This window comes from Rhodovulum adriaticum (assembly GCF_004345735.1).
In the GTDB taxonomy this organism is placed as follows: domain Bacteria; phylum Pseudomonadota; class Alphaproteobacteria; order Rhodobacterales; family Rhodobacteraceae; genus Rhodovulum; species Rhodovulum adriaticum.
In genome coordinates this window covers 1-223,926 of sequence record NZ_SLXL01000002.1, presented here as the reverse complement: position 1 = coordinate 223,926, position 223,926 = coordinate 1, and the positions used below count along the sequence as shown (strand labels likewise).

Genomic DNA, 223,926 nt, shown 5'->3' with positions numbered 1-223,926 from the left:
TGACATCCTGGGTTTTGACTGTTGCGCTCCCTTTGAGGCTCAGTCTGGAAACAAATTGCCATTTGATAAAGAGCGCCATTTTACACCCATGCCGGATTTCATATGCGGGAAGCGTCAGGGCAATCGCATATGGCTCACGCGGCTAAACCATTGAGAACGTTGCGAAGGAAGTCATCATCCCAGCCTGCTCGCTTGAGCTTGATGGAAAGCGAGCCCTTCGACGTGTCCCTGCGCATGACGTCGAGAGCACGGCGGCGCAGGATGGCGATGTTGCCCGGACCGTTATCCTTCCGGTTGCGCGCGGCGTCTTCGCGGAAAGAGACGTCCAGCTGCCAGTGCAGGCTGTTCTCAATGGCCCAGTGGGCGCGTACGGTCGCCAGCAGGACCTCCGGTGTCGGCACCCAGGAAAGCGCGAAGTACCTCGTCTCCGAAGTTGTGCCCTCGGCTGTTTTACGGGTGGCCTCGACACGGCCAAAAGCCTTTAGGCCGGGGAATTCATGATGCTCTGCAAGAGCCTTGCTCGAAACGACGGTCGCCTTTCGGGTTTCCGTCCGGCCGTGGCCGACATCCTCGGAAAGCGCGCTTGGGTGCGCGTCTGGCTCAGCCCCGAAGCTGGCCCGCGCATCCGACAGGAGCGAGTCCTGGTTGGCCTTGAGCGCAAGGCACCAGTCACCGCCGCCCGCGTTGATTGCGGCAACCGTACGGCGATTGCAGTGCAGGGCATCGGCGGTCACCACCTTCCCCCTGAGCGCGATCAGGCCAAGCGCTTCGATCGCAGCCTCCAGTTCCGTACCCCGATCGGCCGGCACGCTGGCGAGCGTCAGGCGCAGCCGCGCCGCATAGGCCGAGACCATCATCCGCGTCCGGGCACTCTCGCCCGCGTTGCGGGCCCCGCGGAGGGCCTTGCCGTCAACGGCAATCACATCGCCGTTCTGAAGGAGTGCGCGACATCGGCCAGCACGCGCCCGAAGGCGGCATCGAGCGCCTTGGGATCGATCATCCGGAACACTGCCGAGAAAGTATCATGCGACGGCACCGCGTTCTTGAGCTTGAGGAAACCCCTGAAAACGCTTTCCTTTGCGCGCCCGAAGGCCGCCATCTCGGCGCAGGAGGTCGCGCCGCAAAGGACCGATACAAAGGCGATGACCAGCAGCTCACCCAAGTCATGTCGCGTGTTCTCGGCGCGGGGATCGGGGACATCTTCGAAGGCGGACAAGAACAGATGCATGACGGTGATGGGCTCCAGGAGGATGAGTCCACCTTCAGAATCCATCGTGACCCCAGCCGCAAGCCATGCCGTTCAGTGCGTCACGGCCATATGCGATTCCCCTACGGGAAGCGTGATAGTGAAGAAGCTGTTGTTGTTGAAATTAAGCGGCCGGATGAAATGAAAACCATCACAGCCAGAGCAGATGGGAATAGGGCAAAGTTGCGCGCAAACATAGATACTTACGTGAGTCAGACATGTGAATACGTTAAATCCATCCGTGCCAATTTTGATGCTCGACAAGCCGTATGCGGCATTCTGGGTATGAGCAATATTAGGTCGACCTCAGGGCTTCTAATATGTGGGACGTCTAATGATAGAGATGCGCCAATCTTGACTGAACTGATTTCCGAAAGAGAACCCCGCATCCGATATATGTATTATGATAAACTATACGAGAAACTATGCGACGCATATGCAAGAAGCCGGAAGCAATATGTCAAAGTGGGGAAATCTTATGAGGGCACTGAGGGCGTGCATTTGACGGTGATGGCTAGTATTTCGCCAGATCAAGTCCATGATTGTGCATATTTAATAGATATTGGCGGAAAGAGAGAAAATAGAGTTTCTATTGTTGTATCAGGTTCCGCTTATGTAAAAATTTTGGATGCAGCTGGGCGTCAAATTGAAGCAAGGCTTGAAATTGAATTTGGAGCTCCGCAGGTATTTCAAATTGAGTTTTCAAACAGCCTAACGCATGGTTTCTTGTCAGTAAGCTGCAATAACGGTGAGGTGGTAAACTTGCAGAGGCAGGATGGGTATCAAAATGCGCTGAGTATGGAAAATGCAGTGATTGGTTCTGACCTTAATGGAAAGCTCGGCGCTTGCTGTATTTTGGGCGCAACTATTCTTCGGTACAGAACGCTGGGCATTAAAGAGAAGTTGGAGTTACTTGGTTTTCTTTCTCGTCGGGGTGAGGCCGGAGGCGGCATAGAGTTCAATGGAAATCAACATTTGCGCAGAGGCTTCGGTGGTGGATTTGTTCAAGAAGCAAAAGAGGCGAGGCCAATATTTCGGAAAAGTTTATACTATAGTGATTGAGGTGTTTTGAATTTTTATTTGTAATTCGGGTGGCTTGGCTTGTTTTTCCTTGGTGGTTTTTTGCCAATTCGAATGCTGGCAGTTTGCGCTGCACCCGCTGCATAGAAACAATATGCCGAGTGGTTGCTCTGGCCCGCTCTCGACAATTTGCAAACCCCGCTTCCTGCGCCTTGTTGCCATTCTTGCCGAGCACAGCTTCCAACATCTCCGGCAGCAACTCTACCCCGCCGCCCCTCACCCCATCAACCGCGCCGCCTCTTTCCGGGCAAAGGGTTTCATTCGGTCGCCGTGTTCGGCCAGGAATGTGCGCACCCGGTCGGGGTCGCGTTTGGACAGGTCGCGCAGCCACCAGGCCACGGCCTTTTGCATGAACCAGTCGCGCTCAGGCACATAACCTGCGGCCCAGCCCAGCACGCGCTCGCGCACCTCCAGGTCGGCGGGTTTGGGGTGGACCATCTTGGCCCAGGGCAGGGTCATCACCAGGGTTGCGCGGCGGGTCCACATATGGGGCGATGTCGTCCAGTCCGCGAGTTCGTCCAGCCGGGCGGGGTCGGCCACCAGGCGTTTCTGCCCGGCGATGGACACGGCGTCGGCAATGGCCCAGCCGTCGAAATCGGGCACCCAACCGGCGAGCAGGTGCCATGCCTCCGCGTCCGTGGGGCGGATGCGCGCCTGGGTCAGCAGCTTGGCCGCGGCGATGCGGGCCTCGTGGATATCCGTGCGCCACAGCCCCGCGGCCAGGGCCAGCCGCGCGTCCAGGGCAAGGGTCTGCCGCCAGTCCCGCGCCAGATCGTCGATCACCGGGTTCGCAACGCCCAGATAGGCGCGGGGCACCTTGTGATAGGCAGCCATATCCGCGGCCTTGGCCGCATCCGCATGGGCGCGCAACGCCGCAAGGGCCGCCTCGGGCGTCATTCCACGGTGACGGATTTCGCCAGGTTGCGGGGCTGGTCCACGTCGGTCCCCTTGGCCACGGCTGTATGATAGGCCAGCAGTTGCAGCGGCACCGCGTACAGGATCGGGGCGAAGGGATCGGGCGCCTCTGGCATGACCAGCGTGCGCCAGGTGTCCGACCCGGCCTCTGCCGCGCCGCGCGCATCGGTGATCAGCAGCACCTTGCCGCCACGGGCCATGACCTCTTGCATGTTGGACACGGTCTTGTCGAACAGCATGTCATAGGGCGCGCAGACCACCACCGGCACGGTCTGATCCACCAGCGCGATGGGGCCGTGCTTCAGCTCGCCGCTGGCATAGCCTTCTGCATGGATGTAGCTGATTTCCTTCAGCTTCAGCGCGCCCTCCAGCGCCAGTGCGAACATCGCGCCCCGGCCCAGGAACAGCACGTCCTCGGTTTCGGCCAGGTCCAGCGCGGCGGCCGTGATGTCGTTTTCCAGCGCCAGCGCTGCGTTCATCCGGCCCGGAACCGTCATCAGGTCGTCCAGGTGGCGGGCCAGGCCGCCCGCGTCCAGCCGCCCGCGCTGCGCGGCGGCCTCCAGCGCGCAGATGGCCAGGACGGCCAGCTGGCAGGTAAAGGCTTTGGTCGAGGCAACGCCGATCTCTGGCCCGGCGAGGATCGGCAAGGCCAGGTCGCTTTCCCGCGCGATGGTGCTTTCGGGGACGTTGACGACAGACACGATCCGCGCCGCCCGGTCCTTGCAATAGCGCAGCGCGGCCAGGGTGTCGGCGGTTTCCCCCGACTGGCTGACGAACATCGCCAGCGTGCCCTTGGCGATCGGCGGTTCGCGATACCGGAATTCAGAGGCGATATCGACATCCACCGGCAGGCCGGCCAGTTGTTCCACCCAGTATTTCGCGGTCAGGCAGGCATAGTAGGCCGTGCCACAGGCCACCATGCTGATCCGGTCGATGCCGGTGAAATCGATGCCGCCGTCGGGCAGGGTCAGCGTCTTGCCGTCATCGGTGACGTAGTGGCGCAGCGCCTCGCCCAGCACGGTGGGTTGCTCGGCGATTTCCTTGGCCATGAAATGCTTGTGCCCGCCCTTTTCCGCGCGGGCCAGGTCGATTTCGACGGTCTTGACGGGGCGGTTCACCAGGTGGCCGGCGGCGTCGTGGATTTCGGCCCCGGCGCGGGTGATGGTGGCGCGGTCGCCTTCGTCCAGGTAGGTGATGCGGTTTGTCATCGGCGCCAGCGCGATCGCGTCAGAGCCGACGAACATCTCGCCCTCGCCCCAGCCGATGGCCAGCGGGCTGCCCTTGCGCGCGGCGATCATCAGATCCTCTTCGCCCTCGAACAGGAACAGCAGGGCAAAGGCGCCCTCCAGCCGTTTCAGCGTCGCCTCGGCGGCCTGTTGCGGGGTCATCCCCTCGTCCAGGTAGGCCTGCGCCAGATGGGCGACGGTTTCGGTGTCGGTATCGCTTTCGAAGCCCGCGCCGCACGCCGACAGTTCTTCGCGCAGGGCGCGGAAATTCTCGATGATGCCGTTATGCACGACCGCGACGCGCCCGGCACAGTGGGGGTGGGCATTGATTACCGTAGGCGCGCCATGGGTGGCCCAGCGGGTATGCCCGATCCCCGCCTTGCCCGACAGCGGCTCGTGCACCAAAAGGTCCGACAGGTTGACCAGCTTGCCCACGGCGCGGCGGCGGTCCAGCTGGCCGCCGCTGACCGTGGCGATCCCGGCGCTGTCATAGCCGCGGTATTCCAGTCGCGCCAGCGCCTGAACCAGGATCGGGGCTGCCTCGTGATCGCCCAGGACGCCAACGATTCCGCACATGATTCAATCTCTTTTCTGTTGTTCCTTTTGGGCCCGCAAACGGCCCATCAATTTTTCCGCCAGCCCCGGCTTGTTCTGCTGGCGTGCCCGGCCAAGGGCCAGTGCCCCGTCGGGCACGTCCCCGGTGATGACCGATCCGCTGGCCGTCATCGCGCCCGCGCCCACCGTGACCGGCGCCACCAGCATCGTGTCCGAGCCGATAAAGGCATCCGCGCCGATTTCGGTCCGGTGCTTGAACACACCGTCGTAATTGCAGGTGACCGTGCCCGCGCCGATATTGGCCCGCGGGCCGACCCCGGCATCGCCGATATAGGTCAGGTGGTTGACCTTGGCGCCCTCGGCGATCTGGGCGTTCTTGATCTCGACGAAATTGCCGACGCGGACATCCTCGGACAGCTCTGCGCCGGGGCGCAGCCTGGCGTAGGGGCCGACGACCGCGCCGCGGCTGACATGGCAGCCCTCCAGATGCGAGAAGGCCCGGATTATGGCGCCCGATTCCACCGTGACGCCGGGGCCGAAGACCACGTTGGGCTCGATCACCGCGTCGCGGCCGATCACCGTATCATGGGCGAAGAAAACCGTTTCCGGCGCGGTCAGTGTCACGCCGCCGGCCAGCGCGGCGTCGCGCGCACGGGCCTGAAAGGCGGCCTCGGCCCGTGCCAGATCGGCGCGCGAATTCACGCCCAGGGTTTCGGACTCGTCGCAGGTGACAACGCCTGCCGACAGCCCCCGCGCGCGGGCCAGGGCCACGATGTCGGTCAGGTAATATTCCTGCGCCGCGTTGTCGTTGCCGACCTCCGAGATCAATTCGAACAGCAGCTCTGCCTTGGCGGCGATGACGCCGGAGTTGCACAGCCCGATGGCGCGCTCTTGCTCGGTGGCGTCCTTGAATTCAACGATGCGGTCCAGATCGTCGCCCTGCATCACCAACCGGCCATAGCGGGCCGGGTCGGCGGGTTCGAAGCCCAGCACGACCACCGCGTGATCCTTGCGCGCCTCGGCCATGGCGGCCAGCGTTTCGGGGCGGACGAACGGCGTATCGGCATAAAGCACGATGGCATCCCCGCCGAAATCCCGCAGGGCGGGGGCGGCCTGGGCCACGGCGTGGGCGGTGCCCAGTTGCTCGGTCTGTTCGACAACCTCGGTGTCTGGGTCGATCTCCAGCGCGGCGGCGCGCACTGCCTCGGCCTGGTGGCCGGCCACCACCACGCTGCGGGGGCTGCCCAGGGCGCGCCCGGCTGCCATCGCATGGGCCAGCAGCGGTGCATGGGCCACCTCGTGCAGGACCTTCACGCGGTCCGATTGCATCCGCGTGCCCTGGCCCGCGGCGAGGATGATCAGCGCTGTCTGCATGGAGTCTGCTCTTTCCTTTTTTCCCTGTCCCTTTTATCCGCGTGCAGGCGTACTTCAACCGCAGACAACCTCACTTGGCGTTTCGCTCTGTTTCAGCGCAGCGCCTGTGCAGAAAGGACACGATGCGCACGGTCATCTTCGATCTTGACGGCACGCTGGCCGATACCAGCCGCGATCTGATCGGCGCGGCGAATGCCTGTTTCGCGGGATTGGGCCATGGCATGCCGCTGGACCCGGTGACCGATGCGGCGACGGCCTTTCAGGGGGGGCGGGCGATGCTGCGGCTGGGGTTCGGCCGGTTGGACCACCCGGCGGTCGAGGACGCCGTGACCGAGCAGTTCCCGATCTTTCTGGATCACTACGCCCGTGACATCGACCGGCACACCCGCCTGTATCCCGGTGCGGTGGCTGCGGTGGACCGGCTGCGCGACGCGGGGTATGCGGTGGGGATCTGCACGAACAAGCCCGAGGGTCTGGCCGAAACCCTGATGCGTCGGCTGGGCGTGCGCGACCGCTTCGACTCGTTGATCGGGGCGGATACGCTGCCCGTGCGCAAGCCTGACCCCGCCCCCTATCGCGCAGCCGTGGAACAGGCCGGGGGCGCGGTGGACCGCTCTGTCCTGATTGGGGATACCGTCACCGACCGCGACACCGCCCGCGCGGCAGGGGTGCCCTGCGTGCTGGTCGGGTTCGGCCCGGCGGCGGCGGCAATGCCCGATCTGGCCCCGGCGGCCCTGTTGTCCCATTACGATGACCTGTTCGACCTTGTCGGGCGGCTGATCCCCTAGGAGCAGGGCGCATGACCGACCGCTTCACCGGCAGTTTCACCCAACAGGAACCCATCCCCGAAGAGGCCATCGCCGCAGCTGTTCAGGTGATGCGCAGTGGGCGGCTGCACCGCTACAATACCGCGCCGGGCGAGGTTTCGGAAACCGCCCTGCTGGAGCAAGAGTTCGCCGCCTTCACCGGGGCGCGCTATTGCCTGGCGGTGTCCTCGGGGGGATACGCGCTGGCCTGCGCCCTGCGTGCGTTGGGGGTGGGGCCGGGGCAGGCGGTTCTGACCAACGCCTTTACGCTGGCGCCGGTGCCGGGCGCGATTGCCAGCCTGGGGGCGCGCCCGGTCTTCGTCGAGGTGACGCAGGATCTGGTGATCGACCTGGATCATCTGGAAACCCGCATCGCTGATACGGGCGCACGGGTTCTGATGCTGTCGCACATGCGCGGGCATGTTTGCGACATGGACCGGCTGATGGCGATCTGCGACGGGGCGGGCGTGCAGGTGGTCGAGGATTGCGCCCACACTATGGGTGCGGCCTGGGCCGGTGTCCCTTCGGGGCGGCACGGGGTTCTGGGGTGTTACTCTACCCAGACCTACAAGCATCTGAATTCCGGCGAGGGCGGCCTGATCGTGGGCGACGATCCCGAGTTGATGGCGCGCGCGGTGCTGCTGTCGGGCTCTTACATGTTGTATGATCGCCATGTTGCCGCGCCCCCGCCCGCGGCCTTTGACGGGCTGCGCCTGCAAACCCCGAATGTTTCTGGCCGGATGGATAATCTGCGCGCCGCGATCCTGCGGGTACAACTGCGCGACCTGCCCGACCGGATCGCACGCTGGAACCTGCTTTATATCGCGATGGAGGATGGTCTGCGCGGTGCGCCCGGCCTGCGCCTGATCGATCGTCCCGGGGCGGAATCCTTTGTCGGATCTTCGTTTCAGTTCCTTCTGCCGGACTGGGATGCGCCACGGATAACGGCGCTGCTGGCCGCCTGCGCCGCGCGCGGGGTGGAACTGAAATGGTTCGGCGCGGATCAGCCCGCGGGATTTACCTCGCGCTACGATCACTGGGCCTATGCCGATCCCGATCCGTTGCCGCGGAGCGACCGGGTGCTGGCGGGGTTGATCGACCTGCGGCTGCCACTGACCTTTACCCCGCAAGACTGCGCCCTGATCGCCCGGATCGTGCGCGAAGAGGTCGGACACGCTTAGCCCAGCCTCTTGTTGGTCTACGTACCCGGCCGACCGGGCCTATTCCTGCCCCGCGTTGAACAGCGGTACGGTGGAAATCGCCATCTTGGCCGAGCCTTCGGCAAGTTCCCGCGCATGCACAAGGTAGATCAGGGTGCGGTTCGGTTCGTCATAGATGCGCTTGATCCGCAGGCTCTTGAACACGATGGATCGCCGCTCGCGGAACACCTCCTCGCCCTCGGGGCTGCGGTCGATGTCGCCGATGGTGATCGGCCCTGTCTGCCGGCAGGCGATCGACGCGTTCGAGGGATCCTCGAACCAGTTGCCCTGGCTGATCCGGTCCAGAAAGGAGCGGTCGAAATAGGCGATGTGGCAGGTCACGCCCTCGACCTCGGGGTCGTGGACGGCCTCGATGATGATGTCGTTGCCGGTCCAGTCCACGCCGATGCGGCCAATCTCCTCGGCCGGGGCGGACAGGGGCAGGGCGGCAAGCATGGCAGCAAGGCATAGGCGTTTCATGGGGCCTCCTTTCGGTTACTGATCCCAGAGGTAAGCACACCCCGCCCGGGATGCGAGCATGATTGACGTGACAAAGCCCCGCTGCTAGAAATTGAACAAGCGTTCAATAAGGCGCAGGGGAGGAGCCCGACATGTTTACCGCCACCATGGAATTCGACCTAGACGAGGATACCGCCGCCCTGCGCGAGATGGTGCATCGCTGGGCGCAAGAGCGCGTCAAGCCGATGGCCGCCGAGATCGACAGGACCAACGATTTTCCCGCCGATCTGTGGCGCGAGATGGGCGAGCTGGGCTTGCTTGGCATCACCGTGCCCGAGGAATACGGGGGCGCAGGCATGTCCTACCTCGCCCATACCATCGCGGTGGAGGAGATCGCCCGCGCCTCGGCCAGCGTGTCGCTGTCTTACGGGGCGCATTCCAACCTCTGCGTCAACCAGATCAAGCTGAACGGCACCGACGCGCAGAAGCGGAAATACCTGCCCGGGCTGCTGTCCGGCGAACATGTCGGCGCCCTGGCCATGTCCGAGGCAGGCGCAGGGTCGGACGTTGTCAGCATGAAGCTGCGCGCCGAAAAGAAGAACGGCTATTACACGCTGAACGGCACGAAATACTGGATCACCAACGGCCCCGACGCCGATACGCTGGTGGTCTATGCCAAGACCGACCCCGAAGCTGGCCCCAAGGGCATCACGGCCTTCATCGTCGAGAAATCGATGAAAGGCTTTTCCACCAGTCCCCATTTCGACAAGCTGGGCATGCGCGGGTCGAACACGGGTGAGCTGATCTTCGACGATGTCGAGGTGCCCTTTGAAAACGTCCTGGGCGAAGAGGGCAAGGGCGTGCGCGTGCTGATGTCGGGGCTGGACTACGAACGCGTTGTCCTGGCCGGCATCGGCACCGGCATCATGGCCGCGTGCCTGGACGAGATCATGCCCTACATGCGCGACCGCAAGCAGTTCGGCGAAAGCATCGGCAACTTCCAGCTGATGCAGGGCAAGATCGCCGACATGTACACGGCGATGAACAGCGCGCGGGCCTATGTCTACGCGGTTGCACGCTCTTGTGATCGCGGCGCGGTGACGCGGCAGGACGCTGCCGCTTGCGTCCTCTATTCGTCCGAAGAGGCGATGAAACAGGCCCACCAGGCGGTGCAAGCCATGGGCGGGGCTGGCTTTTTGGCCGACAGCGCGGTCAGCCGGCTGTTCCGCGATGCCAAGCTGATGGAGATCGGCGCCGGCACATCCGAGATCCGGCGCATGCTGGTGGGGCGTGAATTGATGAAGGCGATGGTCTAAATGTGAGTCATAAACTCAACTTTATGAGGTGACCCCCATGAAACGCTCCCTGATCCTTGCCGCCGCGCTTGCCCTTGCCACCCCCGTGGCCGCGCAAGAGGTGCAGTTCTCGCCCGATGCCACGCTTGAGTGCATGGAAAAGCAGCGCCTGCCCGGCGCCGATGACACCTGTATCGGCGAATCCGCCCGCGTCTGCTTCCAGCGGATCAAGAATGCCTCCAATTCCGACATTGCCGCCTGCATGGGAAAGGAATCGGAATACTGGAAGGGCCGCCTGGACGCCGCCTTTGACCGCATGATGGAGCTGGCCGAAGTTGCCGATGCCGAGTTCGCGGAAAATGCCAAGAGCAAGGACATCCCCTTTCAGCTGACCACGGACTTGGAGGAGATGCGCGAAAAATGGGGGAACTGGCGCGAAATCCGCTGCGCGGTCGAGGCCATGATGCGACGCGGCACCCCCTACACGATGACCGCTGCGGCCAGCTGCACGATGAAGCGCATGGGTGAAGAGGCGCTCTTCCTCGAAAGCGCGATCACCTACATGGAAACCAAGTAAACCGGCCCCGCGCCGCCTTTGGGGAGGGGCGGCGCGGGTCCGGCAAAAGGGAGGAGCACGGAAATGGGAACGGTGTGCGCGACGGCCCCCCGCCATGGGGGTGACCGGCCATGAAGTTGCAGTCCAACGCCGTGCCGGGGTCCGAGGCGTTCCAGGCCAATCGCGCTGCCCATCTGGATGCCCTGCGCATCGTGCAGGACGCCGCCGCGCTGGCCGCCGCCGGCGGTGGGGAAAAATCGCGCGAACGCCACCTGTCGCGCGGCAAGATGTTGCCCCGCGACAGGGTCGCCAACCTGCTGGACCCCGGTTCGCCCTTCCTGGAAATCGGCGCGACCGCAGCGCGCGGGTTGTATGACGGCGCGGCCCCCTGCGCGGGCGTGATTGCCGGGATCGGGCAGGTCCACGGGCAAGAGGTCATGGTCGTGTGCAACGACGCCACCGTGAAGGGCGGCACCTATTACCCGATGACCGTCAAGAAACACCTGCGCGCCCAGGAAATCGCCGAGGAATGCGCGCTGCCCTGCGTCTATCTGGTGGATTCCGGCGGGGCCAACCTGCCCAACCAGGATGAGGTTTTCCCCGACCGCGACCATTTCGGGCGCATCTTCTACAATCAGGCGCGGATGTCGGCCAAGGGTATCCCGCAAATCGCCGTGGTGATGGGCAGTTGTACCGCCGGTGGCGCCTATGTGCCCGCCATGTCGGATGTCACGATCATCGTGCGGGACCAGGGCACGATCTTTCTGGCGGGTCCGCCGCTGGTCAAGGCCGCAACCGGCGAGGTCGTCAGCGCCGAGGATCTGGGTGGCGGCGATGTGCACACCCGCCTGTCCGGCGTGGCCGATTACCTGGCCGAGGACGACGCACATGCCCTGGCGCTGGCCCGCCGCGCGGTCAGCCATCTGAACCGCGAGAAACCCGCGACCGTCCGCTGGGAATCCCCCGAAGATCCGGCCTACGACCCCGACGAGTTGCTGGGCGTGGTGCCTGCCGACCTGCGCACCCCCTACGATATCCGCGAGGTCATCGCGCGGCTGGTCGACGGCTCCCGCTTTGATGAGTTCAAGCCGCGCTTTGGCGAAACGCTGGTCACCGGCTTTGCCCATGTCATGGGCTGCCCGGTGGGGATCGTCGCCAATAACGGGGTGCTGTTTTCCGAGGCCGCGCAAAAGGGCGCGCATTTCATCGAACTTTGCAGCCAGCGCGGCACGCCGCTGGTGTTCCTGCAAAACATCACCGGCTTCATGGTCGGGCGCAAATATGAAAACGAGGGCATCGCGCGCCACGGCGCCAAGATGGTGACTGCTGTTGCCACGACCAGCGTGCCCAAGATCACGATGATCGTGGGCGGCTCCTTTGGGGCGGGCAATTACGGCATGGCGGGGCGGGCCTATCAGCCGCGCTTTCTGTGGTCGTGGCCCAACTCGCGCATCAGCGTGATGGGCGGCGAACAGGCGGCGGGGGTGCTGGCCACCGTCAAACGCGACGCGATCGAACGCACCGGCGGCACCTGGTCGCCCGAGGAAGAGGCCGCCTTCAAACGCCCCACAATCGAGATGTTCGAGGCGCAAAGTCACCCGCTCTACGCCTCTGCCCGGCTGTGGGACGATGGCATCGTCGACCCCCGCAAATCGCGTGAGGTGCTGGCGCTGTCGTTGTCGGCCGCGCTGAACGCCCCCATTCCCGAAACGCGCTTTGGGGTGTTCCGCATGTGAAAAAGGCGCCCTCGGCGAAGATATTTGGACCAAAGCCGGATCATTGCTTTGGAAAAATTCGCCGGGGGTGCAGGGGCAGGCAGCCCCCGCGGCGACACCAGCAACAAGGAGACAGGCCGGCCATGTTTCGCAAGATCCTGATTGCCAACCGCGGCGAGATCGCCTGCCGCGTGATCGAAACGGCCCGCGCGATGGGCGTGGCCACCGTCGCCGTCTATTCCGAGGCCGATGCCGAGGCCGCCCATGTGGCCCTCGCCGACGAGGCGGTCCCCATCGGCCCGCCGCCGCCGCGCGAAAGCTACCTGCAAGGCGCGCGGATCATCGAGGCGGCGCGCGCCACGGGGGCAGAGGCGATCCACCCGGGCTATGGTTTCCTGTCGGAAAACCCCGATTTCGTCGAGGCGGTAGAGGCCGCGGGCCTGACCTTTATCGGTCCCTCGGCGGACGCCATCCGCGCGATGGGGCTGAAGGACGCCGCCAAGGCACTGATGGAAGAGGCGGGCGTGCCGGTGGTGCCGGGTTATCACGGTGAAAATCAGGACGACGCGCATCTGGAAGGCGCGGCAGAGGCCATCGGTTATCCGGTCCTTATCAAGGCCGTGGCAGGCGGGGGCGGCAAGGGGATGCGCAAGGTCGCCCGCGCCGCCGATTTTTCCGCCGCGCTAACCGCCGCCCGGTCCGAGGCGCGGGGCGCCTTTGGCAACGACGCGGTGCTGATCGAGAAGTACATCGAACAGCCCCGCCATATCGAGGTGCAGGTTTTCGGCGACGGGACCGATGCCGTGCACCTTTACGAACGCGACTGTTCCCTGCAGCGCCGCCACCAGAAGGTTATCGAAGAGGCCCCGGCCCCCGGCATGACCCCCGAAATGCGCGCGGCCATGGGCGATGCGGCGGTACGCGCGGCGCGCGCCATCGGCTATCGCGGGGCGGGCACGGTGGAATTCATCGTCGATGGCTCGGACGGGCTGCATCCCGACCGCTTCTGGTTCATGGAGATGAATACGCGTTTGCAGGTGGAACATCCCGTGACCGAGGCGATCACCGGGCTGGACCTGGTCGAATGGCAGTTGCGGGTGGCCGCGGGCGAGGGCCTGCCGCTGGCGCAGAACGCCATCCCGCTGACCGGCCACGCCTTCGAGGCGCGACTTTATGCCGAGGATGTCCCCGCCGGTTTTCTGCCCGCCACCGGCACGCTGGCGCATCTGGCCTTCCCGCCCGGCATCCGCGCCGATACCGGCGTGCGTACCGGCGACACGATCAGCCCGTTCTACGATCCGATGATCGCCAAGATCATTGCCCATGGCCCCACCCGCGCGGTGGCGCTGAACCGGCTGGCCCGCGCGCTGCAGGAAACCCGCGTTGCGGGCACGGTGACCAATCTGGATTTCCTCGGGCGGTTGGCGCGGCATACGGGGTTTGCCGCCGGCAAGGTCGATACCGGGCTGATCGATCGCGACCTTGAGGTATTGGCCGCCGCTGTGCCCGATCCGGCCATCCTGCGGGCAGCGACCGCCACTGCCGCGCTTGTCGCTGCGGGGCTGTCGGGCGTTGCGGCGGATGGTTTTGCCCTGTGGCAGCCGCTGATCCGCGACCTGGGTCTGGTCCATGACGGCGAAGAGGTTTCCGTGCGCCTGCGGCTGCATGGGCCGGACCGGGCGACAGTGGTGCTGGCCAGCGGAGAGGTGCACGCCACGCGCCATGCCGCGGGCTGGGCGGTCGACGGTCACCGGCCCTTGCCGACGGTCTCTGCCGGTGGGGAAATCCATGTCTTTGCCGGGGCAGGGGGCACCTTCGCCTTTGCCCCCGTCGATCCGCTGGCGCGGGCCGATGCCTCCGGGGTTGGTGGCGACGGGATAGAGGCGCCGATGCCCGGTCTGGTCAAGGCGGTTCAGGTTTCCGCTGGTGCGGGGGTGACAGCGGGCCAGGCCCTTGTCATCCTCGAAGCGATGAAGATGGAACACACCCTGACCGCCCCGCGCGATGGCATCGTGGCCGAACTGCTGGTGGCCGAGGGCGCGCAGGTGGAGGCCGGAGCGCCGCTGATCCGTCTGGAACCCGAGGAGGAGACATGATGATCCGGCTGCACCATTGTTCGCAGGCGCGCTCCTTCCGCATTCTGTGGCTGCTGCATGAAATGGGGCTGGAATTCGAGGTCGAACGCCATTCCTTTTTCGACAAGTCGCTGCGCAGCCCCGGGTATCTGGCGCTGTCGCCTGCGGGCCGGGTGCCTGCGTTGGAAATCGATGGCCGGGTTCTGTTCGAATCCGGGGCGATCACGGAATATCTGGTCGAAACCCGGCCCGAATGCGGGTTGGGTCGGTTTGCGGGGGATGTCGAACGGGTCGACTGGCTGGAATGGCTGCATTTCGCTGAAACCATCGGCCAGCATATCGCGGTGCTGACCCAGCAGCATATCGTGCTGCGCGAGGATTGGATGCGCAGCCCGACCGTCATGCAGCTGGAGGCGCGGCGGCTGGAAAAGACGCTGGAGGTCATCGATCACGCGCTGGAGGGGCGCGACTGGCTGTTGCCCTCGGGCTTCTCTGCGGTGGATACCAATGTGGGCTACGGCGTGATGATGGCCCGCCGCTTCGTTCCGGCCGACCTGCTGCCCGGTGTGGATGCCTATTACCAGCGCTGTGCGGCGCGGCCGGCCTTTCAAAAGGCTGTGGCAGAGGATGGGGCGGCAGAACTTTACACCCGCGATTTCTACGAGGCGCCGGATGCCTGAGCGCGGGACCGCGATGCTGCGCGCTGACGCGGTCGGTACTCGGCCATGACCGGGGTCGTCGAGATTTTCGAGGTCGGCCCGCGCGACGGCTTGCAGAACGAACCGCGCCCGATCCCCACCGCCGACAAGATCGCGCTGGTCGATACCCTGTCGCAGGCGGGGTTCCGGCGGATAGAGGTGGCCAGTTTCGTCAGCCCCAAATGGGTTCCGCAGATGGCCGACAGCGCCGAGGTGCTGGCCGGGATCGCGCGTGCGCCGGGCATCCGCTATGCTGCGCTGACGCCCAACCTGAAGGGGTATGAGCGTGCCCGCGCGGCCGGTGCGGATGTGATCGCGATTTTCGGCTCGGCCTCCGAAGGATTCAGCCGCGCGAACATCAACGCCACCATCGCCGAAAGCCTGGCCCGTTTTGAGGAGGTGGCCGCCGCCGCCCGGGCCGACGGGATGCCGATGCGCGGCTATGTTTCTTGCGTGACGGATTGCCCCTATGACGGCAAGGTGGCGCCGGGGCAGGTGGCGCAGGTGGCCGAAAAGCTGCTGGCGCTTGGCTGTTACGAGATTTCCCTGGGCGATACGATCGGGCAGGGCACGCCGGACAGCGTAACCGCGATGCTGCGGGCGGTCCGGGATGTGGTTCCTGCGGAACGGCTGGCGGGGCATTTCCACGACACGGCCGGCCGCGCGCTGGACAATATCGAGGCCGCGCTGGCGCAGGGGGTGCGGGTGTTCGATGCGGCCGTTGGCGGCCTGGGCGGCTGTCCCTATGCCAAGGGGGCGACCGGCAACGTGGCGACCGAGGCGGTCGCCGCCCGGCTGGCCGCGTTGGGCTATGATACCGGGCTGGACCCTGCGGTGCTGGATCGGGCGGCGGCACTGGCCCGCGCGATGCGCGGCTGAGCGGGCCGCGAATTTTCTGCGAAAATTCGGGAGAGCGACATGCGGGAAGAACTGGGGCTGGAGATCGACGCACGCGGCGTGGCGCGGCTGACGCTGAACCGGGTGGACAAGCACAACGCCCTGTCCGAAAGCCTGATCGGCGCGCTGCATGCCGCCGCTGACAAACTGGGCGCCGACCCGGCGGTGCGTGTCGTGGTGCTGACTGGAAACGGGGCCAGTTTCTGCGCTGGTGGCGATCTGGCCTGGATGCGCGCCCAGATAGAGGCCGACGGCCCCACCCGCGCGGCGGCGGCCCGGCGGCTGGCCGACATGCTGGGGGCGCTGAACACCATTCCCAAACCCCTGATCGCGCGGGTGCAGGGGCAGGCTTTTGGCGGGGGTGTTGGGCTGATCTCGGTCTGCGACGTGGCGGTGGGGGTGAACACTGCCCGGTTCGGTCTGACCGAAACCCGGCTGGGCCTGATCCCGGCCACGATCGGCCCCTATGTCGTCGCGCGCATTGGCGAACCTGCCGCGCGCCGGGTGTTCCTGTCCGGGCGCCGCTTCGACGCGGGCGAGGCGGTGGCGATGGGCCTGTTGGCCCGCGCGGTGCCCGAATCCGAACTGGACGCCGCGACAGAGGCAGAGATCGCGCCCTTCCTTGCCAGCGCGCCCGGGGCCATCGCGCGGGCCAAGGCACAGCTGCGCCGGTTAGGGCCTGCGCTGGATCGGGACGCGGTAGAGGACAGCATCGCCCGCCTGGTGGCCTGCTGGGAAGATGCCGAGGCCCAAGAGGGAATCGCCGCCTTTTTCGAGCGCCGCAAGCCGCGTTGGGCGCAGCCCGGCGAGGATTGAGGGCCGCCGGGCGCCCGGCGATTCCTCTGGTGCTGCGATCACGAAAACGCGAGAATCGGATATATCTTTGGAATTTCGTAACTCTGCGGCAATCCGGCACTTTTTCAATGCGCACGACTGTATACATTTCTGGTTCGCCGCGATAACAGATGGGGCGACCGAAACGGGCGGGGTGCGTTGACCTGCGCCGGACGGGGCGGGTAACGTCCTCGTCGTCAAGGACCGCGCAGGGACCGACAAGGCGCGGCAAAGTGGAGGATGGAGCCGGTGGACGAGCTTCTGAGGGAATATCTCCCGATTGCCATATTCTTCGGCATGGCCGTTGGGCTGGGCCTGATCCTGTTGCTGGCTGCCGCGGTAGTGGCCGTGCGCAACCCCGATCCGGAAAAGCTGTCGGCCTATGAATGCGGCTTCAACGCCTTCGACGACGCGCGGATGACCTTTGATGTGCGCTTCTACCTGGTGGCGATCCTGTTCATCATCTTCGACCTGGAAATCGCCTTCCTGTTCCCGTGGGCCGTGTCCTTTGGCACCATCGGGTTGGTGGGGTTCTGGTCGATGATGGTCTTCCTGGCCGTTCTGACCATCGGCTTTGCCTATGAATGGAAGAAGGGGGCCCTGGAATGGGAGTGATGACAGGCGCCAACACCGCCGGGCCCGATACTGAGGTCGCGACCCAGGCCCTGAACGCAGAGTTGCAGGACAAGGGCTTCCTCGTTACCTCGACCGCCGACATCATCAACTGGGCGCGCACCGGGTCGCTGCACTGGATGACCTTTGGTCTGGCCTGCTGTGCGGTCGAGATGATGCACACCTCCATGCCGCGCTATGACCTGGAACGGTTCGGCACCGCGCCGCGCGCGTCCCCGCGCCAGTCCGATCTGATGATCGTGGCGGGCACGCTGACGAACAAGATGGCCCCGGCCCTGCGCAAGGTCTACGACCAGATGCCCGAACCGCGCTATGTGATTTCCATGGGATCCTGCGCGAATGGCGGGGGCTATTATCACTACAGCTATTCCGTGGTGCGCGGCTGCGACCGGATCGTGCCGGTCGATATCTACGTGCCCGGCTGCCCCCCGACCGCCGAGGCGCTGCTCTACGGCATCCTGCAACTGCAACGCCGCATCCGGCGGACCGGGACGATCGTGAGGTAAGCCATGGACGAGGCCCTGAAAGAACTCGGCACCCATCTGGAGCTGAAGCGCCCCGATTGCGTCCTGTCCTGGGAGGTTGCCCACCACGAGCTGAACGTGGATGTGGCCCCGGCCTCGATCACGGGGTTCGTGGAATTCCTGCGCGCCGATGCGACGTGCCGATTCTCCAGCCTGGTGGATATCACGGCAGTGGATTACCCCGAGCGCGAGGCGCGCTTTGACGTGGTCTACCATTTCCTGTCGATGTACCAGAACCAGCGTATCCGCGTCCGCTGCGCCCTGCGCGAGGATGAGATGATCCCCTCTATCGCGTCGGTGCACCCCTCGGCCAACTGGTTCGAGCGCGAGGTGTTCGACATGTTCGGCATCATCTTCTCGGGCCATCCGGACCTGCGGCGGATCCTGACCGATTACGGGTTCCGGGGCTATCCGCTGCGCAAGGATTTCCCGACCACCGGCTATACCGAGGTGCGTTATGACGAGGCGCAAAAGCGTGTGGTCTACGAGCCGGTGAAACTGGTGCAGGAATACCGGCAGTTCGACTTCATGTCGCCCTGGGAAGGGGCCGATTACATCCTGCCCGGCGACGACAAGGCCCCGGGGGCCAAGGGGCGGGCATGAGCGAGGCAACGCTTCTTTTCGGCGTGGGGGCCACCAAGGCCGGCACAAGCTGGTTGCACGGCTATCTGGCCGCGCATCCGCAGTGCCACCTGCGTTCGATCAAGGAATTGCATTTTTTCGACATGGCAGAGGCCGGAAAACTGGAAAAAGCCCGCGCCGAGTTGCAGGAAACACGCGCTGCATTGGCCGCCAAACCGATGCCGGGCGCCCCGGACAGGGCCGCGGCACGGCGCAGCCGCCTGCACGACATGGCCGCGCTGGAACAGGTCTACGCCCAGGGCGACGAGTCCGGCTATCTGTCCTACCTGCGCGAGGGGCAGGGCGATGCACGCCTTATTGCTGACATAACGCCGGCCTATTCTCTGCTGCCGGTGGGGCGCCTGAAACGGATGGCGGCGATGACGTCTGACGTGCGCTTCGTCTACCTGCTGCGCGACCCGGTCGAGCGGATGTGGAGCCATGTGCGCATGATCGCGCGCCGCCGTGCCGCCCCGGGCGAGGATATCGGCCCCCGCGCCGGTCGCATTCTGAAACGCGCCCTGCGCGGGGAAGAGGCGCACATCATCGAACGCGGCGATTATCGTGCGGTGCTGGGGCGCCTTTGGGCGGCGGTGGACCCGTCGCGCCTGTTCCTGGGTTTCTACGAAGAGCTGTTTTCGCAGGCCATGATCGACCGGCTGTGCGATTTCCTTGGGATCGCACCACGGCCCGCGCCACTAACGGAGCGGGTGCATGAGGGCGTGCCGGTGCCGATGAGTGCGGCGCAGCGCGCTGCCGCGGCGGCTGCGCTGGCGTCGCAATATGACTTCGTCGCCGAGCGGCTGGGCCGGATGCCGCCGCAATGGGCGGCGCACCGGGTGGGGGTGTAGGATGATGGACGGATCGGCATTCAACGACGCGCAGACGGACGAACAGCGCATCCGCAACTTCAACATCAACTTTGGCCCGCAACATCCTGCAGCGCATGGCGTTTTGCGCCTGGTGCTGGAGCTGGACGGCGAGATCGTCGAGCGTGCCGACCCGCATATTGGCCTGCTGCACCGCGGCACCGAAAAGCTGATGGAAAGCCGCACCTACCTACAGAACCTGCCCTATTTCGACCGGCTGGATTACGTGGCGCCGATGAACCAGGAACATGCCTGGTGCCTGGCCATCGAAAAGCTGACCGGGGTCGAGGTGCCGCGCCGGGCGCAGTTGATCCGGGTGCTGTATTCCGAGATCGGGCGCGTGCTGAACCACCTGCTGAACGTCACGACGCAGGCGATGGACGTGGGCGCGCTGACCCCGCCGCTGTGGGGGTTCGAGGAACGCGAAAAGCTGATGATCTTTTACGAGCGGGCCTGCGGGGCGCGCCTGCACGCGGCCTATTTCCGGCCCGGCGGCGTTCACCAGGACCTGCCGCCCGAGTTGGTCGAGGATATCGATGCCTGGGCTGCGGATTTCCCCGCCGTGATCGACGATATCGACGGGCTGCTGACGGAAAACCGCATCTTCAAACAGCGCAATGTCGATATCGGCGTCATCAGCGAACAGGACATCCTGGATTGGGGATTCTCGGGGGTGATGGTGCGCGGCTCGGGGCTGGCCTGGGATTTGCGCCGTTCGCAGCCGTATGAATGCTATGACGAGTTCGACTTCCAGATTCCCGTGGGCAAGAACGGCGATTGCTACGACCGTTACCTGGTCCGCATGGAAGAGATGCGCCAATCCACCCACATCATCCGGCAGGCCTGCGAAAAGCTGCGCCATGAAAAGGGCGATGTGCTGGCGCGCGGCAAGATCACACCGCCCAAACGGGGCGAGATGAAGACCTCGATGGAGGCCTTGATCCACCACTTCAAGCTGTACACCGAGGGGTTCCACGTTCCGGCCGGCGAGGTTTACGCCGCCGTCGAGGCCCCCAAGGGCGAGTTTGGCGTTTACCTGGTCGCCGACGGCACCAACAAACCTTATCGCGCCAAGCTGCGGGCGCCGGGCTTTCTGCATCTGCAGGCGATGGATTACATGACGCGCGGCCACCAGCTGGCCGACGTGGCCGCGATCATCGGTACGATGGACGTGGTGTTCGGAGAGATCGACCGATGATCCGGCAGGCCGGATATCGCGGTATGGCCGGTGCTGGGGCCGGCGCGCGCGGCGGGGCAACCCGGCGCGTCGCATGGGGGGCTGATCGCAGCCTGGTGCGGGCGCAGGCCCGTGCCGTTTCGGGGGCGCCGCGGGGGCGGGTGTCCGAAATGGGGACCGGCGCGGACCGGCCCCGAGCCAGAGGATACGAACCCATGACAATTCTCAAGATCGCCCGTCTTGCCGCCTTCGGTGCAGCCCTTTTGCCTGCGGTCGCGCAGGCGCAGGGGATTACCGTGACCACGGTAGAGATGGACACCGTCCGACAGGTCGTTGCCGCCGCCGGCTGCACCGTCGCGGATGAAGACACCGCCATGGCGGTTGAGGCGGCATCCGGCTTCGAACGCACGTTGCTTGCCGCTGTCGTGAGCGAAATGGTCGAACGGGGCGAGATCGTTCTGCTCGATCAAGAGGGCGCCTTTCGATTGACATCTGGAGACTGCGCGAACTGATGCTGAGACGACTTCACCCCGAGCAGCCCGAAAGCTTCGCCTTCACCCCGGCCAACCAGGCCTGGGCGGAGGCGCAGATGACCAAGTATCCCGAGGGCCGCCAGGCCAGCGCGGTGATCCCGCTGCTGTGGCGTGCCCAAGAGCAGGAGGGCTGGTTGAGCCGCCCCGCGATCGAGCATGTCGCCGACATGCTGGGGATGGCCCATATCCGGGTGCTTGAGGTCGCGACCTTCTATTTCATGTTCCAGTTGGCGCCGGTCGGCTCGGTCGCGCATGTGCAGGTCTGCGGCACTACGTCCTGCCTGATCTGCGGCGCCGAGGATCTGATCGGGGTCTGCCGCGACAAGATCGCCGAGCAGCCCTTTACGCTGTCGGCGGATGGCAAGTTCAGCTGGGAAGAGGTGGAATGCCTGGGCGCCTGTTCCAACGCGCCGATGGTGCAGATCGGCAAGGATTTCTACGAGGATCTGAGCGCCGAACGCCTAGGCTGGATCCTGGACGAACTGGCGGCGGGCCGGGTGCCAAAGCCGGGGCCGCAGAACGGCCGGTTTTCCAGCGAACCGTTGGGCGGACCGACCAGCCTGACCGACGTGCCGGGCCCCCGGACAGAGCATAACGCATCGGTCGATCTGGCAGTGCGGCTGGGCGACACGGTCAAGCGGATCGACGGAACCGAAGTACCCCTGCTGACGCCCTGGCGGGGCTAGGCCCCTGCGGCGGAAGAGGTCAAGACAGACGGCGGCGGAAGCGTTACAAAAGGCGTGGACGAACAACCGTCGTAGCGGAGAGAACCAATGAATATCAATCGCAGTGAAGCAAGGATCAAATACGCCCTTCTGTGGGTGCCTGTTGCCGCGGTGATCGCGGTTGCGGTCGCGGTCGTGGCCAAGCTTTTCGGGCTGTGGGCCTGGGGGGCGTTCATTGCCGGTGCCGGCACGTTCTTCGTGGCCAGCATCGTGATGCTTATGGGCTTTTGCCGGACCGATGATGAAATCGCCGCCGCCCGCGCCGAGCGCGAGGCCGCGGCCGCAGCGCGCGCGCCCTACAAAGCGGCGAACGATGCGATCGTCATCCCCGACAGCCCCAAGCCGGGCAGTGGCCCCAAGGTCGCGCCGACCGTCGCGAAAACCGCGCCGAAACCCGTCGCCGCGCCGAAGCCGGCCCCGGCCCCCAAGCCTGCCCCGGCTCCGAAACCGGCCCCGGCCCCGGCCCCGGCCCCGGCTGCGGCCCCTGCGCCCGCTGCCAGCGATGCCGGTGCGCGCCCGGCGCCCCTGTCCGGCCCCCGTGCCGAGGGCGCCGACGATCTGAAGCAGATCAAGGGCGTCGGACCGAAGCTGGAGCGGCAGGTCAACGAGCTTGGCATCTATCATTACGACCAGATCGCGGCCTGGACCGAGGCCGAGGTCGCGTGGATGGATGAGAACCTCGAAGGCTTCAAGGGCCGCGTCAGCCGTGACGACTGGGTCGGCCAGGCCAAAGAACTGGCCGCGAAGGGCTAAACGAAATCCGCGCGGCGTTGCGGGGATCCGTGGCGCCGCGAGGGGACGGTTGGGGGGCAAACCGGGTGGGTGAAATCCGGTGCGCCCTCCGCCGCCGGCCTGATGCCGGTAACGATGCCCCGGGCAACCGGGGCTGCCGCAAGATGCCCCGAACGGGCGAGTAAAATGGAAACGGTCGGGCTGTGCCCGGCAAGAGTGGGGGTCTGTCCATGCTGACCGATCAGGACCGCATCTTTACCAATCTCTACGGGATGCATGATCGCACGCTCTCCGGCGCGCGCGCCCGTGGTCATTGGGACGGCACGAAGGACCTGATCGCCAAGGGCCGCGACTGGATCATCGACGAGATGAAGAAGTCGGGCCTGCGCGGCCGTGGCGGCGCGGGATTCCCCACTGGTCTTAAATGGTCCTTCATGCCGAAGGAAAGTGACGGGAGGCCGCACTACCTGGTCATCAATGCCGACGAATCCGAGCCCGGCACCTGCAAGGACCGCGAAATCATGCGCCACGATCCGCACACGCTGATCGAGGGCGCGCTGATCGCCAGTTTCGCGATGCAGGCGCATACCAGCTATATCTACATCCGGGGCGAGTTCATCCGCGAGCGCGAGGCGCTGCAGGCCGCCATCGACGAGGCCTATGATGCGGGCCTGCTGGGCAAGAACGCCGCCGGCACGGGCTGGGATTTCGACCTGTTCCTGCATCACGGCGCTGGCGCCTATATCTGCGGCGAGGAAACCGCCCTGCTGGAAAGCCTGGAGGGCAAGAAGGGCATGCCGCGGATGAAGCCGCCCTTCCCGGCGATGGCGGGGGTCTATGGCTGCCCGACCACTGTGAACAACGTCGAATCCATCGCGGTGGTGCCGACGATCCTGCGCCGTGGCGGCGACTGGTTCGCGAGCTTTGGCCGGCCAAACAATGCGGGCACCAAGGTTTTTGCCATCTCCGGCCATGTGAACAATCCCTGTGTGGTCGAGGAAAGCATGTCCATCGGTCTGCGCGAACTGCTGGACCGCCATTGCGGCGGCGTGCGCGGCGGCTGGGACAACCTCAAGGCGGTGATCCCGGGCGGCTCGTCCGTGCCGATGCTGCCTGCGCAGCTTTGCGATGATGCGATCATGGATTTCGACTGGCTGCGTGAACAGCAATCGGGGCTGGGCACCGCGGCGGTGATCGTGATGGACCAGTCCACCGATGTCATCAAGGCGATCTGGCGTCTGGCCAAGTTCTACAAGCACGAAAGCTGCGGCCAGTGCACCCCCTGCCGCGAGGGCACCGGCTGGATGATGCGGGTGATGGACCGGCTGGTGCGCGGTGAGGCCGAGATCGAGGAAATCGACATGCTGTTCGATGTGACCAAGCAGGTCGAGGGCCACACGATCTGCGCCCTGGGGGATGCGGCGGCCTGGCCGATCCAGGGCCTGATCCGGCATTTCCGCGACGAGATCGAGGACCGCATCAAGGCGCGCAAGACCGGCCGGGTCAGTGCCGTGGCGGCGGAATAGGCGATGCGCAGGCCCATCCGGCATATCGCGGGGGCGGTTCTGGCCACCCTGTTGGGGGCGGGCGCAGGTCCGGCGGCGGCGTCGCAGGATCTGCCGCCGCTGACCGAGAATGACCACGTGTGGAATTCGCTGCTGTCTGCCTCGGTCGGGGATGCGATCCAGCGCAAGTGTCCCACGATTTCCCCGCGCCTGTTCCGGGCTTTCCGTGCGGCCAAGGATCTGGAACGGCATGCGCTGTCGCTGGGCTATAACCCCGCCCAGATCGAGGCGTTTCTGGATTCCAGCGCCAACAAGGCACGGATGAAGGCCGAGCGCGACGCCTATCTGGCGGCCAACGGCGTAAGCAAGGACGATCCCGAAAGCTATTGCCGGCTGGGGCGCGAGGAAATCGCGCGCAACACCCTGACCGGATCGCTGCTGCGGGAAACCAGGTAAGACAAGACCCGCCCGCTGCGGGCGGCAAGCAAGGACAGGCAATGGCTGAGCTACGCAAGATCATCATCGACGGGCGCGAGATCGAGGTCGATCCCGCCATGACGCTGATCCAGGCCTGTGAAGAGGCGGGGATCGAGGTGCCGCGCTTCTGCTATCACGAGCGGCTGTCGATCGCGGGCAACTGCCGGATGTGCCTGGTCGAGGTCGTGGGCGGCCCGCCGAAACCGGCCGCGTCCTGCGCGATGCAGGTCAAGGATCTGCGCCCCGGCCCCGAGGGCCAGCCGCCGGTGGTCAAGACCAACAGTCCCATGGTCAAGAAGGCCCGCGAAGGGGTGATGGAATTCCTGCTGATCAACCACCCGCTGGATTGCCCGATCTGCGACCAGGGCGGCGAATGCGACCTGCAGGACCAGGCGATGGCCTATGGCGTGGATTTCAGCCGCTACCGCGAACCCAAGCGCGCGAACGAGGATCTGGACCTTGGCCCCCTGGTGGCCACCTGTATGACGCGCTGCATTTCCTGCACCCGTTGCGTGCGCTTTACCACCGAGGTCGCGGGCATCAGCCAGATGGGCCAGACCGGCCGCGGCGAGGATGCCGAGATCACCGCCTATCTGGGCGAGACGCTGGACAGCAACCTGCAGGGCAACATCATCGACCTGTGCCCGGTCGGCGCGCTGACCTCGAAACCCTATGCCTTTACTGCCCGGCCGTGGGAGTTGACCAAGACCGAGACCATCGACGTGATGGATGCGCTTGGGTCCAACATCCGGGTGGACACTAAGGGGCGCGAGGTGATGCGCATCCTGCCGCGCAACCATGACGGCGTGAACGAGGAATGGATTTCCGACAAGACGCGCTTTGTCTGGGACGGGCTGCGCCGCCAGCGGCTGGACCGCCCCTATATCCGCGAAAACGGCAAACTGCGCCCCGCCACCTGGCCCGAGGCGCTGTCGGCGGCCGCGCGCGCGATGAAGGGCAAGCAGGTGGCCGGGCTGATCGGCGATCTGGCCCCGGTCGAGGCCGCCTTTGCCCTGAAGGAACTGGTCGAGGGGCTGGGCGGACAGGTCGAATGCCGCGTGGATGGGGCGCGCCTGCCGGTTGGCAACCGCTCGGCCTATGTCGGAACGGCGGCGGTCGAGGATATCGACACGTCGCGCGCGATCTATCTGGTCGGCACCAACCCGCGCGACGAGGCGCCGGTGCTGAACGCTCGTATTCGCAAGGCCTGGCTGCACGGCGCCACGGTGACCCGCGTCGGCCCGGCGGCGGACCTGACCTATGACGCGGTCGAGGCCGGGGCCGGGCGTGGTGCACTGGTGAAACTGGCCACCGAGGCCACACCGCAAGAGGATGCGCTGGTCATCGTGGGCCAGGGCGCCTTGTCCGAGGCCGACGGCGAGGCCGTTCTGTCCCAGGCGATGAAATTGGCGGGCAAGCTGGGCGCGGGGCTGCTGGTCCTGCACAGCGCCGCGGCGCGCGTGGGCGCCATGGATATCGGTGCTGTGACTGAGGGCGGGCTGGAGGCCGCGACCGCGGGCGCGGATGTGATCTTCAACCTCGGCGCGGATGAGATCGACATCGATGCCGGGCCCTTCGTGATCTATCAGGGCAGTCATGGCGACCGGGGGGCGCATCGCGCCGACATCATCCTGCCCGGCGCCGCCTATACCGAGGAACAGGGCCTGTTCGTCAACACCGAGGGCCGCCCGCAACTGGCGCTGCGCGCGGGCTTCCCGCCGGGGGAGGCCAAGGAAAACTGGGCGATCCTGCGGGCGCTGTCGGGCGAAATGGGGCAGGCGCTGCCCTATGACAGCCTGGCCGCGCTGCGCAAGCGGCTGGTCGGGATGGTGCCGCATCTGCGCATGATCGACGAACTGGCGGAAAACGAATGGCAACCGCTGCCCGAACGCGCGCCGGCCAGTGCCGATTTCCGCTATGCGGTGCGGGATTTCTATCTGACCAACCCGATCGCGCGGGCCTCGCAACTGATGGCCGAGCTGTCGGCAAACGCGCGGGCGCGGGCAAGCGCCCCGGTGGCGGCGGAATAAGGTGCGGCGGGCGGATACATATCTGGCGGGCTGTGCCCTGGCCGTTCTGGTGGCGGGCTGCGCCCCTGCCTCGGGGCCCTCTGCCGTGGCGCGCGCGCCGTTGCCTGCCGCGTCCTATCTGGGCGTGGATACCCGCCTGCTGGAGGGGGATCTGGTACGCTTTGTCGTGCAGATCCATGAGCCGGGCCACCCTGACGCGCTGAACGACTATGCCCGCTGTGCCGCCGCGCAATACGCGCTGATCCGCGGCTATGGCTTTGCCCGCCATGTGCGGACGCAACTGGCCGAGGGGCAAGAGACCGGCGTCTGGCAGGCGGATGCCGTTTACACGATTTCACCGGCCCTGCCGCGGGGGGTGCAGACGATCGACGCAGAGGTCGTCGTCGCGCATTGCCAGGCGCAGGGGATACCGACGGTCTGAGGGACAAGGGACGAGATGGCTGATTTTCTGAATACCGGGTTGGGGATCGGGCTGACGATCGCGGCGCAGGGGCTGATGGTGATCGCCTTCGTGATGATCTCTCTGCTGTTTCTCGTCTATGGCGACCGCAAGATCTGGGCCGCCGTGCAGATGCGCAAGGGCCCCAATGTCGTGGGGGCCTTCGGCCTGCTGCAAACGGTGGCCGACGCGCTGAAATACGTCGTCAAGGAAATCGTCGTGCCCGCCGGTGCGGACAAGCCGGTGTTCTTCCTCGCGCCGATGATCTCTTTCGTGATGGCGATGGTTGCCTGGGCGGTTATTCCGTTTTCCGACAGGCTGGTGCTGGCCGATCTTAACGTTGCGATCCTGTATGTCTTCGCCATTTCCTCGCTAGAGGTCTACGGCGTCATCATGGGGGGGTGGGCGTCCAACTCCAAATACCCGTTTCTTGGTTCGCTGCGCTCTGCCGCGCAGATGATTTCCTATGAGGTGTCCATCGGCCTGATCATCATCGGGGTGATCCTGTCCACCGGCAGCCTGAATTTCGGCGATATCGTCGCCGCGCAGGATGGGCGGTTTGGCCTGTTCTCGTGGTACTGGCTGCCGCACCTGCCGATGGTGGTGCTGTTCTTTGTCTCGGCGCTGGCCGAAACCAACCGCCCGCCCTTTGACCTGCCAGAGGCTGAATCCGAATTGGTGGCGGGCTATCAGGTGGAATATTCCTCGACGCCCTTCCTGCTGTTCATGGCCGGCGAATATATCGCCATCTTCCTGATGTGCGCGCTGATGAGCCTGCTGTTCTTCGGCGGCTGGCTGTCGCCCATCCCGGGCCTGCCCGACGGGGCGCTGTGGATGGTGGCCAAGATGGCCGTGTTCTTCTTCCTCTTTGCGATGGTGAAGGCCATCGTGCCGCGCTACCGCTATGACCAGCTGATGCGGCTGGGCTGGAAGGTGTTCCTGCCCCTGTCGCTGATCTGGGTCGTCGTGGTGGCATTCTTCGCGCAATTCGAACTGTTCGGCGGCGCCTATGCGCGTTGGACCGTGGGAGGCTGACATGAATGATCTGGCACGCGTTCTGATCGACGCCAAATACCTGGACCTGATGGAACTGTCCGCCTCGGTCAAGGCCGAGCTGGACAAGCGCCTGGCCGAGGCCGATGGCCCGCGGGAGATGACGCAGGAAGATCTTGCCGCCTGCATCTTTGCCTGGGCCGCGCGTCACCTCGGCGAGGAGAAGTCATGACAGCGATCGACTGGAAACGCGCGGGCAAGTATTTCCTGCTGATGGATTTCATCGAGGGCCTGCGGCTGGGGATGAAATACTTCCTCGCGCCCAAGGCCACGCTGAACTATCCCTTTGAAAAGGGGCCGCTCAGCCCGCGGTTCCGCGGCGAACACGCCCTGCGCCGCTATCCCAATGGCGAGGAACGCTGCATCGCCTGCAAGCTGTGCGAGGCGATCTGCCCCGCCCAGGCGATCACCATCGATGCCGAACCCCGCGCCGACGGCAGCCGCCGCACCACGCGCTATGACATCGACATGACGAAATGCATCTATTGCGGCTTCTGCCAGGAGGCCTGCCCGGTCGATGCCATCGTCGAGGGGCCGAATTTCGAGTTTGCCACCGAAACGCGGGAAGAACTGTTCTACGACAAGCAAAAGCTGCTGGAGAACGGCGACCGCTGGGAAGCAGAGATCGCCCGCAACCTGGAAATGGACGCGCCCTACCGATGAGCGATTTCGCCAAACTCTTCGAACAGATGGTCGAGCAAAGCCACCAGATGGCCCGCGCCTTCAACCCGGCGCTGGAAAGCTTTCAGGTGCATGTCTTCGACAAGCTGATGCCCACCATGCCCAAGGATTTCATGGACATGATGTGGGGCAACACGTTCAACCCTGATGGGCTGGACGCCAAGACGCGGCTGCTGGTCGTGCTGGCGGGGCTGACGGTGCTGGGCGCGCAGGCGGATGCGCAGTTCAAGATCACCGTGCGCCACGCCCTGGAGGCGGGCGCCACCCAGAAGGAGATCGCCGAGGTGATCTACCAGATGGCGATGCTGGGCGGCATCCCGGCGATGAGCCGTGCGCTGGAACTGGCGCAGTCGGTGTTCGACGAGATGGAAACGGGCGAGGAGGACGGCGCATGAGCGTGGCGGATATCGCATTCTACTGCTTTGCGACGGTGGCGGTGGCCTCGGGGCTGTTCGTGGTGCTGGCGCGCAACCCGGTGCACTCGGTCCTGTGGCTGATCCTGGCCTTCTTTTCCTCGGCGGGGCTGTTCGTGCTGCTGGGGGCGGAATTCGTGGCGATGCTGCTGGTCATCGTCTACGTGGGCGCGGTCGCGGTGCTGTTCCTGTTCGTGGTGATGATGCTGGATGTCGATTTCAGCGAGCTGAAGGCGCACATGGCCTCTTACTTCCCGCTGGCCGGGCTGATCGGGGCGGTGTTCCTGGCCCAGCTTGTCATGGTTTTCGGGGTCTGGCGCAGCGCGGACGGCGTGATCGAGTTGCGCGCCGCACCGATGCCCGAGGGACAGACCAATACCGGCGCGTTGGGGGGGCTGATCTATGACGACTACATCCACCTGTTCCAGGTGGCGGGTCTGATCCTGCTGGTCGCGATGATCGGCGCCATCGTGCTGACCCTGCGCCACCGGCCCGACATCAAACGCCAGGACGTGCTGGCGCAGATGTACCGCGACCCGGCCAAGGCGATGGAACTGAAGGACGTGAAACCGGGGCAGGGTCTCTGACCCCGGACGACAGAACAGGAACGGGCGAACGGCCCGGAGGGACGGAATGATTGGACTTGAACATTACCTGACGGTGGCCGCGGCGCTGTTCGTCATCGGGATCTTCGGGATCTTCGTGAACCGCAAGAACGTCATCGTCATCCTGATGTCGATCGAACTGATGCTCTTGGCGGTGAACATCAACCTGGTGGCCTTCTCGGCGCATCTGGGCGATCTGGTGGGGCAGGTCTTTACCATGTTCGTCCTGACCGTCGCCGCCGCCGAGGCGGCGATCGGGCTGGCGATCCTGGTCTGCTTCTTCCGCAACCGCGGGTCCATCGCGGTGGACGACATCAACGTGATGAAGGGGTAAGGGCGCATGGAAAAGATCATTCTCTTCGCCCCCCTGATCGGCGCCGTCCTGTGCGGTTTCGGCTACAAGATGATCGGCGAAAAGGCCGCGATGTGGCTGACCACGATCATGGTCTTCCTGGCGATGGTGTTCTCCTGGGTGGTGTTCGTCGGGTTCGACGGCGAAACCCGGCAGGTGGAACTGTTCCGCTGGATCGAAAGCGGCACGCTGGCGGTGGACTGGGCGATCCGGGTGGACCGGCTGACGACGATCATGCTGATCGTGGTCACGACGGTGTCGGCCTTTGTCCATCTCTACAGCTTCGGCTACATGGCCCATGACGAGAACTGGCGCGAGGGTGAAAGCTATAAACCCCGCTTCTTTGCCTATCTGTCGTTCTTTACCTTCACGATGCTGGCGCTGGTCACCGCCGACAACATCGTGCAGCTCTTCTTCGGGTGGGAGGGCGTGGGCGTTGCCTCTTACCTGCTGATCGGGTTCTACTATCGCAAGCCTTCGGCCAATGCCGCCGCGATCAAGGCGTTCGTGGTCAACCGGGTGGGCGATTTCGGCTTCTTGCTGGGGATTTTCGCGCTTTACTTCCTGGTCGACAGCACCCGGTTCGAGGATATCTTTGCCGCCGCACCGACCATTGCCGAAACGCAACTTACCTTTCTGAACGGGACGTGGAACGCGGCCGATGTGGTGGGTGTGCTGCTGTTCATCGGGGCGATGGGCAAGTCGGCGCAGCTGTTCCTGCACACCTGGCTGCCCGACGCGATGGAGGGTCCGACGCCGGTGTCGGCCCTGATCCACGCCGCGACCATGGTGACAGCGGGCGTGTTCCTGATCTGCCGCATGTCGCCGATCATGGAATTCGCGCCGAACGCGCAGGCGATGATCGTCTTTGTCGGGGCGGCGACGGCGTTCTTTGCCGCGACGGTGGGGCTGGTGCAGAACGACATCAAGCGCGTCATCGCCTATTCGACCTGTTCGCAGCTGGGCTATATGTTCGTGGCTGCGGGCGTGGGCGTCTACTCGGCGGCGATGTTCCACCTGCTGACGCACGCCTTCTTCAAGGCGCTGCTGTTCCTTGGCGCGGGTTCGGTCATCCATGCGATGCACCACGAACAGGATCTGCGCAACTATGGCGGTCTGCGCAAAAAGATCCCCTATACCTTTGCCGCGATGATGATCGGGACGCTGGCGATCACGGGCGTCGGCATCCCGCTGACCCATATCGGGTTTGCAGGCTTCCTGTCGAAAGACGCCATCATCGAAAGCGCCTGGGGCGGCCATGCCTATGTCGCCTTCTGGGTGCTGGTGATCGCGGCGGCGATGACCAGCTTCTATTCCTGGCGGCTGATGTTCATGACCTTCTGGGGCGAGGCGCGGGGCGACAAGCACGCCCACGACCACGCCCATGAAAGCCCGCTGAACATGCTGGTGCCCCTTGGCGCTCTCAGCGTGGGCGCGGTCTTTGCCGGGATGCTGTGGTATTCCGATTTCTTCGGCGACCATGACGAGGTGAACCGTTTCTACGGCATTCCCAGCCATGCGGTCGCGGCGGATGCCGGTCATGGCGAGGCGTCCGACCATGGCGATGATGCGCATGCGATGGCGGACGACCATGGCGACGCGGCCGTCGCCCACGCGATGCCGGGCGAGGGCGCGATCTACATGGCCCCCGACAACCACGCCATGGACAACGCCCACCATGCCCCGCAATGGGTCAAGGCCGCCCCCTTCATGGCGATGCTGGCGGGTCTGTTCCTGGCCTTCACCTTCTACATCCAGTCGCCCGACCTGCCCGGCAGGACGGCGCGCGCCTTGCGGCCGATTTACCTGTTCCTGCTGAACAAGTGGTATTTCGACGAGCTGTTCGACGCGATCATCGTCAACCCGGCCCGCAATATCGGCCGGGCGCTATGGAAGGGGGGCGATGGCAGCATCATCGACGGCGGCATCAACGGGTTGGCAATGGGCATCGTGCCCTTCTTCACCCGTGTCGCGGGGCGGATGCAGTCCGGCTATCTGTTCCACTATGCCTTTGCGATGGTTATCGGCATCGCGGTCTTCATCACCTGGATGATGCTCGCCGGGGGGGCGCAGTAAATGGACAACCTGCTTTCCATCATTACGTTCCTGCCGCTGTTCGCCGCGCTGATCCTGGGCGTGTGGCATCGCGGCGACGACGAGGCCGCGCAGCGTAACTCCAAGTGGTTGGCGCTGCTCGCGACCTCGGCGACCTTCCTGCTGTCGTTGTTCGTGCTGTTCCAGTTCGACCCTGCCGACACCGGCTTTCAGTTCGTCGAGGAATACGACTGGCTGCTGGGCCTGAAATACAAGATGGGCGTTGACGGGATCTCGGTCCTGTTCGTGATGCTGACGACCTTCCTGATGCCGATCACCATTGGGGCCTGCTGGAACGTCACGCATCGGGTCAAGGAATACATGATCATGTTCCTTGTGCTGGAAACGCTGATGCTGGGCGTGTTCTGCGCGCTGGACCTGGTGCTGTTCTACCTGTTCTTTGAGGGCGGGCTGATCCCGATGTTCCTGATCATCGGGATCTGGGGCGGCAAGGACCGCATCTACGCCACGTTCAAGTTCTTCCTCTACACCTTCCTCGGGTCTGTCCTGATGCTGGTTGCGATGGTGGCGATGTTCGTGGACGCGGGCACCACCGACATCCCGACGCTGCTGGACCACCAGTTCAGCGCGGGCGATATCGTGATCGGCGGCAAGACCATCGTGGGCGGCATGCAGACGCTGATGTGGCTGGCGTTTTTCGCCAGCTTCGCGGTCAAGATGCCGATGTGGCCGGTCCATACCTGGCTGCCCGATGCGCACGTCCAGGCGCCGACCGCCGGGTCCGTTGTGCTGGCCGCGATCCTGCTGAAGATGGGCGGCTACGGCTTCCTGCGGTTCAGCCTGCCGATGTTCCCCGTCGCCTCTGACATCTGGGCGCCGCTGGTGTTCTGGCTGTCGGCGATCGCGATCGTCTATACCTCGCTCGTGGCGCTGGCGCAGGAGGACATGAAGAAGCTGATCGCCTATTCGTCCGTCGCCCATATGGGATACGTCACCATGGGTGTGTTCGCGGCGAACCAGCAGGGCGTGGATGGGGCGATCTTCCAGATGCTCAGCCACGGCTTTATCTCGGGGGCGCTGTTCCTGTGCGTGGGCGTGATCTACGACCGGATGCACACGCGCGAGATCGACGCCTATGGCGGGCTGGTGAACCGGATGCCGGCCTATGCGCTGATCTTCATGCTGTTCACCATGGCCAATGTCGGCCTGCCGGGGACATCTGGCTTCATCGGTGAATTCCTGACGCTGGCGGGCATCTTCCAAGTCAATACCTGGGTGGCGGCGGTGGCCGCGGTTGGGGTGATCCTGTCGGCGGGCTATGCGCTGTGGCTGTACCGCCGGGTTGTCTTTGGCGACCTTATCAAGGAATCCCTGCGTACCATCAGCGACATGAACGGGCGCGAGCGGGCGATGTTCGCTCCGCTGGTCGCGATGACCCTGATCCTGGGCGTCTACCCGTCGCTTGTCACCGACATCACCGGACCCTCGGTCGAGGCGCTCCTGTCCCAATACGAAACGGCCCTGAACGAGGCCGCGGCCGCGATGCGGCTGGCCCAGAACTGAGGGGAACGTAATGATCCTTGACGACCTTTCCGTCCTGCTGCCCGAACTCGTTCTGGCCATCTACGCGATGCTGGCGCTTGTCGGCGCCGTCTATACCGGCAAGGACTGCGTCGCACCGATGCTGACTCTGGTCACCGCGGTCCTGTTCTTTGCGTTGGCCGCACGGATCGGCCTGACCGCGGGCGAGGCGCGCACCGCCTTTGGCGGGGCGGTCGTCGATGACGGTTTTGCCCGCTTTGCCAAGGTGGTGATCCTGGTCTCGGCCGGGGCGGTCCTGCTGATGAGCCGCGATTACATGCGCCGGGCCGACCTGCTGCGGTTCGAGTTTCCGGTGCTGGTCACCCTGTCGGTGGTCGGCATGATGCTGATGGTGTCGGCGGGCGACCTGATGATGCTCTACATGGGGCTGGAGCTGCAATCGCTTGCGCTTTACGTCGTCGCGTCGCTGCGGCGGGACAGCCTGAAATCCACCGAGGCGGGGCTGAAATACTTTGTCCTCGGGGCGCTCAGCTCGGGCCTGCTGCTGTACGGCGCGTCGCTGACCTATGGCTATGCGGGCACCACGCTGTTTTCGGGCATCCTGTCCACCCTGGGTGAGGGCGACATGACCATCGGCCTGCTGATCGGGCTGGTCTTCATGATTTCCGGCATGGCCTTCAAGGTGTCGGCGGTGCCCTTCCACATGTGGACCCCCGATGTCTACGAGGGGTCGCCCACGCCGGTTACGGCGTTTTTCGCCGCCGCGCCCAAGATGGCCGCAATGGGGCTGTTCGCGCGGGTGCTGCACGACGCCTTTGGCGCGGTGCCGGGCGATTGGGGGCAGGTCGTGGCGGTGATCTCGCTGCTGACGATGTTCCTGGGCGCCTTTGCCGGGATCGGCCAGCGCAACATCAAGCGGCTGATGGCCTATTCCTCGATCGCGCATATGGGTTACGCGCTGATGGGGTTGGCGGCGGGCACGGCGTTCGGCGTGCAATCCATGCTGATCTACATGGCGATCTACGTCACGATGAGCGTGGGTGTCTTTGCCTTCATCCTGGGGATGGAAAAGGACGGCCGCCCGGTGACCGACATTGCCAGCCTGAACATGTATTCCGCGACCTCGCCGCTGAAGGCGTTTGCGATGTTGGTCCTGCTGTTCAGCCTGGCGGGCGTGCCGCCCTTCGTCGGCTTCTTCGGCAAGCTTTACGTCATCAGGGCGGCGGTCGATGCGGGCTATGTCTGGCTGGCTGTGGCGGGGGTGATCGCCTCGGTGATCGGGGCGTTCTATTACCTGCGCATCGTGTTCTACATGTATTTCGGCGAGGCCGGAGAGCCGCGCCTGAACGGTGCCATGACACCCGCGCTGTGGGTTGTCCTGATGCTGTCTGCCTTTGCGATGGTGGGCGGTATCGTCAACCTGTTCGGGATCGAGGGGCTGGCCCAGGCCGCGGCCGAAACCCTTGTCAACTGAGGGCGCGGGCTGGCACTGGCCGGCCGGACATGACCTGATCCTGCTGGACGAGGTCGACAGCACCATGCAAGAGGCGCGCCGCCGCGCGCCCCTGACCCGGCCCACCTGGATCGCCGCGCGCCGCCAGACCGCGGCGGTGGGGCGGCGCGGCCGGTCCTGGGCCGCGCCCGAGGGCAACCTGTCGGCCACGTTCGTCTTCGATCCCGAATGCGCCCCGGCGCAGGCGGCGCTGTATTCCTTCGTCGCGTCCTACGCGCTTTATGCGACGCTGACGGCCTATGTGGACGACCCTGCCGCGCTGACGCTGAAATGGCCCAATGACGTGCTGTTGAACGATGCCAAACTGGCAGGCATCCTGCTGGCCTCGGACGGGGCGGGCCAGCGGGTGGCGCGATTGGCCATCGGGATCGGTGTCAACCTGAACGCATCGCCCGGCCCGGTCCTGCTGGAAGAGGGCGCATTGCCCCCCATAACCCTGGCCGAGCTGACGGAAGAGCCTGTCGACCCGCTGGAATTTCTGGCCTTCCTTGCGGAACATTTCGACCACCAGCGTCGTTTCTTCGTGGAACACGGGTTCGGCCCCTTGCGCGCGGCCTGGCTGGAACATGCCGCACGGCTGGGCCAGACGATTACCGCCCGCACGGGCCGCGAAGAGATCATCGGCCGCTTCGACACGGTAGACGAAGAGGGCCAGCTTGTCCTAGAGACGGCCAGCGGCCGGCGCGCTATTGCCGCCGCCGACGTGTTCTTCTAAGGGCGATCCCATGCTTCTGTGCATCGATTGCGGCAACACCAACACCGTGTTTTCCATCTGGGATGGCACGCGCTTTCTGTGCACGCTGCGCACCGCGACCGAACATCAACGCACCGCCGACCAGTACTACGTCTGGTATTCGCAACTGATCGAACATTACCGGATCGATGCGGTGATCACCGATGTCATCATCTCGTCCACGGTGCCGCGGGTGGTGTTCAACCTGCGTGTCTTTGCCGATCGTTTCTTCAACACGCGCCCCCTGGTCGTGGGCAAGCCGGAATGCCTGCTGCCACACGCGCCGCGCGTCGATGTCGGTACGAGTATCGGCCCCGACCGGCTGGTGAACACAGCGGGGGCCTATGACCGGCATGGGGGCGACCTGATCGTGGTCGATTTCGGCACGGCCACGACCTTTGACGTGGTGGCCCATGACGGGGCCTATGTCGGCGGGGTGATCGCGCCCGGCGTGAACCTCAGCCTTGAGGCGCTGCACGCCTCTGCCGCCGCGCTGCCCCATGTGGATGTGACGAAACCCCAGGCGGTGATCGGCACCAACACGGTCGCCTGCATGCAATCGGGCGTGTTCTGGGGCTATGTCGGGCTGGTGCGCGGCATCACCGAACGCATCCGCGCCGAATACGAACGCCCGATGCGGATCGTGGGCACAGGCGGGCTTGCCTCGTTGTTCGCGCAGGGCGATATGCTATTTGACACCGTCGAAGACGACCTGACAATGCACGGCCTGACCGTGATCCACGCCTATAACAAGGACCATAAGGCGCAATGAGCAGACCCGACAGACTGATCTACCTTCCTCTCGGCGGCGCCGGCGAGATCGGGATGAACGCCTATGTCTACGGCTACGGCCCCCAGGATGCCGAGCGGCTGATCCTGGTCGACCTGGGCGTGACCTTCCCCAACATGGACACCACGCCCGGCGTGGACCTCATCTTTGCCGATATCAGTTGGCTGGAGGAACGCCGCGACCGGCTGGAGGCGATCTTCATCACCCACGCGCATGAGGATCACGTCGGCGCGGTGGGGCATCTGTGGTCGCGCCTGCGCGCGCCGGTCTATGCCCGCCCCTTCACCGCCAGCCACGCGTCCCGCAAGATGGAAGAGCAGGGCCAGGACCCCGCCCAGGTGATCGTCACCGATCCGTGGCCGAACAAGGTGCAGGCCGGCCCCTTCCAGGTGTCCTTCCTGCCGGTCTCGCACTCGATCCCCGAAAGCTCGGGACTGGTCATCGACACCCCCGCGGGGCGCATCGTGCACACGGGCGATTTCAAGCTGGACGTGACCCCGGTTCTGGGCGACCCGTTCGACCGCGACCTCTGGGCCGAGGTGGCGGGCGATGGGGTCAAGGTGCTGACCTGCGACTCCACCAACGTCTTTTCGCCCAACCCGGGGCGGTCGGAAACCAGCGTTGGCCCCGCGATCCGGCAACTGGTCGAACGGGCCGATGGCATGGTCGTGGCTACCACATTCGCCTCCAACATCGCGCGCCTGAAAACCCTAGCCGAGGCCGGGCAGGCCGCCGGCCGCTCGGTCTGCCTGCTGGGCCGGGCGATGCGCCGGATGGTCGAGGCCGGGGTCGAAACCGGCGTTCTGACCGATTTCCCCAAGACCATCAGCCCCGAAGAGGCCGGCAACCTGCCGCGCGAGAACCTGATGCTGATTGTCACCGGCAGCCAGGGCGAACGCCGCGCAGCCTCGGCCCAGCTGTCTCGCGGGAAATACATGGGGCTGAGCCTGAGAGAGGGCGACCTGTTCCTGTTTTCCTCCAAGACGATTCCCGGCAATGAACGCGGCGTGCTGCAGATCGTCAACGCCTTCTCGGAAATGGGGGTGGACGTGGTCGATGATGACGCCGACCTCTACCACGTCTCGGGCCATGCCAACCGCCCGGACCTGGCCCGGATTCACCAGTTGATGAACCCGCAGATCATCGTGCCGATGCATGGCGAACACCGGCACTTGCGCGAACATGTCAAACTGGCCGCCGAAAGCGGACGCACGGGCGTTCTGGCGCCCAATGGCACGATGCTGGACCTGACCGGCGTCACCGCGCAGATCGCGGGGTACGTGGATACCGGCCGGACCTATCTGGACGGCACGGTGCAGATTGGCGCGCTGGACGGCGTGGTGCGCGACCGCATCCGCATGGCGCTGAACGGCCAGGTGGTGGTGTCGGTCCTGATCGACGAAGAGGATGAGCCGATGGGCGAACCCTGGGTCGAGCTGATGGGCCTGCCCGAAACGGGCGCGTCGGGTGCTGCGCTCAGCGATGTCCTGGAGGCGGACCTTGACCAGTTCATGGGGCGCGCGTCCGACAAGACGCTGGCCGATGACGACAAGCTGGAAGAGGGCCTGCGCCGCATCGTCCGCCAGAGCGCCCAGGCCGAGATCGGCAAACGCCCCGAGGTAAAGGTGATCGTCAGCCGGCTCAGCGCATAAACAGATACAGCGGACGCAAGGCGCGCCCGCTGTTCTTCTTCTTGGTCAAAATACCCCGGGGGTTCGGGGGGCAGCGCCCCCGACAGATCGGCTTGGCGCGCTAAGCCGAAACGGTTCGGGTGTTATTCTGCCGTTTCCTCGGCGCGGTCGGCCTGCGGCTTGAACGAGCGCGTCAGGAAGGCCGGCACATGATCGCCCATACCCACCACGGGTTCGTCCCGGCCACGGCCCCCGCCGCGTTTGCTACGGCTGGATCCCGACCGGCGCGAACTGCTGCTGCCGGTCGCGGGTTTTTCCTCGACATGGGCTGCGGGGCTGCGGTCTTCGGCGGGTTTGCGGCCGGTCTGGTCGCTCTTGCTCCGCTCTTGCGCCGCGGGCGCTTTCAGCGGGCTCTCGACCCGCGGGATTTCTTTCTTCACCAGGTCTTCGATCGCGGTCAGCCATTTCTCGTCATGGGGTACGCAGATCGTCAGGGCCTTGCCCTCGCGACCGGCCCGGCCGGTACGACCGATGCGGTGCACGTAATCCTCGGCGTGGCTCGGCACGTCGTAGTTGAACACATGGCTGACCGCGGGCACGTCCAACCCCCGCGCGGCCACGTCTGAGGCCACCAGGAAACGCAGCTTGCCCTCGCGGAAGGCGTCCAGGGTGCGCATCCGCTGGCTCTGGTCTAGGTCGCCATGGATCGGCGCCGCGTCGTAGCCATGGGTCTTCAGCGACTTGGCGACGATGTCGACCTCTGTCTTGCGGTTGCAGAAAATGATGGCATTGGTGCAGCGCTCGCCCTCGGCGTCGATGATCGCGCGCAGCAACTCGCGCTTTTCCTTGGCCTGGCGGTCCTTGCGGCTGGCGGTATAGCGCACCACGCCCTGTTCAATGCTTTCGGCGGTGGTCGCGGCGCGGGCGACCTCGATCTTTTCCGGGGCCGACAGGAAGGTGTTGGTCACCCGCTCGATCTCGGGCGCCATGGTCGCACTGAAGAACAGGGTCTGCCGGGTAAAGGGCGTCAGCTGGAAGATCCGCTCGATATCGGGGATGAAGCCCATGTCCAGCATGCGGTCGGCCTCGTCCACCACCATGATCTGCACGCCGGTCAGCAGCAGCTTGCCACGCTCGAAATGATCCAGCAGGCGGCCCGGGGTGGCGATCAGAACGTCCACGCCCTTGTCGATCAGCGCGTCCTGTTCCTTGAAGCTGACCCCGCCGATCAACAGCGCCTTGGTCAACTTGGTGTTCTTGGCGTAGATGTCGAAATTCTCGGCCACCTGGGCGGCCAGTTCACGCGTGGGCGCCAGCACCAGGCTGCGCGGCATGCGCGCGCGGGCCCGGCCGCGGCCCAGCAGGGTAATCATCGGCAGCACGAAACCGGCGGTCTTGCCGGTGCCCGTCTGGGCAATCCCCAGCACGTCGCGGCCCTGCAGGGCGGGGGGAATGGCCCCGGCCTGAATCGGGGTGGGGCTGGTGTAGCCGGCGTCGACTACGGCAGAGAGCACCTTGGGGTCGAGCCCCAGATCGGCAAATGTTGTCATAAAGGTCCTTGGCGTGGTTGCGGCTCATGTTTTGGCCGCTGTCATCCGCGCGGCCCGACCGGCCGGATTGCCAGTCATGTGTGTCACCGCGTTTGCATTAGGCGATGGGGCGCGGTTCGTCAAGCAAGCGACCCGGCGACCGAACGGCGCGGTTTCACAGAAACAGGTGCCAGATCAGCAAAATCTCGGGCATCAGCAAGATATAGCCGACCAGTGCGGCCAGCCCGTCGCGGGTGGACAGCGCCATCCCCAGCACCAGCACATGCAGCGACAGCACGAAGGGCAGGCCCGGGATGAACCCCGCCAGAAAGATCACCGCCCCGGTGACCATCAGGATCAGGGCGACGACCCGGCTCATCACCAGGCTGTCGATCAAGAGGGGCAGGCGCGGCGCCAGAAAGGGCCGCAGCCACAGCGCGACGGGCTGGGCGCGGGCGACCGAAACCGCCAGCAGGTGGCCGGTGAACTCCACCCGGCCCAGGCGGGCGGGGATCCACAGCCGGGTTTCCCCGGTCATCATCCGCCCGCCGATCAGGATCATCAGCACCGCCGCCACGCCGGGAATGCCCGGCACCATGCCGATGGGCAGAATCATAAAGGCCGACAGCATGACCAGCAGCGGGCCGAATCCCCGCGCGCCGATCGTATCGATCACGTCGGCGACGCGGATCTTGTCGCGGGCCAGCGCAAGCCGTGCCAGGTCGTCCAGCAAGCTCGACAATATCCAGTCGTCGTGGTCCCGGCTCATTGCGTGCGGTCATCCCGCCTTTTGCCGGCCCGTCCGGCGATTGCTGTGCGGCATGCCTTTCATGTCGCGGCGCCATGGCGCGAAATCAAGGGGCCGGGCTTGGGCTGGCGCAGGCCTGCGGCGCTCAGACCTGCATCTCTTTGGTCGCCGACAGCGTCAGGTCGGGGTGATCGCGGGCCACGCGGTCGATGTCCCATTGCAGGCGCGTCATATAGACCACGTCGCCGTCGTTGTCGGTCGCCATGTGCTGCTTGTTCTTGTTGACGAAGGCCTCCACCGCCGCCTTGTCACCATGCACCCAGCGGGCCGAGGTGAACTGCGACGGCTCGAACCGCACGGGCAGGCCGTATTCCATCTCGATCCGGCTGGCCAGCACCTCGAATTGCAGCGCGCCCACCACGCCCACGATAAAGCCCGCGCCCATCATCGGCTTGAACACCTTGGCGGCACCTTCCTCGGCGAATTGCATCAGGGCCTTGTCCAGGTGCTTGGCCTTCATCGGGTCGCCCGCGCGGCAGACCTTCAGCAATTCGGGCGCAAAGCTGGGGATGCCGGTCACGCGGATCGCCTCGCCCTCGGTCAGGGTGTCGCCGATGCGCAATTGCCCGTGGTTCGGAATGCCGATGATGTCGCCGGCCCAGGCCTCTTCGGCCAGTTCCCGGTCGCTGGCCAGGAACAGCACGGGGTTTGAGACCGCCATCGGTTTCTTGGTGCGGACATGGGTCAGTTTCATCCCGCGCTTGAAATGGCCCGAGGCCAGCCGGACGAAGGCCACGCGGTCGCGGTGCTTGGGGTCCATGTTGGCCTGCACCTTGAAGACGAAGCCCGCGACCTTGGTTTCCTCGGGCGCGACCTGGCGGGGTTCGGCAGCCTGTACCTGCGGTTCCGGGGCGTAGGCGCCGATGCCGTCCATCAGTTCCTTGACCCCGAACGAGTTGATCGCAGAGCCGAACCAGATGGGGGTCATGTGCCCCTCCAGCACGGCCTGGGGGTCCAGCGCGGGCAGCAGTTCGCGCGCCATCTCGACCTCTTCGACCAGTTTTTCGCGCAGGTCGTCGGGGACATGTTCGGCCAGCCTGGGGTCGTCCAGCCCCTCGATCCGGATCGATTCTGCCACGCGGTTGCGGTCGGCGCGGTCCATCAGTTCCAGCCGGTTGTTCAGCATGTCGTAGCAGCCCAGGAAATCGCGGCCCACGCCGATGGGCCAGGATGCGGGCGTCACGTCGATGGCCAGGTTTTCCTGGATCTCGTCGATGATGTCGAAAGTGTCCCGGCTTTCGCGGTCCATCTTGTTGCAGAAGGTCAGGATCGGCAGATCGCGCAGGCGGCAGACCTCGAACAGCTTGCGGGTCTGGCTTTCCACGCCTTTCGCGCCGTCGATCACCATGATCGCCGCATCCACCGCGGTCAGTGTGCGATAGGTATCCTCGCTGAAATCGCTGTGGCCGGGCGTGTCCACCAGGTTGAAGCGGAAGTTCCCGAAATCGAAGGACATGGCCGAGGCCGAGACGGAAATGCCGCGGTCCTTTTCCATCTGCATGAAGTCCGAGCGCGTGCGCCGCGCCTCGCCCTTGGCGCGGACCTGGCCGGCCATCTGGATCGCGCCGCCGTAAAGCAGGAACTTTTCGGTCAGCGTGGTCTTGCCCGCATCGGGGTGGCTGATGATGGCAAAGGTGCGGCGCCGGGCGATTTCCGGCGGCAATTCGGGGCGGTTGGTAGCGGCGTCCAGCATGGGGGCGGATATAGGCGAGGGCGCGCGGCGGCGCAATCGTCATGGCGTGGGGCGGCATTTTGTAATGTATATACATTGCATAGCCCGCAGCAGGCGTTATCCTGCCCCCGACCCCGGACCGAAAGGAGTGCCCGTGAAGACCGTGCTGATCGCCAACCGCAAGGGCGGATGTGGCAAGACCACGATCGCCGTAACCTTGGCCGCCGCCCTGGCCGATGGCGGCTGGAAGGTGGCGCTAGCCGATGCCGACCCTCAGAAATCGTCCTGGCGTTGGCTGAAACGCCGCCCCGAGGGCGTACCGTCGATCCAGGCGTTGGACTGGACATTGCTGGGCGCCTACGGGAAGGCGCCCAAGAATACCGATTGGGTGATCGTGGATGCGCCCGGGTCATTGTACGAGGAGGCCACGCGCGACCTGGTGGCAGAGGCCAAGGCGGTGATCGTGCCGGTTCTGCCTTCGTTCTTCGATGCGGATGCGACGCGGCGTTTCCTGAAGGAGATCGCCGAGATCAAACGCATCCGCAAGGGCAAGGTCAGCGTCGAGGTGGTGGCCAATCGCGTGCGCCCGCGCGGGCGCGACCGGGCGCGGCTGGCGGCCTTTGCGGACAAGATCGGCCAGGCCCCGGTGGCGGAACTTGCCGACCGCGTGGCCTATGGCGATCTGGCCGAGATCGGGCTGACCGTGTTCGACAAGCCGCAGAAAGCCTATGCGCCGATGCGCGCGCAATGGACGCCGCTGCTGTCGGCCCTGACGACCTAGCGCGGGTCAGGCCCGGCGCGGCGTGCGGTACAGGGTTTCGGGGCCGCGTTCCTGCACCAGGCGCATGTCGGCCTCTGTGCCGTAATGGGGCTGCTGGGTCAGGTGGGGCAGGCGGTCCGACACCTCGCGGGCCAGATCCTCGGGCAGTAGGCCCAGCATCGATTCGTTGACCAGCAGGCTTTCGGTGGGCACGCCTTCGGCATAGACGATTTCGTGGTTGTCGAAGACCAGATGGAAATACTCGACAAAGCCACCCTTGCGGATAAAGACGCGCTCGCCCTCCACCAGATGGACGGCCTTGATCAGCACCTCCGAGGTTTCGGCCAGCCTGTCGCGCCCGCGCCGATACAGGAACAGGCGCTGATGCTGGCTGACGATCAGGTCTGCGTCGTTGCCGAAGGTATTGCGGGTGATGACCACCGGCGCATAGGGGCCGATGGCGCGTACCGTCCGACGGCCGATCCAGCGCAGGGGCTGTGCGCCGTGATCGCGGGTCATGACCCGGTCGCCGGGGCGCAAATCCTCTACCGCGCGGGGGGCGCCGCCGGCCAGCGCGATCATGGTGCCGCGGGTAAAGGCAACTGATGTGATGTCGGCCAGCCGAACCGGGCCGGGGGCGGCCTCTGTGTTGATAAGGGTATAGCGGGCCTTGGGTTCCATCGGATCCAGCGGCAAGAAGACCGGCCGATCGCGGTCGCCGCCGACCGAGATCAGCAGAACGCCCACCTGCGCCCCGTCCGCCCCCATGAAGGTCAGCCGCCCCTCCAGCGTCAGGGTGTTGCCCGCCGCGCCCAGTTCCGAACCGGGGGCAACGGTCGGGGCCTCTGGCCCGGCGCCCATGAATTCCCCGCGCCGCCCGCCGGGGTCGCTGACCAGCAGGTGCACGGCCTCTGCCCCGGGGTGCAGGGCATAGACATCGCCGGGGCACTGTTCGTCCAGCGGGCCAAGCGCATCGCCCAGATTCGCCCCGGAAACGACCATCAGGTCGGAGGCGGAAAAGACGTGGCAGCCGTAACTGGCGCGGTTGGAGTGGGGGGCAGGCATATCAATCTCTCGCATCGTGACGCTACAGGATATCGGACAACCCCCGCCACCGATGTCCCGCTTCACACGCCAAGTTTACGCCCCGGAAGGGGGTGGGTCAATGATCGCGGGCGCGCCACTGTGTAAACGTTTCCGCAGAACTGTTTCAAATTGCGGAACAATCACCCTCGCGTCTCGCCGCCCTTTCGCATGGGGGCTGGGGCTGCTATCGCAAGGGACAGGGTAAATGGGAAACGGGAGAACCGCGATGGATCTGGGGATCGGGGGCAAGCGGGCGTTGGTCTGCGCCTCGTCAAAGGGGCTGGGGCGGGGCTGTGCCGAGGCGCTGGCCGCCGCCGGTGTTGAACTGGTAATGAATGCGCGTGGGGCCGAGGCGCTGGAGGATGCCGCCGGTGTGATCCGGGCCGCCCATGGCGTACAGGTGACGACCATCGCCGCGGACATTACCGATCCCGCCGGCCGGGCCGAGGTTCTGGCCGCCGCGGGGGATGTGGACATTCTGGTGACCAATGCGGGCGGGCCGCCGCCGGGCCTGTGGTCGGACTGGGATCGCGATGATTTCATCGCGGCCCTGGATGCCAACATGCTGGCGCCCATCGCGCTGATGACCGCGCTGCTGCCGGGGATGATGGATCGCGGCTGGGGAAGGGTGGTCAACATCACCAGCCAGTCGGTCAAGGCGCCGATCCCGGTGCTGGGTCTGTCCAATTCCGCCCGTGCGGGCCTGACCGGCTATGTCGCGGGCACCGCGCGGCAGGTCGCCCCCCATGGCGTGACGATCAACAACCTACTGCCGGGCATCCATGCCACCGACCGGGCCGATGCGCTGGACCGCGGCGTGGTCCAGGCAGAGGGCATCACCCTGGACGAGGCACGCGCGCGCCGCGCCGCAACGATTCCCGCGCGCCGCTATGGAACGGCACAGGAATTCGGGGCGATGTGCGCCTTTCTGTGTTCGCAGCATGCGGGCTTCGTTGTGGGGCAGAACATCCTGCTGGATGGCGGTGCGGTGAATGCCACGCTCTAGCCGTGCAGCAACCGGCGGCTTGCCGTCCGGCGGGTGCGTTGCTATGTCACGGGAAAATCCGATTGTTTTTCTCGGACATCGTGCGAAAGGCTGACCGTGACCGCCCCAATTCCCCGGCTGGAGATCCGAAACATCACCCGCGTCTTCGATGGGCGGCGGGTGGTGGACGATGTCTCGCTCAAGGTGATGCCGGGGCAGGTGACCTGCCTGCTTGGCCCCTCGGGCTGTGGCAAATCAACGACGCTGCGCATCATCGCGGGCGTCGACATGCAGGATGCGGGCGAAATCTACATTGACGGCAAGCTGATCTGCGACACCGTCTTTCGTATCCCGCCCGAGCGCCGCTCGATCGGGCTGATGTTTCAGGATTTCGCCCTGTTCCCGCATCTCAGCGTCGGGCAGAACGTGGCCTTTGGCCTGTCGGGGTCCAAGGCCGAGAAACGCGCCAGGGTCGAGGATCTGCTGGATCGCGTGAACCTGCGCCGCTTCATCGACGACTACCCGCATCAGCTGTCGGGCGGCGAACAACAGCGCGTGGCCCTGGCCCGTGCACTGGCGCCGCGTCCCCGGATCATGCTGATGGATGAACCGTTTTCGGGCCTGGACAACCGCCTGCGGGACGAGATCCGCGACCAGACGCTGGGCGTTCTGAAGGATGAGGGCACCGCCGTTCTGCTGGTCACCCATGAGCCGGACGAGGCGATGCGCATGGCCGACGAGATCGCCCTGATGCGTGGCGGCCAGATCGTTCAGCGCGGCGCGCCCTACAACATCTACAACGCCCCGGTAGACCGTGCGGCGGCAGCGTTTTTCAGCGATATCAACGTGATCCGGGGTAAGGTTCGGAACTTGCTGACGGAAACGCCCTTTGGCCAATTCCTGACCCCGGCGATGCCAGACGGGGCAGAGGTGGACATCATCATCCGCCCCCAGCACGTCAAGATCGACTTCGACCGCAACGGGCGCGGCCCCGGACCCACGCCCGAGGATGGCGTGCCGGCCCGGGCCTTCGTTCAGCGCGCGCGTTTCATGGGGTCCGAAAGCCTGGTCGAATTCAGGATGGACTATGACGATTCCATCCTGAAGGCGACCGTTCCGGCGGTTTTCCTGCCCAAACCGGGCACCCCGATGTGGCTGATGATCCGCCGCGACCGCTGTTTCGTGTTCCCCACCGACGGATCGGGGCGCGCGGCCTAGCGGCGGCCCCTGTCCGGTCGCCGATGGGACAGCCTCGGGCCGAACCGGGGGCATCCCCCGGTTCGGCCTAGATCGTTCAACTGTTATGCACCTCGACCGGCGCGCCAGAGGCCATGTCGGTGCCGATATAGGGCTTGTGCGCGGTCTTCCACGCCGCGAACCCGCCCTGCAGATGCGCCGCGCGTTCGTGCCCTGCGGCCAGGTAGGCCTCGGCCACCTTGCGCGAGCGCACGCCAGACCCGCAATGGAACACGATCCGCTTGCCCCCCTCTTCGGGCAGATAGGCCGCCTCGAACCCGGCCAGCGGGAACAGCAGCGCGCCGTGGATGTTCTCGAACATGTATTCCTGCGGGGTGCGCACGTCGATCAGCACGACCTTGCCGTCCTTCAAGCCCTGCTGCAGGTCGTCGCAATCCCAGTGTTCCAGCGTCTTGCCGTTCACGTCCTCGGTATGCATCGGAAACTCCTCATCCTTCCAGATTCTCGTTTCATCTGTGACGAGTTTGGGTGAAACGCAGGTGACAGTGCAAGCGCGGCGTGGCGGGCCTGCGATGGGCAAATATTCGCGGATTCGCGGCGGAAGGGGCTTTGATCTGTCTGCAAGACCCAATAGATGTTGCAGACGGAATATGAAGCGGGGGCGCAACGAACCGGCCCCAAGGGAGAAGACCATGCTGAACAATATCGGCCTTCCCGGCCTGCTGCTCATCGCCGTCGTCGTGCTGGTGCTCTTCGGGCGCGGCAAGATTTCCTCGCTGATGGGCGAGGTGGGCAAGGGGATCACCGCCTTCAAGAAAGGCGTCAAGGAGGAAACGGAAGAGGCCAGCAAAAGCCTTGAATCCGCCCGCGACGTGACCCCCGAAGAAGAGAAGGACAAGGCATAACCGCCTGTCCGCCATCAGGGGCGCCTGCACATGTTTGACCTCGGCTGGACCGAACTTCTGCTGATCGGCATCGTTGCCTTGATCGTGGTAGGCCCCAAGGATTTGCCGGGCATGTTCCGCACGCTGGGCCGCTTTACCGCCAAGGCGCGCAACATGGCGCGCGAATTCCAGCGCGCGATGGACGATGCCGCCGATCAGGCCGGGGTCAAGGACACGGTGAACGACCTGCGCGATGTCGCCAACCCGCGCAAGATGGGCCTGGATGCTCTGGACGGGGTCGCCGACAGTTTTGAAAAGTGGGATCCGGCCCGGCCCAATGCGAAACCTGCCCCCGCCACCGCAGAGATGACCGAGGACCGCGCCGCCCGGACGGAAGCGATGCACAAGGCCGTCGAGGAAAAGGCCGCCGCCCGGCGCGCCGCAGAAACCGCCGAGAAGATGGCCGCCGGCACCGCCGATGAAACCGCGCCGGTGCCCGAGAACAAGAGCGACGCATGACCACCGGCCCGGATATCGACGACAGCAGCGCCCCCCTGATCGAGCACCTGGCCGAGCTGCGCACGCGGCTGATCTACGCGCTGGCCGCCTTCGTGGTGGCGATGGTGCTGTGCTTCATGGTCTGGAACCCGATCTTCAACTTCCTGACCAGCCCGATCTGCGGCGCCCTGGCCGAGCGCGGGCAGGATTGCGGCCTGTACCTCATCAAGCTGCAAGAGGGTTTCTTCGTCGCGATCCAGATTTCGCTGGTCGGTGGTCTGGCGCTGTCCTTCCCCTTCATCGCGTTCCAGATGTGGCGCTTCGTGGCGCCGGGTCTGTATCGCTCGGAAAAGACCGCGTTCCTGCCGTTCCTGATCGCCTCGCCCTTCATGTTTTTCCTCGGCGCGGCTTTCGCCTTCTATGTCGTCACGCCGCTGGCCTTCGATTTCTTCCTGGGCTTCCAGCAGGTCGGCACCCTGGGGGCCGAGGGCGAGGTTCAGTCTGAAACCGCAGGCATCACCTTCCACGGGTCGGTGCAGGAATACCTGGCGCTGACGATCAAGTTTATTGTCGCCTTCGGCCTGTGCTTTCAGTTGCCGGTGCTGCTGACCCTGATGGGCAAGGCCGGTCTGGTTTCGGCCGAGGGGTTGGGCACCATGCGCAAATACGCCGTGGTCGGCATCCTGGTGCTGGCCGCCCTGGTTACGCCGCCCGATGTCATCACGCAGGTGATCCTCTTCGTGGTGGTCTATGGCCTGTACGAGGTGTCGATCCTGCTGGTGCGCCGCGTCGAAAAGAAGCGCGAGGCCGAGCTGCGCGAACAGGGCCTGTGGTTTGAGGATGACGCCGACGATCCCGAGGACGACCCCCTGATGCGCGAGTTCGATGAGGACGGGGGCGAGGGCCAGCGCCCGTGACCCCCGAGACCCAGCAGCTGAGCCGGATCGCCGATGCGCTGGAGCGGATGCAGCCCGCCCCGGCCGCAGCCCCCGATTTCGATACCGCGGACGCCTTTGTCTGGCATGTCGCGCCCGACCGGCTGGCGCCTGTTGCACGGGTGAACCGGGTGGATCTGACCCTGCTTCAGGGGATCGACCGTGCCCGCGACACGCTGCTGGACAACACGCGCCATTTCGCCCGGGGCCTGCCCGCGAACAACGCCCTGCTGTGGGGCGCGCGCGGCATGGGAAAATCCAGCCTGGTCAAGGCGGTGCACGCCGCCGTTCTGGCCGAGGGGCACGCCCTCAAGATCGTCGAGGTCCAGCGCGAGGATCTGCCGTCGATCGCGCGCCTGCTGACCCTCTTGCGCGACGCCCCGCACCGTTTCGTGCTGTTCTGCGACGACCTGTCCTTTTCCCATGACGACCAGCATTATAAATCGCTCAAGGCGGTGCTGGATGGCGGGATCGAGGGGCGGCCGGACAACGTGGTCTTCTACGCCACGTCCAACCGGCGCCACCTGATGCCCCGCGACATGATCGAGAATGAGCGCAGTTCCGCCATCAACCCCTCCGAGGCGGTCGAGGAAAAGGTCTCGCTCTCGGACCGTTTCGGCCTGTGGCTGGGGTTCCATCCGTGCAGTCAGGACGAATACCTGTCCATGATCGCGGGCTATTGCAGCGCCTACGGGGTCGAGATCGACCCCGACACCCTGCGCGCCGAGGCTATCGAATGGCAGGCCACGCGCGGCGCGCGCTCGGGGCGGGTGGCATGGCAATTCTTTACCGACCTTGCCGCGCGGCGCGGCGTTCGGCTCTGACGCGCCTTATGCTTCTTCTTGGTGAAAATACCCAAATCCGGGCGCGCAGCGTCCGGTGAAAAATCTTTCCTAAGATTTTTCATCCCGAAGGATTTTCGTGAAAATCCTTCGATCTGTTACGGCGTGAGATACGGCATCGGATCCACGCTTTCGAACCCCTTGCGCAGCTCGAAATGCAGGAAGGCGGGATCGCCCGCGCGCAGGTCGGCGACCTGCTGGCCGCGGCTGACGCGGTCGCCCTTTTCCACCGAGATGTTCTCGATATTGGCATAGACCGACAGCATGTTGTCCGCGTGGCGCAGCACCAGGATCGGCACTTGTCCGGTATCGCGGGTGATCGCGGCAACGGTGCCGTCGGCGGCGGCGCGCACCGGGCTGCCGGCGCTTCCAGAGATGTCCAGCCCGTCGTTGCGGCCCTTTTCGTATTCGCGGATGATGCTGCCCGTCACCGGCATGGCAAAGCGCGCGCGCGCGCTGCTGTCCTCGGCCATGTTGGGCGAGGGCGGGGTCTGTGCCGGGGCGGCGCTCTCTTCGCGGGGCAGGGGCTGCGCGGCGCTGGGGGGCGTTGTGACGGTCGAGTGGGCGCCGGGCACCTCTTCTGCCAGGCGCGGGGCCGGCGCGGCGGCGGTCTGTCGCGCAGGCACGGGGATCAGCAGGTATTGCCCTTCGCGCACCATCAGGTCGGCGCCCAGCCCGTTCCAGTCCGCCAGCGCGCGCACCGTGACATTGTAAAGCCGCGCGATGGAATAGACTGTCTCGCCGCGTTCCACCTTGTGCCGGATCGGCTCGGTGCCCACGGGGGCAGCGGCGGTGCCGCGCGCGGGTTGGTTGCCGGGCTCGGCCCGGTCGATGGCATCGCCCGCCAGGCGGGTGATGTCGATGTCGTCGCCGGGGCGGATCGGGCCGGTGGTCGTGGCCCCCGTCGCCGGCGAGGGTTCGGCCACCCGGCGGGGCAGCGCGACGATTTCGCCGTGGCGCAGCTGGGCGTCGGGGGGCAGGCCGTTATAGCCGGCCAATTCGGCCTCGGGCAAGCCGACCCGCGCGGCGATGTCGCCGACCGTGTCCCCGGCGCGGGCCACCGCCACCTGGTAGTTGGGGTAAGAGATCACGCCGCGATTGTCGGGCTCCGGCCGGGGTGCGGTTTCCATCCGCAGGGAATCGCTGCCCCCACCTCCCGCCAGGTTGCGAAAGTCGTAATCCCAACCGCTGCCGCAACTGGCAACGGCCATCAGCGACAGTCCAAGCATCAGCGCCCGGACGGGCCGGCGAAGGGGGCGGTGCAGGGTGACCATGGCTCGATACCTCGCGTTTCGGGGACCGTTGCGCGGCCCCTCTCGTTCAGTCCTGTCCCAGTCCCTCGACCAGCGGGACGAAGCGCACGAGGCGCAACTCTTCGTAGTCGAACCCGGTCTCGGTGCGTGTCACCTTGATCAGGCTTTGCACGGCGTCCGACTGCCCGACCGGCAGCACCATGATACCGCCTGTGCGCATTTGCGCCAAGAGCGGTCCGGGCGGGTCCTCGGCCGCGGCGGTGACAAGAATGCGATCAAAGGGGGCCTGTTCCGGCAACCCGTGCGAGCCGTCCGCCGCAATGGCGGTGACATTGGTCAGCCCCAGGGCCTCGAACCGTTTCTGCGCCTCTTGTGCCAGGCGGCGGTGGCGTTCCACGGTGTAGACGCGGCGCGCCAGTCGCGACAGGATGGCGGCCTGGTAGCCCGAGCCGGTCCCCACCTCCAGCACCTTGTCGCGGGGCTGGGGGTTCAGCGCCTGGGTCATGATCCCCACGACAGAGGGCTGGCTGATCGTCTGGCCGCAGGGGATGGGCAGCGGCATATCTTCGTAGGCGCGCTCGGCGAACAGCCCGGTAACAAAGGCGCCGCGGTCGATTTCCTCCATCGCGTGCAGAACGCGGCTGTCCGTCACCCCCTTGGAGCGCAGCGCGAAGAGGAACTGCATCTTCCGCTCGGCGGCCTTGTCGGTCATTCCAGCCTCATGCGCAGATCGTCCAGCCGGTCATGGGCGGTCAGGTCCGCGCGCATCGGCGTCACGGCGATATGGCCATCCAGGTTCAGCGCCGCGTCCGATCCCGGCGCCGTGGGCAGGTTCTGCGGCCCGCCCTTGATCCACAGGAATTTCCGCCCCGAGGGCGAGCGGTGCGGTTCCACCCCGAAGGAGGCATCCCGGCGATAGCCCTGCGGGCCGACCCGCAGCCCCTTGACCTTGTCGGCGGGCAGGGGCGGGAAATTGACATTGTAGAACAGCCGGTAATCGGCGCTGTCCCAATGGCCGTTATCCCAAAGCGCCTTGACGGTGGCAGCGCCGTGGGTGCGCGCGGCCTCGAATTGCAGGGGTTCGTCGAAATTCAGCGGTCCCAGATATTGCGACAGCGCGATCGCGGGCAGGCCTTGCAGGGCGGCCTCCATCGCGCCGCCGATTGTGCCCGAATACAGCACGTTTTCCGCGGCGTTGTTGCCCCGGTTGACGCCGGACAGGACCAGATCGGGCCGGGTATCGCCCATGACATCGTGCAGCGCGGCCAGCACGCAATCGGCGGGCGAGCCTTCGGCGGCAAAGCGGCGCGGCCCCAGTTCCGCGATCATCATCGGGTGGGTGTAGGAAATCTTGTGCGCCACGCCCGATTGCTCAAAGGCGGGGGCGACGACCCAGACCTCGCCGTCCGGGCCTGCGACCTCGGTCGCGATGGCCTCCAGCACCTTCAGCCCCGGTGCGTTGATCCCGTCGTCATTGGTGATGAGAATGCGCATGCTTGCCCGCCGCCCTTGTTCCCGCCCTCAATAGTGGAGCGGCGGCGGGCCGTAAAGCACGTCAGGCGCAGCGGTCAACCCAGTGAGAGCGTATCCACCATGCGCCCTGCCTCGTCGCGGGGACGGGCGAGCGTACTGGTGTCCTCGCCGGGGTAGAAGCGGTTGCGATGCGCGGTGGGCATCGGGGCGGGCACGAAGCTGTGCACATGCACGTCCTGCAGCCGTTCCTGTTCTGCCTGCCAGCCGGCGAACAGCGCGCGCTGCGCGGCCTTGCAGGCGGAATAGGTCCCCAGGAAGGGCGTATCCTTCATGGCGTCATCGACAAAGACGGCATGACCGCCCCCCGCTGCTGCGCGCAACAGCGGCGCCACGAAATTGATCAGGATGCCGGTTGCATGAACGTTCACCGAAACCGCCTTTTCCCAGTAGGTCAGGTCGGTCTGCTCGGCCGGGCTGAAGGGCATGGTCTGGATCGCGGTATGCACCCACAGGTCCAGCTTGCCCCAGCGGTCGTAGATCCCCCGGCACAGTTGGCGCATCGCCTCAGTCTCGGCGATGTCCATGGGGGCCAGCGTGGCGGTGCCGCCGGCCGCGGTGATGCGGTCGTCCAGCTCCTCCAGCCCGCCCTCGGTGCGGGCGACGGCGATGACGTGATAGCCGCGGGCGGCCAGTTCCTCGGCCACGGCGGCGCCAAAGCCGCGCGAGGCCCCTGTCACAAGGGCGATTTTCTGATCGGTCATGGGCGGGATTTGCGCCGAAACCGGGGCAAGGTCAAGGGCCGTCCCGATGGGCAGATTGATGCAGGTCAGGGGACGGGTGCCGAAATGGTCCTAGGCTGGGATTGCGCCCGGGCCGGGCGCATCTGAGAGAGGCTTGAGATGACACGGCAAGCACATCACATGTGGGGCATGGCGACGGCCATGGTCTTGACGCTGACGCTGACGCTGGCACCGGCGGTGCGGGCGGACAGCTGCATCAGCTTGGGCGCCACCCAGTTCATCGACGGGCAACGGATCTGCGTGTCCTCGGTTCTGGGGCCGCAGGCGGGCAACGATTACGGGCCGGACAACCTGATCGACGGCAACGACCGAACCGCATGGTGCGAAGGGGCGGCGGGCCTGGGCATCGGCCAGCGGCTGTCGGTCGAGGTCTTTGGCGGGCCGCCGTTTTCCATGGTCTACCTGAAGAACGGCTATGGCAAGTCGACCACGTCCTACTATTCGAATGCACGTCCCCGCACGGTGGAATTCGCCAATGATGCCGGTGCGCGGCATGTCATGACGTTGCCGGATTCGCCTGCGGAAATCGACATCCTGATCCCGGGGCCCCCGGCGCGGCGTTGGGTTACGATGACGATCCTGGATGTCTATCCCGGCACGAAATACCAAGATACCTGCCTGAACGCCTTTGGCGTCAATTTCGAATGGGGAAACCTGCCGATGCGCTGACGATCAGCCTGCCGCCTTCAGCGCGAATCCCTTTTCGATCATGTCGCTGGGCGCCACCGGGTAATCGCCAGAGAAGCAGGCGTCGCAGTATTGCGGGCAGCCGGGGTTGCGGCCTGCGGCCTCGCCCACGGCGCGGTACAGGCCGTCGAGCGAAATGAAGCTGAGCGAGTCCACCTCCAGGTGGTCGCGCATCTCTTCCTCGGACATGCGGCTGGCCAGCAGCTTTTCCCGCTCGGGCGTGTCCACCCCGTAAAAACAGGGCCAGGCGGTGGGCGGGCTGGCGATGCGGAAATGCACCTCCTTGGCGCCGGCATCCAGGATCATCTCGCGGATCTTCTGGCTGGTGGTGCCGCGCACCACGCTGTCATCGACCAGCACCACCCGCTTGCCCGCGATCAGGGCGCGGTTGACGTTCAGTTTCAGCCGGACGCCCATGTTGCGGATCTGTTCGGTCGGTTCGATGAAGGTGCGCCCGACATACTGGTTGCGGATGATCCCCATGCCGTAGGGAATGCCGCTTTCATGGGAAAAGCCGATCGCCGCAGGCGTGCCGCTGTCGGGCACCGGGCAGACCAGGTCGGCCTCTACCGGGGCCTCGCGGGCCAGTTCCACGCCGATCTGGCGGCGGGTTTCATAGACCGAGCGGCCATGCAGAATGGAATCGGGGCGCGAGAAATAGACATGCTCGAAGATGCAGAAGCGCGAGGCGGCCTGGCGGAAGGGGCGAAAGCTTTCCACCCCGTTCTCGGCGGAGATGACCACCATCTCGCCCGGCTCGATCTCGCGCTCGAACTCGGCGCCGATGATGTCCAGCGCGCAGGTTTCCGAACTCAGCGCCCAGCCGTCGCCCGCCCGGCCCAGCACCAGCGGGCGCACGCCCAGCGGGTCGCGCACGCCGATCAGTTTGGTGCGGGTCATGGCCACGACGGAAAAGGCCCCCTCGACCCGGCGCAGGGCGTCCTTCATCCGTTCGGGAATGGTCTTCTGGAAGGAGCGCGCCATCAGGTGAATGATGCATTCGCTGTCGGATGAGCTTTGGAAGATCGAGCCGTGGTCGATCAACTCGCGCCGCAGGGCCTCGGCATTGGTGATGTTGCCGTTATGGGCCAGCGCCGCGCCCCCCATGGAAAACTCGCCAAAGAAGGGCTGCACGTCGCGGATGGCGGTCTGGCCCTTGGACCCGGCAGTCGAATAGCGCACATGCCCGATGGCCAACTGGCCGGGCAGGGTTTCCATCAGGCTGGCCTTGGTAAAGTTGTCGCGCACATAGCCGAAGCGCCGGGCCGAGTTGAAGCCGGTCGCGGGATCGTAGCTGACGATGCCGCCGGCCTCTTGCCCGCGATGTTGCAATGCGTGCAGCCCGAGGGCCACGAAATTGGCGGCATCGGTCACACCGATTACGCCGAATACGCCGCACTCTTCGCGCAGCTTGTCATCGTCAAAGGGATGGGCGAGGGGCATCTGGGGCATGGGCCGCGGCACTCCGAATCCAGATTGTCGGGTTTGGCCCCTCTCTAGTGCCTTGCGGCGGGGCTGTCACGAAAGGATCACAAAGAGGGTGCCGTCACTCGGGCGCGTCGCAATGGCCCACTAGCTTTTCGTAGTATCCCGTCAGCCAGCCCCAGGCCTTGTCCGGGTCCTGTTCGCGGATCCGCTCGGTGACCCGTTCAAAGATGGCGGCCGATTGCGAATTATCGACCATCGGGATGTCCTGGGTCGGGTTCACCGTGTCGTAGACAAAGAAGGCCAGCGCCACCAGCGCCAGCCCGCGCAGCGCGCCGAACAGGAAACCCGCGCCCTGGTCCAGCCCGCGCAGCAGCGTGCCCTGCACGATGCTCGACATCAGCGGGGTAAAGATCGACATCACCACCAGCGCCAGCGCGAACACCGCCGCAAAGGCCGCGATGATCGACAACTGACAGGAATCGGCCAGGAAATCGCCCAGCATCGGGATTTCCTGCATCAACGGTTCCGCCTGCGCGGCAAAGGTGAAGGCGACCACCGCGGCGACGATCCATCCCAGGATGGCCATGGCCTCGCGCACGAAACCGCGGGAATAGGCCAATATGCCCGAAACCACGATGACCGCGGCCACGATCCCGTCGATGGCGGTGAATCCTTCCATGGCTGGTCCCTCCGGGGTTTGCTAGCCGGCGCCGAACATTTCACCCACAAAGGCGGTCAGGTCGGCGATTTGCCGGACCGTCATGCCCGCGGGCGCGCCCGGCTTGCTGCGCGCGGGTGCGATCGCGGATGAAAAACCAAGTTTCCGGGCCTCTTTCAACCGGTTTTCGGTCTGTCCGACAGGGCGAAGCGCGCCGGACAGCGATATTTCCCCAAAAACCACGCAATCGGCGGGCAGCGCGGCATCTTCGCGCGCGCTGAGCAGGGCGGCGGCCACCGCCAGGTCGGCGGCGGGTTCTGTGACCTTCATGCCGCCAGCCACATTCAAGAAGACATCGAAGCCCGCGAAGGGAATGCCGCAGCGGGCCTCAAGCACGGCGAGGGTGGTGGCCAGCCGCCCGGCGTCCAGCCCAACCACCGTACGCCGCGGCGTGGCCAGGGGCGAGGGCGCGACCAAGGCCTGGATTTCGGTCAGAACCGGGCGGGTGCCCTCGATTCCGGCAAAGACCGCGGCACCGGGGGCGGGGTTGTCCCGTTCGGACAGGAACAGCGCCGAGGGGTTTGCAACTTCGGCCAGCCCGGCGCCGGTCATTTCGAAAACGCCGATTTCGTCGGCCGGGCCGAAGCGGTTCTTGACCGCGCGCAGGATGCGAAACTGGTGGCCGCGCTCGCCCTCGAAATACAGCACCGTGTCGACCATGTGTTCCACCACGCGGGGGCCGGCGATCTGGCCCTCCTTGGTGACATGGCCCACCAGCATGACCGCGCTGCCGCGCCGCTTGGCAAAGCTGGTCAGTTCATGCGCGGCGGCGCGCACCTGCGACACGGAGCCGGGGGCGCTGTCCACCGTGTCGGCCCACATCGTCTGGATCGAGTCGATGATTGCCAAATCGGGGCGTTCGGCATCCAGCGTGGTCAGGATGTCGCGCAGGCTGGTTTCGGTGGCCAGCTTGACCGGCGCATCAGCCAGCCCCAGCCGATGCGCGCGCATGCGCACCTGGGCGCTGGCCTCTTCGCCAGAAATATAGAGGCATTTCAGCCCCTTGCGGGCGAAACTGGCCGCCGCCTGCAACAGCAGCGTGGACTTGCCGATGCCGGGGTCGCCGCCAACCAGGATCGCCGAGGCCGGGACCAACCCGCCGCCCAGCACCCGGTCGAGTTCGGCCAAGCCGCTGGCGGCGCGGGGCGGTTCGGGTTCGGCCGTGCCGAGGTCTGCCAGCGGGATCATCCGCCCGCGTGCCCCCCCAAGGCTTTTCGCTGAGGGTCCGGCAGCAAGCGGCGCCTCTTCCTGGATGGTGTTCCAGGCGCCGCAGGCCTCGCACTGGCCGGCCCATTTCTTGTGACGCGCGCCGCAGGCGGTGCAGGTAAAGGTGGCGGTGGGTTTGGCCATGCCCCTTGTTGCCCCAGCCGCGCGCGGGTCGCAAGCGCGCGTTGGGGGCGGGTCAGCCTTGTTCGGCCAGCGCCTCTATCTGGCGGCGCAGCCCGGGCATGTGCAGCCCGGCATTGGACAGTGCGGCCACGATTTCGCCGGTGGGGCGGCGCCCGGCCTCGGCAAAGGCCCAGATCAGGGCGGCGCGCACCCCTGCGGCGCAATAGGCGAAATGCGGCCCCGGCAGGGTGAGGGCGCCTTTCTCGGCCTCCAGCGCGGTGTGGGGAATGGGGCCGTGCGGCACGATTGCCTGGGCGAATTCCAGCCCTGCGGCGCGGGCAGCCGCCGCCATGTCGGCGGCGCGCTCGCCCGGGGGGACCTCGTCATCGGGGCGGTTGCAGATCACCGTGCGGAACCCGGCGGCGGCAAGGGCTGCCAGCTCTTCGGCGGCCGGTTGCGGCCCGGTGGCGAAATCCTCGGTCAGGTGCGCCATGGGCGGCAGGGCGGTGTCGGGTGTCATCACGGGTCCGTGTTTGGGATGGGAACACTCCCGGTCGGGCCGACCGGGCGATGCCACGATAGGCGCAAAGCCAGGCTTGTTGCAATGGCAACGTTTACAGGGGGTTGATGTGGGTCAAGGCGGCGCAAGCGCGCGCATGCAAGTCTGGCCAGATCGTCTGGATGGAGGCTGCAATGGCGTCGGTGGAAGACAGGAAACGACAGCTTCTCAAGCGGCTGTCGGAACTGGATACGCGGCTGCAAGCGATCGGCGACGAACTGGACACGCACCAGTCCCGCGACTGGCAGGAATTGGCCACCGAGCGCGAGGAAGACGAGGTGCTGGAGGGCATGGGCCAGTCGGGCCTGGCCGAGGTGCAGCAGATTCGCTCTGCGCTGGCGCGAATCGAGGATGGCAGCTACGGTTATTGCATGCGTTGTGGGGCGGAAATCGCGCAGGACCGGCTGGATATCGTGCCGGCCACGCCATTTTGCCGCAATTGCGCCGGCTGACGCGTGCTGTATGGATTCGCTGCCATGATGGAGTCGAGCCGATCCCGTTCCGGCCTGATAGGTCGAGGACATGCCGCGCCGGCAGAGAGCCGGGAGGCCATCCGCGCCCGGATTGAGGCCTTGCTGTCCTCTGGAACCGTTGTATCGCAAGTCAATCAGGGCCTGAGCCGCCGCGCCAAGGCCGGCAGCCCATGGGCGGAAACGCCTGTTGCCGCTGCCGACCGCCCCAATCGCGGGGCGGGCACACGCCGCTAGAAAAAAGGCCGATGGAAAGGGAGGGCGCGATGGCGTTCGAACAACTCAAGGCAGGGATCGCGCTGATCCTGGAAGAGATCGAGAAACGGCCAGAGGATCGCCACGTCCTGCGGGAAGAGCTGCGCGAGAAAATCGCCGAGCTGCGCGGTCTGGGCATGCCGGTGCCCGAGGACATCCTGAAGCTGGAAAAGCAGCTTGAGGATGACGACTCGGACGATCTGTACGACAACATGCCGGTCTGAGGGCGCGACCGCCGCCCGTTTCGGCGGGTGGGACCGCTCAGCCCAGCATGATGCCGATCACGACCATCATCAGCCCCAGGGCCGACAGCCCCAGGGCGGCCATGTTCTGGGTCACAGCGCTTTGCAGGCGGGCGCGCAAGGCGTCCTCTGCCAGGTTGGCCCGGCGGGCGGCGAGGATTTGCAGGATACAGCGGACCAGCCATACCAGCCCCAGCAGCGAGATGGCCGCACCGGCCCAGATCAGCATTTCCATTGTACACTCCGTGGCGGTGTTTCCCGGGGCCTAGTCGATCGGGGCAGGGCGCGCAAGGCGGGGCTTGCGGGCGCGCGGGCGGGGCGCTAGGTCAGATGCCGCCCCCGCCGCGCCTGGCGGGCGGGCACCAGACCAGGAGGGGCAGGATGCAGGACGACGAGACCGCCGCGCCGGACAGCTACAAGGTCACCGCCGGTGAATTGCGCCAGTTCGTGGAGCGGATCGAGCGGCTGGAGCAGGAAAAGAAGGACATCGCCGAGCAGATCAAGGAGGTCTATGCCGAGGCCAAGGGCCGCGGTTACGACACCAAGGCGATGCGCTCGATCATCTCGCTGCGCAAGCGCGACAAGGACGACATCGCCGAGCAGGAGGCGGTGATCGCCCTCTACAAGGAAGCGTTGGGGATGAGTTGAGGCGCCCCGCGCCGTTGGAGGGCAGGGCGATGCGACACCTGACATTTGCGGGGCCGGGTCGGGCGGTTTTGCCGGGGGCCGGTTTTGGCTTGCACCGCATTCTGAGGGGTGCGGCATGACCCCCGCGGCGCGCATCGCGGCGGCGATCGGCCTGCTGGACGGCTGGTTGGCCGGCGGCGCGGCAGAACAGTTGTTGACCAACTGGTCGCGGGCCAACCGCTATGCCGGGTCAGGCGACCGGGCCGCCATCCGTGATCTTGTGTTTGATGCGCTGCGCTGTCGCCGCTCTGTCGAGGCTTTGGGTGGGGGGGACACCGGGCGCTGCATGATGATCGGATTGCTGCGCGCACGGGGCGAGGATCCGCAGACGCTTTTTACCGGCGAGGGGTACGCCCCGGCGCCGCTGACCGCGTCCGAGCAGGGGGGCGGGCTGCCCCCCGCCGATCTGCCCGAACTGGTCGCCTGCGATTGCCCGGATGGCCTGGCCCCGGACTTGCGCGACAGCCTCGGCGCGGATTTTCTGTCGGTGATGCAGGCGTTGCGGCTGCGTGCGCCGGTGTTCCTGCGGATCAACGCCGCGCGGTCAACCGTTGCACAGGTGCGCGCGGCCCTGGCGGAAGAGGGAATCGCCACGCGCCCCCACCCGCTGTCGCCCACAGCACTGGAGGTCACCGAAGGTGCCCGTCGCGTGCGCGGCAGCCAGGCCTTTGCAAAGGGGCTGGTCGAGGTGCAGGATGCCGCCTCTCAGGCCGTTGCCGACATCATGCCCGTGCCCGAGGGCGGCAAGGTACTGGATTACTGTGCCGGCGGCGGGGGCAAGACCTTGGCGCTGGCGGCGCGGGTCGGGGCGACCTATGCCGCCCATGATGCGGCCCCCGCACGGATGCGCGATCTGCCCGCGCGGGCGGCGCGGGCCGGGGCGCGGGTGACATGCGTTCAGGATCCCGCTGCCGGGGCGCCTTATGACCTTGTCATTTGCGATGTGCCCTGTACCGGGTCGGGGGCATGGCGGCGCAGCCCCGAGGCCAAGTGGCGGACCACACCGGCGGACCTGGCCCGCCTGACACAGGTGCAGGCCGGAATCCTGGACCGGGCCGCGCCGCTGGTCGCGCCGGGCGGTGCGCTGGGCTATGCGACCTGTTCCCTGATCCGGGCGGAGAATGGCGATCAGGTGGCCGCGTTCCTGGCCCGTCACGACGGCTGGCACCTGGAGGCCGAGCGCCGGTTGACCCCGCTGCAGGGCGGGGACGGGTTCTATGCCGCGGTGCTGCGCCGTCGGGGTGGGGGATGTTAACCCACGGTTAACGTGTGTCGGGAACACTGCGCCTGCCCGTCACGACCGGAGTCTGCCTTGTCCCGCCCCGCCCCTGCCTTTGCGGTCCTTGCCCGCGATCCCCTTGCCCGGCCAGACGCGCCCGTCTGGTTGCTGGGCGGTGCTGGCGGGTTGGGCGGGTTGGCGATGCTGGCGCCGGGGCCCGCGATGGCCTTGCTCTTGCTGTCGGCCGGCGGGGCGCTGGCCGCGCTGGCGCTGGTCGCCTGGGCCCTGTTTCGGCGCGGGGGGCCGTTTGGGCAGCGGGCCATGGCGCGGCTGATCGCGGATGAAACCGGGGCTGCGGTCGTCACCGATCCGATCGGGCGGGTGCTGCTGGCGACGGGGGCGGCCCGCCACCGCTGGCCTTTGGCCCGCGGCCAGCCGCTGCAGTTCGGGTTGACCGCCCTCTTCGCGGATCCCGCGCGCGCGGTGGCAGACCTGTTGGACGACGCGGCACGCGACAGTGCGGCCCAGCGTCTGGCTCACGGTCCTGCCGGGGCCGTGCGGGTGACCGTGACCCGGGCGGCGCTGCGTGCCTATCTGTGGCGGTTCGAGGGAGGGGAGGCCGAAGGCGCCCCAACGGCCCTGCCCATGCTGCGTGTCACGCGCGGCGGGATGGTCCTGTCGGCCAACCCTGCAACGCGGGCGCTGTTCGCGCGGATGCCACGCACCCTGGCCGATCTGGGGCTGGGCGACCTGCCCGCCGGTTGCGACATAACCGTCGAAATCGCCACGCCGGTGGGGCCGATTCTGCGCCGCATCCTGCGCTTGGCCGTGGATCCCGAGACCGAGGAAATCTACCTGCTGCCTCCGGAGCCGCCGGACAGTGCCGCGCAGGGCGCGCCCGACGCGGTGACCGCGCTGCTGGATGCTTTGCCGGTGGCCCTGGTGCAACTGGGGCGGGATGGCGCGATCCACCTGGCCAACGCCCGGGCGCGGGCGCTGTTGGGGTTGGCCTCGGGCGAGGCCGGCAATCTCTGCGACTTGCTGGAGGGATTGGGGCGGCCGGTCCGCGACTGGCTGGCCGCCGCCGCCGAGGGGCGAACCGCTCATCCCGCAGAGGTTCTGCGCGCCGCCCGTCCCACCTGCGAGACCTATCTGCGGGTCACGCTGACCCCGCATCGCGGGGGCGGGCTGGTCGCGGTCCTGGACGACGTGACCGAGATGAAGACGCTGGAGGCGCAATTCGCCCAAAGCCAGAAGATGCAGGCGATCGGCCAGCTTGCCGGTGGGGTTGCGCATGATTTCAACAACCTGCTGACGGCGATCTCGGGCCATTGCGACCTGTTGATGCTGCGCCACGATGCCGGTGACCCCGATTATGGCGATCTTGTTCAGATCCACCAGAACGCCAACCGCGCCGCCAGCCTGGTGGCGCAACTGCTGGCCTTTTCGCGCAAGCAGACCTTGCGCCCGCAGGTGCTGGACCTGCCCGATGTTCTGGCCGAACTGGGCCACCTGCTGGACCGGCTGGTCGGTGACAAGGTGCGGCTGCGCATGCGCCACGCGCCCGGCCTGCCCCCGGTGCGCGCCGACAAGCGGCAACTGGAACAGGTGGTGATGAATCTTGTCGTCAATGCCCGCGACGCGATGCCGGCGGGGGGCGAAATTCTGATCGAATGCGCGTTGCTGACCGTGCCGGCGCCCTGGCGCCGTGACAAGGCTGTGGTGCCCCCGGGGCGCTATGCGGTGATCCATGTCCGGGATGAGGGGGCGGGCATACCGCCCGACAAGCTGCCCAAGATATTCGAGCCGTTCTTTACCACCAAGCGCCCTGGAGAGGGGACCGGGCTGGGCCTGTCCACCGCCTATGGGATCGTCAAGCAGACCGGCGGTTTCATCTTCGCAGAAAGCGCCGTCGGCGAGGGCAGTTGTTTTTCGATCTACCTGCCCGCCCATGCGGGCGAGGCAGCCGCGCCACCTGCGCCCGCCGCCCCCGCCCCCGAAGAGCCCGCCGCAGGCGGCGTCGTCCTGCTGGTCGAGGACGAGGCCCCGGTGCGGGCCTTCGCCGCGCGCGCCCTGCGCCTGAAGGGCCACACCGTGTTAGAGGCTGCCTGCGGGCAGGATGCGCTGGACCTGCTGGAAGAGGATGATCTGCAGCCCGACCTGCTGATCACCGACATGGTGATGCCGGAAATCGACGGCCCCACGCTGGCCGCCGAGGTGCGGTTCCGTCGCCCGGGCCTGCCCGTCCTGTTCATCTCGGGCCATGCGGAGGAGGCCGCGGGCGAGGCGCGAGCGCGAATCGAGGGGGCGGAGTTCCTGCAAAAACCGTTTTCGCTGGACAGCCTGGCCGCCACCGTCCAGCGCGCGATCGGGTCCGGGCCGCGGTAAGACGGCGTTAACCCTGTTCTGCGAGGGTGCTGTGGAGAAACCTGTTGAAATGTTCCCGTTTTAACCCCATAACGGTGGGAACACATAGTGAACAAGCGCAACGATTGCCGCCCGGCACTGGGTGTGGAATAAGGATGCAACTCATGGCCTCAGCGACCCTTCTCGACATGGCAGACAAGCGTAATCCCGACAAACAGAAGGCGCTCGATTCCGCGCTGGCGCAGATCGAACGTCAATTCGGCAAAGGCTCCATCATGAAGCTGGGCGCCGACAACCCCGTGGCAGAGATCGAGGCCACCTCGACCGGCTCTCTGGGGCTGGACATCGCGTTGGGGATCGGCGGGCTGCCCAAGGGCCGCATCATCGAGATCTACGGCCCCGAAAGTTCCGGCAAGACCACGCTGACCCTGCATTGCGTGGCCGAGGAACAGAAAAAGGGGGGCGTCTGCGCCTTTGTGGATGCCGAACACGCGCTGGACCCGCAATACGCGCGCAAGCTGGGCGTGGACCTGGACGAATTGCTGATTTCGCAACCCGATACCGGCGAACAGGCGCTGGAGATCACCGATACGCTGGTCCGGTCCGGCGCCGTCAGCATGGTCGTGGTCGACTCGGTCGCCGCGCTGACCCCCAAGTCCGAGCTTGAGGGCGACATGGGCGACAGCTCGGTCGGGGTGCAGGCCCGCCTGATGAGCCAGGCCATGCGCAAGCTGACCGGTTCCATCTCGCGGTCCAACTGCATGGTGATCTTCATCAACCAGATCCGCATGAAGATCGGCGTCATGTTCGGCAGCCCCGAAACCACCACGGGCGGCAACGCGCTGAAATTCTATTCGTCCGTCCGGCTGGACATCCGCCGCATCGGCGCGATCAAGGACCGGGACGAGGTCGTGGGCAATGCGACCCGGGTGAAGGTCGTCAAGAACAAGGTCGCGCCGCCGTTCAAGCAGGTGGAATTCGACATCATGTACGGCGAGGGCATTTCCAAGACCGGCGAATTGATCGACCTGGGCGTAAAGGCCGGCGTCGTGGACAAGTCCGGCGCCTGGTATTCCTACGGGGACGAACGCATCGGCCAGGGGCGCGAGAACGCCAAGACCTTCTTGCGCGAAAACCCGGATATCGCGCACGCGATCGAGGACAAGATCCGCGCCGCGCATGGGCTGGATTTCGGCAGCGGCCCCGACGACGACCTGGTCGAGGCCTGAGGCAAGACAGATGACCGATCGGCCGGGCCTTTGGCCCGGCCTTTTTCTTGGGCATGGACAGGCCCCGCGCGCGGCGATACATCGGGGCGACAAACGCCCCACAGGTCCGAAAGGTCAGCCGCACATGCCCAGCCTGAACGAAATCCGCTCGACCTTCCTGAGCTATTTCGAACGGAACGGCCACGAGGTCGTGGACAGTTCCCCGCTCGTGCCGCGTAACGACCCCAGCCTGATGTTCGCCAACTCGGGCATGGTCCAGTTCAAGAACCTCTTTACCGGGGTCGAGACCCGAGATTACAAGCGTGCCACCACCAGCCAAAAATGCGTGCGCGCCGGGGGCAAGCATAACGACCTGGACAATGTCGGTTATACCGCGCGGCACCATACCTTCTTTGAAATGCTGGGCAATTTCAGCTTTGGCGACTATTTCAAGGAACAGGCGATCCCCTTTGCCTGGGAATTGCTGACCCGCGATTTCGATATCCCGGCCGACAAGCTGCTGGTCACGGTTTACCACACCGATGACGAGGCCGCCGAGATCTGGAAAAAGGTTGCCGGCCTGCCGGACGAACGGATAATCCGGATCCCGACCAGCGATAATTTCTGGCAGATGGGCGATACCGGCCCCTGCGGCCCGTGTACGGAAATCTTTTATGACCACGGCGATCACATCTGGGGCGGTCCCCCGGGCAGCCCCGAGGAAGACGGCGACCGGTTCATCGAGATCTGGAACCTCGTCTTCATGCAGTACGAGCAGTTCGAGGACGGCACCCGCCGCGACCTGGCCGCGCAGTCCATCGACACCGGCATGGGACTGGAACGCATCGGCGCCCTGCTGCAGGGCAAGCATGACAATTACGACACCGACCTGATGCGCGCGTTGATCGAGGCCTCGGCCAACGCCACCTCGACCGAACCTGATGGGCAGGGCAACGTGCATCACCGGGTGATCGCGGACCATCTGCGCTCGACCTCCTTCCTGATTGCCGACGGGGTGATGCCGGGGAATGAGGGGCGCGGCTATGTGCTGCGCCGGATCATGCGCCGTGCGATGCGCCACGCGCACCTGCTGGGCGCGAACGATCCGCTGATGCACCGGCTGGTGCCCGCGCTGGTCACCCAGATGGGCGCGGCCTATCCGGAACTGGGCCGTGCGCAAGCGCTGATCGAAGAGACGCTGAAGCTGGAGGAAACCCGCTTCATCCAGACGCTGGACCGGGGTCTGCGACTGCTGGACGACGAATTGGGCAAGCTGCCCGAGGGTGCGCCGCTGCCGGGCGAGGCCGCGTTCAAACTGTATGACACCTACGGCTTCCCGCTGGACCTGACGCAGGATGCCCTGCGCGAAAAGGGCCGCAGCGTGGATGTGGCGGGCTTCGATGCCGCCATGGCCGAACAGAAGGCCAAGGCCCGCGCCGCCTGGTCCGGCTCGGGCGAGGCGAAAGAGGCCCGTATCTGGTTCGAGATCGCAGAGAAGATCGCCCCGACCGAATTCCTGGGCTACGACACCGAGGTGGCCGAGGGCCAGGTCATGGCGCTGGTCGTGGATGGCGCGGCGGTCGACGCGATCCCCGAGGGGGGCGAGGGCTGGATGATCGTCAACCAGACCCCGTTCTACGGCGAATCCGGCGGCCAGGTCGGCGACACCGGCACCTATCTGAAGCCCGAGGGCGCCGGCATGATCCTGGACACGCAAAAGATGTCCGGGGGCCTCTTTGCCCACAAGGTGCAGCCGGAAAAGGCCGCGCTGAGCGTGGGCGATGCGCTAGAATTGCGGGTGGATCACAACCGTCGCGCCGCGATCCGGGCCAACCACTCGGCCACCCACCTGCTGCACGAGGCGCTGCGCCAGACCCTGGGCGATCATGTCGCGCAAAAGGGGTCGCTGAACGCGCCGGACCGGCTGCGCTTTGACTTTTCCCACGCCAAGGCGCTGAGTGCCGATGAACTGGCCACGGTAGAGACCGAGGTCAACGCCTTCATCCGGCAGAACAGCCCCGTCGAAACCCGTATCATGACCCCGGACGACGCCCGCGCCATCGGTGCGCAGGCGCTGTTCGGCGAGAAATACGGCGACGAGGTGCGCGTCGTGTCCATGGGCCGCGCGCCCACGGGCAAGGGGCATGACGGCAAGACCTGGTCGATCGAGCTGTGCGGCGGCACCCATGTTAAACAGACCGGCGATATCGGGTTGTGCGTGGTGCTGGGTGACAGCGCCTCCAGCGCGGGTGTGCGCCGGGTCGAGGCGCTGACAGGGCAGGCCGCGCTGGATCACCTGATCGCCCAGCAAAACCGCCTGCACCAGGTGGCCGAGGTGCTGCGCACAGCCCCCGCGGATGTCGTGGCCCGGGTCAAGGCGCTGGTCGAGGACAAGCGCGCCCTGGAGAACGAGGTCGCGACCCTGCGCCGCGACCTGGCGCTGGCCGGTCCCGGCGGCGCGGCCCCCGAGGCGCGCGAGGTCGGCGGCGTACCTTTCTTCGCGCAGGTGCTGACAGGGGTTTCCGGCAAGGATCTGCCGCCCCTGATCGACGAGCACAAGGCGCGGCTGGGCTCGGGCGCGGTGCTGCTGATCGCGGATGCGGGCGGCAAGGCGGCGGTTGCCGCGGGCGTGACCGAGGATCTGACCGACCGCATCTCGGCGGTGAACCTGGTCAAGGCCGCAGTTGCCGAACTGGGCGGTAAGGGCGGCGGCGGGCGCCCCGACATGGCCCAGGGCGGCGGCAAGGACGCGACGAATGCGGATGCGGCGATCAAGGCTGCCGAAGCGGCGCTGGAAGGGTAGGTCGATGCCAGCCCTTTGGATCGCCCATGTAACCGTCACCGATCCCGCGGCCTATGCCCGCTACGCGGAACTGGCGGGACCGGCCATCGCGACACACGGCGGCCGCTTTATCGCGCGCGGCGGCCGGTTCGTACAGCTAGAGGGCAAGGAACGGCCGCGCAACGTGGTCGCGCAATTCCCCTCGGTCGAGGCGGCAGAGGCCTGTTATCACTCGCCCGAATACCAGCAGGCGCTAGATCACGCCCGCGGCGCCTCGGAACGCGAATTGCTGATCGTCGAGACCTCGGAATAGCCCGTGCCAAGGCTAGCCGAAAGGTGGCCCGCCCGCGATCCGCTTGCCGACTGCGCGCAGCCATGGCCGCATGCCCCAAAAAATAACAGGTTAGTGTGACGGCGCCCCCTGTTCGGGGCGCCTGTCTTCTTCTTGGTCCAAATACCCAAACCGGGCCGCAGGCCCGCGATTTTTCACTGAAAAATCGTCAGCTCGCCGCCCGCGCCGCGCGTTTGCGTTCATGCGGATCCAGGAACCGCTTGCGCAGGCGGACCGCGTTGGGCGTGACCTCGACCAGTTCGTCGTCGTCGATATAGGCGATGGCCTCTTCCAGGCTCATCGTCACCGGCGTGGTCAGCCGCACCGCGTCGTCAGTGCCAGAGGCGCGCACGTTGGTCAGCTTCTTGCCCTTCAGCGGGTTCACTTCCAGGTCGTTGTCGCGCGAATGCTCGCCGATGATCATGCCCTGGTAGACGGGCGCCTGCGCGCCGATGAACAGGCGACCGCGCTCTTCGAGGTTCCACAGCGCGTAGGCGACCGAGGTGCCATCCTCCATCGAGATCAGCACACCCGCGCGCCGGCCCGGGATCGACCCCTTGTAGGGGGCCCATTCGTGGAACACGCGGTTCAGCACCCCGCTGCCGCGGGTGTCGGTCAGGAACTCACCGTGATAGCCGATCAGCCCGCGCGAGGGGACATGGGCCACGATCCGCGTCTTGCCCGCGCCAGCGGGTCGCATTTCGACCATCTCGCCGCGGCGCGCGCCGGTCAGTTTCTCGATCACGACGCCCGAGTATTCGTCATCCACGTCGATGGTGACTTCCTCGATTGGCTCCAGCTTCTGGCCGTCTTCTTCGCGCATCAAAACTTGCGGGCGGGAAATCGACAGCTCGAACCCTTCGCGGCGCATGTTTTCGATCAGCACGCCCATCTGCAATTCGCCGCGGCCCGCGACCTCGAACGCCTCGCCGCCGGGGGTGTCGGTGACACGGATTGCCACGTTCGATTCGGCCTCTTTCATCAGCCGCTCGCGGATCACGCGCGATTGCACCTTCTTGCCGTCGCGGCCTGCCAGCGGGCTGTCGTTGATGCCGAAGGTGACGGTGATGGTCGGCGGGTCGATCGGCTGGGCGGGCAGGGGGGTATCCACCGCCGGTGCGCACAGGGTGTCGGCCACGGTCGCCTTGGACATGCCCGCCAGCGTCACGATATCGCCGGCCTCGCCCTCGTCGATGGGCTGCTGGCCCAGGCCGCGGAAGGCCAGCACCTTGGTCACGCGGAAGTTTTCGATCAGGTCGCCGGTGCGCGACAGCGCCTTGACCTGGTCGCCCGGTTTCACCCGGCCGCTTTCGATCCGGCCGGTCAGGATGCGCCCGATGAACGGGTCCGCACCCAGCGTCGTGGCCAGCATGCGGAAGGGTTCGTCCACATGGGCCAACTGCCGCGGGGCAGGCACGTGATCCAGGATCAGATCGAAGAGCGCGTGCAGATCCTTGCGCGGCCCGTCCAGCGTGGCATCCGCCCAGCCCGACCGGCCCGAGGCATACATATGCGGGAAATCCAGCTGTTCGTCCGTGGCGCCCAGGTTGGCGAAAAGGTCGAACACCTCGTCCAGGGCGCGGTCGGGTTCGGCGTCGGGCTTGTCCACCTTGTTCAGAACCACGATAGGCCGCAGGCCCAGGGCCAGCGCCTTGGAGGTTACGAACTTGGTCTGGGGCATCGGGCCTTCGGCTGCGTCCACCAGCAGCACCACGCCATCGACCATGGACAGGATGCGTTCCACCTCGCCACCGAAATCGGCGTGGCCGGGGGTGTCGACGATGTTCACCCGGTGGCCGTCCCATTCGACCGATGTCGCCTTGGCCAGGATCGTGATCCCGCGCTCGCGTTCCAGGTCGTTGCTGTCCATCGCGCGCTCGGCCACCGCCTGGTTCTCGCGGAAGGCGCCCGATTGTTTCAAAAGCTGGTCCACCAGCGTTGTCTTGCCGTGGTCCACATGCGCGATGATCGCGATGTTGCGAAGGTCCATATCATTTTGCCTTTTTGGGGTTGCCCTGCCGATAGGCGGTTTCGTCCCGAAAAGCCAGAGAGAATGCTCAGTGCGCGCCGGTTTTCGAAAACAGGTGTATCACCGCGATCCCGGCCACGATCATTCCCATGCCCGCGGCCCCGGCCAGATCGATGCGCTGGCCGAACACCGCCCAGCCGATCGCCGCGATCAGAACGATGCCCAGCCCCGACCAGATCGCATAGGCCACGCCCACCGGGATGGTGCGCAGCGCGAAGGACAGAAAGTAGAAGGACAGCGCATAACCGACGACCACGATCACGCTGGGCAGCAGGCGCGTGAATTGCTGGCTGGCCTGCAGCGCGGATGTGCCGACGGTTTCGCACAGGATGGCAGCAAGCAGGAAAAGATAGGATTTCGGCATGGGGATCCTCAGCGCGCGATATAGCGGTCGCGGCGGTGATTGGTGGCGATGATCACGTTCAGCAGGCCCGCGCCGATCAGCGAATAGAGCACCGTCACTGGCGGGATCACCGCAAAGGCCAGGGCAAAGACCACCGCGTCGAATCCCAGTTGCACCCAGCCCGCCTTGATCCCGCGGGTGTCCTGCAACCAGAATGCCAGGATACCCACGCCGCCCAGGGACGCCCCGTGACGGAACAGCGCCAGCAGCCCGGCGCCTGCGGTTGCCCCGGCCAGGATCGCGCCGGCCAGCGGGTGCATCGCCTCGATGCGCAACAGGTTTGGCAGCAACTCGGTGAACAGCGACAGCAACGCCACGGCCCCGAATGTCTTCAGCGTGAAGGCCAGCCCCACGCGGCGCAGTGCCAGCCAGTAGAAGGGCAGATTGAACGCAAAGAACACCGGGCCAAAGCCGATCCCGCTGGCATAGGCCGTCACCAGCGACAGACCGGCAATCTGGCCCGTGACCAGTCCCGCGCTTTGCAGCAGTTGCACCGACAGCGCGACCAGCAGGGTGCCGACGAACAGGCCCTGGATATCCTCTAGCAGGCTATGGCGCGGTGTGGTTTCCATGGCGCCGGGCATGGCGCGGAACGGCCCCGATGTCCAGAGCCAGGCCCAACCCCGCGGGCGCTATTTTTCCAGCGGCAGCTTGGCGTTCATCCATTCGCGGAAGGCGCCCATGTTATAGACGTCCTTGTAACCGGATTTCAGCATGATGCGCGCGGCGACCAGGGCGTCGTTGCCAGTCTCGCAATAGAGGGCAAAGGTCTTTTCGGGGTCCAGCGCCGGGTGGTGGTGCGGGCTGGCGGTGTTCGCCGCATGGCGGACCATGTGCATGGGGATATGAATCGCGCCCTTGCACTTGCCGAAGCGGCGGATTTCATGGTCCGCGCGTACGTCGATCAGCACGATCTGGCCTTTCTCGGCGAATTCGGCGGCCTCGCGCGCGCGGATTTCCTCGACATAAGGGTAGACCTTGCCGAAGAGTTCGACCCAACTGAACATGGCGCGTCCTCCTGTTGCGGCTTCGTGTCCGCGACTATAAGAGGCCGCGCCCGATTGTTAAGCGGCAATCGGCTGACAGGGCGCCGCAGGGGCGGGTGTTCGTCACTTGTTCTCAGTTTCCGGTTGGGAATCGGGGCTGCGTCAACTATTTCTTCACAGGTCAGTCCCGGGGGCAGCCATGGCCGAGTTGAAACGGATCGAGGTGCGCGGCGCGCGCGAACATAATCTGAAGGGCATCGACGTGGATATTCCGCGCGATGCGCTGGTGGTGATTACCGGGCTGTCGGGGTCGGGCAAGTCCAGCCTTGCCTTCGACACGATCTACGCCGAAGGCCAGCGCCGGTATGTCGAGTCGCTGTCGGCCTATGCCCGCCAGTTCCTGGACATGATGGAAAAGCCGGACGTGGACCATATCGCGGGCTTGTCCCCCGCGATTTCCATCGAACAGAAGACGACCTCCAAGAACCCCCGCTCGACCGTCGGCACGGTTACGGAAATCTATGACTACCTTCGCCTGCTGTTTGCCCGCGCGGGCACGCCCTACAGCCCCGCCACCGGCCTGCCCATCGAGGCGCAGCAGGTGCAGGACATGGTCGATCGCGTCATGGGCATGGAGGAGGGCACCCGCGCCTATCTGCTGGCCCCGATCATCCGCGACCGCAAGGGCGAGTATCGCAAGGAATTCCTGGAACTGCGCAAGCAGGGCTTTCAGCGGGTCAAGGTGGACGGGCAGTTCTACGATCTGGACGAACCGCCGACGCTGGACAAGAAATTCCGCCACGACATCGACGTGGTGGTCGACCGGATCGTGGTGAAAGAGGGGCTGGAAACCCGGCTGGCGGACAGCTTCCGCACCGCGCTGGATCTGGCCGACGGCATCGCGGTTCTGGAAACTGCCCCGCGCGAGGGCGACCCCGAACGCCATACGTTCAGCGAAAACTTTGCCTGTCCTGTCAGCGGCTTCACCATTCCGGAAATCGAGCCGCGGCTGTTTTCGTTCAACGCCCCCTTCGGCGCCTGCCCCGATTGCGACGGGTTGGGGGTAGAGCTGTTTTTCGACGAACGTCTTGTCGTGCCCGACGCCGCGCTGACCGTCTGGGACGGTGCCATCGCGCCCTGGCGTAAGGGCAAGTCCCCCTATTTCCGTCAGACGATCGAGGCCATCGCCAAGCATTACGAATTCGACAAGGATACGCCGTGGAAGGATCTGCCCGCCCATGTAAAGCAGGTATTCCTGTATGGTTCGGGCGAGGATGAAATTCCCTTCCGCTATGACGAGGGCGGGCGCGTCTACACCGTGACTCGCGCCTTTGAGGGGGTGATCCCCAACATGGAACGGCGCTATCGCGAGACTGACAGTTCCTGGGTCCGCGAAGAATTCGAACGCTACCAGAACAACCGATCCTGCCATAGTTGCGGGGGGCACCGCCTGCGGCCAGAGGCGCTGGCGGTAAAGATTGCCGGGCTGCATATCGGCGAGGTCGTGCAGATGTCGATCCGCGAGGCCCATGACTGGTGCAAGGCCGTGCCCGACAGCCTGTCGAACCAGAAGAATGAGATCGCCCGCGCCATCCTGAAGGAAATCCGCGAAAGGTTGGGTTTCCTTGTGAATGTGGGGCTGGATTATCTGACGCTGTCACGAAACGCGGGCACGCTGTCGGGCGGGGAAAGCCAGCGTATCCGCCTGGCCAGCCAGATCGGCAGCGGGTTGACGGGCGTGCTGTATGTGCTGGACGAACCCTCCATCGGGTTGCACCAGCGCGATAACGGGCGGCTGTTGACCACGCTGAAAAACCTGCGGGACCAGGGCAATTCGGTGATCGTGGTCGAACATGACGAAGAGGCCATCCGCGAGGCCGATTACGTTCTGGATATCGGCCCCGGCGCAGGCGTGCATGGCGGCCAGGTTGTGGCCCGGGGCACACCGGCCGAGATTGCCGCCGACGCGGCCTCGGTCACCGGGCAATACCTGTCGGGCAGCCGGGAAATCCCCGTACCCGCCGAACGCCGCCCCGGCAACGGCAAAAAGCTGACCGTGGTCAAGGCCAACGGCAACAACCTGAAGGATGTGACCGTCGACTTCCCCCTGGGCAAGTTCGTCTGCGTCACCGGGGTATCCGGCGGGGGTAAATCCACCCTGACCATCGAAACCCTGTTCAAGACCGCCAGCATGCGCCTGAACGGCGCGCGCCAGACACCGGCACCCTGCGAAACGATCAAAGGGTTGGAGGTGCTGGACAAGGTCATCGACATCGACCAGCGACCCATCGGTCGCACACCCCGGTCAAACCCCGCCACCTATACCGGCGCCTTCACGCCAATCCGGGACTGGTTCGCCGGCCTGCCAGAGGCCAAGGCGCGCGGCTATAAACCAGGGCGCTTCAGCTTCAACGTCAAGGGCGGGCGCTGCGAGGCGTGCCAGGGCGACGGCGTCATCAAGATCGAGATGCACTTCCTGCCCGATGTCTATGTCACCTGCGAAACCTGTCATGGCGCCCGCTATAACCGCGAAACCCTTGAGATTCAGTTCAAGGGCAAGTCCATCGCCGATGTGCTGGATATGACGGTTGAGGACGCGCAGGAGTTTTTCAAGGCGGTGCCGTCCATCCGCGAAAAGATGGACGCGCTGGCGCGTGTCGGGCTGGGCTATATCAAGGTGGGCCAGCAGGCCACGACCCTGTCGGGTGGCGAGGCGCAGAGGGTCAAGCTGTCCAAGGAACTGTCGAAACGGGCCACGGGCCGCACGCTTTACATACTGGATGAGCCGACCACGGGCCTGCATTTCGAGGATGTGAAAAAGCTGCTGGAGGTGCTGCACGAACTGGTCGAGCAGGGCAACACCGTGGTTGTGATCGAGCATAACCTGGATGTCATCAAGACCGCCGACTGGATCATCGACATCGGCCCCGAAGGGGGCGACGGCGGCGGGGAAATCGTGGCCGAGGGAACCCCCGAAGAGGTTGCGCAGGTCGAGCGCAGCCATACCGGGCATTATCTGCGCGACATGCTGAAGCCGCGCAAGGTCGCGGCGGAGTAGGGGGCGTGGCGCGCCCCCGGATCGGCCTTGTGCTTGGCTCGGGCGGGGCGCGCGGGTGGTGCCATATCGGCGTGCTGCGCGGGCTTGAGGGATTGGGCCTGCGACCGGACGTGATCGCGGGCTGTTCCATGGGGGCGGTCGTGGGCGCGGCCTATGCCGCTGGCCGTCTGGACGCGCTGGAGGACTGGACGCGCGAGATGACCCGCGCGCGGCTGGTGCGATTGCTGGATGTGCGCCTGTCCAGCGGCGGGCTGGTCGAGGGGCGCCATATCACCGAGGTTCTGGCCGAACTGGGCCTGCCCGACAGTTTCGACGCGCTGGACATGCCCTTCGTCGCCGTGGCCACCGACCTGGAGACCGGGCGCGAGATCTGGCTGCAAAGCGGCGATCTGGGCGCGGCGGTGCGCGCCTCGGCCGCGTTGCCGGGGATCATCAGCCCCTACCGGCATCAGGGGCGTTGGCTGCTGGATGGCGGGTTGACCAACCCGGTGCCGGTGTCGGCAGCGCGGGCATTGGGGGCGGATATCATCATCGCCGCCAACCCGAACGCCAAGCGCCATGGCCGCCTGTGGCGCGCGCCCGACCCCGAACCAGCGATCTGGCAAGGGCTGGCCGACGCGCTGCCCGATGCGGTGCAGGACCAGCTATCCGCGCTGTTGCCCACCCCCGAGGACGGGCCGCGCGCCCCGAATTACCTGGAGGTCGTGTCGATCGCCATCGACGTGATGACCGAGCAGATCCGCCGCAGCCGCCTGGCGGGCGAGCCGCCGCATGTGCTGTTGAACGCCGATTTGGGCGAGATGTCGGTTCTGGACCTGCACCGCGCCCCCGTAGCCATAGACGAGGGGCGGCGCATGGTGGAACGGCAGGCCGAACACCTGCGCGACCTGATCGAGGGGGCCGGATAGCGCCGTCAGGCGGCCAGAATGCGCGTTTCGAACCCGCGCAGGCTGAGCCGGGCCGACGGGCCGTAGCCCTGCCAGGTCTCGGGGTCGAGTTCCGGGAACAGCTCCAGGATCTCGGCCTGCACGTCTTCGTCGAATTCTGCCATGGTCATCGGGCCTGGGTGATAGCTTTCACTCCAGATGCCGTGGGCGCGGACGACCTGATGCCGGGCAAAGAGCATATGAAAATACGTCACCTCGCCGGGGCGTTCGACGATGCGCACGGCGCGGTCGTCTGCCAGGTGTTTGGCGGCGGCCAGAACCTCAGCCTCGCCGAACAGTAGTTCGGCCCGGGCATCCTGGATCAGCAGGCGGTGTTGCTGGGACACCCACAGATCGCGGGTTGCGCCCAGATGGCCCTTGCGGATGCGCACGGGCGCGTGCCGCCCCTGCGCCTGCACCGCGGACCCGCCGATCCAGCGGATCGGTTGCGGCCCCTCGTCCCGGGTCAGGACCAGATCGCCGGGGCGCAGATCTTCGATGGGGCGGGGGCCGTCGGGCGTTTCGATCAATGTGCCTGCGACGAAACAGGGCATCTGGTTGACCGTGACGATGCCGCTGTCGGTTTGTCCGCTGCTGTCCTCGATCGTGTAGTTGAAGGTGACGCTTTCCTCGTCCCCGTCGCCCTGAATCGTGAAGGTGCCGTTGGCGTTCAGCACCACCGTCTGCCCCGTGGTCAGGCTGACGCTGTCGCCCGCGCTGACCGCATTGCCGTTGATATGGGTGACGGTCAGCGTGCCCTGGCCGGTATCGTTGTCCAGCACGTCCAGCGTGCGCGATCCGTTCATGCCCAGGTTGACCTCGTCGTCCTGGGCGATGATGGCGGTTTGCGCGCTGCCGCCGGCGATCAGGATCGAGGTATCGTATTGGCTGTCGACCAGATCGGCCACGCCGATGATCAGCGTGTTGACCTCGCCGACATTGACCGGCGCGGTAAAGGACAGGGTGACCGTGAACCCGTCCATTTCCGTGTTGTACTGGTCAGAACTGTTGTCAATGTACAGGTTGGCGGTGTCGTCGCCGTTGATGTTGCCGATCGAGGCGGTGCCGTCGCCGATTGTCACGGTGGCCTGCACCCCGTTGATCCAGGCGCCGATGATGTCGTTGTACTGGCTGCCCACCCATTCGGGGTATTCTTCCGACGCGATGACGAAATCCAGCGTCAGCGTATCCCCTTCGGGGATGAAGTCGACCTCCAGATAGGCCGCGTCATAGGTGTTCGTCCCGGCAAGGCTGTTGAACAACGAGTCGTTGTCTATGCCCCTCCGGTTATCGGTCGAGGTGCCGGTGGCGGTATTGGTATTCGTGCTGCCCGAGTCGTTGGTGAAATCCCGGACATCGCCGGTGGACAGGATCACGCCGCTGTCGGCGGGGGCAACGCCCGGGGTGACCGTGTCCGCGTTGCTGTAAAGACCCGAGGCGTTCCGGTCGCCGTAATAGGTCGCGTCGACGACGGTGACGCCGTCGCCGAAGATTTCTTCTGCCATTTCGTCGGCGCTGGCGCGCCGATCAATCGGCAGTTCCTGCGCGATTGCCATGCCTGTTTTTGCCTTTGGTGCCGCCCGGTTTGCCCGGGTCGGTCGTTTTCTGCTCGGTCGGTGTCAACTTCTGGTGAAAATGTGGCGGAAATGGGGCACCGCCGGGCCCAGGCCCCGAAAAGGGGCCCGGGCGGGGCTGTGGATAGGGCTTAGTCCGGCTTGCAGGTCTTGATACCTACCAGCGAATAAAGCGGGCAGGTCGAGAAGATGCCGGTGACCAGCGGGATGATCCCCAGCCAGTAGGCATAGCGCAGGGCCGACTCGCTGTCGTTGAGGTAGAAGCCCGCGATCAGGCCGGCGCCGACGATGATGCGGGAAATGCGGTCCACGCCGCCCACGTTCTTTTCAAACATTGCGATCCCTCTTGTTGCCACGGGCGGCCGGTCGCGGCCGGACCCGGGCGTTGACGATAGCCCCAATATGACATGGCGCCGTGACCGGGTCACGACGCCATGCGATGTTCTGTGCGTTCCGCGCCCGGACAGGCGCGATGCGCCCGGTCAGTCTTTCGGGCAGGTGTTCAGGCCGATGACGTTGTAAAGCGGGCAGCTTTTCATCAGGCCGGTGGCCAGCGGCACGATGCCCAGCAGCCAGATCCAGCTGGGATCGGTCAGGAAGGCCCACATCAGCAGCATCACGGCGCCAAGGACGATACGGGCGGTGCGGTCCATGCCGCCAACGTTCTGTTTGAACATGAGGTGTCTCCAACTGTTCGGAATGGGTCGTCGCCCGACTCGTTCGGGCTTGCACGACGCACTATGGGTCAGGACAGCGGTGGCGTCTGTGACTCTGTCACGAAGGGGCGCCGGTCATTGCAAGCCGTTCCAGCCCGGCCGGGTCGGTCAGGGTGACCACGCCCCGGTCCAGCCGCACCAGCCCGCCCTTGGCCAGCGCATCCAACCGGCGCGAGACAACCTCGCGCGCGGTGCCGATCCGGGTGGCCAGTTCCTGGTGGGTGGCGTGGACCGCGCCGTTTTCGGCGCGCTCCAGCAGGTCGGCGGCCAGGCGGCTTTCGACCTTCTGGAATGCGACCCGTTCCAGCAGGGCCATGACCGATTGCAGGCGCTGCGCGAAGGCCCCGAAAACGAAACGCCGGAACGTCGGTGAGCGGTCCATCAGGGTCGTGAACATCTCGCGCGGGACCAGGACCGCCTCGCAGTCGGTGACGGTGACGGCCTCGCCGGTATAGTCCTCGCCCCCCAGCAGACCCAGCGTGGATTGCACGCAGGATTGCCCCGGCTCGATTCCATACAGCAGGATCTCGCGCCCTGTCGGGCCGATCAGGAACACCTCGACCCGGCCCGACAGGATGATGGTAAAGCCGCGCGCGGCCTCGCCGGGGCAAAACAGCACCTTGCCCTTGGGCAGGCGCAGGATGGGCAGGTTTTCCAGCCGGGCGGCGATGCCCGGCTCCAGCCCCTGCAACCCGGTGGCGCGCGCGATCCAGCTCATGCGCGGCCGCGCTTTGCCAACCGCGGCAGCATGGCGGAAAAGTCGCGGCCTGCGCCGTCCTCATGCTCGACGAAGGCGGCGTAAAGCTCGGCCGCGCGGGTGCCCATGGGCGTGTCGGCATCCACCGCCTCTGCCGCCTGTTGGGCCAGGCGCAGATCCTTTAGCATCAGGTCGGCGGCAAAGCCGGGTTTGTAGTCGTTGTCGGCCGGGCTTTGCGGGCCGACGCCGGGGGCGGGGCAATAGGCGTTCATGCTCCAGCTATAGCCCGAAGAGGTGGAAACCACATCGAACATCTTTTCCCGGTCCAGCCCCAGCTTGTCGGCCAGGGCAAATGCCTCGCATGTCACGATCATCGTGGCGCCCAGGATCATGTTGTTGCAGATCTTGGCTGCTTGACCGGCGCCCGCCGCACCGCAATGCACCGCCTTTTGCCCCATGATGTCGAACAGCGGCTTGACCTTGGCGAACGCCTCTTCGCTGCCGCCGGCCATGAAGGTCAGGGTTCCGGCCGTGGCGCCGCCGACGCCGCCCGAAACCGGCGCGTCCACGGCGCCAATGCCCAGCCCCGCCGCCTGTTCGGCCACCGCGCGGGCGCTGTCCACGTCAACGGTGGAACAATCCAGATGCACCGCGCCATTGTCCATCGCGGGCAGGATCTCACCCGCCACCTTTTGCAGGATTGCGCCGTTGGGCAGCATGGTGATGACCACGTCCTGGCCCTTGGCGGCCGCTGCCGCGCTGTCCGCCATGGTCACGCCCTCGGGGCAGGGGGCGGCCAGGTCAAAGCCCGTCACCGCATGCCCTGCCTTGGCAAGGTTGGCGGCCATCGGCGCGCCCATGTTGCCCAACCCGATAAACCCGATCTTCATGTCAACTCCTCCTCCAGCTTCAGCCCGTCTTTCCCTAATGGCGCCAGCATTCTGGCCACGTCCTCTGCCGGGACGTTGGTCAGGCCGTCATGGCGCCATTTCGGGCTTTTGTCCTTGTCGATGATGGTGGCCCGGATCCCCTCCAGAAAGTCCGAATGTTCCGGCGCGCGATGGGTGAAGCGGAACTCCAGCGTCAGGGCGTCGCGGATACTGCTGTTCGGGCCCAGCCGGTTCTGCATCTCGATCGCGCAGGCGATGGCCAGCGGGCTGCCGCGGCCCAGGCGTTTCAGCGTATCGGTGGCAAAATCGGATCCGTCCGCCTGCAGGGCGGTTATGATCCCGGCCAGCGTGCGGGGGGCGAACAGGCGGTCCACCTCGGCCTGCATTGCGGGCAGATCGCCCTGTGGGGCACTGGTCGCGGCGCGCTGCACGGCGCCCGCATCCCCGGTTTCGACCAGTTCGGCGCTCAGCGCGGGCCAATCGGCCTGGGGCACGAAATGGTCGGCGAACCCGGCGTAGATCGCATCACCCGGCCCCATACGGCGGCCCGTGGTGCCCAGATAGACCCCCAATCGCCCCGGCGCATGCGCCAGCAGGCCCGAGCCGCCGACATCCGGCACCAGCCCGATGCCGCATTCGGGCATCGCGACCTGCGCGGTTTCGCCCACCACCCGGTGCGATCCATGGCAGCCCACGCCGACGCCCCCGCCCATGGTAAAGCCCTGCAACAGGCTGACCACGGGTTTGGGGTATTCGGCGATCTTGGCGTTCATGCGGTATTCGTCGCGCCAGAATTTCTGGCCATAGGTGTAATCGCCCTTGGTGCCCGTTTCGTACATCACCGCGATGTCGCCGCCCGCGCAGAACGCCCGGTCGCCCGCCGCGTCGATCAGCACCAGCGCCACGGCATCGTTCCCGCGCCAAGCGTCCAGCGCGGCCTCGATTTCCAGGCACATCTCATAGGTCAGCGCGTTCAGCGCCTTGGGCCGGTTCAGGGTGATCCGGCCCGCGCGCCCCTCTTGCCTGATTTCGATATCGCTCATCCGCGCGCCTCCAGCATCTGGCGGGCGGTAATCAGGCGCATGATCTCGTTCGTGCCCTCCAGGATCTGGTGCACACGCAGGTCGCGCACGATCTTTTCGATCCCGTAATCGGCCAGATAGCCATAGCCGCCATGCAGTTGCAGGCACTGATCGGCGACGCGGCTGCCGGCCTCGGTCACGAATTTCTTGGCCATCGCGCAGAATTTCGTCGCGTCCGGTGTGCCGTGGTCCAGCTTCCACGCTGCCTGCCGCAGGAAGGTGCGGGCGGCCTGCAACTCGATCTCGCAATCGGCCAGACGGAATTGCAGCGCCTGGAACTGGTCGATGGGGCGGCCAAAGGCCTTGCGCTCGCCCATATAGGTCAGGGTCGCGTCCAGCGCGGCCTGCGCGGCGCCCAAGCTGCAGGCCGCGATGTTCAGCCGTCCGCCATCCAGCCCCATCATCGCGTATTTGAAGCCTTTGCCTTCCTCGCCCAACAGATTGGCGGTGGGCACGGGGCAGCCGTCGAACTGCACCTGCCGTGTGGGTTGGGACCGCCAGCCCATCTTGGATTCCAGCCCGCCAAAGGACAGGCCCTCGGCCCCATCCTCCACGATCATCGCGGAAATCCCGCGCGGCCCGTCCTCGCCCGTGCGGGCCATCACGATATAGGCGTCCGAATAGCCCCCGCCCGAGATGAACGCCTTGGTCCCGGTCAGGGCGTAGCCGTCATCGGTGCGTTCGGCGCGGGTTTTCAGCGCGGCGGCGTCAGACCCCGATCCCGGTTCGGTCAGGCAGTAGGAAAACACCGTTTCCATGGTCAGCGCTGGCGCAAGGAAGCGGTCCTTGATGTCGTCGCTGCCAAAGCTGTCCAGCATCTTGGCGCACATGTTGTGAATCGACAAAAAGGCCGCGACCGACGGGCAGGCCATCGACAGCGCCTCAAAGACCAGCGTCGCATCCAGCCGCGACAGGCCAGATCCGCCCGATTCCTCGCGCACGTAAAGCCCGGCAAAGCCCAGTTCGGCCAACTTGGGCCACAGCTCTTTCGGGATCGTGCCGTCCTGTTCCCATTTCAGCGCGTGGGGTGCGATCTGCTCGGCCCCAAAGGCGCGCGCCATGTCGAAAATCGCGCCCTGTTCCTCGCTCAGTGCGAAATCCATTTGTGTCTCCTCCCTGGCATCGTTGGCCCCGCGTTATTGAACGCGCGTTCATTTGACAGGGGCGCTGCCGGGATTGCAAGCGCCGCTAAAGGTCGGCGCTGTATTCCTCGATCAGGGCATGCACGACCGCGCGCATCGCGTCATCAGGCGTGGCCCCGGCCTGTAGGGCGGCCGCATGCACCCGGCGTTGCCGGTCGGCGCTGGTGCCATTGGCGATGACCGCGCGGGCTGCGTTCACCTCGTCCAGGCAGCCCAGGGCGGCGGCATCGGATTCGACCAGCGCGATCAACTCGTCCAGCAGTTCGGCGAAGGGCACCAGTTCCTTTCGCCCGAAATCGACCAGCCCCTCGTTTACCCCGTAACGCTGCGCGCGCCAGCGGTTTTCACCGACCAGAAAGCGTTCATAGACCCGCCAACGCTGGTTCAGCCCGGCCAGCCGCCATAGCATCCGGGTGATGCACTGGGTCAGGGCGGCGATCGACAGGGTGTGTTCCAGCCGGGGCGAGACATCGCAGATACGCGATTCCAGCGTCGGGAACCGGGCAGAGGGGCGCAGATCCCACCAGATTTTGGTCGCGTCCTCGATCAGGCCCAGGCTGACCAGCGCGCCGACCGAACGTTCGTAATCCGACCAGCTTTCAAAGCGCGGTGGCAGGCCCGTGCGGGGCAGGTTGTCGAACACCGTCAGCCGATAGGATGCCAGCCCCGTATCCACCCCCTGCCAGAAGGGCGAAGAGGTGGACATCGCCAGCAGATGCGGCAGAAAATAGCTTAGTTGCGCCATCAGGTCGATGCGCTGGTCCTTGTCCGGCACGCCGACATGGACATGCATTCCGCAGATCAGCATTCGCCGGGCCACGCCCGCCAGCGCCTTTTCCAGATCGTTATAGCGGTCCTTGTCGGTGTGGTGCTGCTTTTTCCAGTCGGCCAGTGGATGACAGGACACCGCGATCGGGGCCAGCCCGTGCGTTGCGGCATGCTTGGCTACGGTGGCGCGCAGGTGCTTCAGCTCTTCGCGGGCTTCGGGCACCGTTTTGCAGACGCGCGTGCCGACCTCGACCTGGCATTGCAGGAATTCCGGGGTGACCTGATCGCCCAGTTCGGCGATGCAGGCCTCCATCATTTCCGTGGGGGCGTTGGCCAGCGCGCAGGTTTCGCGGTCGACCAGGAGGTATTCCTCCTCGATCCCGATGGTGAATTCGGGCGCTTCGGTCATCCCTGTCCCTCCCGCCTGGCTGTTCTTTCGGGCTCAGCAAAGCAGAGCCGTCCGAACGCGGCAAGGGCAGAGGTGGCGCCGGCGTTTCAGCGCGTCAGGATCATTCGGTCGCCGGCAAATTCGATCCGGTCGAAGCGGTTGAGATAGGCCATGCCCAGCAGGGAATCGTCCATCACCCCGCCATTCACAAAGGCCCGCACGCGGCTGTCCACGATGGGGCCCAGGCGCATTTCCTCCAGCCGCACCCGCGCGGTGGACACCCGGCCATTGGCGGTGCGCGCCTCGCCCAGATAGGGCAGATCGTCGGGGTTCAGGCCCACGCGGGCGGCATCTTCGCGTGTCAGCACCACATCCGTCGCCCCGGTATCGACGACAAAGCGCACCGGCACATCGTTCACGAGGATGGTCAGGTAATAATGCCCGTCCGGGGCGCGCGGCACCTCGACCCGCTGTTGATCCGCAAAGATCGCCTGGCGCGGGGCGACCGTCTGGCGGATGTCGGACCACAGCCCGACGCCCGCGATCACACCGACAAAGATCAGGCCCCAGACCGCCGCCTGTTGCGCGACCTTGCCCAGCCGGTTGCGGTTTTCCATCAGGAAATAACCCCCGATGGCCGCCCCAAGCAGGACAAGGTAGATCAGACTTCCGAAATCGTCGCCGGTCATGTCGGTCCTTTCACGGTCTTGACCGATATATAGGATGCATCGTCCCCGGCGTCAGGGGTCAGGTCGGCGCCAGGCCGAAATCGGCCAGCCCGTCCAGCACGAACTGCACTGACAGCGCGGCCAGCAGCATGCCCAGCAGGCGGGTGACGACATTGATCCCGGTGCGCCCAAGGGCGCGTTCCAGCAACCCGGCAGCCAGGAACAGCAGTACCATCAGCCCGATCACCGAAATCATCACCAGATGCACGCCCAGCATGGCCAGCGGCGCGCGCTCTACCTCGCCGTTCAGCAGGATCATGGTCGCCATCGCGCCGGGCCCGGCAATCAGGGGCGTGGCCAGCGGAAAGACCGACGGATCGGGGCGGTCGTCATGGGTCTGGTCCTCGCGCCGCTTGGTGCGTCGTTCGAACAGCATTTCCAGCGCGGTCAGGAACAGCAGGATGCCGCCCGCGATGCGGAAGGCAGGCATGGAGATACCTACAAAGCCCAGAACCGCCTCTCCGAAGACACCGAAGAGGGTCAGCAACCCCACGCCGATCGCCGCGGCGCGAAAAGCGATGGCGCGGCGTTCCGCGCTGGGCATGCCCGCCGTGATCGCCACGAAAAGCGGCGCCAGCCCGATCGGGTCGATGATGACGAAGAGGGTGACGAAGGCGCTGATATAGAAGGTGAGGTCCATTCCCTAAACCTCTGCTTCTTCTAGGTTTTCGAGGGCGGCCATCCACAACCCCTCGGCCCGTTCCATGGCCTCTTCGACCTCGGCGAACTTGCGCTGCCACAGCAGGCGTTCATCCTCGCGGCTGGTGTCGTAGATGTCGGGGTCGGCCAGCTTTTCCGACAGCTTTTCGCGCATCTCGGTCAGCTTCTCGACGCGGGCCTCGCATTTGCGGACCTCGGCGCGCAGGGCCAGCATCTGTTCGCGCCCCGGGCGTTTCGGGGCGGCGGGTTTCGCGGTCTGCGGCTTGGCGGGGGCATCGCCGGACAGCAGCATCCGGCGATAGGCGTCCAGATCCTCGTCATAGGGGCCGACGCGACCGTCCTTGACCAGCCACAGCCGGTCGGCGACCAGCGACAGCAAATGCATGTCGTGGCTGACCAGGATCACCGCGCCGCTGTAATCGTTCAACGCCTCGGCCAACGCTTCGCGGCTCTCGATGTCCAGGTGGTTGGTCGGCTCGTCCAGGATCAGCATGTGCGGCGCGTCCAGTGTGGCCAGCAGCAGCGACAGCCGCGCCTTTTGCCCGCCCGACAGTTTCGCAACCTGCGTTTCGGCCTGATCGGCGCCCAGCCCGAACCCGGCCAGCCGCGCGCGCAGTTTCGCGGGCGCCTCTTCGGGGCGTTCGCGTCGGATATGATCCAGCGGCGTTTCGTCCAGATGCAATTCGTCCACCTGGTGCTGGGCGAAATAGCCGATCCGCAGCTTGCTGGACCGGGTCAGCCGCCCGCCCATCGCGGCCAGCCGGCCCGACAACAGTTTCGACAGGGTCGATTTGCCCTCGCCATTGCGGCCCAGCAGGGCGATCCGGTCGTCCTGGTCGATCCGCAGGTTCAGGCGCGACAGAACAGGCTGGTCGCCATATCCCACGCTGGCACTTTCCAGTGCCACGATGGGCGGCGACATCTCGTCGGGCTGGGGAAAGGTGAACACGGTGCGCGCGGCATCTTCGGGGGCGGTGATCGGGGCCATCTTTTCCAGCATCTTCAGCCGGGACTGCGCCTGTTTCGCCTTGGTGGCCTTGGCACGGAAGCGATCGACGAAGCTTTGCAGATGGGCGCGGCGGGCCTCTTGCTTTTTCGCCTCGGCGGCCTGAACGGCGCGGTTCGCGGCGCGGGCGCGGGCAAAGGCGTCATAGCCGCCCGCGTAAAGCGTCAGTTTGCGGTTTTCCAGATGCAGGATGTGGCCCACGGCGCGGTTCAGCAATTCGCGGTCATGGGAAATCAGGATCACTGTGTGCGGGTAGCGGGCAAGATACCCCTCCAGCCACAGCGCGCCCTCCAGGTCCAGATAGTTGGTCGGTTCGTCCAGCAGCAGCAGGTCGGGCCGGGCGAACAGGACGCCGGCCAGTGCCACGCGCATTCGCCAGCCCCCCGAAAAGGCACGGCAGGGCATCGCCTGTTCAGCCTCGGTAAAGCCCAGGCCCTTGAGAATCGCCGCCGCACGGCCCGGCGCGCCCCAGGCGTCTATATCGGCCAGCCGGGTTTGAACCTCGGCGATCCGGTGCGGGTCGGTCGCGGTTTCGGATTCGGCCAGCAGCGCGGCGCGTTCGGTATCTGCCGCCAACACCGTGTCCAACAGGGAATCGTCTGACGCGGGCGCCTCTTGCGCGACGCCGCCGATGCGCGCGCGCGCGGGCAGGGTGATCTCTCCCGATTCCAGGGACAATTCCCCGCGGATCAGGCGAAAGAGCGTGGTCTTGCCCGCGCCGTTGCGGCCGACCAGGCCCACTTTGTGCCCGTCGGGAATCACCGCAGAGGCGCCGTCGAACAACGGGCGGCCCTCTACCGCGTAACTGATATCGCTGATGCGTAGCATGGGGCGGGTGTGCCGCAGCCGAACCCCTGCGTCAATCGCGGCTTTTCAAGGGGCAGACCCCATGCTAGCAGGGCCGCGATTTATCACCGCCGCAGGTGACGCGGCGCGCAGGAGGACGAAAAATGGCGATTCAACGCACCTTTTCCATCATCAAGCCCGACGCGACCAAGCGGAACCTGACCGGCGCGATCAACGCCAAGCTGGAGGCCGCGGGCCTGCGCATCATCGCGCAGAAGCGAATCCACCTGACCGAGGCGCAGGCCGGCGTGTTCTACGCGGTCCACAAGGAACGCCCCTTCTATGGCGAACTGTGCGAATTCATGGCCTCCGGCCCGATCGTCGTGCAGGTGCTGGAAGGCGAGGACGCGATTGCCAAGAATCGCGAAGTGATGGGCGCCACCAACCCGGCCGAGGCCGCCGAGGGCACCATTCGCAAGGAATTCGCCCTGTCGATCGGCGAGAACTCGGTTCACGGGTCCGATGGCGAAGACACCGCCAAGGAAGAGATCGCCTACTTCTTCTCCGGTCTCGAACTGGTCGGCTGAGTCCGGGCTTCAGGATCGCCAAAGGGGCGATTCTGGACTTAGAGTGATTCGAAAAGGGGTCGTTCCAGCTGGGGACGGCCCCTTTTTCTGCTCAGATACTGGCCCAGTCGGTAAAGATTTGGCCCTTTTTCGGGGTCGGACGGGGCCGGGCCGAGTCGGAACGGCCACCTTTGGGCGGGGTTTTGCGGGTCGGTGCCTGGGGCATTTCTGCTCTCCTTTAGCCTTCTGCGGGCGCGGCCTGCGGCCGCACCGCGACACCCTGTCAGTTAGCCTGGCAAAGCAGGCGCAAGGCTGGCGCGCAGGTGGCGGAAAGGAGACGTGGCCCGGCGGCAACAGGAAATGCGGGCCGCGCAACAAAAAACCCGCGCGGACCTTGCGGGCCGCGCGGGTGTCTGTGGTCGATCCGCCGCTTATTGCAGGTGCGCGGCGATGCCGTAATAGGCGCGCTTGGACAGCAGCTTCCAGCCCATCCAGTTGGACAGCGGGGTCGGGTTGTCCGTGGTCAGCTCGACATGCCCTTCGCCCGTACCGCCCAGCACCGGCCAGTTCATAGAGGTCGAGAACGGCGTGGGGTTGGTGGTCATCAGGTCGACTTCGCGGGTGTTTTTCGACAGGCAGTCGAAGCCCAGCATGTCGGAAAAGGGGGTGCTGCTGGCATCGGCGTCGAACTTGACGTCGGTCATGCGATCCTTGCTGGACAGCTTCGGCAGCCAGGCATCCCAGATGTAGTTGGTCATGTTTCCTCCAGGGTCTTGCACGCGCGTCGTAGCAGGTCGAGCGGAGTGCATTTCGGGGCCGCCAGGGGCGGCACGGTCATAGTCAGTGCGCGCCATTACCCCACCAAATCGCAGCAATTTCAATGGTGCCGACCGTCGCAGGCGCTGGGTCGCACATGTTGCGCCGCCGCGTCGCATTGCCTGGGTTTGGATCGATATGTCGCACGATTTGAGGCCTTTGTCAGCCTGCGTTGACATTGCCATCGTCAACCTAATGTGACATCTTTTTCCGTGACGATGCCGGGGTGGACGCGCCTTGGACGAGTTCAGGGAGAACCGCTTCCGACCGGGCATTTGTCGACATCGAGTGCAGGTTTCTGCACGTAACGCAGTCGAAAACCATATTGGGGAGACGACAATATGACTGACGATATGGACAAAGTCTGGCCGACCGGCCTGACGCTCGCCGAAGCTGAAGAAGTGCAAAAGCAGCTGATCGACGGCACCCGTGTGTTCGGCGCGATCGCGCTGTTCGCTCACTTCCTGGCCGCCGTTGCCACCCCGTGGCTCGGCTAATCCAAGAATAAGGAGACTAGGTTATGAACAACGCGAAAATGTGGCTGGTCGTTAAGCCGACCGTCGGTATCCCGCTCTTCCTGTCGGCCGTTGCCATCAGCTCGTTCCTGGTGCACGTCGGCCTGGTGATGAACACCAGCTGGATGTACGACTACCACAACGGCGCGGCCTCGGCCGAGTAATCGCCCCTGTGGTAAGACGAGACACTTTCGCCAGGGGTGGATGCCTCGGGTGAAGGGTCCGGCGAAGGCCGGGGCATTTGCCTCGGCCTTTGCATGTTGGGCCGGATGATCTCCGGGTCTGGAAACGCGTCCCCCGTTCGGGCAGACAGAACGCGGTGCATCCTGCGCCGTGTGGAGACGTCGTAATGAACCGCTTTAGCAAGATTGCGATCAACAGCCTGGCACAGGCTGGCATGCGCTACATGCCCTTTGCCGAGGCTGCCAGCGAAAACGTTCCCCTCAGCCGCCTGCTGCGGCTTGCCTTTTTCCAGTTGTCGGTCGGCATGGCGATGGTTCTGCTGGTCGGCACGCTGAACCGGGTGATGATCGTCGAGCTTGAGGTGCCTGCCTCGCTCGTCGCGGTGATGATCGCCCTGCCGTTGGTCTTTGCCCCGTTCCGGGCGTTTATCGGCCATCGTTCCGATACCCACAAATCCGCCTTGGGGTGGCGCCGGGTGCCCTTCATCTGGAAGGGGACGCTGCTGCAATGGGGCGGATTCTGCGTGATGCCCTTTGCGCTGATCGTTCTGTCGCGGCAGGAATACGCCGCCGAGGCGCCGGTCTGGCTGGGGCTGTTCAGTGCGGCTGTGGCCTTTCTGCTGGTGGGCGCGGGCATGCATATCGTGCAGACCGTGGGCCTGGCATTGGCCACCGACATTTCCCCGCGCGAGGATCAGCCCAACGTCGTGGGCCTGATGTATGTCATGCTGCTGGTCGGCATGATTATCAGCGCGTTGGCCTTTGGCTACATGCTGGAGGATTTCTATCACGCCAAGCTGATCAAGGTGGTGCAGGGCGCGGCGGTGATGACGCTGATCCTGAACGTCATCGCCATCTGGAAGATGGAGGCCCGCGACCGCGACCGTGCGCGCAAGCGACTGGAGCCGGACGACGACCCCAGCTTTGCCGAGGCCTGGGCGCTGTTCATGCGTGGGGCCAATCCCAAGCGGCTGCTGTGGGTGATCGGCCTAGGCACCGTCGGTTTCGGCCTGGCTGAGGTGCTGCTGGAACCCTATGGCGGCCAGGTGCTGGGCATGTCCGTCGCCGCCACGACCAAGCTGACCGCGACCCTGGCCGGCGGCAGCCTGGTCGGCTTTGCCTGGGCGTCCCGAGTGCTCAGCCGTGGGGCCGATCCGGCGGTGATGGCCGCGGGCGGGGCGCTGGTGGGCCTGCCGGCCTTTGCGCTGATTACCTTTTCGGCGACGCTGCAGTCGCCCGAGGTGTTCATTCTCGGCACGCTTCTGGCCGGGTTCGGCGCGGGCCTGTTCGGCCATGGCACGCTGACCGCGACGATGCGGTCGGCGCCTGCCGAGCAGGTAGGGCTGGCCCTGGGGGCCTGGGGCGCGGTGCAGGCGACCTCTGCCGGGATTGCCATTGCCCTTGGCGGGGTGGCGCGCGACCTGATCCTGGCGTCGCCGCTCTCGACCCTGTTTGGCCCGGCGACGCCCTATTTCTTTGTCTACGGGGCCGAATTCCTGTTCCTTGCCGCGACGCTGGTGGTGGCCTATCCGCTGATCGCGGCCAAGGTCTACGGCGCGGCCCGCAGCGGCACGACCTGATCCGGTCACATCTTTGCCGGGACGCCTTTCAAACGGGCGTCCCGTGGCGCATCATGGCGCAAACGGAGCGCCGATTTGACCGAATCCATCCTTAGACGGGCCGCGGCCCTGGTCTTGATCCTTGTCTTGGCGGGGATGGCCGCCCCCAGCTGGGCGACCGAGGCCCGCCTGTCCGCACCTGGTGCCGGGCAGGCGTTGAAGCGCGCGCTGAAGGATGCCTCGCTCAGCCTTGCTGCCGCGCGCCGCGCCGAGGCCAGCGCGCAGGAAATCCTGGCCGCCGCGCGGGCCGATTACGGGCGGCTGGTCGGGGTGCTGTACGACCGGGGACGGTTCGGGCCTGTCATTCATATCCGTCTGGACGGGCGCGAGGCCGCGGACCTGGCGCCGCTGGCGCTGTCGGGCCGCCCCGCGCGGTTGGAAATCACCGTAGATCCCGGCCCCGCCTTTACCCTGGGCCGGGCAGAGATCGGGCCGCTGGCCCCGCGCACCGAGTTGCCAGAGGGATTCGCCCCAGGCCGCCCCGCGCAAACCGGCGTCATCCGGCAGGCGGCCGCGGCAGGGGTGGCGGGTTGGCGGTCGGCCGGCCACGCCAAGGCCCGGATCGGGGCGCAAGACCTGTCCGCCGACCACCGCCGGCAACGCCTTGACGCCCGATTGCGGCTGGCGCCCGGGCCTGCGGTCACCTTTGGCCGGCTGCGGATCGAGGGCGAAAGCGCCGTGCGGCCCGAACGCCTGCGCGCCATCGCGGGCCTGCCCGAGGGCGCACGGTTCACCCCCGAGGCGCTGGAACGCAGCGCCGACCGGTTGCGGCGCACCGGGGCGTTCCGATCTGTCCGCCTGTCCGAGGCCGAAACGCTGGGGCCGGGCGACAACATGGATGTCGTCCTGACCGTCACGGATTCCCGGCCGCGGCGCCTTGGGCTGGGGGCGGAGCTGTCCTCGCTCGAAGGGATGACGCTGACGGGGTTCTGGCTGCACCGCAACCTGCTGGGCGGGGCCGAGCGTCTGCGCTTTGACGGTGCGATTGAGGGGATCGGCGCCGGGGCCGGGGACGGTGTCGACTATCGGCTGAGCACGCGGCTGGAGCGTCCCGCGATTACCGGGCCCGATACGGGCGGCTACCTGACCGCGGAACTGGAAACCCTGGATGAGCCTGATTTTCGAGAGGAATCGGTCAGTCTGGGGGCGGGGTTGACCCATGTCTTTTCCCGGCTGCTCAGTGGCGAGGCGGGCCTGACCCTGCGCCATTCCGCCGTGCGTGACGACCTGGGGCGGCGCGACATGACGCATCTGCTGGTGCCGGCCGCGTTGACCTGGGACCGGCGCGACGATCAGTTGAACCCGGGCGAGGGGTTCTTTTTGCAGGCCGGGGCCATGCCGTTGCTGGCGTTGGGTGGTGCTGCGGAAAACGGGTTTCGGCTGACGGGGGATGCGCGGATCTACCAGGGGCTGGGGGAACGCACGGTTCTGGCCGCGCGGTTGCAGTTCGGCGCGATCACGGGGGCGACGACGGCCGGGGTGCCGCCGGATCTGCTGTTCTTCTCGGGGGGCGGGGGCACCGTGCGCGGGCAGCCCTACCAATCGCTGGCCGTCGATCTGGGCGGCGGCAACCGGGTGGGCGGGCGTGCCTTTGCCGCCCTTTCGGCCGAGGCGCGGCTGGCGCTCAGCGGTCCGATCGGGGTGGTCGCCTTTGCCGATGCGGGCTATGTCGCGGCCGATATCGACGGGCCGGGCGACTGGCATTCGGGCGCGGGCCTGGGCGTGCGCTATAACACCGGCTTTGGCCCGATCCGCCTGGACGTGGCCGCGCCGACCGGCGGTGGCACCGGGGATGGCGTGCAGCTTTACATCGGGATTGGGCAGGCCTTTTGATGCGGAAACTGACAGTCCTTTTCCTGTGCGTCCTGATCGCCGCACCGCTGGCCGCGCAAGACACCGCACCCGCGGATGAGGGCGGGGTGCTGGAGCGTTTCCTGGAAACCCGGTTGTCCGGTGCAGGCCGCGCGGTTCAGGTCACCGGGTTCGAGGGCGCGCTGTCCGGGCAGGCGCGCCTGTCGGAACTGACCATCGCCGATGCCGAGGGCACCTGGATCACCCTGTCGGACGTGGCGTTGGACTGGTCGCGGGCGGCGTTGCTGCGCGGGCGGCTGCAAGTGGCGGAACTGTCAGCAGGCGAAATCCGTCTGGATCGCCTGCCCGAAAGCGGCCCGGCCGGTGTCGAGCGCAGCGAGGCGCGCCGCTTTGCGTTGCCCGATCTGCCGGTGGCCATCGAAATCGGGCAGATCGGCACCGAGCGTCTGGTGCTGGGTGCGCCGGTCCTGGGCCAGGCGGCGGTCCTGTCGATCGAGGGCGGGCTTTCCCTGGCCGAGGGCGCAGGCGAAACCCGGCTGCGCGCCCTGCGCCAGGATGCCGAGGGGCGCTTTGCCGTCGATGCTGCTTTCTCCAACGAAACCAGAACCCTGTCGATTGATCTTGAGGTTGGCGAAGAGGCGGGCGGCCTGCTGTCCGGACGCCTTGGCCTGCCGGGCGAACCGCCGCTGGACCTGACGCTGCGCGGCGCCGGTCCCTTGTCTGATTTCGCCGCCGAATTGGCGCTGGCCACGCAGGGGATCGAACGTCTGACCGGCGATTTCACCCTGGCAGCACCGCCCGACGCGCCCGATGCACGGCAGTTCGTGCTGAATGTGGCCGGCGATCCCGGCGCATTGGTGGCGCCACGGCTGCGCCCGTTCTTTGGCGATGCGACCCGGCTGGTGCTGTCCGGGCTGCGCGATCCCGAGGGGGCGGTGGCCATCGACCGGCTGGCGTTGCGGACCGGGGCGATGACGCTGGATGGCAGCCTGGCGCTGGATGCGCAGGGCTGGCCCGCGCGGGTTGCGCTGGACGGGCAGGTGAGCGGGCCGGTTGCCTTGCCGGTGCCGGGGGCCGAAACGCGTCTGGGCGGGGCAGAGGTTAAGGTTCGCCTGGACACCGCCGAAAGCCCGCGCTGGAACGCGGATCTGGACCTGTCGGATCTGTCCCGCGACGGGCTGGTGCTGGGGCAGGTCCAGCTTGGCGGTACGGGGACTGTCACGCCCGGCGCATTGGCGGCCGACCTGGATCTGGCGCTGGATGGCCTGGCGCATTCCGATCCCGATCTGGCGCGGGCCATGGGCCGCACGGTTTCGGGCACCGCCCAGCTTGGCTGGATGCGGGGCGCATCGCCACGGGTGGATCGGCTGGAACTGGTCTCGGGCGATACCCGGCTCAGCGGGCAGGCCAGTTTCGGCCCGCTGGCAGAGGGGGTTCCGGTCGAGGGCAACGCGCGGGTGGTCGCCGACGATCTGGCCCGGTTTGCAGCGCTGGCCGGCCGCGAACTGGGCGGCAGCGCCGAACTGGGCGTGAATGGGCGCTATGCCCTGCTGGGCGGTGCGGGCGAACTGGTGCTGTCGGGGCGCACGCAGGATCTGGTCACGGGCACGCCGCGCCTGGATCCGCTGCTGCGGGGCACTGGCCGTTTGAACCTATCCGCGCAGCGCGGGCCAGAGGGGACGCAGATCAGCGCATTCGATCTGCGCACCGAGGGGGCCGAGGTGTCCCTTGCGGGCGATCTGTCGACGGCGGCGGGCGACATGACGCTGGCCGCGCGGGTGCCCGATCTGCGCCCGCTTGATCCGGCATTGGATGGGCCGGGCGAATTGCACGCCGAAATGACCTGGCAGGCGGGCGGGCAGGTGCAACTGTCCCGGCTGCAGGCCAATGCGGCGGGGGCCAGCCTCTCGGCCGAGGGCCGTCTTTCCCCCGAGGATACGTCGCTGCCCGTCGATGGCTGGCTGACGCTGCGGGCCGAGGATCTGGCGCGTTTTTCCGGGTTGGCCGGGCGGGCGCTGTCGGGCGCGCTGGACCTGCGGGCCGAGGGCGAGGGCACCTTGCGCGGGACCGGCGATGCCGCGCTGCGCCTGTCTGTGGATGCGCGCGATCTCGGCCTTAGGCTGGGCGCGGCCGATACGCTGTTGCGGGGCGAGAGTACTCTGCGCCTGGACGCGGCGCGCGTTGGGGGACAGTTGGTCCTGAACACCCTTGCGCTGGACGGAAACGGGGTGCGCGTCGGGGCCCGTCAGGGCGAGGGCGCGGCGGTTGCGTTGAATGCCCGCCTCGCCGATCTGGCGTTGCTGGTGCCGGACCTGTCGGGCGCGCTGGACCTGTCCGGCGATCTGGTTCCGGGCGATGGCGCGGCGACAGTGAACCTGGATCTGCGCGGGCCGGGCGGGATGGCCGCCGCGGTGCGCGGCACCCTGGGCCGCGATGCCGATCTGCGCCTGTCGGGGCAGGCACCGCTGGCGCTGATAAACGGCATGATCGCCCCGCGCAGTCTGGACGGGTTGGCGCGGTTCGACCTTGGGGTAAGCGGCCAGCCATCGCTGGCGGCGCTGAGCGGGAACATCTCCACCAGCGGCGCGCGGCTGGCCCTGCCGTCCTACTGGGCAAAGGTTACCGATCTGTCCGGTCAGGTGCGCTTGGGCGGCGGGCAGGCGCGTGCCGATCTGTCGGGTAGGCTGGGCGGGGGCCGTGTCGCCCTTGCGGGCACGGTCGGGCTGGCGGGGGCCTTTCCGGGCGATCTTGTGCTGACCATGGACGGGGCGGAACTGCGCGACCCGACGCTTTACGACACCAGGCTGGACGGGCGGCTGACGGTCAGCGGACCGCTCACCGGCGGGGCTGCGGTCGGCGGGCGCATCCTGCTGGGCACGACTGAGGTCTCTGTGCCTTCGGGGGCGGTCGGGGGCAACGGTCCGATCCCGCAGATCGCCCATCGCGGGGCCAGCGCGGCGATCCAGGCGACCCGCGCCCGCGCCGGGCTGATCGGGCACGGCGGCACTGCCGGACCCGGCCGACCCTGGCCGCTGGACCTGGTGATAGAGGCACCGGGCCGCCTGTTCGTGCGGGGGCGCGGGCTGGACGCAGAGCTGGGCGGGCGGGTGCGTTTGCGGGGCACCAGCGCCGATGTCATCCCCGAAGGCCGGTTCGACCTGGTGCGCGGCCGGTTGGACATCCTGTCAAAGCGCTTTGCCCTGGACGAAGGCAGGATCGTGCTGCAAGGCGCGCTGGAACCCTACATCCGCTTCGTCGCCAGCAGCGAGACCGCCGATATCACCGCGTCGGTGGTGTTGGAGGGGGTGGCGACCGCGCCCGAGATCGGGTTCACCTCGGACCCGGAACTGCCCGAGGAAGAGGTGTTGGCCCGCCTGCTGTTCGGGCAGGGATTGGAAAACCTCTCGGCCCTTCAGGCGGCCGAACTGGCCGCGGCGGTGGCAACCCTGGCCGGTGGCGGGGGCGGGGGCCTGCTGTCGCGCCTGCGCGAGGGCACCGGGCTGGACGATCTGGATGTCACCCGGACCGAAGAGGGCGGAACAGAGCTGCGTGTCGGCAAGTACCTGTCCGAAAATGTCTATTCCGAGGTCACCGTGGACGAGTCCGGCAGCAGCACCATCGAGTTGAACCTGGACGTGACCCCCAGCGTGACCGTCCGGGGGCGGGTCGGTGCCGAGGGAGAGACCGGCCTGGGCGTGTTCTACGAACGCGATTACTAGGCGGTCGTCGTCAGACCGGGGCCGCCGCCGCGAACAGCGTGTCCAGATCCATATGGCGTTCCAGATGCGCGGCCAGGGCATCCAGCGTGTCGTCGATCGCCGCGTCATAGCCCTGCGCGCCCGCAGCGACGCCCAGCCGGGCCAACCACGCGCGGCGGAACCCGTCCTCGGAAAACAGGCCGTGCAGATAGCTGCCCGCCACGCGGCCGTCTATCGACACGGCCCCCTCGGGCACGCCCGCAACATGGGCAAAGGGGCGGGCGCGGTCGGGCCCCTCGGTCGCGCCGATGTGGATTTCATAGCCCGAGAACGCCGCGCCCGTTTCCGCATGGATGGCGGCGACACGCGTCAGGGTCTTGTCGGGCTGCATCACCGTTTCGATGTCCAGCAGGCCCAGACCGTCGGTTGCGCCGGCCGGCCCCTCCAGCCCCTCCGGGTCCAGGATGCGCTGGCCAAGCATCTGGTAGCCGCCGCATAGCCCCAGCACATGCCCGCCGCGGCGCACATGGGCGGCGATGTCCACGTCCCAGCCCTGCGCGCGCAGGAAGGCCAGATCGCCGCGTGTGGATTTGGTGCCGGGCAGGATCACCAGATCCGCATCGGCGGGCAGGGGCTGGCCGGGGGGTATCATGCGCAGCCGCACGCCCGGTTCCAGTTTCAGCGGGTCGAGGTCATCGAAATTGGCAATGCGCGACAGCATCGGGCAGACGATGTGAAAGCCGTCGTGCCGTGCGGGGCCGCCCAGATCCACCGCGTCCTCGGCTGGCAGGCGGGCGGCCCCGTCGAACCACGGCACGACGCCCAGGCCGGGCCAGCCGGTGCGCTGCGCGATGAAACGGTACCCCTCGTCGAAGAGGCGCGGCTCGCCCCGGAACTTGTTGATGGCAAAGCCGCGGATCATGGCCGCATCGGCCGGGTCCAGCACCGCCTGCGTGCCGACGATCTGCGCGATCACCCCGCCCCGGTCGATATCGCCGACCAGTACCACGGGCACGCAAGCGGCCCGGGCAAAGCCCATGTTGGCGATGTCGCCCGCGCGCAGGTTGACCTCGGCCGGGCTGCCCGCCCCCTCGACCAGGACCAGATCGGCGCTGCGCGCCAGCCGGGTGAAACTGTCCAGAACCGCCGGCATCAGATCCCGCTTGCGGGCCCCGAAATCACGGGCGTTCAACGCCCCGCGTGCGCGCCCCTGCACCACCACCTGCGCGCCGGTGTCGGTTTCGGGTTTTAGCAGCACCGGGTTCATGTCGCTGTGCAGGTCGCGCCCGCAGGCGCGGGCCTGCAACGCCTGTGCGCGCCCGATCTCGCCGCCATCGGCGGTGACGGCGGCGTTGTTGGACATGTTCTGCGGCTTGAACGGCGCCACCGACAGCCCGCGCCGCAGCGCCACCCGGCACAGGCCCGCCACCAGTACCGATTTCCCGACGTTGGAGCCGGTGCCCTGGATCATCAGCGCCCGTGTCATGGCCGCGTGCCCGGTGGCACGGATCGGCCATGGGTATTTTGACCAAGAAGAAGGGGGACGGGGCGTTGCACGCGGCGGGCCTCTGATTTGATGGCTTGGCGATTGATGCCCGGGGGCGGGCGGCATAGAAAGCGCGCACACCATATCTTGGAGCGAGCATGACCCTAGAGACACCATTTGCCGAAGCCCTGCAACGCAAGATCGACCTCAAGACCAAGCCCGTCGGCTCGCTCGGCCGGATCGAGGCGCTGGCCGCGCAGATCGCCACGGTGCAGAACAGCCTGAGCCCGCGCATGCAGCGCTGTCAGATGACGATTTTTGCTGCGGATCACGGCATCGCGGCCGAGGGCGTGTCGGCTTTCCCGCAGGAGGTGACGCAGCAGATGGTGCTGAACTACCTGGCCGGCGGCGCGGCGGCGAATGCCTTTGCGCGCAGCGCCGGCGTCGAACTGCGGGTGGTCGATGCGGGGATTGCGGGCGATCCGATGGGCGCCGAAGGGCTGATCGACCGGCGCGTGGGCGCGGGCACGGCCAGTTTCCTGACTGGCCCGGCGATGAGTGCGGCGCAATGCGACCAGGCGCTGGAAACCGGCCGCGCCCTGGGGGGCGAGGGCGACTGGGACGCAGTGGCCTTTGGCGAGATGGGGATCGGTAATACCGCCACGGCCGCCGCGTTGGGGCACAAGCTGACCGGCGTTGGGCTGGACGTGCTGGTGGGCCGTGGCACCGGGCTGGACGATGCGGGCCTGTCGCACAAGCGCGCGGTGCTGGAACGGGCCGCGGCGCGCACGGGCGATCTGTCCCCGGCGCAGGCGCTGGCCGAATATGGCGGGTTCGAGATCGCGATGATGGCGGGCGCGATGCAGGGCGCCGCCGCCGCAGGCAAGGTGGTGATCGTGGACGGCTTCATCGCCACCTCTGCCGCGCTGGCCGCCGTGCGGCTGGCCCCGGAATGTCGCGGCGCCATGGTTTTTGCCCACCATTCCGAGGAACAGGGCCACGGCGCGCTGCTTGAGGCGCTGGAGGCCAAGCCCCTGTTGTCGCTGAACCTGCGGCTGGGCGAGGGGACCGGCGCGCTGCTGGCCTGGCCGTTGCTGAAGGCCGCCACGGCGATGCTGAACGAAATGGCCAGTTTCGACGATGCGGGCGTGACGGGGCCGGCATGACCGGGCGGCTGGCCGAAGAGGGGCGCCTTGTCCTGTTGGCGGTGCAGTTCCTGACGCGCCTGCCGCTGCCCTTTGCCCCCGGCTACACGCCGGAACGCATGGGGCATGCCATGCGGTATTTCCCCCTTGTCGGCCTGGCGATCGGCGGCGGCTTGGCCGCCGTCTACGCGCTGTCGGCGCTGGTCTTTCCGCCTGTCGTCGCCGCGTTGCTGGCGGTGGCGGCGGGGGTGCGTCTAACCGGTGCCCTGCACGAGGACGGTTTGGCTGACATGGCCGATGGTCTGGGCGGCGGGGCGACGCGCGAACGCGCGCTGGAGATCATGCGCGACAGCCGCATCGGCAGCTACGGCGCGGTCACGCTGGGACTGGTGCTGGCGCTGAAGGTCGCGGCACTGGCGGGGTTGGGGGCTGCGGCGGCCGGCGCGCTGGTGGGGGCGCATGGCCTCAGCCGGTTGTCCACGCTGGCGCTGTCGGCCGCGTTGCCCTATGCGCGGGCCGAGGGCAAGGCGGTGTTTGCCAGTGTCGGGCTGGGGCCCATGGGCTGGCCGATTGCCTTGGCGGGGGGCGCTGCGGCCCTGCTGGTGCTGATGGCGACCGCCGGGATCGTGGCAGCCGTGACCGCGTTGATTGCGGCGGTCCTGGTCACGCTGTGGCTGGGCCGGATGATGCGCCGGCGCCTGGGCGGGCAGACCGGCGACGGGCTGGGCGCGGCGCAGCAACTGGGGGAAACGGCAATCCTGCTGGAGCTGCTGGCATGGGCCTGACCCTGCTGCGCCATACCGCGCCCGAGGTGGCGCCGGGCACCTGTTACGGGCGACTCGACCTGCCACCGGGCCCGGATTTCGAGGCCGAGGCCCGCGCGCTGATCGCCGGCTTGCCCCCCGTGACGCGCCTGCTGACCAGCCCGTTGCAGCGCTGCCGCCTGCTGGCAGAGCGGATCGGGCAGGCCCAGGGCATCGCGGCAGAGGTTGCCCCGGCTTTGACCGAGATCGATTTCGGATCGTGGGAAGGCTTAGCCTGGGACGCGGTGCCGCGCGCCGAACTGGACACCTGGGCCGCCGATTTCTGGCACGCGCGCCCCCATGGCGGCGAGAGCGTGGCCCAGTTCGCCGCGCGCGCGGCCGGTTTCCTGGCCGAATGCAGCGCGGCGGACGGATGGCTGGCCGTCACCCATGCCGGGCAGATGCGGGCCGCGGTGCACCTGCTGGGGCGCGATCCGGACTGGGCCTGCCGCTTTGCCTATGGCGAACGGCTGGTGCTGGGCGCCGATGACCTGGCGGTGTTGGCCCGCTAGGGATCAGCTTCCGCGCGACAACGCCGCGATGCCCGTGCGCGCCATTTCCGTCAGGCCCAGCGGGCGCATCAGCTCGCCGAAGGCATCCACCTTCTGCGGGGTGCCGGTGATTTCGAAGACGAAGCTTTCCAGCGTGGAATCCACCACGTTCGCACGGAAGATATCCGCCAGGCGCAGCGCTTCTACCCGCTTGTCGCCGCCGCTGACCACCTTGAACAGCGCCAGTTCCCGCTCGACCGAGGGGCCCTCGACGGTCAGGTCGTGCACCTCGTGCACGGGCACGATCCGGCCCAGTTGCGCCTTGATCTGGTCGATCACCGCGGGCGTGCCGGTGGTGACGATGGTGATGCGCGAACGGTGCCCCTCGTGATCGACCTCGGCCACGGTCAGGCTGTCGATGTTGTAGCCCCGGCCAGAGAACAGCCCGATCACGCGGGCCAGGACACCGGCCTCGTTGTCGACGATGACCGCCAGCGTATGACGCTCCACGGCCTCGGCATTGGGGTCGCGCAGGTCGTAGGCGGAATGCTTCGACGTGCCCTTCTGGATGTTGAGTGCTGCTGCCATGTCTCTTCTTCTTGGTCAAAATACCCTCGGGGGGAGTCCCCGGCCCTGGCCGGGGACGGGGGGCAGACAGCCCCCCGCTCCCAGTCTAAACCAGCACCGCGCCGCCGGCCTTGATCGCGTCCTCGCCCGTGTCCTCGCCCAGCAGCATCTTGTGATGCGGCTCGCCCGACGGGATCATCGGGTAGCAGTTTTCGTGCTTTTCGACGAGGCAGTCAAAGATCACCGGCCCGTCATGGGCCAGCATCTCGGCGATTGCGTCGTCCAGATCGGCGGGGTCGGAACACTGGATGCCCTTGGCGCCAAAGGCCTCTGCCAGCTTGACGAAATCGGGCAGCGCCTCGGACCAGGAATGCGAATAGCGGTTGCCGTGCAGCAGGGATTGCCACTGGCGCACCATGCCCAGGCGTTCGTTGTTCAGGATGAACTGCTTGACCGGCAGGGAATACTGCACCGCGGTTCCCATTTCCTGCATGTTCATCAGCCACGACCCTTCGCCCGCCACGTTGATGACCAGCGCGTCCGGGTGGGCGATCTGCACCCCGATAGAGGCCGGGAAGCCATAGCCCATCGTGCCCAACCCGCCGGAGGTCATCCAGCGGTTCGGCGCCTCGAAGCCCAGGAACTGCGCGGCCCACATCTGGTGCTGCCCGACCTCGGTGCAGATGTAGCGATCCTTGCGGTCCTTGGTCAGTGCCTCCAGCCGCTGCAACGCATATTGCGGCTTGATGATCTTGTCGGAATTCCGGTAGCGCAGGCATTCCACCTTGCGCCATTCCTCGATCTGGGCCCACCACTCGGCCAGGGCGGCCTTGTTGACCTTGCGCCCGCGCGATTTCCAGATGCGCAGCGCATCCTCCAGCACATGGGCCACATCGCCGACGATGGGCATCTCTACCCGGATCGTCTTGTTGATCGAGGAGGGGTCGATGTCGATATGCGCCTTGCGCGAATGCGGGCTGAAATCGGCCACGCGCCCGGTGATCCGGTCGTCGAAACGGGCGCCGATATTGATCATCAGGTCGCAGTCATGCATCGCCAGGTTGGCCTCGTAAAGGCCATGCATCCCCAGCATGCCCAGCCATCCCTTGCCGCTGGCAGGATATGACCCCAGCCCCATCAGGGTAGAGGTGATCGGAAAGCCGGTGGCATCCACGAATTCGCGCAACAGCTGCGTTGCCGCGTCGCCCGAATTGATGACGCCGCCGCCGGTATAGAAGATCGGTCGCTCGGCGGTTTCCATCGCCTCGACCAGGCGGGTGATCATCTCCTTGTCGCCCTTGACCTTGGGCTGATAGTGCCCGGTCTTGGCCGCGCGCGGTTCGACATAGGTGCCCTCGGCGAACTGCACGTCCTTGGGGATGTCGACCAGCACCGGCCCCGGGCGCCCGCTGGTGGCGACGTGAAAGGCCTGGTGGATCGTGTCGGCTAGCGCGTCGGTGTCCTTGACCAGCCAGTTATGCTTGGTGCAGGGGCGGGTGATGCCGACCGTGTCAGCCTCTTGAAAGGCGTCGTTGCCGACCATGAAGGTCGGAACCTGGCCCGTCAGCACGACCAGCGGGATCGAGTCCATCAGCGCATCGGTGATGCCCGTGACCGCGTTCGTGGCCCCGGGGCCGGAGGTGACCAGCACAACGCCCGGCTTGCCGGTGGAGCGGGCATAACCCTCGGCGGCGTGGACGGCGGCCTGTTCGTGGCGCACCAGGATGTGGCGGATCTCGGTCTGCTGAAAGATCTCGTCATAGATCGGAAGCACGGCGCCGCCGGGGTAGCCGAATACGACCTCGACGCCCTGATCCTTCAGGGCCTGAACCACCATTTTTGCGCCGGTCATCTGTGTCATCTCTGTCTCCGTGCTCTCCGTCGGCCGGACATAAAAAAGCCCCCGTTCTGGCGGGGGCGCATGGGGGAAACCCAAGGAGCGGTCTAGCCGTCCATGCGCCTGTCGGTCGCTACTACGAGAATCCGTTCCATCGCCTTGGGCTCCTGCCTGTGTGCGCGGCACAGTATGGGGGGGCGTGCATCGGGTCAACCGGGAAATGGGCGAAGAATGATGCCCTGCGGCAATTCAAACCTTTGCACATCTTTCCCAGATTGGCCCGCTTGCGCATTTCCCTGAAAGAAGGCGTTGCAATTCGGGCATTTCCGCCATGACGAAATCGCATCGGCCACCCCCTCGCGCAGGTCTGCGGGCGGGGCTACCGTCGCCTCCGTCACGGGGTCCGGGCGGGGCGGGGATGCCTCGGCCCGGGCGGATCAAGAGGAGAGATCATGAACCGACGTGGATTTCTGAAGGGTACCGCGCTGGCCGCCGGTGGCAGCGCCGCCGCGCTGGCCGCGCCCGCCTATGCGCAGGGCAAACGTCAACTGACGCTGGTGACCAGCTGGGCGCGGGGCATGGCCGGGCTGCACGATGCGGCGCAGGCCTGCGCCGATCGCATCACCGCGCTGACCGACGGGCAACTGACGGTCGAACTGAAGGCCGCCGGTGAACTGGTCGGCGCGTTCGAGGTGTTCGACGCCGTGTCCGCGGGCCAGGCGGACATGTATCATTCGGGCGATTACTACTTCGTCAACCAGCACCCGGCCTATGCCTTCTTTGCGACCGTGCCCTTCGGCATGACCGCGCAAGAACAGATCAACTGGTACTATCGCGCGGACGGCCATGCCCTGCATGACGAGCTGGGCCAGATCTTCGGTCTGAAATCCTTCCTGGCGGGCAATACCGGGTCGCAGGCCGGTGGTTGGTACCGGCGCGAGATCACCAGCCCCGAGGATTTCCAGGGGCTGAAGTTCCGCATGCCCGGCCTGGGCGGCCAGGCTCTGGGCAAGCTGGGCGCCAGTGTGCAGAACATCCCCGGCGGCGAGGTCTATCAGGCGCTGTCCACCGGGGCCATCGACGGCACCGAGTGGGTCGGACCCTGGGCCGACGAAAAGGCCGGCTTCTTCGAAGTGGCCGAATACTACTACACCGCCGGCTTCCACGAGCCGGGCACAGCGCTGAGCCTGGCCACCAACCGCGACCTGTTCGAAAGCCTGACGCCGGTTCAGCAGGGCATCATCGAAACCGTGGCCGCGCAGGTGCACCAGGAAACGCTGGCGCAGTTCCTGTCGGAAAACGGCGCAGCTCTGGCGCGGCTTTCGGGGCAGGGCGTGCGGCTGATGACCTTCCCCGACTCGGTCTGGGATGCCTTCGGTCAGGCGGCGATCGAGGCGCTGGAGGAAAACCGCGACGGCGACATCTATGATCGCGTGCTGGACAGCTACCGCGCGTCGATGAAATCCTCCTCGGCCTGGATTCAGGCGTCTGAAGGCACCTATCGCGCCCAGCGTGACCGGGTGATGGGCTAAACGGCCCTGCGTGGTGCCCGCCCTTGCGCGGCGGGCACCGCGAATCGCCTATGTCCCGCACTGCGCGGACACCCTGCCGCTGAACAAGAATTGTACCGAACTGGTCAATTCACCTTACAGATTTTTCGCGAACCCGGCGTTCTGGCTATTTATCTGTGCCAAACCACCCGTTAGATTGCCCGCATTAACGATCCGCCCGTCCATAGGGGCGGGCGTCAACCGGGAGGAAACGTTATGGATCGTCGTTCTTTTCTGAAGACTTCGGCACTGGGCGGAAGTGCCGCAGCGGCATCGACGCTGGCCGCGCCGGCCTATGCGCAGGGCAAGCGCACGCTGACCATGGTCACGACCTGGGGTCGCGGTCTGGCGGGCGTGCATGATGCCGCGCAGTATTGCGCCGATGCGATCACCGCGATTACCGATGGCCAGGTGACCGTCGACCTGAAGGCCGCGGGCGAACTGGTCGGCGCCTTTGAGGTGTTCGACGCGGTTTCGTCTGGGCAGGCCGACATGTACCACGCCGTGGATTATTACTTCCTCGGCCAGCATCCGGCGCTTTCCTTCTTCAGCCAGGTGCCCTTCGGCATGACCTTCCAGGAATACGCCAACTGGTTCCACCATGCCGGTGGCCGCGAACTGGCCGACGAACTGTACTCGATCTTCGGGCTGAAGTGCTTCCCGGCGGGCAACACCGGCCCGCAGGCCGGCGGTTGGTATCGCAAGGAAATCAACGGCCCCGAGGATTTCCAGGGCCTCAAGTTCCGCATGCCGGGCCAGGGCGGCCAGGTGATGGGCAAGCTGGGCGCCTCTGTCCAGAACCTGCCCGGCGCCGAGGTGTATCAGGCGCTGGCCTCGGGCGCGATCGACGGGACCGAGTGGATCGGCCCCTGGGCCGACGAAAAGGCCGGATTCTTCGAGATCACCAAGTTCTATTACACCGCCGGTTTCCACGAGCCGGGGCCGAACCTGAACATGACCATGAACCTGGATGTCTACGAAAGCCTGACGCCGTCGCAGCAGGCCGCGGTCGAGCAGGCCACGGGCGCCTGCAACGTCTGGAACATGGCGCAGTTCATGGCCAATAACGGCGCGGCGCTGCAGCGTCTGCAAGCCAATGGCGTGCAGGTTCTGGAATTCCCCGACAGCGTCTGGGACGCCTTCGGTCAGGCCGCCGAAGAGGTGATCGCCGAGCCGATGGACGATGAAATCTACAAGAAGTGCTACGACAGCTACATGGCCTCGCTGAAGGCCTCTGCCGGCTGGAACAGCCGCTCGCAGGCGGTCTTTACCGCGCAGCGCGACCGTATCGCTTCGCTCTGATCGGCGCTTTCTGACAACGCCCCCCGGCCCATGCCGGGCCGGGGGTGCCAATCACCGATCTCGCATTGGGCGGGGCAAACGGGGGTAGGGGATGCTGGACGGCATTCTGTGGTTCTTTCAGAATATCGGCCTGGCCTTCTACAACTTCGGATATGCGATCACGCATCCGGGGCTGTGGCTGGACTGGTCGGACAAACAGGCACTTATGCGCTTCGTCTATTATGGCGGGTCGGTGGAGTTCTTCTTCGTCGTCTTCACCGCCTTCCTGGTGCTGACCGCACTGGGGATATGGCGGCGCTCCATCATGTGGGGGGCGGTGCGCGTGCTGGAGGGGTTTGCCAACACGGTGGGCCGCTTCTTTGCCTGGGCCGGTCTTCTGATGGTTCTGCAGCAGATCATGATCGTCTTCCTGCAACGCATCTTCCGCGTGGCGGAAATCCAGGTCGGGCCGCTGGGCTATGCCTTTGCCAAGGATCTGTCCTGGTGGGGCGAGGAACTGAAACTCTATAACGCGATGATCGTGTGTCTGTGTGCCAGCTACACCTTTGTCCAGTCCGGCCATGTGCGGGTTGACCTGATCTATTCTGCCGTCGGCCACCGGGCCAAGCGCGCCATCGACATGTTCGGGTCGCTGTTTTTCATGATGCCGGCGGCGGTCCTGACCTGGATGTATGGCTGGTACTTCATGTGGCGGCACCTCATCACGCCGAAACCCTCGGCCAGCGACACGCTGGAGCGGTTGTTGATGAAGTCCCGCGCGCTGCGCTGGAACGTGGAAACCATCGGGTTTTCGCCCAACGGGTTCAACGGCTACTTCCTGTTCAAGGTACTGCTGGTGGCGTTCACGGCCATGGTGTTCCTGCAGGCTATCGCGTTCTTCTACCGCTCTTTCCTCGAATTCGTGGAGGGCGAGGAAAGCGCTGGAAAATACCTGGACCGCGACAGCCTGGGCGCGGGTGAAGAAGCCTACGAAGGCACGCATTAAAGGGGCAGGGCAGGGCATATGCTATTCGGACTGGACGGCGTCGAACTCGGCCTGATCATCGTTTTTCTGTGCCTCTTCGGGGGCATCTTGTCGGGCTTTCCGGTGGCCTTTGCCATCGGCGGGTCGGCGGTCATTTCCTTTGGGATTATCGCATCGCTGGACAGCGCGGGGCTGCTGATCCACCAGGCGGTGGATACCGGCAGCGCGGCCTATAACGCGCTGGTCGCGCAGGGGGTGCACCCGAACGCGATTTCCACCTTCCGATACCCAGAGTTGCCAACCTATGACACGGCGCTGTTCCCGCGCGGCTGGGAAACCGCGCTGGACCGCAACATCAGCTTTATCGTCAACCGGATGAACGAACGCGTTCTCGCCGGCCAGTCGATCGAGACCCTGCTGGCGGTGCTGATGTTCGTGCTGATGGGCATCACGCTGGAACGGTCGCGGATCGCCAACGACCTGCTGACCACCATGGCGCGGATCTTTGGGCCGCTGCCCGGCGGCCTGGCAGTGTCGGTGGTGGTCGTGGGGGCGTTCCTGGCGGCCTCGACGGGCATCGTGGGGGCGACGGTGGTTACCATGGGGCTGCTGTCGCTGCCGACCATGCTGCGCAACAAGTATTCGCCGGAACTGGCCACCGGGGTTATCGCGGCCAGTGGCACGTTGGGGCAGATCATTCCGCCCTCTATCGTGATCGTGCTGCTGGGGACGCTGGCGGGCGACCTTTACGCCGTCGGCCAGGAGCAGCGCGCCCAGATGGTGGGCTGTTCCGACGCGCTGACCTATCTGGGCGAGGCGGCGGTCGTATCAGTCGGCACCCTGTTCCAGGCCGCCCTGTTGCCCGGAATCATGCTGGCGGTGCTTTATGCGGCATACGCCTTCGGCTTTGCCCTGTTTAACCCGTCCAAGGCGCCGCCGGTACGCGGGGACGGGACCGCCAGGGCGGGTGCGGGCCGGCAGTCCGCGCTGACCTGGTTCGTCTATGTGCCGACGGGTGTGATCGCCGTTGCCGTCCTGGCGGTGCAGCTGGGTGTCGCCGGCAGCCAGGATCTGACGGTCAGCAGCCAGACCTCGCAGGGCGAGGGCGCGGCGCTGCGCACGAACGTGTCCGACCAGTGCAAGGCCGCGATGATCGACCTGCACGGGCAGGAAAAATGGGATCGCGCGGTGGCCCAGCAGCAGGCCATCGAGGCGGCCGGCGGGGTTCAGCAATCGCGCCAGTTGAGCGCCGAGGAAATGACCCAGGCGCGCGCCGACAAGATCGCCGCCGCACCAGCGATCGGCACTGGAACGCTGATTAGCTTCGTTCTGCTGTCGCTGTTGCTGGTGACCGCGCGCGGCGTGGTGCCCGGGGCCAACCCGCGCCCGCTGCTGATCGGTGGCGCCGGGGTGGCGCTGGCGCTGTTGGCCGATGCGCTGCTGATCGCGCCCGATGCCTCGCCCGGGCGCGGGTTCCTGATTCTGGCACTGCCCTTGGCGGTCACGCTTTACGGGGTGCGCCAGGCCGTGGGGATGCTGGGCCAGTCGGATCTGCTGCGCGTCGTCTTTCCGCCGCTTGTGCTGATCGTCGCGGTGCTGGGCTCCATCCTGGGCGGCATCACCAACCCCACGCCCGCCGCGGCGCTTGGGGCCGGCGGGGCGCTGATGCTGGCGGCCTATCGCAAACTGAAAGAGGAAAACAGCACCGGCAAGACGATCATCTGGGCCTCTTTCGCGATTGTCGTGATGATCCTGGCCGGGGTGAATTTCGATCTGCGCATTCAGCGTGAAACCGTCCCGGTGGAGGACTGGATTGCCTTCTTCGTTGCGCAGGGCAGCTATCACTTCGCGATGTTCGGCATTCTTTATTCCTGCTGGGTGCTGTTCCGGTCCGGCGTGCTGCCGCCGGTGGTGCGGGAAACGGCCAAGGTCACGTCGATGGTGTTTACCATCCTGATCGGGTCGCAACTGCTGAACCTTGTGGTGATCTCCTTTGGCGGGGAACACTACATTCAGCAATTCCTGCGCAGCTTCGACGACGAGGTGAAGGTGTTCCTCATCGTGATGCTGGTGCTGTTCATCCTGGGCTTCGTTCTGGATTTCCTGGAAATCATCTACATCGTGATCCCGATTGTCGGGCCGGTCATCTATGGCGGTGCCTTCGATCCGAAATGGGTGACGATCATGATCGCGGTCAACCTGCAGACCAGCTTCCTGACGCCGCCTTTCGGCTTTGCGCTGTTCTATCTCAGGGGGGTTGCACCGAAGGAGGTGACAACGATGCATATCTATCGCGGCGTCGTCCCCTTCGTGGTGATCCAGGTTCTGGGGCTGGGGCTGCTGTATTTCTTCCCCGGGATCGTCACGATCATTCCCAGCCTGCTGCCGAATGGCTGAGTGCGGCCGCGCCCCCCGGGGCGCGGTCCTTCGCATCCGTGTCAAGGGAAAGCGGCCTCTGACCCTCAGCCTGTGCTGCGGGTGTCGGGTAGGCTGATGCGTGCGACCTGTTCGGCGATGGGCGCAACCGACAGCGGATGGGTCACGCTGCCATGGTCGCCCGGATCGCCCAGATCCTGCCAGGCGCCACCCTTGTAGATTTCCAGCGCCGAAAAGCGGGCCTTGTACCCCATCTTGGTACTGCCCGGCACCCAGTAGCCGAGATAGACATAGGGCAGCCCCGCCTCGCGCGCCATTTCCACATGGTCCAGGATCACATGCGTCCCGATCGAGCGTTTGGCGCGGTCCGGTTCATAGAAGGAATAGACCATGGACAGCCCGTCATCCAGGATGTCGGTCAGGCAGACGCCGACCAGGGGCCGATGCGCGCTGCCCTCGGCGGGTTGGCCGGTATATTCCACCACGCGCGAGCGGACCGGGGTCTCCTCGATCATCGCGGCAAATTCGAAGATATCCATGTCGGCCATGCCGCCATCGGCGTGGCGCGATTCAAGATAGCGCCGGAACAGGGCATATTGTTCCTCTGTGGCCCAGGGGGCGCCGGTGCTGCGCATCAGGTCGTCGTTGCGGTTGCGCGCCTTGCGCTGGCTGCGCGAGGGCTTGAAATCTGCGACGCGGATACGCGCCGACAGGCAGGCGCTGCAATCGGCGCAGGCCGGGCGGTACAGCACGTTCTGCGACCGGCGAAAGCCCTGCTTGGACAGGGCGTCGTTCAGCAATTCGGCCTGCTCGCCCTGCAGCGCGGTAAACAGTTTGCGCTCCATCCGCCGGGGCAGATAGGGGCAGGGCTGCGGGGCCGTCACGTAAAACTGCGGCGCAAGCGGAAGCGTGTGGCGCATGTTTGGGCACCTGCATTCGAATTTATTTAAACGCTAACATCGGTTTGGCGGCGCTGCCAAGGCCGTTTGCTCAGCCCCGCGCGGGCCGGTTGATTGCCGCCGTCCCCAGGATCATGTCCGGCAGCCCCTGGGCGCGCGGGCCGGTCAGCATCATCACGATAGAGGCGACCTGCGGCAGGACCGTCAGCATGCTGCCGGTGTAGAGTGCCGTGTGCAGCGCGGCGTCGCGCGCCTCCAGCCGTTCGCCCCGTCCGTTGCGGATCTCCAGCGCCATCAGCCGCATGCCCCAGGTCGCCGAGCCGCGCGACAGCGTCACCGTGCGGTAGGCAAAGCCGATCACGGTGTAGAACGCCGGAAAGACGAAAGCCGCGGCAAAGGCGGTGAAGGGCAGCGCCAGAATGCTGAGCACCATGATAACCAGCGTATCGACGATCCAGGCGCCGAAGCGCTTGATCGGAACATCCGCGTAAAACTCGCGGTGCAGGTCGGGATCGGGCAGGCCCCAAAGCGTATCTGACATGGCGCAGATGTAGGCGCCCCCGGCGGGTCTTGAAAGGGCCGCGACTGCGGTTTCTGCTACAGCGTGAAATCCGCCACCTGCGCCCCTGTCAGGTCGGGCAGCACATGCGGGTCCAGCGCAAAGACATGGCGCGGTGTGCCCGCCGCCGCCCAGATCGTGGTGAACTCCAGCAACCGGGGGTCCAGAAAGGCGTGGATCGGGTTCAGGTGCCCGATGGGGGCTACGCCGCCGATGGCAAACCCCGTCTGTGCGCGGATCAAGGCGGCGTCGGCCTTGCCTAACGCCTCCCCCGCCAGGGCCGCGGCCTTGGTATCGCAGACGCGGTTGCCGCCAGCGGTCAGGAACAGCAGCGCCGTGCCCGAGCTTTCCCCGCGAAAGATGATGGATTTGGCGATCTGGTCGATCTGGCAGCCTACCGCGTCGGCGGCCTCTTGCGCGGTGCGGGTCTGGCCCAGTTCCTTGATGTCGGCGGCGATCCCGGCGGCCTCCAGGGCTGCACGGACGCGTTTCAGGCTCTTGCTCATTCCCGGCCTCCTGTTTGGCGCCGAGGCTTAGCAGGCCCGGCCGGACGTGCAAGCCCGTTGACCGCCCGCGCCGGGCGCTGCATCAAGGCGCCATGACATTTGCCGCCCGCCTGACCCGCTGCCCCGTTCCGTATGATCCCGAGCGCGCCGCCGAGGCCGCTGAACGGTTCGCCGCTCAGCCGCCCGAACTGCGCGAATTGCTGGCCGGTACCGCCGGGTGCAGCCCCTATCTGTGGGGGCTGATGACGCGCGAGGGCGATTGGCTGGAGCCTGCGCTGGCGGGCGATCCGGACGCGGCGTTTGCCGCGCTGCTGGACGAGGTGCGCGCGCTGCCGCAAGAGGCGTTGAAAACCGGGCTGCGCCAGGCCAAGCGGCGCGCCGCGTTGCTGATTGCGCTGGCCGATCTGGGCGGCGTCTGGCCGCTGGAGCAGGTGACCGGCGCGCTGACCGATTTCGCCGATCTGTGCGTGGATACGACGCTGAAACGGCTGGTCGCCGCAGAAATCGCGCGGGGTAAGCTGCCGGGACTGACCCAGGCCGACGCGGACACGGCCGGTGGCATGGTCGCGCTGGCCATGGGCAAGCAGGGCGCGCATGAGTTGAACTATTCCTCTGATATCGACCTGATCGTGCTGTTCGATCAGGATCGGTTCGACGAGGACGACTTTCACGAGGCGCGCAGCATCTTTATCAAGATCACCCGGCGGATGACCGCGCTGCTGTCGGAAATGACCGGCGAGGGCTATGTGTTCCGCACCGACCTGCGTCTGCGCCCCGATGCCAGCGTCACCCCCGTCTGCCTGTCGATGGAGGCGGCAGAGCGGTATTATGAAAGCCTGGGCCGCACCTGGGAACGCGCGGCCCACATCAAGGCGCGGCCCTGCGCGGGGGACATTCAGGCGGGCTGGGCGTACCTGGATCGGCTGCGCCCCTTCGTCTGGCGCAAGCATTTGGACTTTGCCGCGATTCAGGATGCCCACGACATGCGGCTGAAGATCCGCAGCCACAAGGGGCTGCACGGCGCGCTGTGCCTGGAAGGCCACGACATGAAGCTGGGTCAGGGCGGTATCCGCGAGATCGAGTTCTTTACCCAGACCCGCCAGATCATCGCCGGGGGGCGCGATCCCGACCTGCGGGTGCGCGGTACGGTCGAGGGGCTGGCCCGGCTGGCCGCCAAGGGCTGGGTGCCGCAGGACGTGGCCGAACGCCTGACCGCCGATTACCGCGAACACCGCGAGATCGAGCACCGCCTGCAGATGGTCAATGATGCCCAGACGCACAAGCTGCCCAACTCGGACGAGGGCATCGCGCGGATTGCGCATTTCTGCGGCATCGCGGATGTCGACGCCTGGCGCGCCCGGCTGACCGACCGGCTGGAGGGGGTGGCAGAGCTGACCGAGGGCTTCTTCGCGCCCGGTGGCGGCGGGGCGGACAGCGAGGAGGCGACGCCCGACCTGCCCGAGGGCGCGGTGGAATTCGTGGACCGCTGGCCGGATTATCCCTGCCTGCGATCGGCCCGCGCGCGCGAGGTATTCAAGCGGCTGAAGCCGGACCTGCTGGCGCGGCTGGCCAAGGCCCCGCGCCCGGTCGAGGCCGTGGCCGCCTTTGACGGGTTTCTGAAGGGGCTGCCCGCCGGGGTGCAGCTGTTTTCCCTCTTCGAGGCCAACCCGCACCTGATCGACCTGATTATCGACATCACCAGCGTTTCCCCGGAACTGGCGCAGTACCTGTCGCGCAACGCGGGTGTGCTGGACGCGGTGATCGGCGGCGATTTCTTCGAGGATTGGCCGGGATGCGCCGCCCTTTGCGCGCAGCTTTCCCAAAGGCTGGCCGCGATGGACGATTACGAACGCCAGCTGGATGCCGCGCGGGCCTGGGCCAAGGAATGGCATTTCCGCATCGGCGTGCATTTCCTGCGCGGGCTGATCGACGCGCAAGAGGCCGGGCGCGAATACGCCGATCTGGCAGAGGCGGTTCTGGTTGCGCTGTGGCCCCATGTGGTGGCCCATTTCGCCGCCAAACATGGGGCCCCGCCGGGCAAGGGCGCGGTGGTGCTGGGGATGGGATCGCTGGGCGCGGGGTCGCTGACGGCGAAATCGGATCTGGACCTGATCGTGATCTACGATGCCGACGGGGTCGAAAGCTCTGACGGGCGGCGCCCGCTGGCGGCGCGGGCCTATTACGCGCGGCTGACCCAGGCGCTGGTCACCGCGCTGACCGCACCGATGGCCGAGGGCAAGCTGTATGAGGTGGACATGCGCCTGCGCCCCTCGGGCAATCAGGGGCCGGTGGCGACCTCATTGCAGAGCTTCCGCAACTACCAGCGGGATCAGGCCTGGACCTGGGAACATCTGGCGCTGACCCGCGCGCGGCCCGTTGCGGGCGATATCGCCCTGGCCGAAGAGGTGGAGACCTTCCGCCGTGATCTGCTGGCGGAAAAGGCCGATCCGGCCCGGACCTTTGCAGGTGTGGTGGACATGCGCCGCCGTCTGGCCCAGGCCAAGCCCGCGAAATCGGCGTGGGACGGCAAACAGGGGCCGGGGCGGGGGCAGGATATCGAACTGATCGCCACGGCTGCCGCCCTGATCGCCGCCAGTCCGGCGCGGGGCGTGTTCGACCAGTTGGCCGCCGGGGTAACGGCGGGGCTGCTGCGCGAAGCCGAGGCCGACACGCTGGCCGAAACCTACCGCCTGTTGCGCAAGGTACAGGGCGCGGCCAGGCTGATTTCCGACAGCCCGCTCGACCCGGCGGCGTTGGGCGAGGGGGGGCGGGCCTTTCTGTTGCGTGGCACCGGGGCCGAGGATGCCGCCGCGCTGCAGGCCGCGCTGGACGCGGCCCGCGGACAGGCGGCCGAGGTGATCGAGGCAGTGATTGCGCGGGGGACAAGTGATGCGTCTTGAACAGGCCGACCCGCGGCGGCTGATCGCGGAATCCTACCGGATCGAGGGGATCGGCGCGCCCGAGTGCCGCTCTATCTTTCTGGATTGGGCGATCGGGCTGCCGCCCGAGGTGAACACGCGCCGCGCACTGAAACGGCTGCTGGCCGAATACGCCCTGCAAAACCCCGACCACCCGATGACCGCCGTTCTGCGCGCGGGTCTGGACGACGCCCCGGTTGCGCGGCGGCGGGGCGGCGCGGGCGGGCGGCGCAACTGAGTACCGCGCCGCGGGGCGATCAGTGCGGCAGGCGGGCGGCCTCTTCGGCCAGGGTGCGGATGCCGTCCCAATCGCCTGCAGCGACCCGGTCGCGCGGGGCCAGCCAGGACCCGCCCACGCACAGCACGTTCGGCAGGCACAGATAGTCGCGCGCGGTGTCGTGGCCGATGCCGCCCGTTGGGCAAAAGCGCAGGTCGGGCAGGGGGCCGGACAGCGATTTCAGCATGTCCACCCCGCCCGCCGCGGCAGCCGGAAAGAACTTCAGCACCCGATGCCCCTGTTCGCGCAGGGTCATCGCCTCGCTTGGGGTGGCGATGCCGGGCAAAAGCGGCAGGCCCTGTTCCTGCGCGGCCTGGATCAGGCGCGGGGTCGCACCGGGCGACACCCCGAACTGTGCCCCGGCATTGCGCGCGGCGGCCACGTCGTCCGGCCCCAGCAGCGTGCCCGCACCGACCACCGCGCCGGGCACATCCGCCATCGCGGCCATTGCGTCCAGCGCGGCCGGGGTGCGGAGGGTCACCTCCAGCACCGGCAGACCACCGGCGACCAGCGCCTCGGCCAGCGGGCGGGCCTTGGCCACGTCATCGACCACCAGCACCGGGATCACCGGGGCGCCGGTCAGCAGGGTTTCGAGCATCTGGGAACCGGGGTCGCCTTGCATGGTGCGTGGCCTTTCGTGCTGCGGTTGCCCGGGTATTTGGGCCAAGAAGAATTCAGGACACAATGCCCCCGCCCTGCGTGGCGGGCGCGGCATGGGCGCGGAGGGCGGCGAACAGATCGCGCCCCAGGCCGGTTTCATTGGCCGACAGGTCGGGGGTGGCGGGATCGCGGGTCAGCGCGGCGGGGTCGGTCACGTCCAGCGTGCCCGCGCGCGCATTCAGCCGGATCACGTCGCCGTCGCGCAGGCGGGCCAACGGGCCGCCATCCCTGGCCTCGGGGCTGACATGGATCGCGGCTGGCACCTTGCCGCTGGCCCCCGACATACGCCCGTCGGTGACCAGCGCCACCTTCAGCTCGCGATCCTGCAGCACCGAAAGTGTCGGTGTCAGGGAATGCAGTTCGGGCATGCCGTTGGCGCGCGGCCCCTGGAAGCGGACGACGATCACGGTGTCCTGGGTAAATTTCCCCGCCTTGAAGGCATCCTTGACCGCGTCTTGGGTGTCGAAAATGCGGGCGGGGGCCTCGATCATCAGGCGGTCCTCTGCCACGGCAGAGGTCTTGATGATGCCGCGGCCCAGGTTGCCCTCCAGCGCGCGCAGGCCGCCGCTGGGTTGGAACGGGTCCGAGGCCGGGCGCAGGATCTTGTCGTTGTGGCTGTGGTCCGGGCCATCGGACCAGTGCACGGCCCCCTCTGTCAGTTTCGGCTCGCGCGTATAGGCGGCCAGCCCCTCGCCTGCGACGGTGCGCGTGTCGGGGTGCAGCAGGCCCGCGGCCAGCAACTCGCCGATCATGTAGGCCAGGCCACCGGCGGCGTGGAAATGGTTCACGTCGGCCAGCCCGTTGGGATAGACCCGCGCCATCAGCGGCGTGACCGCCGACAGCCGCGCGAAATCCTCGATATCCAGCACGATGCCCGCCGCGCGGGCCATTGCGGGCAGGTGCAGCACCAGGTTGGTGGACCCGCCCGTCGCCATCAGCCCGACGATGCCGTTGACGAAGGCACGTTCGTCCAGGATGTGCCCCGCGGGCGTATAGGCATCGCCGAGCGCGGTGATTTCCAGCGCGCGCTGCGTCCCGGCGGCGGTCAACGCGTCGCGCAGGGGCGTGTTCGGATTGACGAAGCTGGCGCCGGGCAGGTGCAGGCCCATCACCTCCATCAGCATCTGGTTGGAATTGGCGGTGCCGTAAAACGTGCAGGTTCCGGGGCTGTGGTAAGAGGCCATCTCGGCGGCCATCAGCTTGTCCCGGCCGATTTCCCCGGCGGCAAAGCGTTGGCGCACCTTGGCCTTTTCGTCGTTTGGCAGGCCGCTGGGCATGGGGCCGGCGGGCAGGAACACCGCGGGCAGGTGGCCAAAGCTGGCCGCCGCGATCACCAGGCCCGGCACGATCTTGTCGCAGACGCCCAGGAACACCGCCGCGTCGAACGTGTTGTGCGACAGGGCCACCCCCGCAGCCATGGCGATCACGTCGCGGGAAAACAGCGACAGTTCCATCCCCGGCTGGCCCTGGGTCACGCCATCGCACATGGCGGGCACGCCGCCGGCGACCTGTGCGGTGGCGCCCACCTCTGTCGCGGCTTGCTTGATGAGGGCGGGGAAGCGCGCGAATGGCTGATGCGCGGACAGCATGTCGTTATAGGCCGTCACGATCCCCAGGTTCGGTGCGCGCCCCTTGGCCATCGTCTCCTTGTCCGGGCCCATCGCGGCATAGGCATGGGCCTGGTTGCCGCAGGACAGGTGCGCGCGGGCCGGGCCTTCCTCGGCCGCGCGTGCGATGCGCGCCAGATAGGCCGCGCGACTGTCGCGCGAGCGGGCGGCGATGGCGGCGGTGACATCCTCGACGATGGCGTTCAGCGCCATGGCGGGCCTCCGGAATTGGCAAGGGGTCTGGTCTGGATATAGAGGGTTAGCGCTAACGGAAAAACCCCTGTTGTCCCGATAATGGCCCCGCAGCATGCGCCTGCGGCAATGCCCCGGAAAAGCAGCGCCTTTTCCGCAAATTCGCCCAATTTCGCAACCAAACTTTAAGGGAATTTCGCGCGGGGCTTGCCCGCAAGGAGGATCACGCCATGAAATCGCTGCGCCTTATCGCCCCGTTTGCCGCCGCCCTCGCGCTGAGCGCCTGCGCCTCCGTCGAAGCGCCGACCCGTGATACGCTGCCCTTCCCGCCCCAGCCCGAGGCGCTGCCGATCGCCGTGCCGCAGCAGGTGGCGGACCGTTCGGCCCCTGTGGCCGAGACCGCCGCGCTGAGCGTGCACAAGATCGTGGTCCGGGTGCCCCAAAGCCTGAAGGTGTCCGAGGCGAACCGCTATTGGCCGAACGCCGATATCGTCTGGCGCGAGGATCCCTTTGGCGATCGGTATGCGCAGGTTCAGGCGATCTTCGAAGCGGCGATGGCGCGCGGGGTTGCCGATTTCCGGCCCGGCCGCGACGTGATCCTGGACATCCAGGTGACCCGCTTCCACGCGCTGACGGAAAAGGCGCGGATCATGGTTGGCGGTGTGCATGACCTGCACTTCTTCGTCACGCTGGTCGACGCGCAGACCGGCCGCCGCCTGATGGATCCCTGGCATGTCGAGACCGAGCTGAAGGCCTATGGCGGGACCAAGGCGCTGGAGGCGATGCATCGCGGCGAAACGCAAAAGGTGCGCATCACCCGTCACCTGGCGCAGGTCATCAAGGAAGAACTGGCGCGCGTCGCCCCGGCCGCCCCGGCGCCGCTGACCGGCGTCGCCTACAGCTCCAAGGGGCGCTGAGGCCCCTTTCCGAACCCGGCGCAAGGCCGTAAAGGGGTGGCATGAATGCCGCCCCTTATCCCGTTGTCCGCCTGCGCCCCAAGGCCGAGGCCCGCGCCCTGCGCCATGGCTTTCCCTGGGTCTATTCCGATGAACTGGTCACCGACCGGCGCACCCGCGCGTTGGCCCCCGGCACCCTGGCCGTGCTGGAGGATGCCGAGCGCCGCCCGCTGGGGCTGGTGGCGGTCAATCCCGCGTCCAAGATCATCGCGCGGATGCTGGACCGCGATGTCGGGGCGGTGATCGACCGGGAATGGTTCGCCCGGCGGCTGGAGCGGGCACAGGCCCTGCGCACGCAGCTGTTCGATGCGCCCTTTTATCGGTTGTCCCATGCCGAGGCTGACGGCTTGCCCGGCGTGGTCATCGACCGGTTCGGGGCTGCGGTGGTGATCCAGCCCAACGCCGCCTGGGCCGAGGCGCATCTGGATACGCTGGCCCAAGCGGTGTCGGACGTGACCGGGGCAGAGGTGCTGGTCAAGAACGGCACCGGCCGCGCCCGCGGGCTGGAAGGGCTGGCCGAGGAAACGGTTGCCTTGCGCGGCACGCTGGATGGTCCCGTTCCGGTGCCGATGAACGGGGCCACCTACATGGCCGATCTGCTGGGCGGGCAAAAGACGGGGCTGTTCTATGATCAGCGCCCCAACCATGCCTTTGCCGCGCGGCTGGCCCCCGGCGCGCGGGTGCTGGACGTGTTTTCCCATGTGGGCGGCTTTGCGCTGGCCGCACTGGCGGGGGGCGCGGAACGCGCGCTGTCGGTCGATGCCTCGGCCCCGGCGCTGGAACTGGCCACGCAGGGCGCCACGGCGATGGGCGCGGCGGATCGGTTCGCCACGCGGCGGGGCGATGCGTTCGATGTGATGGCGGCCCTGGCCGAAGAGGGCGAAACCTTTGACGTTGTGATCTGCGATCCGCCCGCCTTTGCGCCCAACCGCGCCGCGTTGGAGGCCGGTTTGCGCGCCTATGAACGGGTGGCGCGGATGGCGGCCAAGTTGGTGGCGCCCGGGGGCTATCTGGTCCTGTGTTCCTGTTCCCATGCCGCCGATCTGACCCGCTTTCGCGCGGCCAGCGCGCGCGGCATCGGCAAGGCAGGGCGGCGTGGGCAGATCATCCATACCGGCTTTGCCGGGCCGGACCATCCTGTTCTGCCGCAACTGGCGGAATCGGGGTATCTGAAGGCGGTGTTCTTCCGGCTGACCGAATGAGGGCGCTGCTGGACGCCTGCGTTCTGTACCCCACGGTGCTGCGGGAAATCCTGCTGGGCGTGGCCGGTGAGGGGCTGTTCACACCGCTTTGGTCCGCCCGTATCTTGGAAGAATGGGCGCGCGCCGCGCGCAAGATCGGCCCGACAGGCGAGGCGCAGGCGCGTGCCGAAATCGCGCTGGTCCGTGCCGCCTGGCCGGGGGCCGAGGTGGCCCCGAAAGAGGGGCTGGAGGCGCGGCTGTGGCTGCCCGACGACAATGACCGGCATGTTTTGGCCGCCGGTATCGCGGGCAGCGCCGATGTGATTGTCACCTTCAACGCGCGCGATTTCCCGCGCCATCTGTTGGCTGAGGAAGGCCTGCGACGCGACGGGCCGGATGCGTTCCTGATGGAATTCTGGCTGGCCGACGCCGCCGCGGTAGAGGGGGTGGTGCGCCGCGTCCATGCGCAGGCCGAGCGGTTGTCGGGTGAAACGTTGCCGCTGCGCGCCCTGCTGAAACGCGCGCGCCTGCCCCGGCTGGGCAAGGCGCTGGCCGGTTAACGCAGCGCGGGCAAGGTGTTGCGCAACAGCGCAAGCCCCCCCGGCACCCAGCCCAGTTGCTGCATCCGGTTGCAATCCATCGCGCTGACGGGGGCATCGCTGGGGGCGGGCAGGGGGATGCTCAGCCCCTCGGCCTTTGCCAGCAGGGCCAGCAGGTCGCGCCGATCCAGCAGGATGTCGGACAGGTTGAAGGCGCGGGCCGAGACCGTTTCCGTCGGTGCATTGCGCAATAGCCGCCCGGCCTCGGCCAGATCGGCGCCGTGCAGTTCCGTGCCGCGGCGCGGTGCGATGGGACGGCCCGCGCGGAAATCGTCGAACAGGTCCGCCCATTTGTGCCGCTGCCCCGGCCCGGCTGGGCCATAGACCCCGGTGGCGCGCAAGGATACCGGCACGAATTCAGGGGCGGCCATGGCGAACAGCGCCTGTTCGGCCTGCCATTTCACCTGGCCGTACAGCGTGTCTGGGCGCGGCGCCATGTCATCGGTCAGCACGGTGCCGGGCGGGTAGGCGCCATAGACGGCGCGGGTGGACAGGAACAGAACCCGCTGCACGCCGCAGGCCCGCGCGGCTTGGAACAGCGCGACCGAGCCGTCCAGATTGGCGCGCGCGAACCCCTCGGGGTCGTCGCCCTCGCCCCCGCGATAGCGCCCGGGCACATGGGCAAAGGCGCAGTGGATCACCGTGTTGTGCCCGGCCAGATCGGGGCGCTCGCCCAGGGTATAGGGGCGATGTGCGACGGGGGCCGAAAAGAAACCGGGCGGTGGCGCGCGGCGGGTCAGAACGGCGACGGGTTCACCGCGCGCCAGCGCCTCTTCGACGAAGAAGCGACCTACCAGGCCGGTGGCGCCGGTGACCGCCAGGCTCATGCCGGCTTGGGCAGGCTGGCGGGGTTGGGAATGTCGGTGCCCGCTTCAAAGGCCCGCCATAGATCGATCAGGGGGCGCACGAGGTCCGCCTTGGCGTGATCCTGCCACGGCTTTTCATACTGGAAATGCAGCACGCGGATATCGGGCCAGTTCCACAGCTCAGGCAGGTTGAACCAGACATATTGCAGCATGTTGTCAAACACCGGCAGCCCGTGCCAGTTCGGGAAATAATCCTGCAAAAAGGTCTGGTCGGTGCGCCGCCAGAACGCGCCGGGGGCATCCAGCCGGGTCAGCATCGCGTCGAAGGTGGCCGCAGAGGGCCGCGCGGTAAAGACGCCGGAATTCAGCCGGTGGAAATCGGCCAGGGACTCATAGACGTTCGGGGCGGCTGAAAATTCGGGGTACTCGAACAGCCGGTCGATATTCTGCAACACCAGCGTATCGGCATCCAAGAACACCACCCTGTCATAATCCAACTGCCACAGGCGCAGCTTGCAGAAATTGTCCAGGGGCGTGTGAAAGGCGGGCTTTTCCCCCTTGGTAAAGGGGGCCAGCCCGTGCAGCCGGTCGCGCGCGTGCGCGGTGTTGAACGCATCCGAGGTCGGCAGCAGATCGGTTTCCACCAGCCGCGCCCCCAGATCGGCCAGCGGCGCCAGGGCATCCGCCCCCACGCCGCCGGTATGCAGCACGCACAGGTCGGCCTGTGTCGCCGTCAGCGTCAGAGAGCGCAGCAACGCCTTGGCCCCCAACGCGAAATCCGCGTTGGTGACCAGGGTGACATAGGCCGCGGCGCTGCCTGCCGGGCGGTCGGGCCTCAGCCCGTCGCTCATGACACCGATTTCAGGTGCTTGCCCTCGGGGTCGTGGTTCACCCGGTGGGCAATCTCCTTGGTCCAGGCCGAATGGGCCGGCACGCGCGAGCGGTCGATGCGGTGGGCGTATTTCTTGGCGATCTCCACCACCTCTTCCAGCAGGCCCTCTTGCAGGGTGACCGGGTTCAGCCCGAGGTCGAGGAAATGTTCGTTCTTGACGATCAGTTCGTTCTCGGCGGCCTCTTTGCGCGGGTTCGGCAGATAGGCGATTTCCGCCCCGGTGATCTTGGCCACCAGTTCGGCCAGGTCGCGCACCCGGTGGGTTTCGGTCATCTGGTTGAAGATCTTGACACGGTCGCCCGATTCCGGCGCGTCGCGCAGCGCCAGTTCGATGCAGCGCACGGTGTCCTGGATGTGGATGAAGGCACGGGTCTGCCCGCCGGTGCCGTGCACGGTCAGCGGATAGCCGATCGCGGCCTGCGCCAGGAAACGGTTCAGAACCGTGCCGTAATCGCCGTCATAGTCGAAACGGTTGATCAGCTGTTCGTGCCGCTTGGTCTGGTCCGTATTGGTGCCCCAGACGATGCCCTGGTGCAGGTCGGTGATCCGCAGCCCGTCGTTCTGGGCGTAGAACTGGAACATGATCTGATCCAGCGACTTGGTCATGTGATAGACCGAGCCGGGCTTGGTCGGATACAGGATTTCCATGCCCTTGGGGCCGGTGGGCGTGTCGATGGTCACGTCCAGATAGCCCTCGGGGATCGGCGCCCCGACGGTGGAATACCCGTAGACGCCGGTGGTGCCCAGGTGCAGCAGATGCGCGTCGATATCGGTTTCCACCAAGGCCACCAGCAGGTTGTGGGTGGCGTTGATGTTGTTGTCGACGGTGTAGATCTTGTGCCGTTCCGAAATCATCGAATAGGGCGCGGCGCGTTGTTCCGCGAAATGGACGATGGCATCGGGCTTTTCCTCGGCCAGCCAGTCGCGCAGGCGGTAGTATTCCTTGGCAAGGTCGATCAGGTGGAAATGGATCTGCTCGCCCGAGACCTCTTTCCAGATCCGGCAACGTTCCTGAATCGAATCCATCGGCGTCAGCGATTGCACGCCCAGTTCGGTATCGATCCAGCGACGGCTGAGGTTGTCGATGATATGCACCTCATGCCCAAGGTTGGAGAGGTGAAGCGAGGTGGGCCAGCCGCAGAAGCCGTCACCACCGAGAACCGCAATTTTCATCGTCGTCTCCTTTCGGATTTTCCTGACGGGCGCGCACTGCGCACCGGGTTGCGAGATGCGTTAGCGGATGGCTTGTGTAAATGTCATTTGAAAGTTTTGTGTCAGTCGGCGGGTTTCTGCCCCCGAAGACACCAGAATCTCAAGAAGTTTGTTCAAGATCAATGCAGGTCGGGGCTCGACGGGCCTTACAATCGTTCTAAGAGGGCTTTTCTTTCGAAAAGTTATGCCGTAGGTATACCTTTGAATACATAGCCGCGCACGGCTGGAGGAGGGCACATGCGTTACTTGGGACTGATGCCGGCTGTGCTGGCCTGCGCCTTGGGGGGCGCCATGGCGCCCGCAGTCTGGGCGCAGGATGCGCCGCAGATTTCGGAAAGCACGGCAGACCATTCGAAATTCGAAGCCTTGCAGAAGGATTTCGCCTCCGGCCCCGAGGTGACAGAAGCCTGCCTGTCCTGCCACACCGAGGCCGCGACGCAGGTCAAGCATTCCGTCCACTGGACATGGGAATTCGACAACCCCACCACCGGCCAGACCCTGGGCAAAAGCCATGTGTTGAACTCGTTCTGCGGCAACGTCGCCTCGAACGAGGCGCGCTGCACCTCGTGCCATGTCGGTTACGGCTGGGACGATATGGATCAGCCGCCCCCCGCGCAGGACGCGGCGGTGGATTGCCTTGTCTGCCACGACACCTCTGGCCAATACACCAAGCTGGCCACCGGGGCGGGCCACCCGCCGATGGCGGCCAAGGGCAAGACCATCACCGGGGCCGATGCGTGGGTCGTGGACCTGAAGGAAGCCGCGCAAAGCGTGGGCGCCCCGGGGCGCGAGAATTGCGGCGGTTGCCACTTTTACGGCGGCGGCGGGGATAACGTGAAACACGGCGACCTGTCCTCGGCGTTGTATCACCCGACCGTGGACGTGGATGTTCACATGGCAGAGGATGGCGCGAACTTTACCTGTTCGAGCTGCCACCATTCGGACAAGCACGTCTTTGCCGGGTCGCGCTATGATGTGCATGCCACCGACCCCGAGGGCACCGGCCAGCCCGGCATGGTCCGCCAGGACGTGGCCACCTGCGAAAGCTGCCATGGCGATACGCCCCATGACATGCTGACGGTTCAGGGCGTCAAGCTGAACGACCACACCGACCGCGTGGCCTGCCAGACCTGCCACATCCCCAGCTTTGCCCGCGGCGGCGTTGCGACCAAGACCCGCTGGGACTGGTCCACCGCCGGCAAGATGGACGAGCACGGCCACCCGATGCACCTGAGCGAATACACCCAGGGCAACGGCAAGGAGTTGCATACCTACCTGGCGACCAAGGGCGATTTCGAATACGGAGAGGACGTGGTTCCCCATTACGCCTGGTTCAACGGTCAGGTTGAGTACACCACCGCCGACATGACCATCGATCCCACCGGGATCGTCGAGGTGAACAAGATCGCCGGATCGTCCGAGGACGGGCGCTCGCGCATCTGGCCGTTCAAGCGGATGGAGGGTCGGCAGGCCTATGACGCGGGCCTGAACCACCTTGTCTATTCCAACGTCTGGGGGCCGACCACCGACACCGCCTTCTGGACGAATTTCGACTGGGGCAAGGCGATCGAGGCCGGGATGAAGGCCGCAGGCGCCGAGTATTCCGGCGAATACGGTTTCGTCGATACCTACATGTATTGGCCGATCACCCACATGGTCGCCCCGTCCGAGGATGCGGTCGCCTGCGAGGAATGCCATTCCAGCGACGGGCGCCTGGCCAATCTGGCGGGTTTCTACATGCCGGGGTCGCAGCCGTTCAGCATCGGCGGCATCCTGGGCATTCTGGTTTTCGTCGCCATGGCCGGCGGCGTGTTGCTGCACACCACGCTGCGGATCATTGCGCGCGGCGGCAAGGGAGGGACGACCCATGACTGACGCAACCCACGCCCCGAATATCGACAACGTGGTCGAGACCTGCCCCGACTGCAATGAACGCGAGGTTCTGATCTACCCCAAGTTCGAGCGGCTGTGGCATTGGTCGCAGGCGGCGTCGATCATGATCCTGATGTTCACCGGCCTGGGGATGAACGGGTTTCACAGCCTGATCAGCTTTGAGCTGGCGGTGCGGCTGCACACCCTGGTCGCGCTTGCGCTGCTGCTGCTGTGGGTGTTCGCCACGTTCTGGCTGTTCACCACGGGCACCTACAAGGTGTTCCTGCCGCGGGTGGTGGGCCTGTTCAAGGTGGCGCGCTTCTATGCCTACGGTGTGTTCAAGGGCGAGCACCACCCCTATCAGAAAAGCCTGACCCAGCGGCTGAACCCGTTGCAGGCGCTGGCCTATTCGGCGCTAAAGACGGTCATCTTCCCGCTGGTCTGGGGGTCGGGGCTGGTCTATCTGACCTACAATTTCTGGGAAACCCTGCCCAACGCCCCGTTCCTGTTGGAGGTGGTTGCCAACGTGCACCTTGCAGTGGCGTGGTTCGTGGCCGGTTTTGTGATCCTGCACATCTACCTGCTGACCATCGGCCATTCCTTCCGCGAGGGTGTGCGGCCGATGATCCGGGGCACCGAAACCGTTGCCCTGACCCCCGAGCAAGAGGCCTATCTGGAACGGCACGAGACCTGGCGCCTGGTGAAATAGGCCCCGTTTGCCGTACCGCATCGTGAAAAGGCGCCCCTGCGTGGGCGCCTTTTTCATGGGCGGGGCATGCAAGGGGCAGGGGCAACAGGCGTCTTGCACTCGGGGGGAGGGCGCGCGCTTGGGGTGGCACCAATAAATGCGAAAGGCGCCCCGAGGGACGCCCGTTCGATCATCCGGCGCAGTTCCGGAATGATGGGGTCAGCTGCCCCAGGTTCGGATCGGTCCGCAATCCATGTGCACGAAATCGGAGCGCGAGTAACGCCCGACCCCACCGGCATGGCAGGCGCTGGCGGCGCGGGCCATCTGGCCAACCGACCGGCTGTCCAACCGCAAGTCCGCGGCCTGGCCCTTCATATGCAGCGAATTCTTGGCCACGCCCGACGACCGGCGCCGCAGCATCGCGTTGGTTTCCGGCGACCGGTAGCCGGACAACAGCATGTAGGGTTCGTCCACCTCCATCAGGCTGTGCGCGGCGGCCATGATGTCGATGTTGCGCAGGTCCATCGGGATCACGCCATCGGTGCGCCAGTCACGCATGAAGTGGTTGATCTCCTTGACCACCTCGCCGATGTATTTTCCCTCGACCCAGTAGACGGTGTCGATGCTTTCGCCGGTGCGGCCGGAATACATCCGGATGCGGCGGATATCGCCCGCGCCGCGAAGCAGCCCGAAAGCGTGCGAATAGGTCGGTGCGGCCGCAACTGTGCTTGCCGCGAACGCAGCCAAAAGGCCACGGCGCGAAATGCCGGTGTGTCGTGTCTGCATTGCTGAATGCTCGCCCTCGATTTCAAGTCCGCGTTTTTGCAGCAGTTTCTTCTGCGCGCATCCCCAAGGCGCAGATTTGGTATGTCACATTCCGACGAGGCGGCCAATAATCGATTCGTCGCGTTCGGCCCGATCGCGGAAAATCGGCAAAATCCTGCCAATGTGACTTTGCCGACCCACGATTTCCCTGCCGGTGAGGGGTTCTTGCAACAGGTTTTTGCCCTGACAGCCGCGCTTTGGCCCCACCCCGCCCTTTTGTGAATGGACAGCGACGTGCCGGTATCCGATCCTTGGAAGTGCTGCGAATTTTGAATTTTCCTGCGGGGGGAAAGGTTTGATGATGGGCTCTAAGGTACAGCGTGCACTTTCGGTCGCGGTTCTCGCATTGGGCGTGGGGGCGGGTGTGCCTGCGTCTGCGGCGATGGAACTGACGGCCTTCAAGCAGGCTGTGGCCGTCGAGGCGTCGGGCAACGCGGCAATATCGGCCTTTTACCGCGAGCGGGATTATGCCCCCTTCTGGACCACTGCCGAGGCGGCGCCGATGCGCAGCGCGCTGTTGCATGCCATCGCTGGGGCCCAGGCGCACGGGTTGCCGGTGGCGCGCTACGACGCTGATGCGTTGACCGCGCTGTTCCATGACGTGCGCACGCAGCGCGATGTCGCCCGGGCCGAGGTGGGCGCGATGCGCATGTTCCTGGCCTATGCCCGCGATGTCAGCAGCGGTGTGCTGTCCCCCGCCGACATCACCGACGAGATCAAGCGCAAGGTAGACCGCCCCGATCCCGCCCAGCTGATCCAGGCCTTCGCGCAGGCCGAGTCGCCCGAGGCCTTTCTGCGCGCGCTGCCGCCCGATAGCCCCGAATACGCGCGCCTGTTGCGGACCAAGATGCGTCTGGAACGCCTGATCGCCGAGGGCGGCTGGGGCGACAAGGTGCCCGGCTACGGCCAGCGCCCGGGCGATTCCGGGCCGCAGGTGGTGGCCCTGCGCAACCGGCTGATTGCGATGGGCTATCTGTCGCGCAGCGCGACGCGGCAATACGATGCGGCGCTGCAATCGGCGGTGCAGCAGTTCCAGCTGGATCACGGGTTGGAGCCTGACGGCGTGGCCGGCCGCAGCACCATAGACGAGGTCAACGTTTCCCCCGAAACCCGGCTGCGGCAGGTGCTGGTCGCGATGGAGCGCGAACGCTGGCTGGGCGATGCTCGTGGCGGGATGCATGTTCTGGTCAACATCACCGATTTCCACGCCCGCCTGATCGAAGAGGGCGAAGTCGTGTTCGAGACGCGCTCGGTCGTTGGGCAGAACCGTTCGACCCACCGCACGCCAGAGTTCTCGGATGTCATGGAACACATGATCATCAATCCCAGCTGGAACGTGCCGCGCTCTATCGCGGTGTCGGAATACCTGCCGCAGATGATGGCCAATCCCGGGGCGGCGGGGCATCTGCAGCTGATTGACGGGTCCGGCCGGGTGGTCAGCCGCGCGTCGATCGATTTCTCGCGCTACAACGCGCGCAACTTTCCGTTCGATCTGAAACAGCCGCCCTCGCGGGGCAATGCGCTGGGGCAGGTCAAGTTCATGTTCCCCAACCCCTACAATATCTATCTGCACGACACGCCCTCGCAGCACCTGTTCGTGCGCGAGGTGCGCGCATTTTCCCATGGCTGCATCCGGCTGGACGATCCGTTCGACTTTGCCTATGCGCTGCTGGCCCTGCAGACCGAAGACCCCAAGGGGTTTTTCCACGACAGGTTGGCGACCGGGCGCGAAACCAAGGTGGACCTGGAAACGCCGCTGCCCGTGCACATCATCTATCGCACCGCGATGAGCGATCCGCGCGGGCGGATGCAGTATCGCCGCGATATCTATGGGCGTGACGCCGCGATCTTCGACGCGTTGCGGGCGGCCGGGGTGGCGCTGGCCCCGGTTCGGGGATAAATCCCCCCTGACGGGGGGCGTGGCGCACGCCCCCGATGGCAGGGGACAGGCATGGTATTCACGGTTCAGCAGATCGCAACGGCGCTTGGCGCCCGGGTCGAGGGCGACGCTGGGCTGACCGTGCAGCGAGCGGCCGAGCCCGCCCAGGCCGACGCGCAGGCGCTGGCCCTGGCCATGGATCCGAAATATGCCGAGGGGCTTGCCCAGGGGGCGGCGCGTGCCGCGATCCTGTGGGACGGGGCGGACTGGCAGGCATTGGGACTGCGGGCCGCGATCTTTGTTCCGCGCCCCCGCTATGCGATGTCGGGGCTGACCCGGCTGATGGATCCCGGCCCCGAGATCGCGCCGGGCATCCACCCGACGGCGGTCATCGATCCGACCGCGCAGATCGGCCCCGGCGCTGCCATCGGCCCCTTTGTGGTGATCGGGGCGCGCGTGGTCATAGGGCAGGGGGCGCGCATCGCCGCCCATGCCAGCGTGGCCGAGGATGCGCGCATCGGTGACGACGCGCTGATCCTGCAAGGGGTCCGGATCGGTGCCCGCGTCCGGATCGGCCATCGCTTTATCGCACAACCTGGGGCGGTTGTCGGGTCGGACGGGTTTTCCTTCGTCACGCTGGAAAAATCGGCGGTGGAAAACGTGCGCGAAAGCCTGGGCGACACGGGCGATGCAGCCAAGCAGGGCTGGACACGCATCCATTCCCTGGGCGCGGTTTCCATCGGGGACGATGTAGAACTGGGCGCCAATTGCTGCATTGACCGGGGCACGATCCGCGACACCGTGATCGGATCGGGCACCAAGCTGGATAACCTGGTCCATGTCGGGCACAATGTCCGCATCGGCCGCGACTGCCTGCTGTGCGGGCAGGTCGGCATCGCGGGCTCCAGCCGGATCGGGGACCGGGTGGTGTTCGCCGGGCAGGTGGGGGTGAACGACAATATCTTCGTCGGCGACGATGTCATCGCTGGGGGGGCGACCAAGATCTTCAGCAACGCGCCTGCGGGCCGCGTGCTATTGGGCTATCCGGCCATGCGCATGGACACCCATGTCGAGGTCTACAAGGGGCTGCGCCGCTTGCCGCGTCTATTCGCGCAGGTCGCGGCATTGCAAAAAGCGGTTTCAAAGCGCCCCGAGACAGACTAAACGAAGCCTGTTTTCACGGAGAGGTCATAGCCGATGTCGGACAGCGTCAAGGACAAGGTGATCCAGATCATCGCCGAGCAGGCCGTGCTCGAGGTTTCGGATGTCAAGATGGACTCCTCGCTGGAGGATCTGGGGATCGACAGCCTGGGCCTGGTCGAGTCGATCTTCGCCATCGAAGAGGCGTTCGATATCCAGGTGCCCTTCAACGCCAACGACCCCAGCGAGAGCGAGTTCGACATCTCGTCCGTCGCCGCGATCGTAAAGGCGGTCGAGCAGTTGGTGGCTGACCAGAAGGCATGAAGCGCGTCGTCATCACAGGGCAGGGCACGATCAACGCGCTCGGCCACTCGGTTCCGGATACCCTGGCCGCGTTCCGCGAGGGGCGTTGCGGAATCGGCCCCCTGGAGATCCGCGACGTGGACCGCCTGTCGATCAAGATCGGCGGCCAGGTCCACGGCTATGAGCCAGAGGCCCATTTCAACCGGCAGCAGATCGCCCTTTATGACCGCTTTACCCAGTTCACCCTGCTGGCCGCGCGCCAGGCGCTGGCGCAGTCGGGGCTGGATTTCTGCGGCGAGTTGTCGATGGAATCTGGGGTCGCGCTCGGCACGTCCGGCGGCGGGATGAACACGCTGGACGAGAATTACCGCTCGGTCTACGAGGACGGCAAGAACCGCGTGCACCCGTTCGTCGTGCCCAAGCTGATGAACAATGCCGCGGCCAGCCATGTCTCGATGACGTTCAACCTGAAGGGTCCCAGCTTTACCGTGGCCACGGCCTGTTCGTCGTCCAACCACGCGATGGGGCAGGCGTTTCACATGATCCGCTCGGGGATGTGCCGGGTGATGATTACCGGCGGGTCCGAATCGATGCTGTGCTTTGGCGGCATCAAGGCGTGGGAAGGGCTGCGCGTGATGTCGCGCGATGCCTGCCGCCCGTTCAGCGCGAACCGCAATGGGATGGTGCAAGGCGAGGGCGCGGCAATCTTCGTCTTCGAGGAATACGAACACGCCCGCGCCCGCGGGGCCGACATCCTGGCCGAGGTCGTGGGGTTCGCCATGACGGCGGATGCCTCGGACATCGTGATGCCCTCGCGTCAGGGGGCGGCCCGCGCGATCGAGGGGGCGCTGCGCGATGCACGCCTCGCGCCCGAGGATATTGATTACATCAACGCCCATGGCACCGGCACTGCCGCGAACGACAAGACCGAATGCGCCGCCGTGGCCGATGTGTTCGGCCCCCATGCGGATCAGTTGATGATCTCTTCGACCAAGTCGATGCACGGGCACCTGATCGGTGGCACCGGGGCGGTGGAACTGCTGGCCTGCATCATGGCGCTGCGCGACGGGATCGTGGCGCCGACCATCGGTTACGAAGAGCCCGACCCCGAATGCACGCTGGACGTCGTGCCCAACACCGCGCGCGAGGCCGATGTGAATGTCGTGCTGTCCAATGCCTTTGCCTTTGGCGGGCTGAACGCAGTGCTGGCCCTGCGCAAGGTCTGAGAACGCGTTTCTGCTGATGCCGCGTGCCATGGGTGCCGTGCCGCTGGGGCGCAGCCGCGCCCTGATTGCCTTTTTCCCAGATGCTTGATCGCGATTCCACGCAAGGGTGTCGGGTGCGCACCCCATGGGTTGCACAGCCTGTCCGCGTCGCGCCTGCCTTCATCGTCATAGAGGGGGAATGGCGGAGAGACAGGGATTCGAACCCTGGGAGCCCGTGAAGGCTCAACGGTTTTCGAGACCGCCCCGTTCGACCACTCCGGCACCTCTCCGCAAAGGCTGTGGCCTTGTGGAGCGAGCGTTTAGTGCGAAGCGCATCCGGGTGCAACCCATTTTCTGGGGCGATGGGCGCGCCTGGCAGGCCGTGCTTGACTCGGTCCGGGAAATCGCCCATATGCACGGCTCCGGCCCGGGAAATCCTCGGGCCATTGGTATTTACAACGATCGCCCGAAGGGGCGCGCTGTCCGAAGGCGCATCATGCCGAAACGCCGTCCCACGGGGCGGGGCCAAAGGACGCGGGAACAAAAGGAAAAGGCTCATGTTTGCGGTCCTCAAGACCGGTGGCAAGCAGTACAAGGTGCAGTCGGGCGACCTGCTGCGCGTGGAAAAGCTTGCGGCCGATGCCGGTGAAACGGTTCAGTTCAACGACATCCTGATGGTGGGCGCCACGGTTGGCACCCCGCTGGTCGAGGGTGCCGGCGTCCAGGCCGAGGTGATCGACCAGATCAAGGGCGAGAAGGTCATTCACTACGTCAAGCGCCGCCGCAAGCACAGCTCGCAGCGCCGCAAGGGCCACCGCCAGCAACTGACCCTGCTGCGCGTCACCGAGATCCTGGAATCCGGTGCCGACAAATCCGGCGTGAAGGCCGCCATTGGTGCGGGCAGCGTTTCGGCCCCGGCCGTTGCCGCCGCCGCCCCGAAGAAGGCCGCGAAAGCTGCGCCGAAAGCGGAAGAGGCCCCCAAGGCCGAAGCGCCCGCAGCAGATGCCCCGGCCGGCGATGACCTGAAAAAGCTGTCCGGCGTCGGCCCGGCGATGGAAAAGAAATTCCACGAGGCCGGGATCACCCGGTTCGCCCAGATCGCAGCCTGGACCCCGGAACAGGCCAACGCGATGGACGCCCGCATGGGCCTGAAGGGCAAGATCGAGAAAGAGGGCTGGGTTGCCCAGGCCAAGGATCTGGCGAAGTAAGCGCAAGCGAGAGGAGAAGACGATATGGCACACAAGAAAGCAGGCGGCTCCTCGCGCAACGGGCGCGACTCTGCGGGTCGCCGCCTCGGCGTGAAGGTTTACGGTGGCCAAAAGGCCATCCCCGGTAACATCATCGTCCGCCAGCGCGGCACGAAGTTCTGGCCGGGCGAAGGCGTGGGCATGGGTAAGGATCACACCATCTTTGCCACCGTCGAAGGGGCTGTGAACTTCCGCAAGGGCCTCAAGGGGCGCACCTTTATTTCCGTGCTTCCGGTTGCGGAGGCTGCGGAGTAAGCCGAACCCTCAGTTTCGGAAAACATCAGGGGGATCGGCGCAAGGCCGGTCCCCCGTCGCATTTCCGGGGTGCCATGGCGAAGGGGATTACCATGTCGCAGGATACGATGGCGGCGCTATCTACGATCGAGGCCGAGCGGTTCCGCTTGCGCCCGGTTCGCCGGTCGGATGCAGGTCTGCTTAGCCTGTATTCCGGTGACGAACGCGTGGCCCGGTTCACGCGCACCATTCCACATCCCCTGCCGCCCGGCGCGACCGAGGCTTTTATCGCCCGCGCGCAGGATCCCAAGCGTTCAGAGGATGTCTGGGTGATGGACGGCGCGGACCATGGGCTGTCCGAGGTGCTGGGCGTGATCGCGCTGGACCGGATGGATCGCAACCAGTCCGAGATCGGCTATTGGGTCGCGCCGGCCTTTTGGAATACCGGCATCGCATCAGAGGCGGTGACCGCCCTGATCGCGGCCAACCCGCAAGGGGCTGAAACCATCTTTGCAGAGGTTTTTCAGGACAATCCCGGCTCTGCCCGGGTGCTGACGAATGCCGGGTTCGACTATATCGGCGATGCAGAGGCCTGGTCGGTGGCGCGCGGCGCCAAGGTGGCGACCTGGACCTATCTGCGCCGCCTGGGCTGAGCCGGATGGACGCGCGCGGCGGGGCCTTTGCCGAAACGCCGCGCCTTGTGATCCGCCCCTTCCATGCGGATGACATGCCGGGTCTGGCGCGGATCGGGGCGGACCCGCGGGTTGCGTCGATGATGGGCACGATCCCGACCCCTTGGCCCGAGGCCGAGATGCGGCTTTGGGTGGCGAAATCGCGGTTTCGTGGCACGGTCGGCTTTCGCCAGGCCGTGGCGTTGAAAGAGGGGGGGCTGATCGGTGTCGTGGGTCTGGGCGGGGCACCGGCGGCATTGGCCTATTTCCTGGACCCGGCGCGATGGGGCCAGGGCTATGCCACCGAGGCGGCCCGCGCCTTTGTCATCGCCTGTTTCGCGCGCCTGCCCGGGCTGGACGTGATCGCGGCGGATCATTTCGCGGACAATCCTGCCTCTGGCCATGTGCTGCGGAAACTGGGCTTTCGGCCCACCGGGCAGGGCATGGGTAAATCGCGTGCCCGGCTTGAGCCTGCGGCCAACATCCACTATCGCCTTTGGCGGTCCACATTCGAGGCGTCCCCATGAAATTCCTTGATCTCGCCAAGGTCTACATCCGGTCCGGCAGCGGCGGGAATGGCTGTGTCAGCTTTCGCCGCGAGAAGTATATCGAATACGGCGGCCCCGACGGGGGCGATGGCGGGCGCGGCGGCGATGTCTGGGCCGAGGCCGTGGACGGGCTGAACACGCTGATCGATTTCCGCTATCAACAGCATTTCTTTGCCAAGAATGGCAAGTCCGGGCAGGGCAGCCAGAAAACCGGCGCCAGCGGCGACGACATCGTGCTGCGCGTGCCCGTCGGCACCGAGGTGCTGGACGAGGACGAGGAAACCGTGATCGCCGACATGACCGAGGTCGGCCAGCGGGTGCTGCTGGCCAAGGGCGGCAATGGCGGCTTTGGCAACCTGCATTTCAAGACCTCGACCAACCAGGCGCCGCGCCGGGCCAATCCCGGCCAGCCGGGGGTAGAGCGCACGATCTGGCTGCGGCTGAAGCTGATCGCCGACGCGGGGCTGTTGGGTCTGCCTAACGCGGGCAAGTCGACCTTTCTGGCCGCAACGTCCAACGCGCGGCCCAAGATCGCGGATTACCCGTTCACCACGCTGCACCCGAACCTGGGCGTTGTCGGCGTGGATGGTGTGGAATTCGTGATCGCGGACATCCCCGGCCTGATCGCCGGCGCGCATGAGGGCAAGGGGATCGGCGACCGCTTCCTGGGCCATGTCGAACGCTGTTCGGTTCTGCTGCACCTGGTCGATGCCACGTCAGAGGATGTCGTCGCCGATTACCGCACCATCATCCATGAGCTGGAGGCCTATGGCGGCCACCTGGCCGACAAGCCCCGGGTTACCGCGCTGAACAAGATCGACGCCCTGGACGAAGAGGAGCGCGCGGCGCGCAAGGCCGAGATCGAGGGCGAGATTGGCCGCCCGGTTCTGATGATGTCCGGTGTTTCGCGCGAGGGTGTCACAGAGGTTCTGCGCGCCCTGCGTGCGGAAATCGATGAGGACCGCCTGCGCCACAAGGCGGCCGATCAGGAGGAATATCCTTGGCATCCCTGAGCGGCGCGAAACGGATCGTCGTCAAGATCGGTTCTGCCCTGCTGGTGGACCGGGTCGCGGGCACCCTGCGCGACGAGTGGTTGCATGCCTTGGCCGAGGATGTGGCGATGCTGAAGGCGCGGGGCGCGGACGTGGTGCTGGTCTCCTCCGGCTCTATCGCCCTGGGGCGCGGCGCCCTGGGTCTGGGGCAGGGGGCGTTGGCGCTGGAACAGTCCCAGGCCGCGGCGGCCGTGGGCCAGATCCGGCTGGCCCGCGCCTATGAGGATTGCCTGGCCCCGCACGGGATCACGACCGGGCAGGTTCTGGTCACGCTGGAGGACAGCGCAGACCGCCGGCGCTATCTGAACTCGCGCGCGACGCTGGAAACGCTGTTGTCGCTGGGTGTGGTGCCCATCGTCAACGAGAACGACACCATCGCCACCGACGAGATCCGCTTTGGCGACAACGACCGCTTGGCTGCGCAGGTCGCCGTGACCGTGGGCGCGGATGTGACGGTCCTGCTGTCCGACGTGGACGGATTCTATACCGCCAACCCGGCGCAAGACCCCACCGCCCACCGTTTCGACCTGATCGAGGAGATCACCCCGGAAATCGAGGCGATGGCGGGCGATGCGGGATCGGGCCTGTCCAAGGGCGGGATGAAGACCAAGCTGATGGCCGCCAAGACCGCCACCGGGGCGGGCTGCGCGCTGGCGATCACCGAAGGCAGCAAGCTGCGCCCGCTCAAGGCGCTGGAGGATGGCGCGCCCGCCACCTGGTTCCGCCCCAAGGGCGACCCGCAGGCCGCGCGCAAACGCTGGATCGCCTCGATGAAGCCGCAGGGCTTTGTCTCCATCGACGAGGGGGCGGTTGCGGCCCTGCGCCGGGGCAAATCGCTGTTGCCCGCGGGCGTGACCAACGTGACGGGCGATTTCGGGCGCGGCGATCCGGTGGCCATCCTTGGTCCGAACGGCGAGGGGTTGGGCGCGGGTCTGGTCCGCTATACCGGGGCCGAGGCGCGGCTGATCCAGGGCTGCCGCTCTGGTGACATAGAGGCGATCCTGGGCTATCCGGGGCGCGCGGCGCTTATCCACAGGGACGATATGGCGACATGACCGAGACTGATGACATTCCCGCGCTGATGGCCGATCTGGGCCGCCGCGCCAAGGCCGCCGCGGCCGATCTGGCCTTTGCCAGCGCCGAGGCCAAGACCGCCGCGCTGAACGCCGCCGCCGACGCGGTGCTGGCCCGGCAGGACGAGATTCTGGCCGCCAATGAAAAGGATATGGAATTCGGCCGCGACAAGGGGCTGAACCCGGCGATGCTGGACCGGCTGAAACTGGACGCGGGCCGCATCGCCGCCATCGTTCAGGGTCTGCGCACGGTTGCCGCCCAGCCCGACCCGGTGGGCGAGGTGATGGCCGAATGGGACATGCCCTCGGGCCTACATATCCGGCGGGTGCGCACGCCGCTGGGTGTGATCGGGGTGATCTACGAAAGCCGCCCCAACGTGACGGCGGATGCAGGCGCGCTGTGCCTGAAGGCGGGCAATGCGGTGATCCTGCGCGGCGGGTCCGAAAGCTTCCACTCCTCTGGCGTTCTGCATGCCTGCCTGGTGGACGGGCTGCGCGCGGCGGGCCTGCCCGCGGATGCGATCCTGCGCGTGCCCACCCGCGACCGCGCGGCGGTGGCCCGGATGTTGACCATGACCGACACGATCGACGTGATCGTGCCCCGTGGCGGCAAGGGGTTGGTCGGGCTGGTCCAGCGCGAGGCGCGGGTGCCGGTCTTTGCCCATCTCGAAGGGATCGTGCATGTCTATGTCGACAAGGCCGCCGATCCGCAAAAGGCGCTGGACGTGGTGCTGAACGCCAAGACCCGGCGCACCGGCATTTGCGGCGCGGCCGAGTGCCTGCTGGTGCATCGCGAGGTGGCCGATACGCTGGGCACCGATCTGGTGGCTGCGCTGGTGGCGGCAGGCGTGCGGGTGCACGCGGATGAAACGCTGTCCCGCCTGCCCGGAACGATCCCCGCGCATAACGACGATTGGGGGCGCGAATATCTGGACATGGATATCGCCGCCAAGGTCGTTGACGACATCGACGGGGCGATTGCCCATATCCGCACCCATGGATCGGGACACACCGATGCGATCCTGACCGAGGACCACGCGGCGGCGGCGCGGTTCTTCGAACGGTTGGACAGCGCGATCCTGATGCGCAATGCCTCTACCCAGTTCGCGGATGGGGGCGAGTTCGGGATGGGTGCCGAGATCGGGATTGCCACGGGCAAGCTGCACGCCCGCGGCCCGGTGGGCGCGGTGCAACTGACCAGCTTCAAGTACCTGGTCGAGGGGGCGGGGACCGTCCGCCCCTGATGCCGGGCTAGAACCGCAGGCTGAAACCGTCTTGCTCCTGCGCGATGGCCAGGGTGCGCCCGGCCGCTGCCAGGGCAGTGGGGAACAGGGCGAACTGTACCTCTGCCGGGGTCAGGTTCCGGGCGGGGGCCGGACCATCGGACAGGGGGCGCCACAGATCGGGGGGCAAGGCGACGCGCGGTCCCTTTGCCGACATCTCGGCATCTATCGCACCGACGGTCAGCCACAGTGTTCCCCCGCGCGGCAGGGCGGTTTCGGCACAAAGCAGCCCCAGCATCGCCAATCGCGCCTGCCATCGCGGCAGGGCGGGCGGCAGGTTCACTGCGACCCTCAGCCGCCCCTGGCCGTAGAGCGTGTCCAGCATCGCAGCGACATCCGGGCCGGACACCTCGGCGCCCTCGGGCGCGGCGCCGAAGGCCAGGCGCAGCAGCCGCAGCCGGGCGGTGGCGTTCGCCATGCTTTCGCCGATCAAGGCCATTTCCTCGGAGTCGGTCATCGCCACGTCCTGCATCCGCAGCAGTTCAAGGCCATTGCCGATTGCACCCAAAGGGTTAACTAGATCGTGGCAGATGCGCGATCCCACCAGCGCGGCAAGGTCTGTCATGTTGTGTCCCCCTGCACAGGAGAGTGCCCGATGCTGCCCCTCAACACCATTCTGGAACCCGGCATGATCGTGCGCCATCCCGGCCAGCCCGATTGGGGTCTGGGGCAGGTGCAATCGGTGATCGGCGGGCGGATAACGGTCAATTTCCGCGAGATGGGCAAGGTCGTGATCGACGGGGCGCAGGTTGAGCTCATGCCGGTCCATGATGTGTAAGGGGCTGGTCGGGGCAGGGTTGCGCAAGACTGTTAACACGGGCTTAACATGCTGGCCCGCGTCAGGGCGCGCTGTTGCAACTGAAACGCCCGCCCCCTAGAAGGCGCGCAAAGGCCCGAAACCGGCAAGAGCCCCGCCCATGCACCTGCCCGAGGATCATTTCCAGCTGAAGCTGGCGGAAACCGACGACGACCTGCGCGCCGCGCAGCGCCTGCGCTATGCCATCTTTGTCGAGGAACTGGGCGGCGATGGCCCCCTTGTGGACCACGAGGCGCGGCTGGAGCGGGACGAATACGATCCCCATTACGACCACCTGTTGCTGATCGACCCCCGCCGGGATGCCGCCGCGCTGGATCATGTCGTGGGCGTCTACCGGCTGCTGACGGACGAGGGCGCCGCGCGCCTGGGCAAGTTCTATTCCGAGGATGAATACGACCTGACCGCGCTGAAGGACAGCGGCCGCAAGCTGCTGGAGCTGGGCCGGTCCTGCGTGCATCGCGACTATCGCGGGGGCATGGCGCTTTATCATCTATGGAACGGGCTGGCCGATTACGTGCTTGAACGCGGGATCGAGGTGCTGTTCGGCGTGGCCAGTTTCCACGGCACCGACCTGGATGCGCTGGCCGAACCGCTGTCCTATTTGCACCATCGCTATCTTGCCCCCGAACCCTTGCGGGTGCGCGTGCGGCCAGAGCATTTCCAGCGCATGGACCTGATGGAAGAGGCGGGCATCGACCGCAAGCGCGCCATGCTGGCCATGCCGCACCTGATAAAGGCCTATCTGCGCCTGGGCGGTTTCGTGGGCGAGGGGGCGTTCGTCGATCACGCCTTCAACACCACCGATGTCTGTCTGGTGATGGACACGTCACGGATGAACGCCGCGGCGCGCAGCCGCTACACGCGGGGGCGCGGATGACCCCCTGGAACGGGGCCGCGCCGCCCGCGGATCCGCCGATCACGGCGGCGGGCTGGCTGCGCATCGCCTGGCGGGGCGCGGTGCTGGGGATCGTCACCTTTGGCTGTCTGGGGCTGTTGCTGCTGGTGCGGCTGGTGGAACGGCCGATCTTTGGCTGGCATCGGCCCGTGACCCCTTTCATCACGCAATTCGTCTGCCGCATGGCCTTTGTCATCCTGGGCATTCGCTATCGGGTGCAGGGCCGGCAGATGCGCGCACGCGGCGCGGTGGTGGCCAACCATGCGTCCTGGCTGGACATCTTTACCCTGAACGCGCGCAAGCGGGTCTATTTCGTATCCAAGGCCGAGGTCGCGTCCTGGCCCGGGATCGGCTGGCTGGCGCGGGCCACGGGCACATTGTTCATCAACCGCGACCGGCGCGAGGCCAAGGCCCATGCCAACCTGTTCGAAGAGCGGCTGAAGGCCGGTCACAAGCTGCTGTTCTTCCCAGAGGGTACATCGACCGACGGGCGGCGTGTTCTGCCCTTCAAGACGACGTTGTTTGCGGCCTTCTTGACCCCCGGCCTGCGCGACATCCTGCATATTCAGCCGGTGACGGTGGTCTATACCGCGCCTTCGGGCCAGCATCCGGCCTTTTATGGCTGGTGGGGTGAGATGGGGTTCGGCGCGCATCTGCTGAAGGTGCTGGCCGCCAAACCCCAGGGCGGGGTCGAGGTGATCTATCACACCCCGTTGCGCGTGGCCGATTTTCCCGACCGCAAGGCGCTGGCCAAAGCCTGCGAAGAGGCTGTGCGCAGCGCCCTGCCGGGCTGAGCTGCGTTCCGCGCGGGCGCGTCAGCCCATCGCCGCGATCAGGGTTCCCAGGGCGGCGGCGGCATCGTCCTCGCGCCAGATCTCTTCGCCCACGGCGAAGAAATCGGTGATGGGGGCCAGCCGGGCTACCGTTTCGACATCCAGCGCGCCCTCGGCCACCACGGGCAGTTCGATCATGTCCGACCACCAGGCGAACAGATCGTGCTGGGCCTGGGTGCCGTCTCCCAGCCCGCTGGCCCCGACCGGGCCGAAGGCGATGTAATCGGCCCCGGCCTCGCCCGCGTTCATCCCGTCATGGCGTGAGGTGCCGCAATAGGCGCCGATGATGGCGTCGCTGCCCAGGGCCTCGCGCGTCTTGCGCACGCGCCGGGCACCGTCGGGCAGGTGAACCCCGTCCAGGCCCAGCCGTTCGACCAGGGCGATATGGCTGTCGATCACCAGTGGGATATCGCGGGCGTGGACGGTTTCGCGCAGGGCGTCGGCAGCGCGGGAAACCATGTCCTCGTCGTGGCCAGCCATGGACAGGCGCAGGCAGGCCACCGGGTGGGCGTCCAGAACCGCCGAAAGACGCGGCACGAATGTCTCCAGCTCGAAGGCGGGCGGCGTGACAAGGTAGATTTGCGGCAATTCGCGCTCGGCCATGGCTCTCTCCATTTGTCCTGCGGGGCCGCTATAGCGGGGAATCTCGGGCTTGACCATGACTTGCGCAGGGCGGGGGCCGCGCGTATCACCCCGGCGATGCCAGCGCCGGAGCCGCCATGACCGATCAGCCCGCCTTTGTCCTTGTCCGCCCCCAGATGGGCGAGAATATCGGCGCCGCCGCGCGCGCGATGTGGAATTTCGGGCTGGACCGGATGCGCATGGTCGAGCCGCGCGACGGCTGGCCCAACCCCCGCGCGGTGGCGCTGGCCAGCGGGGCGGGGCGGCTGTTGGACCAGGCCGGCATCTTCGCCGACACGGCGGCGGCGGTGGCCGATTGCGATTATGTCTACGCCACCACCGCCCGTACCCGTGGTCTGACCAAACCCGTGGTGACCCCCGAACAGGCCATGCAAGAGGCCCGCGGCATGATCGCCCAGGGGCGCCGCGTGGCCGTTCTGTTCGGCCCCGAACGCGCGGGCCTGGAAAACGAGGACATCGTGCGGGCCAACGCCATCATCACGGTGCCGGTGAACCCGGAATTCTTCTCGCTGAACCTGGCGCAATGCGTGTTGCTGACCGCCTATGAATGGCGGCGCGGCACGCCCGGCATCATCCCCGAGCGGATCGAAATGGCCGGTGCCGAACCCGCCAGCGCGCTGGAGGTCGAGAAACTGGCCGAGCATTACGAGACCCGCCTGGACGAGGCCGGCTTCTTCTTCCCTGAAACCAAGGCGCCGGGCATGAAGCGCACCCTGCGCAATTTGTGGAGCCGGATGCCCCTGACGCGGGCCGATGTGCAGGTGTTTCACGGGCTGCTGCGGCAATTGACACGGGGACGCGGCGACGGGCGGTGACTTGAAGCGACCCGGCCCGGGCCCTACTCTGCATCCGATATCCGACGCGCGCGATCCCGCGCCCGAAAGGACATACCATGACCAAGAAGCGGAATATCTTCGAGGAGGTCGGCACCGAAACCCCGCGCGAGCGGCCAGTGGCCCAGCCGGGTGCGATCGACCGCGCGGCACGCCGGGGCGCGCGCGGCGCGGTGCGCCTGTGGCTGATGCTGCTGTTCCTGGTGGTCGCCGCGATGCTGATCATCGGGGCGTTTGCACGCCTGACCGAAATGCTGCTGCCGATGCCGAACTGGAACCCGCTGTTCGGGGCGCTGCCGCCGTTGGACCCGGCCGACTGGCTGGCCGCGTTCGAGCGTTTTCGCGGGTCCGCCGCCTGGCGGGGCGAGGCCCACGGCATGGGGCTGGACGAATTCCAGCTGGCCTTCTGGTGGGGGTGGGGATCGCGGCAACTGGCGCCGACCGCGCTGTTTTTGTGGGCCGTCGGTTTCCTGTTCTTCTTGGCTGCGCGCAAGATGCCCAAGGGCTGGACGCTGCGGCTGTTGGGTTTGGGGCTGTTGATCCTGCTGGTCGGCACGGCCGACTGGGTGCTGGGGGGCGCGGGGGTTGCGCCGCCGCCCTTCGATTTTCTGTCCTACCGGATGCTGCTGCACCTGGGGTTCGGCTTTTCGCTGCTGGGCGTGACCGCCTGGTTCGTGTTCAAGCTGGGCCGCAGCGAGGCAGAGTTGCTGCAGGCCCGCCGCGCGCGCGAGGCGGGCAGCTTCCGCATGGCCACGGCGCTGATGCTGTTGGTGTTCCTGCAGATCCTGCTGGGGTCGCAGGTGGCGGGGCTTTACGCCGGGCGCACCTATACGGACTGGCCGATGATGGCGGGCGGCTTCTTCCCGCCTGATCCGTTCTACATCGAACCGATCTGGCGCAACTTCTTTGAAAACCACGGGCTGGTGCAATTCCTGCACCGGATGAACGGCTATCTGGTGGTTCTGCTGGGGCTGGCGACATGGCTGGTGGGGCGGCGCAGCGTCTATCGGCGCACGCGGCGGGCCTTTGACATGATTGCCGGGATGGCGCTGGTACAGGCGGGGTTGGGGATCGGTACGATCCTGTTTGCCGCACAGTGGCAGATCGCCGTCGTGCACCAACTGGGCGCGATCACGCTGTGGACGCTGATCCTGCGCGCACGTTTCCATGCGCAGTATCCTGTGCAACACTCGACCATCCGGGGGTAGGGCGATGGGCGCCTATGACGATCTGATCGCCTATGAGCGTGAAACCCAGGCGCTGGCCCAGGTGATGGGCCGCCTGAGCTGGGATCAGGAAACCGTGATGCCCAAGGGCGCGGCGCACCAACGGGCCGAGGAGATGGGCGCGCTGGAAAGCGTGCTGCACCGCCGCCGCACCGATCCCCGCGTCGGCGAGTGGCTGGAGGCCGTGGACGAAACCGCCCTGGATCACGCCGCCCGCGCGCAACTGCGTCATATCCTGCGCGGCTATATCCGTGCCATGCGCCTGCCCGAAACCCTGTCGTCCCAGATCGCCCGCGTGACCAGCCGCGCGCAAGGTATCTGGGCCGAGGCCCGCGCCGCCGATGACGTGGCGCATTTCCTGCCGACCCTGGCCGAGGTGGTGCGCCTGAAACGCGAAGAGGCCGCCGCCCTGGCGCAGGGGGGCGATCCCTATGACGCGCTGCTGGACGATTATGAGCCCGGTGCGACCGGGGCCGGTATTGCCGCGATGTTCGACCGGATGCGGCCCCGGCTGGTCGAACTGCGCGAACGAATCCTGGGCAGCGACCGCCACCCCGCGCCCCTGTCGGGCCGCTTCGGGGCCGAGGGGCAGATGACCGTCGCGCGCGAGGTTGCAAGCCATTTCGGCTATGATTGGCGGCACGGGCGGCTGGACCATTCCGTGCATCCCTTTACCAGCGGTTCGGGAACGGATGTGCGCATCACCACGCGGGTAGATGAGGGCGATCCGCTGAACTGCCTTTATTCCACCCTGCACGAGGTCGGCCACGGCGCCTATGAACAGGGGATCGATCCGGCCTATCTGCTGAGCCCCCTGGGCGAGGGCGTGTCGATGGGCGTGCACGAAAGCCAAAGCCGCATCTACGAAAACCAGCTTGGCCGCTCGCGCGCGTTCTGCGGCTGGCTGCATGCCCGTCTGGCCGAGGTGTTCGGCCAGTCCGGCGCGGCGGATGCTGATGCGTTCTACGCCGCCGTGAACCGCGTGCATTCGGGATATATCCGCACCGAGGCGGACGAGGTGCATTATAACCTGCACATCATGCTGCGCTTCGATCTGGAGCGTGAGTTGATCGCCGGCCGACTGGAGGTCGCCGACCTGGAAGAGGCCTGGAACGAACGATTCCAGTCCGATTTCGGCGTGGCGGTGGACAAGCCATCCAACGGCGTGTTGCAGGATGTGCACTGGTCCGTGGGGCTGTTCGGTTATTTCCCGACCTACACGCTGGGCAATGTCTATGCCGGGTGCCTGTATACGGCACTGTGCGCTGCCGTGCCGTCGCTGGACGACGATCTGGCCCGCGGGCACGCGGAAACGGCAACCGCCTGGCTGCGCGAGAACGTGCAGCGCCATGGCGGCCTTTACGAACCGGCAGAGGTCATCCAGCGCGCTTGCGGCTTCGACCCGCATGAGGGGCCGCTGCTGGACTATCTGGAGGCCAAGTTCGGTGCACTCTACCGGCTGTAGCGGCGCGGCGGGCTGGCATATGCAACACGGCGCTGCTACAACGGCCCGATGATGCGGCGCGACAGTCTCTTTGGCGAGCTGTGGCAAAGTGCCCGGCGTGTAGCCTTCGCCATTCTTGGCGGGGTCATTCCCCGCTTTACCCCCGAAGAAATCGAGGAACGCGTTTCCCGACGCGCAGCCCATGAACAGGCGGCCATCGTCATCGCGGTCCTGATGGCACTGCTTTTTGCCAGCTTGCTGTTTGCCAACGGGGGGGTGATCGGGCTGTTGGTCTACTTCCTATTGGTCATTTATCTTGTCCGATAGCCCGATCACATCCGTTTGAACGGGCTGTGATCGGGCGGTATTCCGCAGCCCTTTCAACGGCTTGCATCTTTGTATGCGCATGTATGCGCATGAAAACAAAGAAATTTTCCCCACCCGGTGATCCGGGGCCGCAAACGGCGCGTATCCCTTGCACAACACCAAACAGGAAAGGGAACTGACCCATGGATATCATCGGCCCTCTGATGCTCGGCACGCTCGGTTTCGTCGTTGCCTTCGCCTACATCAACATGCGCCAGACCGAAGAACAGCTGGCGGAAACGCGCCGTCGCCGCGCCGAAAAGCAGGCCGCCGAGCGTAGCGCCGCCCAGCCGGTCGCGGCCGAGTAACACCGGACCCCGAGATCAGGGCCGGGCGGGATTCGCCCGGCCCCGATCACCTCAGGCCTGCCAGTCGGGCTTGCGTTTTTCCAGAAAGGCGCTGATTCCCTCGTCCGTATCGCGCCACATCATGTTTTCGACCATTGCCGCGCCCGCATGGGCATAGGCATCGTCCATCCCCATCTCTGCCTGATCGTAAAAGATCCGCTTGCCGATCCGCACCGCGGGGTTCAGCTTGGCGGCGATCTTTTCGGACAGCGCGCGTGCCTCGTCGTTCAGCGCGTCATGCGGGACCGCGCGGTTGATCAGGCCAAGTGCCTCTGCCCGGTCGGTTCCGATGAAATCGCCGGTGGTCAGCATCTCGAACGCATGTTTGCGGGGGATGTTGCGGGACAGGGCCACCATGGGGGTCGAACAGAACAACCCGATATTCACCCCGTTGACGCCGAACCGCGTCCCCTCTGCCGCGATGGCCAGGTCGCAAGAGGCCACCATCTGGCACCCCGCCGCCGTTGCGATCCCGTGCGGGGCGGCGATCACCGGCTGGGGCAGGCGCATCAGCCCGGTCATCACCCGCGCGCAGCGGGTGAACAGGTCGGCGAAATAGGCTTGCCCGCCATCCTCGGCCTGCCGCCCGGCCTGCATCTCCTTAAGGTCGTGGCCTGCGCAGAATGCCTTGCCGTTGCCCTTCAGGATCACCACCCGCGTTTCGCGGTCCTGGGCCAGTGTGTCGATCTGGGACTGAAGGGCTGCCAGCATCGCGTCGGACAGCGCGTTCAGCCGGTCCGGCGCGTTCAGTGTCAGCGTGGCAATGCCCCCTGTGTCGTCGCGTAACAGGATCTCGCTCATCTTGTTTCTCCTCCCCGTTTACCGGCAGACTACGCGGCAAAGGGAGGATGGGAAAGAGCATGGATTTGCAGATGGATGCCGCGGCGCTAAGCGCCTTTATGGAACGGGAATTTCCGCAGGTGGCCGCCGATTTCGTGATCGAGGAGGTGGCCCCGATGCAACTGCGCGTGCGCATGCCCGTAGCGGAACGGCATTTGCGCCCGGGTGGCACCGTATCCGGCCCCTCGATGTTCGCGCTGGCAGATGTGGGGATCTACCTGGCGGTGTTGGCGATGATCGGGCCGCAGGCGCTGGCCGTGACCACGAACTGTTCCATCGACTTCATGCGCAAACCGGCGGCGGGCAAGGATCTGATCTGCGAGGCGCGGCTGCTGAAACTGGGCCGCGTGCTGGCGGTGGGGGACGCGCTGATCCGGTCCGAGGGGATGGACGGTGTCGTCGCGCGGGCCAGCCTGACCTACTCGATCCCGCCGCGCTGAGGGGCGTTGACGCAGGCGACGCCATGGCCTAGCCCGGCGCCATGGCACGCGCACCGCTTTTGCAACTCAGCGATATTTCCCTGACCTTCGGGGGTGATCCGGTTTTTGCCGGTTTGGATCTTGTCGTGCAGCCGGGCGACCGGCTGGCGCTGGTCGGGCGCAACGGGTCGGGCAAGTCCACCTTGATGAAGGTGATGGCCGGGCTGGTGGAACCCGACGCGGGCGCGCGCGTTTTGTCGCCGGGCACCAGTACCGGCTACATGGAACAGGAACCGGACCTGTCCGGCTTTGCCACGCTGGGTGATTTCGCCGCCAGCGCCCTGGCCCATGGCGAGGAATACCGCGTCGAGATGGTCGCCGAGGGGCTGAAGCTGGACCCGGCAACGCCGGTTGAAACGGCCTCGGGCGGGGAACGGCGGCGCGCGGCGCTGGCCAAGCTGCTGGCCGAGGCGCCCGAACTGATGCTGCTGGACGAGCCGACCAACCACCTGGATATCGAGGCGATCGGCTGGCTGGAAAAACAGTTGGCCGAAACCCGTTCGGCCTATGTGCTGATTTCCCACGATCGGGCGTTCCTGCGGGCACTGACGCGGGGCACGCTGTGGATCGACCGGGGCGCGGTACGCCGCCAGGATCGCGGGTTCACCTATTTCGAGCAATGGCGCGACAAGGTCTGGGCCGAAGAGGACGAGGCCCGACACAAGCTGGATCGCAAGATCAAGGCCGAAGCCCGCTGGGCGGTCGAGGGCATTTCCGCCCGGCGCAAGCGCAACCAGGGCCGTGTGCGCAACCTGGCCGCCCTGCGCGAGGAACGGGCGGGTATGATCCGCAGGCAGGGCACCGCCGCGATGGCGCTGGACGCCGGCCCGCAATCGGGCAAGCGGGTGATCGAGGCGAAGGGGATTTCCAAGAACTTCGGCGACCGAGTGATCCTGCGCGATTTCAGCTTGCGCATCCACCGGGGGGAATGTGTCGCGTTGGTGGGGCCCAACGGCGCGGGCAAGACGACGCTCTTGAAGATGCTGACCGGCGAGATGGCCCCCGATACCGGCGAGGTCAAGCTGGGCACCAACCTGGAAATGGCCGTGTTCGAGCAGAACCGCGCGGCGTTGGACCCGGAGATGAGCCTGTGGGACAGCCTGACCGGCGATCCCTACATGCGCGTGTCTGGCCGGGCCGATCAGGTGATGGTGCGCGGCCAGCCCCGGCATGTGGTGGGCTATCTCAAGGATTTCCTGTTCGACGAGGCCCAGGCCCGCGCGCCGGTGCGCGCGCTGTCTGGGGGGGAACGGGCGCGGCTGCTGCTGGCGCGGATCATGGCGCGGGAAAGCAACCTGCTGGTGCTGGACGAACCGACCAACGATCTGGATGTGGAAACGCTGGACCTGCTGCAGGAATTGCTTGGGGAGTATGAGGGCACGGTTCTGCTGGTCAGCCACGACCGCGATTTCCTGGATCGCGTCGCCTCGACCACCATCGCGATGGAGGGGGACGGGCGGGCCACGGTCTATGCCGGGGGCTGGACCGACTATCAGGCGCAGCGCAGCCCGGCCAAGGCGGACAAGCCCGCAACTACCGCCCCCGCCGATCAGCCCAGAAAACCCAAGCCCAGGCCGAAATCGGACGGCCCCGCCAAGCTGAGCTTTACCGAAAAGCACCGCCTTGAGGAACTGCCCGCCCAGATCGAGCGGCTGGAGGCCGAGATCGCCAAACTGGAAGAGTTGCTGTCCGATCCCGACCTGTTCACCCGCGAGCCGGTCAAGTTCCAGAAGGCCACCGATGCGCTGGTGCAGCGGCAGACGGCCTTGGCCGAGGCCGAGGAAGAATGGCTGACCCTTGCGGAAAAGGCCGAAGGCTAGACCCCGGCCGTGCGGTGCAGGGCGGGGCGATAGCCGCTGTGCAACGCCGTCAGGCTTGGTTGCGGGGTCAGCACGGTCACCCGGCCCTGCGGCCGGGGGCGTGGCGGGCCATAGCCATCGGGCGCATAGGGCAGGGCCGCATCGCCCATCAGCAGGCAAGGGATGCGATCCAGAGGGTGCAGGATAAAGGCGCCGTCGGGCAGGGCGCCGGACTGCGCCGTCTGGCGGCGCTGTTGCCGGACACGGGGGATTGCACGGGCACGGTGCAGGGCGGCATCCAGATCACCCGCGCATTTCACGCCGCCTGCGGCTGCCAGGAAACGACGGAAATCATCCGGGCGGCAGCGCGCGCAGGGCCGGTGCCCGGCGGCCAGCGCGACGGCCTCGTCCAGAAAGAACAGCTCTGTATACTGCCCCGGTGCCATCAGGGCGCGGCGGCCTTCCTTGTAGGACAGCACGCAGCAAACCCAGGCCCGGTGCCGCCATCGGGCGCGGCCCAGCCGGCCCGAGGCGTCGTGCAGGATGCCCCGGTTGCCCATGAAATCGCCGCGGGCCTCGGTTGCGATGAAATCGCCGGTCGGGGTGACGCGGTTCTGCCGCGCCATCACTGCATCCGCAGTGCGCCATCCAGGCGGATCACCTCGCCGTTCAGGTAACAGTTTTCCAAGATGTGCCGCACCAGCGCCGCGAATTCCGCCGGGTCGCCCAGGCGCGGTGGTGCGGGCACGTCGGCGGCCAGGGTGTCCATGACCTCTTGGCCCAGACCCTCCAGCATGGGGGTGCGGAACACGCCCGGCGCGATGGCCATGACCCGGATCTTCAGGCTGGCCAGGTCGCGGGCCAGCGGCAGGGTCATCGAGGCGATCCCCCCCTTGGAGGCGGCATAGGCGGCCTGGCCCTTTTGCCCGTCAAAGGCGGCGATGGAGGCGGTGTTGACGATCACCCCGCGGCAGCCATCCGCGCCTTCGGCGTTGCCGGCCATTTCCGCCGCAGCCAGGCGCAGCACGTTGAAACTGCCGATCAGGTTAATTTCCACGGTCCGGCGGAAACTGTCCAGCGCGTGGGGGCCGCTGCGGCCCAGGGTGCGTTCGGCGGTGGCGATGCCCGCGCAGTTGATGCAGGCGGTGATGCCGCCCATCTGGCTGCTGGCCTCGCCGATGGCCTGGGCGACCGAGGTTTCGTCGGTCACGTCAACGGGCTGGAACCCGGCGCCGATTTCGCCCGCCAGCGCGGCGCCACGTTCGGCATCGCGGTCCAGAATGGTGACTGCGGCTTCGGCGCTGCACAGGGCGCGCGCTGCCGCTGCCCCCAGGCCCGAGGCCCCCCCGGTCACGATGGCCTTGGTTTCGCTGATCTGCATGATGCTCCTCCCGGTCTTTTGCGGCCAGCTAGCCGCGCCGGGAGGCGCTTGTCCAGAGGGCAGGGTGCCCCCGTTCGGCGGGGCGGCGCCGGGACTCAGCCCAGGGCGTAGCCCGCGCCGCGCACCGTGCGCACCGGGTCGGGGCCGCCATGCTGGCACAGCGCCTTGCGCAGGCGCCCGATATGCACGTCCACGGTGCGGGTATCAACATAGATGTCGCGCCCCCAGACCCGGTCCAGCAGCTGTTCACGGCTCCAGACCCGGCCCGGTTTTTCCATGAAAGTGGACAGCAGGCGGAATTCTGTCGGCCCAAGCTTCAGCAACTTTTCAGCGCGGAACACCTTGTGGGTTTCGGAATCGAGGACGATATCCTCGAACTCCAGGCGCTGGCCGACCGCGGCGGGGCGGGTGCGGCGCAACTGGGACCGGACCCGCGCCATCAGCTCGTTCACCGAGTAGGGCTTGACCACATAGTCGTCAGCGCCGGTTTCCAGCCCGCGCACCCGGTCCACTTCTTCGGCCCGGGCCGACAGCATGATGACCGGCAGGTTACGCGTTTCCTGGCGGGATTTCAGCTGGCGGCAGACCTCGATCCCCGAAACGCCGGGCAGCATCCAGTCCAGGACGATCAGGTCGGGGGACACCTCGTCCACCAGCAACAGCGCCTCGTCGCCGCTTTCGGCGCGGGACACCGCAAAGCCCTCTGCCTCCAGGTTGTAGGCCAGGACTTCGCGCTGTGCCGGTTCGTCTTCGACGACCAGGACGATGGGCTGTTCGCTTCTGGTCATGTCACGGCGTATCGTGGGTTTCAAACGCGGTGCGGTCGGCCTTGGGGCGCTCGTCCTCGGGCACGCTGCCGGTGACGAGGTAGATCACCTGATCGGCGATCGAGGTGGCATGGTCGCCCATCCGCTCAATGTTCTTGGCAATGAAATGCAGGTGCATGCACGCGGTGATGTTGCGCGGATCCTCCAGCATAAAGGTCAGGAACTGGCGGAACAGCGCGTTGTACATCTGGTCCACCTCGGCGTCGCGCAGGCGCACGTCCTGGGCCAGTTCGGCGTCGCGTTGGATATAGGCGTCCAGCGCGTCCTTCATCATCATCTCGACGGCCTTGGCCATGCGCCGGATCGCCCCGGTCGATCCGTCGATCGGCGCCATTTGCACCAGAACGCCGGTGCGTTTGGCCATGTTCTTGGCATAGTCGCCGACACGTTCCAGGTTGCCCGAAATCTTCATCACGGTCAGGACGGTGCGCAGATCGCCGGCCGAGGGCTGGCGCAGCGCCAGCAGGCGCGCGGCCTCTTCGTTGATCTGCTGTTCCAGCGCGTCGATGGCGCGGTCGCCCTCGCGCACGCGCTCGGCCAGTTCCTCGTCGCGGTTTTCAAGCGAATTCGCGGCTTCCAGGATCGCGGCCTCGACCAGTCCGCCCATCTTCATGATGAGCGCCTGAGCGGTTTCCAGATCGCGGTCGTAGGACTTGACGATATGCGGGTCCTTCATGAACTCAGACATGTTAAATCCTCCCTCAGCCGATCCGGCCGGTAATATAGCTTTCGGTCCGCGGGTCCTGCGGATTGGTGAAAATCTGTCCGGTCTCGCCGTATTCCACCAGGTTACCGAGGTGGAAGAAGGCGGTCTTCTGGCTGACGCGGGCGGCCTGCTGCATCGAGTGGGTGACGATCACCACCGAGTAGTCCTGGCGCAACTCGTCGATCAGTTCTTCGACCTGGGCGGTGGCGATGGGGTCCAGGGCCGAGCAGGGCTCGTCCATCAGCAGGACCTCGGGTTCGGTGGCCACGGCGCGGGCGATGCACAGGCGCTGCTGCTGGCCGCCCGACAGGCCCGTGCCCGGCGCATCAAGCCGGTCCTTGACCTCGTCCCAGATGGCGCCGCGGCGCAGGGATTTTTCCACGATGTCGTCCAGGTCGGCCTTGTTCTTGGCCAGCCCGTGGATGCGCGGCCCGTAGGCGATGTTGTCGTAGATCGACTTGGGGAAGGGGTTGGGCTTCTGGAACACCATGCCCACCTTGGCGCGCAGTTGCACCGGGTCGACCTTGGGATCGTAGATATCTTCGCCGTCCAGCGTGATGTCGCCCTCGACGCGGCAGACGTCGATGGTGTCGTTCATCCGGTTCAGACACCGCAGGAAGGTGGACTTGCCGCAGCCCGAAGGTCCGATGAAGGCCGTGACCGTCTTGTCCTCGATATCGACATCGACATCCTTGATGGCGTGGGTGTCGCCGTAATAGACCTGACAGCCCCGGGCCGAGATCTTGGTTTCGTTGGTCACGACTTTATTCTCCAGATTTGGCGTGTCGTACATGGCTTCGTCCTTTCGGGACTTACCAGCGGCGCTCGAACCGGCGGCGCAGGATGATGGCAATGATGTTCATCGTCAGCAGGAAGCCCAGCAGGATGATGATCCCGCCCCAGGCGCGTTCATAGAAGGCCGGGTCGGCGCGTTTGGCCCATTCGAAGATCTGCGCAGGCATGGCCGAGTTCGGGGCAAGGAAGCCCTCGGCAACGCTGCCAGGGTAGTTCGAGGCAATGTAGCCCACCATCCCGATCAGCAGAAGCGGCGCGGTTTCGCCCAGGGCTTGCGCCAGGCCGATGATCGTGCCGGTCAGAATGCCCGGCATGGCCAGCGGCAGGACATGATGAAACACCGCCTGCATTTTAGAGGCGCCGACGCCCAGGGCCGCATCGCGGATGGAGGGCGGCACCGCCTTCAGCGACGCACGGGTCGAGATGATGATTGTCGGCAGCGTCATCAGCGTCAGCACCAGCCCGCCGACCAGCGGCGCGGATTGCGGCAGGTGCGCGAACTGGATGAACACCGCCAGGCCAAGGATACCGAACACGATGGAGGGCACCGCGGCCAGGTTGGAAATGTTCACCTCGATAAGGTCGGTCAGCCGGCTCTGCTTGGCGAATTCCTCAAGATAGATCGAGGCAGCAACCCCGATCGGCAGGCTGAGACCCAGCACCACCAGCATCATGAAGAACGAGCCCAGCATCGCCACCCCCATGCCGGCCTGTTCGGGCCGCGCGTCAGAGGCGTCGGGGCCGGTGATGAAGGCCAGGTTGAAGCCCTTGCTGACCACGCCTTCGTCGCGCAGCGCGTCCACCAGATCCAGGTGCACCGCGTCCAGGTTCTTGTCGCGGGCGATGGATTCGCGGGTGACGCGGCCTTTCAGGTAGCCGTCCACGCGGGACGAGGCGAGGATGCGCAACTCAACCGTTTGGCCAATCAGGTCAGGGTTGGCCAGCACGGCATTGCGCAGATTGCCCACCGCACCGTCCGAGAACAGGTTGTCCAACTCCGAGGAGAAGCCCTTGACCTTGGCCTCGGCCAGCGGCGTGTCGATGCCGCGTGCCTGGATCTCGCGCAGGACAGCCTCGCGCAGCAACGGTTTGTAGGCGAAGGTCTTGACCGTCTTGATCTCTTCGAGGTCGCGATTGCCGGATTTGTCCAGCACCTCTTCCTTGAACTCGATCTGCAGCGTGTAGCCGGTCTGCTGAAAGGCCCCGACGCCGTTGAACACGATCGACACCAGCAGCGCGATCACGCACAGAACGCCGATCCCCACCGCGATCAGACCATACAGGCGGAAACGGGCCTCGGCTGCGTTGCGTTTGCGGGTGCGCTCGTCCGGGACCAGGATGGAACTGGCCTTGCCCGCGCCCTCCGGGCTGGAATTGGCGGTTGCGTCGGTCATTCGTACTGCTCCCGGTATTTGCGCACGATGTAAAGGGCCAGCACGTTCAGGCCCAGCGTGATGACGAAGAGGGTCATGCCCAGGGCAAAGGCGACCAGCGCCTCGGGCGAGGCGAAATCGGCGTCGCCGGTCAGCTGGCTGACGACCTTCGCGGTAACCGTCGTCATGGCGTCAAAGGGGTTCAGCGACAGGCGCGCTGCGGCACCTGCCCCCAGCACCACGATCATCGTTTCACCGATGGCCCGGCTGGCCGCCAGCAGGATGGCGCCGACGATGCCGGGCAGGGCGGCGGGCAGGACGACCTGCTTGACCGTTTCGGATTGCGTTGCGCCCAGCCCCAGCGAGCCGTCGCGCATGGCCTGCGGCACCGCGTTGATGATGTCATCGGACAGCGAGCTGACGAAGGGGATCAGCATGATCCCCATGACCAGACCCGCGGTCATCACCGCCGTCCCGGCCTGCATGACCCCGATGCCCTCATCCCCGAAAACCTTCATCAGCAGCGGCCCGACCGTCAGCAGGGCGAACAGACCGTAGACGATGGTGGGGATACCGGCGAGTACCTCAAGCAGCGGCTTGGCGACGGAGCGGACGTGCGAGTTGGCGTATTCCGACAGATAGACCGCAGCGAACAGGCCGATCGGAACCGCCACTGCCAGCGCGATCAGCGAGATGTAGAAGGTGCCCCACAGCAGCGGCACCACGCCCAGTTCCGAGCCGCCGCCGAAGCTGGGGCTCCAGGTCGTGCCGAAGAAGAAGTCGCGCGCCGGGTAAAGGCGGAAGAACTCGATCGTGTTGAAAACCAGCGACAGCACGATCCCGATGGTGGTCAGGATGGCCACGGTCGCGGCAAAGACCAGCAGGTAGCGGATCGCGGTTTCGACCACGTTGCGGGCGCGGAACTCGGCATTCGTTCGCAGGACCGACACTGCAAAGCCTGCCGTCGCGGCGCCCAGCACCACCAGCGTCATCAGCAACTGGCCGGTATTGGCGAGGCTGCGATATTGTTGCGCCGCCCGCAGCACGAAGTGGTCGACCTCCGAGCCGAGCGCCACGCCGACCTGGCCCAGGCGTTCGCGCACGTCGGTAAATTCGGAACGGATGTTGGAGGCATATTCACGCGTCATCGCCCCTTCGGCGACGGCGATATCCAGACCCTCTGCCACGCGGCGCACGTCGCTCATGACCAGGCCGCGCGTGCTGCTTTCGGCGATGGCCTCTTCGGGCAGGGTCTTTGAAATCTGGTTGTCGATATACAGCGGCTGCACCAGCAGCCACACGCCCATGATGAAGAACGCAGGCACGATCGTCATGATCGCGACGTTCGACCCGTAATAGGACGGCAGGGAATGGAGGGCGCGACTGTCGCCCCCGGCCGAGCCGAGCGCCTTTCTGCGACCGATGACATAACCGGCGACAGCGAGCGCAAGCACGATAAGCACGAGCCAGAGACTTGGCATGACCGCTCCGTATTCTGAGAAGGACCTGAGAGGGAGGGGTGGGGACGGCGGTGCCGCCGTCCCCGGGACCGTGAATTACTTCATGGTCTCTTCGTTGGCGATCATCGCCTGGGTCGCGGCCAGTTCCGGGTCGGAAACCAGGCCGTACTGGGCCAGCGGGCCATCGGGGCCGGCGATCTCGTCAGAAACGAAGAACTCGGCGTATTCCTTCAGGCCGGGGATCACGCCGATGTGGGCCTTCTTGATGTAGAAGTACAGCGGACGCGAAACCGGGTACTCGCCGGTGGCGATGGTTTCGGTCGAGGGGGCAACACCCGACATGGTGGCCACTTTCAGCTTGTCGGTGTTGTTTTCGTAGAAGGCCAGGCCGAAGACGCCCAGGCCGTTCGGGTTGGCGTCGATGCGGGCCAGGGTCTCGGTGTAGTCGCCGTCGATGTCGACCGACTTGCCATCGGTGCGGACCGCCATGCAGGCGTCCTCGGCGTCGTCTTCCGACATGCCCATTTCCATCATGGCGGCCATGGCGCCGGTGTCTTCGCAGCCCTGCAGCAGGACCTTCTCTTCGAAGACTTCGCGGGTGCCGTGCTTGGTGCCCGGGATGAAGGCGGCGATTTCAACGGCCGGCAGGTCGGCGTTGGCATCGGCCCAGGTCATGTTCGGGTTGGTGACCATGGCACCGTCCACCGGCAGTTCGGCGGCCAGGGCGTTGAACCAGTCCGACGGTTCGAAGGCGGTGAAGGCCGGGCCGTCGATCTGGCTGGCGAAGACGATGCCGTCATAGCCGATGCGGACCTGGATGATGTCGGTCACGCCGGCTTCGGCACAGGCCTTGATCTCTTTTTCGCGGATGGCGCGCGAGGCGTTGGCCACGTCGATGGTGTTCTCGCCGACGCCTTCGCAGAAACGCTTCAGGCCGGCCGAGGAGCCACCCGATTCCACGACCGGGGTCGGGAAGTCGAAGTTCTCGCCGAACAGCTCGGCAACGATCGAGGCGTAGGGCAGAACGGTCGACGAACCGGCGACCTGAACGTTGTCGCGCGCGGCGGCGGCGGTGGCCGAAACGGCGGCAATCGCCAGCGCGGAGGCGGTCACTTTGATATAGGACATGAGAGCTCCTGAAGATTGAATTTCGGGCGCAGATTCGCACCTGCCCCCGACCCCTATCGATAGGCTGCAATGCTTTTGTAATAATTTTGTAACGGAAATATGACAGGGCGCGTGGGGAGGGGCTGATCGAAAGGCCGGGGCCTTTTGATTTCCTTCCACTTCGGAATGTGCCAAACCCGACGCGGAACGCGCGCGAAGGACGGACGCATGACCCAGATTACGCTCTACAACACCAGAACTCGCCAGAAAGAACGGTTCGAACCGATCGATCCGAACAACGTGCGCATGTATGTCTGTGGCCCCACCGTCTATGACCGCGCGCATCTGGGTAACGCGCGGCCCGTGGTGGTGTTCGACGTGCTGTTTCGCCTGCTGCGCCATGTCTACGGGCCCGATCACGTCACCTATGTCCGCAACTTCACGGATGTAGACGACAAGATCATCGCCCGCGCGGATGAAAGCGGGCGGCCCATCGACACGATCACCGCCGAAACCACCCAGTGGTTCCTGGAGGATATGGGCGCCTTGGGCGCGCTGGAGCCGTCGCATATGCCCCGCGCGACCGCCTATATCGGCCAGATGATCGCGATGATCGAGGCGCTGGTCGAAAAGGGCCATGCCTACGCCGCCGAGGGCCATGTGCTGTTCGACGTGAACAGCTATGCCGCCTATGGTCGGCTGTCGGGGCGGTCGGTCGATGACATGATTGCAGGTGCCCGGGTAGAGGTCGCGCCCTACAAGCGCGACCCGATGGATTTCGTGTTGTGGAAGCCCTCGACCCCCGACCAGCCGGGATGGGACAGCCCTTGGGGCCGGGGGCGGCCGGGCTGGCATATCGAATGCTCGGCCATGGCGCATGACCTGCTGGGAGAGACATTCGACATCCACGGCGGCGGCAACGACCTGACCTTTCCGCACCACGAAAACGAGATCGCGCAAAGCTGCTGCGCCCATCCGGGCAGCGATTTCGCCCGCGTCTGGATGCATAACGAGATGCTGCAGGTTGAGGGCAAGAAGATGTCCAAGTCGCTGGGCAACTTCTTTACCGTGCATGACCTGCTGGCGGGGCATGACGGCCAGCCAGGCATTCCGGGCGAGGTGATCCGCTTCGTGTTCCTGTCGACGCATTACCGCAAGCCGATGGATTGGACGTCGGAAAAGGCGCGCGAGGCGGAAAGCACGCTGCGCAAGTGGCGTGGCCTGATCGCGGGCGTCGAACCCGCGCCCAGCCCCGCGCCCGAGGTGATCGCAGCACTTGCCGACGACCTGAACACGGCGGGCGCGATCGCGGTGCTGCACCGTCTGGCGGGCGAGGGCGACGCGGCTGGGCTGAAGGCCTCGGCGGGTTTGATGGGGCTGTTGTCCGACGAAATGGGGGCATGGACAGCAACGGGCGGGGCGGATCTGGCCGCGTTCGCCGAGAAACTGGCCGCCTTGCGGGCAGAGGCGATGCAGACCAAGGATTTCGCGCAGGTGGATGCGTTCAAGGCCGCGCTGACCGCTGCGGGTGTCGAGGTTCGGATGAGCAAGGCGGGGGTGGAACTGGTGCCCGGCGCGGGTTTCGACCCTGCCAAGCTGGAGGGCCTTAAATGACCCCAAGCGCGACACAGGGCGGCGCCCGGCCCGGCGGGGTGGGCGAGAAGCGCCCGCCCCGTGGGGGGCGGGACGGGCGCTGCCCGGGCCGCAAGCGCCCCGGGCGGTGTTGGGCGGTTATGGAGCCGTACCGATGACCCGCGAACGCCTCTACCTTTACGACACCACCCTGCGCGACGGGCAACAGACACAGGGCGTGCAGTTCTCTACCGCTGAAAAGGTGCGCATCGCCCGGATGCTGGACGATCTGGGCGTGGATTACATCGAGGGCGGCTGGCCCGGCGCCAACCCCACCGACAGCGCCTTTTTCGAGGCCGCGCCGCAGACCCGCGCCCGCATGACCGCCTTTGGCATGACGAAACGCGCGGGGCGCTCTGCCGAGAATGACGAGGTTCTGGCCGGCGTTCTGAACGCGGGCACCCCGGCGGTCTGTCTGGTGGGCAAGACGCATGATTTCCACGTCACCACGGCGTTGGGGATCACGCTGGACGAAAACATCACCTCCATCGCGCAATCGGTGGCCCATGCCGTTGCACAGGGGCGCGAGGTTCTGTTCGACGCGGAGCATTTCTTTGACGGGTGGAAGGCGGATGCCGATTATGCCTTTGACTGCCTGAAGGCTGCGCATGACGCAGGCGCCCGCTGGATCGTGCTGTGCGACACCAATGGCGGCACCCTGCCGGGCGAAATCGGCGAGATCACGGCGTCGGTGATCGCCCGCGGCATCCCCGGCGATGTGCTGGGCATCCACACCCATGACGACACCGGCAACGCGGTGGCGGGCAGCCTGGCGGCGGTGCAGGCGGGCGCACGGCAGGTACAGGGTACGCTGAACGGGCTGGGCGAACGCTGCGGCAATGCCAACCTGACAACGCTGATCCCCACGCTGGCACTGAAAGAACCCTTTGCCAGCCGGTTCGACACCGGCATCACCGACAAGGCGCTGTCGGGCCTTACCCACGTTTCGCGCGTGCTGGACGACATCCTGAACCGCGTGCCGCTGAAAAGCGCGCCCTATGTCGGGGCCTCGGCCTTTGCGCACAAGGCGGGGTTGCATGCCAGCGCGATCCTGAAAGACCCCACCACCTACGAACACATCGTGCCCGAAACCGTGGGCAACGCGCGCATCATCCCGATGTCCAACCAGGCCGGGCAGTCCAACCTGCGCCGCCGCCTGGCCGAGGCCGGGCTGGAGGTCGCGCGCGACAATCCCGCGCTGCCCACCATCCTGGACGAGATCAAGACGCGCGAGGGGCAGGGCTATTCCTATGACACCGCGCAGGCCAGTTTCGAGTTGGTGGCGCGGCGGCACCTGGGGCAGTTGCCCGAATTCTTCAAGGTGAAACGCTATCGCGTGACGGTGGAACGCCGCCGCGACGAGAAGGGCCGCCCGATCAGCCTGTCCGAGGCGGTGGTCGTCCTGCTGGTGGATGGCGAGCGCAAGCTGTCGGTCTCCGAAAGCCTGGACGCGCAGGGCAACGACCGGGGGCCGGTCAACGCCCTGTCGCGCGCGCTGGCCAAGGACCTGGGCACCTACCAGCGTTATATCGACGACATGCGTCTGGTGGATTTCAAGGTGCGCATCACCAATGGCGGGACCGAGGCGGTGACCCGCGTCATCATCGACAGCGCAGACGGGCAGGGGCGGCGCTGGTCCACGGTGGGCGTGTCGCCCAACATCGTCGACGCCTCGTTCGAGGCGCTGCTGGATGCGATCATCTGGAAACTGGTGCGTGACGGAGCGGAGTGATGGATTGGGACGCGTTCTTTACCCTGCACAGCGACCTGCCGCGCGAGGGGCCGGGAGACCGGGACAGCTTGGATTGGGCGCTATCCCTTGCGGGCGTGCCGCACGACGGGGCGATCTGCGATGCCGGTTGCGGGCCGGGGGACGATATTGCCGGTCTGCTGGCTCATGTGCCCGACGGCACGGTCGAGGCGCTGGACCTGTATGATGGTTTCGTCGCGCAGGCGGCCAGGCGCTTTATCACGGACCCGCGTGTTACCGTCCGGCAGGGCGACATGGGGGCGCTGTCGGGCCCCTATGACCTGATCTGGTCGGCGGGCGCGGTTTATTTCCTGGGGGTGACCGAGGCGCTGACCGCGTGGCGCACGGTCCTTGCCCCCGGCGGCGCGGTGGCGTTTTCGCAGGCCTGCTGGTTCACGGACAGGCCGTCCGATGCGGCACGCGCCTATTGGGAACGGGAATACCCGCAGATGACCGATATCGCCGGCGTGAACGCGCAGATCGCGGCAGCGGGATATGACGTGGTCGGCCAGCGCCCCCTGTCCGATGCCGCGTGGGAGGCGTACTTTACCCCGCTGGAAGCCCGCATCGCCGAACTGCGCCCGGGCGCGTCAGCGGCGCTGGCCGCGGTTCTGGATGAAAACGAGGCCGAGATCGCCACCTGGCGCGCGCACCGGGCCGAGTATGGCTATCTGCTGTCGGTGGTGCGCCCGGCATGACGCTGGATGCCTGCGCCGAGATCGTCCGCCGCGGCGACCCGGACCGCTTTCGCGTGGCGATGGCGGCCCCGGTTGTGGCGCGTGCGCGGCTCTTGCCGCTCTTTGCCTTCAACGTCGAGGTGGCCCGTGCCCCGTGGGTGACGGCGGAACCGATGATCGCCGAAATGCGCCTGCAATGGTGGCGCGATGTGCTGGAGGAAATCGCCCAGGGCGGCCCCGTGCGTCGGCACGAGGTCGCAACGCCGCTGTCGCAGGTTCTGGCGCCGGGGGATGCGCAGGCGCTGGACGCGCTGGTGCTGGCGCGCCGCTGGGATGCCTACCGCGAGCCGTTCGCGGATGAGGCTGCGTTCCTGACCCATATCGAGGCGACCGGCGGCACCTTGCTGGAGGTGGCCGGCGCGGTGATGGGCGCCCCGCGCGGGGCGGGGCCGCTGCGCGACCTTGGCGTCGCGATGGGTTTGGCGAACTGGCTGGTGGCGGTGCCCGAGCTGGAAACGCGGGGGCGTATCCCGCTGGTTGACGGGCGGCCGCAGGCGGTGGTGCAACTGGCCCGCACGGGTCTGGATCGTCTTGCGCGGGCCAGAGCGGCGCGCGGGGACATCCCGGCGGCGGCGGTTCCTGCGGCACGTATGGCATGGCGCGCGGGGCCGGTGCTGCGGCGGGCAGAAAAGAGCCCCGGCCGCGTGGCGGCCGGGGCATTGGACGCATCTGAAACGGCCCGGCGCGCCAGCCTTATCTGGCGCGCGATGCTTGGGGGCTGGTAACGATCTGCGTGCGAGGTCGTGTTCAGCGGCCCCTCAGGGGATGATCCGGGTGTATTTCGTCCCCTCAAGCGAGGCACCGACGATCAGGCCCTGTTGGCCAAAGATCAGCGCGATCACCGGGTCCAGCGCGGTCAGCGTTCGGGCCGACAGGTTGCCGCCCTGATCGCGCACCGCGTATTCGATATCGCCCCCGGCAGACCAGCCGCCCCCAGCCCGGAAATCGCGCAGCGCCTCGGGCGTCATGAAGAACAGCGCATGGGCGTATTGCTGCGCCCCGATCTGCAACCCGATACTGGCCTGCGTGGCCGAGTAGTAATCGACTGTCACGTTGTCGATCCGCAGCGCGCCGCGCCCGAAGGCCCCGCCCAGGCCCAGGCCGGCCTTGGTGATCAGCGGCATCCACAGGATGCCCTGCGCCTTGTTCGCCAGCAATTCCGCGTCCGGGTAGCGCGAGAACAGGTAGTTGCGCGTGTTGTCGACGCGGCTGTCGATGGTCAGGGCGCCGTCGCTGCCCACCCCGTTGCTACAGGCCGCAAGCGCCGACGTCGCGCCCGCCGCCGTCAGAAATCCGCGGCGGGTGAACCGGCCGCCCGTCTTGCCGTATTGCATTGATCTTGCCTCATGTGGTTGTGGTCTGTGCCCAACATTGCCCCACTTATAGGGATTTGCGCGCCCCTTGTCACCGGGGCGCGGCCAGTATGGGCAAGATCGTGCCGGGGGATCAGCCCGCGTTCAGAACGCGCGCGGCCTCGGGCGCGAAATAGGTCAGGATGCCGTCGCAGCCCGCGCGCTTGAAGCTCATCAGGCTTTCCATCATCACCTTTTCGCGGTCCAGCCAGCCGTTCTGCGCGGCGGCCATCAGCATCGCGTATTCGCCCGACACCTGGTAGGCATAGGTCGGGACGCCGAATTCGTCCTTCACGCGGCGGCAGATGTCCAGATAGGGCATCCCGGGTTTCACCATGATCATGTCCGCGCCTTCCATCAGGTCGCGTTCGACCAGGCGGATGGCCTCGTCGGAATTGGCCGGGTCCATCTGATAGGTCTTCTTGTCGCCCTTCAGCGCCCCGCTGGCCCCCACCGCATCGCGGAACGGCCCGTAAAAGGCGCTGGCGTATTTCGCGGTGTAGGACATGATCGTCACGTCCGAATGCCCGGCCTTTTCCAGCGCCGCGCGCATCGCCCCGATCCGGCCGTCCATCATGTCGGACGGGCCCAGGATGTCGGCGCCGCACTCGGCCTGGGCCAGCGCCATCTTGACCAGGGCCTCGACGGTTTCGTCGTTCACGATGATCCCGTCGCGCACGATGCCGTCATGGCCGTTGGCGTTGTAGGGGTCCAGCGCGATATCGGTCATCACCGCGATGTCGGGCACAGCGGCCTTGATCGCGCGGATGGTCCGGTTGGACAGGTTGTCGGGGTTCCACGCCTCTTCGCAGGTCTCGGTCTTCAGCGAGGGATCGGTATAGGGAAACAGACAGATCGCCGGGATGCCCAGGGCGGCGGCCTCTTCGGCGGCCTTGACAGCCAGATCGACAGAGCGGCGCACTACACCGGGCATCGAGGGCACGGGTTCCTCGACCCCTTCGCCCTCGCGGATGAAGATCGGCCAGATCAGGTCGCCGGTGGTCAGCGTGTTTTCGCGGACCAGATCGCGCAGGGCGGGCGTGCGGCGGGTGCGGCGCAGGCGGGTGGTGGGGAAGGGGGCGACGGTGGGGCGCATGGGCTTGTCTCCTTCAACAACTCGACAGACTGCGTTACACGGATCGGGCGCCACCTCAAGTGCGGGATTCGTCCCGGGGCCGGTCGCACCCCTGAGAGAACGGAGCCAAGTTCCTTGGACTGGTACGAGAGCGTTTACGAGTTGATCGACATGCGGTCGTTCTCGAACCTGTGGTTCTGGATCGCGCTGGCGGTGGCGTGGTCCACGGCCAGCCACTGGGTGTTGGGCGTGCCCTACGATCTGGTGCAACGCGCCCGCATGCGCGGCGGGCAGGCCGCCGAGGACGTGGCCGCCCTGGTCGCGATCAACATGCGCCGCGTTCTGTACATCGCGCGGGTCGCCGGGGTGTGGATCGTGGCGCTTGGCGGGTTTGCGCTGTCGATGCTGATCGTGCTGGGGTTCGTCTACGGGTCCGAGATCTGCCAGGCCGTCGTGCTGCTGGGTGGGCCCTTCGCGCTGGTCTGGTTGATGACGGTGCGCCTTGCCCATCGGATCGAGTCCACCGCCCCCGAAGGCGAGGCGCTGTATCGCTGCCTGCGTGCGCATCGGCTGCGCGTGCAGTTGGTCGGCATCTCTGCGATCTTCTTCACCGCCATGTGGGGCATGTGGCAGAACATGCAGATCGGCGCCTTGGGCGGTTGACACCGCGGCGTCCCTCCTTAACTGAGCGGCCCATGTCAGATCCCCAGAACATCACCGTCGGCGGCGCGCCCGAAGGGTTCGACGCCCGCCTTTTGGCCCGCGAGGCCGCGCGCACGGGCAAGCCCGTGCTGCATATCGCCCGCGACGACAAGCGCCTGGCCGCGATGCGGGCGGCGCTGGCCTTTTTCGCGCCGCAGTCGGTGGTGCTGGATTTCCCGGCCTGGGATTGCCTGCCCTATGACCGGGTTTCACCCAATGCCGATATCGAGGCCGCGCGCATGGCCACGTTGGCGACCCTGGCGGCGGGGCTGTCGGGGCCGTTCATCCTGCTGACCACGGTCAACGCGGCGGCACAGCGTTTGCCCGCGCGCGCCGTGCTGCAAGAGGCCAGCTTTGCCGCGCGGGTCGGCCAGCAGATCGACGAGGCGGCGCTGAAGGCGTTCCTGGTGCGCATGGGCTTTTCCCAGGCGCCCACGGTGATGGAGCCGGGCGACTATGCCGTGCGGGGTGGCATCATCGATATCTACCCGCCGGGGCAATCGGGGCCGGTGCGCCTAGACCTGTTCGGCGACGTTCTGGACGGTGCGCGGCGGTTCGACCCGGCCACGCAACGCACAACCGAAAAGCTGGACGCGATCGAACTGGCCCCGGTATCCGAGGTGATCCTGGACGAGGCAGCCATCACCCGGTTCCGACAGAACTACCGGATCGAGTTTGGCGCGGCGGGCACCGATGACCCGCTGTACGAGGCGGTCAGCGCCGGGCGCAAGCATGCCGGGGCGGAACATTGGCTGCCCTTTTTCCACGAGCGTCTGGAAACCCTGTTCGATTACCTGCCGGGCGCCAGCGTCTATCTGGACGACCAGGTGACCGCGACCCGCCTGACCCGGTGGGAGACCATCGCCGATCAGTATGACACCCGCGCCGAGGCGATGCGCCAAAAGGGCCGGCTGGACTCGGTCTACAAACCCTGCCCGCCGGGTCTGATGTATCTGGACGATGACGCCTGGGCCGCCGCGACCGCGGGGCACCGGGTATTGCAGTTGAACCCGCTGCCGCAGGGCACCGGCCCGGGGGTGATCGACGCGGGCGGGCGGATCGGGCGCAATTTCGCACCGGAACGCAAGCTGGAGCAGGTCAGCCTGTTCAGCGCCCTCAGCGATCATGTTCAGGCGCGCCGCGAAGAGGGGCCGGTGGTCGTCGCCTCGTATTCCGAGGGGGCGCGCGAACGTCTGAAAGGGCTGTTGGAGGATGAGGGCATCGCCGATGCCGCGCTTGCCGCCGACAGCCGCGACGTGGCCGCCGGGCGGGGGCTGTACCTGGCGGTCTGGGCGCTGGAACACGGGTTCGAGGCGCCGGGGCTGACGGTGATCTCGGAACAGGACGTGCTGGGCGACCGTCTGATCCGCGCCCCGAAAAAACGCCGCAAGGCCGAGAATTTCCTGACCGAGGCGCAGACGCTGTCACCGGGCGATCTGGTGGTGCATGTCGAACATGGGGTGGGCCGCTACAACGGGCTGGAAACCATCACCGCAGCCGGGGCGCCGCATGAATGCCTGGCGCTGGAATATGCCGGCGGCGACCGGCTGTTCCTGCCGGTGGAAAATATCGAACTGCTGTCCCGCTATGGCCATGACGAGGGTCTGCTGGACAAGCTGGGCGGCGGCGCCTGGCAGGCCAAGAAGGCCAAGCTGAAAGAGCGCATCCGCCAGATCGCAGACAAGCTGATCCGGGTGGCGGCCGAGCGTGCCCTGCGTAACGCGCCGATGCTGGAGCCCAACCACCACATGTGGGAGGCGTTTTCCGCCCGCTTCCCGTACCAGGAAACCGACGATCAGTTGGCCGCCATTGAGGATGTGCTGAACGACATGGGCAGCGGCACGCCGATGGATCGGCTGATCTGCGGCGATGTGGGCTTCGGCAAGACCGAGGTCGCGATGCGCGCCGCCTTTATCGCGGCGATGTCGGGGGTGCAGGTCGCGGTGATCGCGCCCACCACGCTGCTGGCGCGCCAACATGCGAAAAGCTTTCTCGAACGGTTCCGCGGTTTCCCGGTAGAGGTGCGGCAACTCTCGCGCTTTGTCAGCGCCAAGGAGGCGGCGAAAACGCGCGCCGGGCTGGCCGATGGCACGGTGGATATCGTGATCGGCACCCATGCGGTGCTGGCCAAGACGGTGAAGTTTCAGAACCTGGGCCTGCTGATCATCGACGAGGAACAGCATTTCGGCGTCACCCACAAGGAACGGTTGAAACAGATGCGCAGCGATATCCATGTGCTGACGCTGACCGCCACGCCGATCCCCCGCACCCTGCAGATGAGCTTGACCGGCGTGCGCGACCTGTCGATCATTGGAACGCCACCCGTCGACCGGCTGTCGATCCGCACCTATGTCAGCGAGTTCGACGCCGTCACCGTGCGCGAGGCGCTGCTCAGGGAACATTATCGCGGCGGCCAAAGCTTCGTCGTGGTGCCGCGGATCAAGGACCTGCCCGAGATGGAGGCCTTTCTGCGCGAGCAGGTGCCAGAGGTGTCCTTCGTCGAGGCGCATGGCCAGATGGCCGCTGGCGAACTGGACGACCGGATGAACGCCTTTTACGATGGCAAGTACGATGTGCTGCTGGCCACGACCATCGTTGAATCGGGGCTGGATATCCCCACCGCCAACACGATGATCGTCTACCGTGCCGACATGTTCGGGCTGGCCCAGTTGTACCAGATCCGGGGGCGGGTGGGCCGCGCGAAAACCCGTGCCTATGCCTATCTGACGACGAAACCGCGTGCGCCGCTGACGCCGCAGGCGCAGAAGCGGCTGCGCGTCTTGGGGTCGCTCGACACGCTGGGGGCGGGGTTCACGCTGGCCAGTCAGGATCTGGACATTCGCGGCGCCGGCAACCTGGTGGGCGAGGAACAGTCGGGCCACGTCCGCGAGGTGGGCTTCGAATTGTACCAGTCGATGCTGGAAGAGGCGATCGCCAAGATCAAGGCGGGCGAGATGGAGGGCCTGTCCGAGGCCGATGACGAGTGGTCGCCGCAGATCAATCTGGGCGTGCCGGTCCTGATCCCCGAAGATTACGTGCCCGATCTGGATGTGCGGCTGGGCCTGTATCGCCGCCTGTCGGGGCTGTCGACCAAGGTAGAGCTGGAAGGCTTTGCCGCAGAGCTGATCGACCGGTTCGGCAAACTGCCGAAAGAGGTCAACACGCTGCTGCTGGTCGTGCGGATCAAGGCGATGTGCAAGCGGGCAGGCATCGCGCGGCTGGATGGCGGGCCCAAGGGGGCGACGGTCCAGTTCCATAACGACAAGTTCGCCAATCCCGCAGGGCTGGTGGAATTCATCCAGGCGCAGCAGGGGCTGGCCAAGGTCAAGGACAACAAGATCATCCTGCGCCGCGACTGGAAGAAGGACAGCGACAAGATCAAGGGTGCCTTTGCCATCGCCCGCGATCTGGCCGAGAAGGTCAAGTCCGGCTGAGGTGCGCTGTCCCGGCGTGGTGCCTGCGGCGCGTGCGGGATTTGGGTATTTGGGCCAAGAAGAAGATCAGATCGCCCAAATTTCCGGGCCGCCGCAGATTCTGGGGTCGGGGGCTGCGACGACCTGGGTGTCCTTGCCCGCGTAATCCAGCCCTGACAGCACAGCGCGGATCGCGGCCAACCGCGCGCGGCGCTTGTCGTCGGAGCGGATCACCGTCCAGGGGGCGGGGCCGGAATGGCTGCGGGCGAAGGTTTCGCGGATCGCTGCCGTGTAGGCGTCCCAGCGTTTCAGCCCCTCGACATCGATCCAGCTGAGTTTCCATTGTTTCAGGGGGTCGCGTTCCCGCTTGAGGAAGCGGCGGAGTTGTTCGGCCCGGCCGACATTGAGCCAGAGCTTGACCAGGTGAATGCCCTCATCGACCAGCATTTCCTCGAACTCGGGCACCTGGGCGAAGAAATGGGCGCGCTCCTGGGGTGTGCAGAAGTCGAAGACATGTTCGACCACGCCGCGATTGTACCAGGAGCGATCGAAAAACACCATTTCACCACCCGAGGGCAGGTGGGGGATGTAGCGCTGAAAATACCACTGGCTGGCCTCGCGGTCCGAGGGCTTGGACAGGGCCACGACGCGGGCCACGCGCGGGTTCAGGTTTTCGCGGAACCGCTTGATCGTGCCGCCCTTGCCGGCCGCGTCGCGCCCCTCGAAGAGGACGGCGATGCGGGTGCCGTGGGCCTTTACATGGGCTTGCAGCTTGACCAGTTCGATTTGCAGCGCCTCCAGCTGGTCCTGGTAGGCGTCCTTGTCCATGCGGTTGTCATACGGGTAGCCCTCGGAGAGGATGTCGTCTTTCTTGGCGTCCTTGATGGCGTGGCGGACCTCGTCGGGCGCCGCGTTTTCGTAGAAGTCGCTGATCGCGCCGTCGAATGGCAGATGCATGGCCGGGCCCTCCTCGTCGGGGGAGACTAGGCCGATCAGGCGCGGCGGCGCAATCCGCCGCGTGCGACGGCGCGGTCGATCGCGGCGCGGGTCGCGCGCGGGGCGGCGTGGTGGACCATGTGTCCGACGCCGCGCAATTCGGTCAGGCGGGCATCGGGCAGGGTCGCGGCCAGGCGCCTTGCGTGGATCTCCAGCCCGACGATGCGGTCGGCGCTGCCGTGCAGCACCTCGACGGGAATACGCAGACTGGGGTAGCGCGCGGCCATCTCTGCCAAGGCCGGGCGCAGGCTGTCCACCTGCCCGGCGCTTGCCCGCAGGGTGGCGGGGTTCAGGGCAAGGTCCAGGCCGATATAGTCGGCATAGCCTTGGGGCACGGGTTGCGGCGCGAAAAAGCGTGGCAGGGCGCGGCGCGCGGCACCCTCTGTCACGAAGGCCGAAACCAGCGCGCTGCCCAGACCAGAGGCGGCGATGCCGTACCAGGCGGGCAGCATCCCGTCGGGCCAGGGCATGGTGACGCCGGCCAGCGCGACCACGCCGGCCAAGCGGGCGGGCCGGTTCAGCGCCCAGGCCATGGCGACGGCGGCCCCGTAGGAATGGCCGACCACGACTGCGCGGCCTATGCCCATCTGCACGGCGGCTGCGTCCAGTTGCGCGGCCTGCGCGGCGGGGCTGTCGCCGCGGGGATTCAGCGGTTCGGAATAGCCCAGGCCGGGGCGGTCGAAGGCGGTCACGCGGTAGCGCTGCGCCAGTTGCCCGGCGAGCGAGAAGGTAAAATCGCGCAGGTTCGCCGAGGCGCCATGGACCAGGATCACGTCCGGGCCGCGGCCCTGTTGCCAGGCGTGTACCCTGCGGCCCCGCACGTTCAGCAGGCGCCCAAGCGGTTTGGTGCGGGCAGGCGTGTCCGGCGAGGGCGCCGGGGCGCAGGCCGTCAGCGCGGTTGCGGCGGTCAGGCCAAGCGCGGCGCGCCTGGTATATGCGGGGGCCTGGGGCATGAGCCGGTATATAGGCCCGCGCCGTTCAGCCGCCAGTGCCCGGCAAACCGGCGCGGGCTGCGGCGCGGTGAATGGCGGCGACGGCTTCTTGTGGGCGGGCATGGTGGGGCATGTGCCCGACGCCCGGCAGCTCGGTCAGGTTGGCCGTGGGCACCTGCGCGGCGAAGGGGCGGGAATGGATCGCGGGGGACACGATTTCGTCGGCAGTGCCGTGCAGGATTTCGATGGGCAGGGTCAACGCGTCATAGCGGGCGGCCATGGCGCGGATATGCGGCTTTAGCCCGTTCACCTGCCGGGTGTTTGCGCGCAGCGTGTCGGGGCGCAGGGCCAGTTCGATCCCGATATGATCGGCATAGCCCTGCGGCACGGGATCGGGGGCGAAGATGCGCGCGATGGAGCGATGGGCCAGCGCACGCGGCGCCAGGGCCGAGATCAGCGGCACCACCACCGCCCCGCCCAGGCGCGAAGACAGGATATCGTAGAACGGCCCCAGCCCGCCGGGCCAGGGCATCGCGGCCCCGGCCAGCGACACGATGGCGGCCGCACGTTGCGGGAAATCCAGCGCCCAGGCCAGGGCCACCGCACCGCCAAAGGAATGGCCCACCAGCACCGCAGGGCCCAGGCCAAGACGTTTTGCTGCGGCCTCCAGCACGGCGGCCTGTTCGGCCGGGCTTTCGCCATGGGGATGCAGCGGGTCGGTGTGGCCCAGGCCGGGCCGGTCGAAGGCGGTGACGCGGAAACGGTCGGTCAGCCGCCCCATCAGGTCGAAGGTGAAATCGCGCGTGTTGCCGCCCGCGCCATGCAGCAGGATCAGGTCCGGCCCTGTGCCGTCCTGGTGGGCGTGAACGGCGGTGCCCCCGATATCCAGAACGTCGCCGGTCGGGGGGAAACGTCCTGGCATCAGCCGGTTCCGATCCGTGTCATGTCGAAGGGCGTGGTCTGGTAGATCTGGTTGATCCAGTTACCGTAAAGCAGGTGCGCGTGGCTGCGCCAGCGGTTGCGGGGCGGTTTTGCCGGATCGTCATCGGGGTAGTAGTTCACCGGCACCTCGGTCGGGGTGCCGTTGCCGATATCGCGTTCGTATTCCTGCTTCAGCGTATCGCTGTCATACTCGAAGTGGTTGAAAATGTAGAGCGCGCGGTGCGCGGGATCCTCTACCAGGCAGGGGCCGACCTCGTCGCTGCCCAGCAGGGTGCGCAGGCCGGGTGCCGCGTCGATTTCGGGTTGCCGCATTTCCGTCCAGCGGCTGACGGGGATCACGAAATCGTCGGAAAACCCGCGCAGGTAGGGGGAGGTCGGATCAAGGTTGTCGTGCCGGAAACAGCCGAAGGCCTTGGCCGTCAGAATGTGTTTCTGCACCCCGTGGAAATGGTTGATCATCGCCATGCCGCCCCAGCAGATGCCAAAGGTGGAATGCACATGGGTCTGGGTCCAGCCAAAGACGCGGACAAGCTCTTCCCAATAGGTGACATCGGTGAAAGGCAGATGCTCGATCGGGGCGCCGGTGATGATCAGGCCGTCGAATTTCTCGCCCGTGGCCTCGACCTCGGCGAAGGGGCGATAGAACGCCTCCATATGCTCGGACGCGGTGTTGCGGCTGCGGTGTTCGGTCATCCGGATCAGGCTGAGTTCGATCTGAAGGGGCGTTGCCCCGATCAGGCGGGCGAACTGGGTTTCCGTCTGGATCTTTTTGGGCATCAGGTTCAACAGCCCGATGCGCAGCGGCCGGATATCCTGGCGCGCGGCGGCCTCTTCGCCCATCACCATGACGCCCTCACGCGTGAGCACGTCGTATGCGGGCAGGTCAGCGGGGATCTTGATCGGCATCTTGATACTCCTTGACCGGCCGAGGAATAGGCAAGTTGCGGGCCGCGCTCAACCCTGCTCGCCATGAATTGACAGGGGCGGGGTTGCAAGCTTCACTAAGGGGGCGTGCAAGGGGCGGGAGGGTGCGGTAATGCGGCGGCACATGATCTGCGTGGCGCTGGTTCTGGCCGGCACTGGCCCGGCTGCGGGGCAACAGGCAGACCCGATGGAAATGCAGCGCTGTGTGTGGCGCTGCCTGAACCAATTCGGCCCGGCCAGCAACCCGGCCTACCATGATTGCGTTCAGCGTGTCTGCGTGCCTGACCGCCCACGCTGGAGCGGGGGCCAGATCCGCGACGGGAGCGGAGAATACGCCGCGGTCGGAACCGCCGATGGGCGATTTCAGCTCTACTACCTTTGTGGTCGCGCGGGCCAAAGCGCCCTGGTCCTTTCCGGACTGGAAGGCCCCTCCGCCGTGTTAAGCTTGGTGGTGGACGGGCGCCCCTACGATCTGTCTTTCGAAGGGGAGGGCGGCGCCCATGCCGTGGGCGTGCCGCCCGGATCGCCGATCCTGTCGGCCATGGCCACGGGGCAAACCCTGACGGTGCGCAACGTCGCAGGCTATACTGTGGCCACCTTCGGCCTGGACGGTGCGGGGGCCGAGATCAGCGCCGCCCAGGCGCGTTGTCGATAGCCCGTGCGATGAGGTCCGTGAAATCGTCAGGACAGCGGACGGCGGCGACATCTTCGGCCCGTACCTTGACGCCCCAGTTTTCGGCCATCGCGGCATAGCGCGGCTGGCGGTGGGCCAGCGCGCGGGCATAGGTCCAGCGCACGAAGGCGTCCGGGTCGACCTCGTGTTCTTGCAGCTTGTTCCGGTCCAGATATTCGTCCCATGCGGCGCGCAGGAATTCGGGCTGGTAATACATCGGTTTCGGGGCGCGGTCGAAGCGGCGTATCAGTTCCTCGGTATGGGCGTCCGATCCCTCGATCCAGACCAGCAGCAGATGCTCGGACAGGGGTTTCAGCACCGGGTCGTCGGGATTGTCCGGTTCCACCACCTCGCAGATGGAGCCGCCGGAATCGCAGACGAAATCGTCCAGCCGATACAGTGCCTTGGCCCGCTCGATGAAATGGGGGGTGTCCAGCAGCGCGCTGATTTCCGCGGCGCGATGCTGTTCCTGGCGGTGCATGTATTCGTCGAAGGGCAGGCCGCCCTTTTCCGGCGCGCCGGGCTTGCCCAGATAGGTGGACAGCGGGGCCAGGTTGTCGAAGGTGATGTTGGAGGCGATGTAAACGCTGTCGCTGAGCAGCAGTTCCCGCAGCAGCGGAACCTTCATCGCCTCTGCCTTGAAGTTGTCGGCGATATGTTCGCCCATGTAGCGGGTGCCGATGCGGTAGTCGATCGAGTAGTGAAACCACTGCCCCTCTTCGCGCAGCATCGAAGAGACATGGGTCTTGCCCAGGCCCGACATCCCGAAAAGCAGGACGTGTTTTTCCCGCGCCTGGCGCCAGGCATCGGCCGTTTCGTAGATCATCCCGCTCCCCTTTGCCGCTTGGCCTCTCGTAGCCAGCCCGCGGCGGGGGGTCAAATGAAACCGCCCGGCCGTGGGGCCGGGCGAGAGGCAGCCTAGAAGGCGTGGCCGACGCGCACGCCGAAGCCCCACCCCTCGTTGCTGCGGAAATTCGAGTTGATGCCCCGCGTCACGGCACTGCCGATATCGACATAGCGCACGCCGCCCGTGATCTTGGTGCTGCCCATCGTGTAGGTCACGGCGGCGCCGACCGACCTGAAGCCGTCGGTGGGGCCCAGGTTGCCGACCGGGATGCCTTCGCGCTTTTCATAGCCGAACAGCAGCGCGCCCGACCACTGGTCCGAGAAGCGGCGCCCGATCCCGAGGTTGTAGGTGATGACATCGTTGTCATACTCGACCAGCGCGCCCAGCCCCAGCAGCGGGTTGGCATAGATGGCCGGGCTGATGTCAAAGGCGGTCCAATCCACCCAACGGATCGAGCCGAACAGCAGCGTGTCGGCCGCGATGCCGGTCTGGAATTCCAGATTGACGGATTGCGGAACCTCCGTCGTCAGGGTGCTGGTCGGAAAGGGGATCGGCCCGATCTGTTCCGAGGCGCGGAACTTGTGCGTGATCGAGGAATTGTAGGTCAGCGCGACGCGGGCGGCGATTTCCGGTTTTTCCCAGGCGACGCCGACGACATAGCCGAAATCGGTTTCGCTTGTCGTGGACAGTGTGTAGCCGAACGGAATGTAGGGCAGGTCCGCGACACCATCGGTCCGCAGGGCACGCACGCCGCCGATCACGCTGAAATTCGAGGGCAGCTTGTAGCGGATCAGGGCGGTCAGCGCCATTGCGTCGATCTCGGCGGTTGCGCCGCTGGCGATATAGCTGGTGCCCCCGGGATAGTTGATGTCGGCGCCGATGGGCTGATCCAGGATCAGCGCCACGTCCAGCTTGTCGCTGAGCGCCTGCTTGTAGGCCAGCGTGACGGTGGTGTAGCTGGGCGACATGTTGCCAGAGGGGAAGTTCGTACCCGTATTGGCTGGCGGGGTCGCATCGACGCCGACGCCCGACACATTGGGGTTGAAGGTGCTATAGCTCAACTCGGCGTAGTTCCCCTCTTCGAAGAGGATCCCCACCGATTGGGTCGACCGTTCGATGCCGCCCGCATGTGCAACGCTTGCACTCAGGGCGGCGGCGGCAGCGCCGCTCACCAGCTTGTTCATGTTTCCTCCCGCACCTTTTACCGGTTTGGCGACCACGTTATCGGGCAAATGATTTGGGTCAATCTTTGACGCGACGTTAACGCTGCGGCGAATTTTCTTTCTCGCTCAGCGTGTCACCGGGGCCGCACTTCAGCGCGCAGGTTGACGAAGTTCGCTGTCAGGATCAGCGCCGCCCCGGCAAAGACGGCCCATTCCAGCGGTTCCGCGTACAGCGCCATGCCGACCACCGCGATCACCGGCAGCCGCAAGAAGTCCATCGGCATGACAAGGATCGCCGGGGCCACGCGCAGTGCGTTGGTCAGGCAGAAATGCGCCATCAGCCCGGCAAAGCCGATCACGGCCAATGGCGGCCACGCGGTGGGCGAGGGCCAGGCGATATCCCCGTCCAGCCCCGCGCAGAGCAGCGCCAGCCCGGTCTGCATCACGGTGAGCCAGAACAGCACCGACACCACGGATTGGGTGGCGATCAGCCGCTTGGTAAACATCGCCGAGCCGGCAAAGCCGATTGCGGCCCCCAGGGCGGCCAGCGCGCCCGGTTCCAGCGCCATCGGGTTGGGGCGGGCCACGATCAGGATGCCGATGAACCCCAGACCGGCCGCCAGCGCGCGCATCCGCGTCAGCCGCTCGCCCAGGATCAGCGGCGCCAGAACCGCCACCCACAGCGGCGAGGTGAATTCCAGCGCGAAGACCTGCGCCATCGGGATCATCGTCAGCGCCCAGAACCACAGGTTCTGCCCGGTGAAATGGCTGACATTGCGCACCAGATGCAGGCTCAGGCGTTTGCCTGACACCTCGCCCAGGCGCCCGGCCAGACCGGCCACGGCCAGCACGATCGCAAACCCGATCACCGAGCGGTAGAGCATCAGCTCGAACGTATCCAGTTCCAGCGTGACCATGCGCCCGGCCACCGCCATCGAGGAAAAGGACGCGATCGCGCCGGTCATCCACAGCGCCGCCTGCGCGACATGGGTCATGGGGCCAGGCCCGTTACCGTGTAATGGCGCTGGATGCCGTGGCTGACCTCGGCCCAGGCCGAGGCATCACAGCGCCGCCGATGGGCGCGCAGCGCCTCGGCATCGGTGAATTCCTCGTAGACGTTGAACAGGCCCGGCTGGTCGGGATCCTCGGTGATGTCAAAGCACAGACAGCCCGGTTCGCCCCGGCTGAGGCGGATATGCCGGGGCAGGGCCGCGCGGATATCCTCCAGATGCGCGGGTGGCACCTTGAAATAGCCTGACAGGATCACTCCCACTCGATCGTTCCCGGCGGTTTCGAGGTGATGTCGTAGGTCACGCGGTTGATGCCCTGGACCTCGTTGATGATCCGGGTCGCGGTTTCGCCCAGAAACTCGTGGCTGAACGGGTAGTAATCCGCCGTCATCCCGTCGACCGAGGTCACCGCGCGCAGGGCGCAGGCGTAATCATAGGTGCGCCCGTCCCCCATCACGCCCACGGTGCGCACCGGCAGAATCGCGACAAAGGCCTGCCAGATTTCGTCATACAGCCCATGCTTGCGGATCTGGTCGATATAGACCGCGTCGGCCTTGCGCAGGATTTCCAGTTTCTCGCGGGTGATCTCGCCGGGGCAGCGGATCGCCAGACCGGGGCCGGGGAAGGGGTGCCGCCCGATGAAGCTGGCGGGCAGGCCCAGTTCGTGACCCAATGCGCGGACCTCGTCCTTGAACAGCTCGCGCAGCGGTTCGACCAGTTTCAGCCCCATCTTTTCGGGCAGGCCGCCCACGTTGTGGTGGGATTTGATCGTGACCGAGGGGCCGCCGGAAAACGACACCGATTCAATGACATCGGGGTAAAGCGTGCCCTGGGCCAGGAACTCGGCCCCTTCGATCTTGTTCGCCTCGCGCTGGAACACGTCGATGAACAGCTTGCCGATGGTCTTGCGCTTGACCTCGGGGTCGGAACCCCCCTCAAGCGCGCCGATGAAAAGGTCGGATTCATCGGCGTGGATCAGCTTGATGTTGTAGTGGTCGCGGAACATCGTGACCACCTCGTCGGCCTCGTTCAGCCGCAGCAGGCCGTGATCGACGAAGACGCAGGTCAACTGGTCGCCGATCGCCTCGTGCAGCAGGACGGCGGTGACGGAACTGTCCACGCCCCCCGACAGCCCGCAGATCACCTGTTTGTCGCCGACCTGTTCGCGGATCTTCTTGATCGCCTCGTCGCGATAGGCGCCCATGGTCCAGTCGCCGGTGAACCCCGCCAACCGGACGAAGTTTTCATAGAGCGTCTTGCCGTTGGGGGTGTGGTGCACCTCGGGGTGGAACTGCACGGCAAAGAAGTTGCGCGACAGGTCCGCGGTGATCGCGAAAGGCGCGTTGGGCGAGGTGCCGTAGACCTGAAAACCCGGCGCGATTTCAGAGACATGGTCGCCATGGCTCATCCATACCTGTTCGCGCCCTTCCAGGAACCAGCCGGTCAGCAGGTCGATGCGGTCCTCGCTTGGGGTGACATAGGCGCGGCCGAATTCCGCGGTGCCGTGGCCGCGTTCCACGCGCCCGCCCAGCATCTGCATCATGACCTGCTGGCCGTAGCAGATGCCCAGGATCGGCACGCCCATCTGGAACACGCTTTCGGGGGGGCGCGGGCTGTCGGCATCCAGCACCGAGGCCGGGCCGCCCGAGAAGATCACCGCCTTGGGCGCGAAATCGGCCAGAAAGGCGTCGGTGACGTTCTGATAGGGGTGGATTTCGCAGTAGACGTTCAACTCACGCAGGCGGCGCGCGATCAGCTGCGTCACCTGGCTGCCGAAGTCGATGATGAGAAGGCGATCATGCTGGGTCATGGCCATCTGATAGGGGCGCTTTGCGGGGCGCGCAAGTATTCCCGATTTGTGGCACGGAAATCGCGGGCCTTTGGCCCGGTTGGGTATTTGGACCAAGAAGAAGCGGGCACCATGTCGCGGACGGCAAAGGAAAGGCCGCAAACCGGCCGCAGGACGGGTGGGGTTTCCCGCTAGATGTTTCCCGACAGCAAGCGCCCCGAGGGGAGAGGCCGATGACAGAGGGACGAGCAGCCGGGCGCAGGGGCCGGGGCGGTGGCGGCGCGGCGCGGCGTGCGGCGCGGGCGACGGCGGGTATCGACTGCGCCCGATTCATCGAGCGTGCGATTCCGAATTTCGAGTTGCTGAACGCCGAGGCGCTGGAGATCATCGAGCACAACGCCGAAACCGTGCTGGAAGAGATCGGCGTGAACTTTGCCGAGAATCCCGCAGCGCTGGCGCGCTGGCGCGATGCCGGCGCGGATGTGCAGGGCGAGCGTGTGCGCATCCCGCGCGGGCTGGCCCGGCAATTGTGCGCGACGGCACCCGCCCGCTTTACCCAGCATGCGCGCAACCCCGAACGCAATGTCGAGATCGGTGGCAAATCCCTGGTTCTGGCGCCGGTCTATGGCCCGCCCTTCGTGCGCGATCTGGATGGCGGGCGCCGCTATGGCACGATCGAGGACTTCCGCCGCTTCGTCCGCCTGGGTTATATGTCGAAATGGCTGCACCATTCCGGCGGGACGGTGTGCGAACCCACGGATGTGCCGGTTTCCAAGCGGCATCTGGACATGCTGCTGGCGCATATGACGCTGAGCGACAAGCCCTTTATGGGTTCGGTCACCGATCCCGCGCGCGCCCGCGATTCGGTGGAGATGTGCGAGATCCTGTTCGGGGCGGACTTCGTGGCCGAAAACACGGTCATGACCTCGCTCATCAACATCAACTCGCCGCTGACCTTCGATGCCACGATGATGGGCGCGCTGGAGGTCTATGCCCAGGCGAACCAGGCCTGCATCGTGTCGCCTTTCATCGTGGGCGGGGCGATGGCGCCGGTCAGCGTGGCGGGAACCCTGACCCAGGTGCTGGCCGAGGTCATGGCGGGCGTTGCCTATTCCCAGCTGGTCCGCCCCGGTGCGCCGGTGATCTTTGGTGCCTTCGTGACCTCTATCGACATGAATTCCGGCGCGCCGACCTTCGGCACGCCAGAGGCCAGCCAGATCCTTTACGGCGCGGGTCAACTGGCGCGGCGGCTGGGGCTGCCCTTTCGGTCGGGGGGCGCGCTATGCGGGGCCAAGCTGCCCGACGCGCAGGCGGCCTATGAAACGGCGCACACGCTGAACGCGGCGATGATGGGCGGCGTGAACTTCATGCTGCATTCCTGCGGCTGGCTGGAGGGCGGGCTGGTCGCCAGCTTTGAGAAATTCGTGATGGATGCCGACCAGCTGGGCGCGCTGCACAAGATGGCGGCGGGCGTGGCCACCGACCCGGACGCGCAGGCGATGGATGCCCTGCGCGAAGTGGGGCCAGGCGGCCATTTTCTGGGCTGTGCCCATACGCAAGCCCATTTCCGGGATGCGTTCTGGCGATCCGAGGTGCTGGATTACAAACCCTTCGAGACTTGGGACGAACAAGGTGCGCGCGACACCGCCATGCTGGCCACAGAGCGCGTGCAGGCGCTGCTGGCGCAGTATGAGGCGCCCGCGATGGACCCCGCCACGCGGGAGGCGCTGGAAGGGTTCGTCGCCCGGCGCAAGGCCGAACTGCCCGACAGCGCCTACTGAGCGGGCGGGGCGCCCTCGCCGATCAGGCGCGCCTCTGCCATCAGCGCGATGAGGATTTCGACATGGCGCGCGACCGGATAGGTCGCAGCGCCCGCGCGGCGTTCGGTTTCCATTTCCAATTCCAGGGCCATCAGCCGGCGCAGCGTGCCGGCTGGTGCGGCATGGTTTCCTGGCAGCAGCCGGGCCAGCGTGCGGTCGCGCCGGTAATCGGCTTGTCCGGCGCGGGCGGCCTGCACCAGCAGGCGGGGGCGGCGAAGGGTCAGCAGGTCGCGGGGGAGCTTGGTCATGGGGGTCTCCGGGATGTGATGACCCCAGAGTGATGCAACCTGAGCGGGTGTTGCGGGGACGCGTCGAGCAGCGCGCGGAGGTTTCAGAAAGATTTATTATTTGGAAACAATGATAGACACACAGCTTTTTGTTAACCAAAAGGTAACAAAAACAACCTTGGATTGAATCTTGCTTGACGGTCAGATGCCTGCCCATGCCTGTCGAAAGATCGGAAATGTTGGACTGCACAGCCTTGCCCGACCTTGATCCCGCGGCCGCCTGGCTGCCGGAGGCTGCGATCTGGTATCTCGCCCACACCCAGGGCGGCCACTCGATGCGGGCAATCGCGCGGCGGGCGGGATGTCATCCCTCAACCGTGATGCGGGCGGTCCGGCGGCTGGAATCGCGGCGCGACGATCCCTTGATCGACACGGCCCTGGACCGCCTGGCGGATCGGTCTCGTGTCCTGCCCCCTCGAAAGGAGCTTACCGAAATGACTGCCACGATTCGGAAACCGCGTGCGGCCGTCGACCGGGCCACCCTCACCCGCGAGGCGAGGCGCATCCTGCGCCGCCTGGGTGAACCGGGGGCCTTTCTGGCGATTGCCCACGACCTGGAAAAGGCGGCCGTTCTGCGCGAAGGGGCCAGCGGGCAGACCACGCGCATCGCGGTGGTCGAGCGCGCGGTCGCCGAGGCCTTTGCCGTGCAGGACTGGATCGCCTGCAAGGCCCGTGGCCGCGTGACCACCTACACGATCACCCAGGCCGGACGCGCGGCCCTGCGCCGCCTGCTGGAAGAGGATCAGGCGCGCCGGGCCGGGGCGCAGGCCGATGGGTTCGGCCAGCAGCATGGCGGCTGGATGGGGGCGCAAGACGATGAAGAGGATTGCGCGGCCCGCCGCGCCCGCGTCCGCGGCCACAGGGCCGAGTCGCCGCTGGCGATCCTGGCCCGGCGCAAGGGGCCGGACGGACAGCCGTTCCTGGGGCCCGATCTGGTGGCGGCCGGCGAGCGGCTGCGCGAGGATTTCGAGATCGCGCAGATGGGCCCGCGCGTTGCGCAGAACTGGGATCGGTTCCTGACCGGGTCGGATCGGGGCAGCTTTTCCGGCGATGGCGGCCCGGCCGAGGGGCCGCGCGCAGCGCGCGAGCGGGTTCTGGCCGCCTTGCGCGATCTGGGTCCGGGATTGGGCGATGTGGTGTTGCGCTGCTGCTGCTTCCTGGAGGGGATGGAGCAGGCCGAAAAACGGCTGGGGTGGTCGGCACGCTCGGGCAAGATCGTCCTGCGCATCGCGTTGCAACGATTGAAACGGCATTACGATCAGCTGGGCGGCGGCGGCGCGTTGATCGGTTGATGCCCTGGGGCGGGCGGGATTGGACAAGCCGCCCGCCCCACGTTACATGAGGCGAAAAGCTGCAGGAGGCCCCATGCGCCCGCGCGACCTGAAACTCCCCGATGAGCGCCACCCCGAAAAGGCGCATCGCCCCGACAACGCCCAGCCGAAGAAACCGAAATGGATTCGCGTCCGCGCGCCGGGCGGTGCGGGCTACCAGGATACCCACAAGGTGATCCGCGAACATGGGCTGGCCACCGTCTGCGAAGAGGCGGGCTGCCCGAACGTGGGCGAATGCTGGGCCCATGGTCACGCCACCATGATGATCATGGGCGAGATCTGCACCCGCGGCTGCACCTTCTGCAACGTGGCCACCGGCAAGCCCCAGGCGCTGGACGTGTTCGAGCCGGGCCGGGTCGCCGACGCGGTACAGAAACTGGGTCTGAACCATGTGGTTATCACCAGCGTCGATCGCGACGATCTGGAGGATGGCGGGGCGGAACATTTCGCCCAGACCATCCGCGCCGTGCGTCACCGCGCGCCCGAAACGACCATCGAGGTTCTGACGCCCGATTTCCTGAAATGCCCCGCCAGCGCCCTGGAAACCGTGGTTGCGGCCAAACCGGACGTGTTCAACCACAACCTGGAAACCGTGCCGGGCCTTTACCCCGAGGTGCGGCCGGGCGCGCGCTATTTCCATTCCCTGCGCCTGTTGCAGCGGGTCAAGGAAATCGACCCCGCCATGTTCACCAAGTCGGGCATCATGGTCGGCCTGGGCGAAGAGCGGCAGGCGGTTCTGCAAGTGATGGACGACCTGCGCGCGGCGGATGTGGATTTCCTGACCATCGGGCAGTACCTGCAACCGACACCGAAGCACCACGCCGTGGCAGAGTTCGTCACGCCCGAGGATTTCGCTGCCTATGAAAAGGCGGCCTATGGCAAGGGGTTCCTGATGGTGTCGGCCACGCCGCTGACGCGATCCAGCTATCATGCGGGCGATGATTTCGCGCGGCTGCGCGCCGCGCGAGAGGCCCGGCTGGCCGGGGTCTGAGCGGCCCTATCGCCCGCGCCAGATCCAGCCGCCGCCCAGCACCCGGCTGCCGCCGGTTTCGTAGAACACGCAGGCCTGGCCCGGGCTGACCCCTTCCTCGGGTGTCAGCAATTCCACCTCGGCCTCGGTGTCGGACAACGGGCGCAGCACCGCCGCGCGCGGGGGGCGGGTGGAACGCACCTTGACTGCGATCTCCCATTCGGGACGCGAAGTCATCGGCGCATCGCCCAGCCAGTTGACCTCGCGCACGGGCACGGTTCGGGTGGACAGCATCTCTTTCGGGCCGACGATCACCCGGTGGCTGTCCACGTCCAGCCGCACGACGTATAGCGGTTCGGACAGGCCCCCGATGCCCAGGCCGCGGCGCTGGCCGATGGTGTAATGGATCACGCCGTCATGCCGGCCCAGCACGCGCCCGTCCGCATGAACGATCTCGCCCGGTTCGGCGGCGCCGGGGCGCAGCTTCTCGATCACGCTGGCATAGTTGCCCTCGGGGACGAAGCAGATGTCCTGGCTGTCGGGCTTGTCCGCCACGGGCAGCCCGTATTTCGTGGCCAGCGCCCGGGTCGCATCCTTGTTCGGTAGATGGCCCAGCGGAAAGCGCAGGTAATCCAGCTGCTCGGGCGTGGTTGAGAACAGGAAATAGGACTGGTCGCGCGCGGGATCTGCAGCGCAGTGCAATTCGGCCCCGTTCGGCCCAGTCTTGCGCTGGATGTAATGGCCCGTGGCCATGCAGTCGGCATCCAGATCGCGGGCGGTTTCCAACAGGTCGCGAAATTTCACCCGTTCATTGCAGCGGATACAGGGGACCGGCGTGGCCCCGGCCAGGTAGCTGTCGGCAAACTCCTCGATCACGGCGTCGCGGAACGTGTTTTCATAGTCCAGGACGTAGTGGGGAAAGCCGATGCGTTCGGCCACCCGGCGGGCATCGTGGATGTCCTGGCCTGCGCAACAGGCCCCCTTTTTTGCCAGTGCTGCGCCGTGGTCGTACAGCTGCAGCGTGATGCCGATCACGTCATAGCCCTCTTCGGCCAATTGCGCGGCCACGACCGAACTGTCCACGCCGCCGGACATGGCGACCAGCACGCGGGTCTCTGCCTCGGGCTTGGCAAAGCCGAGGGAATTCAGCGGGGGCGTGGCGCTGTCGCGGGGCATGGTCTCTCTCCTAGGGGTATCGGCGGAATATAGGAAAATCCGACATATTCTCAAGCCACCCTTTCACCGCCTCTTAAGTCTCTGGCGCCAGCCTCGCGTGGAGCGAGGGAGATCGGTGACATGTATCTCAAACGGATAGAGGGGCCGCGCGCGGTGACGCTGCCCGATGGCAGCAAGATGACCCGGGCCGACCTGCCCCCGGCAAATACGCAGCGCTGGGTGGCCAGCCGCAAGGCCGCCGTGGTGATGGCCGTGGCCGCCGGCCTGATCCCCGAGGCCGAGGCACTGGCGCGCTATGCGCTGTCAGAGGAAGAGTTCGCCGGCTGGAAACGCGCGGTGCGGCGCGGCGGGGTCGAGGGATTGAAGGTCAGTGCATTGAAACGGCGTAGACAACCCTGAATTGTAAGTGATAGCCTGGCATCGCAGGTAACGTGCAATTAACCAATCCTGGCCAGATTGGGAGCGCGATGAAGGGTTTAACGAAGAGGTCTGCAATGCGCGTTCTTCTGGTCGAAGACGATCCGACGACAGCCAAGAGCATCGAAATGATGCTGACCCACGCCAACCTGAACGTCTACACGACGGATCTGGGGGAGGAAGGGATCGACCTGGCCAAGCTGTACGATTACGACCTGATCCTGTTGGACCTGAACCTGCCGGACATGAACGGGCATGACGTGCTGCGCCAGTTGCGCATGGCGCGGATCGAAACGCCGATCCTGATCCTCTCGGGGGAGGGCGATACCGAGAACAAGATCAAGGGGTTCGGCTTCGGCGCCGACGACTACCTGACGAAACCCTTTCACCGCGACGAACTGGTTGCACGCATCCACGCGATCATCCGCCGGTCCAAGGGGCATGCGCAGTCCGTCATCCGCACCGGGCGCATTGCGGTGAACCTGGATGCCAAGACGGTCGAGGTGGACGGCGCCCCGGTGCACCTGACCGGCAAGGAATACCAGATGCTGGAACTGTTGTCCCTGCGCAAGGGCACCACCCTGACCAAGGAAATGTTCCTGAACCACCTGTACGGCGGCATGGATGAACCCGAACTGAAGATCATCGACGTGTTCATCTGCAAGCTGCGCAAGAAGCTGGCCCAGGCAACCGGGGGCGAGACCTATATCGAAACGGTCTGGGGGCGGGGTTATGTCCTGCGCGACCCCGAACCCGATGCGGGCCGATCCGGCCAGGTGGCGCTGGGGGCCTGACCGGGGCGCTGGAAATCTGCTGCCGCGCTGCCTATCACTTAGGCCAGACAAGGTGCGGGGGCTGCGATGACCGGGCAGAAAGACGTTGAGGCACTGACCGAGGACGAGGCGCGGGCCGAACTGGCGCGCTTGGCCCAGGCCATCGTGCAGGCCGACGCTGCCTATCACCAGAAGGACGCGCCGGAAATCTCGGACGCGGCTTATGACGCGCTCAAGCAGCGCAATGCCGCCATCGAGACACGCTTTCCCGATCTGAAACGCGCCGACAGCCCGTCCGAACGTGTGGGCGCCGCGCCTGTCGAGGGGTTTGCCAAGGTTCGGCACGAACGCCGGATGCTGTCGCTGGGCAATGCCTTTGCCGCCGAAGAGGTCGCCGAGTTCGACGCCCGCATCCGCCGTTATCTGGGCCTGTCTGACGATGCGCCGCTGGCCTATACCGCTGAACCCAAGATCGACGGCCTGTCGCTGAGCCTGCGGTACGAGAACGGCGAACTGATCCAGGCCGCCACGCGGGGCGACGGGGGAACCGGCGAAAACGTCACCGCCAATGCCCGCACCATCGACGATATCCCCACGCGGCTGGAGGGGGCGCCGGACGTGCTGGAGGTTCGCGGCGAGGTCTACATGGCCCATGCGGATTTCGAGGCGCTGAACGCCCGGCAGGAGGCCGCCGGGGAAAAACGCTTTGCCAACCCGCGCAATGCGGCGGCCGGATCGCTGCGGCAACTGGACAGTGCCGTGACCGCCCGCCGCCCGCTGAAATTCTTCGCCTATGGCTGGGGGGTGCTGTCCGCCCCGCTGGCCGACACGCAGATGGGCGCGCTGCAGCGGCTGAAGACCTTGGGGTTCGTCATCAACCCGCTGACCGAGCTTTGCGACGGCCCCGACCGGTTGCTGGCCCATTACGCCGAGATCGAGCAGCGCCGCGCCACGCTGGGCTATGACATCGACGGCGTGGTCTACAAGGTGAACGATCTGGCGCTGCAGGACCGGCTGGGTTTTCGCTCGACCACGCCCCGCTGGGCGATTGCGCACAAGTTTCCCGCCGAACTGGCCTGGACCCGGTTGGAGCGGATCGAGATCCAAGTCGGCCGCACCGGGGCGCTGTCCCCGGTGGCGCGGCTGACCCCGGTTACGGTGGGGGGGGTCGTGGTGTCCAATGCCACCCTGCATAACGAGGATTACATCGCCGGGCGCGACGCCAGGGGCCAGCAGATCCGCGACGGCAAGGATATCCGCGAAGGCGACTGGGTGCAGGTCTACCGCGCGGGCGATGTGATCCCCAAGGTGGCCGATGTGGACCTGTCGAAACGCCCCGACGACGCGCGGCCCTATGCCTTTCCCACGGTCTGTCCCGAATGCGGTTCAGAGGCGATCCGGGAAGAGGGCGATGCGGCCCGCCGCTGCAGCGGCGGTCTGATCTGCCCCGCACAGGCGGTTGAAAAGCTGAAACATTTCGTCAGCCGCGGCGCCTTTGATATCGAGGGGTTGGGCGCCAAACAGGTCGAGGCATTCTATCGCGACGACACCCTGGCGATCCGCGAACCGGCCGATATCTTTACCCTGCAGGCGCGCGACGCGGCCAACCTGGCCAAGCTGAAGAACCGCGATGGCTGGGGCGAGAAATCCGCCGCCAACCTGTTCGCGGCCATCGACGCCCGGCGCACCATCCCGCTGGACCGGCTGATCTTTGCCCTGGGCATCCGGCATGTGGGCGAGAGCGCTGCGGACCTGCTGGCACGCAACTACCGCACATGGCAGGCGTTCGAGACCGCGATGACGGCCGCGCGTGTCGGCGAGGGGCCGGAATGGGAGTACCTGTTGTCCATCGACGGGGTGGGCGCGGTCATGGCGGAATCGGTTGTCACCACCTTTCACCAGGCGGCGGAGCGGGCCTCGATCGACCGGCTGGTCGAACACCTGACGGTGGAAGAGGCCGCGCCGCGCGGACAGGTAGACAGCCCCGTCGCGGGCAAGACGGTGGTCTTTACCGGCACGCTGGAAAAGATGACCCGGGCCGAGGCCAAGGCCCGGGCCGAGGCCTTGGGCGCCAAGGTGTCCGGTTCGGTCTCGAAAAAGACCGATCTGGTCATTGCGGGCCCCGGCGCGGGCAGCAAGGGCAAGAAGGCCGCCGAACTGGGGGTAGAGATCATCGACGAGGACGCCTGGCTGCGCCTGATCGGCGCCGCATGACCGGGCGGCCCGATATCCTGTTCCCGCTCTTCGGCGATCTGACCGCGCTGGACGGCGTGGGACCGAAAACCGCCAAGCTGCTGGCCCAGATCGATATCGAAAAGCCGCGCGATCTGATCTTTGCCCTGCCGCAATCCGGGGTCGACCGCCGCCGCCGGGCCAGCCTGCACGACGTGCCCGCCGGCGAGGTCGCCACGGTCGAGGTGCAGATCGGCCCGCATGATCCGCCACGGGGGCCGGGCCGGCCCTACCGGGTGCAGGTGCAGGATGCCGAAACGACGTTCGAGCTGGTGTTCTTTCATGCGCGCGGCGATTACCTGCGCCGCCTGCTGCCCCAGGGCGCCCGCCGCGTGGTGTCGGGCAAGGTGGATATCTTCGACGGGCGGGCGCAGATGGTGCATCCCGATCACGTTCTGCCCCCCGAACAGGCCGACACGATCCCGGAATTCGAGCCGATCTATCCCCTGACTGCCGGCGTCACCCTGAAAACCATGACCAAGGCGGTGCAGGGGGCGCTGGACCGTCTGCCCGATCTGCCCGAATGGGTCGACCCGGCCCTGCGCGCGCGCGAGGGCTGGCCCGCCTGGCGCGCCGCCGTTGAGGCCGCCCATGCCCCCCTGGGCGCGCGCGAGATTGCAGCGACCGCACCGCCGCGACAGCGGTTGGCCTATGATGAATTGCTGGCCCACCAACTGACCCTGGCGCTGGCCCGGCAATCGCTGCGCAGGGACAAGGGGCAGGTGTCAGAGGGGGACGGGCACCTGCGCGACAAGGTTCTGGCCGCGCTGCCCTATCGCCCCACCGGCGCGCAGGCCCGCGCGATCGCCGAGATTGCCGCCGACATGGCCCAGCCGCGCCGCATGAACCGGCTGTTGCAGGGCGATGTCGGCGCGGGCAAGACGCTGGTCGCGCTGATGGCCCTGCTGGTCGCCGTAGAGGCCGGGGGCCAGGGCGTGATGATGGCCCCCACGGAAATCCTGGCCCGCCAGCACCTGGCCAACCTGCGCCCGTTGGCCGAACGGGCGGGCGTGCGGCTGGACATCCTGACCGGCCGGGACAAGGGCGCGGATCGCGCGGCCAAGCTCAAAGCGCTGGCAGCGGGTGAAATCCAGGTGCTGGTGGGCACCCACGCGGTCTTCCAGAAGGATGTGACCTTCCACGATCTGCGGTTGGCCATCGTCGATGAACAGCACCGCTTTGGCGTGGCCCAGCGGATGGAATTGTCGGCCAAGGGGCAGGGGGCCGATGTGCTGGTCATGACCGCCACGCCCATCCCCCGCAGCCTGGCGCTGGCCAGCTATGGCGACATGGACGTCTCTGTGCTGGACGAAAAGCCGCCGGGCCGGACCCCGGTCAAGACGGCGCTGGTGTCTATGGCGCGGCTGGATGAGGTGGCCGACCACCTGGCCCGCGCCCTGGCCGAGGGCCGACAGGCCTATTGGGTCTGCCCGCTGGTCGAGGAGTCAGAGGCCACCGACCTGACCGCAGCGGAAGAGCGGTTCAAGGCGCTGCGTGCCCGGCTGGGCGAGGGGCGCGTGGGGCTGGTGCACGGTCAGATGCCAACCGCAGAGCGCGATGCGGCGATGGCGCGGTTTCAGGCGGGGGAAACCGGCGTGCTGGTGGCAACCACGGTGATCGAGGTGGGCGTAGACGTGCCCAATGCCTCGATCATGGTGATCGAGCGGGCCGAGGGGTTCGGGTTGGCCCAGTTGCACCAGTTGCGCGGGCGCGTCGGGCGGGGGGCGGCGGCCTCGACCTGCCTGCTGCTTTATGGAGCACCGCTGAGCGAGCCGGGCCGGCGGCGGCTGGAAATCCTGCGCGAAACCGAAGACGGCTTCCGCATCGCCGAGGAAGACCTGGCCATGCGCGGCGCGGGCGATCTGATCGGCACGGCGCAGTCGGGGCTGCCGCGCTTTCGCATTGCCGATCTGGAACGGCAATCCGCGCTGATGGCTCTGGCCCAGGATGATGCGCGCAAGCTGCTGCATGACGATCCCGCCTTGGAAACCGCGCGGGGGCAGGCGGCGCGGATTCTGCTGTGGCTGATGGAACAGGACCGCGCGATCCGGCTGATACGGGTCGGCTGACCTGGTGAAATACGCTTGGGGGCGCGGCCGGGCCGGTGTGCTGAACGGTCTATCTAAATGCTTCGAATGAATCGCAAGGTACGGGCGGGGCGCGTTGTCTGCGCCGTAAGACGGCCCGTTGGTACTGTCAGCCCCCCTTTGTTCTCAAATGTTCTTAAAAAGTTCTTTACACGTGGTGCCAAAAATGAGAACAAAGAGGTAACAAGAGCATCAACACGGAGTGTTCCCATGCTGCGCGAACTCAAGTCGGCCCTGACCCGTTGCCAAGCCACCCTGTGGCAGGATGCGCTTGGCGCGACATCGCTGATGGTGCTGTTGATTGCGGGCCTGCACCTGCCTGCGCTGATCTGAACCGGTTTCTGCCTGCCGCCTGTGCCCAGTCCGCGCCGCCAATCCCCGGCGGTTTCCCGGCTTGCCTCGCCGGGCGCGGCACAGGCGCATAACTTGCCGCCGCCGCCCTTTTCGGGCGCGCGGCGGTTTTTCTGCGACGGAGGTGGCGCGCCGATCCGTGGAAAGGGGGACAACCCGGAGTCCGCCGATGATCCCCCTGCGCCCCGCCCTGTTGCTGCTTCTCGCGCTTGCCGCGCCCGTTCCCGCACGGGCCGATCGGGTTCTGCGTGACATTCCCTATGGCCCCGATCCGCGCCAGCGCATGGATGTCTACCTGCCCGAATCCGCTGTTCATGCCCCGGTTCTGGTGATGGTTCATGGCGGCGCGTGGCGCTTTGGCGACAAGACCAGCCTGGGCGTTGTTGGAAACAAGCGCAGTTTTTGGGGCGCGCGGGGATATGTGGTGGTCTCTGTCAATTACAGGCTGTTGCCGGATGCCGCGCCGGATGCACAGGCGCGGGATGTGGCCCGTGCGCTGGCGCTGGTGCAACGCCAGGCGGCGGATTGGGGCGGCGATCCGGGATCGATCGCATTGATGGGGCATTCGGCCGGGGCGCATCTTGCCGCGCTGCTGGCCGCCGATCCCGGTATCGCCCTGGCCGAGGGGGCGCAGCCCTGGCGTGCGACGGTCGCGCTGGACAGCGCCGCGCTGGATGTCGAACGGGTGATGCGCGGCCATCCCTTGCGGCTGCACCGGGTGGCATTCGGGCAGACCCCGTCCTATTGGCGGGCGGTGTCCCCCTATGCCCAACTGACCCCGCGGGCTGGCCCGGTCTTGCTGGTCTGCTCATCCCGGCGGCCCAGGCCATGCCCCGAGGCGGCGCGTTTCGCGGCCAAGGTCGAAACGCTGGGGGGAAACGCCTCTGTGCTGCGGGTGGACATGACCCACGCAGAGATCAACCGCGATCTGGGTTTGCCCGGCGCCTATACCCAGGCGGTGGCGGGGTTTCTGCGCGCTGCCGGCCTGCCCTGAGTGACTTAGCCTGCGCTCGCCGCGTCGAACGCCTCTACCGCCGCCTCCAGCGACAGCAGGATAGAGCCATGCCGGTTCTTGTACTCGCGCGCGGGCATCAGCACCTCCAGCCCGTCGAACGGGGCCTCGGGGGCGGGGCCGCCCTCTTTCAGCATGGCGCGCATCTGGTCGCGGGCGCGGGCAACCTCTTCGCGGGTCCGTCCCAGGATCGCCGACCCCACCACCGCCGCCGCCGCCTGGCCCAGGGCGCAGGCCTTCACGTCCTGGCCGAAGCGCGCAACGCGCCCGTCCGCCACGTCCATGTCCACCGTCACGGTCGATCCGCAAAGCGGCGCGCGCTTGCGCACGGTGGCCATCGGGGACTCCAGCCGTTCCAGATGCGGAATATCGGCCGCCAGCGCGAGAATGCGTTGCGAATAGAGCTTGATCAGGTCGGTCTCGGCGCTCATGGCGTTCCCTTCTTTCCGCGTGCGGTTTAGATAACCCCGGCGTGCCGGTTTTCAAAGGAGAGAGCGATGCCCTTCGACCCTGCTACCCTGAGATACAACGAGGCCGGCCTGATCCCCGCGATTGCCCAGGATCGCGACGGTGCCGTGCTGATGATGGCCTGGATGAACGCCGAGGCCGTGGCCCGCACGCTGGAAACGGGCCGGGTCACCTATTGGTCGCGCTCGCGCCAGAGTTTCTGGGTAAAAGGCGAGAGCAGCGGTCACGTGCAGACCCTGGTCGAGATGCGGATCGATTGCGACCGCGATTGCCTGCTGGTCGTCGTCGATCAGGAAGGCCCGGCCTGCCACACCAACCGGCGCAGCTGTTTCTATACCGCCCTTCGCGACGGCGAAGAGGTGGAAATCATGAAGCCGATGGCGTGATCTGAAGCCTTTCCCAAAAGCTCTTTAGCCGCAAGACTCCTGGGGAGGGTTTTTCGGTCAAAGCCCCACCAGCGCGCGGATATCGGCCGGGCTGGCCCCCTCGGCCCGGTAGGCGGCGATGGCACGGGCGTCGTCGCGCTTGGCCAGCCGTTTGCCGGTTTCGTCGGTAATCAGCCGGTGGTGGTGATACTCTGGCACGGGCAGGGCCAAAAGCGTTTGCAACAGGACGTGGATCTGCGTTGCCTCGAACAGATCGGCGCCGCGCACGACCTCAGTGATGCCCTGATGCGCATCGTCCACGACCACCGCCACGTGGTAGGACGTGCCGATATCGCGCCGGGCCAGCACCACGTCGCCCACGCCGGTTATCAGCGCCTGCGGGTCCAGGCGGTGGACGCCCCCATGCAGCGCGCCCGTTTCGGTAAAGGCGGGCAAAGCGGGCAGGACGGCCACGGCGCGCGCCATGTCCAGGCGGATCGCGTCCCCTGGCCCGGCCTCGGCCATGGGCCGCCCGCGGCAGGTGCCGGGATAGATCAGACCATCGGGCCCCTGCACCGGGGCGCCTGCTTGCGGTGCGGACAGGGTCGCGCGGATATCGCCCCGGCGGCAGCGGCACGGATAGGTCAGCCCCATCGTCGTCAGCCTGTCCAAAGCGCCTGCATAGACCGGCAGGCGCTGCGACTGGCGCAGAGCGGGGCGCGGCCAGTCCAGTCCCAGCCAGGCCAGATCGTCGTAAATCTGTGCTTCCCATTCCGGGCGGGCGCGGGCGGTGTCGATATCCTCGATCCGCAGCAGAAATCTGCCGCCACGGGCCACCGCGCGATCATGGGCCGTCAGGGCCGAAAATGCATGGCCCAGATGCAGCGGGCCGGTTGGGGATGGCGCGAACCGTGTGCGGTAGATCACATTTTTTCAATCACATAGACGGCGGACCCCATGTCGCGCTGATGGAAATGCGGGCCGTATTCCCGGAAAACCAGCGTGAAGTCCGAGGCCAGCAAACGATCCAGTGCCGCAGAGTAACTTTCATCCTCAAGCGCATGATCGTTAAAGGAAAATGCCAGGTGGCCGCCAGGGGCCAAGGCGGCGGCCAGGTCTTCCAGAAATTCCGCCGGGGCCGCGCCCGTGGTGACCACGCCGATCGCGGCAATGGTGGGGTAATCGCCGGGCGTTACCGGCAGCGGCGCATCGGGATCGGTGACCAGCAGATCGCGATAAAGCCCCTTCTTGCGGGCCTCTTCCAGCATTGGGGCGGATATGTCGGCGCCGTCGATCTGGGCGAAACCGGCGGCGCGCAGGGCCGCGCCCGACAGGCCCGTGCCGCAGCCGATATCCAGCACCGGCCCCTTGCATCCGGTCGCGGCCATGGCGCGGGCGACACGGGCGGGGGTGATGTAGCCGTTTTCCGTCAGCTCGTCGTCGTAGCTGCCCGCCCATTTCGCATACAGGGTTTCAAGGCCATCGCGTTCGGCGATGTCATAAACGTCGTCCAGATAGGTTGTCTGTGCCATGGGGCAGAGCCTAAAGGCCGCTCGCCTCCGCGTCCAGCCATGCGGCCCAATCCGCTTTGGCCCGGTCGGTATAGGCCTTGTAGCGGTCGCGCCGCCCGCGCCGCCCGCCCTTCAGGCCGGTCACCGGTGGGAAGAGGCCGAAATTGACGTTCATCGGCTGAAAGGTCTTGGCCTCGGCGCCGCCGGTGATGTGGGTGACCAGCGCGCCCGTGGCGGTGGTGTCGGGCACGGCGGGCAGGGGTTTCCCCATGATCTGGGCAGCGGCCAGCCGCCCGGCCAACAGGCCCATCGCGGCGCTTTCGACGTATCCTTCGACGCCGGTGATCTGCCCGGCAAAGCGGATATGGGGCTTGGCACGCAGGCGCAGCTGATCGTCCAGCAAGGTCGGCGAATTCAGGAAGGTGTTGCGGTGAATGCCGCCCAGCCGGGCAAAGCGCGCGTTTTCCAGCCCTGGAATCATCGTGAAAACAGACTTTTGCGCGCCGTACTTCATCTTGGTCTGAAAGCCCACGATGTTGTAGAGCGTGCCCAGCTTGTTGTCCCGGCGCAGCTGCACCACGGCATAGGGCTTTACATCCGGGGCATGCGGGTTGGTCAGACCCACGGGTTTCATCGGCCCGTGGCGCAGGGTTTCGCGGCCCCGTTCGGCCATCACCTCAATCGGCAGGCACCCGTCGAAATAACCGGCGGTTTCGCCCTCGTGAAATTCGGTCTTTTCCGCGGCCAGCAGCGCGTCGATGAAGGCCTCGTACTGGTCGCGATCCATCGGACAGTTCAGGTAGGCGGTGCGCTCGGCCTCGGTGTCGCCCTTGTCATAGCGCGACTGGAACCACGCCTTGGACAGGTCCACGCTGTCGGCATGAACGATGGGCGCGATGGCGTCGAAAAAGGCCAGTGCCTGGCTGCCCGTTTCGGCCCGGATCGCAGCGCCGAGGGCGTCAGAGGTCAGCGGGCCGGTGGCGATAATCCAATGGCCATCCTCGGGAAGGGACGTGATTTCAGAGGTTTCTACGCTGATATTCGGGTGCTGTCGCAGCCGGTCCGTCACCCCCTGGGAAAAGCCTTCGCGATCTACAGCCAGCGCGCCGCCTGCCGGCAGGCGGTACGCATCGGCCATTTCCATGATCAGCCCACCAGCGGCCCGCATTTCCCAATGCAGCAGGCCCACCGCGTTCTGTTCGCTGTCGTCCGAACGGAAGGAGTTGGAGCAGACCATTTCGGCCAGCTTGCCCGTCTGGTGGGCAAAGGTGCCGACCTTGGGCCGCATCTCGTGGATCACCACGTTCAGCCCGGCCTGGGCGGCCTGCCAGGCGGCCTCGGACCCGGCCAGTCCACCGCCGACGATATGAAGCGTTCTGTCTGTCATGGGCGCGACTTAGGCCGGATCGGTGCCGGGGGAAAGGGGCTATCCCTGAAAACGCGCATCCAGCGAGATTGCCCCGGCCCCGTGCGCAAAGACGTAAAGGAACCCACCGGTCAGGGCGATGTTCTTCAGCAGCATCACCATGTCGGTGGGGGCGTCCAGATCGGCATAGGAAATCAACGCCGAGCCAATGCAAAAGGCGGCCAGCGCCAGCGCGACGGGCCGGGTCCACAGGCCCAGCACCATCGCAAGCCCGCCGAAGAGTTGCAGGTAAAAGACCGGCCCGGCCAGCATGGCAGAGGTGCCTTCGCCGGCCAGCTTTTCACCGAACCCCGCCAGGTCGGGCGCGTTGGACAGGCTGGCCAGCAGGAACAGTGCCGCCAGCAGAACACGGCCCAGCAGGGTCACATAGGGGTCCAGCCACTGGGCCAGGCGGGTCATTCCTCTTCCTCGCCCTGTTCGGCGATCCAGGCGACCGAGACCACCTCTTCGCCGGCGCCGGTGTTGAACACCTTGACGCCGCCCGCGCTGCGCGAGCGGAAGGAAATATCGCCGACCGGGCAACGGATCGACTGGCCGGTCGAGGTCGCCAGCATGATCTGGTCGTCGATCTCGACCGGGAAGCAGGCCACCAGCGGGCCGCCCCGCAGACCCTTGTCGACGGCCTGCACGCCCTGGCCGCCACGCCCGCGCACGGGGTAGTCATGGCTGGAGGACAGCTTGCCCGCCCCCTTGGAGGTGATCGTCAGGATCAGATCCTCTGCCGCCGACATTTCCGCATAGCGTTCGGGCGAAAGCTGCCCCCCCGCGACGGCCTCTTCGTCCTCGTCGGTTTCCTCTTCCTCGGTCAGGCCGGCCATCAGTCGGCGCTGCTTCAGATAGGCGGTCCGTTCCTCGGAACTGGCGTCGAAATGGCGGATCACCGACATCGAGACGACGCGGTCATCGCGCAACAGCTTGATCCCCCGCACGCCCACGGAACTGCGGCTGTTGAACACGCGCACATCCGTCGTCGGAAAGCGGATCGCGCGGCCCATCGCGGTGACCAGCATCACGTCGTCGTCCTCGGAACAGATGCGCGCATTTATCAGTTGCGTGCCGGCATGCTCGTCCTCGAACTTCATCGCGATCTTGCCGTTGCGCATGACGTTGGTGAAGTCCGACAGCCGGTTGCGGCGCACGGTCCCGGCCGAGGTGGCAAAGACGATTTGCAGGTCGTCCCATTCCTCTTCGGGGCGGTCGACGGGCATGATCGCGGCGATGGACACGCCCGAGGGGATCGGCAGGATGTTAACCATCGCCTTGCCCTTGGAGGTGCGCCCGCCCTGGGGCAGGCGCCATGTCTTCAGCTTGTAGACCATGCCTTCGGTGGTGAAGACCAACAGCGGCGTATGCGTGTTGGCCACGAAGAGGGTGGTGACGACATCCTCTTCCTTGGTCTGCATGCCCGACAGGCCCTTGCCGCCGCGGCGCTGCGCGCGATACTCGGCCAGCGGCGTGCGCTTGATATAGCCGGACTGGGTGATCGTCACGACCATGTCTTCGCGCTCGATCAGGTCCTCGTCTTCCATGTCGCCGGACCAATCGGCGATCTCGGTGCGGCGGGGCACGGCGAACTGGTCGCGGATCTCGCGCAACTCATCGCTGATGATATCCATGATGCGCGCACGCGATCCCAGGATGTTCAGGTAGTCCTTGATCTTGGCGGCCAGGGCCTCCAGCTCGTCCGTAACTTCCTTGACGCCAAGTTGCGTCAGGCGTTGCAGGCGCAGATCCAGGATGGCGCGGGCCTGGGTTTCGGACAGGTTGTAGGTGCCGTCCTCGTTCATGGTGTGGGTGGGATCGTCGATCAGCCGGATGTAATCGGCGATGTCGCCGGCAGGCCAGCGGCGCGTCATCAGCTTTTCGCGGGCTTCGGCGGCATCGGTTGACGCCCGGATCGTTGCCACGACCTCGTCCACGTTGGATACCGCCACGGCGAGGCCGCACAGGATATGGCTGCGCTCGCGTGCCTTGCGCAGTTCGAACGCGGTGCGCCGGGCGACAACCTCTTCGCGGAAATCGACAAAGGCCGTCAGAAAGCCGCGCAGCGTCAACTGTTCGGGCCGCCCACCGTTCAGCGCCAGCATGTTGCAGCCGAAGGAGGTCTGCATCGGCGTAAAGCGGAACAGTTGGTTCAGCACCACGTCGGGCGTGGCGTCGCGTTTCAGTTCCACCACCACGCGGACGCCGACGCGGTCGGATTCATCCTGCACATGGGCGATGCCCTCGATCTTCTTGTCGCGGGCGGCCTCGGCGATCCGTTCGATCATCGTGGCCTTGTTCACCTGATAGGGGATCTCGTCGATGACGATGGCGTAGCGATCCTTGCGGATCTCCTCGATCCGGGTCTTGGAGCGGATGATAACGCTGCCGCGCCCCTCCAGATAGGCCTTGCGCGCGCCCGAGCGGCCCAGGATAAGCCCGCCGGTGGGGAAATCCGGGGCAGGGACATATTCCATCAGCCGTTCGGTACTGAGGTCCGGGTCCGCGATCAGCGCCAGCGTGGCGTCGATCACCTCGCCGAGGTTGTGGGGCGGGATGCGGGTGGCCATGCCCACCGCGATGCCCTCGGCGCCGTTGACCAGCATGTTGGGAAAACGCGCGGGCAGGACCGTGGGCTCCAGATCCTTGCCGTCATAGTTGTCCTGGAAATCGACCGTGTCCTTGTCGATATCGGCCAGCAGCGCCTGCGCCGGCTTGTCCATGCGCACCTCAGTATAGCGCATGGCCGCGGGGCTGTCCCCGTCCATCGAACCGAAATTGCCCTGACCGTCCAGCAGCGGCAGCGACATGGAGAAATCCTGCGCCATCCGCACCAGCGCGTCATAGATCGCGGAATCGCCGTGGGGGTGGTATTTCCCCATCACGTCGCCCACCGGGCGGGCCGATTTGCGGTAGGGCTTGTCGTGGGTATTGCCCGTCTCGTGCATCGCATAGAGGATTCTGCGGTGCACAGGTTTCAGGCCGTCGCGCAGATCCGGGATCGCGCGGCTGACGATGACGCTCATCGCGTAATCGAGATAGGAGGTCTGCATCTCCTGCTCGATCGCGATGGTGGGGCCGTCGTGCCCGGGGCGCGCTGCGCCGTTTTCGTCTTTGTTTTCAGGAGGTTCCGGTGTGTCGGTCACGTTGTCTGCGCCCTTTCCCGGCTGCGCTATATCTTGTTGAGCCTACTTTATCAGAACCTTCATATGGGGTGCAACTCGGCATCGGCGCAGAGTGTGGCAGCCCCGCCAGATGAGTGCCAACATATTGTTTTCATTGAAAACCAAGGCGGATGGGGCATCCTTTTCCTGTCAACCACAGGAGGGAACGAAAGGTGCGCCATTCCGAGACCGAGCTGATGCTGAAAGGCTATGGCCTGACCACGGCCGAATTCTACTACCGCATGCCCGATTACCGGAACGTGCTGAACAGCTTTATCTGGCAGGACTACGACCTAGCGCCGGATCATCCGCGGCTGTTCGAATTCATCGAGTTCTGGCAGGACCAGATAGAGGGGCCGTTGCACTCGGTCCGGTTTACCCATCGCAAGATGATCGCGCCGGGCGAATGGCGTAACGTCGTGGGCGAGTTGACCCTACACTAGCCGTTCCAGCCCCAGCGGTCGGCCCGGCCGCTGGCCAGGGCCGCGGCCCACAGAACCGCCAGCGCCAGCGAGATCAGGAAATTGTAGCTGGCCATGGACAGGCCGAACATCTGCCACACGACCTCGTCGCACAACACGACGGGGGTGGCCAGTGCCGGGTTCAGCAGGTCCGCCCCGCTGAGGCCCGACAGCCCCGCGCCCGCGGTACAGGAATCCGGGCCGGCCCACCAGTGCCGTTCTACCCCGGTGTGATAGGCGCCCAGCCCGGCCGATCCGATCATCGTCACCAGGCCGGCCAGGGGCAGCATCCGCCCGCCCAGCAGCAGCGCCCCGACCATCAGCAGCACCGCCCCCGCATGGGGCCATCGCTGCCACAGGCACAGCTCGCACGGGGCAAGCCCGCCGAGATACTGAAAGCTGAAACCGGCTGCCAGGACTGCGGCCGAGCCCAGCCCGGCCAGTGCGATCAGCCCGTCGCGTGAAACGATCATAGGTACCTCACCGCGTAAAAGCCCCCGATCAGCAGCACCACGAAGGCGGCAAAGAGCCATCCCAGATACCGCTCGATAAAGGTGCGGATCGGGGCGCCGAATTTCCACAGCAGCGCCGCCACGATGAAGAAGCGCAGGCCGCGAGCGATGACGCTGGCCACCATGAAGACGCCCAGGTTCAACCCGGTGCTGCCCGACAGGATCGTGATGACCTTGTAGGGGAAGGGGGTGATGCCCGCGATCAGCACGGCCCACGCGCCATAGTCGTTGTAGCGTTGCGAGAAGTCGTCGAAATAGGCGTCCTTGCCGTAGAACTCCAGCACCGGGCGGCCCACGCTCTCGAACAGGCCCCAGCCGATGTAATACCCCAGCAGCCCCCCCAGCACCGAGCCCGCCAGCGCGACGCCCGCGATCAGCCAGGCGCGCGAGGGGCGGGCCAGGATCATCGGGATCATCAGCACATCGGGGGGGATCGGAAAGACAGAGCTTTCGACGAAGGCCACAATGAACAGCGCCCACAGCGCGTTTCGGCTGTCGGCCAGCGACAATGTCCAGTCATAAAGCCTGCGGATCATCGCGTCCTCCGTTGCTGCGCTGCTTGCAGCACGCGGCGGGCGGGCGGTCAAGGGGACAGATGCAAAGCGGTTGCGACAGGGGCGGGCCGCGCGCTACATGCCACGGTATCGGGGAAGGGGACGCAGCATGGCATTGGCACCACGGGCAGAGGCCGCCGCAGGCCGGATCGCCACGGCGGTCGCCGGGGCCATGGCGCTGTTCGGGGGCACGATCCTGATCGCGATCGCCTGCGTGACCGTCGCCTCGGTCACGGGGCGCGCGGTGCCGGGGCTGGCGCCCGTGACCGGCGATTTCGAACTGGTGGAGGCCGGAACAGCGGTGGCCGTGTTCTTCTTTCTGCCGTGGTGCCAGTTGAAGCGCGGGCATGTCTCTGTCGACATCCTGGCGGCGCGGCTGGGGCGGCGGGTGCAGGCGGTGCTGGGTTTTCTGGGCGATGCTGCGGTGGCCATCGCGGCCTGGGTTATCATGTGGCGGCTGTGGCTGGGCTTTGGCGAAAAGTTTCCCTACGGATCGCAGGGGCTGCGCGATGCCTTGGGCATGGGCTACAAACCGTTCTTTGCCGAAACCACCTATGAGCTGCAATTGCCGGTCTGGATTCCCTTTGGCCTGGCGGTGATCGGGGCGGGCGGCTTTGCGTTGGTGGCGCTTTACACCGTTTGGCGCAGCCTGAACTGGGCGCTGGCCGGTGCGGAGGGCACGCCATGACCGGCACGACGCTGGCGCTTGTCGTCTTTGGGCTGATGCTGGGTGCGATCTTCCTGCGGATGCCGGTGGCCGTGGCCATGGGGGCGGCGGGCTTTGCCGGCAGCTGGGCGGTGCTGGGCAGCCCGGCGGCCACCCTGAGCCAGCTCAAGACGCTGTCCTACGACACCTTTGCCAGCTATTCGCTGTCGGTGGTGCCGCTGTTCCTGCTGATGGGGCAGTTCGCGGCGCGTTCCGGGATGAGTGCGGCGCTGTTTTCCACCGCGGCCGACTGGTTGGGGCACCGGCGCGGCGGGCTGGCGATGGCGGCCGTGGGCGCCTGCGCCGGGTTCGGGGCGATCAGCGGGTCGTCGCTGGCCACCGCCTCGACCATGGGCAAGGTGGCGCTGCCCGAGATGCGGCAGCGCGGCTATTCCGACGCGCTGGCGACCGGCGTTCTGGCGGCGGGTGGCACGTTGGGCATCCTGATCCCGCCCTCGGTGATCCTGGTGATCTACGCGGTGCTGACCCAGCAGAACATCGCCAAGATGTTCGTGGCCGCCCTGGTGCCCGGCCTGTTGGCCGCGGGGGGCTATATGCTGACCGTCGCGCTTTATGCCCGCTTGGTGCCGGGCGCGGCGGGGACAGCGCCGCGCGTGCCCCTGGCGCGGCGGCTGCGCGGGCTGGTCGCGGTCTGGCCCGTGGTGGCGATCTTTGCGCTGGTGATGGGCGGGATCGCCGCCGATTGGGACTGGAGCAAGGCCGGCGTTCAGGCGCTTTTCACCCCGACCGAGGGCGCGGCGGTCGGGGCGCTGGCGACCGGGCTGTACGGTGTGCTGGGCGGTGGCCTGACATGGCGCGGGTTCGGGGCGGCGCTGCGGGAAACGGCGGCGACCACGGCGATGATCTTCTTCATCCTCTTGGGGGCGCAGATTTTTGGCGCGTTCCTGGCGCTGACCCAGACCCCGCAGGCGCTGGCCGACTGGGTGCAGGGGCTGGGCATCGGCCCCTACTGGGTGCTGGCCGCGATGCTGCTGACCTATCTGGTGTTCGGCTGCATCATGGACAGCCTCAGCATGATCCTGCTGACGATCCCGGTCTTCTTTCCCATCGTGCTGGGGCTTGATCTGGGCCTGTCGCCCGAGGAAGTGGCGATCTGGTTCGGCATTCTCGCCCTGATCGCGGTCGAGGTGGGGCTGATTACCCCGCCGGTGGGCCTGAACCTGTTCATCCTGAACGGACTGGCCCCTGACATTCCCGTCGGGCGCACCTATCGCGGGGTTCTGCCCTTCGTGGCGTCGGACCTGGTCCGGGTCGGGCTGTTGCTGGCCTTCCCTGTGCTGTCGCTGGGGCTGGTGCGGCTCGTCTTCTGAATTGACCCTGCCGGATCGGCGCGCTAGACCCCCTGCACGCTGGCCCGAGTGGCGGAATGGTAGACGCAGCGGATTCAAAATCCGCCGCCGCAAGGCGTGGGGGTTCGAGTCCCCCCTCGGGCACCAGCTTGAAATCGCAACGACTTTTTCCGTATTGCGCCCAGCAGATATTATGCCACGGTGCAGTCATTCACACACCCTATTCACACATTCCTGTTCTGTTCACGTTCTACCCCGGCGCTCTTGGGCGGATCGGCTGAGGCGCTTTTTGCTGGCCTTGGTCCGGTAGTAAGCGACCATCTGGGCCGACTGCCCCGTGACGGCTTGGATCTCTGCGTCGCTTGCCCCGGCCTCGGCCAGCTCAATGATCGCCAGCTTGCGCAAGCCGTGCAGGCTGTAGGGAGATGCGCGCTCGCCCAGCGATTGCCGCCACGCCCGAAAGGCCCGCTCGATCGCATGGTATCCCTGCGGCTCAGTCAGGTTCTTCGGGAGGACATGGACGCCGCGGGCGGGTAGGGCTTCGACGTAGGCGCGGAGCGCGGGCGGGCAGTAAACCTCGAGTTCCTGGTCGCCCTTTTCGTCCCTGACGGCCATCCACTCGCCCCGGAATTGGTCGCGCCGCATGGTGATGGCCGCGTTCGGGCGCTGGCCGGTGCCAAGGATGAGCCGCGCGGCGGTCTGCACCCGCTCCGGCGCGGTATCGAGGGCCTTGACCATCCATGCGGGCCATGGGTCATAGGGCTTGGCGGGCTTGTATTTCGCTAACCCGGCCGCTGGATTCTCGCCCAACGGCCAATCCAGTTCCCGGCGGGCGTAATTCCATAGGATCGAGACCGTCTGCGCATAGCGCGCGGCCTTGCGCGGGGTGTCGGACAGCTTGCCCACAGCGGCGCGGACGGCCGCCCGCGAGGTCTTGCGCATATCCTTGCCGGCGTTTTTTTCGCAGATCTCATCCATGACGCGCCAGTAATCGGCCTTTGTCTTGGCGGCCAGTCTCCCTTGGACAGTCGGGTCTTTGCGCCACGCCAGAATGCACTCGCCCCAGCTATAGCACGCGGGGCTCTTCTGCCGGTCGTGCTGGCCGCTCTGTGCGGCCCAATAGAGTTCGTCGAGCCGTTCGGGGTCGCCCCGCCAATCCAGCTTGATTTCGTGCGCCCTGCGCTTGCCAGATTCGGTCCATGTGATGCGGTGGAACGGCGTCCAGGCTTTTCCGGTCCAGCGCCAGACAAGGCGGGGCTTAGTGATGCGGGGTTTGGGCGGCCTCATAACTCAAAATCCTCATTCGGCTTTGCGGCCTCTCCGGACAAGATGGCCTGCAATTGATCCACTCGCCAGCGCTCCAAGCCTGCGATTCGCGTGGGCGGCGGCAGCGCACCATCTGCGACTAGCCGCCGAAATTGCGTCGGCGGCATGTCCAGCATTTTTGCAGCGGTGGTGTCGCGGACGGCGAGGCGCTGCATCACTCAGTCCTCCACTCCTTTCCGCGTGGCCAGCAAGAAAGCTGTATGGTCAGCGATAATTTCCTGATCTCCCGCGTAAATGGCTTTAGCCAGAATGGCGCGATACATTTCGAAATGTTCCCGAACGGTGCCAACGTTCAGCCTCAAGCACCCCATGAGAAACGATTTTCCGCGGTGCTGAACGCGCAAATTCCAGACGCACGCCGGAAAAGGCTTTCGGCACATGTTTTGCACGCTATCTTCCAGACTGTACCGGCGTGACGCGAACGGGCCGGTGGCGGGAACGCCCGCCTTGATGAGCGCGACGCGTGCGGTTGCGCGGTCCACCTTCGAGCGTGTGGCAAGCTGGAAATGGGTTACATGCTTCATGGCGCTCTCCACGTTGGGGGCATGCCGGTCGACGCCGAAAAATGGGGGGTAGTCTAGAACCTCCACCTCGCCGCCGAGGCTAGTGGCGACCATCGTTGTTTTTCGCATTGATTCCTCGCAACAGTCCCATGGATTTGGACAACTGATCTAAAAATTGGATAAATTGGATCAATTATCAAGGTGGCGGGTCAAAATTCTTGTCGCTTACGCTAAGAGCCGCGCTCTAGTCCCTTTTTCCCGTGTTTTTTGGACCTCGACTGGCACTTGCTCAGTCTTCGATGTAATGTCCAAAATTTAGGCATATCGCGAAGGAGTTACCAAGTGACGCTTCAAGACGATGCGGAAGAGAAGCTGAATGCGCTGTCGCGTGAAGCTGCGGATAGCTGGCTCGAGATCGGCCGCGTGCTGCTCGAACTCGAAGCGCTGTCCCGTACCGCTCCTGCCGGCAAGAGCTGGATCGACATGTTGCGCGAACGACTTGATGAACTCGATGCGCCAGTATCGATCGGACACATGCACAAGATACGCAGGGCCGCGGCCTTTCTGAATCAGCATGCGCCAGAGACGCTGGATGTGGGCTCCTCCACCCCCCCTCGGATATCTTCGGTTGAAATTGCCGAGCGCCTGTATCGCCTCGATCCCGATGCCGGCCTGCGCGCCCTCGCAGATGCCACTGCGGCCAATGCGGTCCCTTATGTCGACCTCAAGAAAAGGTATGATGCAGCGCTCCAGACGCGTCCCGAGATGAAGAGCCCACGCCAAGTGGCGTGGGAAGCGAGGAAGAAAGCCGTCCCCGCCCCGGATCAGGCGGCTCCTTCCATCTCACCAGATGATAGCGCGGACGAGCAGACCTCGGCTCAGGAAAGTGGCCCGCCGAAGAAGTTTCAAAAGAGGCTGGAAGGCCTGCTTACCCAAGTCTGGGAAGATGGCTGGCAGGCCGCAAAACAGCAGGATGCGTCCGAAAATGACACCTTGCGGTCGCGGATCCAGAAGCTCGAAGGGCAGCTCGAAACCGCGACCGAAGTAGCGCGAGGTCATGGAAGGCTGTCACCCGAGAGCATCAGGGAAGCGGCCGCTCTCATACGTGATGCACCCGATCTCTTTATTTATGCACCATCGATCATGGACCCTTTCCTCGATGGCATTTTCAGGTCCGCTTTTCCTAAGGTCGACGTTTCACTTCCCATGAAGCCTCAGATCCAGGAACGGCGCAGTCGTATTGGCCGAACAGCCAATCTCTTCACCTCAGGTGATGCAGCGCTTGTGTTGGGGCTCTCGAGCCTGCCCGAGGGATACGATTTCGAAGCGATCTTTCAGCATGCCAAGGAGAGGGATGTCGCCATGATCGTATTGCAGGCTGTTCCATTCGAAATCCCGCAGCCGTGGGTGCGAAACGTGTTTTCCCTCGGCTTGACCTCGCAAGACCCAGAATCGATCGCCGCAATCCGTCTCGCAGCAGCCGTGGCAGATATTCGTGTTCGCGCCGCGAAGCCCGGTTGATGCTGGCCCCCGCGACCGCAACCTTGAGGCGCGGAGGCTAGAGCCAGGGTTCGATGATCCTGGAGTGGGAACCGATGACCCCGTCCCGTTTCAGCCCATCGAGGACGCCACGGTCGTATTGCCCAAGCCGGTAGAACCGGCTCCAGGTGCGTGCCCAGCCCTTCTCCGGGCGAAGCTGGCAATAGGGGGAGGTGAAGATCCGGGCGTTCAAGCGCAGGCGCGGGTGCCCCGTGACCTGGCCGAACAGCCGGGGGAAAGGGTCCATCAGCCCGGCGCACCAGTTCTCGAGAAGGGGCGCATCGCGCAGATCCTCGTCACCTGGCGGTTCCGTGCTCAGGCGTTCCATGTAATCGAGGAACGCCTCCAGAAGGTGGTCGCCGCTCACGCGATCGCTCTCCCGTCCGGGCGTGAGTTGCCTATCCCGATAGTCCGGCAGCAGGAGAGCCAGGGTGGCCAGGGGCGGCGTTCTTGCCTGCAGGAGGGCCAGAGGGTCCTGCGTGGCGCGCAGCTCGGCGATGGCTTCAAGCAGCGGGGCGCGGGGATTGAAGGACATGGGCATCGGCATGTTGTGTCTCCGGAAGGCTGTGGGTCATGGGGGTGGAGGCCCTCTTAACAGGCTGCTGAAAAATGTCGTCAACACACATGTGTCGTCCAGTTGGTCGTGCCTTTCCACGTTCGCAATCAACGAGCGCGACGAGAGCGTCTGTTATTGGGGTACCCAGACACCGAAAGTAATCGGACGCGACTTTTTCAGCAGCCTGCTAAGTGAAGGTGCGGTTCCTTCCGGGCCATTTGCGTATGTTGGCGGGCGAAGCGCGGGGAAATGTCGATTAAGAAGGAGACAGTTATGCTGATTGTGAAATGGTTCGCCTGGGCATGCTTCGGCACAGCCGGTCTATTCTGCCTCTGGGCGGCGGGCATTAATGCCTCCGGCCCTTTGGTTTTCGTGTTGCCTCTTCTGGTCAGCGGCGTGCTGATGTTGGCGCTCGATCTTGCTCTGACGCGCCTGACCGAAATCCGCGATGCCCTGTTGTCCGTCCGGGGCAGTCTCACGCCCGCACTTGATGACACATGCCCCGATTCCGACAGCCCGAACGGCACCGGCCCGGCCCGGTCGATCGCCGATCTCGAGGCGGCGATCACGCAAGCCAAGGGCCGTCAGGAACGCTCTTCTGAGCCGCATTTCTGACGTTCGTGCGCGCCGCGCTCGGTTCGGACCTTCTCCGATCCCGGCGCGCACGGCGCGGATCACACAACCTATTGCTAGCGCGAGGTTTTCGCCTTCAAAGCACAAGGACACATGGAAAAAACTGCGAAATGAATTGCCACGCGACGAAACGCAGACAAAGCAATATTCCAAGTCAGAAGGCACGTCACTTGGGAAATGTCGAATCAACACCCTGGAACGCATATCCGATAAGACGGCATGCCACTTGGGGAATTCCGGATAAGACGGGCTGTGACTACCATGATGAAAACGATTTCTTCCGCCTTTTTGGCTTTTTTGGTTGCTGGATGTGCTGACCCGACGAGAAACAATGGTGATCTTACTGCTTGCAACGAACAGACCACTGATCGAGGTAAATATGGGGCGGCCTTTACGGCAAGTGGCTTTGCTCGACTACCCCAAAATCTTGGACCATGCGTAGGAATGATTATCGAAGCTGATGTTAGAGACATCGTTCGCCCACCCAGAGCAACCTATACGTTTCAAGATTTATCAACCGGCAGCATATCAACTGTGCGTTGGATTCATAATGAGATAGTCTCCGTTGCAAGCGAGAGCTGAAAAGGCGGGCAGGTGTCGTGGTGGCAGCGGCTAACCCGGATAATTCATGCTACAGCAACAGCCATATCTGGCTTGGCATCGAGAAGCTGGTGAAGGCGAAAGGGTGTAAACTAAGCCTCTATGCAGACGACATAACCATTTCCGGCGATATCGTGCCCAAGGCGCTGATCTGGGATATCAAAATCAATGCTACATCAACCGAGTGGAAGCGCTCGGTCCGCGAATGGCACGCTGTCAGATCACAGCTCGCCATCATGTTCGAAGACCGCTTCCCAATGGCCTGACAAATGACGTCAGAGCACAAAATATCTGACAGTCTCCACCTCTGGCCAAAATCTGGCCCTCCACACACGGAAAGCCCTTATTCCATTGAGCTCAGCATTGCCCGGCAGGGCACAAATCAGGCGCGAAGTGTCGAAGTTCGGCTGCACAGGAGCTCGCTCCGAAAAGGACCGAGACAAGGGCGACCACAAGCAATTCGGCAAGGTCATGACACGCGTTGATCAGGGACGTCTTTCAAGGCGGACAGGAAAATCTGCATCGACAAAAGGGCTGCATTAGGTTGCACTACACCACAGAATCCAACCTCAGCTCAGACGCAAGCCCCCCTCAAGCGGCGCGACAGCTCCAAAAGCGATTCCCCTTTGCAGTCTATGAGTTATAAGCCTTGGAATAGGTTCGCCGCGCAATCCTACAATCAACCATAATCTACCCCCAAATCTCGGCCAAGATCTATATAGTAGTCAGTCGTTTTCCCAGCAACACGCGCGTTGGGATGATGCATGGAAACAAACTTAGTGCCGCCCTTAACAGCTCGCGAATGCAGATTCCCACTGTCAAACGTTACATCTGCAATTTGACCCCAAAATTCCTCATACTTCTTTCCATAGAAGATCACCGCTTGCGGCGAAGCTTGCTCTAGTAAGCTCCTTATCTTAGCTATGCGGGCGGCTCTATACCGGGCGTTATAAGAAATTCGACTTCGCAAAAATGGAGTGCTCGTGAATTTCGGGTAATTCCATGTGCGAATATTAGGTGACGGCAAAGGATTCAGCTCCATAATGCAGGTTGCTGACCCCGATCTTCCAAGACATTCTCGCCAATGGTGACGCACCGCGCCGCTAGAGGTATCATTTCCATCATAGGCAAGCTGAATGCGACTAAGCGCTGACCAAGTGTTCTGCTTTGCTATCGCCTTGAAGCCACCTTCCATGACCTCATCGTGATATTCCGCAAGGTCTTCTAGAGCCACACTTCCCCTTTTTTGCCAGACTCGGATCCGTTTTGTAACGTCCTTGGCATTCTGACCACCGCCTTCCTCCATACCGATAAACCACAAGGGCGCACTTAAGTCCCCATAACCAAAAAAGCCCAATGCAAATTGGTCGATTTCATGTTCGAGAGGAAAGGTAAGATCTGTCATTTATGGTCCCTTTCTTTCTGACTAGTGCTGTCCACGCACCATGATCCTCGCAAGACGTTACTTAATCACCCCGCCAGAACGTAGATGCATGTGCGAGAAAACCATAAAAAAGATCATCATCATACTGCTCCGGCTTGGATGCGAAGTGGTGATGTTCAGTCAGCAGCTGATATTGATGAACTGTTCTCTCAGTCATTTCTCTCAAGTTGAGTATTGCTTGCTCCAAAAAGTTGCTACAAGCTTCTTCACTCGATCCCCGCGCTGATTGGAAGTATGCAAAAGAACTAATGGGATTGCCTGCAACGCGACAAGAAAAATTCGCAAGACGATGTAAATCTTCCTCGCAGCTGGAGTGATAAACGTTATTTTTGACTTCAACAATTGCCACCACATGCTCGCGACTATTCCACAACGCTATGTCAGCTTTGCCATTTCTTCGAAGTAGGTGACCCGGGGCGCCTCTGCCAATAGGAAAATTCACCATTGGTTCCTCTAGCGTACATAGGAGCTGCAGTTTCCCACTTAACAGGCCGCTGAAAAAGGACTTCGAAGAGCATTTCTCGTCGACGTCGTCGATGCGGGAACCGAGCACTTTTCCTCAGCTCGACGAGAGCGCTCGAAAAATCACCCCATTTGGGCACAAGCGTAGCGACGTCGGACTTTTTCAGCGGCCTGCTAAGCGGACCTTCGTACCAGGCGCGGTAGATGGCCGGTCAGCCCTTTTTGTCCGTGGTTGTGCTGACCGACTGTGTGCCATTGTACAGCCGGGCTACCCGGCCCACAGAAAGCACTTTCTAATGCGGTGCGATAGGGCGTATCAATACGGAACCATTAACCCGAAAGACTTGCAGATTTTTATAGGAGGGGTATAACTTAGCGTTGGTAGCTGCCGCAGTTGAAAAGTAGGTTTCGATGCCAAACCGACATGGCCTTTCCAGAGACATCCCCGACCCTATCCAACGTGAAATTCGTCAACGCTCCAAATTTGGCTGCGTAATTTGTCGCGCGGGCATTTACGACTATGAACACATCGACCCCGACTTCAGCAACGCGACACACCATGATCCAGATGACATATGTTGCTTGTGCACGTCTTGCCACGCAAAGGTGACACGCGGCCAATTCTCCAAGGCTTACGTACGGAAGAAATACGATGAAGTACAGACGGCTATTTTGGCAGACGTACCTCCTCCGTTTGACTATCTGGACTTCCATGACGGAAAGGCCGAGTTGAAAATTGGAGGTATCTCGTATGATCCCGGTGTGACTTCCATCGTCAAATACCATGGGAAAGAAATTTTCTCAGTTTCACCGTCCGTTGGCGAGACCACTGCAGGTATATGTGCAACGTTTCTTGACAATGAGGGCAAGGATACTCTGAAGATAGTCGACAATATATGGAACGGAGCGGTCGGCGCTTGGGATACGGAGGTGGTTGGACCTCGAATAAAAGTTCGAAAAAAGAGGGGCGTCTTTTCACTAATCCTTCGTCTCGAACCGCCAGGTAGGATTGTGATCGAAAAGCTCGACATGCGAATATCAGATTCGCACATTCTGGTTTCCGAAAATTCTCATGCATTAGGCAGGTACGATGAAAACGATAGAATTTATTGGTTCCACGCGAATATGGTACATATGGGTGCGCCTCTACTGGAAGCATCAGCCATTGAATTCTTGACTGATCTTGAAGCTGAGTGGCGAGACCAGAAATGGAACGGGAAAGGGAAACGATTGGCAACAGCGGACAATAATATTGTGATGCAAACCGGCTTGGGCGTTGCAAACAAGCGCATGGGGATAATCGTTGGTGCAAGCTGCCTGAAATTTGGCATTGGCTCATTTTCCTGTGGAGGCCCAAGGCCAATTGGAAAGATGCGTACGATGGTGTTCCGGAAACCCGATCGTGTTGCTGAATACATTGGAACAGGCCGTTCATAACGAGCGTCGTAGGACGGGCGTTGCCGCCGTTCGTGGTCCGAGCAGCGAATGTCGGCATTCCGCCCATATTTTCTATGGCGCCATAGGTGTTCTTTTGCGAGATAGCCGACCCTCCCGGCCCTTACAAGGACATGTCCCATGACCGCGCCCGCGCTTGCCCTGGATTTCGGCACCTCGAATTCCGCCGCGGCCCTACTCGTCGAGGGCAAGGTCCACCGCCTGCCGATCGAGGCGGGCGCCGATACCCTGCCAACGGCGGTGTTCCTGCCCTCGGATGGCGGCCCCATGCGGATCGGGCGGGCCGCCGAGGCAGCGCTGACCGGCGGCGAGGACGGGCGTTACATGCGCGCGTTGAAAAGCGTCCTGGGCACGGCGCTCTTTCATGAAGAGCGCCGGGTCGCGGGGCGGCGGCGGGCGCTCGCCGGGATCGTCACCGCGCTGCTGGCCGAGGTGAAGAGCCGCGCCGAGGCCGCCGCGGGCACCCGGTTTTCCCGGGTTCTGTCCGGCCGGCCGGTGCATTTCCATTTCGGCGATGCGGCGCGCGATGCCCAGGCCGAGGCCGATCTGCGCGCCTGTTACCGTGCCGCGGGCTTCGACGATGTGGCCTTCCTGGCCGAACCCGAGGCGGCGGCCCTTGCCACCGGCGGGGATGTCCCGCGCGCCGAAACCCGGCTGATCGTCGATATCGGCGGCGGCACCTCGGATTTCTCGGTGGTGCGGACCGGTGCGGCGGGGGTGGAAATCGTCGCCAGCCACGGGATCCGGCTGGGCGGCACGGATTTCGACCAGGCCCTGTCGATGGCCCGGGTCATGCCCCTGCTGGGCCTTGGCGGGCAGTTGCGGCGTACCCTGGGCGACGGCCTGCTGCCGGTGCCCCGGGCGCTTTACGCCGATCTCTCGACCTGGGCGATGATCCCCTTCCTCTATTCCCGGGACACCGAGCGCGCGGTGGCGGACCTGCTGCGCCATGCGGTCGACCCCGTGCCCCTGGAGCGGCTGGCGGCGGTGATCGAGCACCGCCTCGGCCATGACCTGGCCTTCGCCGTCGAGCGCGGCAAGATCGCGGCCAACGGGGCCGAACCCGGGGCCTGCATCGACCTCGGGATCGTGGAACCCGGGCTGAGCACCCCGGTCACCCCCGGCATGCTGAACGCCGCCCTCGCCCCGGCCCGCGAGACGCTGCGCGCCGCGATCTACGACACCCTTGTCCTCGCCCGCGTGCCCCCGGCCGGGATTGGGGCCGTGGTGCCGGTCGGCGGCTCCAGCCTGATGTTGCTGGTCGCCGAAGAAGCCCGCGCCGTCTGCCCCGCGGCCCGGATCGACCGGTCGGACGCCTTCACGGCGGTGGTGGACGGGTTGGCCCTGGCAACTGCCGGGCAGGGGTGAAGGGCCGGGGTACGGTTTCCGGTGCGGCCTGCCGACACCCGTCGCCCCTTTCACCCGGTCACTCGTTACGCATGACGAGGGTTGGAATCGCATCGACAGGCCACGGGAACGGGCTTAGCCTTTGGCCACGTCAGTTCCTGTCACGGTGCCGTCATGTCCTTCGCCAAGGCTTCCGATCTGCTGCGCCTCGCCGAGATGGCCGCAGCCCGGCACCGGGGCGTCGCGCTGAGCGAGATCGAAGAGGAATTCGGCGTGGACCGGCGCACCGCGCAGCGGATGACGAAGGCGCTGGAGGATCTGTTTCCCGCGACCGAGACCAGCACCGACGAGATGCGGCGGAAATACTGGCGGCTCCGGGGCACGGATGCGCGGCTGATGCTGACGCAGGGGATCCGCGATAGCGAGCTGGCCGCGCTGGAGATGAGCATACGCCGGGCCGAGCGCGAGGGTGCCGCGACGGATGTGAAGGCCCTGAAATCCCTGCGCGACCGGCTGCTGGCCGCGATGCCCGGGCCGCATGCGCGCCGGGCCGAGGCGGATGCCGAGGCGGTGCTGGAGGCGCATGGCTTCGCCTCGCGCCCCGGGCCGCGCGTGCGCAGCGACCCGCGCCTGCTGGCCACCATCGCCGAGGCGCTGAAGGCCCCGTTCCTGTTGACGATCACCTATCTGGGCAGCCGCGACAACGGCCCGCGCGACCGCCTGATAGAGCCCTACGGCCTGCTCCTGGGCACGCGGCAATACCTGGTCGCAAGGGAACAGGGCGGCGATGGCCGGTTCCGGCATTTCCGGCTGGACCGGATGCAGGGCGCGCTGCTGATGGCACAGTCCTTTGCCCGCGATCCTGCCTTCAACCTGGAGGCCCACGCCGCCCGCGCCTTCGGCTCTTACCATGCCGCAGACGAATACGGCCCCGTCGCGTGGCGCTTCGCCCCGTCGGCCGCCCCGGTGGCGCGGGAATTCGTTTTCCACCCCGATCAGGACTTGACCGAGGAGCCGGACGGATCGCTGACCGTGCGGTTCCAGGCCTGCGGCTGGCTGGAAATGGCCTGGCACCTCTATCAATGGGGCGACGGGGTCGAGGTGCTGGAACCCGAGGCTCTGCGCGCGCTGGTGGACAGGCACCGCCGGTCGGATTTCCCGGCCTTTCCGTGAGGCAGGGGCGGTTGCGCCTGCGACCGGGCCGGTCCTGGAAGAATGACGTTACGGCGGTGCCCATGACAGGGTTTGACACCGTCAGGCTTTAGGCAAGGATCAGACTTGTTATTGGGCGAGTCGCGCATCCCGCAAACCGCCTGGGCTTGTATTGCGTTGGCCGGGTGTGTGCGGCAGGGTTTGTAAAGGAGTTCGACGCGTGTTCCGCTTCATCCACAGTTCCGACCTGCACCTGGGCAAGCCGTTCGGGCGGTTCGACGGCGACCTGCCGGCACTGTTGCGCGCGGCGCGGTACGCGGCGCTGGGGCGGCTGGCCGGGGCCGCGCGGGCCCATGGCGCGGGGGTGATCCTGCTGGCCGGCGACACGTTCGACGCGGAAACCCCGGCACCCGCCACGATCCGCCACGCGCTGCAGGCGATGGCCGAGGCCAGCGATCTGACCTGGGTGATCCTGCCGGGCAACCACGACTCGCTGGCCGCGCTGGACCTGTGGCGGCGGGTGGCCGAGGCGCAGCCGGATAATGTGCGCCTGGCCCTCGACCCCACGCCGATCGGGATCGGCCCCGCCGCGATCCTGCCCGCGCCGTGCACCGCGCGGCGGCCCGGGCGCGACCTGACCAGCGTGCTGGACCAGGCCACGCCCGAGGGGGCCCTGCGCATCGGCCTTGCCCATGGCGCGGTGACCGAGTTCAGCGAGGAGGGCGATGCCGCCCTGATCCCGCCCGACCGGGCCGCGCGCTCGGGGCTGGAGTACCTCGGGCTTGGCGACTGGCACGGGCAGATGCCGATCGGCGCGCGGAGCTGGTATTCCGGCACGCCCGAGGCCGACAGCTTCAAGCATGACGCGCCCGCCACGGCGCTGGCCGTGACGCTGGCGGGTCCGGGCGCCGCGCCAGAGGTGATGCCGGTTGCGACCGGGGATTATGCGTGGGTGACCACGCGCCCGGACCTGTTGCCCGGCGAGGATGTCGAGGCGCGGTTGGCCGGGCTGCTGCCGCCGCCCGAGGCTCGGCGCAGAACGCTGTTCCGCCTGCACCCCCAGGGGCGGCTGACCCTGGCCGAACGCACCCTGCTGGAAACCGGCGCCCGGGCGCTGCGCGAGGACTTCGCCTGGTTCGAGGCGGAGCTCGGCGGCCTTTCCATCCATCACGACGTGACGGATCTCGACGAGATCGACCGGGCCGGCGCCCTGCGCCGCGCGGCCGAGGCGCTGTGGGAAGAGGCGCAGAGCCCCGCGCTGTCGGAAGAAGATCGCGAGATCGCCGCCGCGGCGCTGGCCCGGCTCTACGCCCTGGCATCGGAGGTCGCATGAAACTCCGCGCTCTGCATCTCACCAATGTCCGCCGCTTTGCCGGGCAGACCGCCGCGCTCGACGACATCGGCGACGGGATCACGGTGTTCTCGGCCCCGAATGAAAGCGGCAAGTCCACCTTCTTCGACGCGCTGCATGCGCTGTTCTTCCAATCCCATGCAAGCCAGAACCGCGAGGTGAAATCGCTGCGCCCGCATTCCGGGGGTGCGGTCACCGTGACCGCCGAGATCGAGACCGGCGAGGGCCGGTTCCGGCTGGAAAAGACCTGGCTCTCGCGGAAATCGGCCAGGGTTACGGATTGCGCGACCGGCCGCCTGCTGGCGCAGGAGGACGAGGCCGAGGCCTGGATCGACCGGCTGATCCGGGGCGGCCTTGGCGGCCCGGCGGGGCTCTTGTGGGTGCGCCAGGGCGTGACCGCGCTGGAGCCGGACGGCACCACGACCGCCGAGAAACGCGAGCGGGAAACCGCGCTGGCCGCAAGGCGCGACCTGATGTCGACCCTGGCCGGCGAGATCGACCTGATGACCGGCGGGCGGCGGATGGACCATGTGCTGGCCGCCTGCCGGGCGGAACTGGCCGAGACCGCCACCGCGACCGGCAAGCCCAGGGCCGGCGGCCCCTGGAAACGCGCCGAGGACGAGGTGGCGCACCTGTCTGCCACCCGCGACACGCTGGCCGCCCAGGTCGCGGAACTGTCGGGGGCGCTGGAAGAGCGCCGCCGCGCCGAGGCCGAGCGCGCCCGGCTGGACGACCCCGACGAACGCGCGGCGCGGGAGGCGGCGCTGAAGGAAGCGCGCGAGGCCATGCAGGCGGCCGAGGCCCATGCCGCCCGGCTGAAGGCCGCGGAACGCGAGGTCACGATCGCCGGGCTGGAACACGCGGCCGCCGCGGCAGAGGTAAAGGACTTGCAGGGGTTGGAAGCGGCCCTGGCCGAGGCGCAGGCGGCGGTTGCAGCGGCGGCCGAGGCGGAACGTCAAGCGCAGGCGGCCCATGCCGCCCGCGGGGCCGAGGAGGCCACGGCGGCACAGGCCGTGAGCGGCGCCGAGGCCCGGGTCAAGGCGGCGCGCGCCGCCCATGGCCGGGCGCAGCGGGCCGCGCTGGCCCGGATGGCCGCTGACCGCCTGGGCGAGATGCAGGCGCGGCTGGAGAAGGCCGAGGCGCAGGGCAAGCACCTGGCCGAGGCGCGTGCGCAGGTCGAGGCCGCCCGCGTTGATGACACCACGCTGGCCACGCTGGATGATCTCAACCGCAAGCTGACCGCGGCGCAGGCCCGCCGGGATGCGCTGGCCGTGACCGTCACGCCCCGCTACTCCGGCGATCTGCGGATCACGCTGGACGGCGAGGAACTGCCCGAGGGCACGGCCCGCCCGCTGCAGGACCGCGCCCGGCTGGATCTGCCCGGATTGGGTGCGCTGGAGATCGACACCGGCGGCCGCGACACCGCCGAGGCCGCCCGCGCGGCCTGCGAGGCGGCAGAGCGCGCCTTGCGCGAGGCGCTGGAGGCGGCCGGCGTGACGACGCTGGCCGAGGCCCGCACCGCCCATACCGCCCGGCAAAAGGCCGAGGCCGCCGCCGCCCAGGCCGCGCAACTGCTGGCAAGCCTCGCCCCCGAAGGGATGGACAAGCTGCGCGAAACCGTGGCCGCCCTGACCCTGAGCGCCGGGGCCGAGCAGGAGGAAGAGGCCGGAGACCCCGACGCGCTCGCACGGCAGCTGGAGGAGGCCGAGGCCGCCGAGACCGAGGCCCGCGCCACCCTCGATGCCGCGCGCAAGGCGCTGGCCCGGGCCGACATGGGCCTGTCCGCCGCCCAGACCGCGCACGGCCAGGCGCGCGAGGCGCTTGAGTCTGCCCGCACGGCGCTAGGGACCGAGACCGAACATGCCGAGAAGACGGCGCAAGCGGCAGAGCGACTGCATCAGGCCACGGAAAAGCGGGACAGGGCAACCGCCGCCCGCGATGCGCTGGCCGCTCAGGCTCCCGACATGGACACCCTGCGCGCGGAACTGGCCCGGGCCGACGGTGCGGTAAAGGCCGCCACGGACCGGATGCGCGCCCTGTCCGAACAGGTGCACCGGCTGGACGGCCTGATCCGCGCGCGCGCCGAGGACGGGATCGAGGAACGCCTGGCCGAGATCGAGGGGCAGCTGGACACGGCCAAGGCCCGCGCTGCGCGCTACGCCCGCGAGGCCGCCGCCCTGCAAAAGCTGGAAGAGGCCCTGACCGCCGCCCGCCACGCCGCCCGCGACGCCTATTTCGAGCCGGTGAAGGCCGAGCTTCTGCCGCTGCTGTCGCTTCTGCATGACGAGGCCGATATCCGGTTGGACGACGCCACCCTCTTGCCCGTCGCGCTGACCCGTCAGGGGCAGGAAGAAGATATCGAGATCCTCTCGGGCGGCACCGCCGAACAGATCGCGATCCTGACCCGCCTGGCCTTCGCCCGGCTCTTCGCCCGCACGGGGCAAAGCGTGCCGGTGATCCTGGACGACGCGCTGATCCATTCCGACGACGACCGGATCGAGCGCATGTTCACCGCCCTTCACCGTGTCGCCGGCGACCAGCAGATCATCGTCTTCACCTGCCGCCAGAGGGCATTCTCACGCCTGGGCGGGGCAGAGGCGCGGTTCGCGATTGCAATGACGTAGAATTCCGCCCTAAGGGTCGGCTCTTTCGTAAGGCCGCGTGTCTTTTTCCAGCGGCGCGCACATGACGGTTCAGCCTGTATCCTGATCTCTGGTGTCTGCGATGCCATTCCTGCTTCGGAACAGGAATGGAGTTTCTCCGTGGAGAGTACACTTGAGTTTTTCCGGTCAGGTGGTGTTGATGTGTCCGCCGGTGGTCGGCAACGGTGTCCTTTCGGAATTCCCGGACCAAGCGCGGAGCCTGCCCGTTCAGCTCAGCCCGCCCCCACTAGCTTCACGCCACTTCCGGCCCTCCCGCGTCCGGCTCTGCCTCCGGTCCGACGCGGGCCGCATTTCGGGCCAGCCTGGCGACCAGGCGGGGCAGGGTGGTTTTCCGGTTTTCGGGGCCGAGGCAGGGCAGATCGGGAAACGCGGCCTGCAGCGCCTTGAGGCGATCGTGCCAAGAGGCTGGGTCTTGCTTCAAGGCTGTCAGGGCGCCGGGGCCAAGACCCAGGACCGGGCGCGCATTTTCCGGGATCGGATCCTCCAACCCCAGGACCGGAACACGATCGCAGGGCAGGCCCGTGGCCGCGGCCAGTTGCGCCCGCAGCTTTTCCGGCGGGTCCCGATCAAGGCTGAGAATGGCCAGCCGATCCGCGCGCGCCCGCGCCGCGCGGCGCAGCACCGCCGCCGGTCCGGACAGCAGCATGCCCGGCGCGGGCGGGTGGAACGGGTCGGGCGGGGCCGGCAGGTGGTCCGAGCGCGCGCAATAGGCCTGCGCGAACACCTGCGCCGTGCCCGACGTCCCGTTCCGGGAAGGACGGCCCAGGAGGATGCGATCGGGCGCGGCCTGTGCCGCGCTGCCATCCGCGAAGGCGAGATCGATCCGGCGCGCCGATGCGTGGATGCGCTGGCGGAACCGATCCGCGGTGCATCGGGCCGTCGCCAGGACCTGGCCGATCCAGGCGCCCAAGCTCAGTCGATCTCCGCTGGCCCTTCCAGCAGTGCGCGCAGAGCGGCCATGTCTTCCGGAACGGGGGCCAGCGCGTCCAGCTTGTCTTGCACCGCCTGGAGCGCGTGGGCCTGCCGCTCCTGCATGTCCCGCATCTCCAGGATCGTCTTGATCAGCCGGGCCGCGGCGGAGCCCTCGGTCGTTTCCGGGTTCTGCAACAGGTCCAGCAAGGGGTGCAGGGCCTGCACGTCCTTGCGCGTGTCTTCCAGCGTGCTCATCAGCACCTTGTCCGGGGCCGGTAAGTCCAGAGGTGTCAGGTGGGGCTGGGTCATGGGATGTCTCCTGTGTCACGGGAAAAGCTGCCTGTTCGGGTTGTCCGGACAGGGTGTGCAGCATGAGGCCGGCGGCCAGCACCGGGTCCGCCCGGCGCAGGGCCGCGGCATGGGCGAAGCGGGCGCGCATGCGGGCCGGTTCGAAATCATGGCCCAGGGCGGAGAGGCGCAAGGACAGCGTGCCCGCGTGTCGGCAGACAAGGCTAGGGGTGCCATGGCCGGTGGTCTCGACCTCGACCCGGATCGGGCTGTCGGCCGCCTCCAGCGCGGCGTTCAGCCCGGGCAGGTCCGTGGGTCGTCCCGCGAAGGCCGCGTTCAGGTCCCGGGCCAGGGGCGGGGCATCGACATGCGCGAAGAGGCGCCGCTTGGGCACATGCCCGGATAGGCGGAGCGGCCGCCCACGGCTGTAATAGGGCTCTTCAAGGCCCAGCTGCCGGGTCAGCCTCCGGTGGGTCGCATCGGTATGGGCGGGGCTGGTGATGGGGCGCAGGGGAAAGCCGAGGAAGGTTCTCAACGCGGCGAAGCCATGGGCGTGATCGCAGGCCGAATCGGTGTGGCGCACGAGGATCCAGGGCGCCATGTCCGGCGGCAGCCCGTGCCGGCCGAGCACGAAGCGGAATACGGCCAGCCATTGGGGCCGGGAGAGCCAGAGCCCCTCCGGCGCCGACAGGGTGACGTGAACGAAACCGTCCCGGTCGGGATCGACATAGCGCTGGAACAACCGGCGCGCCCGGGTCGGGTTGGACACGGGCACCGTGCCGCCCAGCAACTGATGGCCGGGCCGCATGTCGTAACTTGCCAGGCATTCGGCCGTCCGGTGAAATTGCAGGTGCGGCCGCATCAGCCCCGCTCCGATCCCGCCGGCAGATGGGCCTGGAACAGCTGTTCGGCGGTATCCAGCAACCGCTCGATCCGGTCGCGGGGGATCGGGCTGTCCGTGCCTTGGGCGTAGAGCAGGAGCGCGTTCAGCAACTCGCCGACCCGGGCGATATCGCGGGCGAGCCGCATGTCGTGCGCCACCTGCGCGGACAAGGCGCAGGCACGAATGAATTCCGCAAGCTGGGCGTAGCCGTGGTCTTGCGCCCGGCGCTTCAGTTCTGACTTCTCCGCCGGTGTCAGGCGGATTTTTTGTTCTTCCGAACGCTTGGTGGTGTTCGAGGTTGCTACGGGTTCGGTCATGGTGCGCATGGTCAGGTCTCTTTGTTTTAGCCGGCCGGCCTTCGCCCGGGGGGGCATGGGAAAATTATGACATCGCCGCGAAAATCCCGAGCGAGGCGGGGTCGAAAAGCGGCGGGGACGTACAGATTTCTGTGGAAAACGCGGCCGGTAGGAGCAGGAATCGGCCATGCCGGGCATGTCCTCGGCGGGCGCTCCCCGACGTCGCGCCCCTGCGACCTCCCGAAAAAACGGACCGGCCGGCCGGGTCGAAAAATGTCCAACACAGGTCTCAGCGGGCCCGCGTATTAGGTGCTGACGCGGGAGCGACCGGCTCTGACGCGGGAGCGACCGGCTCCGCGTCAGCACAGACAGGTCAAGTCGCGTTGCTTGGCAGTACCAGCTGCGTTCCAGGGGACGGGAAGCATGGCTTGCGCATTCAGGAGGACGCCGACATCGCCCCCACGGCAGGACATCGGCCGATGGCAGCCGTCCTCGGGCCTGCGGGCGGACAAAATCCGGTGGATCGGACCTTACGCACATTCGTCAGAGGGGGCGCCGTAACTCGCGATGGCCCTGTTCCTCGGTGAAATCCGCGCCTTTGGGGTCGCCCGGAGAGCGGCCTGGCGGCCCGGAAATGTCCGCTTTGCAGCATTCATACCCGCCCTTCACCCCCCAAATGCCCCGGAAAGGTGTAACGCATTGATAAGAAATAGTGATCCGGTTATGAAAGCTGCAAATCAGACCATTGAAGCGCGCTTCGCTGCCTTTCTGAGCGGTGAATGGTGTAACGCGAATTCAAAATGTAAAGCAATAACAATATTATAACAAGAATTGTTAATGTTACACATTAGGTTGCGGCTCTAAGTGCCTGACCTTCATCTCTTCTAAGCTATCTATCTATCTATGTAACTAAATATAGATATATAAATACATATACATACACACACGCACGCACACACGCACGCACGCACACGCACGCATGCACGCACACGCACGCACGCACACGCACGCACGCACATGCGTCTGTGAAAGATATATATCTCCGGGTAACGAGTTACACCACACTAAGTCATTGATAATAAATGATTGTGATGTATCACGATCTTGGATTCGCGGGGAATAAGTGCTAAGATACTGAGAATAAACAGAAAAAAGTGTAACCGCCTTTTGAGGTCAAGCATCGAAATCTCTAAGCTATTGAAAATATTCGGAATATGCCTGGCTTATCGGGGGAGCCTGGCGCAGGGAGGGGCGGCCCGCCGCCGCGCGCGGCCGGGCTGGCCTGCCCCGCCATCTGCGGGTCGGCTTGGGGGCTGCCTCTCAGAGCCGCGGAGCGGGCCGCTGAGGGGGCAGGTCGCTTTTTCGGCCACCCTCCATAGGGTGGCGAAGAATTGCGCTCCAGGGCGCCTCTCAGGGCCTCTACGGCGATTTCGGGTTTATCTCGGAAACCGGTCGCGCCGGTCGCTGAAGCCGATCGAGCGAGGCCAACCCCCTCACCGCACCACCGGCAGGTCAGAGATCCGCGTGGTGTATCGCGGGCTGCGATACTCCGCCCGCATCGCCCAGCCCCGCCCCAGCCCTTCGGATCCAAGGACCATGGTCTTCTTGCCGAACCGGGCATTGACCGCATCGAGCGCCTGCATCACCGCGCGGGAGCGCGCCTCGCGCCCGTCCTCCGCATCGAGCAGGCTGCGCGGCCGGTCCGCCTCGGCCACCAGCTCGTCCAGCAGAACGCCCGACTTCGCGAAGGCGTAGGGGCCTCCCCGTTGCGGCCAGGACGCATCCACGCAGGCCCGTGCGGCGCGCACGAGGTCCCTGGCGTCCGAGGTCATCGGGGTGAGCTTGACGGTCCGGGATGCCGTATGCTGCGGCTTGCCGGTGCTGAACCGGCTGGTGTGGTAGAACACGGTCATGGTTCCCGCGACCAGCCCGTGCTGGCGCAGCTTCTCCGCCGCCCGGGTTGCGTGGGCGGCCAGCGCGCTCATCAGCGTCTCCCGGTCGCGCATCGGCGCCCCGGCCGACCGGGTGACGGCCATCCCCTTGCGCGGGGGTGGTGCGGTCTCGAGCGACAGGCAGGGCTCCCCCTGCAATTCCCGGACAGTCCGTTCGAGGACGACGGAGCCGAGGGAGCGGGCCTGCCGGGCCGGCATGTCGCGCAGATCGGCCGCGGTATGGATCCCGAGCGGCGCCAGCCTGGCGCATGTCCGCTTTCCCACGCCCCAGACATCTCCGACCGGAATGCGCGGCAAGAGCCAGTCCGTCACGGATCGGTCCGCGAGATCCAGCACGCCCTTGAAGATCGGGTTGCGCTTGGCAGCCTCGTTGGCGCATTTGGCCAGGGTCTTGGTCGGGCCGATCCCCACGCGGACGGGGATCCCGACCTGGAGCTGGACCTGCTTGCGCATGGCCTGGGCATGCGCCTCCCGGTCCCGGAAGCCGTCGAAATCCAGGAAGCTTTCGTCGATCGAATAGACCTCCACCCTCGGCGAGAAGGTCTCGTAGACCTCGACCACCCGGCGCGAGATGTCCCCGTACAAGGTGTAGTTGGAGGAAAAGACCCGGACCCCGTGCGCCTCCACCTTGTCCCGGATCAGGTGCAGCGGCGCCCCATCCCGATCCCGAGCGCCTTGGCCTCGTCGGAGCGGGCGACGGCGCAGCCGTCATTGTTGGACAGCACGATGACGGGGACAGTCTTCAGGCTGGGATCGAAGATCCGCTCCGCGCTCACGTAGAAGTTCGCGCTGTCCGAGATCGCGATCGCGCGGGTCATTCGACCGGGTAGCGCCGCACCACGCCGGCGATGACGCCCCAGATCTCGCTTTCCTCGGTGAGCGGGATGTCCGGGTAAGCCTCCCGGCTGTTCGCCGGGGCCAGGTAGAACCGTCCCTCCCGCTTGCGCAGGATCTTGGCGGTCACGGCGCCCTCGACGACGGCCAGGACCGCCCTGCCGATCCGCCGCTTCCCGGCCCGGTCCACCGCGATCAGGTCCCCGTCCCGGATCCCCGCGTCCCACAGGCAGTCCCCTTCCACCCGCCACCAGAAGGTGGAGGTCGGGTGGCGCAGGATCCACGCGATCGGATCGATTTCGTCCTCGAGATCATCGGCCGCGGGAGAGGGAAATCCCGCGCTTGCGCGCGGAAGCGCGAGCGGCTGAGACGAGCCGGAGATGCGAACGGGCTTGTCGATCGGATGAAGCGGCATGGGGTTGGTGTTCACGCTATGTTCTGTCGAAGAACACTAGCAGATCCGACGGCAAATCCAAGGGGCCAGGGGTATGAGGCGATGTGATCTGCGGGGGTCCGCAGCGGGGCCCTGATCGTCAAGGCATCGCACCGGCGGGCGCGCCATCACCAGCCCTCTGGTTCGGCGCTCTCTGACCGAGGGGGCCGGCAGGTGTTCTCCGCGTGGACGCCGGACGGGAGCGGGCGATACGCTTGGGGACCGCATCCTCCGCAGTTAGGAGACCTACATCGTCCGTCGCTCGGTCGACCAAGCCCTCGAGGCGGTCCATAAGCCCCAACGCGTGCAGGGCCATCGCGAAAGTGTTGAGTGAGACGCCAGGATCGCCCTGCTCTAGCCGCCGCAGGGTGCTGCGATCGACACCCATGCGCTCGGCCATGTCGATCGTCGACAGAGACCTGACGCGTCGGGCCAGCGCCATATCGCGACCGAGCTTTATCGTCGCCCGGTGCACCCGAGGGTGCACGGCGCTTCCTTTCGTGACCTTCGGCGCTGTTTTTGTCATGGTGTCCACATGTCCCATTATTGGATATAATGGCGTATCTGCGCTTCATTCATGCCGTGCCCCAATTCAGGGCCTGTATTCGGCGCTGTCATCTGAAGGTGGTGAGAAGACCTCCCGCACCAGACTGACAAGGGAGGACACCTCCTCATCGGTCATCTGCTGGAAGATCTTGTTGCGCTTGGCCTTGGACATCTCGCCGCCGTTATTCATGACCACGCTGGCGAACAGGTCCAGCTGCCGCTCCGGCATATCGATCACCTCACGCGCCGCGGCGATGTATGCGTCCCGCCTGCGGACCTCGTCGATCTCGCTCGGGATCGTGTGGTTCAGGATCCGCTCAACGCACCCCTTCAGGAAAAGCGCCTGTTCGGTCGCGTCAAAATAACGATACAGGTCAGCGGTGTCATTGAGCACCTCGACATTCCCGTTCCTGGTGGGGCGCCAATCCATGAGCGGCATGAGCGGCTGATCATGTTGCGCCAGGACGTCCCGATAGCCCTGAATGTCCTCCCAGATCGCCTTCGCGACGGGGACCGTCAGTCCGCCGGGCCGGACACCTCGGCGAGCCAGTACGTGCTGCATGAGGTAGCGATGTGTCCGACCGTTCCCGTCCTCAAACGGGTGGATGAAGACCCACCCGAAACTCACCGCTGCCGCGTGCGAGACCGGGTCGACCTCGGACCCCTCAAGACGCTCGTCCGCGCGGATCAGGGCGTTGATCAGGTCGGGCAGGTCCTCAGGCCTCGCGCCGATCCAGAATGGGGAGGGCATGTTATCAACGCGGTCCCCCAGGAAGACGCCGTCACGCCGGAGCCCCGGAACGATAAACCGGTTTGATCGGAGGAGATCCCTCTGAACCCCGATCATCCGGTCCAGGGATAGCGGGGCCTCCCCGGCCCTTGAGATGTGATCGCTCCAACGCTGGATATCCACGTTGGACGGGTTTTCGCCCTCGATCAGGAAGGAGGATCGGGAATCTTTCAGGAGGAGTCGGCGAACCAGCCGACGCCCAAGCTCTCGGTCCGCGCCCGCGAGGTGCGCGCCCAGGATCCTCTCCGACATCTCGGATAGGGGGGTCTCAAACGCGGCCCTCCGCTCAATCAGGGGGCAGAAGCCGGCGTTCCCCGGCAGGTTGTCCCTCACCCGGTGGCGCGGGGAGTTGACCGGAAGACCCGTCTGCCAGAAGTCCGGATCGATGGCGTCAACGTAGGCCCCGTTGTTCGCAGAGGGGAGGTCAAGACGGCGTCCCGTGAGGAACTCGTAAAGGAACCACGCACGCCTGCGCGGCCCGCTCGTCGGCGCCGCACGCACATGATCGGCCATGATCGGCTCCGGCACGGCAAGGAAGATCCGCTTGAGAGCGAGTAGGTCCAGCCGCTCGTGCTTCAGGGCGAAGGTGAGGTGATCGGAGAACGTATCGGGGACGGCGATGTGGCTCCCGTATTGCGCGAACCCGTCCCTACAGATACGTGATTCCCCAACCGGCACCTTGATCCGACGATCCAGAACCACCGCCGGCGTCTCCGGGGGGCGCGCCTCCGCGTCAACCCCTTCGATCAGAGCGGCGTAACCAACAAGGGTGGAGCCGGTAGGTTGTGGGCGACCGTGTTGAACGCTGCGGCGTATACGATCAAGCCTCATAATCAGCTCCCTTGGCGTATAAACGATAATATTTGTGTAGAAGTTCAAAAAAATCAATGCATCGGTGTAAAAATAGTTATTTTGCTCGCACTGAGGCCCGCTTGCCTGCCTAAAGGCTGGGGGTGGGGCGCGTGAAGCAGGGGGACGGCCCCGTCAGGTGCGCCGATCTGGAGCGATGTTCTTGTCGATCTTATAACTTGTCGGTTGACAATTTAAAGGGGGGTATCTTCAGTACCAAGGAACAAGCACACGTCGAAGGAAATCGAGGCTGTCGCTCAAGAGCTGGAAGCTCTCGGATGGGATCTGATTGAAGGCAAGGGGCACGTATGGGGAATTCTCCGCTGTCCTGCCAACGATAAGGAGTGCCGCTGCGGCACGTTCTGCAACATGTCGGTGTGGTCCACACCCAAGAACCCGCAGCAGCACGCGAAGAAGGTTAGGCAGAAGGCCCTGTCCTGCGTGAGGCTTGGGAAAAAAGACGAAGGAAAAGCCGATGACTGAAGAATTCGAATTCGAACTGGTCTTCGCGCTTCCCGAAGGAGAGCACGACGCATTTGCCCTGTCCGACGCCGTCTTCGAGGCTGGCTTTGAAGATGCCCTTGTGGGCACGGGCCAGGCTGGCCTGGTCGGCGTGGAGCTGGAGGTTGAAGGGGACGACGCAGAGGTCGTGATCCTCGATGCTGCGCGGGCACTGATCAAGGCGCTGCCGCAAGGCACTGTCCTGCGCGAGGTTCGCCCTGACCTGGTCAGCTTGGCCGACGTGGCGGAGAAGCTGGAGGTCAAGCGTCAGGCCCTTCAACAGCGCAAGATGCCACTGCCGGTCTCTGGTGGGCTCTACCGCATCGATGAGATGGCCGCCGCCGTGATGGAGGCCTCGAAGCCGAAAAAGGGCCAGAGGCGCGCGAGGATGAACATTGCTGCAGCGTTGAAGTGGTTCCGGGCTGGAATAGCCGCACGAAAGGTGAATGCACAGCTGACGATGTCCGAGATTGATCCAGCGACAATTGAACGATCGCCGCGGTCGGAGAGGGAAGAGTCCGTCTTCCTGCATTCATGAGAAAAGGCCGGCCCCTGGGGTCGGCCTTCTTCATTCTTGAGAGAGCGCCCGGACGCGGTGGCTTGGAGACAATTGTTGGTTCTTGCCTATAAGCCCGCGTTATTCATCGGCGCCCTGATTTTGTCGCCTGGGCCTGGGGCTGAACGCCTTTTACCATGCGCCTGCAAGTCACCAGTCCGGCTTGCCCGTCACCTGTGCGGATTTTCCGCCCAGGGCCGCTTCGATGAGCGGCCGAAGCGCTCCCGGCAGCATCCGAGCGAACTCCTCATCCAGGGAAAGCTGCGGCAGTTTCTCGCTTACGAGATCGAGCACGATACGGGCTTGCTGTCTGTCGCGGATCTTCTTTTGCGGGTCCCGATCCGGGCGTTCGGCCAGCCATAGCTTGTGAGCAGCCCAGAAACGGGGGTCGGCGGCACGCATCGGCGCCGGAAAGCCACGCTCATCGATCACCACCGTTTCGATCGGCGGTGCATTGATCAACCATTGCAGACTGTTGATGGGAACTGGCTCGATATCGCCCTCCACAAGGGGGCCCTCCCCGGGCATCGCGCGATGGGAGGGCCGCGGTTCGGGTCGAATGAATTCGACCATGTAGCCCGCATCATTGACCAGCCGGAAATCCCGCGGCCCGCGCGGCTGAAAGCTTTTGTCCACCTCACGATGGATCAGACCCGTGAAGCCTCGGTGTTGACGATCCTCGGTGAGGATCTTCAACCGGTTTCGATCATCCACCAGCAGGTCGATATCCCCGGTTGCCGTGCTCGCCGCGTTGAACATCACGCCGGCCATGGCCTCGTAGGCATAAAGGGCGTTGGTGCCGACCACTCGGATTGCGGCGGCCGGAGCGGACAGCCGGATGGCGCGCAAGATGCGGGCCGCCGGTACCGGCAGACGTCCGAGTCCCAGGGTACGCAGGATCGCGGCCTGCCGGTTCATCTCCTCTCCGAGCCGGGCAAGCCTGTCCGCGTTTTTCGCTCTTCCACCATGAAAGGCATCACGGATCCGTTCGGTTTCCGGGGATCGGGGTCCAAGCGATTTTACGACACCCTTCTTCCGGCTGTAGAGATACTGTCGTCCATTCCGCTCCTCCCAGTCCAGAAAGCCGGTGAAGCTGTGGCGGCGTTGCGTTTCAGTCTCGAGCCAGGTCTCGTAGATCTGCGCCATGTCTATGCGTTCCCGCGCCGAACGTGCATCCAGGTCATTGAAAACCATCATTTTGGTAATCTCTTGCGCCTGTTTGCTTCATACTTTACCAAATACCGTCTTATCAATGATTTGCAAGGTATTTGTCCCCTCTGGGGCCCAGGCTGATCTCGCCTGCCTCGGTCGAGAATTCGATCAACGATGACCGATATGGAGGTGCACCACGGGAGGTATTCTTGAGGGATCATGCGTCGATCGCCGGGATATCCGGCGGGTCCGGGACAACCGGCTCCCTCGTCGAGAAGAGGTTCGGAAACAGGCTTTCCCGGTAATCGAGCGGGAACCCGACCCGGACCGGTCCTTTCGGGGTGTCGGAGCGAAGGAACCCCGCCTTCAGGAGGAGGGCCAGGTCGTTTCGCGCCGCCCGGTCGCGCACGCCGGCCACGAAGGGGGCGTCTCCGCGGGTCATCTCCCCGTGCCGGAGCGTGTGGGCGATCAGTCGGGGCAGCCGGTCGCGTCCGGGGTAGAGCCGTCCCAACAGGTCCGCGTAGCGCTCTTCCAGGCCCTTGAGGTCGAGCATCACCTGTCTTTCAGCTTGACGGCTGGAAGTTCCAGGAAAGCAAGTCTTCCATGTGGCTTTGGGGGGCCGGCGGCGATAGATTCGAGGGTCGATTCCAGATATCCCTGCTATGCGCTCAGGCCAATGATGCGCGCCCTTGCCTCTTCCAAACACGCCTTCAGCGCCTCATGCCGCCCAAGGCCCCGCGTGCAATAGGGGTTCAGAAACTGCCGCCCGGCAAAGAGCCTGGCGTCGACGGGGCTCAGCGCCGCCTCCTCGCACAAGGCTGCCCAGTTTTCAGAAATGGTCTCGATCTGGCCTGTGATGATTGCGACAGCCTCGTCTTCGCTCAGGTGAAAATCGGCCGCCGCCGTCAGGCAGGCGGCGAGGGTGCTCATCCGCGTCTCGCCCTTGATCAGCATCGCCTGGGTCGCCTCGTTGCCTGCGCGGCCCTGGGGGCAGATGTCATAGGCGGGCGTCAGCGTCAGCATCCTGCCGTCCCAGAAGGCAGCATGGTTGCGCGCGTGATCGTCGGTGTTCCCGCAGAGCACGTTGAAACAGATCCGCCCGTAAAGCTCGCGCAGCGTTTCCTTCGGATCGGTGAAGCGGTGGCGGATCAACTCGGCCAGGTCCTCGTAGGAGGCATAACGCGCTTCCATCTCGCCCAGACCCAGAATGGTCAGCGCAGAGACCATGGCGCGGCGGTGCCATCCGGCCCCCTCCTTGATCCGGTCGAAACGTTCGATCAGCAGCACGTCCTTGCCTGCCGTCTCGAAGATCGCGACCGGCGCCACATCCAGGCCGGACAGCGCCGCCAGTCGCATGGCCATGAACTCCGCCTTCACGACGCTGTAGACGTCCTTGCTGGAAGAGAATTTAGCGATCAGCTTGCGGTCATCATCGTCGATCAGGGCCTTGGGGCGCGCGCCGCCGATCGAGGTGCCATGATGGATCGCCTGGTCCAGCACCGGCGTCAGGGGCAGGCCCTTTTCGACGCGGTCCGCGGCCTCAATCAGCTCCTGATAGCTCGCCTGTGTCGACAGGCGCGGGACATATTCGTTTGCCGAGTATTGGAAATCCAGCGCGCCGATCCTGTCGGAGCCGGATTCGAGCAGGTAGGTAAGTTCGTTCAACTCGCCCACGCCTTGATCCGCCGCCTTTGGGCCGACGAGACGGTTGATGATCACGCGGCGGCCCCAGGCATCCGGCGATCCGTCGCGCAGGCAACTGGCCATTTCCATGTTCGGCGGCGGATCGATCCGGCCGCGCTGAAGGGGTAGCTCGGGTGTGTAAAGGGGGATGGCGTTCGCCCGGTCCAGATAGCTGGCACCATAGTTGAAGGCGTAACGGCCGCCCTCCGACGTGATGCGACCGGCCACGACCGCCTCGGTTTGGCCCGGCAACCAGACCCAGACGAAGGCGCTGTCGGGCGTCCTGCGGTCAGAAGTCATCATCGACCTCCGTACGGGAAGGGCGGACGCTCTTGGGCAGAAGGGTCAGCTTTTCGGCAAGCCGGCCGTTTTCCGTGCGCAGAGCCGTGTCGCCCTGGTCGAACAGGCGCACACCTGCCAATGCCGCGGCTTCGAACACAGTGCCGATCTCGGGCCCCGGCGCGCCCTTCTCGATGTTGTGGAGCGTCGTGCGGCTGATGCCGACGCGGTCGGCCAGATCCTGTGCCGTCATCCCGCGCTCAATGCGGCCGATCCGGATCAACTTGCCGAGAACCGACAGGGCTTCACGCGTCTGGCGCGCGTAACTTCTTTTGCGCTTCATGCCGGTCTCCAGACAGGTTGCTCATGTTCAATTTGATGAACGTTAGTGCGGCTCGTGTCCTTTTAATTGAACAACGTTGGCGCAACTTGATGCCATTGTCAAGGTTTGCGTTCGGTTAAATGAACGTCAGAAGTCCTTGTGTGCACTTAAATGTACGACACCACTCCATTGAACGTAAACACCTATGCTCTCCTCGATCCCGCAGGGCTCCATGCGTGCCGGTGTTTCCATGTGTGCCGTGCCGATCCTGAAACTTGATGTTTTTCCTTCTATACATGGGCTTGGTGGGAAAATGAAGGAGGGAGTGCCGATGTGGCGTGCCGGTCTTCCAGGCGTGATATGGCCGAGACGGAGGTCTTGCTCGCCGTCTCGGGGCTTGCCGGGAACAGGCATCCGGCGGTCCATCGCGCAGGCGCGTCACGTGTCAGGAGCAAGCACAATCAATGGGCCCGAACCGCCGCATACGGAGCTGATGGCTCCTATGTTAGGAGCAACGCTCCAAATGTTAGGAGCAGCTCCTCAATTTAGAGCGAAAGAGATGACACCGCCGATGCCATGCGCTGTTCGCAAGCGGTTGCTGACAGGCACGCGGTCTCAGCAACCGCTTACGGCCCCCCTTCGGCAAATTCCATGGCCGGTTTGCGCCGGTCCTACCGGCAGTAACCGGCGCGCGGCAGCCGCGCCCGCGCGGCCCGCGTCTCGAGCTTGCGATAACGTCCCCCGGAATAGCGCGGGCAATCCAGCGCCTGGCCATTGGCAATCGCGATCGCGCCGATATCCTGGCCATCGAGGTAGCAGACCCCGACCCAGCGATCGTAGGTCCGCTCGCCATTGAGCCGGCAGGCGACATGCTTGCCGCCCACCAGGCGCCCCATGAAGCTCCGGGCCTCCCGGCCGGCGCGGGTGGAGGTTTCCGGCCCGTCCACGCCGTTCAGCCGGACGGGCGTGCCGGCCACGACGATCGTGTCGACATCGCGCACGACGGTGACACGCCCCTCGATGACGCGCTCGGCGGCTGCGGGCCCGGCGAGGAGCCCCGCAAGCAGGGCGCCGGCCAGGCACGGGCGCAGAATTCCGGAAAACGATTTCCGCGACATCGCCATATGCTCCCGCTTACCCGCGCCCGATATCGTTGAGGATCGAGTGCCCCCGCTCGG

The 223,926-nt window shown here is 65.9% G+C and carries 220 protein-coding genes, 2 tRNA genes and 3 pseudogenes; 126 read left to right on the top strand and 99 right to left on the bottom strand.

Annotated features, from left to right (window positions below; all coding sequences use genetic code 11):
* Positions 1 to 134 precede the first annotated feature (134 nt).
* Positions 135 to 1,228: pseudogene (locus EV656_RS04520) on the bottom strand (ISAs1 family transposase).
* 90 nt (positions 1,229 to 1,318) lie between these two features.
* On the opposite strand from EV656_RS04520, the gene EV656_RS04515 reads away from it, so the two are divergent.
* On the top strand, positions 1,319 to 2,308 hold the full coding sequence (locus tag EV656_RS04515) for a hypothetical protein (RefSeq protein ID WP_132599996.1): 990 nt from the start codon (positions 1,319 to 1,321) through the stop codon (positions 2,306 to 2,308).
* 234 nt (positions 2,309 to 2,542) lie between these two features.
* Here the strand turns inward: EV656_RS04515 and EV656_RS04510 are convergent, their stop codons facing one another.
* Genes EV656_RS04510 through glmU form a run of 3 tightly spaced genes read right to left on the bottom strand, consistent with a single transcriptional unit; the run spans position 2,543 to position 6,396 of the window.
* Positions 2,543 to 3,223 (bottom strand): DNA alkylation repair protein, encoded by a 681-nt coding sequence (locus EV656_RS04510; RefSeq protein WP_132599993.1) that lies wholly within the window; start codon positions 3,221 to 3,223, stop codon positions 2,543 to 2,545.
* The gene (gene glmS, locus EV656_RS04505) at positions 3,220 to 5,043 is read right to left on the bottom strand and encodes a glutamine--fructose-6-phosphate transaminase (isomerizing) (protein ID WP_132599990.1); all 1,824 of its coding nucleotides are present in this window, start codon (positions 5,041 to 5,043) and stop codon (positions 3,220 to 3,222) included. Before glmS ends, EV656_RS04510 begins: the two co-directional genes overlap by 4 nt.
* Before the next feature lie 3 nt (positions 5,044 to 5,046).
* Positions 5,047 to 6,396 (bottom strand): bifunctional UDP-N-acetylglucosamine diphosphorylase/glucosamine-1-phosphate N-acetyltransferase GlmU, encoded by a 1,350-nt coding sequence (glmU, locus tag EV656_RS04500; protein ID WP_132599987.1) that lies wholly within the window; start codon positions 6,394 to 6,396, stop codon positions 5,047 to 5,049.
* A gap of 122 nt (positions 6,397 to 6,518) precedes the next feature.
* Here glmU and EV656_RS04495 point away from each other — a divergent pair, with 122 nt between their 5' ends.
* Positions 6,519 to 7,184, top strand: a complete 666-nt coding sequence (locus tag EV656_RS04495; RefSeq protein ID WP_132599984.1) for an HAD-IA family hydrolase — start codon at positions 6,519 to 6,521, stop codon at positions 7,182 to 7,184.
* 11 nt (positions 7,185 to 7,195) lie between these two features.
* On the top strand, positions 7,196 to 8,383 hold the full coding sequence (locus tag EV656_RS04490) for a DegT/DnrJ/EryC1/StrS family aminotransferase (RefSeq protein WP_132599980.1): 1,188 nt from the start codon (positions 7,196 to 7,198) through the stop codon (positions 8,381 to 8,383).
* 39 nt (positions 8,384 to 8,422) lie between these two features.
* On the opposite strand, the gene EV656_RS04485 is transcribed toward EV656_RS04490, so the two are convergent.
* Entirely contained in the window at positions 8,423 to 8,881 is a 459-nt protein-coding gene (locus tag EV656_RS04485; protein ID WP_132599977.1) for a CreA family protein, read from the bottom strand.
* Between the two features lie 131 nt (positions 8,882 to 9,012).
* Here EV656_RS04485 and EV656_RS04480 point away from each other — a divergent pair, with 131 nt between their 5' ends.
* The 31 genes and pseudogenes from EV656_RS04480 to EV656_RS04325 all read left to right on the top strand — a co-directional run bounded on the left by EV656_RS04480 (position 9,013) and on the right by EV656_RS04325 (position 38,584).
* Positions 9,013 to 10,176, top strand: a complete 1,164-nt coding sequence (locus EV656_RS04480) for an isovaleryl-CoA dehydrogenase (RefSeq protein WP_132599974.1) — start codon at positions 9,013 to 9,015, stop codon at positions 10,174 to 10,176.
* A gap of 37 nt (positions 10,177 to 10,213) precedes the next feature.
* Entirely contained in the window at positions 10,214 to 10,732 is a 519-nt protein-coding gene (locus EV656_RS04475) for a lysozyme inhibitor LprI family protein (RefSeq protein ID WP_132599971.1), read from the top strand.
* Between the two features lie 110 nt (positions 10,733 to 10,842).
* Positions 10,843 to 12,447 carry a carboxyl transferase domain-containing protein gene (locus tag EV656_RS04470; protein ID WP_132599968.1) on the top strand — a complete coding sequence of 535 codons (1,605 nt, stop codon included), beginning with the start codon at positions 10,843 to 10,845 and terminating at the stop codon, positions 12,445 to 12,447.
* A 122-nt stretch (positions 12,448 to 12,569) separates the two neighbouring features.
* Positions 12,570 to 14,522: an acetyl-CoA carboxylase biotin carboxylase subunit gene (locus EV656_RS04465; protein WP_132599965.1), complete on the top strand. Its 1,953-nt coding sequence runs from the start codon at positions 12,570 to 12,572 to the stop codon at positions 14,520 to 14,522.
* Positions 14,519 to 15,181, top strand: coding sequence for a glutathione S-transferase family protein (locus EV656_RS04460; protein ID WP_306666791.1), 663 nt, complete (start codon positions 14,519 to 14,521; stop codon positions 15,179 to 15,181). Before EV656_RS04465 ends, EV656_RS04460 begins: the two co-directional genes overlap by 4 nt.
* Before the next feature lie 45 nt (positions 15,182 to 15,226).
* The gene (locus EV656_RS04455; RefSeq protein WP_132599962.1) at positions 15,227 to 16,078 is read left to right on the top strand and encodes a hydroxymethylglutaryl-CoA lyase; all 852 of its coding nucleotides are present in this window, start codon (positions 15,227 to 15,229) and stop codon (positions 16,076 to 16,078) included.
* Positions 16,079 to 16,117: 39 nt separating this feature from the next.
* Positions 16,118 to 16,912, top strand: a complete 795-nt coding sequence (locus tag EV656_RS04450; protein ID WP_132599959.1) for a crotonase/enoyl-CoA hydratase family protein — start codon at positions 16,118 to 16,120, stop codon at positions 16,910 to 16,912.
* A 267-nt stretch (positions 16,913 to 17,179) separates the two neighbouring features.
* Entirely contained in the window at positions 17,180 to 17,545 is a 366-nt protein-coding gene (locus EV656_RS04445; RefSeq protein WP_132599956.1) for an NADH-quinone oxidoreductase subunit A, read from the top strand.
* Positions 17,536 to 18,069 carry a NuoB/complex I 20 kDa subunit family protein gene (locus tag EV656_RS04440; RefSeq protein WP_200276828.1) on the top strand — a complete coding sequence of 178 codons (534 nt, stop codon included), beginning with the start codon at positions 17,536 to 17,538 and terminating at the stop codon, positions 18,067 to 18,069. The genes EV656_RS04445 and EV656_RS04440 overlap by 10 nt, the downstream gene beginning before the upstream one ends.
* A 3-nt stretch (positions 18,070 to 18,072) precedes the next feature.
* Positions 18,073 to 18,690, top strand: a complete 618-nt coding sequence (locus EV656_RS04435) for an NADH-quinone oxidoreductase subunit C (RefSeq protein ID WP_132599953.1) — start codon at positions 18,073 to 18,075, stop codon at positions 18,688 to 18,690.
* The gene (locus EV656_RS04430) at positions 18,687 to 19,559 is read left to right on the top strand and encodes a sulfotransferase family protein (protein WP_132599950.1); all 873 of its coding nucleotides are present in this window, start codon (positions 18,687 to 18,689) and stop codon (positions 19,557 to 19,559) included. The genes EV656_RS04435 and EV656_RS04430 overlap by 4 nt, the downstream gene beginning before the upstream one ends.
* Before the next feature lie 4 nt (positions 19,560 to 19,563).
* Positions 19,564 to 20,775 carry an NADH-quinone oxidoreductase subunit D gene (locus tag EV656_RS04425; RefSeq protein WP_132600892.1) on the top strand — a complete coding sequence of 404 codons (1,212 nt, stop codon included), beginning with the start codon at positions 19,564 to 19,566 and terminating at the stop codon, positions 20,773 to 20,775.
* Positions 20,776 to 20,969: 194 nt separating this feature from the next.
* On the top strand, positions 20,970 to 21,266 hold the full coding sequence (locus tag EV656_RS04420; RefSeq protein WP_132599947.1) for a hypothetical protein: 297 nt from the start codon (positions 20,970 to 20,972) through the stop codon (positions 21,264 to 21,266).
* Positions 21,266 to 21,970: pseudogene (nuoE, locus tag EV656_RS04415) on the top strand (NADH-quinone oxidoreductase subunit NuoE); the annotation flags it as partial. The gene EV656_RS04420 and the pseudogene nuoE, both read left to right, overlap by 1 nt.
* 90 nt (positions 21,971 to 22,060) lie before the next feature.
* Positions 22,061 to 22,765: a hypothetical protein gene (locus EV656_RS16705; RefSeq protein ID WP_207899543.1), complete on the top strand. Its 705-nt coding sequence runs from the start codon at positions 22,061 to 22,063 to the stop codon at positions 22,763 to 22,765.
* Between the two features lie 209 nt (positions 22,766 to 22,974).
* Positions 22,975 to 24,270, top strand: a complete 1,296-nt coding sequence (nuoF, locus tag EV656_RS04400; protein ID WP_132599944.1) for an NADH-quinone oxidoreductase subunit NuoF — start codon at positions 22,975 to 22,977, stop codon at positions 24,268 to 24,270.
* A 3-nt stretch (positions 24,271 to 24,273) separates the two neighbouring features.
* Positions 24,274 to 24,705: a DUF5333 domain-containing protein gene (locus EV656_RS04395; protein ID WP_132599941.1), complete on the top strand. Its 432-nt coding sequence runs from the start codon at positions 24,274 to 24,276 to the stop codon at positions 24,703 to 24,705.
* Between the two features lie 41 nt (positions 24,706 to 24,746).
* Complete coding sequence (nuoG, locus tag EV656_RS04390; RefSeq protein WP_132599938.1) at positions 24,747 to 26,756, top strand: NADH-quinone oxidoreductase subunit NuoG; 2,010 nt, start codon at positions 24,747 to 24,749, stop codon at positions 26,754 to 26,756.
* 1 nt (position 26,757) lies between these two features.
* Entirely contained in the window at positions 26,758 to 27,177 is a 420-nt protein-coding gene (locus EV656_RS04385; protein WP_132599935.1) for a hypothetical protein, read from the top strand.
* Positions 27,178 to 27,192: 15 nt separating this feature from the next.
* The gene (gene nuoH / locus EV656_RS04380; RefSeq protein ID WP_132599932.1) at positions 27,193 to 28,230 is read left to right on the top strand and encodes an NADH-quinone oxidoreductase subunit NuoH; all 1,038 of its coding nucleotides are present in this window, start codon (positions 27,193 to 27,195) and stop codon (positions 28,228 to 28,230) included.
* 1 nt (position 28,231) lies between these two features.
* Positions 28,232 to 28,420, top strand: a complete 189-nt coding sequence (locus tag EV656_RS04375) for a hypothetical protein (protein WP_132599929.1) — start codon at positions 28,232 to 28,234, stop codon at positions 28,418 to 28,420.
* On the top strand, positions 28,417 to 28,911 hold the full coding sequence (gene nuoI / locus EV656_RS04370) for an NADH-quinone oxidoreductase subunit NuoI (protein ID WP_132599926.1): 495 nt from the start codon (positions 28,417 to 28,419) through the stop codon (positions 28,909 to 28,911). The genes EV656_RS04375 and nuoI overlap by 4 nt, the downstream gene beginning before the upstream one ends.
* Positions 28,908 to 29,324, top strand: coding sequence for a carboxymuconolactone decarboxylase family protein (locus EV656_RS04365; RefSeq protein WP_132599923.1), 417 nt, complete (start codon positions 28,908 to 28,910; stop codon positions 29,322 to 29,324). Before nuoI ends, EV656_RS04365 begins: the two co-directional genes overlap by 4 nt.
* Positions 29,325 to 29,326: 2 nt before the next feature.
* Positions 29,327 to 29,929: an NADH-quinone oxidoreductase subunit J gene (locus EV656_RS04360; RefSeq protein WP_425057166.1), complete on the top strand. Its 603-nt coding sequence runs from the start codon at positions 29,327 to 29,329 to the stop codon at positions 29,927 to 29,929.
* 46 nt (positions 29,930 to 29,975) lie between these two features.
* Positions 29,976 to 30,281, top strand: coding sequence for an NADH-quinone oxidoreductase subunit NuoK (gene nuoK, locus EV656_RS04355; protein ID WP_132599917.1), 306 nt, complete (start codon positions 29,976 to 29,978; stop codon positions 30,279 to 30,281).
* 6 nt (positions 30,282 to 30,287) lie between these two features.
* A complete protein-coding gene (nuoL, locus tag EV656_RS04350; RefSeq protein WP_132599914.1) occupies positions 30,288 to 32,375 on the top strand; it encodes an NADH-quinone oxidoreductase subunit L in 2,088 nt (695 codons plus the stop codon).
* Complete coding sequence (locus tag EV656_RS04345; protein ID WP_132599911.1) at positions 32,376 to 33,917, top strand: NADH-quinone oxidoreductase subunit M; 1,542 nt, start codon at positions 32,376 to 32,378, stop codon at positions 33,915 to 33,917.
* Between the two features lie 10 nt (positions 33,918 to 33,927).
* Positions 33,928 to 35,370 carry an NADH-quinone oxidoreductase subunit NuoN gene (gene nuoN, locus EV656_RS04340; RefSeq protein WP_132599908.1) on the top strand — a complete coding sequence of 481 codons (1,443 nt, stop codon included), beginning with the start codon at positions 33,928 to 33,930 and terminating at the stop codon, positions 35,368 to 35,370.
* Positions 35,360 to 36,124, top strand: coding sequence for a biotin--[acetyl-CoA-carboxylase] ligase (locus EV656_RS04335; RefSeq protein WP_274610548.1), 765 nt, complete (start codon positions 35,360 to 35,362; stop codon positions 36,122 to 36,124). Before nuoN ends, EV656_RS04335 begins: the two co-directional genes overlap by 11 nt.
* Positions 36,125 to 36,134: 10 nt before the next feature.
* Entirely contained in the window at positions 36,135 to 36,914 is a 780-nt protein-coding gene (locus EV656_RS04330) for a type III pantothenate kinase (RefSeq protein ID WP_132599905.1), read from the top strand.
* Complete coding sequence (locus EV656_RS04325) at positions 36,911 to 38,584, top strand: ribonuclease J (protein WP_132599902.1); 1,674 nt, start codon at positions 36,911 to 36,913, stop codon at positions 38,582 to 38,584. Before EV656_RS04330 ends, EV656_RS04325 begins: the two co-directional genes overlap by 4 nt.
* Positions 38,585 to 38,706: 122 nt before the next feature.
* On the opposite strand, the gene EV656_RS04320 is transcribed toward EV656_RS04325, so the two are convergent.
* The 3 genes from EV656_RS04320 to EV656_RS04310 form a co-directional block, all read right to left on the bottom strand.
* Positions 38,707 to 40,113 carry a DEAD/DEAH box helicase gene (locus EV656_RS04320; RefSeq protein WP_132599899.1) on the bottom strand — a complete coding sequence of 469 codons (1,407 nt, stop codon included), beginning with the start codon at positions 40,111 to 40,113 and terminating at the stop codon, positions 38,707 to 38,709.
* 154 nt (positions 40,114 to 40,267) lie between these two features.
* Entirely contained in the window at positions 40,268 to 40,861 is a 594-nt protein-coding gene (locus tag EV656_RS04315; RefSeq protein ID WP_132599896.1) for an exopolysaccharide biosynthesis protein, read from the bottom strand.
* Between the two features lie 124 nt (positions 40,862 to 40,985).
* Complete coding sequence (locus tag EV656_RS04310) at positions 40,986 to 42,593, bottom strand: peptide chain release factor 3 (protein WP_132599893.1); 1,608 nt, start codon at positions 42,591 to 42,593, stop codon at positions 40,986 to 40,988.
* 133 nt (positions 42,594 to 42,726) lie between these two features.
* Here EV656_RS04310 and EV656_RS04305 point away from each other — a divergent pair, with 133 nt between their 5' ends.
* Entirely contained in the window at positions 42,727 to 43,353 is a 627-nt protein-coding gene (locus EV656_RS04305) for a ParA family protein (protein WP_132599890.1), read from the top strand.
* 6 nt (positions 43,354 to 43,359) lie between these two features.
* Here the strand turns inward: EV656_RS04305 and EV656_RS04300 are convergent, their stop codons facing one another.
* A complete protein-coding gene (locus EV656_RS04300) occupies positions 43,360 to 44,397 on the bottom strand; it encodes a Hint domain-containing protein (RefSeq protein WP_132599887.1) in 1,038 nt (345 codons plus the stop codon).
* A 247-nt stretch (positions 44,398 to 44,644) separates the two neighbouring features.
* On the opposite strand from EV656_RS04300, the gene EV656_RS04295 reads away from it, so the two are divergent.
* Together EV656_RS04295 and EV656_RS04290 are read left to right on the top strand one after the other, a co-directional pair.
* Complete coding sequence (locus EV656_RS04295) at positions 44,645 to 45,424, top strand: SDR family oxidoreductase (RefSeq protein ID WP_132600886.1); 780 nt, start codon at positions 44,645 to 44,647, stop codon at positions 45,422 to 45,424.
* Between the two features lie 96 nt (positions 45,425 to 45,520).
* A complete protein-coding gene (locus tag EV656_RS04290; RefSeq protein ID WP_200276614.1) occupies positions 45,521 to 46,621 on the top strand; it encodes an ABC transporter ATP-binding protein in 1,101 nt (366 codons plus the stop codon).
* A 76-nt stretch (positions 46,622 to 46,697) separates the two neighbouring features.
* Here EV656_RS04290 and EV656_RS04285 read toward each other — a convergent pair whose 3' ends face one another.
* On the bottom strand, positions 46,698 to 47,078 hold the full coding sequence (locus EV656_RS04285; protein WP_132599884.1) for a rhodanese-like domain-containing protein: 381 nt from the start codon (positions 47,076 to 47,078) through the stop codon (positions 46,698 to 46,700).
* 214 nt (positions 47,079 to 47,292) lie between these two features.
* Between EV656_RS04285 and tatA the strand changes: the two genes are divergently transcribed.
* From tatA to EV656_RS04265, 4 genes are read left to right on the top strand one after another with little or no spacing between them, the layout of a single operon-like run.
* Positions 47,293 to 47,505, top strand: a complete 213-nt coding sequence (gene tatA, locus EV656_RS04280; protein WP_132599881.1) for a twin-arginine translocase TatA/TatE family subunit — start codon at positions 47,293 to 47,295, stop codon at positions 47,503 to 47,505.
* Between the two features lie 30 nt (positions 47,506 to 47,535).
* Positions 47,536 to 48,003: a Sec-independent protein translocase protein TatB gene (gene tatB, locus EV656_RS04275; protein WP_132599878.1), complete on the top strand. Its 468-nt coding sequence runs from the start codon at positions 47,536 to 47,538 to the stop codon at positions 48,001 to 48,003.
* Positions 48,000 to 48,899 carry a twin-arginine translocase subunit TatC gene (tatC, locus tag EV656_RS04270; protein ID WP_132599875.1) on the top strand — a complete coding sequence of 300 codons (900 nt, stop codon included), beginning with the start codon at positions 48,000 to 48,002 and terminating at the stop codon, positions 48,897 to 48,899. The genes tatB and tatC overlap by 4 nt, the downstream gene beginning before the upstream one ends.
* A gap of 47 nt (positions 48,900 to 48,946) precedes the next feature.
* Positions 48,947 to 49,741 (top strand): ATP-binding protein, encoded by a 795-nt coding sequence (locus EV656_RS04265; protein WP_132600880.1) that lies wholly within the window; start codon positions 48,947 to 48,949, stop codon positions 49,739 to 49,741.
* A 116-nt stretch (positions 49,742 to 49,857) separates the two neighbouring features.
* Here EV656_RS04265 and EV656_RS04260 read toward each other — a convergent pair whose 3' ends face one another.
* From EV656_RS04260 to EV656_RS04245, 4 genes are all read right to left on the bottom strand, one after another.
* Positions 49,858 to 50,988 (bottom strand): peptidoglycan DD-metalloendopeptidase family protein, encoded by a 1,131-nt coding sequence (locus EV656_RS04260; RefSeq protein WP_242469046.1) that lies wholly within the window; start codon positions 50,986 to 50,988, stop codon positions 49,858 to 49,860.
* A 91-nt stretch (positions 50,989 to 51,079) separates the two neighbouring features.
* Positions 51,080 to 51,724 carry a protein-L-isoaspartate(D-aspartate) O-methyltransferase gene (locus tag EV656_RS04255; protein ID WP_132599869.1) on the bottom strand — a complete coding sequence of 215 codons (645 nt, stop codon included), beginning with the start codon at positions 51,722 to 51,724 and terminating at the stop codon, positions 51,080 to 51,082.
* On the bottom strand, positions 51,721 to 52,506 hold the full coding sequence (gene surE / locus EV656_RS04250; RefSeq protein ID WP_132599866.1) for a 5'/3'-nucleotidase SurE: 786 nt from the start codon (positions 52,504 to 52,506) through the stop codon (positions 51,721 to 51,723). The genes EV656_RS04255 and surE overlap by 4 nt, the downstream gene beginning before the upstream one ends.
* A gap of 74 nt (positions 52,507 to 52,580) precedes the next feature.
* Entirely contained in the window at positions 52,581 to 53,246 is a 666-nt protein-coding gene (locus EV656_RS04245) for an SDR family NAD(P)-dependent oxidoreductase (RefSeq protein ID WP_132599863.1), read from the bottom strand.
* 138 nt (positions 53,247 to 53,384) lie between these two features.
* Between EV656_RS04245 and EV656_RS04240 the strand changes: the two genes are divergently transcribed.
* On the top strand, positions 53,385 to 53,954 hold the full coding sequence (locus tag EV656_RS04240) for an NADase-type glycan-binding domain-containing protein (RefSeq protein ID WP_132599860.1): 570 nt from the start codon (positions 53,385 to 53,387) through the stop codon (positions 53,952 to 53,954).
* Between the two features lie 3 nt (positions 53,955 to 53,957).
* On the opposite strand, the gene purF is transcribed toward EV656_RS04240, so the two are convergent.
* The 4 genes from purF to EV656_RS04220 form a co-directional block, all read right to left on the bottom strand.
* Positions 53,958 to 55,415 carry an amidophosphoribosyltransferase gene (gene purF, locus EV656_RS04235; protein ID WP_132600877.1) on the bottom strand — a complete coding sequence of 486 codons (1,458 nt, stop codon included), beginning with the start codon at positions 55,413 to 55,415 and terminating at the stop codon, positions 53,958 to 53,960.
* Between the two features lie 103 nt (positions 55,416 to 55,518).
* Positions 55,519 to 56,079, bottom strand: coding sequence for a CvpA family protein (locus tag EV656_RS04230; RefSeq protein ID WP_132599857.1), 561 nt, complete (start codon positions 56,077 to 56,079; stop codon positions 55,519 to 55,521).
* A 21-nt stretch (positions 56,080 to 56,100) separates the two neighbouring features.
* The gene (radA, locus tag EV656_RS04225; RefSeq protein WP_132599854.1) at positions 56,101 to 57,468 is read right to left on the bottom strand and encodes a DNA repair protein RadA; all 1,368 of its coding nucleotides are present in this window, start codon (positions 57,466 to 57,468) and stop codon (positions 56,101 to 56,103) included.
* A gap of 52 nt (positions 57,469 to 57,520) precedes the next feature.
* Positions 57,521 to 57,967, bottom strand: a complete 447-nt coding sequence (locus EV656_RS04220) for a TIGR01244 family sulfur transferase (protein ID WP_132599851.1) — start codon at positions 57,965 to 57,967, stop codon at positions 57,521 to 57,523.
* Between the two features lie 173 nt (positions 57,968 to 58,140).
* On the opposite strand from EV656_RS04220, the gene EV656_RS04215 reads away from it, so the two are divergent.
* Positions 58,141 to 58,458 (top strand): TraR/DksA family transcriptional regulator, encoded by a 318-nt coding sequence (locus EV656_RS04215; protein WP_132599848.1) that lies wholly within the window; start codon positions 58,141 to 58,143, stop codon positions 58,456 to 58,458.
* Positions 58,459 to 58,724: 266 nt separating this feature from the next.
* Positions 58,725 to 58,955, top strand: coding sequence for a hypothetical protein (locus EV656_RS04210; RefSeq protein WP_243695672.1), 231 nt, complete (start codon positions 58,725 to 58,727; stop codon positions 58,953 to 58,955).
* A 37-nt stretch (positions 58,956 to 58,992) separates the two neighbouring features.
* Here the strand turns inward: EV656_RS04210 and EV656_RS04205 are convergent, their stop codons facing one another.
* Positions 58,993 to 59,208 (bottom strand): hypothetical protein, encoded by a 216-nt coding sequence (locus EV656_RS04205; RefSeq protein ID WP_132599845.1) that lies wholly within the window; start codon positions 59,206 to 59,208, stop codon positions 58,993 to 58,995.
* 146 nt (positions 59,209 to 59,354) lie between these two features.
* Here EV656_RS04205 and EV656_RS04200 point away from each other — a divergent pair, with 146 nt between their 5' ends.
* The 6 genes from EV656_RS04200 to EV656_RS04175 all read left to right on the top strand — a co-directional run bounded on the left by EV656_RS04200 (position 59,355) and on the right by EV656_RS04175 (position 67,549).
* On the top strand, positions 59,355 to 59,621 hold the full coding sequence (locus EV656_RS04200; protein WP_132599842.1) for a DUF2312 domain-containing protein: 267 nt from the start codon (positions 59,355 to 59,357) through the stop codon (positions 59,619 to 59,621).
* A gap of 115 nt (positions 59,622 to 59,736) precedes the next feature.
* Positions 59,737 to 60,915 (top strand): RsmB/NOP family class I SAM-dependent RNA methyltransferase, encoded by a 1,179-nt coding sequence (locus EV656_RS04195; RefSeq protein ID WP_132599839.1) that lies wholly within the window; start codon positions 59,737 to 59,739, stop codon positions 60,913 to 60,915.
* Between the two features lie 57 nt (positions 60,916 to 60,972).
* Positions 60,973 to 63,267 carry a hybrid sensor histidine kinase/response regulator gene (locus EV656_RS04190; protein ID WP_242469045.1) on the top strand — a complete coding sequence of 765 codons (2,295 nt, stop codon included), beginning with the start codon at positions 60,973 to 60,975 and terminating at the stop codon, positions 63,265 to 63,267.
* Between the two features lie 143 nt (positions 63,268 to 63,410).
* Positions 63,411 to 64,475, top strand: coding sequence for a recombinase RecA (gene recA / locus EV656_RS04185; RefSeq protein WP_132599837.1), 1,065 nt, complete (start codon positions 63,411 to 63,413; stop codon positions 64,473 to 64,475).
* A gap of 124 nt (positions 64,476 to 64,599) precedes the next feature.
* Positions 64,600 to 67,257 (top strand): alanine--tRNA ligase, encoded by a 2,658-nt coding sequence (alaS, locus tag EV656_RS04180; protein ID WP_132599833.1) that lies wholly within the window; start codon positions 64,600 to 64,602, stop codon positions 67,255 to 67,257.
* Between the two features lie 4 nt (positions 67,258 to 67,261).
* A complete protein-coding gene (locus EV656_RS04175; RefSeq protein ID WP_132599830.1) occupies positions 67,262 to 67,549 on the top strand; it encodes a DUF1330 domain-containing protein in 288 nt (95 codons plus the stop codon).
* Positions 67,550 to 67,736: 187 nt separating this feature from the next.
* Here the strand turns inward: EV656_RS04175 and typA are convergent, their stop codons facing one another.
* From typA to EV656_RS04155, 4 genes are all read right to left on the bottom strand, one after another.
* Positions 67,737 to 69,557 (bottom strand): translational GTPase TypA, encoded by a 1,821-nt coding sequence (gene typA / locus EV656_RS04170; protein WP_132599827.1) that lies wholly within the window; start codon positions 69,555 to 69,557, stop codon positions 67,737 to 67,739.
* 67 nt (positions 69,558 to 69,624) lie between these two features.
* Complete coding sequence (locus tag EV656_RS04165) at positions 69,625 to 69,960, bottom strand: DMT family transporter (protein ID WP_132599824.1); 336 nt, start codon at positions 69,958 to 69,960, stop codon at positions 69,625 to 69,627.
* A gap of 8 nt (positions 69,961 to 69,968) precedes the next feature.
* Complete coding sequence (locus EV656_RS04160; RefSeq protein WP_132599821.1) at positions 69,969 to 70,571, bottom strand: YitT family protein; 603 nt, start codon at positions 70,569 to 70,571, stop codon at positions 69,969 to 69,971.
* A gap of 60 nt (positions 70,572 to 70,631) precedes the next feature.
* Entirely contained in the window at positions 70,632 to 71,006 is a 375-nt protein-coding gene (locus EV656_RS04155) for a rhodanese-like domain-containing protein (protein WP_132599818.1), read from the bottom strand.
* A gap of 178 nt (positions 71,007 to 71,184) precedes the next feature.
* Between EV656_RS04155 and uvrA the strand changes: the two genes are divergently transcribed.
* A complete protein-coding gene (gene uvrA / locus EV656_RS04150; protein ID WP_132599815.1) occupies positions 71,185 to 74,043 on the top strand; it encodes an excinuclease ABC subunit UvrA in 2,859 nt (952 codons plus the stop codon).
* Positions 74,044 to 74,048: 5 nt separating this feature from the next.
* On the top strand, positions 74,049 to 74,951 hold the full coding sequence (locus tag EV656_RS04145; protein WP_132599812.1) for a patatin-like phospholipase family protein: 903 nt from the start codon (positions 74,049 to 74,051) through the stop codon (positions 74,949 to 74,951).
* Positions 74,952 to 74,956: 5 nt separating this feature from the next.
* Here EV656_RS04145 and EV656_RS04140 read toward each other — a convergent pair whose 3' ends face one another.
* From EV656_RS04140 to EV656_RS04090, 11 genes are all read right to left on the bottom strand, one after another.
* A complete protein-coding gene (locus EV656_RS04140) occupies positions 74,957 to 76,525 on the bottom strand; it encodes a Hint domain-containing protein (protein ID WP_132599810.1) in 1,569 nt (522 codons plus the stop codon).
* Between the two features lie 149 nt (positions 76,526 to 76,674).
* Positions 76,675 to 76,878, bottom strand: a complete 204-nt coding sequence (locus EV656_RS04135; protein WP_132599807.1) for a YgaP family membrane protein — start codon at positions 76,876 to 76,878, stop codon at positions 76,675 to 76,677.
* A gap of 147 nt (positions 76,879 to 77,025) precedes the next feature.
* Positions 77,026 to 77,220, bottom strand: a complete 195-nt coding sequence (locus tag EV656_RS04130; protein WP_132599804.1) for a YgaP family membrane protein — start codon at positions 77,218 to 77,220, stop codon at positions 77,026 to 77,028.
* Between the two features lie 97 nt (positions 77,221 to 77,317).
* Positions 77,318 to 77,977, bottom strand: coding sequence for a Crp/Fnr family transcriptional regulator (locus EV656_RS04125; protein ID WP_132599801.1), 660 nt, complete (start codon positions 77,975 to 77,977; stop codon positions 77,318 to 77,320).
* Positions 77,974 to 78,846: a 3-hydroxyisobutyrate dehydrogenase gene (gene mmsB, locus EV656_RS04120; RefSeq protein WP_132599798.1), complete on the bottom strand. Its 873-nt coding sequence runs from the start codon at positions 78,844 to 78,846 to the stop codon at positions 77,974 to 77,976. The genes EV656_RS04125 and mmsB overlap by 4 nt, the downstream gene beginning before the upstream one ends.
* Positions 78,843 to 79,889 carry an enoyl-CoA hydratase/isomerase family protein gene (locus EV656_RS04115; RefSeq protein ID WP_132599795.1) on the bottom strand — a complete coding sequence of 349 codons (1,047 nt, stop codon included), beginning with the start codon at positions 79,887 to 79,889 and terminating at the stop codon, positions 78,843 to 78,845. Before EV656_RS04115 ends, mmsB begins: the two co-directional genes overlap by 4 nt.
* Complete coding sequence (locus EV656_RS04110) at positions 79,886 to 81,031, bottom strand: acyl-CoA dehydrogenase family protein (protein ID WP_132599792.1); 1,146 nt, start codon at positions 81,029 to 81,031, stop codon at positions 79,886 to 79,888. The genes EV656_RS04115 and EV656_RS04110 overlap by 4 nt, the downstream gene beginning before the upstream one ends.
* Positions 81,032 to 81,116: 85 nt before the next feature.
* Positions 81,117 to 82,247 (bottom strand): carboxylate-amine ligase, encoded by a 1,131-nt coding sequence (locus EV656_RS04105; protein WP_132599789.1) that lies wholly within the window; start codon positions 82,245 to 82,247, stop codon positions 81,117 to 81,119.
* 86 nt (positions 82,248 to 82,333) lie between these two features.
* On the bottom strand, positions 82,334 to 82,915 hold the full coding sequence (locus EV656_RS04100; protein ID WP_132599786.1) for a retropepsin-like aspartic protease family protein: 582 nt from the start codon (positions 82,913 to 82,915) through the stop codon (positions 82,334 to 82,336).
* Between the two features lie 58 nt (positions 82,916 to 82,973).
* The gene (locus tag EV656_RS04095) at positions 82,974 to 83,594 is read right to left on the bottom strand and encodes a MarC family protein (RefSeq protein ID WP_132599783.1); all 621 of its coding nucleotides are present in this window, start codon (positions 83,592 to 83,594) and stop codon (positions 82,974 to 82,976) included.
* A gap of 3 nt (positions 83,595 to 83,597) precedes the next feature.
* Positions 83,598 to 85,448, bottom strand: coding sequence for an ABC-F family ATP-binding cassette domain-containing protein (locus EV656_RS04090; protein WP_132599780.1), 1,851 nt, complete (start codon positions 85,446 to 85,448; stop codon positions 83,598 to 83,600).
* A 122-nt stretch (positions 85,449 to 85,570) separates the two neighbouring features.
* Between EV656_RS04090 and ndk the strand changes: the two genes are divergently transcribed.
* Entirely contained in the window at positions 85,571 to 85,993 is a 423-nt protein-coding gene (gene ndk / locus EV656_RS04085; RefSeq protein ID WP_081532354.1) for a nucleoside-diphosphate kinase, read from the top strand.
* A gap of 410 nt (positions 85,994 to 86,403) precedes the next feature.
* Here the strand turns inward: ndk and EV656_RS04080 are convergent, their stop codons facing one another.
* Positions 86,404 to 86,730: a hypothetical protein gene (locus tag EV656_RS04080; protein ID WP_132599777.1), complete on the bottom strand. Its 327-nt coding sequence runs from the start codon at positions 86,728 to 86,730 to the stop codon at positions 86,404 to 86,406.
* Between the two features lie 399 nt (positions 86,731 to 87,129).
* On the opposite strand from EV656_RS04080, the gene EV656_RS04075 reads away from it, so the two are divergent.
* The 5 genes from EV656_RS04075 (at position 87,130) to EV656_RS04055 (ending at position 94,635) form a co-directional block, all read left to right on the top strand.
* On the top strand, positions 87,130 to 87,285 hold the full coding sequence (locus EV656_RS04075; RefSeq protein WP_132599774.1) for a light-harvesting protein: 156 nt from the start codon (positions 87,130 to 87,132) through the stop codon (positions 87,283 to 87,285).
* A 23-nt stretch (positions 87,286 to 87,308) separates the two neighbouring features.
* Positions 87,309 to 87,467, top strand: coding sequence for a light-harvesting protein (locus tag EV656_RS04070; protein ID WP_132599771.1), 159 nt, complete (start codon positions 87,309 to 87,311; stop codon positions 87,465 to 87,467).
* 185 nt (positions 87,468 to 87,652) lie between these two features.
* On the top strand, positions 87,653 to 89,065 hold the full coding sequence (locus EV656_RS04065; RefSeq protein ID WP_132599768.1) for a PucC family protein: 1,413 nt from the start codon (positions 87,653 to 87,655) through the stop codon (positions 89,063 to 89,065).
* 75 nt (positions 89,066 to 89,140) lie between these two features.
* Positions 89,141 to 90,937 (top strand): autotransporter assembly complex protein TamA, encoded by a 1,797-nt coding sequence (locus EV656_RS04060; protein ID WP_243695671.1) that lies wholly within the window; start codon positions 89,141 to 89,143, stop codon positions 90,935 to 90,937.
* Positions 90,937 to 94,635: a translocation/assembly module TamB domain-containing protein gene (locus EV656_RS04055; RefSeq protein WP_132599765.1), complete on the top strand. Its 3,699-nt coding sequence runs from the start codon at positions 90,937 to 90,939 to the stop codon at positions 94,633 to 94,635. The genes EV656_RS04060 and EV656_RS04055 overlap by 1 nt, the downstream gene beginning before the upstream one ends.
* 10 nt (positions 94,636 to 94,645) lie before the next feature.
* Here the strand turns inward: EV656_RS04055 and EV656_RS04050 are convergent, their stop codons facing one another.
* A complete protein-coding gene (locus tag EV656_RS04050) occupies positions 94,646 to 96,100 on the bottom strand; it encodes a cobyric acid synthase (RefSeq protein WP_132599761.1) in 1,455 nt (484 codons plus the stop codon).
* A gap of 158 nt (positions 96,101 to 96,258) precedes the next feature.
* Between EV656_RS04050 and cobT the strand changes: the two genes are divergently transcribed.
* From cobT to EV656_RS04035, 3 genes are read left to right on the top strand one after another with little or no spacing between them, the layout of a single operon-like run.
* Positions 96,259 to 97,266, top strand: a complete 1,008-nt coding sequence (cobT, locus tag EV656_RS04045; protein WP_132599758.1) for a nicotinate-nucleotide--dimethylbenzimidazole phosphoribosyltransferase — start codon at positions 96,259 to 96,261, stop codon at positions 97,264 to 97,266.
* Positions 97,263 to 98,030, top strand: coding sequence for an adenosylcobinamide-GDP ribazoletransferase (gene cobS, locus EV656_RS04040; protein WP_132599755.1), 768 nt, complete (start codon positions 97,263 to 97,265; stop codon positions 98,028 to 98,030). The genes cobT and cobS overlap by 4 nt, the downstream gene beginning before the upstream one ends.
* Positions 98,021 to 98,560, top strand: coding sequence for a histidine phosphatase family protein (locus EV656_RS04035; RefSeq protein WP_132599752.1), 540 nt, complete (start codon positions 98,021 to 98,023; stop codon positions 98,558 to 98,560). The genes cobS and EV656_RS04035 overlap by 10 nt, the downstream gene beginning before the upstream one ends.
* A gap of 3 nt (positions 98,561 to 98,563) precedes the next feature.
* Here EV656_RS04035 and ilvN read toward each other — a convergent pair whose 3' ends face one another.
* Both ilvN and EV656_RS04025 read right to left on the bottom strand, forming a co-directional pair.
* Positions 98,564 to 99,127: an acetolactate synthase small subunit gene (gene ilvN, locus EV656_RS04030; protein WP_132599749.1), complete on the bottom strand. Its 564-nt coding sequence runs from the start codon at positions 99,125 to 99,127 to the stop codon at positions 98,564 to 98,566.
* An 85-nt stretch (positions 99,128 to 99,212) separates the two neighbouring features.
* Entirely contained in the window at positions 99,213 to 100,967 is a 1,755-nt protein-coding gene (locus EV656_RS04025) for an acetolactate synthase 3 large subunit (RefSeq protein ID WP_132599746.1), read from the bottom strand.
* A gap of 428 nt (positions 100,968 to 101,395) precedes the next feature.
* On the opposite strand from EV656_RS04025, the gene EV656_RS04020 reads away from it, so the two are divergent.
* The 4 genes from EV656_RS04020 (at position 101,396) to EV656_RS04005 (ending at position 107,156) form a co-directional block, all read left to right on the top strand.
* Positions 101,396 to 102,475 (top strand): TRAP transporter substrate-binding protein, encoded by a 1,080-nt coding sequence (locus tag EV656_RS04020; RefSeq protein WP_132599743.1) that lies wholly within the window; start codon positions 101,396 to 101,398, stop codon positions 102,473 to 102,475.
* A gap of 234 nt (positions 102,476 to 102,709) precedes the next feature.
* Positions 102,710 to 103,795 (top strand): TRAP transporter substrate-binding protein, encoded by a 1,086-nt coding sequence (locus EV656_RS04015; RefSeq protein WP_132599740.1) that lies wholly within the window; start codon positions 102,710 to 102,712, stop codon positions 103,793 to 103,795.
* A 91-nt stretch (positions 103,796 to 103,886) separates the two neighbouring features.
* Positions 103,887 to 104,780, top strand: coding sequence for a TRAP transporter small permease subunit (locus EV656_RS04010; RefSeq protein WP_132599737.1), 894 nt, complete (start codon positions 103,887 to 103,889; stop codon positions 104,778 to 104,780).
* A gap of 18 nt (positions 104,781 to 104,798) precedes the next feature.
* Entirely contained in the window at positions 104,799 to 107,156 is a 2,358-nt protein-coding gene (locus EV656_RS04005; protein WP_132599734.1) for a TRAP transporter large permease, read from the top strand.
* A 65-nt stretch (positions 107,157 to 107,221) separates the two neighbouring features.
* On the opposite strand, the gene EV656_RS04000 is transcribed toward EV656_RS04005, so the two are convergent.
* The 3 genes from EV656_RS04000 to EV656_RS03990 form a co-directional block, all read right to left on the bottom strand.
* Positions 107,222 to 108,055, bottom strand: coding sequence for an arginyltransferase (locus EV656_RS04000; RefSeq protein WP_132599731.1), 834 nt, complete (start codon positions 108,053 to 108,055; stop codon positions 107,222 to 107,224).
* A gap of 70 nt (positions 108,056 to 108,125) precedes the next feature.
* On the bottom strand, positions 108,126 to 108,575 hold the full coding sequence (locus EV656_RS03995) for an RDD family protein (RefSeq protein WP_132599728.1): 450 nt from the start codon (positions 108,573 to 108,575) through the stop codon (positions 108,126 to 108,128).
* 56 nt (positions 108,576 to 108,631) lie between these two features.
* Positions 108,632 to 109,099 carry a YbaK/EbsC family protein gene (locus EV656_RS03990; protein ID WP_132599725.1) on the bottom strand — a complete coding sequence of 156 codons (468 nt, stop codon included), beginning with the start codon at positions 109,097 to 109,099 and terminating at the stop codon, positions 108,632 to 108,634.
* 92 nt (positions 109,100 to 109,191) lie between these two features.
* Here EV656_RS03990 and EV656_RS03985 point away from each other — a divergent pair, with 92 nt between their 5' ends.
* Positions 109,192 to 111,999 carry a [protein-PII] uridylyltransferase family protein gene (locus tag EV656_RS03985; protein WP_132599722.1) on the top strand — a complete coding sequence of 936 codons (2,808 nt, stop codon included), beginning with the start codon at positions 109,192 to 109,194 and terminating at the stop codon, positions 111,997 to 111,999.
* Positions 111,989 to 112,255: a hypothetical protein gene (locus EV656_RS03980; RefSeq protein ID WP_132599719.1), complete on the top strand. Its 267-nt coding sequence runs from the start codon at positions 111,989 to 111,991 to the stop codon at positions 112,253 to 112,255. The genes EV656_RS03985 and EV656_RS03980 overlap by 11 nt, the downstream gene beginning before the upstream one ends.
* 19 nt (positions 112,256 to 112,274) lie before the next feature.
* Here the strand turns inward: EV656_RS03980 and eda are convergent, their stop codons facing one another.
* Together eda and edd are read right to left on the bottom strand one after the other, a co-directional pair.
* Complete coding sequence (eda, locus tag EV656_RS03975) at positions 112,275 to 112,892, bottom strand: bifunctional 4-hydroxy-2-oxoglutarate aldolase/2-dehydro-3-deoxy-phosphogluconate aldolase (protein ID WP_132599716.1); 618 nt, start codon at positions 112,890 to 112,892, stop codon at positions 112,275 to 112,277.
* Positions 112,893 to 112,968: 76 nt separating this feature from the next.
* Entirely contained in the window at positions 112,969 to 114,774 is a 1,806-nt protein-coding gene (gene edd / locus EV656_RS03970) for a phosphogluconate dehydratase (protein ID WP_132599714.1), read from the bottom strand.
* Between the two features lie 209 nt (positions 114,775 to 114,983).
* Here edd and EV656_RS03965 point away from each other — a divergent pair, with 209 nt between their 5' ends.
* Genes EV656_RS03965 through EV656_RS03955 form a run of 3 tightly spaced genes read left to right on the top strand, consistent with a single transcriptional unit; the run spans position 114,984 to position 117,450 of the window.
* Complete coding sequence (locus EV656_RS03965) at positions 114,984 to 115,670, top strand: DUF6778 family protein (RefSeq protein WP_200276607.1); 687 nt, start codon at positions 114,984 to 114,986, stop codon at positions 115,668 to 115,670.
* 41 nt (positions 115,671 to 115,711) lie between these two features.
* Complete coding sequence (locus tag EV656_RS03960) at positions 115,712 to 116,911, top strand: RSP_2647 family RNA methyltransferase (protein ID WP_132599712.1); 1,200 nt, start codon at positions 115,712 to 115,714, stop codon at positions 116,909 to 116,911.
* Positions 116,908 to 117,450, top strand: a complete 543-nt coding sequence (locus tag EV656_RS03955; RefSeq protein ID WP_132599710.1) for an RSP_2648 family PIN domain-containing protein — start codon at positions 116,908 to 116,910, stop codon at positions 117,448 to 117,450. Before EV656_RS03960 ends, EV656_RS03955 begins: the two co-directional genes overlap by 4 nt.
* On the opposite strand, the gene EV656_RS03950 is transcribed toward EV656_RS03955, so the two are convergent.
* From EV656_RS03950 to EV656_RS03940, 3 genes are read right to left on the bottom strand one after another with little or no spacing between them, the layout of a single operon-like run.
* Positions 117,447 to 118,316: an NAD-dependent epimerase/dehydratase family protein gene (locus EV656_RS03950; RefSeq protein WP_132599708.1), complete on the bottom strand. Its 870-nt coding sequence runs from the start codon at positions 118,314 to 118,316 to the stop codon at positions 117,447 to 117,449. The two genes, EV656_RS03955 and EV656_RS03950, sit on opposite strands and share 4 nt — an antisense overlap.
* A complete protein-coding gene (locus tag EV656_RS03945) occupies positions 118,313 to 119,146 on the bottom strand; it encodes a glycosyltransferase (protein ID WP_132599706.1) in 834 nt (277 codons plus the stop codon). Before EV656_RS03945 ends, EV656_RS03950 begins: the two co-directional genes overlap by 4 nt.
* Complete coding sequence (locus EV656_RS03940; RefSeq protein ID WP_132599704.1) at positions 119,143 to 120,360, bottom strand: NAD-dependent epimerase/dehydratase family protein; 1,218 nt, start codon at positions 120,358 to 120,360, stop codon at positions 119,143 to 119,145. Before EV656_RS03940 ends, EV656_RS03945 begins: the two co-directional genes overlap by 4 nt.
* 276 nt (positions 120,361 to 120,636) lie before the next feature.
* On the opposite strand from EV656_RS03940, the gene EV656_RS03935 reads away from it, so the two are divergent.
* Together EV656_RS03935 and EV656_RS03930 are read left to right on the top strand one after the other, a co-directional pair.
* A complete protein-coding gene (locus tag EV656_RS03935) occupies positions 120,637 to 122,274 on the top strand; it encodes a tetrathionate reductase family octaheme c-type cytochrome (protein WP_132599702.1) in 1,638 nt (545 codons plus the stop codon).
* Positions 122,267 to 122,980, top strand: coding sequence for a cytochrome b/b6 domain-containing protein (locus tag EV656_RS03930; RefSeq protein ID WP_132599700.1), 714 nt, complete (start codon positions 122,267 to 122,269; stop codon positions 122,978 to 122,980). Before EV656_RS03935 ends, EV656_RS03930 begins: the two co-directional genes overlap by 8 nt.
* A gap of 198 nt (positions 122,981 to 123,178) precedes the next feature.
* Here EV656_RS03930 and mepK read toward each other — a convergent pair whose 3' ends face one another.
* Positions 123,179 to 123,745 (bottom strand): peptidoglycan L,D-endopeptidase MepK, encoded by a 567-nt coding sequence (mepK, locus tag EV656_RS03925; protein WP_132599698.1) that lies wholly within the window; start codon positions 123,743 to 123,745, stop codon positions 123,179 to 123,181.
* Positions 123,746 to 123,751: 6 nt separating this feature from the next.
* On the opposite strand from mepK, the gene EV656_RS03920 reads away from it, so the two are divergent.
* From EV656_RS03920 to EV656_RS03900, 5 genes are all read left to right on the top strand, one after another.
* Complete coding sequence (locus tag EV656_RS03920) at positions 123,752 to 124,006, top strand: hypothetical protein (protein WP_132599696.1); 255 nt, start codon at positions 123,752 to 123,754, stop codon at positions 124,004 to 124,006.
* Between the two features lie 76 nt (positions 124,007 to 124,082).
* Positions 124,083 to 125,684 carry a L,D-transpeptidase family protein gene (locus EV656_RS03915; protein ID WP_132599694.1) on the top strand — a complete coding sequence of 534 codons (1,602 nt, stop codon included), beginning with the start codon at positions 124,083 to 124,085 and terminating at the stop codon, positions 125,682 to 125,684.
* 51 nt (positions 125,685 to 125,735) lie between these two features.
* Entirely contained in the window at positions 125,736 to 126,827 is a 1,092-nt protein-coding gene (gene lpxD, locus EV656_RS03910) for a UDP-3-O-(3-hydroxymyristoyl)glucosamine N-acyltransferase (protein ID WP_132599692.1), read from the top strand.
* Positions 126,828 to 126,860: 33 nt separating this feature from the next.
* On the top strand, positions 126,861 to 127,127 hold the full coding sequence (locus EV656_RS03905; RefSeq protein ID WP_132599690.1) for an acyl carrier protein: 267 nt from the start codon (positions 126,861 to 126,863) through the stop codon (positions 127,125 to 127,127).
* Positions 127,124 to 128,332, top strand: coding sequence for a beta-ketoacyl-[acyl-carrier-protein] synthase family protein (locus EV656_RS03900; protein WP_132599688.1), 1,209 nt, complete (start codon positions 127,124 to 127,126; stop codon positions 128,330 to 128,332). The genes EV656_RS03905 and EV656_RS03900 overlap by 4 nt, the downstream gene beginning before the upstream one ends.
* Before the next feature lie 179 nt (positions 128,333 to 128,511).
* Here EV656_RS03900 and EV656_RS03895 read toward each other — a convergent pair.
* A tRNA-Ser gene (locus EV656_RS03895) sits at positions 128,512 to 128,601 on the bottom strand.
* Positions 128,602 to 128,868: 267 nt separating this feature from the next.
* Between EV656_RS03895 and EV656_RS03890 the strand changes: the two genes are divergently transcribed.
* The 7 genes from EV656_RS03890 (at position 128,869) to EV656_RS03860 (ending at position 134,380) form a co-directional block, all read left to right on the top strand.
* Positions 128,869 to 129,519, top strand: coding sequence for a 50S ribosomal protein L21 (locus tag EV656_RS03890; protein ID WP_132599686.1), 651 nt, complete (start codon positions 128,869 to 128,871; stop codon positions 129,517 to 129,519).
* 24 nt (positions 129,520 to 129,543) lie between these two features.
* On the top strand, positions 129,544 to 129,813 hold the full coding sequence (gene rpmA, locus EV656_RS03885) for a 50S ribosomal protein L27 (protein WP_132599684.1): 270 nt from the start codon (positions 129,544 to 129,546) through the stop codon (positions 129,811 to 129,813).
* A 92-nt stretch (positions 129,814 to 129,905) separates the two neighbouring features.
* Positions 129,906 to 130,445: a GNAT family N-acetyltransferase gene (locus EV656_RS03880; protein ID WP_132599682.1), complete on the top strand. Its 540-nt coding sequence runs from the start codon at positions 129,906 to 129,908 to the stop codon at positions 130,443 to 130,445.
* Positions 130,446 to 130,450: 5 nt separating this feature from the next.
* Positions 130,451 to 130,990 (top strand): GNAT family N-acetyltransferase, encoded by a 540-nt coding sequence (locus tag EV656_RS03875; RefSeq protein WP_132599680.1) that lies wholly within the window; start codon positions 130,451 to 130,453, stop codon positions 130,988 to 130,990.
* The gene (obgE, locus tag EV656_RS03870; protein ID WP_132599679.1) at positions 130,987 to 132,024 is read left to right on the top strand and encodes a GTPase ObgE; all 1,038 of its coding nucleotides are present in this window, start codon (positions 130,987 to 130,989) and stop codon (positions 132,022 to 132,024) included. Before EV656_RS03875 ends, obgE begins: the two co-directional genes overlap by 4 nt.
* Positions 132,012 to 133,118 (top strand): glutamate 5-kinase, encoded by a 1,107-nt coding sequence (proB, locus tag EV656_RS03865; protein WP_132599677.1) that lies wholly within the window; start codon positions 132,012 to 132,014, stop codon positions 133,116 to 133,118. The genes obgE and proB overlap by 13 nt, the downstream gene beginning before the upstream one ends.
* Positions 133,115 to 134,380, top strand: coding sequence for a glutamate-5-semialdehyde dehydrogenase (locus EV656_RS03860; RefSeq protein WP_132599675.1), 1,266 nt, complete (start codon positions 133,115 to 133,117; stop codon positions 134,378 to 134,380). The genes proB and EV656_RS03860 overlap by 4 nt, the downstream gene beginning before the upstream one ends.
* A gap of 7 nt (positions 134,381 to 134,387) precedes the next feature.
* Here the strand turns inward: EV656_RS03860 and EV656_RS03855 are convergent, their stop codons facing one another.
* Positions 134,388 to 134,984, bottom strand: coding sequence for a histidine phosphotransferase family protein (locus tag EV656_RS03855; RefSeq protein WP_165918932.1), 597 nt, complete (start codon positions 134,982 to 134,984; stop codon positions 134,388 to 134,390).
* 30 nt (positions 134,985 to 135,014) lie between these two features.
* Between EV656_RS03855 and EV656_RS03850 the strand changes: the two genes are divergently transcribed.
* The 3 genes from EV656_RS03850 to olsA all read left to right on the top strand — a co-directional run bounded on the left by EV656_RS03850 (position 135,015) and on the right by olsA (position 136,925).
* Complete coding sequence (locus EV656_RS03850; RefSeq protein ID WP_132599671.1) at positions 135,015 to 135,197, top strand: DUF3553 domain-containing protein; 183 nt, start codon at positions 135,015 to 135,017, stop codon at positions 135,195 to 135,197.
* A 139-nt stretch (positions 135,198 to 135,336) separates the two neighbouring features.
* Positions 135,337 to 136,113, top strand: coding sequence for an L-ornithine N(alpha)-acyltransferase (olsB, locus tag EV656_RS03845; protein ID WP_132599669.1), 777 nt, complete (start codon positions 135,337 to 135,339; stop codon positions 136,111 to 136,113).
* A complete protein-coding gene (gene olsA, locus EV656_RS03840) occupies positions 136,110 to 136,925 on the top strand; it encodes a lyso-ornithine lipid O-acyltransferase (RefSeq protein WP_132599667.1) in 816 nt (271 codons plus the stop codon). The genes olsB and olsA overlap by 4 nt, the downstream gene beginning before the upstream one ends.
* Positions 136,926 to 136,946: 21 nt before the next feature.
* On the opposite strand, the gene EV656_RS03835 is transcribed toward olsA, so the two are convergent.
* Positions 136,947 to 137,567, bottom strand: coding sequence for a thiamine phosphate synthase (locus EV656_RS03835; protein WP_132599665.1), 621 nt, complete (start codon positions 137,565 to 137,567; stop codon positions 136,947 to 136,949).
* A 116-nt stretch (positions 137,568 to 137,683) separates the two neighbouring features.
* Between EV656_RS03835 and EV656_RS03830 the strand changes: the two genes are divergently transcribed.
* From EV656_RS03830 to EV656_RS16470, 5 genes are all read left to right on the top strand, one after another.
* Positions 137,684 to 138,421: an RNA methyltransferase gene (locus EV656_RS03830; protein ID WP_132599663.1), complete on the top strand. Its 738-nt coding sequence runs from the start codon at positions 137,684 to 137,686 to the stop codon at positions 138,419 to 138,421.
* A 77-nt stretch (positions 138,422 to 138,498) separates the two neighbouring features.
* Positions 138,499 to 139,647: a COX15/CtaA family protein gene (locus tag EV656_RS03825; protein WP_132599662.1), complete on the top strand. Its 1,149-nt coding sequence runs from the start codon at positions 138,499 to 138,501 to the stop codon at positions 139,645 to 139,647.
* A 4-nt stretch (positions 139,648 to 139,651) separates the two neighbouring features.
* Entirely contained in the window at positions 139,652 to 141,130 is a 1,479-nt protein-coding gene (locus tag EV656_RS03820; protein ID WP_132599660.1) for a carboxypeptidase M32, read from the top strand.
* A gap of 48 nt (positions 141,131 to 141,178) precedes the next feature.
* The gene (locus tag EV656_RS03815; protein WP_132599658.1) at positions 141,179 to 141,436 is read left to right on the top strand and encodes a hypothetical protein; all 258 of its coding nucleotides are present in this window, start codon (positions 141,179 to 141,181) and stop codon (positions 141,434 to 141,436) included.
* 182 nt (positions 141,437 to 141,618) lie between these two features.
* On the top strand, positions 141,619 to 141,783 hold the full coding sequence (locus EV656_RS16470) for a hypothetical protein (RefSeq protein WP_165918931.1): 165 nt from the start codon (positions 141,619 to 141,621) through the stop codon (positions 141,781 to 141,783).
* A 51-nt stretch (positions 141,784 to 141,834) separates the two neighbouring features.
* Here the strand turns inward: EV656_RS16470 and EV656_RS03810 are convergent, their stop codons facing one another.
* A complete protein-coding gene (locus EV656_RS03810) occupies positions 141,835 to 142,623 on the bottom strand; it encodes an enoyl-CoA hydratase (RefSeq protein ID WP_132599656.1) in 789 nt (262 codons plus the stop codon).
* Between the two features lie 59 nt (positions 142,624 to 142,682).
* Between EV656_RS03810 and EV656_RS03805 the strand changes: the two genes are divergently transcribed.
* Both EV656_RS03805 and EV656_RS03800 read left to right on the top strand, forming a co-directional pair.
* Complete coding sequence (locus EV656_RS03805) at positions 142,683 to 143,102, top strand: PaaI family thioesterase (protein ID WP_132599654.1); 420 nt, start codon at positions 142,683 to 142,685, stop codon at positions 143,100 to 143,102.
* Between the two features lie 41 nt (positions 143,103 to 143,143).
* The gene (locus EV656_RS03800; RefSeq protein WP_132599652.1) at positions 143,144 to 144,961 is read left to right on the top strand and encodes an ABC-F family ATP-binding cassette domain-containing protein; all 1,818 of its coding nucleotides are present in this window, start codon (positions 143,144 to 143,146) and stop codon (positions 144,959 to 144,961) included.
* On the opposite strand, the gene EV656_RS03795 is transcribed toward EV656_RS03800, so the two are convergent.
* The 8 genes from EV656_RS03795 to EV656_RS03760 all read right to left on the bottom strand — a co-directional run bounded on the left by EV656_RS03795 (position 144,958) and on the right by EV656_RS03760 (position 152,610).
* Positions 144,958 to 145,566: a hypothetical protein gene (locus EV656_RS03795; RefSeq protein WP_132599650.1), complete on the bottom strand. Its 609-nt coding sequence runs from the start codon at positions 145,564 to 145,566 to the stop codon at positions 144,958 to 144,960. The genes EV656_RS03800 and EV656_RS03795 overlap by 4 nt on opposite strands.
* Entirely contained in the window at positions 145,566 to 146,321 is a 756-nt protein-coding gene (locus EV656_RS03790) for an SDR family NAD(P)-dependent oxidoreductase (RefSeq protein WP_132599648.1), read from the bottom strand. The genes EV656_RS03795 and EV656_RS03790 overlap by 1 nt, the downstream gene beginning before the upstream one ends.
* Positions 146,322 to 146,416: 95 nt before the next feature.
* Entirely contained in the window at positions 146,417 to 147,109 is a 693-nt protein-coding gene (gene phoB / locus EV656_RS03785) for a phosphate regulon transcriptional regulator PhoB (RefSeq protein WP_132599646.1), read from the bottom strand.
* 1 nt (position 147,110) lies between these two features.
* On the bottom strand, positions 147,111 to 147,824 hold the full coding sequence (gene phoU / locus EV656_RS03780) for a phosphate signaling complex protein PhoU (RefSeq protein ID WP_132600865.1): 714 nt from the start codon (positions 147,822 to 147,824) through the stop codon (positions 147,111 to 147,113).
* A 25-nt stretch (positions 147,825 to 147,849) separates the two neighbouring features.
* Entirely contained in the window at positions 147,850 to 148,647 is a 798-nt protein-coding gene (gene pstB, locus EV656_RS03775) for a phosphate ABC transporter ATP-binding protein PstB (protein ID WP_132599644.1), read from the bottom strand.
* A 19-nt stretch (positions 148,648 to 148,666) separates the two neighbouring features.
* A complete protein-coding gene (pstA, locus tag EV656_RS03770; RefSeq protein WP_132599642.1) occupies positions 148,667 to 150,043 on the bottom strand; it encodes a phosphate ABC transporter permease PstA in 1,377 nt (458 codons plus the stop codon).
* On the bottom strand, positions 150,040 to 151,503 hold the full coding sequence (gene pstC / locus EV656_RS03765; protein WP_132599640.1) for a phosphate ABC transporter permease subunit PstC: 1,464 nt from the start codon (positions 151,501 to 151,503) through the stop codon (positions 150,040 to 150,042). The genes pstA and pstC overlap by 4 nt, the downstream gene beginning before the upstream one ends.
* Positions 151,504 to 151,578: 75 nt before the next feature.
* Positions 151,579 to 152,610, bottom strand: coding sequence for a substrate-binding domain-containing protein (locus tag EV656_RS03760; RefSeq protein WP_132599638.1), 1,032 nt, complete (start codon positions 152,608 to 152,610; stop codon positions 151,579 to 151,581).
* A 207-nt stretch (positions 152,611 to 152,817) separates the two neighbouring features.
* Between EV656_RS03760 and cysS the strand changes: the two genes are divergently transcribed.
* The 4 genes from cysS (at position 152,818) to EV656_RS03740 (ending at position 157,433) form a co-directional block, all read left to right on the top strand.
* On the top strand, positions 152,818 to 154,203 hold the full coding sequence (gene cysS, locus EV656_RS03755; protein ID WP_132599636.1) for a cysteine--tRNA ligase: 1,386 nt from the start codon (positions 152,818 to 152,820) through the stop codon (positions 154,201 to 154,203).
* A gap of 133 nt (positions 154,204 to 154,336) precedes the next feature.
* Positions 154,337 to 155,953: a citramalate synthase gene (gene cimA, locus EV656_RS03750; protein WP_132599634.1), complete on the top strand. Its 1,617-nt coding sequence runs from the start codon at positions 154,337 to 154,339 to the stop codon at positions 155,951 to 155,953.
* A complete protein-coding gene (locus tag EV656_RS03745) occupies positions 155,953 to 156,669 on the top strand; it encodes a class I SAM-dependent methyltransferase (RefSeq protein ID WP_132599632.1) in 717 nt (238 codons plus the stop codon). The genes cimA and EV656_RS03745 overlap by 1 nt, the downstream gene beginning before the upstream one ends.
* Complete coding sequence (locus tag EV656_RS03740) at positions 156,666 to 157,433, top strand: squalene/phytoene synthase family protein (RefSeq protein ID WP_132599630.1); 768 nt, start codon at positions 156,666 to 156,668, stop codon at positions 157,431 to 157,433. The genes EV656_RS03745 and EV656_RS03740 overlap by 4 nt, the downstream gene beginning before the upstream one ends.
* Before the next feature lie 33 nt (positions 157,434 to 157,466).
* On the opposite strand, the gene EV656_RS03735 is transcribed toward EV656_RS03740, so the two are convergent.
* Together EV656_RS03735 and hemB are read right to left on the bottom strand one after the other, a co-directional pair.
* Complete coding sequence (locus tag EV656_RS03735; RefSeq protein WP_132599628.1) at positions 157,467 to 158,042, bottom strand: lipid-binding SYLF domain-containing protein; 576 nt, start codon at positions 158,040 to 158,042, stop codon at positions 157,467 to 157,469.
* A 112-nt stretch (positions 158,043 to 158,154) separates the two neighbouring features.
* Positions 158,155 to 159,156, bottom strand: a complete 1,002-nt coding sequence (gene hemB, locus EV656_RS03730; protein ID WP_132599626.1) for a porphobilinogen synthase — start codon at positions 159,154 to 159,156, stop codon at positions 158,155 to 158,157.
* 114 nt (positions 159,157 to 159,270) lie between these two features.
* On the opposite strand from hemB, the gene EV656_RS03725 reads away from it, so the two are divergent.
* Together EV656_RS03725 and mfd are read left to right on the top strand one after the other, a co-directional pair.
* Positions 159,271 to 159,798, top strand: coding sequence for a component of SufBCD complex (locus EV656_RS03725; RefSeq protein ID WP_132599624.1), 528 nt, complete (start codon positions 159,271 to 159,273; stop codon positions 159,796 to 159,798).
* A 32-nt stretch (positions 159,799 to 159,830) separates the two neighbouring features.
* Entirely contained in the window at positions 159,831 to 163,271 is a 3,441-nt protein-coding gene (gene mfd, locus EV656_RS03720; RefSeq protein WP_132599622.1) for a transcription-repair coupling factor, read from the top strand.
* 66 nt (positions 163,272 to 163,337) lie between these two features.
* Here the strand turns inward: mfd and ppk2 are convergent, their stop codons facing one another.
* From ppk2 to metA, 4 genes are read right to left on the bottom strand one after another with little or no spacing between them, the layout of a single operon-like run.
* Positions 163,338 to 164,207, bottom strand: a complete 870-nt coding sequence (gene ppk2, locus EV656_RS03715) for a polyphosphate kinase 2 (protein WP_132599620.1) — start codon at positions 164,205 to 164,207, stop codon at positions 163,338 to 163,340.
* A 35-nt stretch (positions 164,208 to 164,242) separates the two neighbouring features.
* The gene (locus tag EV656_RS03710; protein WP_132599618.1) at positions 164,243 to 165,199 is read right to left on the bottom strand and encodes an alpha/beta fold hydrolase; all 957 of its coding nucleotides are present in this window, start codon (positions 165,197 to 165,199) and stop codon (positions 164,243 to 164,245) included.
* Between the two features lie 25 nt (positions 165,200 to 165,224).
* Positions 165,225 to 166,100 carry an alpha/beta fold hydrolase gene (locus EV656_RS03705; RefSeq protein WP_132599616.1) on the bottom strand — a complete coding sequence of 292 codons (876 nt, stop codon included), beginning with the start codon at positions 166,098 to 166,100 and terminating at the stop codon, positions 165,225 to 165,227.
* On the bottom strand, positions 166,100 to 167,026 hold the full coding sequence (metA, locus tag EV656_RS03700) for a homoserine O-acetyltransferase MetA (RefSeq protein ID WP_132599614.1): 927 nt from the start codon (positions 167,024 to 167,026) through the stop codon (positions 166,100 to 166,102). The genes EV656_RS03705 and metA overlap by 1 nt, the downstream gene beginning before the upstream one ends.
* 130 nt (positions 167,027 to 167,156) lie before the next feature.
* On the opposite strand from metA, the gene EV656_RS03695 reads away from it, so the two are divergent.
* Positions 167,157 to 167,699 (top strand): hypothetical protein, encoded by a 543-nt coding sequence (locus EV656_RS03695; protein ID WP_132599612.1) that lies wholly within the window; start codon positions 167,157 to 167,159, stop codon positions 167,697 to 167,699.
* On the opposite strand, the gene EV656_RS03690 is transcribed toward EV656_RS03695, so the two are convergent.
* The 5 genes from EV656_RS03690 to guaA form a co-directional block, all read right to left on the bottom strand.
* Positions 167,671 to 168,543, bottom strand: a complete 873-nt coding sequence (locus tag EV656_RS03690) for an ATPase (protein WP_132599610.1) — start codon at positions 168,541 to 168,543, stop codon at positions 167,671 to 167,673. The two genes, EV656_RS03695 and EV656_RS03690, sit on opposite strands and share 29 nt — an antisense overlap.
* 92 nt (positions 168,544 to 168,635) lie before the next feature.
* Positions 168,636 to 169,748, bottom strand: a complete 1,113-nt coding sequence (locus EV656_RS03685) for a hypothetical protein (RefSeq protein ID WP_132599608.1) — start codon at positions 169,746 to 169,748, stop codon at positions 168,636 to 168,638.
* A 113-nt stretch (positions 169,749 to 169,861) separates the two neighbouring features.
* Positions 169,862 to 170,722, bottom strand: coding sequence for a DMT family transporter (locus EV656_RS03680; protein WP_132599606.1), 861 nt, complete (start codon positions 170,720 to 170,722; stop codon positions 169,862 to 169,864).
* Positions 170,719 to 171,000, bottom strand: a complete 282-nt coding sequence (locus EV656_RS03675; protein ID WP_132599604.1) for a putative quinol monooxygenase — start codon at positions 170,998 to 171,000, stop codon at positions 170,719 to 170,721. Before EV656_RS03675 ends, EV656_RS03680 begins: the two co-directional genes overlap by 4 nt.
* Positions 170,991 to 172,547, bottom strand: a complete 1,557-nt coding sequence (gene guaA / locus EV656_RS03670) for a glutamine-hydrolyzing GMP synthase (protein WP_132599602.1) — start codon at positions 172,545 to 172,547, stop codon at positions 170,991 to 170,993. Before guaA ends, EV656_RS03675 begins: the two co-directional genes overlap by 10 nt.
* 212 nt (positions 172,548 to 172,759) lie before the next feature.
* Between guaA and EV656_RS03665 the strand changes: the two genes are divergently transcribed.
* Positions 172,760 to 174,307, top strand: a complete 1,548-nt coding sequence (locus EV656_RS03665; protein WP_132599600.1) for a trimethylamine methyltransferase family protein — start codon at positions 172,760 to 172,762, stop codon at positions 174,305 to 174,307.
* Here EV656_RS03665 and EV656_RS03660 read toward each other — a convergent pair.
* Entirely contained in the window at positions 174,301 to 174,594 is a 294-nt protein-coding gene (locus EV656_RS03660) for a DUF6477 family protein (RefSeq protein WP_132599598.1), read from the bottom strand. The two genes, EV656_RS03665 and EV656_RS03660, sit on opposite strands and share 7 nt — an antisense overlap.
* 215 nt (positions 174,595 to 174,809) lie before the next feature.
* On the opposite strand from EV656_RS03660, the gene EV656_RS03655 reads away from it, so the two are divergent.
* Positions 174,810 to 175,925: a DUF6456 domain-containing protein gene (locus EV656_RS03655; protein WP_132599596.1), complete on the top strand. Its 1,116-nt coding sequence runs from the start codon at positions 174,810 to 174,812 to the stop codon at positions 175,923 to 175,925.
* A gap of 73 nt (positions 175,926 to 175,998) precedes the next feature.
* Positions 175,999 to 176,955, top strand: a complete 957-nt coding sequence (gene lipA, locus EV656_RS03650) for a lipoyl synthase (RefSeq protein WP_132599594.1) — start codon at positions 175,999 to 176,001, stop codon at positions 176,953 to 176,955.
* A gap of 6 nt (positions 176,956 to 176,961) precedes the next feature.
* Here the strand turns inward: lipA and mnmA are convergent, their stop codons facing one another.
* Positions 176,962 to 178,110: a tRNA 2-thiouridine(34) synthase MnmA gene (gene mnmA, locus EV656_RS03645; RefSeq protein WP_132599592.1), complete on the bottom strand. Its 1,149-nt coding sequence runs from the start codon at positions 178,108 to 178,110 to the stop codon at positions 176,962 to 176,964.
* Positions 178,111 to 178,230: 120 nt separating this feature from the next.
* Here mnmA and sciP point away from each other — a divergent pair, with 120 nt between their 5' ends.
* The 6 genes from sciP (at position 178,231) to EV656_RS03620 (ending at position 184,964) form a co-directional block, all read left to right on the top strand.
* Complete coding sequence (sciP, locus tag EV656_RS03640; RefSeq protein ID WP_132599590.1) at positions 178,231 to 178,509, top strand: CtrA inhibitor SciP; 279 nt, start codon at positions 178,231 to 178,233, stop codon at positions 178,507 to 178,509.
* A gap of 95 nt (positions 178,510 to 178,604) precedes the next feature.
* Complete coding sequence (ctrA, locus tag EV656_RS03635) at positions 178,605 to 179,321, top strand: response regulator transcription factor CtrA (RefSeq protein WP_132599588.1); 717 nt, start codon at positions 178,605 to 178,607, stop codon at positions 179,319 to 179,321.
* A 66-nt stretch (positions 179,322 to 179,387) separates the two neighbouring features.
* On the top strand, positions 179,388 to 181,514 hold the full coding sequence (ligA, locus tag EV656_RS03630; RefSeq protein WP_132599586.1) for an NAD-dependent DNA ligase LigA: 2,127 nt from the start codon (positions 179,388 to 179,390) through the stop codon (positions 181,512 to 181,514).
* Positions 181,511 to 183,601: an ATP-dependent DNA helicase RecG gene (gene recG / locus EV656_RS03625; RefSeq protein ID WP_132599584.1), complete on the top strand. Its 2,091-nt coding sequence runs from the start codon at positions 181,511 to 181,513 to the stop codon at positions 183,599 to 183,601. The genes ligA and recG overlap by 4 nt, the downstream gene beginning before the upstream one ends.
* A gap of 228 nt (positions 183,602 to 183,829) precedes the next feature.
* Positions 183,830 to 183,952: a hypothetical protein gene (locus tag EV656_RS16880; RefSeq protein ID WP_274610554.1), complete on the top strand. Its 123-nt coding sequence runs from the start codon at positions 183,830 to 183,832 to the stop codon at positions 183,950 to 183,952.
* Positions 183,953 to 184,139: 187 nt separating this feature from the next.
* Entirely contained in the window at positions 184,140 to 184,964 is an 825-nt protein-coding gene (locus EV656_RS03620; protein ID WP_132599582.1) for an alpha/beta hydrolase, read from the top strand.
* 5 nt (positions 184,965 to 184,969) lie between these two features.
* Here the strand turns inward: EV656_RS03620 and EV656_RS03615 are convergent, their stop codons facing one another.
* Positions 184,970 to 185,413, bottom strand: a complete 444-nt coding sequence (locus tag EV656_RS03615; RefSeq protein WP_132599580.1) for an iron-sulfur cluster assembly scaffold protein — start codon at positions 185,411 to 185,413, stop codon at positions 184,970 to 184,972.
* Between the two features lie 66 nt (positions 185,414 to 185,479).
* Here EV656_RS03615 and hisI point away from each other — a divergent pair, with 66 nt between their 5' ends.
* Positions 185,480 to 185,836, top strand: a complete 357-nt coding sequence (gene hisI / locus EV656_RS03610) for a phosphoribosyl-AMP cyclohydrolase (protein ID WP_132599578.1) — start codon at positions 185,480 to 185,482, stop codon at positions 185,834 to 185,836.
* Between the two features lie 57 nt (positions 185,837 to 185,893).
* Here hisI and gluQRS read toward each other — a convergent pair whose 3' ends face one another.
* Genes gluQRS through gyrA form a run of 5 tightly spaced genes read right to left on the bottom strand, consistent with a single transcriptional unit; the run spans position 185,894 to position 191,880 of the window.
* The gene (gluQRS, locus tag EV656_RS03605; RefSeq protein WP_132599576.1) at positions 185,894 to 186,742 is read right to left on the bottom strand and encodes a tRNA glutamyl-Q(34) synthetase GluQRS; all 849 of its coding nucleotides are present in this window, start codon (positions 186,740 to 186,742) and stop codon (positions 185,894 to 185,896) included.
* Positions 186,739 to 187,347, bottom strand: coding sequence for a class I SAM-dependent DNA methyltransferase (locus EV656_RS03600; RefSeq protein WP_132599574.1), 609 nt, complete (start codon positions 187,345 to 187,347; stop codon positions 186,739 to 186,741). The genes gluQRS and EV656_RS03600 overlap by 4 nt, the downstream gene beginning before the upstream one ends.
* Positions 187,348 to 187,357: 10 nt before the next feature.
* Positions 187,358 to 188,713, bottom strand: coding sequence for a methylenetetrahydrofolate--tRNA-(uracil(54)-C(5))-methyltransferase (FADH(2)-oxidizing) TrmFO (gene trmFO / locus EV656_RS03595; RefSeq protein ID WP_132599572.1), 1,356 nt, complete (start codon positions 188,711 to 188,713; stop codon positions 187,358 to 187,360).
* A gap of 39 nt (positions 188,714 to 188,752) precedes the next feature.
* Positions 188,753 to 189,151 carry a DoxX family protein gene (locus EV656_RS03590; protein WP_132599570.1) on the bottom strand — a complete coding sequence of 133 codons (399 nt, stop codon included), beginning with the start codon at positions 189,149 to 189,151 and terminating at the stop codon, positions 188,753 to 188,755.
* On the bottom strand, positions 189,148 to 191,880 hold the full coding sequence (gene gyrA, locus EV656_RS03585; protein WP_132599568.1) for a DNA gyrase subunit A: 2,733 nt from the start codon (positions 191,878 to 191,880) through the stop codon (positions 189,148 to 189,150). Before gyrA ends, EV656_RS03590 begins: the two co-directional genes overlap by 4 nt.
* A gap of 191 nt (positions 191,881 to 192,071) precedes the next feature.
* Here gyrA and EV656_RS03580 point away from each other — a divergent pair, with 191 nt between their 5' ends.
* The gene (locus EV656_RS03580; protein WP_132599566.1) at positions 192,072 to 192,341 is read left to right on the top strand and encodes an usg protein; all 270 of its coding nucleotides are present in this window, start codon (positions 192,072 to 192,074) and stop codon (positions 192,339 to 192,341) included.
* Here the strand turns inward: EV656_RS03580 and EV656_RS03575 are convergent.
* Positions 192,338 to 192,832, bottom strand: coding sequence for a disulfide bond formation protein B (locus EV656_RS03575; protein WP_132599564.1), 495 nt, complete (start codon positions 192,830 to 192,832; stop codon positions 192,338 to 192,340). The genes EV656_RS03580 and EV656_RS03575 overlap by 4 nt on opposite strands.
* Positions 192,829 to 193,407: a YqaA family protein gene (locus EV656_RS03570; RefSeq protein ID WP_132599562.1), complete on the bottom strand. Its 579-nt coding sequence runs from the start codon at positions 193,405 to 193,407 to the stop codon at positions 192,829 to 192,831. The genes EV656_RS03575 and EV656_RS03570 overlap by 4 nt, the downstream gene beginning before the upstream one ends.
* A gap of 127 nt (positions 193,408 to 193,534) precedes the next feature.
* Between EV656_RS03570 and EV656_RS03565 the strand changes: the two genes are divergently transcribed.
* From EV656_RS03565 to EV656_RS03555, 3 genes are all read left to right on the top strand, one after another.
* The gene (locus EV656_RS03565) at positions 193,535 to 194,113 is read left to right on the top strand and encodes a TRAP transporter small permease (protein WP_165918930.1); all 579 of its coding nucleotides are present in this window, start codon (positions 193,535 to 193,537) and stop codon (positions 194,111 to 194,113) included.
* The gene (locus tag EV656_RS03560; protein WP_132599558.1) at positions 194,110 to 195,462 is read left to right on the top strand and encodes a TRAP transporter large permease; all 1,353 of its coding nucleotides are present in this window, start codon (positions 194,110 to 194,112) and stop codon (positions 195,460 to 195,462) included. The genes EV656_RS03565 and EV656_RS03560 overlap by 4 nt, the downstream gene beginning before the upstream one ends.
* A gap of 42 nt (positions 195,463 to 195,504) precedes the next feature.
* Positions 195,505 to 195,588 (top strand) — tRNA-Leu (locus EV656_RS03555).
* Positions 195,589 to 195,684: 96 nt separating this feature from the next.
* On the opposite strand, the gene EV656_RS03550 is transcribed toward EV656_RS03555, so the two are convergent.
* From EV656_RS03550 to EV656_RS03540, 3 genes are read right to left on the bottom strand one after another with little or no spacing between them, the layout of a single operon-like run.
* Positions 195,685 to 196,728 (bottom strand): tyrosine-type recombinase/integrase, encoded by a 1,044-nt coding sequence (locus tag EV656_RS03550; protein WP_132599556.1) that lies wholly within the window; start codon positions 196,726 to 196,728, stop codon positions 195,685 to 195,687.
* On the bottom strand, positions 196,725 to 196,922 hold the full coding sequence (locus EV656_RS03545; protein WP_132599554.1) for a hypothetical protein: 198 nt from the start codon (positions 196,920 to 196,922) through the stop codon (positions 196,725 to 196,727). The genes EV656_RS03550 and EV656_RS03545 overlap by 4 nt, the downstream gene beginning before the upstream one ends.
* Before the next feature lie 3 nt (positions 196,923 to 196,925).
* On the bottom strand, positions 196,926 to 197,384 hold the full coding sequence (locus EV656_RS03540; protein ID WP_132599552.1) for a hypothetical protein: 459 nt from the start codon (positions 197,382 to 197,384) through the stop codon (positions 196,926 to 196,928).
* Between the two features lie 228 nt (positions 197,385 to 197,612).
* On the opposite strand from EV656_RS03540, the gene EV656_RS03535 reads away from it, so the two are divergent.
* Entirely contained in the window at positions 197,613 to 198,791 is a 1,179-nt protein-coding gene (locus EV656_RS03535; protein WP_132599550.1) for a hypothetical protein, read from the top strand.
* A 37-nt stretch (positions 198,792 to 198,828) separates the two neighbouring features.
* Here the strand turns inward: EV656_RS03535 and EV656_RS03530 are convergent, their stop codons facing one another.
* Positions 198,829 to 199,356: a DUF6634 family protein gene (locus EV656_RS03530; protein WP_165918929.1), complete on the bottom strand. Its 528-nt coding sequence runs from the start codon at positions 199,354 to 199,356 to the stop codon at positions 198,829 to 198,831.
* A 282-nt stretch (positions 199,357 to 199,638) separates the two neighbouring features.
* On the opposite strand from EV656_RS03530, the gene EV656_RS03525 reads away from it, so the two are divergent.
* The 3 genes from EV656_RS03525 to EV656_RS03515 all read left to right on the top strand — a co-directional run bounded on the left by EV656_RS03525 (position 199,639) and on the right by EV656_RS03515 (position 200,864).
* The gene (locus EV656_RS03525; protein WP_132599546.1) at positions 199,639 to 199,980 is read left to right on the top strand and encodes a hypothetical protein; all 342 of its coding nucleotides are present in this window, start codon (positions 199,639 to 199,641) and stop codon (positions 199,978 to 199,980) included.
* 279 nt (positions 199,981 to 200,259) lie between these two features.
* Positions 200,260 to 200,580 carry a hypothetical protein gene (locus tag EV656_RS03520; RefSeq protein WP_132599544.1) on the top strand — a complete coding sequence of 107 codons (321 nt, stop codon included), beginning with the start codon at positions 200,260 to 200,262 and terminating at the stop codon, positions 200,578 to 200,580.
* Between the two features lie 20 nt (positions 200,581 to 200,600).
* A complete protein-coding gene (locus EV656_RS03515) occupies positions 200,601 to 200,864 on the top strand; it encodes a hypothetical protein (RefSeq protein WP_132599542.1) in 264 nt (87 codons plus the stop codon).
* Positions 200,865 to 201,277: 413 nt separating this feature from the next.
* On the opposite strand, the gene EV656_RS03510 is transcribed toward EV656_RS03515, so the two are convergent.
* Positions 201,278 to 202,003, bottom strand: a complete 726-nt coding sequence (locus EV656_RS03510) for a hypothetical protein (RefSeq protein WP_132599540.1) — start codon at positions 202,001 to 202,003, stop codon at positions 201,278 to 201,280.
* A 61-nt stretch (positions 202,004 to 202,064) separates the two neighbouring features.
* Positions 202,065 to 202,391: a hypothetical protein gene (locus tag EV656_RS03505; RefSeq protein ID WP_132599538.1), complete on the bottom strand. Its 327-nt coding sequence runs from the start codon at positions 202,389 to 202,391 to the stop codon at positions 202,065 to 202,067.
* A 719-nt stretch (positions 202,392 to 203,110) separates the two neighbouring features.
* On the opposite strand from EV656_RS03505, the gene EV656_RS03500 reads away from it, so the two are divergent.
* From EV656_RS03500 to EV656_RS03480, 5 genes are all read left to right on the top strand, one after another.
* Positions 203,111 to 203,941, top strand: coding sequence for a hypothetical protein (locus EV656_RS03500; protein WP_132599536.1), 831 nt, complete (start codon positions 203,111 to 203,113; stop codon positions 203,939 to 203,941).
* Between the two features lie 138 nt (positions 203,942 to 204,079).
* Positions 204,080 to 205,327, top strand: a complete 1,248-nt coding sequence (locus EV656_RS03495) for an Hsp70 family protein (protein WP_132599534.1) — start codon at positions 204,080 to 204,082, stop codon at positions 205,325 to 205,327.
* A 153-nt stretch (positions 205,328 to 205,480) separates the two neighbouring features.
* Positions 205,481 to 206,479, top strand: coding sequence for a helix-turn-helix transcriptional regulator (locus tag EV656_RS03490; protein ID WP_132599532.1), 999 nt, complete (start codon positions 205,481 to 205,483; stop codon positions 206,477 to 206,479).
* Between the two features lie 199 nt (positions 206,480 to 206,678).
* Positions 206,679 to 207,791 (top strand): metallophosphoesterase family protein, encoded by a 1,113-nt coding sequence (locus EV656_RS03485; RefSeq protein ID WP_132599530.1) that lies wholly within the window; start codon positions 206,679 to 206,681, stop codon positions 207,789 to 207,791.
* Positions 207,788 to 210,433, top strand: a complete 2,646-nt coding sequence (locus tag EV656_RS03480; RefSeq protein ID WP_132599528.1) for an AAA family ATPase — start codon at positions 207,788 to 207,790, stop codon at positions 210,431 to 210,433. Before EV656_RS03485 ends, EV656_RS03480 begins: the two co-directional genes overlap by 4 nt.
* Before the next feature lie 271 nt (positions 210,434 to 210,704).
* Here EV656_RS03480 and EV656_RS03475 read toward each other — a convergent pair whose 3' ends face one another.
* On the bottom strand, positions 210,705 to 211,382 hold the full coding sequence (locus EV656_RS03475) for a hypothetical protein (RefSeq protein WP_132599526.1): 678 nt from the start codon (positions 211,380 to 211,382) through the stop codon (positions 210,705 to 210,707).
* 2 nt (positions 211,383 to 211,384) lie between these two features.
* Positions 211,385 to 211,693 (bottom strand): hypothetical protein, encoded by a 309-nt coding sequence (locus EV656_RS03470; protein WP_132599524.1) that lies wholly within the window; start codon positions 211,691 to 211,693, stop codon positions 211,385 to 211,387.
* Here EV656_RS03470 and EV656_RS03465 point away from each other — a divergent pair.
* Positions 211,692 to 212,078, top strand: a complete 387-nt coding sequence (locus EV656_RS03465) for a hypothetical protein (protein ID WP_132599522.1) — start codon at positions 211,692 to 211,694, stop codon at positions 212,076 to 212,078. The genes EV656_RS03470 and EV656_RS03465 overlap by 2 nt on opposite strands.
* Positions 212,079 to 212,533: 455 nt before the next feature.
* On the opposite strand, the gene EV656_RS03460 is transcribed toward EV656_RS03465, so the two are convergent.
* The 6 genes and pseudogenes from EV656_RS03460 to EV656_RS03440 form a co-directional block, all read right to left on the bottom strand.
* On the bottom strand, positions 212,534 to 212,881 hold the full coding sequence (locus EV656_RS03460) for a plasmid mobilization protein (RefSeq protein ID WP_132599520.1): 348 nt from the start codon (positions 212,879 to 212,881) through the stop codon (positions 212,534 to 212,536).
* Positions 212,882 to 214,344: 1,463 nt separating this feature from the next.
* On the bottom strand, positions 214,345 to 214,449 hold the full coding sequence (locus EV656_RS16910) for a DUF4113 domain-containing protein (RefSeq protein WP_243695681.1): 105 nt from the start codon (positions 214,447 to 214,449) through the stop codon (positions 214,345 to 214,347).
* A 159-nt stretch (positions 214,450 to 214,608) separates the two neighbouring features.
* Positions 214,609 to 215,621, bottom strand: a pseudogene (locus EV656_RS03455) (Y-family DNA polymerase); the annotation flags it as partial.
* Positions 215,618 to 216,052, bottom strand: a complete 435-nt coding sequence (locus tag EV656_RS03450; RefSeq protein WP_132600862.1) for a LexA family protein — start codon at positions 216,050 to 216,052, stop codon at positions 215,618 to 215,620. The gene EV656_RS03450 and the pseudogene EV656_RS03455, both read right to left, overlap by 4 nt.
* Before the next feature lie 118 nt (positions 216,053 to 216,170).
* Positions 216,171 to 216,512: a helix-turn-helix domain-containing protein gene (locus EV656_RS16950; protein WP_425057165.1), complete on the bottom strand. Its 342-nt coding sequence runs from the start codon at positions 216,510 to 216,512 to the stop codon at positions 216,171 to 216,173.
* A 150-nt stretch (positions 216,513 to 216,662) separates the two neighbouring features.
* Positions 216,663 to 218,237: a Fic family protein gene (locus tag EV656_RS03440; protein WP_132599518.1), complete on the bottom strand. Its 1,575-nt coding sequence runs from the start codon at positions 218,235 to 218,237 to the stop codon at positions 216,663 to 216,665.
* 493 nt (positions 218,238 to 218,730) lie between these two features.
* Here EV656_RS03440 and EV656_RS03430 point away from each other — a divergent pair, with 493 nt between their 5' ends.
* Positions 218,731 to 219,294, top strand: coding sequence for a hypothetical protein (locus EV656_RS03430; protein ID WP_132599516.1), 564 nt, complete (start codon positions 218,731 to 218,733; stop codon positions 219,292 to 219,294).
* 168 nt (positions 219,295 to 219,462) lie between these two features.
* On the opposite strand, the gene EV656_RS03425 is transcribed toward EV656_RS03430, so the two are convergent.
* The 5 genes from EV656_RS03425 to EV656_RS03405 form a co-directional block, all read right to left on the bottom strand.
* Positions 219,463 to 220,509: a GSU2403 family nucleotidyltransferase fold protein gene (locus EV656_RS03425; RefSeq protein ID WP_132599515.1), complete on the bottom strand. Its 1,047-nt coding sequence runs from the start codon at positions 220,507 to 220,509 to the stop codon at positions 219,463 to 219,465.
* A 172-nt stretch (positions 220,510 to 220,681) separates the two neighbouring features.
* Positions 220,682 to 221,017: a hypothetical protein gene (locus EV656_RS03420; protein WP_132599513.1), complete on the bottom strand. Its 336-nt coding sequence runs from the start codon at positions 221,015 to 221,017 to the stop codon at positions 220,682 to 220,684.
* Positions 221,018 to 221,124: 107 nt separating this feature from the next.
* Complete coding sequence (locus EV656_RS03415; RefSeq protein WP_200276452.1) at positions 221,125 to 222,450, bottom strand: type II toxin-antitoxin system HipA family toxin; 1,326 nt, start codon at positions 222,448 to 222,450, stop codon at positions 221,125 to 221,127.
* Positions 222,437 to 222,769: a helix-turn-helix transcriptional regulator gene (locus EV656_RS03410; protein WP_132599511.1), complete on the bottom strand. Its 333-nt coding sequence runs from the start codon at positions 222,767 to 222,769 to the stop codon at positions 222,437 to 222,439. Before EV656_RS03410 ends, EV656_RS03415 begins: the two co-directional genes overlap by 14 nt.
* Before the next feature lie 650 nt (positions 222,770 to 223,419).
* A partial coding sequence (locus EV656_RS03405) for a thermonuclease family protein (RefSeq protein WP_243695669.1) occupies positions 223,420 to 223,926 on the bottom strand: 507 nt, incomplete at its 5' end.

Coding starts and splice junctions, on each gene's coding strand:
- EV656_RS04515 (WP_132599996.1), top strand. CDS start 1,319: ATGCGATTCCCCTACGGGAAGCGTGATAGTGAAGAAGCTGTTGTTGTT.
- EV656_RS04510 (WP_132599993.1), bottom strand. CDS start 3,223: ATGACGCCCGAGGCGGCCCTTGCGGCGTTGCGCGCCCATGCGGATGCG.
- glmS (WP_132599990.1), bottom strand. CDS start 5,043: ATGTGCGGAATCGTTGGCGTCCTGGGCGATCACGAGGCAGCCCCGATC.
- glmU (WP_132599987.1), bottom strand. CDS start 6,396: ATGCAGACAGCGCTGATCATCCTCGCCGCGGGCCAGGGCACGCGGATG.
- EV656_RS04495 (WP_132599984.1), top strand. CDS start 6,519: ATGCGCACGGTCATCTTCGATCTTGACGGCACGCTGGCCGATACCAGC.
- EV656_RS04490 (WP_132599980.1), top strand. CDS start 7,196: ATGACCGACCGCTTCACCGGCAGTTTCACCCAACAGGAACCCATCCCC.
- EV656_RS04485 (WP_132599977.1), bottom strand. CDS start 8,881: ATGAAACGCCTATGCCTTGCTGCCATGCTTGCCGCCCTGCCCCTGTCC.
- EV656_RS04480 (WP_132599974.1), top strand. CDS start 9,013: ATGTTTACCGCCACCATGGAATTCGACCTAGACGAGGATACCGCCGCC.
- EV656_RS04475 (WP_132599971.1), top strand. CDS start 10,214: ATGAAACGCTCCCTGATCCTTGCCGCCGCGCTTGCCCTTGCCACCCCC.
- EV656_RS04470 (WP_132599968.1), top strand. CDS start 10,843: ATGAAGTTGCAGTCCAACGCCGTGCCGGGGTCCGAGGCGTTCCAGGCC.
- EV656_RS04465 (WP_132599965.1), top strand. CDS start 12,570: ATGTTTCGCAAGATCCTGATTGCCAACCGCGGCGAGATCGCCTGCCGC.
- EV656_RS04460 (WP_306666791.1), top strand. CDS start 14,519: ATGATGATCCGGCTGCACCATTGTTCGCAGGCGCGCTCCTTCCGCATT.
- EV656_RS04455 (WP_132599962.1), top strand. CDS start 15,227: ATGACCGGGGTCGTCGAGATTTTCGAGGTCGGCCCGCGCGACGGCTTG.
- EV656_RS04450 (WP_132599959.1), top strand. CDS start 16,118: ATGCGGGAAGAACTGGGGCTGGAGATCGACGCACGCGGCGTGGCGCGG.
- EV656_RS04440 (WP_200276828.1), top strand. CDS start 17,536: ATGGGAGTGATGACAGGCGCCAACACCGCCGGGCCCGATACTGAGGTC.
- EV656_RS04435 (WP_132599953.1), top strand. CDS start 18,073: ATGGACGAGGCCCTGAAAGAACTCGGCACCCATCTGGAGCTGAAGCGC.
- EV656_RS04430 (WP_132599950.1), top strand. CDS start 18,687: ATGAGCGAGGCAACGCTTCTTTTCGGCGTGGGGGCCACCAAGGCCGGC.
- EV656_RS04425 (WP_132600892.1), top strand. CDS start 19,564: ATGGACGGATCGGCATTCAACGACGCGCAGACGGACGAACAGCGCATC.
- EV656_RS04420 (WP_132599947.1), top strand. CDS start 20,970: ATGACAATTCTCAAGATCGCCCGTCTTGCCGCCTTCGGTGCAGCCCTT.
- EV656_RS16705 (WP_207899543.1), top strand. CDS start 22,061: ATGAATATCAATCGCAGTGAAGCAAGGATCAAATACGCCCTTCTGTGG.
- nuoF (WP_132599944.1), top strand. CDS start 22,975: ATGCTGACCGATCAGGACCGCATCTTTACCAATCTCTACGGGATGCAT.
- EV656_RS04395 (WP_132599941.1), top strand. CDS start 24,274: ATGCGCAGGCCCATCCGGCATATCGCGGGGGCGGTTCTGGCCACCCTG.
- nuoG (WP_132599938.1), top strand. CDS start 24,747: ATGGCTGAGCTACGCAAGATCATCATCGACGGGCGCGAGATCGAGGTC.
- nuoH (WP_132599932.1), top strand. CDS start 27,193: ATGGCTGATTTTCTGAATACCGGGTTGGGGATCGGGCTGACGATCGCG.
- EV656_RS04375 (WP_132599929.1), top strand. CDS start 28,232: ATGAATGATCTGGCACGCGTTCTGATCGACGCCAAATACCTGGACCTG.
- nuoI (WP_132599926.1), top strand. CDS start 28,417: ATGACAGCGATCGACTGGAAACGCGCGGGCAAGTATTTCCTGCTGATG.
- EV656_RS04365 (WP_132599923.1), top strand. CDS start 28,908: ATGAGCGATTTCGCCAAACTCTTCGAACAGATGGTCGAGCAAAGCCAC.
- nuoK (WP_132599917.1), top strand. CDS start 29,976: ATGATTGGACTTGAACATTACCTGACGGTGGCCGCGGCGCTGTTCGTC.
- nuoL (WP_132599914.1), top strand. CDS start 30,288: ATGGAAAAGATCATTCTCTTCGCCCCCCTGATCGGCGCCGTCCTGTGC.
- EV656_RS04345 (WP_132599911.1), top strand. CDS start 32,376: ATGGACAACCTGCTTTCCATCATTACGTTCCTGCCGCTGTTCGCCGCG.
- nuoN (WP_132599908.1), top strand. CDS start 33,928: ATGATCCTTGACGACCTTTCCGTCCTGCTGCCCGAACTCGTTCTGGCC.
- EV656_RS04330 (WP_132599905.1), top strand. CDS start 36,135: ATGCTTCTGTGCATCGATTGCGGCAACACCAACACCGTGTTTTCCATC.
- EV656_RS04325 (WP_132599902.1), top strand. CDS start 36,911: ATGAGCAGACCCGACAGACTGATCTACCTTCCTCTCGGCGGCGCCGGC.
- EV656_RS04320 (WP_132599899.1), bottom strand. CDS start 40,113: ATGACAACATTTGCCGATCTGGGGCTCGACCCCAAGGTGCTCTCTGCC.
- EV656_RS04315 (WP_132599896.1), bottom strand. CDS start 40,861: ATGAGCCGGGACCACGACGACTGGATATTGTCGAGCTTGCTGGACGAC.
- EV656_RS04310 (WP_132599893.1), bottom strand. CDS start 42,593: ATGCTGGACGCCGCTACCAACCGCCCCGAATTGCCGCCGGAAATCGCC.
- EV656_RS04300 (WP_132599887.1), bottom strand. CDS start 44,397: ATGCCTGCCCCCCACTCCAACCGCGCCAGTTACGGCTGCCACGTCTTT.
- EV656_RS04295 (WP_132600886.1), top strand. CDS start 44,645: ATGGATCTGGGGATCGGGGGCAAGCGGGCGTTGGTCTGCGCCTCGTCA.
- EV656_RS04285 (WP_132599884.1), bottom strand. CDS start 47,078: ATGCATACCGAGGACGTGAACGGCAAGACGCTGGAACACTGGGATTGC.
- tatA (WP_132599881.1), top strand. CDS start 47,293: ATGCTGAACAATATCGGCCTTCCCGGCCTGCTGCTCATCGCCGTCGTC.
- tatB (WP_132599878.1), top strand. CDS start 47,536: ATGTTTGACCTCGGCTGGACCGAACTTCTGCTGATCGGCATCGTTGCC.
- tatC (WP_132599875.1), top strand. CDS start 48,000: ATGACCACCGGCCCGGATATCGACGACAGCAGCGCCCCCCTGATCGAG.
- EV656_RS04265 (WP_132600880.1), top strand. CDS start 48,947: ATGCAGCCCGCCCCGGCCGCAGCCCCCGATTTCGATACCGCGGACGCC.
- EV656_RS04260 (WP_242469046.1), bottom strand. CDS start 50,988: ATGCTTGGACTGTCGCTGATGGCCGTTGCCAGTTGCGGCAGCGGTTGG.
- EV656_RS04255 (WP_132599869.1), bottom strand. CDS start 51,724: ATGACCGACAAGGCCGCCGAGCGGAAGATGCAGTTCCTCTTCGCGCTG.
- surE (WP_132599866.1), bottom strand. CDS start 52,506: ATGCGCATTCTCATCACCAATGACGACGGGATCAACGCACCGGGGCTG.
- EV656_RS04245 (WP_132599863.1), bottom strand. CDS start 53,246: ATGACCGATCAGAAAATCGCCCTTGTGACAGGGGCCTCGCGCGGCTTT.
- EV656_RS04240 (WP_132599860.1), top strand. CDS start 53,385: ATGACACGGCAAGCACATCACATGTGGGGCATGGCGACGGCCATGGTC.
- purF (WP_132600877.1), bottom strand. CDS start 55,415: ATGCCCCTCGCCCATCCCTTTGACGATGACAAGCTGCGCGAAGAGTGC.
- EV656_RS04230 (WP_132599857.1), bottom strand. CDS start 56,079: ATGGAAGGATTCACCGCCATCGACGGGATCGTGGCCGCGGTCATCGTG.
- radA (WP_132599854.1), bottom strand. CDS start 57,468: ATGGCCAAACCCACCGCCACCTTTACCTGCACCGCCTGCGGCGCGCGT.
- EV656_RS04220 (WP_132599851.1), bottom strand. CDS start 57,967: ATGACACCCGACACCGCCCTGCCGCCCATGGCGCACCTGACCGAGGAT.
- EV656_RS04215 (WP_132599848.1), top strand. CDS start 58,141: ATGGCGTCGGTGGAAGACAGGAAACGACAGCTTCTCAAGCGGCTGTCG.
- EV656_RS04210 (WP_243695672.1), top strand. CDS start 58,725: ATGGAAAGGGAGGGCGCGATGGCGTTCGAACAACTCAAGGCAGGGATC.
- EV656_RS04205 (WP_132599845.1), bottom strand. CDS start 59,208: ATGGAAATGCTGATCTGGGCCGGTGCGGCCATCTCGCTGCTGGGGCTG.
- EV656_RS04200 (WP_132599842.1), top strand. CDS start 59,355: ATGCAGGACGACGAGACCGCCGCGCCGGACAGCTACAAGGTCACCGCC.
- EV656_RS04195 (WP_132599839.1), top strand. CDS start 59,737: ATGACCCCCGCGGCGCGCATCGCGGCGGCGATCGGCCTGCTGGACGGC.
- recA (WP_132599837.1), top strand. CDS start 63,411: ATGGCCTCAGCGACCCTTCTCGACATGGCAGACAAGCGTAATCCCGAC.
- alaS (WP_132599833.1), top strand. CDS start 64,600: ATGCCCAGCCTGAACGAAATCCGCTCGACCTTCCTGAGCTATTTCGAA.
- EV656_RS04175 (WP_132599830.1), top strand. CDS start 67,262: ATGCCAGCCCTTTGGATCGCCCATGTAACCGTCACCGATCCCGCGGCC.
- typA (WP_132599827.1), bottom strand. CDS start 69,557: ATGGACCTTCGCAACATCGCGATCATCGCGCATGTGGACCACGGCAAG.
- EV656_RS04165 (WP_132599824.1), bottom strand. CDS start 69,960: ATGCCGAAATCCTATCTTTTCCTGCTTGCTGCCATCCTGTGCGAAACC.
- EV656_RS04160 (WP_132599821.1), bottom strand. CDS start 70,571: ATGGAAACCACACCGCGCCATAGCCTGCTAGAGGATATCCAGGGCCTG.
- EV656_RS04155 (WP_132599818.1), bottom strand. CDS start 71,006: ATGTTCAGTTGGGTCGAACTCTTCGGCAAGGTCTACCCTTATGTCGAG.
- uvrA (WP_132599815.1), top strand. CDS start 71,185: ATGGCCGAGTTGAAACGGATCGAGGTGCGCGGCGCGCGCGAACATAAT.
- EV656_RS04140 (WP_132599810.1), bottom strand. CDS start 76,525: ATGGCAATCGCGCAGGAACTGCCGATTGATCGGCGCGCCAGCGCCGAC.
- EV656_RS04135 (WP_132599807.1), bottom strand. CDS start 76,878: ATGTTTGAAAAGAACGTGGGCGGCGTGGACCGCATTTCCCGCATCATC.
- EV656_RS04130 (WP_132599804.1), bottom strand. CDS start 77,220: ATGTTCAAACAGAACGTTGGCGGCATGGACCGCACCGCCCGTATCGTC.
- EV656_RS04125 (WP_132599801.1), bottom strand. CDS start 77,977: ATGAGCTGGATCGCGCGCGCCACCGGGTTGCAGGGGCTGGAGCCGGGC.
- mmsB (WP_132599798.1), bottom strand. CDS start 78,846: ATGAAGATCGGGTTTATCGGGTTGGGCAACATGGGCGCGCCGATGGCC.
- EV656_RS04115 (WP_132599795.1), bottom strand. CDS start 79,889: ATGAGCGATATCGAAATCAGGCAAGAGGGGCGCGCGGGCCGGATCACC.
- EV656_RS04110 (WP_132599792.1), bottom strand. CDS start 81,031: ATGGATTTCGCACTGAGCGAGGAACAGGGCGCGATTTTCGACATGGCG.
- EV656_RS04105 (WP_132599789.1), bottom strand. CDS start 82,247: ATGACCGAAGCGCCCGAATTCACCATCGGGATCGAGGAGGAATACCTC.
- EV656_RS04100 (WP_132599786.1), bottom strand. CDS start 82,915: ATGACCGGCGACGATTTCGGAAGTCTGATCTACCTTGTCCTGCTTGGG.
- EV656_RS04095 (WP_132599783.1), bottom strand. CDS start 83,594: ATGGACCTCACCTTCTATATCAGCGCCTTCGTCACCCTCTTCGTCATC.
- EV656_RS04090 (WP_132599780.1), bottom strand. CDS start 85,448: ATGCTACGCATCAGCGATATCAGTTACGCGGTAGAGGGCCGCCCGTTG.
- ndk (WP_081532354.1), top strand. CDS start 85,571: ATGGCGATTCAACGCACCTTTTCCATCATCAAGCCCGACGCGACCAAG.
- EV656_RS04080 (WP_132599777.1), bottom strand. CDS start 86,730: ATGACCAACTACATCTGGGATGCCTGGCTGCCGAAGCTGTCCAGCAAG.
- EV656_RS04075 (WP_132599774.1), top strand. CDS start 87,130: ATGACTGACGATATGGACAAAGTCTGGCCGACCGGCCTGACGCTCGCC.
- EV656_RS04070 (WP_132599771.1), top strand. CDS start 87,309: ATGAACAACGCGAAAATGTGGCTGGTCGTTAAGCCGACCGTCGGTATC.
- EV656_RS04065 (WP_132599768.1), top strand. CDS start 87,653: ATGAACCGCTTTAGCAAGATTGCGATCAACAGCCTGGCACAGGCTGGC.
- EV656_RS04055 (WP_132599765.1), top strand. CDS start 90,937: ATGCGGAAACTGACAGTCCTTTTCCTGTGCGTCCTGATCGCCGCACCG.
- EV656_RS04050 (WP_132599761.1), bottom strand. CDS start 96,100: ATGACACGGGCGCTGATGATCCAGGGCACCGGCTCCAACGTCGGGAAA.
- cobT (WP_132599758.1), top strand. CDS start 96,259: ATGACCCTAGAGACACCATTTGCCGAAGCCCTGCAACGCAAGATCGAC.
- cobS (WP_132599755.1), top strand. CDS start 97,263: ATGACCGGGCGGCTGGCCGAAGAGGGGCGCCTTGTCCTGTTGGCGGTG.
- EV656_RS04035 (WP_132599752.1), top strand. CDS start 98,021: ATGGGCCTGACCCTGCTGCGCCATACCGCGCCCGAGGTGGCGCCGGGC.
- ilvN (WP_132599749.1), bottom strand. CDS start 99,127: ATGGCAGCAGCACTCAACATCCAGAAGGGCACGTCGAAGCATTCCGCC.
- EV656_RS04025 (WP_132599746.1), bottom strand. CDS start 100,967: ATGACACAGATGACCGGCGCAAAAATGGTGGTTCAGGCCCTGAAGGAT.
- EV656_RS04020 (WP_132599743.1), top strand. CDS start 101,396: ATGAACCGACGTGGATTTCTGAAGGGTACCGCGCTGGCCGCCGGTGGC.
- EV656_RS04015 (WP_132599740.1), top strand. CDS start 102,710: ATGGATCGTCGTTCTTTTCTGAAGACTTCGGCACTGGGCGGAAGTGCC.
- EV656_RS04010 (WP_132599737.1), top strand. CDS start 103,887: ATGCTGGACGGCATTCTGTGGTTCTTTCAGAATATCGGCCTGGCCTTC.
- EV656_RS04005 (WP_132599734.1), top strand. CDS start 104,799: ATGCTATTCGGACTGGACGGCGTCGAACTCGGCCTGATCATCGTTTTT.
- EV656_RS04000 (WP_132599731.1), bottom strand. CDS start 108,055: ATGCGCCACACGCTTCCGCTTGCGCCGCAGTTTTACGTGACGGCCCCG.
- EV656_RS03995 (WP_132599728.1), bottom strand. CDS start 108,575: ATGTCAGATACGCTTTGGGGCCTGCCCGATCCCGACCTGCACCGCGAG.
- EV656_RS03990 (WP_132599725.1), bottom strand. CDS start 109,099: ATGAGCAAGAGCCTGAAACGCGTCCGTGCAGCCCTGGAGGCCGCCGGG.
- EV656_RS03985 (WP_132599722.1), top strand. CDS start 109,192: ATGACATTTGCCGCCCGCCTGACCCGCTGCCCCGTTCCGTATGATCCC.
- EV656_RS03980 (WP_132599719.1), top strand. CDS start 111,989: ATGCGTCTTGAACAGGCCGACCCGCGGCGGCTGATCGCGGAATCCTAC.
- eda (WP_132599716.1), bottom strand. CDS start 112,892: ATGCTCGAAACCCTGCTGACCGGCGCCCCGGTGATCCCGGTGCTGGTG.
- edd (WP_132599714.1), bottom strand. CDS start 114,774: ATGGCGCTGAACGCCATCGTCGAGGATGTCACCGCCGCCATCGCCGCC.
- EV656_RS03965 (WP_200276607.1), top strand. CDS start 114,984: ATGAAATCGCTGCGCCTTATCGCCCCGTTTGCCGCCGCCCTCGCGCTG.
- EV656_RS03960 (WP_132599712.1), top strand. CDS start 115,712: ATGAATGCCGCCCCTTATCCCGTTGTCCGCCTGCGCCCCAAGGCCGAG.
- EV656_RS03955 (WP_132599710.1), top strand. CDS start 116,908: ATGAGGGCGCTGCTGGACGCCTGCGTTCTGTACCCCACGGTGCTGCGG.
- EV656_RS03950 (WP_132599708.1), bottom strand. CDS start 118,316: ATGAGCCTGGCGGTCACCGGCGCCACCGGCCTGGTAGGTCGCTTCTTC.
- EV656_RS03945 (WP_132599706.1), bottom strand. CDS start 119,146: ATGAGCGACGGGCTGAGGCCCGACCGCCCGGCAGGCAGCGCCGCGGCC.
- EV656_RS03940 (WP_132599704.1), bottom strand. CDS start 120,360: ATGAAAATTGCGGTTCTCGGTGGTGACGGCTTCTGCGGCTGGCCCACC.
- EV656_RS03935 (WP_132599702.1), top strand. CDS start 120,637: ATGCGTTACTTGGGACTGATGCCGGCTGTGCTGGCCTGCGCCTTGGGG.
- EV656_RS03930 (WP_132599700.1), top strand. CDS start 122,267: ATGACTGACGCAACCCACGCCCCGAATATCGACAACGTGGTCGAGACC.
- mepK (WP_132599698.1), bottom strand. CDS start 123,745: ATGCAGACACGACACACCGGCATTTCGCGCCGTGGCCTTTTGGCTGCG.
- EV656_RS03920 (WP_132599696.1), top strand. CDS start 123,752: ATGCTCGCCCTCGATTTCAAGTCCGCGTTTTTGCAGCAGTTTCTTCTG.
- EV656_RS03915 (WP_132599694.1), top strand. CDS start 124,083: ATGATGGGCTCTAAGGTACAGCGTGCACTTTCGGTCGCGGTTCTCGCA.
- lpxD (WP_132599692.1), top strand. CDS start 125,736: ATGGTATTCACGGTTCAGCAGATCGCAACGGCGCTTGGCGCCCGGGTC.
- EV656_RS03905 (WP_132599690.1), top strand. CDS start 126,861: ATGTCGGACAGCGTCAAGGACAAGGTGATCCAGATCATCGCCGAGCAG.
- EV656_RS03900 (WP_132599688.1), top strand. CDS start 127,124: ATGAAGCGCGTCGTCATCACAGGGCAGGGCACGATCAACGCGCTCGGC.
- EV656_RS03890 (WP_132599686.1), top strand. CDS start 128,869: ATGTTTGCGGTCCTCAAGACCGGTGGCAAGCAGTACAAGGTGCAGTCG.
- rpmA (WP_132599684.1), top strand. CDS start 129,544: ATGGCACACAAGAAAGCAGGCGGCTCCTCGCGCAACGGGCGCGACTCT.
- EV656_RS03880 (WP_132599682.1), top strand. CDS start 129,906: ATGTCGCAGGATACGATGGCGGCGCTATCTACGATCGAGGCCGAGCGG.
- EV656_RS03875 (WP_132599680.1), top strand. CDS start 130,451: ATGGACGCGCGCGGCGGGGCCTTTGCCGAAACGCCGCGCCTTGTGATC.
- obgE (WP_132599679.1), top strand. CDS start 130,987: ATGAAATTCCTTGATCTCGCCAAGGTCTACATCCGGTCCGGCAGCGGC.
- EV656_RS03860 (WP_132599675.1), top strand. CDS start 133,115: ATGACCGAGACTGATGACATTCCCGCGCTGATGGCCGATCTGGGCCGC.
- EV656_RS03855 (WP_165918932.1), bottom strand. CDS start 134,984: ATGACAGACCTTGCCGCGCTGGTGGGATCGCGCATCTGCCACGATCTA.
- EV656_RS03850 (WP_132599671.1), top strand. CDS start 135,015: ATGCTGCCCCTCAACACCATTCTGGAACCCGGCATGATCGTGCGCCAT.
- olsB (WP_132599669.1), top strand. CDS start 135,337: ATGCACCTGCCCGAGGATCATTTCCAGCTGAAGCTGGCGGAAACCGAC.
- olsA (WP_132599667.1), top strand. CDS start 136,110: ATGACCCCCTGGAACGGGGCCGCGCCGCCCGCGGATCCGCCGATCACG.
- EV656_RS03835 (WP_132599665.1), bottom strand. CDS start 137,567: ATGGCCGAGCGCGAATTGCCGCAAATCTACCTTGTCACGCCGCCCGCC.
- EV656_RS03830 (WP_132599663.1), top strand. CDS start 137,684: ATGACCGATCAGCCCGCCTTTGTCCTTGTCCGCCCCCAGATGGGCGAG.
- EV656_RS03825 (WP_132599662.1), top strand. CDS start 138,499: ATGACCAAGAAGCGGAATATCTTCGAGGAGGTCGGCACCGAAACCCCG.
- EV656_RS03820 (WP_132599660.1), top strand. CDS start 139,652: ATGGGCGCCTATGACGATCTGATCGCCTATGAGCGTGAAACCCAGGCG.
- EV656_RS03815 (WP_132599658.1), top strand. CDS start 141,179: ATGATGCGGCGCGACAGTCTCTTTGGCGAGCTGTGGCAAAGTGCCCGG.
- EV656_RS16470 (WP_165918931.1), top strand. CDS start 141,619: ATGGATATCATCGGCCCTCTGATGCTCGGCACGCTCGGTTTCGTCGTT.
- EV656_RS03810 (WP_132599656.1), bottom strand. CDS start 142,623: ATGAGCGAGATCCTGTTACGCGACGACACAGGGGGCATTGCCACGCTG.
- EV656_RS03805 (WP_132599654.1), top strand. CDS start 142,683: ATGGATTTGCAGATGGATGCCGCGGCGCTAAGCGCCTTTATGGAACGG.
- EV656_RS03800 (WP_132599652.1), top strand. CDS start 143,144: ATGGCACGCGCACCGCTTTTGCAACTCAGCGATATTTCCCTGACCTTC.
- EV656_RS03795 (WP_132599650.1), bottom strand. CDS start 145,566: ATGGCGCGGCAGAACCGCGTCACCCCGACCGGCGATTTCATCGCAACC.
- EV656_RS03790 (WP_132599648.1), bottom strand. CDS start 146,321: ATGCAGATCAGCGAAACCAAGGCCATCGTGACCGGGGGGGCCTCGGGC.
- phoB (WP_132599646.1), bottom strand. CDS start 147,109: ATGACCAGAAGCGAACAGCCCATCGTCCTGGTCGTCGAAGACGAACCG.
- phoU (WP_132600865.1), bottom strand. CDS start 147,824: ATGAAGGACCCGCATATCGTCAAGTCCTACGACCGCGATCTGGAAACC.
- pstB (WP_132599644.1), bottom strand. CDS start 148,647: ATGTACGACACGCCAAATCTGGAGAATAAAGTCGTGACCAACGAAACC.
- pstA (WP_132599642.1), bottom strand. CDS start 150,043: ATGACCGACGCAACCGCCAATTCCAGCCCGGAGGGCGCGGGCAAGGCC.
- pstC (WP_132599640.1), bottom strand. CDS start 151,503: ATGCCAAGTCTCTGGCTCGTGCTTATCGTGCTTGCGCTCGCTGTCGCC.
- EV656_RS03760 (WP_132599638.1), bottom strand. CDS start 152,610: ATGTCCTATATCAAAGTGACCGCCTCCGCGCTGGCGATTGCCGCCGTT.
- cysS (WP_132599636.1), top strand. CDS start 152,818: ATGACCCAGATTACGCTCTACAACACCAGAACTCGCCAGAAAGAACGG.
- cimA (WP_132599634.1), top strand. CDS start 154,337: ATGACCCGCGAACGCCTCTACCTTTACGACACCACCCTGCGCGACGGG.
- EV656_RS03745 (WP_132599632.1), top strand. CDS start 155,953: ATGGATTGGGACGCGTTCTTTACCCTGCACAGCGACCTGCCGCGCGAG.
- EV656_RS03740 (WP_132599630.1), top strand. CDS start 156,666: ATGACGCTGGATGCCTGCGCCGAGATCGTCCGCCGCGGCGACCCGGAC.
- EV656_RS03735 (WP_132599628.1), bottom strand. CDS start 158,042: ATGCAATACGGCAAGACGGGCGGCCGGTTCACCCGCCGCGGATTTCTG.
- hemB (WP_132599626.1), bottom strand. CDS start 159,156: ATGCGCCCCACCGTCGCCCCCTTCCCCACCACCCGCCTGCGCCGCACC.
- mfd (WP_132599622.1), top strand. CDS start 159,831: ATGTCAGATCCCCAGAACATCACCGTCGGCGGCGCGCCCGAAGGGTTC.
- ppk2 (WP_132599620.1), bottom strand. CDS start 164,207: ATGCATCTGCCATTCGACGGCGCGATCAGCGACTTCTACGAAAACGCG.
- EV656_RS03710 (WP_132599618.1), bottom strand. CDS start 165,199: ATGCCCCAGGCCCCCGCATATACCAGGCGCGCCGCGCTTGGCCTGACC.
- EV656_RS03705 (WP_132599616.1), bottom strand. CDS start 166,100: ATGCCAGGACGTTTCCCCCCGACCGGCGACGTTCTGGATATCGGGGGC.
- metA (WP_132599614.1), bottom strand. CDS start 167,026: ATGCCGATCAAGATCCCCGCTGACCTGCCCGCATACGACGTGCTCACG.
- EV656_RS03695 (WP_132599612.1), top strand. CDS start 167,157: ATGCGGCGGCACATGATCTGCGTGGCGCTGGTTCTGGCCGGCACTGGC.
- EV656_RS03690 (WP_132599610.1), bottom strand. CDS start 168,543: ATGATCTACGAAACGGCCGATGCCTGGCGCCAGGCGCGGGAAAAACAC.
- EV656_RS03685 (WP_132599608.1), bottom strand. CDS start 169,748: ATGAACAAGCTGGTGAGCGGCGCTGCCGCCGCCGCCCTGAGTGCAAGC.
- EV656_RS03680 (WP_132599606.1), bottom strand. CDS start 170,722: ATGACCCATGTCGCGCAGGCGGCGCTGTGGATGACCGGCGCGATCGCG.
- guaA (WP_132599602.1), bottom strand. CDS start 172,547: ATGACCCAGCATGATCGCCTTCTCATCATCGACTTCGGCAGCCAGGTG.
- EV656_RS03665 (WP_132599600.1), top strand. CDS start 172,760: ATGACAGAGGGACGAGCAGCCGGGCGCAGGGGCCGGGGCGGTGGCGGC.
- EV656_RS03660 (WP_132599598.1), bottom strand. CDS start 174,594: ATGACCAAGCTCCCCCGCGACCTGCTGACCCTTCGCCGCCCCCGCCTG.
- EV656_RS03655 (WP_132599596.1), top strand. CDS start 174,810: ATGTTGGACTGCACAGCCTTGCCCGACCTTGATCCCGCGGCCGCCTGG.
- lipA (WP_132599594.1), top strand. CDS start 175,999: ATGCGCCCGCGCGACCTGAAACTCCCCGATGAGCGCCACCCCGAAAAG.
- mnmA (WP_132599592.1), bottom strand. CDS start 178,110: ATGCCCCGCGACAGCGCCACGCCCCCGCTGAATTCCCTCGGCTTTGCC.
- sciP (WP_132599590.1), top strand. CDS start 178,231: ATGTATCTCAAACGGATAGAGGGGCCGCGCGCGGTGACGCTGCCCGAT.
- ctrA (WP_132599588.1), top strand. CDS start 178,605: ATGCGCGTTCTTCTGGTCGAAGACGATCCGACGACAGCCAAGAGCATC.
- ligA (WP_132599586.1), top strand. CDS start 179,388: ATGACCGGGCAGAAAGACGTTGAGGCACTGACCGAGGACGAGGCGCGG.
- recG (WP_132599584.1), top strand. CDS start 181,511: ATGACCGGGCGGCCCGATATCCTGTTCCCGCTCTTCGGCGATCTGACC.
- EV656_RS16880 (WP_274610554.1), top strand. CDS start 183,830: ATGCTGCGCGAACTCAAGTCGGCCCTGACCCGTTGCCAAGCCACCCTG.
- EV656_RS03620 (WP_132599582.1), top strand. CDS start 184,140: ATGATCCCCCTGCGCCCCGCCCTGTTGCTGCTTCTCGCGCTTGCCGCG.
- EV656_RS03615 (WP_132599580.1), bottom strand. CDS start 185,413: ATGAGCGCCGAGACCGACCTGATCAAGCTCTATTCGCAACGCATTCTC.
- hisI (WP_132599578.1), top strand. CDS start 185,480: ATGCCCTTCGACCCTGCTACCCTGAGATACAACGAGGCCGGCCTGATC.
- EV656_RS03600 (WP_132599574.1), bottom strand. CDS start 187,347: ATGGCACAGACAACCTATCTGGACGACGTTTATGACATCGCCGAACGC.
- trmFO (WP_132599572.1), bottom strand. CDS start 188,713: ATGACAGACAGAACGCTTCATATCGTCGGCGGTGGACTGGCCGGGTCC.
- EV656_RS03590 (WP_132599570.1), bottom strand. CDS start 189,151: ATGACCCGCCTGGCCCAGTGGCTGGACCCCTATGTGACCCTGCTGGGC.
- EV656_RS03575 (WP_132599564.1), bottom strand. CDS start 192,832: ATGATCGTTTCACGCGACGGGCTGATCGCACTGGCCGGGCTGGGCTCG.
- EV656_RS03570 (WP_132599562.1), bottom strand. CDS start 193,407: ATGATCCGCAGGCTTTATGACTGGACATTGTCGCTGGCCGACAGCCGA.
- EV656_RS03565 (WP_165918930.1), top strand. CDS start 193,535: ATGGCATTGGCACCACGGGCAGAGGCCGCCGCAGGCCGGATCGCCACG.
- EV656_RS03560 (WP_132599558.1), top strand. CDS start 194,110: ATGACCGGCACGACGCTGGCGCTTGTCGTCTTTGGGCTGATGCTGGGT.
- EV656_RS03550 (WP_132599556.1), bottom strand. CDS start 196,728: ATGAGGCCGCCCAAACCCCGCATCACTAAGCCCCGCCTTGTCTGGCGC.
- EV656_RS03545 (WP_132599554.1), bottom strand. CDS start 196,922: ATGCAGCGCCTCGCCGTCCGCGACACCACCGCTGCAAAAATGCTGGAC.
- EV656_RS03540 (WP_132599552.1), bottom strand. CDS start 197,384: ATGGTCGCCACTAGCCTCGGCGGCGAGGTGGAGGTTCTAGACTACCCC.
- EV656_RS03530 (WP_165918929.1), bottom strand. CDS start 199,356: ATGCCGATGCCCATGTCCTTCAATCCCCGCGCCCCGCTGCTTGAAGCC.
- EV656_RS03525 (WP_132599546.1), top strand. CDS start 199,639: ATGCTGATTGTGAAATGGTTCGCCTGGGCATGCTTCGGCACAGCCGGT.
- EV656_RS03520 (WP_132599544.1), top strand. CDS start 200,260: ATGATGAAAACGATTTCTTCCGCCTTTTTGGCTTTTTTGGTTGCTGGA.
- EV656_RS03510 (WP_132599540.1), bottom strand. CDS start 202,003: ATGACAGATCTTACCTTTCCTCTCGAACATGAAATCGACCAATTTGCA.
- EV656_RS03495 (WP_132599534.1), top strand. CDS start 204,080: ATGACCGCGCCCGCGCTTGCCCTGGATTTCGGCACCTCGAATTCCGCC.
- EV656_RS03490 (WP_132599532.1), top strand. CDS start 205,481: ATGTCCTTCGCCAAGGCTTCCGATCTGCTGCGCCTCGCCGAGATGGCC.
- EV656_RS03480 (WP_132599528.1), top strand. CDS start 207,788: ATGAAACTCCGCGCTCTGCATCTCACCAATGTCCGCCGCTTTGCCGGG.
- EV656_RS03465 (WP_132599522.1), top strand. CDS start 211,692: ATGGGATGTCTCCTGTGTCACGGGAAAAGCTGCCTGTTCGGGTTGTCC.
- EV656_RS03470 (WP_132599524.1), bottom strand. CDS start 211,693: ATGACCCAGCCCCACCTGACACCTCTGGACTTACCGGCCCCGGACAAG.
- EV656_RS03460 (WP_132599520.1), bottom strand. CDS start 212,881: ATGCGCACCATGACCGAACCCGTAGCAACCTCGAACACCACCAAGCGT.
- EV656_RS16910 (WP_243695681.1), bottom strand. CDS start 214,449: ATGGTCCTTGGATCCGAAGGGCTGGGGCGGGGCTGGGCGATGCGGGCG.
- EV656_RS03450 (WP_132600862.1), bottom strand. CDS start 216,052: ATGCCGCTTCATCCGATCGACAAGCCCGTTCGCATCTCCGGCTCGTCT.
- EV656_RS16950 (WP_425057165.1), bottom strand. CDS start 216,512: ATGGCGCTGGCCCGACGCGTCAGGTCTCTGTCGACGATCGACATGGCC.
- EV656_RS03440 (WP_132599518.1), bottom strand. CDS start 218,237: ATGAGGCTTGATCGTATACGCCGCAGCGTTCAACACGGTCGCCCACAA.
- EV656_RS03430 (WP_132599516.1), top strand. CDS start 218,731: ATGACTGAAGAATTCGAATTCGAACTGGTCTTCGCGCTTCCCGAAGGA.
- EV656_RS03425 (WP_132599515.1), bottom strand. CDS start 220,509: ATGATGGTTTTCAATGACCTGGATGCACGTTCGGCGCGGGAACGCATA.
- EV656_RS03420 (WP_132599513.1), bottom strand. CDS start 221,017: ATGCTCGACCTCAAGGGCCTGGAAGAGCGCTACGCGGACCTGTTGGGA.
- EV656_RS03415 (WP_200276452.1), bottom strand. CDS start 222,450: ATGATGACTTCTGACCGCAGGACGCCCGACAGCGCCTTCGTCTGGGTC.
- EV656_RS03410 (WP_132599511.1), bottom strand. CDS start 222,769: ATGAAGCGCAAAAGAAGTTACGCGCGCCAGACGCGTGAAGCCCTGTCG.